The organism is Delftia sp. HK171 (genome assembly GCF_001886655.1).
Lineage (GTDB): Bacteria > Pseudomonadota > Gammaproteobacteria > Burkholderiales > Burkholderiaceae_C > Comamonas > Comamonas acidovorans.
In genome coordinates this window covers 745001-974103 of sequence record NZ_CP018101.1, presented here as the reverse complement: position 1 = coordinate 974103, position 229103 = coordinate 745001, and the positions used below count along the sequence as shown (strand labels likewise).

At 68.2% G+C, this 229103-nt stretch carries 193 protein-coding genes, 2 rRNA genes and 4 pseudogenes (1 of these 199 cut by a window edge); 108 read left to right on the top strand and 91 right to left on the bottom strand.

The window, feature by feature from the left end:
* The first annotated feature begins 35 nt into the window (after window positions 1-35).
* Complete coding sequence (locus BO996_RS04395) at window positions 36-740, top strand: N-acetyltransferase (RefSeq protein WP_071954112.1); 705 nt, start codon at window positions 36-38, stop codon at window positions 738-740.
* 25 nt (window positions 741-765) lie between these two features.
* Here BO996_RS04395 and BO996_RS04390 read toward each other — a convergent pair whose 3' ends face one another.
* The 3 genes from BO996_RS04390 to purB form a co-directional block, all read right to left on the bottom strand.
* Window positions 766-1326, bottom strand: coding sequence for a YaeQ family protein (locus BO996_RS04390; RefSeq protein WP_071954111.1), 561 nt, complete (start codon window positions 1324-1326; stop codon window positions 766-768).
* 27 nt (window positions 1327-1353) lie between these two features.
* Window positions 1354-2241 carry an acyltransferase family protein gene (locus tag BO996_RS04385; RefSeq protein WP_232240464.1) on the bottom strand — a complete coding sequence of 296 codons (888 nt, stop codon included), beginning with the start codon at window positions 2239-2241 and terminating at the stop codon, window positions 1354-1356.
* 195 nt (window positions 2242-2436) lie between these two features.
* Window positions 2437-3816: an adenylosuccinate lyase gene (purB, locus tag BO996_RS04380; RefSeq protein WP_034389767.1), complete on the bottom strand. Its 1380-nt coding sequence runs from the start codon at window positions 3814-3816 to the stop codon at window positions 2437-2439.
* 115 nt (window positions 3817-3931) lie between these two features.
* Between purB and BO996_RS04375 the strand changes: the two genes are divergently transcribed.
* Window positions 3932-4552: a glutathione S-transferase family protein gene (locus BO996_RS04375; RefSeq protein ID WP_013804599.1), complete on the top strand. Its 621-nt coding sequence runs from the start codon at window positions 3932-3934 to the stop codon at window positions 4550-4552.
* Between the two features lie 374 nt (window positions 4553-4926).
* On the opposite strand, the gene glnE is transcribed toward BO996_RS04375, so the two are convergent.
* Complete coding sequence (gene glnE, locus BO996_RS04370) at window positions 4927-7671, bottom strand: bifunctional [glutamate--ammonia ligase]-adenylyl-L-tyrosine phosphorylase/[glutamate--ammonia-ligase] adenylyltransferase (protein WP_065347259.1); 2745 nt, start codon at window positions 7669-7671, stop codon at window positions 4927-4929.
* Window positions 7672-7804: 133 nt separating this feature from the next.
* Here glnE and BO996_RS04365 point away from each other — a divergent pair, with 133 nt between their 5' ends.
* Genes BO996_RS04365 through BO996_RS04350 form a run of 4 tightly spaced genes read left to right on the top strand, consistent with a single transcriptional unit; the run spans window position 7805 to window position 15522 of the window.
* Entirely contained in the window at window positions 7805-11950 is a 4146-nt protein-coding gene (locus tag BO996_RS04365) for a YhdP family protein (RefSeq protein WP_071954110.1), read from the top strand.
* A complete protein-coding gene (locus tag BO996_RS04360; protein ID WP_071954109.1) occupies window positions 11947-12762 on the top strand; it encodes a carbon-nitrogen hydrolase family protein in 816 nt (271 codons plus the stop codon). The genes BO996_RS04365 and BO996_RS04360 overlap by 4 nt, the downstream gene beginning before the upstream one ends.
* 26 nt (window positions 12763-12788) lie before the next feature.
* Window positions 12789-14876, top strand: coding sequence for a two-component system sensor histidine kinase NtrB (locus BO996_RS04355; RefSeq protein WP_442856944.1), 2088 nt, complete (start codon window positions 12789-12791; stop codon window positions 14874-14876).
* 16 nt (window positions 14877-14892) lie between these two features.
* On the top strand, window positions 14893-15522 hold the full coding sequence (locus tag BO996_RS04350; protein WP_012202778.1) for a response regulator transcription factor: 630 nt from the start codon (window positions 14893-14895) through the stop codon (window positions 15520-15522).
* A gap of 5 nt (window positions 15523-15527) precedes the next feature.
* Here the strand turns inward: BO996_RS04350 and BO996_RS04345 are convergent, their stop codons facing one another.
* Together BO996_RS04345 and BO996_RS04340 are read right to left on the bottom strand one after the other, a co-directional pair.
* Window positions 15528-16802: an amino acid deaminase gene (locus BO996_RS04345; RefSeq protein WP_071954108.1), complete on the bottom strand. Its 1275-nt coding sequence runs from the start codon at window positions 16800-16802 to the stop codon at window positions 15528-15530.
* Between the two features lie 105 nt (window positions 16803-16907).
* Window positions 16908-17636 carry an OmpA family protein gene (locus BO996_RS04340; protein ID WP_071954107.1) on the bottom strand — a complete coding sequence of 243 codons (729 nt, stop codon included), beginning with the start codon at window positions 17634-17636 and terminating at the stop codon, window positions 16908-16910.
* A 315-nt stretch (window positions 17637-17951) separates the two neighbouring features.
* Here BO996_RS04340 and mltA point away from each other — a divergent pair, with 315 nt between their 5' ends.
* Window positions 17952-19136 carry a murein transglycosylase A gene (gene mltA / locus BO996_RS04335; RefSeq protein ID WP_034389752.1) on the top strand — a complete coding sequence of 395 codons (1185 nt, stop codon included), beginning with the start codon at window positions 17952-17954 and terminating at the stop codon, window positions 19134-19136.
* Window positions 19137-19386: 250 nt separating this feature from the next.
* Here mltA and BO996_RS04330 read toward each other — a convergent pair whose 3' ends face one another.
* Together BO996_RS04330 and BO996_RS04325 are read right to left on the bottom strand one after the other, a co-directional pair.
* Window positions 19387-21147: an MFS transporter gene (locus BO996_RS04330; protein WP_034389750.1), complete on the bottom strand. Its 1761-nt coding sequence runs from the start codon at window positions 21145-21147 to the stop codon at window positions 19387-19389.
* Between the two features lie 160 nt (window positions 21148-21307).
* Window positions 21308-21811, bottom strand: coding sequence for an Lrp/AsnC family transcriptional regulator (locus tag BO996_RS04325; RefSeq protein ID WP_071954106.1), 504 nt, complete (start codon window positions 21809-21811; stop codon window positions 21308-21310).
* Window positions 21812-21999: 188 nt separating this feature from the next.
* Between BO996_RS04325 and BO996_RS04320 the strand changes: the two genes are divergently transcribed.
* The 5 genes from BO996_RS04320 to BO996_RS04300 all read left to right on the top strand — a co-directional run bounded on the left by BO996_RS04320 (window position 22000) and on the right by BO996_RS04300 (window position 31659).
* A complete protein-coding gene (locus BO996_RS04320; RefSeq protein ID WP_034389748.1) occupies window positions 22000-25581 on the top strand; it encodes an indolepyruvate ferredoxin oxidoreductase family protein in 3582 nt (1193 codons plus the stop codon).
* A gap of 331 nt (window positions 25582-25912) precedes the next feature.
* Window positions 25913-26248 carry a preprotein translocase subunit YajC gene (gene yajC, locus BO996_RS04315; protein WP_071957020.1) on the top strand — a complete coding sequence of 112 codons (336 nt, stop codon included), beginning with the start codon at window positions 25913-25915 and terminating at the stop codon, window positions 26246-26248.
* A 91-nt stretch (window positions 26249-26339) separates the two neighbouring features.
* Window positions 26340-28262: a protein translocase subunit SecD gene (secD, locus tag BO996_RS04310; protein ID WP_043825337.1), complete on the top strand. Its 1923-nt coding sequence runs from the start codon at window positions 26340-26342 to the stop codon at window positions 28260-28262.
* Window positions 28263-28275: 13 nt separating this feature from the next.
* Window positions 28276-29226: a protein translocase subunit SecF gene (gene secF, locus BO996_RS04305; protein WP_012202769.1), complete on the top strand. Its 951-nt coding sequence runs from the start codon at window positions 28276-28278 to the stop codon at window positions 29224-29226.
* A gap of 39 nt (window positions 29227-29265) precedes the next feature.
* Complete coding sequence (locus tag BO996_RS04300; protein ID WP_071954105.1) at window positions 29266-31659, top strand: DUF1631 family protein; 2394 nt, start codon at window positions 29266-29268, stop codon at window positions 31657-31659.
* Window positions 31660-31800: 141 nt separating this feature from the next.
* On the opposite strand, the gene dprA is transcribed toward BO996_RS04300, so the two are convergent.
* Together dprA and BO996_RS04290 are read right to left on the bottom strand one after the other, a co-directional pair.
* The gene (gene dprA, locus BO996_RS04295) at window positions 31801-33018 is read right to left on the bottom strand and encodes a DNA-processing protein DprA (RefSeq protein ID WP_071954104.1); all 1218 of its coding nucleotides are present in this window, start codon (window positions 33016-33018) and stop codon (window positions 31801-31803) included.
* Between the two features lie 25 nt (window positions 33019-33043).
* Window positions 33044-34249 carry a LysM peptidoglycan-binding domain-containing protein gene (locus BO996_RS04290; protein ID WP_012202766.1) on the bottom strand — a complete coding sequence of 402 codons (1206 nt, stop codon included), beginning with the start codon at window positions 34247-34249 and terminating at the stop codon, window positions 33044-33046.
* A gap of 199 nt (window positions 34250-34448) precedes the next feature.
* Between BO996_RS04290 and def the strand changes: the two genes are divergently transcribed.
* From def to BO996_RS04250, 8 genes are all read left to right on the top strand, one after another.
* The gene (gene def, locus BO996_RS04285) at window positions 34449-34961 is read left to right on the top strand and encodes a peptide deformylase (RefSeq protein ID WP_012202765.1); all 513 of its coding nucleotides are present in this window, start codon (window positions 34449-34451) and stop codon (window positions 34959-34961) included.
* Window positions 34958-35497, top strand: a complete 540-nt coding sequence (locus BO996_RS04280) for a hypothetical protein (protein WP_071954103.1) — start codon at window positions 34958-34960, stop codon at window positions 35495-35497. The genes def and BO996_RS04280 overlap by 4 nt, the downstream gene beginning before the upstream one ends.
* A gap of 35 nt (window positions 35498-35532) precedes the next feature.
* Complete coding sequence (gene fmt / locus BO996_RS04275; protein WP_043825327.1) at window positions 35533-36516, top strand: methionyl-tRNA formyltransferase; 984 nt, start codon at window positions 35533-35535, stop codon at window positions 36514-36516.
* Window positions 36513-37379, top strand: coding sequence for an AzlC family ABC transporter permease (locus tag BO996_RS04270; RefSeq protein WP_071954102.1), 867 nt, complete (start codon window positions 36513-36515; stop codon window positions 37377-37379). Before fmt ends, BO996_RS04270 begins: the two co-directional genes overlap by 4 nt.
* A complete protein-coding gene (locus tag BO996_RS04265) occupies window positions 37379-37714 on the top strand; it encodes an AzlD domain-containing protein (RefSeq protein WP_012202761.1) in 336 nt (111 codons plus the stop codon). The genes BO996_RS04270 and BO996_RS04265 overlap by 1 nt, the downstream gene beginning before the upstream one ends.
* 193 nt (window positions 37715-37907) lie before the next feature.
* Window positions 37908-39101, top strand: coding sequence for a phosphoglycerate kinase (locus tag BO996_RS04260; RefSeq protein ID WP_043783159.1), 1194 nt, complete (start codon window positions 37908-37910; stop codon window positions 39099-39101).
* Window positions 39102-39221: 120 nt separating this feature from the next.
* Window positions 39222-39761: a hypothetical protein gene (locus BO996_RS04255; RefSeq protein ID WP_012202759.1), complete on the top strand. Its 540-nt coding sequence runs from the start codon at window positions 39222-39224 to the stop codon at window positions 39759-39761.
* Complete coding sequence (locus tag BO996_RS04250; RefSeq protein WP_043825323.1) at window positions 39758-40357, top strand: FlgO family outer membrane protein; 600 nt, start codon at window positions 39758-39760, stop codon at window positions 40355-40357. The genes BO996_RS04255 and BO996_RS04250 overlap by 4 nt, the downstream gene beginning before the upstream one ends.
* 74 nt (window positions 40358-40431) lie before the next feature.
* Here BO996_RS04250 and BO996_RS04245 read toward each other — a convergent pair whose 3' ends face one another.
* A complete protein-coding gene (locus BO996_RS04245) occupies window positions 40432-41313 on the bottom strand; it encodes a DMT family transporter (RefSeq protein WP_043825322.1) in 882 nt (293 codons plus the stop codon).
* Between the two features lie 88 nt (window positions 41314-41401).
* Between BO996_RS04245 and pyrF the strand changes: the two genes are divergently transcribed.
* From pyrF to BO996_RS04225, 4 genes are all read left to right on the top strand, one after another.
* Window positions 41402-42229, top strand: a complete 828-nt coding sequence (gene pyrF, locus BO996_RS04240; protein WP_012202756.1) for an orotidine-5'-phosphate decarboxylase — start codon at window positions 41402-41404, stop codon at window positions 42227-42229.
* Window positions 42230-42249: 20 nt separating this feature from the next.
* Window positions 42250-43155 (top strand): LysR family transcriptional regulator, encoded by a 906-nt coding sequence (locus BO996_RS04235; protein WP_012202755.1) that lies wholly within the window; start codon window positions 42250-42252, stop codon window positions 43153-43155.
* A 155-nt stretch (window positions 43156-43310) separates the two neighbouring features.
* Window positions 43311-44294 (top strand): Bug family tripartite tricarboxylate transporter substrate binding protein, encoded by a 984-nt coding sequence (locus BO996_RS04230; protein WP_043825320.1) that lies wholly within the window; start codon window positions 43311-43313, stop codon window positions 44292-44294.
* 159 nt (window positions 44295-44453) lie between these two features.
* Entirely contained in the window at window positions 44454-45431 is a 978-nt protein-coding gene (locus BO996_RS04225) for a succinylglutamate desuccinylase/aspartoacylase domain-containing protein (protein ID WP_012202753.1), read from the top strand.
* Between the two features lie 3 nt (window positions 45432-45434).
* On the opposite strand, the gene BO996_RS04220 is transcribed toward BO996_RS04225, so the two are convergent.
* Both BO996_RS04220 and uvrA read right to left on the bottom strand, forming a co-directional pair.
* Window positions 45435-46589, bottom strand: a complete 1155-nt coding sequence (locus tag BO996_RS04220; RefSeq protein ID WP_071954101.1) for an NAD(P)/FAD-dependent oxidoreductase — start codon at window positions 46587-46589, stop codon at window positions 45435-45437.
* An 8-nt stretch (window positions 46590-46597) separates the two neighbouring features.
* Complete coding sequence (gene uvrA, locus BO996_RS04215; RefSeq protein ID WP_071954100.1) at window positions 46598-49711, bottom strand: excinuclease ABC subunit UvrA; 3114 nt, start codon at window positions 49709-49711, stop codon at window positions 46598-46600.
* A gap of 273 nt (window positions 49712-49984) precedes the next feature.
* Here uvrA and BO996_RS04210 point away from each other — a divergent pair, with 273 nt between their 5' ends.
* The 6 genes from BO996_RS04210 to BO996_RS04185 all read left to right on the top strand — a co-directional run bounded on the left by BO996_RS04210 (window position 49985) and on the right by BO996_RS04185 (window position 55646).
* On the top strand, window positions 49985-51160 hold the full coding sequence (locus BO996_RS04210) for an MFS transporter (RefSeq protein WP_071954099.1): 1176 nt from the start codon (window positions 49985-49987) through the stop codon (window positions 51158-51160).
* Window positions 51161-51320: 160 nt separating this feature from the next.
* Window positions 51321-51884 (top strand): single-stranded DNA-binding protein, encoded by a 564-nt coding sequence (gene ssb, locus BO996_RS04205; protein WP_071954098.1) that lies wholly within the window; start codon window positions 51321-51323, stop codon window positions 51882-51884.
* A gap of 86 nt (window positions 51885-51970) precedes the next feature.
* On the top strand, window positions 51971-52468 hold the full coding sequence (locus tag BO996_RS04200) for a hypothetical protein (protein WP_071954097.1): 498 nt from the start codon (window positions 51971-51973) through the stop codon (window positions 52466-52468).
* A 323-nt stretch (window positions 52469-52791) separates the two neighbouring features.
* Window positions 52792-54246 (top strand): SulP family inorganic anion transporter, encoded by a 1455-nt coding sequence (locus BO996_RS04195; RefSeq protein WP_442856943.1) that lies wholly within the window; start codon window positions 52792-52794, stop codon window positions 54244-54246.
* A 396-nt stretch (window positions 54247-54642) separates the two neighbouring features.
* On the top strand, window positions 54643-54951 hold the full coding sequence (locus BO996_RS29585; RefSeq protein WP_225614104.1) for a hypothetical protein: 309 nt from the start codon (window positions 54643-54645) through the stop codon (window positions 54949-54951).
* Window positions 54952-54953: 2 nt separating this feature from the next.
* Entirely contained in the window at window positions 54954-55646 is a 693-nt protein-coding gene (locus tag BO996_RS04185) for a hypothetical protein (protein WP_071954094.1), read from the top strand.
* Between the two features lie 33 nt (window positions 55647-55679).
* Here BO996_RS04185 and paaE read toward each other — a convergent pair whose 3' ends face one another.
* Genes paaE through paaK form a run of 6 tightly spaced genes read right to left on the bottom strand, consistent with a single transcriptional unit; the run spans window position 55680 to window position 60852 of the window.
* Window positions 55680-56783, bottom strand: coding sequence for a 1,2-phenylacetyl-CoA epoxidase subunit PaaE (gene paaE, locus BO996_RS04180; RefSeq protein ID WP_071954093.1), 1104 nt, complete (start codon window positions 56781-56783; stop codon window positions 55680-55682).
* Window positions 56780-57349 carry a 1,2-phenylacetyl-CoA epoxidase subunit PaaD gene (gene paaD / locus BO996_RS04175; RefSeq protein WP_071954092.1) on the bottom strand — a complete coding sequence of 190 codons (570 nt, stop codon included), beginning with the start codon at window positions 57347-57349 and terminating at the stop codon, window positions 56780-56782. The genes paaE and paaD overlap by 4 nt, the downstream gene beginning before the upstream one ends.
* The gene (gene paaC / locus BO996_RS04170) at window positions 57349-58137 is read right to left on the bottom strand and encodes a 1,2-phenylacetyl-CoA epoxidase subunit PaaC (RefSeq protein WP_071954091.1); all 789 of its coding nucleotides are present in this window, start codon (window positions 58135-58137) and stop codon (window positions 57349-57351) included. Before paaC ends, paaD begins: the two co-directional genes overlap by 1 nt.
* Window positions 58138-58150: 13 nt before the next feature.
* Complete coding sequence (gene paaB, locus BO996_RS04165; protein WP_071954090.1) at window positions 58151-58468, bottom strand: 1,2-phenylacetyl-CoA epoxidase subunit PaaB; 318 nt, start codon at window positions 58466-58468, stop codon at window positions 58151-58153.
* Window positions 58465-59487: a 1,2-phenylacetyl-CoA epoxidase subunit PaaA gene (gene paaA / locus BO996_RS04160; protein WP_071954089.1), complete on the bottom strand. Its 1023-nt coding sequence runs from the start codon at window positions 59485-59487 to the stop codon at window positions 58465-58467. The genes paaB and paaA overlap by 4 nt, the downstream gene beginning before the upstream one ends.
* Before the next feature lie 45 nt (window positions 59488-59532).
* The gene (gene paaK, locus BO996_RS04155; protein WP_071954088.1) at window positions 59533-60852 is read right to left on the bottom strand and encodes a phenylacetate--CoA ligase PaaK; all 1320 of its coding nucleotides are present in this window, start codon (window positions 60850-60852) and stop codon (window positions 59533-59535) included.
* 148 nt (window positions 60853-61000) lie between these two features.
* Here paaK and paaN point away from each other — a divergent pair, with 148 nt between their 5' ends.
* Entirely contained in the window at window positions 61001-62659 is a 1659-nt protein-coding gene (paaN, locus tag BO996_RS04150) for a phenylacetic acid degradation protein PaaN (RefSeq protein WP_071954087.1), read from the top strand.
* A 15-nt stretch (window positions 62660-62674) separates the two neighbouring features.
* Here the strand turns inward: paaN and BO996_RS04145 are convergent, their stop codons facing one another.
* Window positions 62675-63310 (bottom strand): TetR/AcrR family transcriptional regulator, encoded by a 636-nt coding sequence (locus tag BO996_RS04145; RefSeq protein ID WP_071954086.1) that lies wholly within the window; start codon window positions 63308-63310, stop codon window positions 62675-62677.
* Between the two features lie 191 nt (window positions 63311-63501).
* On the opposite strand from BO996_RS04145, the gene BO996_RS04140 reads away from it, so the two are divergent.
* Together BO996_RS04140 and BO996_RS04135 are read left to right on the top strand one after the other, a co-directional pair.
* Entirely contained in the window at window positions 63502-64185 is a 684-nt protein-coding gene (locus BO996_RS04140; RefSeq protein ID WP_071954085.1) for a LuxR C-terminal-related transcriptional regulator, read from the top strand.
* 5 nt (window positions 64186-64190) lie between these two features.
* Window positions 64191-66173, top strand: a complete 1983-nt coding sequence (locus tag BO996_RS04135; RefSeq protein ID WP_071954084.1) for a sensor histidine kinase — start codon at window positions 64191-64193, stop codon at window positions 66171-66173.
* Here the strand turns inward: BO996_RS04135 and BO996_RS04130 are convergent.
* Window positions 66142-67700, bottom strand: a pseudogene (locus BO996_RS04130) (serine hydrolase). The gene BO996_RS04135 and the pseudogene BO996_RS04130 overlap by 32 nt on opposite strands.
* Before the next feature lie 131 nt (window positions 67701-67831).
* A complete protein-coding gene (mnmA, locus tag BO996_RS04125; RefSeq protein WP_065347090.1) occupies window positions 67832-68950 on the bottom strand; it encodes a tRNA 2-thiouridine(34) synthase MnmA in 1119 nt (372 codons plus the stop codon).
* A 102-nt stretch (window positions 68951-69052) separates the two neighbouring features.
* Between mnmA and BO996_RS04120 the strand changes: the two genes are divergently transcribed.
* Window positions 69053-69979: a LysR substrate-binding domain-containing protein gene (locus tag BO996_RS04120; RefSeq protein WP_071954083.1), complete on the top strand. Its 927-nt coding sequence runs from the start codon at window positions 69053-69055 to the stop codon at window positions 69977-69979.
* Window positions 69980-69981: 2 nt separating this feature from the next.
* Here BO996_RS04120 and BO996_RS04115 read toward each other — a convergent pair whose 3' ends face one another.
* The 6 genes from BO996_RS04115 to BO996_RS04090 form a co-directional block, all read right to left on the bottom strand.
* On the bottom strand, window positions 69982-70758 hold the full coding sequence (locus BO996_RS04115) for an enoyl-CoA hydratase (protein ID WP_071954082.1): 777 nt from the start codon (window positions 70756-70758) through the stop codon (window positions 69982-69984).
* 11 nt (window positions 70759-70769) lie between these two features.
* Window positions 70770-71783, bottom strand: coding sequence for a Bug family tripartite tricarboxylate transporter substrate binding protein (locus BO996_RS04110; RefSeq protein ID WP_071954081.1), 1014 nt, complete (start codon window positions 71781-71783; stop codon window positions 70770-70772).
* Between the two features lie 36 nt (window positions 71784-71819).
* Complete coding sequence (locus BO996_RS04105) at window positions 71820-72986, bottom strand: CaiB/BaiF CoA transferase family protein (RefSeq protein ID WP_198041268.1); 1167 nt, start codon at window positions 72984-72986, stop codon at window positions 71820-71822.
* Between the two features lie 417 nt (window positions 72987-73403).
* Complete coding sequence (locus BO996_RS04100) at window positions 73404-74165, bottom strand: citryl-CoA lyase (RefSeq protein WP_071954079.1); 762 nt, start codon at window positions 74163-74165, stop codon at window positions 73404-73406.
* A gap of 31 nt (window positions 74166-74196) precedes the next feature.
* Complete coding sequence (locus BO996_RS04095) at window positions 74197-75696, bottom strand: class I adenylate-forming enzyme family protein (RefSeq protein WP_071954078.1); 1500 nt, start codon at window positions 75694-75696, stop codon at window positions 74197-74199.
* Between the two features lie 56 nt (window positions 75697-75752).
* Entirely contained in the window at window positions 75753-76781 is a 1029-nt protein-coding gene (locus BO996_RS04090) for a tripartite tricarboxylate transporter substrate binding protein (RefSeq protein WP_071954077.1), read from the bottom strand.
* A gap of 153 nt (window positions 76782-76934) precedes the next feature.
* Here BO996_RS04090 and BO996_RS04085 point away from each other — a divergent pair, with 153 nt between their 5' ends.
* The 5 genes and pseudogenes from BO996_RS04085 to BO996_RS04065 all read left to right on the top strand — a co-directional run bounded on the left by BO996_RS04085 (window position 76935) and on the right by BO996_RS04065 (window position 82502).
* Entirely contained in the window at window positions 76935-77741 is an 807-nt protein-coding gene (locus BO996_RS04085) for an IclR family transcriptional regulator (protein ID WP_071954076.1), read from the top strand.
* Window positions 77742-77797: 56 nt separating this feature from the next.
* Window positions 77798-78760: a LysR substrate-binding domain-containing protein gene (locus BO996_RS04080; RefSeq protein ID WP_012202727.1), complete on the top strand. Its 963-nt coding sequence runs from the start codon at window positions 77798-77800 to the stop codon at window positions 78758-78760.
* An 87-nt stretch (window positions 78761-78847) separates the two neighbouring features.
* The gene (tcuA, locus tag BO996_RS04075) at window positions 78848-80272 is read left to right on the top strand and encodes an FAD-dependent tricarballylate dehydrogenase TcuA (RefSeq protein WP_071954075.1); all 1425 of its coding nucleotides are present in this window, start codon (window positions 78848-78850) and stop codon (window positions 80270-80272) included.
* Between the two features lie 5 nt (window positions 80273-80277).
* Window positions 80278-81480 carry a tricarballylate utilization 4Fe-4S protein TcuB gene (tcuB, locus tag BO996_RS04070; protein WP_047328023.1) on the top strand — a complete coding sequence of 401 codons (1203 nt, stop codon included), beginning with the start codon at window positions 80278-80280 and terminating at the stop codon, window positions 81478-81480.
* A 42-nt stretch (window positions 81481-81522) separates the two neighbouring features.
* Window positions 81523-82502: pseudogene (locus tag BO996_RS04065) on the top strand (Bug family tripartite tricarboxylate transporter substrate binding protein).
* Between the two features lie 15 nt (window positions 82503-82517).
* Here BO996_RS04065 and BO996_RS04060 read toward each other — a convergent pair.
* From BO996_RS04060 to BO996_RS04050, 3 genes are all read right to left on the bottom strand, one after another.
* Window positions 82518-83021, bottom strand: a complete 504-nt coding sequence (locus BO996_RS04060) for a carboxymuconolactone decarboxylase family protein (RefSeq protein WP_012202723.1) — start codon at window positions 83019-83021, stop codon at window positions 82518-82520.
* A 147-nt stretch (window positions 83022-83168) separates the two neighbouring features.
* Window positions 83169-84155 carry a tripartite tricarboxylate transporter substrate binding protein BugE gene (locus BO996_RS04055; protein WP_071954074.1) on the bottom strand — a complete coding sequence of 329 codons (987 nt, stop codon included), beginning with the start codon at window positions 84153-84155 and terminating at the stop codon, window positions 83169-83171.
* Window positions 84156-84206: 51 nt separating this feature from the next.
* Window positions 84207-85436, bottom strand: coding sequence for an alpha-hydroxy acid oxidase (locus tag BO996_RS04050; protein WP_071957019.1), 1230 nt, complete (start codon window positions 85434-85436; stop codon window positions 84207-84209).
* 111 nt (window positions 85437-85547) lie between these two features.
* On the opposite strand from BO996_RS04050, the gene BO996_RS04045 reads away from it, so the two are divergent.
* From BO996_RS04045 to BO996_RS04035, 3 genes are read left to right on the top strand one after another with little or no spacing between them, the layout of a single operon-like run.
* A complete protein-coding gene (locus BO996_RS04045; RefSeq protein ID WP_071954073.1) occupies window positions 85548-86564 on the top strand; it encodes a LysR family transcriptional regulator in 1017 nt (338 codons plus the stop codon).
* Window position 86565: 1 nt separating this feature from the next.
* Entirely contained in the window at window positions 86566-87294 is a 729-nt protein-coding gene (locus BO996_RS04040) for a HipA family kinase (RefSeq protein WP_071954072.1), read from the top strand.
* A complete protein-coding gene (locus BO996_RS04035) occupies window positions 87291-88124 on the top strand; it encodes a DUF3037 domain-containing protein (RefSeq protein WP_071954071.1) in 834 nt (277 codons plus the stop codon). Before BO996_RS04040 ends, BO996_RS04035 begins: the two co-directional genes overlap by 4 nt.
* A 49-nt stretch (window positions 88125-88173) precedes the next feature.
* Here the strand turns inward: BO996_RS04035 and BO996_RS04030 are convergent, their stop codons facing one another.
* Entirely contained in the window at window positions 88174-89193 is a 1020-nt protein-coding gene (locus tag BO996_RS04030) for a LacI family DNA-binding transcriptional regulator (protein ID WP_071954070.1), read from the bottom strand.
* 177 nt (window positions 89194-89370) lie between these two features.
* On the opposite strand from BO996_RS04030, the gene BO996_RS04025 reads away from it, so the two are divergent.
* The 6 genes from BO996_RS04025 to BO996_RS04000 are packed head-to-tail and all read left to right on the top strand — an operon-like array spanning window position 89371 to window position 95426.
* Window positions 89371-90342 (top strand): substrate-binding domain-containing protein, encoded by a 972-nt coding sequence (locus tag BO996_RS04025; RefSeq protein WP_071954069.1) that lies wholly within the window; start codon window positions 89371-89373, stop codon window positions 90340-90342.
* Window positions 90343-90355: 13 nt separating this feature from the next.
* Complete coding sequence (locus BO996_RS04020) at window positions 90356-91855, top strand: sugar ABC transporter ATP-binding protein (RefSeq protein ID WP_071954068.1); 1500 nt, start codon at window positions 90356-90358, stop codon at window positions 91853-91855.
* Window positions 91848-92888, top strand: a complete 1041-nt coding sequence (locus BO996_RS04015; protein ID WP_071954067.1) for an ABC transporter permease — start codon at window positions 91848-91850, stop codon at window positions 92886-92888. The genes BO996_RS04020 and BO996_RS04015 overlap by 8 nt, the downstream gene beginning before the upstream one ends.
* Window positions 92885-93922, top strand: a complete 1038-nt coding sequence (locus BO996_RS04010; protein ID WP_071954066.1) for an ABC transporter permease — start codon at window positions 92885-92887, stop codon at window positions 93920-93922. The genes BO996_RS04015 and BO996_RS04010 overlap by 4 nt, the downstream gene beginning before the upstream one ends.
* Entirely contained in the window at window positions 93919-94788 is an 870-nt protein-coding gene (locus BO996_RS04005) for a sugar phosphate isomerase/epimerase family protein (protein ID WP_071954065.1), read from the top strand. Before BO996_RS04010 ends, BO996_RS04005 begins: the two co-directional genes overlap by 4 nt.
* Entirely contained in the window at window positions 94785-95426 is a 642-nt protein-coding gene (locus tag BO996_RS04000; protein ID WP_071954064.1) for a nucleoside/nucleotide kinase family protein, read from the top strand. Before BO996_RS04005 ends, BO996_RS04000 begins: the two co-directional genes overlap by 4 nt.
* Window positions 95427-95448: 22 nt before the next feature.
* Here BO996_RS04000 and BO996_RS03995 read toward each other — a convergent pair.
* Together BO996_RS03995 and BO996_RS03990 are read right to left on the bottom strand one after the other, a co-directional pair.
* Window positions 95449-97049, bottom strand: a pseudogene (locus BO996_RS03995) (gamma-glutamyltransferase family protein).
* Window positions 97050-97206: 157 nt separating this feature from the next.
* Window positions 97207-98214, bottom strand: coding sequence for a Bug family tripartite tricarboxylate transporter substrate binding protein (locus tag BO996_RS03990; protein ID WP_043825478.1), 1008 nt, complete (start codon window positions 98212-98214; stop codon window positions 97207-97209).
* 153 nt (window positions 98215-98367) lie between these two features.
* Here BO996_RS03990 and BO996_RS03985 point away from each other — a divergent pair, with 153 nt between their 5' ends.
* The 4 genes from BO996_RS03985 to BO996_RS29375 all read left to right on the top strand — a co-directional run bounded on the left by BO996_RS03985 (window position 98368) and on the right by BO996_RS29375 (window position 101094).
* On the top strand, window positions 98368-99288 hold the full coding sequence (locus tag BO996_RS03985) for a LysR family transcriptional regulator (protein WP_034366405.1): 921 nt from the start codon (window positions 98368-98370) through the stop codon (window positions 99286-99288).
* A 478-nt stretch (window positions 99289-99766) separates the two neighbouring features.
* Window positions 99767-100426 (top strand): hypothetical protein, encoded by a 660-nt coding sequence (locus BO996_RS03980; RefSeq protein ID WP_071954063.1) that lies wholly within the window; start codon window positions 99767-99769, stop codon window positions 100424-100426.
* Complete coding sequence (locus BO996_RS03975) at window positions 100419-100967, top strand: GTP-binding protein (protein ID WP_071954062.1); 549 nt, start codon at window positions 100419-100421, stop codon at window positions 100965-100967. The genes BO996_RS03980 and BO996_RS03975 overlap by 8 nt, the downstream gene beginning before the upstream one ends.
* On the top strand, window positions 100957-101094 hold the full coding sequence (locus BO996_RS29375) for a hypothetical protein (RefSeq protein WP_198041267.1): 138 nt from the start codon (window positions 100957-100959) through the stop codon (window positions 101092-101094). The genes BO996_RS03975 and BO996_RS29375 overlap by 11 nt, the downstream gene beginning before the upstream one ends.
* A 56-nt stretch (window positions 101095-101150) precedes the next feature.
* Here BO996_RS29375 and BO996_RS03970 read toward each other — a convergent pair whose 3' ends face one another.
* Entirely contained in the window at window positions 101151-101864 is a 714-nt protein-coding gene (locus BO996_RS03970; RefSeq protein WP_071954061.1) for a Crp/Fnr family transcriptional regulator, read from the bottom strand.
* A gap of 87 nt (window positions 101865-101951) precedes the next feature.
* Here BO996_RS03970 and BO996_RS03965 point away from each other — a divergent pair, with 87 nt between their 5' ends.
* Window positions 101952-103985, top strand: a complete 2034-nt coding sequence (locus BO996_RS03965) for an alkyl/aryl-sulfatase (protein ID WP_071954060.1) — start codon at window positions 101952-101954, stop codon at window positions 103983-103985.
* Here BO996_RS03965 and BO996_RS03960 read toward each other — a convergent pair.
* The 11 genes from BO996_RS03960 to BO996_RS03910 form a co-directional block, all read right to left on the bottom strand.
* Window positions 103979-104710: a uracil-DNA glycosylase gene (locus BO996_RS03960; RefSeq protein WP_043780562.1), complete on the bottom strand. Its 732-nt coding sequence runs from the start codon at window positions 104708-104710 to the stop codon at window positions 103979-103981. The two genes, BO996_RS03965 and BO996_RS03960, sit on opposite strands and share 7 nt — an antisense overlap.
* Before the next feature lie 157 nt (window positions 104711-104867).
* Entirely contained in the window at window positions 104868-106361 is a 1494-nt protein-coding gene (locus BO996_RS03955) for a fibronectin type III domain-containing protein (RefSeq protein WP_083571114.1), read from the bottom strand.
* A gap of 18 nt (window positions 106362-106379) precedes the next feature.
* A complete protein-coding gene (locus BO996_RS03950; RefSeq protein WP_083571113.1) occupies window positions 106380-107123 on the bottom strand; it encodes a right-handed parallel beta-helix repeat-containing protein in 744 nt (247 codons plus the stop codon).
* Between the two features lie 187 nt (window positions 107124-107310).
* On the bottom strand, window positions 107311-108114 hold the full coding sequence (gene trpC, locus BO996_RS03945) for an indole-3-glycerol phosphate synthase TrpC (RefSeq protein ID WP_065347113.1): 804 nt from the start codon (window positions 108112-108114) through the stop codon (window positions 107311-107313).
* Between the two features lie 50 nt (window positions 108115-108164).
* Window positions 108165-109199 (bottom strand): anthranilate phosphoribosyltransferase, encoded by a 1035-nt coding sequence (gene trpD, locus BO996_RS03940; RefSeq protein ID WP_013804671.1) that lies wholly within the window; start codon window positions 109197-109199, stop codon window positions 108165-108167.
* A 29-nt stretch (window positions 109200-109228) separates the two neighbouring features.
* Window positions 109229-109816: an anthranilate synthase component II gene (locus BO996_RS03935; protein ID WP_012202700.1), complete on the bottom strand. Its 588-nt coding sequence runs from the start codon at window positions 109814-109816 to the stop codon at window positions 109229-109231.
* Window positions 109817-110214: 398 nt separating this feature from the next.
* Window positions 110215-110838, bottom strand: a complete 624-nt coding sequence (locus BO996_RS03930) for a hypothetical protein (protein ID WP_065347114.1) — start codon at window positions 110836-110838, stop codon at window positions 110215-110217.
* A gap of 28 nt (window positions 110839-110866) precedes the next feature.
* On the bottom strand, window positions 110867-112483 hold the full coding sequence (locus tag BO996_RS03925) for a vWA domain-containing protein (RefSeq protein WP_071954058.1): 1617 nt from the start codon (window positions 112481-112483) through the stop codon (window positions 110867-110869).
* Window positions 112484-112485: 2 nt separating this feature from the next.
* Window positions 112486-113730 carry a toxic anion resistance protein gene (locus BO996_RS03920; protein ID WP_071954057.1) on the bottom strand — a complete coding sequence of 415 codons (1245 nt, stop codon included), beginning with the start codon at window positions 113728-113730 and terminating at the stop codon, window positions 112486-112488.
* A gap of 22 nt (window positions 113731-113752) precedes the next feature.
* Complete coding sequence (locus BO996_RS03915; RefSeq protein ID WP_071954056.1) at window positions 113753-114865, bottom strand: hypothetical protein; 1113 nt, start codon at window positions 114863-114865, stop codon at window positions 113753-113755.
* A gap of 167 nt (window positions 114866-115032) precedes the next feature.
* Window positions 115033-116529, bottom strand: coding sequence for a hypothetical protein (locus BO996_RS03910; RefSeq protein WP_071954055.1), 1497 nt, complete (start codon window positions 116527-116529; stop codon window positions 115033-115035).
* A gap of 381 nt (window positions 116530-116910) precedes the next feature.
* Here BO996_RS03910 and BO996_RS28895 point away from each other — a divergent pair, with 381 nt between their 5' ends.
* From BO996_RS28895 to BO996_RS03865, 10 genes are all read left to right on the top strand, one after another.
* A complete protein-coding gene (locus BO996_RS28895; RefSeq protein WP_155294163.1) occupies window positions 116911-117075 on the top strand; it encodes a hypothetical protein in 165 nt (54 codons plus the stop codon).
* Window positions 117076-117090: 15 nt separating this feature from the next.
* Entirely contained in the window at window positions 117091-117858 is a 768-nt protein-coding gene (gene fabI / locus BO996_RS03905; RefSeq protein ID WP_071954054.1) for an enoyl-ACP reductase FabI, read from the top strand.
* A 33-nt stretch (window positions 117859-117891) separates the two neighbouring features.
* Window positions 117892-119367: an efflux transporter outer membrane subunit gene (locus BO996_RS03900; RefSeq protein WP_013804679.1), complete on the top strand. Its 1476-nt coding sequence runs from the start codon at window positions 117892-117894 to the stop codon at window positions 119365-119367.
* Window positions 119368-119384: 17 nt separating this feature from the next.
* Window positions 119385-120476: an HlyD family secretion protein gene (locus tag BO996_RS03895; RefSeq protein ID WP_071954053.1), complete on the top strand. Its 1092-nt coding sequence runs from the start codon at window positions 119385-119387 to the stop codon at window positions 120474-120476.
* Window positions 120473-123229 carry a ribosome-associated ATPase/putative transporter RbbA gene (gene rbbA / locus BO996_RS03890; RefSeq protein WP_071954052.1) on the top strand — a complete coding sequence of 919 codons (2757 nt, stop codon included), beginning with the start codon at window positions 120473-120475 and terminating at the stop codon, window positions 123227-123229. The genes BO996_RS03895 and rbbA overlap by 4 nt, the downstream gene beginning before the upstream one ends.
* 1 nt (window position 123230) lies before the next feature.
* The gene (locus tag BO996_RS03885; RefSeq protein ID WP_012202690.1) at window positions 123231-124361 is read left to right on the top strand and encodes an ABC transporter permease; all 1131 of its coding nucleotides are present in this window, start codon (window positions 123231-123233) and stop codon (window positions 124359-124361) included.
* A 53-nt stretch (window positions 124362-124414) separates the two neighbouring features.
* Window positions 124415-124924 (top strand): hypothetical protein, encoded by a 510-nt coding sequence (locus BO996_RS03880; RefSeq protein WP_034389636.1) that lies wholly within the window; start codon window positions 124415-124417, stop codon window positions 124922-124924.
* Window positions 124925-125060: 136 nt separating this feature from the next.
* A complete protein-coding gene (locus BO996_RS03875; protein ID WP_071954051.1) occupies window positions 125061-127496 on the top strand; it encodes a DUF3141 domain-containing protein in 2436 nt (811 codons plus the stop codon).
* A complete protein-coding gene (locus BO996_RS03870) occupies window positions 127493-128959 on the top strand; it encodes a bifunctional enoyl-CoA hydratase/phosphate acetyltransferase (RefSeq protein ID WP_071954050.1) in 1467 nt (488 codons plus the stop codon). The genes BO996_RS03875 and BO996_RS03870 overlap by 4 nt, the downstream gene beginning before the upstream one ends.
* On the top strand, window positions 128956-130188 hold the full coding sequence (locus BO996_RS03865; protein WP_071954049.1) for an acetate/propionate family kinase: 1233 nt from the start codon (window positions 128956-128958) through the stop codon (window positions 130186-130188). Before BO996_RS03870 ends, BO996_RS03865 begins: the two co-directional genes overlap by 4 nt.
* Here BO996_RS03865 and BO996_RS03860 read toward each other — a convergent pair.
* Both BO996_RS03860 and trpE read right to left on the bottom strand, forming a co-directional pair.
* Window positions 130185-130535, bottom strand: coding sequence for a chorismate mutase (locus BO996_RS03860; RefSeq protein WP_016449526.1), 351 nt, complete (start codon window positions 130533-130535; stop codon window positions 130185-130187). The genes BO996_RS03865 and BO996_RS03860 overlap by 4 nt on opposite strands.
* Window positions 130532-132031 (bottom strand): anthranilate synthase component I, encoded by a 1500-nt coding sequence (gene trpE, locus BO996_RS03855; RefSeq protein ID WP_071954048.1) that lies wholly within the window; start codon window positions 132029-132031, stop codon window positions 130532-130534. Before trpE ends, BO996_RS03860 begins: the two co-directional genes overlap by 4 nt.
* A gap of 357 nt (window positions 132032-132388) precedes the next feature.
* Between trpE and BO996_RS03850 the strand changes: the two genes are divergently transcribed.
* The 4 genes from BO996_RS03850 (at window position 132389) to BO996_RS03835 (ending at window position 135308) form a co-directional block, all read left to right on the top strand.
* Window positions 132389-132784 carry a hypothetical protein gene (locus tag BO996_RS03850; RefSeq protein WP_013804688.1) on the top strand — a complete coding sequence of 132 codons (396 nt, stop codon included), beginning with the start codon at window positions 132389-132391 and terminating at the stop codon, window positions 132782-132784.
* Window positions 132781-133230: a hypothetical protein gene (locus BO996_RS03845; protein WP_034389628.1), complete on the top strand. Its 450-nt coding sequence runs from the start codon at window positions 132781-132783 to the stop codon at window positions 133228-133230. The genes BO996_RS03850 and BO996_RS03845 overlap by 4 nt, the downstream gene beginning before the upstream one ends.
* On the top strand, window positions 133230-134210 hold the full coding sequence (locus BO996_RS03840; RefSeq protein WP_071954047.1) for a CBASS cGAMP-activated phospholipase: 981 nt from the start codon (window positions 133230-133232) through the stop codon (window positions 134208-134210). Before BO996_RS03845 ends, BO996_RS03840 begins: the two co-directional genes overlap by 1 nt.
* 501 nt (window positions 134211-134711) lie before the next feature.
* Window positions 134712-135308, top strand: coding sequence for a chalcone isomerase family protein (locus tag BO996_RS03835; protein ID WP_013804690.1), 597 nt, complete (start codon window positions 134712-134714; stop codon window positions 135306-135308).
* On the opposite strand, the gene BO996_RS03830 is transcribed toward BO996_RS03835, so the two are convergent.
* The 8 genes from BO996_RS03830 to BO996_RS03795 form a co-directional block, all read right to left on the bottom strand.
* A complete protein-coding gene (locus BO996_RS03830; protein ID WP_232240462.1) occupies window positions 135283-136629 on the bottom strand; it encodes a sensor histidine kinase in 1347 nt (448 codons plus the stop codon). The genes BO996_RS03835 and BO996_RS03830 overlap by 26 nt on opposite strands.
* A 37-nt stretch (window positions 136630-136666) precedes the next feature.
* Window positions 136667-137353, bottom strand: a complete 687-nt coding sequence (locus BO996_RS03825) for a response regulator transcription factor (RefSeq protein WP_013804692.1) — start codon at window positions 137351-137353, stop codon at window positions 136667-136669.
* Window positions 137331-137831, bottom strand: a complete 501-nt coding sequence (locus BO996_RS03820) for a hypothetical protein (protein ID WP_071954046.1) — start codon at window positions 137829-137831, stop codon at window positions 137331-137333. The genes BO996_RS03825 and BO996_RS03820 overlap by 23 nt, the downstream gene beginning before the upstream one ends.
* 170 nt (window positions 137832-138001) lie before the next feature.
* Window positions 138002-138694 carry a hypothetical protein gene (locus BO996_RS03815; RefSeq protein ID WP_071954045.1) on the bottom strand — a complete coding sequence of 231 codons (693 nt, stop codon included), beginning with the start codon at window positions 138692-138694 and terminating at the stop codon, window positions 138002-138004.
* A 243-nt stretch (window positions 138695-138937) separates the two neighbouring features.
* Window positions 138938-140233 (bottom strand): polyamine aminopropyltransferase, encoded by a 1296-nt coding sequence (gene speE / locus BO996_RS03810; protein WP_071954044.1) that lies wholly within the window; start codon window positions 140231-140233, stop codon window positions 138938-138940.
* Window positions 140234-140380: 147 nt separating this feature from the next.
* On the bottom strand, window positions 140381-141058 hold the full coding sequence (locus tag BO996_RS03805) for a phosphoglycolate phosphatase (RefSeq protein WP_043820118.1): 678 nt from the start codon (window positions 141056-141058) through the stop codon (window positions 140381-140383).
* A 187-nt stretch (window positions 141059-141245) separates the two neighbouring features.
* Window positions 141246-142982 carry a methyl-accepting chemotaxis protein gene (locus tag BO996_RS03800; RefSeq protein ID WP_071954043.1) on the bottom strand — a complete coding sequence of 579 codons (1737 nt, stop codon included), beginning with the start codon at window positions 142980-142982 and terminating at the stop codon, window positions 141246-141248.
* 71 nt (window positions 142983-143053) lie between these two features.
* The gene (locus tag BO996_RS03795) at window positions 143054-143530 is read right to left on the bottom strand and encodes a chemotaxis protein CheW (RefSeq protein WP_071954042.1); all 477 of its coding nucleotides are present in this window, start codon (window positions 143528-143530) and stop codon (window positions 143054-143056) included.
* 332 nt (window positions 143531-143862) lie between these two features.
* Here BO996_RS03795 and BO996_RS03790 point away from each other — a divergent pair, with 332 nt between their 5' ends.
* The 6 genes from BO996_RS03790 (at window position 143863) to BO996_RS03765 (ending at window position 151680) form a co-directional block, all read left to right on the top strand.
* Window positions 143863-145560, top strand: coding sequence for a methyl-accepting chemotaxis protein (locus BO996_RS03790; protein ID WP_071954041.1), 1698 nt, complete (start codon window positions 143863-143865; stop codon window positions 145558-145560).
* A gap of 74 nt (window positions 145561-145634) precedes the next feature.
* Complete coding sequence (locus tag BO996_RS03785; protein ID WP_071954040.1) at window positions 145635-146870, top strand: HD-GYP domain-containing protein; 1236 nt, start codon at window positions 145635-145637, stop codon at window positions 146868-146870.
* 268 nt (window positions 146871-147138) lie between these two features.
* Complete coding sequence (locus BO996_RS03780; protein ID WP_071954039.1) at window positions 147139-147510, top strand: response regulator transcription factor; 372 nt, start codon at window positions 147139-147141, stop codon at window positions 147508-147510.
* Window positions 147510-148274, top strand: a complete 765-nt coding sequence (locus BO996_RS03775) for an HD-GYP domain-containing protein (RefSeq protein ID WP_071954038.1) — start codon at window positions 147510-147512, stop codon at window positions 148272-148274. Before BO996_RS03780 ends, BO996_RS03775 begins: the two co-directional genes overlap by 1 nt.
* 9 nt (window positions 148275-148283) lie before the next feature.
* Window positions 148284-149123 (top strand): substrate-binding periplasmic protein, encoded by an 840-nt coding sequence (locus BO996_RS03770; RefSeq protein ID WP_071954037.1) that lies wholly within the window; start codon window positions 148284-148286, stop codon window positions 149121-149123.
* A gap of 25 nt (window positions 149124-149148) precedes the next feature.
* Window positions 149149-151680, top strand: a complete 2532-nt coding sequence (locus BO996_RS03765) for a sensor histidine kinase (protein WP_071954036.1) — start codon at window positions 149149-149151, stop codon at window positions 151678-151680.
* A 44-nt stretch (window positions 151681-151724) separates the two neighbouring features.
* Here BO996_RS03765 and BO996_RS03760 read toward each other — a convergent pair whose 3' ends face one another.
* Complete coding sequence (locus BO996_RS03760; protein ID WP_065347172.1) at window positions 151725-154328, bottom strand: putative bifunctional diguanylate cyclase/phosphodiesterase; 2604 nt, start codon at window positions 154326-154328, stop codon at window positions 151725-151727.
* Between the two features lie 243 nt (window positions 154329-154571).
* Window positions 154572-155486, bottom strand: a complete 915-nt coding sequence (locus BO996_RS03755; protein WP_071954035.1) for a LysR substrate-binding domain-containing protein — start codon at window positions 155484-155486, stop codon at window positions 154572-154574.
* Between the two features lie 183 nt (window positions 155487-155669).
* On the opposite strand from BO996_RS03755, the gene BO996_RS03750 reads away from it, so the two are divergent.
* The 6 genes from BO996_RS03750 to BO996_RS03725 all read left to right on the top strand — a co-directional run bounded on the left by BO996_RS03750 (window position 155670) and on the right by BO996_RS03725 (window position 161239).
* Complete coding sequence (locus BO996_RS03750) at window positions 155670-156419, top strand: SDR family NAD(P)-dependent oxidoreductase (protein ID WP_013804706.1); 750 nt, start codon at window positions 155670-155672, stop codon at window positions 156417-156419.
* A 75-nt stretch (window positions 156420-156494) separates the two neighbouring features.
* Window positions 156495-157496, top strand: a complete 1002-nt coding sequence (locus BO996_RS03745; protein ID WP_034389596.1) for a TRAP transporter substrate-binding protein — start codon at window positions 156495-156497, stop codon at window positions 157494-157496.
* 17 nt (window positions 157497-157513) lie between these two features.
* Window positions 157514-158068: a TRAP transporter small permease gene (locus BO996_RS03740; RefSeq protein ID WP_071954034.1), complete on the top strand. Its 555-nt coding sequence runs from the start codon at window positions 157514-157516 to the stop codon at window positions 158066-158068.
* Between the two features lie 13 nt (window positions 158069-158081).
* On the top strand, window positions 158082-159341 hold the full coding sequence (locus BO996_RS03735) for a TRAP transporter large permease (protein WP_017406354.1): 1260 nt from the start codon (window positions 158082-158084) through the stop codon (window positions 159339-159341).
* A gap of 33 nt (window positions 159342-159374) precedes the next feature.
* Window positions 159375-160235, top strand: coding sequence for a transketolase (locus BO996_RS03730; protein WP_071954033.1), 861 nt, complete (start codon window positions 159375-159377; stop codon window positions 160233-160235).
* On the top strand, window positions 160232-161239 hold the full coding sequence (locus tag BO996_RS03725) for a transketolase family protein (RefSeq protein ID WP_071954032.1): 1008 nt from the start codon (window positions 160232-160234) through the stop codon (window positions 161237-161239). Before BO996_RS03730 ends, BO996_RS03725 begins: the two co-directional genes overlap by 4 nt.
* Before the next feature lie 57 nt (window positions 161240-161296).
* Here the strand turns inward: BO996_RS03725 and BO996_RS03720 are convergent, their stop codons facing one another.
* Window positions 161297-161989, bottom strand: a complete 693-nt coding sequence (locus BO996_RS03720; RefSeq protein ID WP_012202658.1) for a winged helix-turn-helix domain-containing protein — start codon at window positions 161987-161989, stop codon at window positions 161297-161299.
* 28 nt (window positions 161990-162017) lie between these two features.
* Window positions 162018-163451 carry a hypothetical protein gene (locus tag BO996_RS03715; protein WP_232240460.1) on the bottom strand — a complete coding sequence of 478 codons (1434 nt, stop codon included), beginning with the start codon at window positions 163449-163451 and terminating at the stop codon, window positions 162018-162020.
* Window positions 163452-163915: 464 nt separating this feature from the next.
* Here BO996_RS03715 and BO996_RS03705 point away from each other — a divergent pair, with 464 nt between their 5' ends.
* A complete protein-coding gene (locus BO996_RS03705) occupies window positions 163916-164965 on the top strand; it encodes a porin (RefSeq protein ID WP_071954029.1) in 1050 nt (349 codons plus the stop codon).
* Between the two features lie 151 nt (window positions 164966-165116).
* Window positions 165117-165443, top strand: coding sequence for a CzcE family metal-binding protein (locus tag BO996_RS03700; protein WP_071954028.1), 327 nt, complete (start codon window positions 165117-165119; stop codon window positions 165441-165443).
* Between the two features lie 115 nt (window positions 165444-165558).
* On the opposite strand, the gene rpe is transcribed toward BO996_RS03700, so the two are convergent.
* On the bottom strand, window positions 165559-166242 hold the full coding sequence (gene rpe, locus BO996_RS03695) for a ribulose-phosphate 3-epimerase (protein ID WP_012202654.1): 684 nt from the start codon (window positions 166240-166242) through the stop codon (window positions 165559-165561).
* Window positions 166243-166358: 116 nt separating this feature from the next.
* On the opposite strand from rpe, the gene apaG reads away from it, so the two are divergent.
* The 4 genes from apaG (at window position 166359) to BO996_RS03675 (ending at window position 171361) form a co-directional block, all read left to right on the top strand.
* A complete protein-coding gene (apaG, locus tag BO996_RS03690; protein ID WP_034367895.1) occupies window positions 166359-166766 on the top strand; it encodes a Co2+/Mg2+ efflux protein ApaG in 408 nt (135 codons plus the stop codon).
* A gap of 52 nt (window positions 166767-166818) precedes the next feature.
* On the top strand, window positions 166819-168786 hold the full coding sequence (locus BO996_RS03685) for a site-specific recombinase (RefSeq protein WP_012202652.1): 1968 nt from the start codon (window positions 166819-166821) through the stop codon (window positions 168784-168786).
* Between the two features lie 198 nt (window positions 168787-168984).
* The gene (locus tag BO996_RS03680; RefSeq protein WP_043820084.1) at window positions 168985-170247 is read left to right on the top strand and encodes a cation:proton antiporter; all 1263 of its coding nucleotides are present in this window, start codon (window positions 168985-168987) and stop codon (window positions 170245-170247) included.
* A complete protein-coding gene (locus BO996_RS03675; RefSeq protein ID WP_013804717.1) occupies window positions 170237-171361 on the top strand; it encodes a YbdK family carboxylate-amine ligase in 1125 nt (374 codons plus the stop codon). The genes BO996_RS03680 and BO996_RS03675 overlap by 11 nt, the downstream gene beginning before the upstream one ends.
* Window positions 171362-171381: 20 nt before the next feature.
* On the opposite strand, the gene BO996_RS03670 is transcribed toward BO996_RS03675, so the two are convergent.
* From BO996_RS03670 to BO996_RS03655, 4 genes and pseudogenes are all read right to left on the bottom strand, one after another.
* Window positions 171382-173502, bottom strand: a complete 2121-nt coding sequence (locus tag BO996_RS03670) for an alpha/beta hydrolase domain-containing protein (RefSeq protein ID WP_071954027.1) — start codon at window positions 173500-173502, stop codon at window positions 171382-171384.
* 108 nt (window positions 173503-173610) lie between these two features.
* Window positions 173611-174594: a Bug family tripartite tricarboxylate transporter substrate binding protein gene (locus BO996_RS03665; RefSeq protein ID WP_071954026.1), complete on the bottom strand. Its 984-nt coding sequence runs from the start codon at window positions 174592-174594 to the stop codon at window positions 173611-173613.
* Between the two features lie 48 nt (window positions 174595-174642).
* Window positions 174643-175014, bottom strand: a complete 372-nt coding sequence (locus BO996_RS03660) for an AtuA-related protein (protein WP_016450609.1) — start codon at window positions 175012-175014, stop codon at window positions 174643-174645.
* Window positions 175011-176458: pseudogene (locus BO996_RS03655) on the bottom strand (acyclic terpene utilization AtuA family protein). The gene BO996_RS03660 and the pseudogene BO996_RS03655 overlap by 4 nt, the downstream one beginning before the upstream one ends.
* Window positions 176459-176528: 70 nt before the next feature.
* Here BO996_RS03655 and BO996_RS03650 point away from each other — a divergent pair.
* From BO996_RS03650 to BO996_RS03630, 5 genes are all read left to right on the top strand, one after another.
* Window positions 176529-177428 (top strand): LysR family transcriptional regulator, encoded by a 900-nt coding sequence (locus BO996_RS03650; protein WP_071954025.1) that lies wholly within the window; start codon window positions 176529-176531, stop codon window positions 177426-177428.
* A gap of 65 nt (window positions 177429-177493) precedes the next feature.
* Window positions 177494-178459, top strand: a complete 966-nt coding sequence (gene thiL / locus BO996_RS03645) for a thiamine-phosphate kinase (RefSeq protein WP_071954024.1) — start codon at window positions 177494-177496, stop codon at window positions 178457-178459.
* 38 nt (window positions 178460-178497) lie between these two features.
* Window positions 178498-180150: a DUF4139 domain-containing protein gene (locus BO996_RS03640; protein WP_071954023.1), complete on the top strand. Its 1653-nt coding sequence runs from the start codon at window positions 178498-178500 to the stop codon at window positions 180148-180150.
* Window positions 180151-180280: 130 nt separating this feature from the next.
* A complete protein-coding gene (locus tag BO996_RS03635; RefSeq protein ID WP_012202641.1) occupies window positions 180281-180781 on the top strand; it encodes a phosphatidylglycerophosphatase A family protein in 501 nt (166 codons plus the stop codon).
* 10 nt (window positions 180782-180791) lie between these two features.
* Entirely contained in the window at window positions 180792-181283 is a 492-nt protein-coding gene (locus tag BO996_RS03630) for a CinA family protein (RefSeq protein WP_071954022.1), read from the top strand.
* On the opposite strand, the gene BO996_RS03625 is transcribed toward BO996_RS03630, so the two are convergent.
* The 4 genes from BO996_RS03625 to BO996_RS03610 all read right to left on the bottom strand — a co-directional run bounded on the left by BO996_RS03625 (window position 181264) and on the right by BO996_RS03610 (window position 185463).
* Complete coding sequence (locus BO996_RS03625) at window positions 181264-181578, bottom strand: helix-turn-helix domain-containing protein (RefSeq protein ID WP_071954021.1); 315 nt, start codon at window positions 181576-181578, stop codon at window positions 181264-181266. The two genes, BO996_RS03630 and BO996_RS03625, sit on opposite strands and share 20 nt — an antisense overlap.
* A gap of 33 nt (window positions 181579-181611) precedes the next feature.
* Window positions 181612-182436: a YecA/YgfB family protein gene (locus BO996_RS03620; RefSeq protein ID WP_016450524.1), complete on the bottom strand. Its 825-nt coding sequence runs from the start codon at window positions 182434-182436 to the stop codon at window positions 181612-181614.
* A 270-nt stretch (window positions 182437-182706) separates the two neighbouring features.
* A complete protein-coding gene (locus BO996_RS03615) occupies window positions 182707-183849 on the bottom strand; it encodes an acyl-CoA dehydrogenase family protein (protein ID WP_012202629.1) in 1143 nt (380 codons plus the stop codon).
* Window positions 183850-183897: 48 nt separating this feature from the next.
* Window positions 183898-185463 (bottom strand): AMP-binding protein, encoded by a 1566-nt coding sequence (locus tag BO996_RS03610; protein WP_071954020.1) that lies wholly within the window; start codon window positions 185461-185463, stop codon window positions 183898-183900.
* Window positions 185464-185625: 162 nt separating this feature from the next.
* Between BO996_RS03610 and BO996_RS03605 the strand changes: the two genes are divergently transcribed.
* From BO996_RS03605 to BO996_RS03590, 4 genes are read left to right on the top strand one after another with little or no spacing between them, the layout of a single operon-like run.
* Window positions 185626-186813, top strand: coding sequence for a thiolase family protein (locus BO996_RS03605; protein WP_071954019.1), 1188 nt, complete (start codon window positions 185626-185628; stop codon window positions 186811-186813).
* Between the two features lie 22 nt (window positions 186814-186835).
* The gene (locus BO996_RS03600) at window positions 186836-187615 is read left to right on the top strand and encodes an SDR family NAD(P)-dependent oxidoreductase (RefSeq protein WP_013804731.1); all 780 of its coding nucleotides are present in this window, start codon (window positions 186836-186838) and stop codon (window positions 187613-187615) included.
* Window positions 187616-187655: 40 nt separating this feature from the next.
* Window positions 187656-188618 (top strand): Bug family tripartite tricarboxylate transporter substrate binding protein, encoded by a 963-nt coding sequence (locus BO996_RS03595; RefSeq protein WP_071954018.1) that lies wholly within the window; start codon window positions 187656-187658, stop codon window positions 188616-188618.
* A 21-nt stretch (window positions 188619-188639) separates the two neighbouring features.
* A complete protein-coding gene (locus BO996_RS03590) occupies window positions 188640-189773 on the top strand; it encodes a CaiB/BaiF CoA transferase family protein (RefSeq protein WP_071954017.1) in 1134 nt (377 codons plus the stop codon).
* A 1-nt stretch (window position 189774) separates the two neighbouring features.
* Here BO996_RS03590 and BO996_RS03585 read toward each other — a convergent pair whose 3' ends face one another.
* Entirely contained in the window at window positions 189775-190557 is a 783-nt protein-coding gene (locus BO996_RS03585) for an IclR family transcriptional regulator (RefSeq protein ID WP_012202623.1), read from the bottom strand.
* Window positions 190558-190751: 194 nt separating this feature from the next.
* Between BO996_RS03585 and BO996_RS03580 the strand changes: the two genes are divergently transcribed.
* Window positions 190752-191576 carry a hypothetical protein gene (locus tag BO996_RS03580; protein WP_071954016.1) on the top strand — a complete coding sequence of 275 codons (825 nt, stop codon included), beginning with the start codon at window positions 190752-190754 and terminating at the stop codon, window positions 191574-191576.
* A gap of 41 nt (window positions 191577-191617) precedes the next feature.
* On the opposite strand, the gene BO996_RS03575 is transcribed toward BO996_RS03580, so the two are convergent.
* Window positions 191618-192442 carry an IclR family transcriptional regulator gene (locus BO996_RS03575; protein ID WP_071954015.1) on the bottom strand — a complete coding sequence of 275 codons (825 nt, stop codon included), beginning with the start codon at window positions 192440-192442 and terminating at the stop codon, window positions 191618-191620.
* Window positions 192443-192602: 160 nt separating this feature from the next.
* On the opposite strand from BO996_RS03575, the gene BO996_RS03570 reads away from it, so the two are divergent.
* The 6 genes from BO996_RS03570 (at window position 192603) to BO996_RS03545 (ending at window position 201098) form a co-directional block, all read left to right on the top strand.
* Window positions 192603-193583, top strand: a complete 981-nt coding sequence (locus tag BO996_RS03570; protein WP_071957017.1) for a Bug family tripartite tricarboxylate transporter substrate binding protein — start codon at window positions 192603-192605, stop codon at window positions 193581-193583.
* Window positions 193584-193614: 31 nt separating this feature from the next.
* Complete coding sequence (locus BO996_RS03565) at window positions 193615-195987, top strand: cytochrome P450/oxidoreductase (protein ID WP_071954014.1); 2373 nt, start codon at window positions 193615-193617, stop codon at window positions 195985-195987.
* A 417-nt stretch (window positions 195988-196404) separates the two neighbouring features.
* Window positions 196405-196956 carry a GNAT family N-acetyltransferase gene (locus BO996_RS03560; protein WP_034389533.1) on the top strand — a complete coding sequence of 184 codons (552 nt, stop codon included), beginning with the start codon at window positions 196405-196407 and terminating at the stop codon, window positions 196954-196956.
* Between the two features lie 87 nt (window positions 196957-197043).
* Window positions 197044-197565, top strand: a complete 522-nt coding sequence (locus tag BO996_RS03555; protein WP_065347453.1) for a sigma-70 family RNA polymerase sigma factor — start codon at window positions 197044-197046, stop codon at window positions 197563-197565.
* On the top strand, window positions 197562-198578 hold the full coding sequence (locus BO996_RS03550; protein ID WP_071954013.1) for a FecR family protein: 1017 nt from the start codon (window positions 197562-197564) through the stop codon (window positions 198576-198578). The genes BO996_RS03555 and BO996_RS03550 overlap by 4 nt, the downstream gene beginning before the upstream one ends.
* A gap of 63 nt (window positions 198579-198641) precedes the next feature.
* On the top strand, window positions 198642-201098 hold the full coding sequence (locus tag BO996_RS03545) for a TonB-dependent siderophore receptor (protein WP_071954012.1): 2457 nt from the start codon (window positions 198642-198644) through the stop codon (window positions 201096-201098).
* 61 nt (window positions 201099-201159) lie between these two features.
* On the opposite strand, the gene sugE is transcribed toward BO996_RS03545, so the two are convergent.
* The 3 genes from sugE to BO996_RS03530 form a co-directional block, all read right to left on the bottom strand.
* Window positions 201160-201477, bottom strand: coding sequence for a quaternary ammonium compound efflux SMR transporter SugE (sugE, locus tag BO996_RS03540; protein ID WP_012202617.1), 318 nt, complete (start codon window positions 201475-201477; stop codon window positions 201160-201162).
* A 189-nt stretch (window positions 201478-201666) separates the two neighbouring features.
* Complete coding sequence (locus BO996_RS03535; protein WP_012202616.1) at window positions 201667-202155, bottom strand: putative toxin-antitoxin system toxin component, PIN family; 489 nt, start codon at window positions 202153-202155, stop codon at window positions 201667-201669.
* Window positions 202152-203432, bottom strand: a complete 1281-nt coding sequence (locus tag BO996_RS03530; protein ID WP_071954011.1) for a THUMP domain-containing class I SAM-dependent RNA methyltransferase — start codon at window positions 203430-203432, stop codon at window positions 202152-202154. Before BO996_RS03530 ends, BO996_RS03535 begins: the two co-directional genes overlap by 4 nt.
* Window positions 203433-203547: 115 nt before the next feature.
* Here BO996_RS03530 and BO996_RS03525 point away from each other — a divergent pair, with 115 nt between their 5' ends.
* The gene (locus tag BO996_RS03525) at window positions 203548-204621 is read left to right on the top strand and encodes an ornithine cyclodeaminase (RefSeq protein ID WP_071954010.1); all 1074 of its coding nucleotides are present in this window, start codon (window positions 203548-203550) and stop codon (window positions 204619-204621) included.
* A 17-nt stretch (window positions 204622-204638) separates the two neighbouring features.
* Window positions 204639-205604 carry an arginase gene (rocF, locus tag BO996_RS03520; RefSeq protein ID WP_012202613.1) on the top strand — a complete coding sequence of 322 codons (966 nt, stop codon included), beginning with the start codon at window positions 204639-204641 and terminating at the stop codon, window positions 205602-205604.
* A gap of 6 nt (window positions 205605-205610) precedes the next feature.
* Here the strand turns inward: rocF and rtcA are convergent, their stop codons facing one another.
* The 5 genes from rtcA to BO996_RS03495 are packed head-to-tail and all read right to left on the bottom strand — an operon-like array spanning window position 205611 to window position 210518.
* On the bottom strand, window positions 205611-206669 hold the full coding sequence (rtcA, locus tag BO996_RS03515) for an RNA 3'-terminal phosphate cyclase (protein WP_071954009.1): 1059 nt from the start codon (window positions 206667-206669) through the stop codon (window positions 205611-205613).
* A gap of 9 nt (window positions 206670-206678) precedes the next feature.
* Window positions 206679-207494, bottom strand: coding sequence for a nucleotidyltransferase domain-containing protein (locus BO996_RS03510; protein ID WP_071954008.1), 816 nt, complete (start codon window positions 207492-207494; stop codon window positions 206679-206681).
* 53 nt (window positions 207495-207547) lie between these two features.
* Entirely contained in the window at window positions 207548-208765 is a 1218-nt protein-coding gene (locus BO996_RS03505; protein ID WP_198041266.1) for an RtcB family protein, read from the bottom strand.
* Between the two features lie 59 nt (window positions 208766-208824).
* Window positions 208825-209322: a hypothetical protein gene (locus BO996_RS03500; protein WP_043820033.1), complete on the bottom strand. Its 498-nt coding sequence runs from the start codon at window positions 209320-209322 to the stop codon at window positions 208825-208827.
* Between the two features lie 56 nt (window positions 209323-209378).
* Window positions 209379-210518 carry a slipin family protein gene (locus BO996_RS03495; protein ID WP_012202608.1) on the bottom strand — a complete coding sequence of 380 codons (1140 nt, stop codon included), beginning with the start codon at window positions 210516-210518 and terminating at the stop codon, window positions 209379-209381.
* A gap of 697 nt (window positions 210519-211215) precedes the next feature.
* Here BO996_RS03495 and rtcR point away from each other — a divergent pair.
* Window positions 211216-212823: an RNA repair transcriptional activator RtcR gene (gene rtcR / locus BO996_RS03485; RefSeq protein WP_071954007.1), complete on the top strand. Its 1608-nt coding sequence runs from the start codon at window positions 211216-211218 to the stop codon at window positions 212821-212823.
* A 38-nt stretch (window positions 212824-212861) separates the two neighbouring features.
* On the opposite strand, the gene BO996_RS03480 is transcribed toward rtcR, so the two are convergent.
* The 9 genes from BO996_RS03480 to BO996_RS03440 all read right to left on the bottom strand — a co-directional run bounded on the left by BO996_RS03480 (window position 212862) and on the right by BO996_RS03440 (window position 221469).
* On the bottom strand, window positions 212862-214478 hold the full coding sequence (locus tag BO996_RS03480; protein ID WP_071954006.1) for an RNA polymerase factor sigma-54: 1617 nt from the start codon (window positions 214476-214478) through the stop codon (window positions 212862-212864).
* Between the two features lie 54 nt (window positions 214479-214532).
* Window positions 214533-215321, bottom strand: a complete 789-nt coding sequence (lptB, locus tag BO996_RS03475) for an LPS export ABC transporter ATP-binding protein (RefSeq protein WP_012202605.1) — start codon at window positions 215319-215321, stop codon at window positions 214533-214535.
* Complete coding sequence (gene lptA, locus BO996_RS03470) at window positions 215318-215980, bottom strand: lipopolysaccharide transport periplasmic protein LptA (RefSeq protein WP_013804753.1); 663 nt, start codon at window positions 215978-215980, stop codon at window positions 215318-215320. Before lptA ends, lptB begins: the two co-directional genes overlap by 4 nt.
* Window positions 215981-216151: 171 nt before the next feature.
* Window positions 216152-216802, bottom strand: a complete 651-nt coding sequence (locus tag BO996_RS03465; protein WP_071954005.1) for a thiol:disulfide interchange protein DsbA/DsbL — start codon at window positions 216800-216802, stop codon at window positions 216152-216154.
* A gap of 81 nt (window positions 216803-216883) precedes the next feature.
* A complete protein-coding gene (locus BO996_RS03460; protein ID WP_012202602.1) occupies window positions 216884-217573 on the bottom strand; it encodes an SPOR domain-containing protein in 690 nt (229 codons plus the stop codon).
* Window positions 217574-217593: 20 nt separating this feature from the next.
* Entirely contained in the window at window positions 217594-219291 is a 1698-nt protein-coding gene (gene argS, locus BO996_RS03455; protein WP_043825927.1) for an arginine--tRNA ligase, read from the bottom strand.
* A 54-nt stretch (window positions 219292-219345) separates the two neighbouring features.
* On the bottom strand, window positions 219346-219792 hold the full coding sequence (locus tag BO996_RS03450) for a DUF2214 family protein (RefSeq protein ID WP_071954004.1): 447 nt from the start codon (window positions 219790-219792) through the stop codon (window positions 219346-219348).
* A gap of 107 nt (window positions 219793-219899) precedes the next feature.
* Entirely contained in the window at window positions 219900-220505 is a 606-nt protein-coding gene (locus BO996_RS03445; RefSeq protein WP_071957015.1) for a DUF3016 domain-containing protein, read from the bottom strand.
* Window positions 220506-220533: 28 nt separating this feature from the next.
* A complete protein-coding gene (locus tag BO996_RS03440; RefSeq protein WP_013804758.1) occupies window positions 220534-221469 on the bottom strand; it encodes a LysR family transcriptional regulator in 936 nt (311 codons plus the stop codon).
* Window positions 221470-221773: 304 nt separating this feature from the next.
* Here BO996_RS03440 and BO996_RS03435 point away from each other — a divergent pair, with 304 nt between their 5' ends.
* The 3 genes from BO996_RS03435 to BO996_RS03425 all read left to right on the top strand — a co-directional run bounded on the left by BO996_RS03435 (window position 221774) and on the right by BO996_RS03425 (window position 224507).
* A complete protein-coding gene (locus BO996_RS03435) occupies window positions 221774-223966 on the top strand; it encodes a malate synthase G (protein WP_071954003.1) in 2193 nt (730 codons plus the stop codon).
* Window positions 223967-224046: 80 nt separating this feature from the next.
* Window positions 224047-224301 (top strand): cysteine-rich CWC family protein, encoded by a 255-nt coding sequence (locus tag BO996_RS03430; protein ID WP_071954002.1) that lies wholly within the window; start codon window positions 224047-224049, stop codon window positions 224299-224301.
* A 17-nt stretch (window positions 224302-224318) separates the two neighbouring features.
* The gene (locus BO996_RS03425; RefSeq protein ID WP_012202595.1) at window positions 224319-224507 is read left to right on the top strand and encodes a 4-oxalocrotonate tautomerase; all 189 of its coding nucleotides are present in this window, start codon (window positions 224319-224321) and stop codon (window positions 224505-224507) included.
* A 63-nt stretch (window positions 224508-224570) separates the two neighbouring features.
* Here the strand turns inward: BO996_RS03425 and BO996_RS03420 are convergent, their stop codons facing one another.
* Complete coding sequence (locus BO996_RS03420) at window positions 224571-225239, bottom strand: hypothetical protein (protein ID WP_071954001.1); 669 nt, start codon at window positions 225237-225239, stop codon at window positions 224571-224573.
* A gap of 99 nt (window positions 225240-225338) precedes the next feature.
* On the opposite strand from BO996_RS03420, the gene BO996_RS03415 reads away from it, so the two are divergent.
* A complete protein-coding gene (locus BO996_RS03415) occupies window positions 225339-226106 on the top strand; it encodes a class II glutamine amidotransferase (RefSeq protein WP_012202593.1) in 768 nt (255 codons plus the stop codon).
* 153 nt (window positions 226107-226259) lie between these two features.
* On the opposite strand, the gene rrf is transcribed toward BO996_RS03415, so the two are convergent.
* Window positions 226260-226372, bottom strand: a 5S ribosomal RNA gene (rrf, locus tag BO996_RS03410).
* Window positions 226373-226496: 124 nt separating this feature from the next.
* Window positions 226497-229103, bottom strand: a 23S ribosomal RNA gene (locus tag BO996_RS03405); it runs 269 nt beyond the window's last position.

The window sequence follows — 229103 nt, the reverse complement described above, 5'->3', positions numbered from 1 at the left end:
CCAGCCGACGGCCAGCCGACGAAGCGAGCCCTGCCGTGACCTGTCTAGCCCTTGCCCCAGCCGGGCCCTCTTTTGCCGACACCTCTTTTTCCACGCTCTTGCGCCATCTGAGCGATACCGTGGCGCAGCGCGCCCTGCCCCGCTGCGCGCCACGCCACGTCACCGAGCTGCGCATCGACGTGATGCAGCCGCTGGTGGAGGGCGAGCTCGAAGCCATTCACGAGCGCCTGTACCAGCCCGGCAACAAGCTCCATGGCCTGGAGCGCCGCCCGTTGCACGACCCGCAGTTCCAGCTGCACTGGCGTGAAGCCGACGGCGAATGGTTTGCCTACGTGGAAGACATGGAGCGGCGCTGCCTGGCCGGCTACACGGTGTTCAATCGCCTGGTCGAGGTGGACAAGCGCACCGACCGCCGCGTGCGCTCGCCGCATTCGCGCTTTGCTCCGGACTACCAGCGGCGCGGCATTGCCAGCACCGTGTATCGCAGCGTGCTGGACAAAGGCACCTGCCTGGTCAGCGGCGCACGCCAGTCGCCGGGCGCCCACGGCCTGTGGAACCATCTGGCGCGAAGCTATGACGGCCGATATGTGGGCATTGCGGACAGCAAGTCGCTCATCCATCTGGGCCGCAATGTGCCGGACGATGTCATGGACCGCCTGTCCACGCGCCGCATGCTGCTGGGCGCGGGCTGGACCGTGGAGTCCTTCGCCCAGGCCGTCCGGATGCAGTTGCCGGGTTGAAACGTGGACTTGAGCGGGAGCCCGTTTACTTCCAGCGCAGCGGCTCGATGAAGACCGTGCCCAGGTTGCTGCTGAGCGTCAGCGCGCCTTCCTGGATGGTGGCCTGCAGCTGCATGCTGCGCTCGGCCAGTTCCGCCAGGGATTGGGATGTTTCGGAGGGAATGCGCCAGACCTGCAGCTTGCTCAGCCGCGCCAGCTTGCCCTCCAGGCCCTTCCACCAGACCTCGGCCGCATGGTGGAAGGCGTAGAGCACCACCGCATCGGATTTGTTGCAGGCCTTGGCGATGGGCTTTTCTTCGGGCTGGCCGACCTCGATCCACAGGCGCTTGGCGCCCGTGAAGTCGGTCAGCGAGACATCGGGGTCTTCGGGATCGGACAGGCCTGCACCAAACGCCAGCGTGCCGTCGCCCTTGCACATGTCATTGAGCTGGTGTGCGTTGAGGGCCAGGGCCACCAGGCGCACCATCATGCGTTCGTCCGTCTCGCTGGGATGGCGCGCCAGGGTCAGCGCATGGTCGGCGTAGTAGCCGTGGTCGATGTCGGCGATGGACAGGTTCGCCTTGAAGATGGTGGATTTGAGGGCCATGAGAAAATCAGGGACAGCGCATGGCCTTCAGGAGGACAGATGCGCAGGAATATGGAGGGAGGAGGAGGCAGTCGGCTTGCGTGGCTTGAAGGCCAGCGCCTTCTTTTCAACAAGGTGCCAGGACAGCATCGCCAATAGGCCAGCCCCCACAAGACTGCAGGCCAGCGCCGCACCAAAACCGATCCGGCCTGAAAAGTACCAGACCACTGTCTGTTGAACGGGAAAGGCGTAAATGTACAGGCCGTAAGACAAATCACCAAAGCGACCAGCTTGTCGCAGCAGGGGTGTGCTGGCGGAGCCCAGCATCACCGCGAGCACGGCCATTGCCAGCAAAGGCGCTTGCAGCACCAGGATCAGAGGTCCTTTGGCATGCAGCAGCACGCAGCCAGCCAGCAATAAGGCAAGGGCCAGCATCCGCCGGGAGATCCAGAGATGGCGCCAGCATGCCAGCGTGGCGCCGAGCGAGAACACCATCGCATACTGCAGCGCGAACGACCATTCAGGCATGGGCTCACCGGGAGCGATGCTGTAGCGCCGCCATAGTGCCACCATCAATGCCACAAAGATCAAGGGTGCGGTATGACGCCAACGCAGCAGGCCCAGAGCGCCCGCCGCGGCCAGCGCCACATAGCAGCTGACCTCCAGAGGAATGGTCCACAGCGGGCCGTTGACTGCTGTGCGCAGCACATTCGTCTCAAATACGCCAGGCAGCTCATATCGCGTCTGCAGCCAGAGATTGCTGAAATAGCTCCAGGTCAGCGGATGCGCGAAATACGCATCCAAGGACAGCAAACTCACCAGCGGCCCCAGTGCCAGCGCACACAAGGCCACGGCAGCAGTCAAGCCCGGCCAAATGCGCAACACCCTGCGCATCGCGAATCGGCCCAGGTGTGGATCTGCCAGCCAGGACAGCATCACCAGATAGCCGCTGATGGCAAAAAAACGACAACGCCGACTGCTCCGGGCTCGTCGTAAAGCAGCTTCGGGATAGGCCGCCCAAGGACCGCGAACTGGTGGCTCCAAATGACCAGCAGGGCTGCCAGCAGCCTGAATGCATCGAAATTGTTGGAGCGCAGGGCAGTTTCGGACCCTGGGATCACCTGCATCAACTCAGACGCGGCGGGCCAGCTCGGCCGCCTTGCCCACATAGGAGGCAGGCGTCATGGCCAGCAGGCGATCCTTGTCGGCCTGGGGGATTTCCAGGCCGTTGATCAGGCGGTGCAGGTCTTCGGCCTGCACGGTCTTGCCGCGCGTGACTTCCTTGAGCTTTTCGTAGGCGCCCTGCACGCCGTAGCGGCGCATGACGGTCTGGATGGGCTCGGCCAGGACTTCCCAGGCGTGATCCAGGTCTTCCTGCAGGCGCTCTTCGTTGAGTTCGAGCTTGTTCAGGCCCGTCATCAGCGAGCTGTAGGCCAGCGTGGCATAGCCCATGGCCACGCCGATGTTGCGCAGCACGGTGGAGTCGGTCAGGTCGCGCTGCCAGCGCGAGATGGGCAGCTTTTCGGCCAGGTGCTTGAGCAGGGCGTTGGCCAGGCCCAGGTTGCCTTCGGCATTCTCGAAGTCGATGGGGTTGACCTTGTGCGGCATGGTGGACGAGCCGATCTCGCCGGCCTTCAGGCGCTGCTTGAAGTAGCCCAGGGATACATAGCCCCAGACATCGCGCGAGAAGTCGATGAGGATGGTGTTGGCGCGCGCGATGGCGTCGAACAGCTCGGCCATGTAGTCATGCGGCTCGATCTGGATCGAGTAGGGCTGGAAGCTCAGGCCCAGGCCCTGGGGCTCGGGCGACTCGATCACCTTCTTGCTGAAGGCTTCCCAGTCGAACTCGGGCCAGGCCGACAGATGGGCGTTGTAGTTGCCGACGGCGCCATTCATCTTGGCCAGGAGCTTGACCTCGGCGATGCGGGCAGAGGCCTTTTCCAGGCGCACCAGCACGTTGGCGATTTCCTTGCCCACGGTGGTGGGGCTGGCGGTCTGGCCGTGCGTGCGGCTGAGCATGGGAACGGCCGCGTAGGCGTGGGCCATCTCGCGCAGCTTGGCGGTGATGCCCGTCAAGGCCGGCAGCAGCACGCTGTCACGACCGGCGCGCAGTTGCAGCGCATGGCTGGTGTTGTTGATGTCTTCGCTGGTGCAGGCGAAATGCACGAATTCGGCGGCCTTGAGCAGTTCGGGACGGCCGTCGAACTTGCCCTTGATCCAGTACTCCACGGCCTTGACGTCGTGGTTGGTGGTCTTTTCGATGTCCTTGATGGCCACGGCATCGGCCTCGGAGAAGTTCTTCACCAGATCCTGCAGATAGACGCGGGCGCCTTCGGTCAGGGGCTTGAACTCGGCAAAGCCGGCGTCCGACAGGGCGATGAACCAGGTCACCTCCACCTGCACGCGGCGGTGCATGTATCCCATCTCGCTCATGATCGGGCGCAGAGGAGACAGTTTGGCGGCGTAGCGGCCGTCGAGCGGGGACAGGGCGGAGATGTGCGGCAGATTCATGGGCCGTGATTGTAGGTGCGCGCGGCAAAAACGGGGGCTGTAGGGGGAGATCGCCGGGCAGCGCATAGAATCGGCTGCCCGCCCATGGGCCGCCTCTTCGCCACGGAAAACAGCCATGAAACTGATAGGTTCCTCCACCAGCGCCTACGTACGCAAGGTACGCGTCGTACTGGCCGAGAAAAGGCTCGACTATCAGTTCGTCGAGGAAAACCCCTGGAGCCGCGAGCTGTCGCCGGGCACCGGCAACCCGCTGGGCAAGGTGCCGCGCCTGGTCATGGACGGCAGCGATGCCATGTTCGACTCGCGCGTGATCGTCGAATATCTGGACACACTTTCCCCGGTAGGCAAGCTGATCCCCGGCACAGGCCGCGAGCGTGCCGAGATCAAGACCTGGGAAGCCCTGGCCGATGGCGTGCTGGACGCCGGAGCGCTGGCCCGCCTCGAAGCCACCTGGGATGGCCGCAGCGAAGAGCAGCGTTGCCAGGCCTGGATAGACCGCCAGCTGGCCAAGGTGCGCGCCGCACTGAACGTAATGTCCCAGGGCCTGGGCGACAAGCCCTATTGCTGCGGCATCCACTTCACCCTGGCCGACGTGTGCGTGGGCTGTGCCCTGGGCTGGCTGGACTTTCGCTTTCCCGAACTGGACTGGCGCGCCGACCACCCCAATCTGGCCACCTTGCAGGCCAAGCTGGCGGAACGCGCCAGCTTTGCGGCCACACGCCCGCCCCAGCCCTGAAAACGGGTCACCCCCGCAACGACAACTGCAGTTGCAGCGGCAACAAAAAAGGCCACCCGATGGGTGGCCTTTTTGCTGGCATAAAAAAGTTGCGAAGCATCCCGAAACGAATAAAGAGAGGGAGGGAGGAGAAGCGCTTCGGGCGGAACAGTTCAGGACTGTGGCCCCAGAGGCTTCGCAACGTGAAATTCGGTCTGGATACCCTCTCTCGTCAACCTGTCCAATAGATGAGCTACTTTTGCAGAAGTTCCAGGGGTCGGGGGCGGGAAAAATGTAACATTTTGACGAGGAGCGTCATTCTGCTGTAGGCCGTGTTCGATGGATGCTGACGGGAGGGCGTCGGCCAGGGCCGACCACCTTCCCTCCCCGCATCCTCACACCAGAGCGGCCCCCGTGAAAACCGCTTCCCACAGGGCCTTGACCGGCGCACTGAGCGGCTCGGCCTGGCCCGGCACCAATTGGGCCGTCCGCTCGTCCAGCCGCGCCACGTGCTGCAGGCGGCGCAGTTCACGGTAGGCCCGGGCGGCCTGCTGGCCCACGCCTGCAGGCAGCAGGCCCGCCTCTTCCGCACGCTGCAGCAGCGCGATGTTGCCCAGATTGGCCATCAGCCCCGGATGCAGGGCCGATTGCGAGAGAACCAGGTACTGGACGGCGAACTCCACATCGACCATGCCGCCGGGGCTGTGCTTGACGTCGAAGAGGCCGCCGCGCACCGGATGCGCAGTGCGAACGCGTTCGCGCATGGCCACGATCTCGTCGCGCAGGGCCGCAGCGTCGCGCGGTGCGGTGATCACGGCCTCGCGCACGGCGTCGAAGCGGGCCTGCAGATCGTCGCTGCCCAGCACGAAGCGCGCCCGCGTCATGGCCTGGTGCTCCCAGGTCCATGCCGTGTTGCTGCCGCGCTGCTGCTGGTAGTTGGCATAGGAGGCAAAGCTGGTCACCAGCAGGCCGGAGTTCCCATTGGGGCGCAGCGCAGTGTCGATCTCGAACAGATCGCCCTCGCCCGTCTTGACGGCCAGCCAGTTGATGAGCTTGCGCACAAAGGCGGCATAGATCTCGGAGGCGTGCTCGTCGTCGTCATCGAAGACGAAGACGATGTCCAGGTCGCTGCCGTAGCCCAGTTCCTTGCCGCCGAGCTTGCCGTAGCCAATGATGGCGAACTGCGGCGACTCGCGGTGGCGGTTCTTGAGCCGGCTCCAGCACCAGCTGGCCGTCACGCGCAGCACGCAGTCGGCCAGCGCACTGAGGTCGTCCGCCACCTGCTCGACCGTGATGCGGCCCTCGATATCACGCGCCAGCGTGCGAAAGACCTCGGCATGGTGGGCGCGGCGCAGCAAGTTCAGCAGGGTTTCGTCGTCGTCCTCGCCCGTGGTCTGCAGCGCGGCCAGGCGCAGGGCCAGCTCATGCTCGAAATCCATGGGAGAGAAGCGCTCGCCCAGCATGGCGTCGTTGGCCAGCTCGTCGATCACGCCCGGGTGCTGCTGCAGATAGCGCGCGGGCCAGCGCGCCGCGCCCAGCAGGTCCAGCAGCCGCTCGTGCACGGCAGGGCGCTCCAGCAGCAGGGCCAGATAGCTTTCGCGGCGCAGCAGCGGCTCCAGCCAGTTCAGAAAGCGCACTGCGGCGTCTTCGGGCACGCTGCGCTCGGCCACCCATTGCGCCGTGCGCTGTACAAGGCGGAACAGCCGGCTGCGCGCCTCGTCGCGCAGGTTGGCGATGCGGGCGTTGCCGCGCCAGTCGGCCACGTGGGCGGCCAGGGCGGGCGGCAACTGCTCCATGAGTCCATCGATCTCGCGCGGCGTTCCTCCCTGGGCAGGGCTGCGGGCGCCGTTGCAGCGGCCCGCGCTGCATTGCGGCGGGGCCGAGCCGCCGAGCAGGGTGTCGAACTCCTCGGCCACCTTTTCGCGGTGGGCGTCGAACTGGTGCAGGAAGGCGCAGGTATCGGCAAAGCCCATGGTGCGCGCAATCCATTCGAGGTCGTCATCGCGCGTGGGCAGCACATGGGTCTGCTGGTCGTCCAGGTACTGGATGCGGTGCTCGACACGGCGCAAAAAGGTATAGGCCGCGCCCAGGGCGTCGGCCACTTCCTGGCTCATGAGGCCGGCGCGCGCCAGGCGCCCCAGCGCCTCCAGCGTGGGGCGGCAGCGCAGCTCGGGGAACTGGCCGCCACGCACCACCTGCAGCAATTGCACGGTGAATTCGATCTCGCGGATACCGCCGCGCGAGAGCTTGACGTCATTGGAGCGGCCGGGATGGCCCGCGCTGCGCCGCGCCGCATGCTCGCGGATCTGGCGGTGCAGCGAACGCAGCGCATCGAAGACCGCGTAATCCAGATAGCGGCGAAAGACGAAGGGCAGGACCACGGCGCGCAGCGCCTGCACCTGCGTGGAGCGCACGCTGTCCATGGGCGCCACCACCCGGCTCTTGAGCCAGGCGAAGCGCTCCCACTCGCGGCCATGGGTCTGCAGATACTCTTCCAGCGAGGCCAGCGAGACAGCCGACGGCCCCGAGTTGCCGTTGGGCCGCAGCGCCAAGTCCACGCGGAACACGAATCCGTGCTCGGTGGTGTCGCCGATCAGGCCATAGATGCCTTTGACAACGCGTGCGAAGTACTCATGGTTGGAGAGAACGCCGCGCCCGTCAGGCAGGCCGGCCGTGTCGCCGTCCTGCTCGTAGACGTAGATCAGGTCGATGTCGCTGGAGACATTGAGCTCGCGCGCGCCCAGCTTGCCCATGCCGATGATCCACAGCTGCACGGGCCGGCCCTCGGGGCCTTGCGGTGCGCCATGGCGCGCATCGAGTTCGGCGCGCACCTGGATGCAGGCGCGCTCCAGCGCCAGCTCGGCCAGCTCGGTCACGGCCCGCGTGACCACGGCCAGCGGCGCCTGCTGCTCGCAGTCGAGCACCATGGTGCGCTCCATGACCAGCTGGCGCAGCACGCGCAGCGCGGCCGACAGGTCCAGCCCGCGCTCCAGCAGCGCCGCCAGGGCCTGCTCCATGGAGGCGCGCTCGGGCGGGCCCGGCGGCAACAGGCTCAACTCGTCGCCATAGCGACGATGCAGCCGTTGGTGGAAACGGGAATAGGCGGCCTGTGCGGGGACATTCAAGGCCGTGTCTGCCATTGCGTGCTCTGAGGATTGCATACGGAACGCGAAAGAAGCGGCCACTCACGCGCAGAGGGATCGCAGCAACCCTTGGTTACCGTCCGGCCCCTGAGGGTGCCGGTCATAATTCCCGTCATAGCTGATGCCGCCGATGATCGAACCGAAACCGCACCCCACACGCCTGACCCGTTGGATGGCCGGCCTTGCGCGGTGGTCACTGGGGCTGGTCCTGGCCTTCTGGCTGGTCCTGGGCTCCGTGTGGGGGGTGCTCCATGGCTGGATTGTGCCGCGAATCGGCGAATGGCGTCCTCAGCTGGAATCCCTGGCCTCACGCACGCTGGGCCTACCCGTGCGCATAGGCAGCATCACGGCCCGCAGCGAGGGACTGGTCCCCCGGTTCGAGCTGGGCGACGTGGTGGTCGAAGACCCAGAACACTCCGCGGACGCCCTGCGCCTGCCCAGCGTGGTGGTGGCCGTTTCGGCCCGCTCGCTGATGCGCCTGGGCGTGGAGCAGATCTATATCGACCGCCCCGAACTCGTGGTCCGCCGCGCGGCCGATGGCCGTGTCTTCGTGGCCGGCATCGAGATCAGCCCTTCATCGGGCGGGGACAATGCCGCCGCCGACTGGCTGTTTTCCCAGACCGAGCTGGCCCTGCGCGGCGGCAGCCTGCTGTGGGTGGACGAACTGCGCCAGGCACCGCCGCTGGCCTTGCGCGATGTGGACCTGGTGCTGCGCAACAAGGGCTGGAGCCACGGAATGCGCCTGGATGCCACGCCGCCCGAAGGCTGGGGCGAGCGCTTCATGCTCGCCGGCCTGTTCCGCGAGCCGCTGCTGTCCACGCACGAAGGCAACTGGCAGCGCTGGAGCGGACAGGCCCATGCGATGTTCACGCAGATCGACCTGTCCCGGCTCGGGCAGTACATGGATACGTCCGACCTGCGCCTGCAGCAGGGCCGGGGCGCACTGCGCGCCTGGATCGACCTGCGCCAGGGCCAGCCCGTGGGTGCCATGGCCGATGTGGCGGTGAATGCCCTGCAACTGCAGTGGCGCGAAAACCTGGAGCCGCTGCAACTGCAGGCGCTGACGGGCCGGCTGAGCGTGCAGCACCAGGACGGCTGGCGCTTCGCCGCGCAGAACCTGGAGTTCTCCACGGGTGACGGCCTGCACTGGCCTGCCGGCAACCTGCGCGCGCGCTACAACCCTGCGGGCGCCAGCACTCAGGGGACGCTGGGTGAGCAGGGCGAGTTCCAGGCCGATGGCATTGACCTGGCCATCCTCGCCCAGCTGGGCCAACGCCTGCCGCTGCCCGAGCAGCTGCAGCGCCATCTGGCCGATATGGCCCCGACCGGCCAGCTGCGCCAGTTCCAGGGAAGCTGGCGCGGCCCGCTGCAGGCTGTGCAGCAGTACAAGGCCAGCGGCGAGCTGCAGCAGCTGTCGATCGACGGCGTGGCATCGTCCGAAGGCCCCACTAAGCCGGGCATGCCCGGCATCAAGGGCCTGAACGCGCGCTTCTCGCTGGACCAGGACGGCGGACAGGCCCAGCTGGAGATGGAGGGCACGGGGCAGCAGCCGGCTGCGCTGTCCTTTCCTGGCGTCTTCGAGGAACCCGAGATCCCGCTGCACCGCCTGCAGGCCAGCCTGCGCTGGCAGTTGCGCGGACAGGCCATCAGCGTGCAGGTGCCCAACCTGCGCTTTGCCAACGATGACACCGAGGGCGAGGCCCGTGCGCAATGGCACACCGGCGACGGCAGCGACAAGCACCCGCGCTTTCCGGGCGTGCTGGACCTGCAGGGCCAGTTGCGCAACGCAGACGGCACGCGCGTGCACCGCTACCTGCCGCTGGAAATCCCCGCCGATGCGCGCCACTACGTGCGAGAGGCCATCCACGCCGGGCGCGCAAGCACGGTGAACTTCAAGGTGCGCGGCCACCTGGACCACGTGCCGGCCGAAAAGCCCAGCCAGGGCGAGTTCCATATCGCTGCCAAGCTGCATGACGTGCACTATGAATATGTGCCGCCCCATCTGCTCACGCATGGCGAGGCGCCCTGGCCGGCCCTGGTGGATCTGTCGGGCGAGCTGGTCTTCGACCGCTCGTCGATGGCCGTGCGCAATGCACGCGGCGAGTTCGCGGGCTACCCGCAGCTGCAGATGCGCGACATCCAGGCCAGCATTCCCAACCTGGGCCACACCGAGGTGGCCGTGACCGCCAAGGGCCAGGGCCCGCTGGCCGACATGCTGGGCGTGGTCAAGACCTCGGCCCTGTCGGCGCTGACCGGGCACGTGCTGGACGGGAGCGAGGCCACGGGCGCCGCGCAACTGGCCCTGCAGCTGCAATTGCCCATCGACCACCTGGACCGCAGCAAGGTGTCTGGACAGGTCACGCTGGCGGGCAACTCCCTGCAGCTCGATGATCAGACGCCCCATCTGAGCCAGCTGCGCGGGGCCGTCAAGTTCTCCGAAACCGGCTTCTCGCTGGCCGGCCTGCAGGCGCGCGCGCTGGGCGGTGAGCTGCGCGCCGATGGCGGCATGCAGGCGCTGGCGCGCAATGCGCCGGCCACCGAATCGTCCGTCAAGGTGCGCGTGCAGGGCACGGCCACGGCACAGGGGCTGCGCGAAGCCAGGGAACTGGGCTGGGTGGCCGACCTGGCCCGCCATGCCGAAGGCCAGTCGCCCTATTCCCTGCTGCTGAAGGTGCGGCGCGGAACACCCGAAATCCAGGTCCAGTCCAGCCTGCAAGGCATGCGCATCAACCTGCCCGCCCCGCTGGGCAAGGCGGCGGAGTCCATCCAGCCACTGAACGTGAGCCACCAGCTAGCACCCGCCAGCTTCACCTCTCCCGATGCCCCGCTGCGCGACCAGATCAGCGTGCAACTGGGCGATACGGGCTCGGTGTTCTATGAGCGCGACATCAGCGGCAAGCACAGCCGTGTGCTGCACGGCAGCATCCTCATCGGCCAGGAAGCGGGCACGGCTTCCACTTCGGGCCAGGGCGTGCAGGCCCATGTGCAGCTGCCTCTCTTCAATCTCGACGACTGGCTGGCACTGGCGCCGCAGTCCAGCGGCGCCAAGCCGGAGCCCGCCGATGCCGCGGACCCTGCGCGCGAATACCTCCCCGACCGGCTGACCCTGCGCGTCAAGCAGCTGCAGGCCAAGGGGCGGCAGCTGCACGACGTGGTGGCGGGCATCTCGCGCGATGGCGGCTCGTGGCACAGCAACCTCGCCTCCCAGGAGCTTGACGGCTACGTGGGCTTTCGCGAAGGCACGGATGCCCAGCCCGAAGGGCAGCTGGTGGCCCGGCTGTCACGCCTGACGGTGCCCGAGGCCAAATCCGACCGTGTGGACGCCCTGTTCAGCGAGGGGCCGCGCCAGCTGCCGGCCCTGCAGATCGTGGTGGACGACATGCACCTGTCAGGCCACGCCCTGGGCCGCCTGGAAGTGGAGGCCCGCAACCGCCCCGTTCCCGGCGATGCGGCGGCGCGCGAATGGCAGTTGTCGCGCTTCAACATCGCCACGCCCGAGGCCACGCTGACGGCCAGCGGCCAGTGGCGCCTGCCCCAGGGCCAGTCCGAACACCCGGGGCGCAGCCAGTTGCAGTTCCAGCTGGACCTGCGCGACGTGGGCAAGCTGCTCACGCGCTTTGACATGCCCGGCGTGGTGGGCAACGGCAAGGGCGTGCTGCAGGGCTCGGCGGGCTGGACGGGCTCGCCCATCACGCCCGACTTCCGCAGCCTCTCTGGCTCCATGCACCTGGATGTGCAGACCGGCCAGTTCCTCAAGGCCGAGCCGGGCCTGGCCAAGCTGCTGAGCGTGCTCAGCCTGCAGGCGCTGCCCCGCCGGCTGACCCTGGATTTCCGCGATGTATTCAGCAACGGCTTCGCCTTCGACTTCATGCGCGGCGACGTGCAGATCACCGACGGCGTGGCGCGCACCAACAACATGCAGATGAAAGGCGTCAACGCCGCCGTGCTGATGGAGGGCACGGCCGACCTGGTCCAGGAGACGCAGAATCTGCATGTGGTGGTGGTGCCCGAGATCAATGCCATGACGGCCTCCCTGGTGGCCACGGCCATCAACCCCGTGGTCGGCCTGGGCAGCTTCCTGGCGCAGGTGCTGCTGCGCGGCCCGCTGATCGCGGCGGCCACCAAGGAATTCCGCATCGACGGCAGCTGGGACGAGCCCCAGGTCACGGCCCTGCCGCGGCGCCGGGCCACGACACCTTCCGATCCTGCCGCCAACAGCCCCGCCAGCACGCCCTCCGGCGCCACCGAGCCCGCTTCTTCAGGAGAGAACCCATGAAAATCGCAGCCCTGCAAATGGTGTCGGAACCCGATGTGCGCGCCAACCTCGACCAGGCGCTGGCACTGCTGCGCCAGGCGCGCGACCAGGGGGCCGAACTCGCGGCCCTGCCCGAATATTTCTGCGCCATGGGCCTGCGCGACACCGACAAGCTGGCCTACCGCGAGAGCTTCGGCGCAGGCCCCATCCAGGACTTCCTGCGCCGCGCAGCACGCGAGCTGCAGCTGTGGATCGTGGGCGGCACCCTGCCCCTGGTGGCCGATGACGACGCCCACGTGCTCAACAGCTCCCTGGTGTTCTCGCCCGAGGGCGAATGCGTGGCGCGCTACGACAAGATCCACCTGTTCCACTACGACAACGGACGCGAGCGCTACACGGAAGCCGCCGTGGTCCAGGCGGGCCACACGCCCGTGACCTGCGACATCACCTCGCGCGAGGGCGAGACCTGGCGCCTGGGTCTGAGCGTGTGCTACGACCTGCGTTTTCCCGAGCTGTACCGCCGCCTTGCCGAGCAGGGCGCCGACCTGCTGCTGGTGCCCGCCGCCTTCACCCACATCACGGGGCTGGCGCACTGGGAAGTGCTGCTGCGCGCCCGCGCCATCGAAAACCAGGCCTACCTGCTGGCACCCGCCCAGGGCGGCCACCATGAAAACGGCCGCCGTACCTGGGGCCACAGCCTGCTGGCCGATCCCTGGGGCATGGTGCTGGCGCAGCAGGCCGAGGGCGCCGGCGTGGTGTTGGGCGAGATCACACGCGAGCGCCTGGCGCATGTGCGCCGCCAGCTGCCGGCCCTGGAGCACCGCGTCCTGTGAATCCACCGCACCCGCCCATGCCGCCCATGCCGGCCATGTCACCGATGTCGCCCATGCCCGAAGGCCGCTGGCCCTGGCGCCGCTGGCGCACGGCCTGGCGCCGCTGGTCGCTGTGGAGCCTGCTGGTCGCCCTGGTCCTGAGCATGCTCGTCACCATGGTCTGGCTGGCCGGGCGCTACGAGGCCTCCCAGGTCCAGGACAAGCTGGAGCGCGACACGGCCAATGCCGTGGCCGACATACGCGCAGCGCTCAACCGCAACCTGCAGGACCTGCAGGCGCTGAACGCGCCCGACAACGAGCCCGCCGAATGGAAGACCCGCGCCGCCGAGCTGCTGCAGGTGCGCCGCGAGCTGATGCGCATCGAGTGGCGCGACGCGGGCCTGCAGATCCGCTCCCATGCCGAGACCCCCTATCGCAACGTGCAGTGGGAAGACCAGCTGCGCACGAACAACACCCACCCCGAGGCCGTGCTGACCTGCACGCACGCGCGCCGCCTCAACGGCCCCGCCTACTCGCCCAGCTACTTCCAGCTGCTGGCCGAGGGCCTGGGCACGGAGATGATGGAGGTCTGCCTGCCGCTGACACAAAGCGGCCACATCATCGGCTTCGTCATCGGCACCTACAGCCTGCAAAGCCTGCTGATCACCCAGGTCAGCAAGAACCTGCCGCGCACCCAGGAAGTGTCCTTCACCGAGCCCGACGGCACGCGCCTGGCCCTGCTGGGCGCCTCCTGGCGCGGCACGCGCATGTTCACGGCGCAGCAGCTGCTGGACCTGCCCGGCAGCACCCTGGTGCTGCGCATGGACAGCTGGCACCGCGCGCCCAGCGTGTTCCCCAACGTGCTCACGGCCCTGGTGACGCTGATGTCCATCGCCCTGGTCTCCGTGGTCGCCGTGCTGGTGCGCGACAACCGCCGCCGCCTGCGTGCCGAGCGCGACCTGGGCGATGCGCTGGCCTTTCGCAAGGCCATGGAGGACTCGCTGGTCACGGGCCTGCGCGCGCGCGACCTGCAGGGCCGCATCAGCTATGTGAATCCGGCCTTCTGCAACATGGTGGGCTTCACGGCCGAGGAGCTGCTGGGCCTGAGCATCGCGCCCTACTGGCCGCCCGAGCGCGCCGAAATCTACGCGCGCCGGCGCGACAACCGCCTGTCCGGCAACGCACCGCCGCCGCGCGAGGGCCACGAAAGCATCTTCATGCGCAAGGACGGCACACGCATTCCGGTGCTGATCTTCGAGGCGCCGCTGATCAACGCCCAGGGCCAGCACACGGGCTGGATGAGCGCCTTCATCGACATCAGCGAGCAAAAGCGCATGGAAGAGATCTCGCGCGCCTCGCAGGAGCGCCTGCAGGCCACGGCCCGCCTGGCCACCGTGGGCGAAATGGCGTCGCTGCTCAGCCATGAACTCACCCAGCCGCTGGTGGCCATCTCCAGCTACGCCACGGGATCGCTGAACATGCTGGGCAGCGACGACGGTGCGGCAGGCAGCGCCGGCAACGAAGCCCATCTGCGCCAGCAGTTGCAGGACTTGCGCATGGCCATGGAGCGCATCAGCTTCCAGGCCGACCGTGCAGGCCGCGTGATCAAGAGCGTGCGAGACTTCGTGCGGCGGCGCGACCAGTCACGCGAAGTCATAGGTGCCGCCGAACTCATAGACGCCGTGCTGCCGCTGGTCAGCCTGCAGGCGCGCAACCTGGGCGTGCGCGTGACCACCGATATCGAGCCCGGCCTGTCGCCCGTGCTCTGCGATCCGACCATGATCGAGCAGGTGCTGCTCAACCTGGCGCGCAACGGCATGCAGGCCATGGACTCGCCCGAGACCGTGGACCGCGAACTGCAGTTGCGCGTGCGGCGTGCGGCCGCCAGCACGCGCCGCAGCTGGGTGGAATTCGCCGTCATCGACTGCGGCAGCGGCATCCCCAAGCATGTGGCGGAGCAGTTGTTCACGCCCTTCTTCACCACGCGCAACGAGGGCATGGGCCTGGGCCTGAGCCTGTGCCGCACCGTGGTCGAACAGCATGGCGGCCACCTGCAGCACAGCCCGCACAGCCCGCGCGGAACCGTCTTCGCCTTCACGCTGCCGACCCACAACACGGCACAGGTGGAACCATAGATGGAACAATAGGCCCATGGAACCTGTACCCGACGCCACCGTCTACATCGTCGATGACGACACCGATGTACGCGAAGCGCTGGCCTGGCTGCTGCGCTCGCGCCGCCTGCTCAGCGAATGCTATGACAGCGCAGAGGCCTTCGACGCCATGCTGCAGTCGCGCCCGCCGCCACGCAATCCCTGCTGCCTGCTGCTGGACATGCGCATGGGCGGCATGAGCGGGCTGGCGCTGTTCAACCTCATGCTGGAGCGCAACCAGATCGCGGGCATGCCCGTGATCTTCCTGACCGGCCATGCCGACGTGCCCACGGCCGTGGACACGGTCAAGCGCGGCGCCTTCGATTTCTGCGAGAAGCCCTTTTCGGACAACGCGCTCGTGGACCGCATCGAGCAGGCGCTGGAACTGTCAGCCCAGCACCAGGCCGAGACCCGTGCGCGCGAGGCCGTGCGTGCGCGCTTCAACGAACTGACTGAGCGCGAGCGCGACGTGATGCGGCTGGTGGTGGAGGGCATTCCCAACAAGCTCATCGCCGACCAGCTGGACATCAGCGTGCGCACCGTCGAAGTCCACCGCGCGCGCGTCTTCGACAAGATGCAGGTCAAGTCGGCTGTGGAACTGGCCAACCTGCTGCGCACGCACGGCTGACGTCTTCAGAAATACGTGGCGATCACGTCCACCACGTCATAGCGGTCATTGACGACGGCCATCTGCCGCCATTTGTCGAAGGTCAGGCAGGGGTGGGAGATGTCGAACGCCAGCATGTCGCCGACGCGCAGGCCATCGTCCTCGGCCACCTTCAGGAAAGCATGCTGGTCCATCATGGCCGTGACCTCCCAATAGGGCGGTGCGGCCACCGGCGCGGCATCACCGGGGCGGTAGCGCAGCGCGGGCCGGGGCGGCACGGCCTCGAAGGCGGTATCGCGCTTGCCCAGCGCCACGATGGCGCGGCCGGGCTCGGGCAGTGACTGCACATAGGCCCAGACCTGCAGCGCAGGCAGCAGGCTGGCACGCATCTGCTGCGCCACGGGGTTGGTCTGGTCGATGCGCTGCTGCGCTGCCTGGTAGATGCCCGCGTCATGCGTGAGATAGCAGCCGGGGCGCAGCACCAGATCCAGGGGGCCGCCAATGTCGGCCTTGCCGAATTCCTGGGCCACCACGTCGTACCAGGCCGAGCCGGCCCCCGTGAGCACGGCCGGGCTGCGCTGCAATCGTCCGTCGCTTGCGAGCCGCTCAAGCCAGTGAACGGCTCGCCGCAGCAGGGTGCGGATGGCATCCTCTTCCTTGAGCACGCCTTCGTAGACCTCGATGCCGGCCAGTTGCACGGCCGCGCCAGCCCTTGCCAACGCGTCCAGCAGCGGCTGCATCTGCGCATCGGAGCGCACACCCGTGCGCCCGCCGGGCGGGCCCAGCTCGATCAGCACCTGCACGGACTGGCCCGCCGCGCCAAAGAAGGCCGCCAGTTGCTCGACCTGCTCGGCGCAGTCCACCAGGCAGAAGAACTCGAAACCGGGATCGGCCAGCAGCTCGGCCACGGCGGCCATATTGCGCCGTCCGATCAGCTGGTTGGCCATGAGCACGCGGCGCACGCCGTGGGCATGGGCCACGCGTGTCTGCTGGGCGGTTGCCAAGGTGATGCCCCAGGCGCCCGCATCAATCTGCTGGCGGAACAGGCGGGGCGCCATGGTCGTCTTGCCGTGGGGCGCGAGCTTGGCGCCGTAGGCGTCCACAAAGCGCTGCATCCAGGCCAGGTTGTGCGCCAGGCGCGACTGCGAGAGCACGGCGGCCGGCAGGCCCAGATCCTCGCGCAGCAGGTTCCAGCCCTGCGCTGCGGCGTCCTGCGGCGCGCTGGGCGCCGACAGTGCACCCAGGCCCTTGTCGAGCGGGCTGACCACGTCGGCCATGCCTGCTGTGCTTGCTTCACTCATACGACTCCCCATTGATGGATGGGTGCCAGCATAGGGCAAGGCAGGTGGCCACCCACGCAAAAACGCCCCGCGTTGCGGGGCGTTGCATCCGGGCCAGAGCCGGGATCAGCGGGGCTGCTGGTACTGCGGCTGCTGGTATTGCGGCTGCTGGTACTGCGGCTGCTGTTGATACTGGGGCTGCTGCTGTTGCTGCGGGATCTCGCCCACGAAGATTTCCACGCGGCGGTTCATGGCGCGGCCGCTGGCCGAGTCGTTGGAAGCCACGGGCTGGTGCGACCCACGGCCTTCGGTGGCGATGCGAGCGCCCGAGACGCCGCGCATGGTCAGGTAGTTGCGCGTGCTGTTGGCGCGGTCCAGCGACAGCGGGTTATTGATGGCGTCCGAGCCCGTGCTGTCGGTGTGGCCGATGATGCGCACCTCGGCATTGGGGTTGTTGCGCAGGCCTTCGGCGAAGCGGTCCAGGATGGGGGCGAAGTTGCCCTTGATGTCGGAACGGTTGGTATCGAACGAGATGTCGCTGGGAATGTCGAGCTTGAGCTGGTTGTCGGCCGTCTGGCTCACGTTCACGCCCGTGCCCTGGGTGGCCTGCTCCATCTCGCGCTTTTGCTTTTCCATGTTCTGCGACCAGATGTAGGTGCCCAGTGCACCCACGCCGGCACCGATCACGGCGCCCGTGCCGGCCCTGCCGCCGGTGACCGCGCCCAGCACGGCGCCGGCTGCAGCGCCCACGCCAGCACCCGTGGCCGTGCGGCGCTGGGTGTCGCTCATGTTCGCGCAGCCGGAGATGAACAGTGCGGCAGCCGTTGCGGCGGCCAGAACGATGTGCTTGCGCATGGGAAACTCCTTTTTGAATCTTGGGAACGCACCGTGCGGTAGCGCCAGGGTCCCCATTGTGGAAAGCAGGCTGCGCACAGCCTATCAGTGCGGGCAGGGCATACCCGTAGGACGGCGCCCGCTCCGCGAGGCTGCCTCCACGGCCGTCATGGGCCGCTGCGATCCTGCCCGGGAGAGGGTTTGTCTGGAGACGGATGCGAATCCCGTGGCGTGTCCACGGGCAACTCGCCCTTGCGGCGCCCGGAGAACATGGTCCACCACACAATAGCGACCAGAATCACCAAGGCCAGCAGTGCTTCGAGCAAAATCAACCCCATGAATTTCCACCTCCTGCGCCATGCCGCGATGGCGCTGATTGTAGGGACGCTGGTCGCCTGCACGACCACCACCAAGCCGGTCTATGACCCTTCGCCCGTGCCCGACCTGCAGCCGGGAGGCCCGGTCACCGTGACACCCAGGCCCCCGCTGGTCACCAGCACCCCCACCAAGAGCCGCTGGATCGCAGCCGACTGGAGCGAATTGCCCGGCCTGCAGGAAGACGCGCTGCACGAAGCCTGGAATGCCTGGCTCAAGAACTGCGAACGGCCCAGCTCGGTCTTCGCGGGCCTGTGCCGGGACGTGCGCCAGCTGAGCATTGCCACGGGCGACGAGCAGCGCGCCTGGCTCATGGCCAATCTGCAGCCCTACCGCATCGAAGCGCTGGGCGGTGGCCCGGACGGCATGCTGACCGCCTACTACGAGCCGCTGTTCGAGGCACGGCGCCTACCGGGCGACGGCTTCAACGTGCCGCTGTACAAGACGCCGGCCGGCGCCGGCTTCGGCAGCCGCAAGCCCTGGTTCTCGCGCCAGCAGATCGAGACGATGCCCGAGGCCCAGGCGGCCCTGGCAGGCCGCGCCATCGCCTGGCTGCGCGACCCCGTCGATGCGATGGTGCTGCACATCCAGGGCTCGGGGCGCCTGAACATCACCGAGCCTACAGGTGCGCAACGTACGATCCGCGTCGCCTTTGCGGGCACCAACGACCAGCCCTACAAGAGCGTGGGCCGCTGGCTGCTGGACCAGGGACTGGTGCGCGACGCCACCTGGCCCGGCATCAGCGCCTGGGTGGCCGCCAACCCCGGCCGCGTCAACGAAATGCTGTGGAGCAACCCGCGCTATGTCTTCTTCCGCGAGGAGCCGCTGGAAGGCCTGGACCTGCAATTCGGCCCCAAGGGCGCCCAGGGCGTGGCCCTGACGCCAGGCCGCTCCATCGCCGTGGACAAGCAGAGCATTCCCTACGGCACGCCGGTCTGGCTGTCCACATCCGGACCCACCGTGGCCCTGAACCGCCTGGTATTCGCCCAGGACACCGGCAGCGCCATCGTCGGCGCCGTGCGCGCCGACTACTTCATGGGCTGGGGCCCAGAAGCCGGCGACCTGGCCGGCCGCATCAAGCAGAACCTGCGCCTGTGGGCCTTCTGGCCGCGCAGCCTTGCCAGCCAGGCGCCGCACTTGAGGTGACCCCCTGAGCGGCTACGCCGCTTCCCCTCTCTACTCGCTCCGCGAGGGAGGGGGACGACAGCCTCGCTTTGGGGTGCGCCGGTTTTATCCTTTGCGCCAAGGCTCGCCCCCCCCGCATGGCACAAGACCAGCGCAGACACACCTCTATCCACTGTCCCTCGCTCTGGCGCGGCCCAACGCCAGGGGCGCCAAGCAAGAGCAGCCTCGCTGCGAGGGCGCCGTCCCCCTCAGGGGGAAGGCGCGCAGCGCCTCAGGGGGTATCGAAGTACCTCGTGACGCGCGGCGGTTCCTTGCCCTTGTGATAGGCCAGCTTGCGGTCGCGCAGGGCCACGTCGGCGGCGGTGACGCGGTCGAAGCGGCGCAGGTGCTCGGTCCAGGACTCGTCGATGATCTGCTCCACGTAGCGCTCGGGGTGGCTCATGCTGTGCAGCAGGCTCCAGCCCAGCGCGCCCTGGCGCATGCGGCTGCGGCGGCTTTCCTGCATGAGGGCTCGGAAGGCCTCGGCCTGGGTGGGGTCGATCTGGTACTCGATGGTGACGACCACGCGGCCGGCTTCGGGGATGTTGACCTCGGGGCGCTGGAAGGCCTTGGAGGGGCTCAAATCCTCCTCGATCTGGCGGTCGCGCACCAGGCGCTGGACCAGCAGCATGCAGACCACGCCGCTGGCGGCGGCCACCATGAGACTGCCCCGCACGCCCACCATGCTGGCCACCTGTCCCCAGAGCGCGGCGCCTGTCGCCGTACCGCCCATGATGGACATCTGGTAGATGGACATGCCGCGCGCCCGCACCCAGTTGGGCAAGGCCATCTGGGCCGAGACGCCCAGCACGTTGGCGGTGGAGATCAGCGCCATGCCGGCCAGCATCATGGCCGGCACGGCCATGTAGACATTGGGCGACAGGGCCACGGCCAGCGTGGCCAGCGCATGCACGGCGGAGCCCGACCGGATCAGACTTTCCTTGGACATGGCCTGGCGCAGGCGCGGCAGGAACATGGCGCCCACGATGGCGCCCGCACCCATGGAGGCCAGCAGCAGCGTGAAGGTCTCGGCGCCGCCCCCGCCCTCGGTGGGGCCGTGCAGGCGCTGGGCCACCAGGGGCAGCAGGGCCATCACGGCCGTGCACTGCAGGAAGAAACACACCGTGCGCGCCAGCACCGCATGCATGCGGGGCGACTCGCGCACGAACTGCAGGCCCACGCGCATGGCCGAGGGCAGGCGCTCGCGGCCCAGCGGGTTGGCCACATGGCGGCGCTTCCAGCGGATCAGCACGATGCCCGAGAGGATGGACAGCACGGCGTTCAGCACGAACACCCATGCGCTGCCCAGGCTGGCGATGATGGCGCCGGCCACCAGGGGGCCGATGATGCGCGAGGCGTTCATGGCCACGGCATTGAGCGCCATGGCCGAGGGCAGGTGGTGCTTGGGCACGAGCTCGGGAATCAGCGCCGAGAACACGGGCCAGCGCATGGCCAGGCCGATGCCGTTGGCAAAGGTCAGCACCAGCAGCCAGTGCGCCGTCATCTGGCCGGACAGCACGAACAGGCACAGCACCAGGGCCACGGCCGCCACCCAGAACTGGGTGACGATGAAGTAGCGGCGCCGGTCCAGGATGTCGGCCAGCGCGCCGCTGGGCAGGCCCAGCAGGAAGACGGGCAGCGTGGAGGCCGATTGCACCAGGGCCACCAGCACGGGCGAGGTGGTCAGCGAGGTCATGAGCCAGGCCGCCGCCACATCGTTCATCCACATGCAGGTGTTGGCCGCCATCCAGATCAGCCAGAGCATGCGGAAGGTGGGGCCGGACAGCGGCGCCCAGACGCCCTGCTGGGCCTGGGCCGTCTTCTGGCCTTCGGCCTCGGCAGCCGCCTTGTCGGCGGCCGTCATGCCTGACGGGTCTTCGATCAGGGTGCCCGGCGCCCCCATGCCCGAAGGCTCGGCCGGAGGCTGGGTGGAAGGCTCGGATTCAGAGGCAGGCGGCTGGGCGGGGACTGGTGTTGTTTGTTCTGCGGCCATGTGCCCCTGATTCTCGGCCCAAACGCGGGGGTGCGCCAGAAATGGTTGTTGCACTAAGAACCATGATCACTGCCTTGCACGGCAGGCGTTTTTTGCTCCTTTTTCAGGAGCACACTGTCGCTTCGGCGCGACCTTCACAGGCCAGTCCGCCGGCCTGCGGCTACTGGTCCGGCAGGCCCTTGCCCGCCATGGGCCCCAGCTGGGACAGGGGCAGCGCATGGCTGGACTTGATCTCGCCCAGCGAGAAACTGGTCTGCATGTCCTTCACATTGGGCAGGTTCAGCAGCGTGTTGCGCGCGAACTGCGCAAAGCTGTCCAGGTCGCGCGCCACCACCTGCAGCTCGAAGGTGCCGGTGCCGCTGATGTAGTGGCAGGTCACGACCTCGGGCAGCTTGCGGATGGCGTCCTCCATCTCCAGCGTCAGCGAGCCGGCCGTGCGCACGGCATCGAGCCGCACGAAGGCCAGCACGCCCAGGCCGATCTTGTGGCGGTCGATGTCGGCGTGGTATCCGCGGATGAAGCCCGCCTCCTCCAGCGCCCGCACACGGCGCCAGCAGGGCGCGGCCGACAGGCCCACGCGCTGGGCCAGCTCGGCATTGGTCAGGCGTGCGTCGGCCTGCAGGTGGCCGAGGATGGCAATATCGAATTTGTCCAAAGTTTGCACAAAACACCGTTTTCAAGAAAGATTCTTGCCAAGAATACTTGAAACAGCGCAAAGAAAGCAAAGACCTATCAGACGAGCACGAATACACTGAAAAAAGGCGATTTGGTTCAGACAACGAGTGCCGTGCATGCCTCTTTCCCGTTCCGGGCAGGACATGACAGGGCGCCGACCATCGATGGAGACAAGCCATGAATGCCCCACTGCCCGAAGACGTGCGCCGCGCCCTGGAGACGGTCACTCTCGACGACAAATACGCTCTGCAGCACGGCCGTGCATTCATGAGCGGAGTACAGGCCCTTGTGCGCCTGCCCATGCTGCAGCGCCAGCGCGACGCTGCAGCGGGCCTGAACACCGCAGGCTTCATCAGCGGCTACCGGGGCTCCCCGCTGGGCGGCTATGACCAGGCGCTATGGGCCGCGAAAAAGCACCTCGAATCCAACAACATCGTCTTCCAGCCCGGCGTCAATGAAGAGCTGGGCGCCACGGCCGTCTGGGGCACGCAGCAGCTGGATCTCTATCCCGAGACCAAGAAGTTCGACGGCGTCTTCGGCCTGTGGTACGGCAAGGGCCCGGGCGTGGACCGCTGCTCCGACGTGTTCAAGCACGCCAACATGGCGGGCACGGCCAGGCACGGCGGCGTGATCGCGCTGGCCGGTGACGACCACATCAGCAAGAGCAGCACGGCCGCCCACCAGAGCGACCACATCTTCAAGGCCTGCGGCACGCCGGTGTTCTTTCCCAGCAATGTGCAGGACATCCTGGACATGGGGCTGCACGCCTTTGCCATGAGCCGCTTCTCCGGCCTGTGGTCGGGCATGAAGACCATCCAGGAGGTGGTGGAGTCCTCGGCCAGCGTGTCGGTGGAGCCGGACCGCGTGAACATCATCCTGCCCGAGGACTTCCAGATGCCGCCCGGCGGCCTGCACATCCGCTGGCCCGATGCGCCGCTGGAGCAGGAGCAGCGGCTGATGAACTACAAGTGGTATGCGGCCCTGGCCTATGTGCGCGCCAACCGGCTCAACCACAACGTGATCGACGGTCCCAACGACCGCTTCGGCCTGATCGCCAGCGGCAAGGCCTACAACGACATGCGCCAGGCCCTGGCCGACCTGGGCCTGGACGACGACACCTGCCGCCAGCTGGGCATACGCGTGCACAAGGTCAACGTGGTCTGGCCGCTGGAGGCCACCATCACGCGCGACTTCGCGCGCGGCCTGCAGGAGATCCTGGTGGTGGAGGAAAAGCGCCAGGTCATCGAATACCAGATCAAGGAAGAGCTGTACAACTGGCGCTCCGACGTGCGGCCCAACGTGGTCGGCAAGTTCAGCGATGAGCACGGCGGCGAATGGTCGGTGCCCAATCCCAGCCAGGACTGGCTGCTGCGCCCCAATGCGGACCTGACGCCGGCCCTCATCGCGCGCGCCATCGTCCAGCGCCTGACCAAGATCGGCGTGCCCGAACACATCGCCCAGCGCATGCACGAGCGCATTGCCGTGCTGGACGCCCGCGAGGCCGCGCTCAAGGCCGCCCAGAGCCAGCCCACGGGCGACCGCGTGCCATGGTTTTGCAGCGGCTGCCCGCACAACACCAGCACCCGCGTGCCCGAGGGCAGCCGCGCCGTGGCCGGCATCGGCTGCCACTACATGACGGTGTGGATGGACCGCTCCACCAGCACCTTCACGCAGATGGGTGGCGAGGGCGTGACCTGGGTGGGCCAGGCGCCCTTCACCAAGGACGCGCATGTCTTCGCCAACCTGGGCGACGGCACCTACTTCCACAGCGGCCTGCTGGCGATACGCCAGAGCATCGCGGCCGGCGTGAACATCACCTACAAGCTGCTGTACAACGACGCCGTGGCCATGACGGGCGGCCAGCGCGTGGGCGAGCGGCCCGAGGGCCACTCGGTGCTGCAGATCATGAACAGCCTCAAGTCCGAGGGCGTGGCCAAACTGGTCATCGTCACCGACGAGCCTGCCAAGTACGACGGCGTGCCGCTGGCCGAGGGCGTGACCGTGCACCACCGCGACGAGCTGGACCGCATCCAGCGCGAGTTCCGCACCCTCAAGGGCTGCACGGCCATCATCTACGACCAGACCTGCGCCACCGAAAAGCGCCGGCGCCGCAAACGCGGCACGCTGGCCACGCCCGACAAGACCGTGGTCATCAATGAATTGGTCTGCGAGGGCTGCGGCGACTGCTCGGTGCAGTCCAACTGCCTGTCGGTCGAGCCGGTGGAGACCGAGTTCGGCCGCAAGCGCCGCATCAACCAGAACACCTGCAACAAGGACTACTCCTGCGTGAAGGGCTTTTGCCCCAGCTTCGTCACCATCGAAGGCGGCCAGCTCAAGAAGCCCAAGAAGGAGAAGAAGGGCGACCTGTCCATGCTGCCCGCCATCCCGGAGCCCGTGCTGCCGGTGGCCGAGCAGGCCTGGGGCATCGTCGTGGCCGGCGTCGGCGGCACGGGCGTGATCACCATCGGCTCGCTGCTGGGCATGGCGGCCCACCTGGAGGGCAAGGGCGTGATCACCCAGGACGCGGCCGGCCTGGCGCAAAAGGGCGGCTCCACCTGGAGCCACATCCAGATCGCCAACCGTCCCGAGGCCATCTACACCACCAAGGTGGACATGGCCAAGGCCGACCTGGTGATCGGCTGCGACCCCATCGTCACGGCCACGCCGACCACCATGTCCGTGATGCAGCCGGGCCGCACCTTCGTGGCGCTCAACAGCCACGGCTCGCCCACGGCAGCCTTCGTCACCAACCCTGACTGGCAGGCGCCGGACGACCGCTGCGCCAGCGCACTGGCCCAGGCCGTGGGCCCGGAGCTGCTGGGCAGCTTCGACGCCGAGCAGGTGGCCGTGCAGCTGCTGGGCGACAGCATTTACACCAACCCGCTGATCCTGGGGTACGCCTGGCAAAAGGGCCGCGTGCCGCTGTCGCATGCGGCGCTGATGCGCGCCATCGAACTCAACGGCGTGCAGGCCGACAACAACAAGGCCGCCTTCGAGTGGGGCCGCCGCTGCGCCCATGACCTGGCCGCCGTGCGCGCACTGTTCCAGACGGCCCAGGTGATCCAGTTCGTCAAGAAGCCCTCGCTGACCGAGATGGTGGCCAAGCGCGTGGACTTCCTCACGGGCTACCAGAACGCCGCCTATGCAGCCGAGTACCAGGCCTTCGTGGACAAGGTCCATGCCGCCGAGCGCGGCGTGGCGGGCTCCGGCACGCGCCTGTCGGAGGCCGTGGCCCGCTATCTGTTCAAACTCATGGCCTACAAGGATGAGTACGAGGTCGCGCGCCTGCACACCGATGCGGCCTTCAGCCAGCGCATCGCCGGCATGTTCGAGGGCGACTACCGCGTGGTCCACCACCTGGCGCCGCCGTCGTCGGCCGGCAAGGATGAGCACGGCCATCTGGTCAAGAAGTCCTACGGTCCCTGGATGCGCAAGGCCATGGAAGTGCTGGCGAAGATGAAGGGCCTGCGCGGCACGGCGCTGGACCCCTTCGGCCGCACGCAGGAGCGCCGCACCGAGCGCGCCCTGATCCAGGAATACCGCCAGTGCATCGAAGGCCTGCTGGCCGAACTCACGCCCGAGCGCCTGGCGCTGGCCGTGGAGATCGCCAGCATTCCCGAGGACATCCGCGGCTACGGCCATGTCAAGGAGCGCAATCTGGCAGCGGCCCGCATCAAGTGGAAGGCGCTGATGGCACGCTGGAGCGCACCGTCACGGGGTGCGGGCAGCACGGGCAAGCCCGCCGTCGGCGTCGCCTGAAACCACACGGACCGCCCCGCTCCAGGGGCCTCCTGTAAGATCGCTGCCGCCGTCCGCACCGCAAGGTGTGGGCGGCGCGGCTCCGTCAGGGTCCGTTTCATGGACCGTCAAGCCGGGCGCAAAAATCACGAAAAACCGCGCTCCACCCCTTTAAAAACGGCAGATGGCAGCCAGTTGCAGCCATCGTCGCCGAAAAACCCGCAGCCGCCAGATCCTGGCAGCCCATGTGGGTCAGGGCTGACGCATACAATGCTCCGTTCTCCTGCGCGGGCCCGTGCATACGGCGTGCGCAGCGACCCTTTTTCGACCTTCCAATCCTGGAGTCTTGCCCGTGTTTATTTCTTCCGCTTTTGCCCAGACCGCACCCGCAGCAGCAGCCTCCGGTGGCGACTTCATGTCGCAGCTGTACGGCATGGCACCGCTGGCACTGATGTTCGTGGTGCTGTACTTCGTGATGATCCGCCCCCAGATGAAGCGCCAGAAGGAGCACCGCTCCATGATCGAGGCGCTGGCCAAGGGCGACGAAGTGGCAACGGCCGGCGGCATCATCGGCCGCGTGACACGCATGTCCGAGCAATTCCTGCACATCGAGATCGCCTCGGGTGTGGAAGTCCAGATCCAGCGCAGCGCCGTCGTACAGGTGCTGCCCAAGGACACGCTGAAGTAAGCGCTGTCCCTGTCTTGCGGGTGTGCGGACCGCGCAGGCGGCAGCACACCCTTTTGTGCGTTGCTGTCTACAAAGAGCGAAGAGCGCGATCATGAACCGATATCCGGTCTGGAAGTACGCGATCATCGTGATCGCGCTGCTGGTGGGGGTGCTCTACACCCTGCCCAATTTTTTCGGTGAGGCGCCTGCGGTGCAGGTCTCCTCGGCCAAGGCCACCATCAAGGTGGACAACGCGGTGCTGCACAGGGTCGAGGAGGCCTTGAAGGCCGCCGATGTCAAGCCCGATGTGCTGACCATCGAGGGCACCTCGGTGCGGGCGCGCTTCAACACGCCCGACGAGCAGCTCAAGGCCAAGGACGTGATCCAGAAGGCCCTGATCCCCGATGCCAACGACCCGGCCTACATCGTGGCGCTGAACCTGGTGTCGCGCTCGCCGCAATGGCTCACGGCCGTCGGCGCCAAGCCCATGTACCTGGGCCTGGACCTGCGCGGTGGCGTGCACTTCATGCTGCAGGTGGACATGGCTGCGGCCCTGACCAAGAAGGCCGACTCCTTTGCCGGCGACCTGCGCACCTCGTTGCGCGACAAGAACATCCGCCACGGCGGCGTCTCGCGCAACGGCAACACCGTCGAGATCCGCGTGCGCGACGAGGCCATGCTCACGGCCGCACGCAATCTGGTCACCGACCAGTTCCCCGATCTGGCGGCCACCTCCGAGCCTGATGGCGCCGGCTTCAAGCTGCTGGCCTCCATCAAGCCCGAAGCCCTGCGCAAGGTACAGGAGCAGGCGCTCAAGCAGAACATCGTCACCCTGCACAACCGGATCAACGAGCTGGGCGTGGCCGAGCCCGTGATCCAGCAGCAGGGTCTGGACCGCATCATTGTCCAACTGCCCGGCGTGCAGGACACGGCCAAGGCCAAGGACATCCTGGGCCGCACGGCCACGCTGGAAGTGCGCCTGGTCGACGAATCCTCCGAGGCGCGCGGCGCCGAGCTGGGCTCGGGTCCCGTGCCCTTCGGCTCCGAGCGCTACCTGGACCGCAACGCCCAGGCCGTGATCGTGCAAAAGCAGGTCGTGCTGACCGGCGAGAACCTCACCGACGCACAGCCCGGCTTCGACAGCCAGACCCAGGAACCCACGGTCAACCTGGTGCTCGATGCCAAGGGCGCGCGCATCTTCAAGGACATCACGCGTGAGAACGTGGGCAAGCGCATGGCCATCATCCTGTTCGAAAAGGGCAAGGGCGAGGTCGTGACGGCTCCCGTGATCCGTACCGAGATCGGTGGCGGACGCGTGCAGATCTCGGGCCGCATGACCACGGCGGAAGCCAACGACACGGCCCTGCTGCTGCGCGCCGGCTCCCTGGCCGCGCCCATGGAGATCATCGAGGAATACACCATCGGCCCCAGCCTGGGGGCCGACAACATCAACCGCGGCATCCACTCCGTGGTCTGGGGCCTGGTGGCCATCGCGGCCTTCATGTGCGTGTACTACATGCTGTTCGGCGTGATCTCCACGGTGGCCCTGTCGGTCAACGTGCTGCTGCTGCTGGCCATCCTGTCCATGCTGCAGGCCACGCTGACCCTGCCCGGCATCGCCGCCATGGCGCTGGCGCTGGGCGTGGCCATCGACTCCAACGTGCTGATCAACGAGCGCATTCGCGAGGAACTGCGCGGCGGCGTCTCGCCGCAGGCCGCCATCCATGCGGGCTACGAGAACGCATGGCACACCATCCTGGACTCGAACGTGACCACGCTGATCGCGGGCCTGGCGCTGCTGGCCTTCGGCTCCGGCCCGGTGCGCGGCTTCGCCGTGGTGCACTGCATCGGCATCCTGACCAGCATGTTCTCGGCCGTGTTCTTCTCGCGCGGTCTGGTCAACCTCTGGTACGGCCGCCGCAAGAAGCTCAAGAGCATCTCCATCGGCCAGGTCTGGAAGCCGGAAGACACCAGCCAGCTGCGCTCCGTGGCTGCCAAGGGTTCCAGCGTCGCCGATTCCGGCGCCAACAACTGAAAGGGGGAAGACCATGGAGTTCTTCCGCATCCGCAAAGACATCCCCTTCATGAAGTACGCGTTGGTCCTCAACGCGATCTCCTTCATCACCTTCGCGCTGGCCGTGTTCTTCCTGCTCACGCGCGGCCTGCACCTGTCCGTGGAGTTCACGGGCGGCACCGTGATGGAGGTGGCCTATACCCAGACCGCCGACATCGCCAAGGTGCGCGATACCGTCTCCAAGCTGGGCTACAGCGACGTCACGGTGCAGAACTTCGGCACGTCGCGCGACGTGATGATCCGCCTGCCCGTGCAAAAGGACGTGTCCTCCGCGCAGCAAAGCGAGCAGGTGCTCACGGCGCTCAAGAAGGAAGACGCCGAAGTCACGCTGCGCCGCACCGAGTTCGTGGGCCCGCAGGTGGGTGACGAGCTCATGCACAACGGCCTGATGGCACTGGGCTTCGTGGTGCTGGGCATCGTGATCTACCTGGCCATGCGCTTCGAATGGAAGTTCGGCGTGGCCGCCGTGATCGCCAACCTGCACGACGTGGTCATCATCCTGGGCTTCTTCGCGTTCTTCCAGTGGGAGTTCTCGCTGTCCGTGCTGGCCGGCGTGCTGGCCGTGCTGGGCTACTCGGTCAACGAGTCGGTCGTGATCTTTGACCGTATCCGCGAAGCCTTCCGCAAGTTCCGCAAGCTCAGCACCACCGAGGTGATCGACCACGCCATCACCAGCACGATGAGCCGCACCATCATCACCCACGCCTCCACCGAGGCCATGGTGCTGTCCATGTTCTTCTTCGGCGGTCCCAGCCTGCACTACTTCGCGCTGGCGCTGACCATCGGCATCCTGTTCGGCATCTATTCCTCGGTCTTCGTGGCCGCCGCCATCGCCATGTGGCTGGGCGTCAAGCGCGAGGATCTGATCAAGGCGCCCAAGGCTTCCACGGACCCCAACGATCCCAACGCCGGCGCCACTGTGTAAGCGAATGTTCTAGCTCCAGACCGGCTTACACTCGCGGGCATGCCCACCCTGCCCACCCCTTCCAACGCGCCTGCTGGCACCCAGTCTTCACTGGGCCAGCAGGCGCGTTTGCATTGGGTGCGTGGACTGTGCAAGGGCCTGCCCGGCGTGGCCCAGCAGCTGCTGGCCCAGATGGAACAACAGGCCCAGGCCGTGGGCACCGCACGTGAAATGCAGGAGCGTCGCGAGGCCTGGTCCAGCTACCGCCAGCACCAGGCGGCCTGGCTGAATGCCTGCATGCAGGCGCTGCAGGGCGCACTGCAGCCGGGCAGGGCCACACCGGCCTCCGTGCCACAGCGCGGGGCGCTGCAGTTCGAGCTGCTCAGCGACGATGTGGTGGAGAACAAGATCCTGGCCTCCCGCATGGCGCTGGCCATGGGGGAAACCACGGCACCCGTCTTCGATACGCTGCGCCTGCGCATGCAGGCCATCGAAAACCAGGAACTGCCATCCGACGACATTCTGCGCAGCGAGTCCGTGTGCCGCCATCTGGTCGAGCAATGGCTCGCCAGCGGCCTGCAGCGCGGCGATCTGCAGCGCGTGATCGATCTGCTGCAGACGGCCCTGGCACCGCTGCTGGTGGCCGGATACCAGGCGGCCCACCAGCTGCTGGACGGCCAGGGCGTCACCCGTTCGCAGGACGTGGCCATGCGGGTGCGGCGCACCGAAGGCGGCCACTCCACGCGCGCCATGGGCCTGGGCCCGGCCACGGCGCCTGTCTCGACCTCGCAGCCTTCCTCGGCCTATGCGCCCACACAGATGGGCGGCGTGCCGGGCGCTGCCGCCTCCTATCCGCCCAACGGAGCACTGCCCCAGGGCCAGATGCCCGTGGGCCTGACAACACTTTCGCGCGCACGCCACCGCGCCCATGAAGTCGTGGGCCAATTGCGCCGCCTGCTCATGCAGCCGGGCGTGGGCGTGCCGGGCCTGGTGCCCGGCGTGGGCGGCGTGGGCGGTGGCCTGCAGCAGGCCCCCGCATCGGCCGCGCTGACGCAGGCCCTGCTGGAGCAGCGCGTCGTGGCCCAGACGCAGTACCAGCAGATGCTGGCCCGGGGACTGACCACGCTGCAAATCGATGCCAGCCCGGCCGCCATCGGCCAATTGGTGGGCCAGGTGCGCGAGCGCTCGGCCGAGCTCAAGCGCAAGGCCACCACCTCGGGTGAAAAGGCCACCATCGAGATCGTGGCCCTGATGTTCCAGGCCATCCTGACCGAGGACCGCATCCCGCCCTCGGTGCGCGTCTGGTTTGCCCGGCTGCAGGTGCCCGTGCTGCGCGTGGCGCTGGCCGAGCCGGAATTCTTCAGCAATCTGCGCCACCCGGCCCGGCTGCTGATCGACCGCCTGGGTTCGTGCGTGATGGGGTTCGACGCCTCCAGCATCAGCGGCAGCGCGCTGGAGTCGGAGATCCGGCGCATCGTCCAGGTCATCGAGCAGTACCCGGAGACCGGCCAGAAGGTTTTCGTGCTGGTGCTGCGCGAGTTCGAGGACTTCCTGGCGCGCTACCTGACCCAGTCGCAGGACAAGGCCAAGATCGTGAGCGTGGCCCAGCAGGTGGAGCAAAAGGAAACCCTGGCCATCCAGTACACGATCGAGCTGCGCCACCTGCTCACCGACATGCCGGTGCGCGAAGAGATCCGCGAGTTCCTGTTCAAGACCTGGACCGAGGTGCTGGCCCTGGCCGCCGTGCGCCACGGCGCCAAGGACGCGCGCACCATGCGCTTCAAGCAGGCCGCCAGCGAACTGGTCTGGGCCGCCAGCGCCAAGCCCACGCGCCAGGAACGCTCGCGCGTGATCCAGACGCTGCCGACGCTGCTGCAGACGCTGCGCGAAGGGCTGGCCCTGATCGGCGTCACGGGCGAGGGGCAGTCCGCACGCATCAAGCTGGTCACCGACACGCTGGCCGAAGCCTTCGTCTCCAAGACAGCGACCATCGCACCGGCCCGCATCGAGGCCATGGCCCAGCGACTGTCCCATCTGGAGCAGTACATCAGCGAAGACGGCATGCTCGACGAGGACATGCCGCTGTCGCCCGAGAACATCGAGATGATCCTGGGCGTGGACACGGCCGGGCTCAACGTCATCCCGAGCACCAACACCCCCGTGGACCCGGTGATGCTGGAGTGGGCCACCTCGCTGGAGCCGGGCCGCTGGTTCACGCTGGACCACAACGGCGCGCGCATCCAGGTGCAATACACCTGGCGCAGCCGCCGCAAGCAGCTGCACCTGTTCGCCGCGCTCGATGGCACCTGCCACCTGCTGCAGCTGCGGCGCATGGCCTCCTACCTGCAGTCCGGCCTGCTGTCCGTGCATGACGAAGAGGCGCTCACGGTGCGCGCGACGCGCGATGCGCTGGAGAAGATTCAGGCGAACCCTGAAAGGCTAAGCTCCCCCTGAGGCGCTACGCGCCTTCCCCCGGGGCACGGCGCCTCTCTACCCGCTTCGCGGGGAGGGGGACGATGCCATCGGCTAGGCGCCCCCACCGCGAGGCGGCTCTTGCTCGGCATCTCCCGCTTGGGGACGCGCCAGTTTTTGAGATCAGGCCTGGGCCAGGCGCTGGAACAGGCCGCCGGGCAGGCGCTCCACGCGGCCTTCCAGTTCCAGCTCCAGCAGATGGGCCTGCAGGGCTGCGGCGTCCATGCCTGTGCGGTCCATGAGCTCGTCCAGCGACAACGGGTCGTGGGCCAGGGCGCGCAGGGTGGCGTCGTTCTCATGGTCCTGTGCGGACTGAACAGCTGCCGCTGCCGCCGCTGCTGCCGGTACGGGCTTGGAAAGCGGCAGGCGCACGACCGTTCCCTGCAGCTCATCGAGCACGTCCTGCGCCGTTTCCACGAGCTTGGCGCCCTGGCGCAGCAGCGCATGGCAGCCGCGCGACTGGGGCGCGTGGATGGAGCCGGGGATGGCAAAGACCTCGCGGCCCTGTTCGCTGGCCAGCCTGGCCGTGATCAGCGAGCCCGATTGCAGGGCCGCCTCGACCACCAGCGTGCCCTGGGACAGGCCCGCAATGATGCGGTTGCGCTGCGGAAAGTGCGCGGCCATGGGGCCGGTGCCCAGCGGATACTCGCTGACGATCAGCCCATGGCTGGCCACTTCGCGGGCCAGGCCGATGTGGCGCCGTGGATAGACCTGGTCCAGGCCCGTGCCGACGACGGCAATGGTGACGGGCGCCGCCTGGGCGCCCGTGCGCAGCACCGCGCGCAGTGCGCCCTCATGGGCAGCGCCATCCACGCCCTGCGCCAGTCCGGAGACGATGCACAGGCCGGCCTCGGCCAGCGCCTGCGCCATGGCGCGCGCATTGGCCGCGCCCTGGACCGTCGGCCCGCGGCTGCCGACCATGGCCAGGGACTGTGGATAGGGGAACCAGGGACCAGAACCTGCCATGCAGCGCTCGCTGCCCTGCACATGCAGCAGCAGCGGCGGATCTTCGGTCTGCAGCAGCGACTGCGGATACTGGGGATGGCCCAGCGCAAGCACGGCATGCAACTGCCCGGAAGCGGGCTGGTCCAGCCATTGCGCCGTGGCCGCCACAAGCTGCTCCAGGCGCTGGGGCACGGTCTGCAGCGAATGGGCCTGTGCCGCCGTCACCAAGCCGTGCCAGGCGGCTGGAGGGCCGCTCCAGATGTTCTGCGCGCCACCGCAGGCCGCCAGCAAGCGCCGCGCCGTGGTGCGGCCCACGCCGGGCGTCAGCAGCAGCCGAAGCCAGGCGGACAGCTCCTCGGGAGCGAGCCGGTCGGTGGGCTGCAAGGCGGCCGCCATGGCGTTGCCGGCAGGCCGCTGGGGCTCAGGGAGCCGGCGAGGTCAGGCTGTCGCCCACCTCGACGCCGCGCCGTGCCTCCAGGATCAGCGCGTAGGAGACGCGGTCGAAGGTACGGAACACCATGGCGTAACCATTGCGTTCGTCGGGCAACTGCACTTCTTCCTTCTTGTCGCCCGTCTTGTCCACGATGCGCACGCCACGGCGGATCAGCTCCAGCACCGTGCCCACGTCCATGCCGTCCTGCGTGCCCTTGTTGATGGCAATGACCTGGTTGTTGGCCGCCCAGCGCACGGCCTGGTCGCCGTACAGGGACACCACATGGGCCTTCACGGCAGCCTGCGGCGCATGCGGCGCATAGTTCATGTAGGTTCGTTCCGGTGCGGGCAGCAGGCGGTCGCCAGCACGCATCTCGGTCTTGGCACGCGACAAGTCCACCGTGGCGGGAGAGGCCTGCTCGTGCTTTTCGCCCTTGCTGTCCACGATCTCCAGCGAGGTCTCGCCCTCGATGAGATCGGCCAGGCCCAGGTACTTGGCCTCGTAGCCCAGCACCTCACCGGAGATGGGGTCCTTGAGCGCCACCGCATCGCGGAAGACACGGTACTGGCGCGGCAGGCCGTCGCCCTTGCGCAGCGGCGCCTCGGCCGTGCCGCGTGCATAGGCACGGTCACCGCTGGCCATGAGCACGCGCTCGTCCGTGGTGGCGATGAGGCGGGGTGCGCGCAGCAGCGTTTCGGCATCGACCACCAGCGGCTCGGCCAGGAAGGGCTCGATCAGATGGGGCTGCAGCGTGGGCAGGGCCGCCTGCGCCAGCGACTCGCTGCGCGTGCTCGGAGACACGCGCACCACACCGGGCTCGCCGCCGTCGCCCATGGGCCGCGCCGTGCTCAGGCGGGCATAGCCATCACGCTTGTCCAGGTACAGCACCTGGCCCGGATAGATGAGGTGGGGATTGGCGATGGCCTGCATGTTCATGCCCCACAGCTCGGGCCAGCGCCAGGGACGGCGCAGGTACATGCCGGAGATGCCCCACAGCGTGTCGCCGCGCTTGACGGTGTAGCTGTCGGGCGCATCGGGCGCCAGCTCGCCCACGGGAACGCCCTGCTGGGCCACCTGCTGGGCGGCCGAGCGCTGCGATGCCGTCACCGGAAGCTGCTGCGCGTGGGCCGCCGCGAACGCAGCGATCAGGGCCGTTGCGACAGTCCAGGTACGAGCTGTGGCGAATGCAGTCATGGAATTCCTCTTCTTGTGGCTGACGCAGCGTCCCTCCTAGGCACTGCGGCACGACCGATCTTGTCATGAACGGCCATACAGGTCTTACAAATCAGCAAAGATTCTGCGTGCAAGGCCATGAGAGGGCAACGCTTATTGCGTCGTCCCGCTGCGCCCAGGCAGAAAAGTGGCGAAAATAACGACATTCACCGACCACGCCATGTCCATTCTGCCCATTCTTTGCTATCCCGACCCCCGCCTGCACACCGTCGCCAAGCCGGTTGCCAAGGTCGATGACCGCATTCGCCAGCTGGTCCAGGATATGTACGCCACCATGTATGACGCCCAGGGCGTGGGCCTGGCAGCCACCCAGGTGAACGTGCACGAGCGCGTGGTCGTGGTCGATGTCTCCGAAGGCCGTGACGAGCCCTTTGCGCTGATCAACCCGGAACTGCTCTGGGCCAGCGAGGAAACGCAGCTGGGCGAAGAAGGCTGCCTGTCGGTGCCCGGCATCTATGACGGCGTCGAGCGCTCCACCGCCATCAAGGTCAAGGCCCTGGACGAGAACGGCAACGAACGCATCATCGAGGCCGAAGGCTTCAAGGCCATCTGCATCCAGCACGAGATGGACCACCTGATGGGCAAGGTCTTCGTCGAGTACCTGTCTCCGCTCAAGCGCAACCGCATCAAGACCAAGCTGCTCAAGCAGCAGAAACAGGCAGAACGCGCATGACCCACCTGCCAGCGCTTCGCTTCATGCCGCGCTGGAAGATGGACGGCGCGGGCCTCGTTACCTGGGCGCTGCTTGCCCTGGCCTTTTCCTTGCTGCTTGCCGGCTGCGCCGTGCCCGAGTGGCAAAAGCCCGGCACGCCGCGCTCCGAGATCGAGCGCTCCATGGGCCGCCCGACCCTGAGCCTGCCGCTGGACGGTGGCGGCACGCGCCTGGTCTACAGCCGGCAACCTGCGGGCCAGCAGGTCTACCACATGGATTTCGACGCCAGCCAGCGCCTGGTGCGCGTGGAGCAGGCGCTCACCATCGAACGCTTCCACGCCCTGCGCAATGGCGAGGACACCCGGGAAAGCGTGCGTCAGCTGTTCGGCCCGCCTGCGCTGATCGAGAGGGTCTACAGTTTCAACGGCGACATCTGGACCTACCGTATTCTGGAAAATGGCATTCGCCGCCAGGCCCATGTGCATATCGACCCCGCCGGCGTGGTGCGCCGCGTGATGTTCACCGACGAAGTGTTCAACGACGACGACCGTCGCTGAGCCGGCACACCGTCCCACTGTCCCTACTGGATTGCATGAGAGTCATTTTTGCCGGCACGCCCGAGTTCGCGCGCGTTGCCCTTGAACGCCTGCTCGCCGCGGGCTTTACCGTCCCCCTGGTGCTGACCCAGCCCGACCGTCCCGCCGGGCGCGGCATGAAGCTGCAGGCCTCGCCCGTCAAGCAGTGCGCGCTGGAGCATGGCATTGCCGTGGCCCAGCCGCGCAGCCTGCGCCTGGACGGCAAATACCCCGAAGAGGCCGCCGCCGCCCGCGCCGCCATCGAAGCGGCCCAGGCCGATGTCATGGTCGTGGCCGCCTACGGGCTGATCCTGCCGCAGTGGGTGCTCGACACGCCCCCGCGCGGCTGCCTGAACATCCACGCCAGCCTGCTGCCGCGCTGGCGCGGCGCCGCGCCCATCCACCGCGCCATCGAGGCCGGCGATGCCGAGACCGGCGTCACCATCATGCAGATGGACGCGGGCCTGGACACGGGCGATATGTGCCTGATCGAGCGCCTGCCCATCACCGCCGACGACACCACGGCCAGCCTGCACGACAAGCTGGCCGACCTGGGCGGGCGCCTTATCGTCGAGGCGCTGGAGATGAGCGCCTGCGGCGGCCTGCCGCGCACGCCCCAGCCCGCCGAGGGCGTGAACTACGCGCACAAGATCGAAAAGGCCGAAAGCCAGATCGACTGGCGCCAGGATGCCGAGGCCATTGCCCGGCGCCTGCGCGCCTTCAACCCCTTCCCGGGCGGCGCCACGCAGTACGGCGATGAAGCCATCAAGGTCTGGGAGGCTCACGCCGACCCCGCCATCGCCGTGGCGACGGCAGCCCCCGGCACCGTGCTGTCCGCAGGCGCCGACGGCGTACGCGTGGCCTGCGGCCATGGCGTGCTGTGCATGACGCTGCTGCAGCGCGCGGGCGGCAAGCGGCTGGCGGCGGGCGATTTCCTGCGCGGCTTCGATCTGCCTGAAGGAGCCGTTCTGGACGGTGCTGCCAGCGGCGGCACGCCATGAACCTGCAGCCCCTGGTGGAGCGCGCACGCGGCATTGCGCGCGATCCCGCCTTCATGACCGGCGTGCGCGACATGTCGGGCACGGCGCTGGGCATAGGCGCCTGGGGCCTGGTCACGGGCGTGGCCATGATCAAGAGCGGCATGTCCTTGCCCCTGGCGCTGTTCATGGGCCTGCTGGTCTATGCCGGCAGTGCCCAGCTGGCCGTGCTGCCGCTGATGGCCGTGGGCGCGCCCATGTGGGTGGTCTGGTTCACGGCCATCTGCGTGAACCTGCGCTTCGTCATCCTCAGCAGCATGTGGCGCAGCTACTTTGCCCACCTGCGCCTGCGCCACCGCCTGGCCATCGCCTATTTCAGCGGCGACGTGATCTTCGTGGGCTTCATGAAACGCTACCCCGATGCCCGGCCCCAGCCCGAGCAGCTGCCCTATTTCTGGGGAGCCGCCTCGACCAACTGGCTGGCCTGGCAGATCCCGTCCACGCTGGGCATCCTGCTGGCCGACCAGGTGCCCCTGTCCTGGGGACTGGGCTTTGCGGGCGTGCTGGCCCTGATGGGCGTGCTGCTGTCCATGCTCAACGACCGTGCCACCTGGGTGGCAGGCGTGGTTGCGGCCAGCGCGGCCGTGGCGGCCTTTGCGCTGCCGCTCAAGCTCAATATCCTCGTGGCCATCGCTGCAGCCGTGGCCGCAGGCCTGCTGGCGGAAGCGCTGCAGCAGCGCCTGCGCGCACTGCAGGCGCCTGAAAAAGGGGAGTCAGGCCCGGTGATTCTCCCGCCCGATACAGCCCATGGCGAGCGCCATGCCCGGCTGCCGCTGGACGAAGACGTCCGACCCGTGGAAACAACCAAGGAAAAGGAAACGCTCTGATGGATCTGTCCTGGCTGTGGCCCTGGCTGGCCTGCGTGGGCCTGGCGGCCATCACGCTGTTCACACGCGCCTTCTTCCTGATTCCAGAGCGCGAGGTGCCCCTGCCGCAATGGCTCAAGCGCGGCCTCAAGTACGCGCCGCTGGCGGCCCTGGCGGCCGTGATTGCGCCCGAGATCGTGATGACCAACGGCCGGCTGATCTCCACCGTGGTCGATGCGCGCCTGCCGGCCCTGGCTTGCGCGGTCATGTATTTTTTTTACAAGCGCAGCATCATGGGAACGATCGCGCTTGGCATGGCGGTCTATCTGCCACTGCATATCGGCCTGGGCTGGTAGGCGCAGCGCGGCCCAGAGCGGTCGAGAGCGCCCGGCTCCTTGGCTGAAACCGGATTACAGGCGGCTCCCGATGCCCCGGATCGCCGGTGCGCACGCCCGCTGCCGGGGCGGGCACGCCGCCTACAATGGCCGCGCTTTACCTCTTTTTCGTTTCAATTCCATGGCGATCGCCACCGATCGCAACGCCGCCGTCATGAACATTCTCCGTTTCTCCGATCTGTGCGCCCAGGGCAAGGCCCAGGGCCAGCGCGTCTTCATCCGCGCCGACCTCAACGTGCCCCTGAACGATGCCGGCGAGATCACCGAGGACACGCGCGTGCGCGCCTCCGTGCCCGCCATCGAGATGGCACTGAAGGCCGGCGCCGCCGTGATGGTGACCAGCCACCTGGGCCGTCCCACCGAAGGCGAGTTCAAGCCCGCCGATTCGCTGGCGCCCGTGGCCCGCCGCCTGGGCGAGCTGCTGGGCCGCGAAGTGCCCCTGGTCGCCGACTGGGTGGACGGCGTGCAGGTGGCGCCCGGCCAGGTCGTGCTGCTGGAGAACTGCCGCGTGAACGTGGGCGAGAAGAAGAACAAGGAAGAACTGGCCCGCAAGCTGGCCGCGCTGTGCGACATCTTCGTGCACGACGCCTTCGGCACTGCCCACCGTGCCGAGGGAACCACCTACGGTATCGCCCAGTTCGCGCCCATTGCCTGCGCGGGACCGCTGCTGTCGGCCGAGATCGACGCCATCACCAAGGCCCTGGCCAACCCGCGCCGCCCGCTGGCCGCCATCGTGGCCGGCTCCAAGGTGTCGACCAAGCTGACCATCCTGCAGTCGCTGGCAAAGAATGTGGACCAGCTCATCGTGGGCGGCGGTATTGCCAACACCTTCATGCTGGCCGCGGGCCTGAACATCGGCAAGAGCCTGGCCGAGGCCGATCTGGTCGGCGAGGCCCGCGCCGTGATCGACGCCATGGCCGCACGCGGCGCCGAGGTGCCGATTCCCACCGACGTGGTGGTCTCCAAGACCTTTGCGGCCGACGCGCCCGCCACCGTCAAGAAGGCCACCGAAGTGGCTGACGACGACATGATCCTGGACATCGGCCCCGAGACCGCCGCCCGCCTGGCCGAGCAACTGCGCAAGGCCGGCACCATCGTCTGGAACGGCCCCATGGGCGTGTTCGAGTTCGACCAGTTCGCCAACGGCACCAAGGTCGTGGCCCAGGCGATTGCCGAGTCCGACGCCTTCAGCATCGCCGGTGGCGGCGACACCCTGGCCGCCATCGCCAAGTACGGCATCGAGGACAAGGTCGGCTACATCTCCACGGGCGGCGGCGCCTTCCTGGAGGTGCTGGAAGGCAAGACCCTGCCTGCCTTCGAGATCCTGCAAAAGCGCGCCAACGGCTGAGCACGGCAACATCCGGATACGGGGCACTTTCTTGTCAGTGCCTCGCGGCGAAGCCACAATCGACACTTTGCGCAGCTGCAGCAATCCGCCGCAGCGCGCCCCCGCACCGAGGAGAAATCCATGCGATCGTTCAAATCCGCTGGCGGCCTGGCCCTGGCGGGCCTCTGCCTGGCCCTGGCGGGCTGCGTCAATGCACCGATGACCAGCTACTTCGAAGCCACGGCCCAGCCCAAGATCGGCGCTGCCGGCCACTGGGACTCCGTGGCCAACGATGTCGTCGCCAAGACGCTGGAAACACTGCAAAAGACCGGCATCGAGCGCACCACGCCGGTCCACGTGGCCCTGCCGGCTGAGCCCAGCCAGTTCGACAAGGGCTTTCGTGAGCTCATCATCACCAAGCTCGTGCAAAGCGGCGTGACCGTCATGCAGCAGCCGGCCCAGGCCCAGCTGCAGGTGAGCTACGGCGCCCAGGTCGTGCGCCACGGCAAGCGCCTGCCCAACCCCGAACTCGTGCTGACGACGACGGTGGTGCGCAACAACCAGTACCTGGCGCGCAAGACGGACGTCTACTACCTCGAAAAGAGCGACGCCGTGCTGTTCACGGCCGAGGACGAGCGCCCCGAATTCCCCGCCAAGAACCTGAAGGTGGTGGGCCAATGACACTGCGCACGCCTTTCCTGCCGGCCGCGCTGGCTGCGGCGGCCCTGCTGTCCGCCTGCGCCGTGCCCGCTCCCGCGACCACGCCCGAATCGTCGGCCGCGCGCCGCGGCGAGCCCACCTACCAGTCGGCCGCAGCCAACCCCTTCATCGCCAGCAGCCGCGCTGCCGTGGACGAGCTGGTCAAGGGCCTGAACACCGAGGAACTGGGCGAGGCGCCCGTGCTCGTGGCCACCGTGGTCAACGTCAACGACCTGACGCGCTCGGCCCCCCTGGGCCGCACGCTCAGCGAGCTGTACGCCTCCCAGCTGTCCGCCAAGGGCTACAACGTCAAGGAGCTGAAGCTGCGCGGCGATGTGTACGTCAAGGAAGGCACGGGCGAGCTGCTGCTGTCGCGCGAGATCAAGGACATCGCCCGCAACCACAATGCGGCCCTGGTCCTGGTGGGCACGTACTCGGCGGCTGCCAAGTACACCTATGTGAGCCTGAAGCTGGTTCGCACCGACGACAGCCGCATCGTGCGCAGCCACGACTACGCGCTGCCCAACAACATCGACATCCAGCGCCTGCTGGGCGCCCCGGCCACGGCGCAACGCTGAGGCCATGCAGCCTGACTGCGCCCGTGTGCGCAGTCAGGCTGCGTCGTCTTCTCCTGACCCTCTCCTGCTTGCCCTCAGCGGCCGCGCGCCGGCCACAGCACCGAGGCGATGGCCACCACCATCAGCGCCACGGCCGTCCAGTCCTGCCAGTGCAGCACCTCGCCCAGCCACCAGGCACCGCTGAACACGCCCAGCACGGGGATCATCATCACGCTCAGCGTGGACGCCACGGGCGGCAGGCTGCGCGCCAGGAAGAACCAGACCGTCTGGCCAAAGCCCAGCACCAGCACGCCGTTGAAGACGATGGCGCCCGTGGCCTGGGCGTCGGGCCAGTGCCACAGGTGGCGCTCGAAGACGAAGGCCAGCACCGTGAGCGTCAGCGCGGTCAGCGCCACCATCCACAGCGTCATCGTCAGCAGGGGCACGGGCACCTCGGCGCGGCGCAGCTTCTGCGTGCCGAAGGCCCAGCTCAGCGCGGCGGCCAGCATCAGGCCCACGCCGATGGGGCGGCTGCCCAGGGCGCCGACCTCGTGCCACAGCAGCAGGAGCACGCCCGCCAAGGCCGCCGCCACACCCGCCCAGGCACGCGGCGCCAGCCGGTCATGGAAGAACAGGCTGCCCAGCACGGCCGAGAAGATGGGCATGGTGTAGCCCAGGATGGCCGCCCGCCCGCTGGACAGCATGGGGATGGCAATGATGATCAGGCTGTTCCACAGCACCATGTTGAACAGCGTCAGCTGCGCCAGCTGGGGCCAATAGGCGCGCGGCACGGCCAGAGGCAGGCGGCGCCAGACCACGAAGGCCGCCAGGATGGGCAGCCCCACCCACATCGAGGCCATGCGGAAACTCAGCGGCGGGAAATGCTGCACGCCCAGCTTCATCACCGGCCAGTTGATGCCCCAGATCAGGGTCAGCGCGATCAGCAAAAGGATTTGTCGGGCGGTGAAGGCAGGCATAGGCCGCCGATTGTGCCCGCGGGCCGCCAGGCCCGCTGGATGCCCGGCGACAGGCCCCGGGAAGGGCCGATCGCTAAAATCGCGCCCCATGACCTTTCTCGACATGCTGCGCAATGCCACCGCCCAGAACCAATCCATGCTGTGCGTGGGCCTGGACCCCGAACCCAGCCGCTTTCCTGCGGCCATGCGCGGCGATGCAAGCAAAATCTACGACTTCTGCGCCGCCATCGTCGACGCCACGGCCGACCTGGTGAACTCCTTCAAGCCCCAGATCGCCTACTTCGCGGCCCACCGCGCCGAAGACCAGCTGGAAAAGCTCATGGCCCACATGCGCGCCGTCGCGCCCCATGTGCCCATCATCCTGGACGCCAAGCGCGGCGACATCGGCTCCACCGCCGAGCAATACGCCAAGGAAGCCTTCGAGCGCTACGGTGCCGATGCCGTGACCCTGTCGCCCTTCATGGGCTTCGACTCCATCACGCCCTACCTGCAGTACGAGGGCAAGGGAGCCTTCCTGCTGTGCCGCACCTCCAACCCCGGCGGTGACGACCTGCAGGCGCAGCGCCTGGCCGACCTGCCGGGCCAGCCCCACCTGTTCGAGCATGTGGCGCGCCTGGCGCAAGGCCCCTGGAACACCAACGGCCAGCTCGGCCTGGTGGTGGGCGCAACGCGCCCGCAGGAGATCGAGCGCGTGCGTGAATTCGCGCCCTCGCTGCCGCTGCTGATTCCCGGCGTGGGCGCCCAGGGGGGCGATGCCGTGGCCACGGTCAAGGCGGCGCGCATCGGCGGCGGCCCCATCATCATCAATTCCTCGCGTGCGGTGCTCTATGCATCGCAGGGCGACGACTTCGCTGCCGCCGCGCGCACCGCCGCCCAGGCCACGCGCCAGACGCTGCAAGACGCAGCCGCCGCCTGAGACGGCAGGGAAGCCCGGCCATGCAAGGCAAATGGCTGGAAGACTTCCTGCTGCTGGCCCAGGAGCGCAGCTTCACGCGCGCGGCCGAGCTGCGCCATGTCACCCATCCGGCCTTCGGGCGGCGCATCCGCGCGCTGGAGGCCTGGGCCGGCACGCCCCTGGTCGAGCCCGGCGGCGGCCCCGTGCGGCTGACGCCGGCCGGCGAAGCCTTCCGCGACACGGCCGAGCAACTGGTGCGCACGCTGGCCCAGTCGCACGATGAACTGCAGGCCGTGGCCGGGCGCCAGGCCCGCGTGATCACCCTGGCCACGGGGCGCACGCTGGCGCGCACCATCGTGGCCGACTGGCTGACGCGCCACGGCAGCGTGCTGCAGACGGCCGAGCTGCGCGTGGTCACACGCACGCTGGACGAGACCGTGGCCATGCTGCAGCGCGGCGAAGTCAGCTTCACGCTGGTCTATCACCACGCCGCCATTGGCGTGCGCCTGGACGGCCGCCAGTTCAGCTACCTGACGGTGATGCAGGACAGGCTGGTGCCCGTGGCCCGCGCCGATGCCCAGGGCCGCCCGCTGTACGAGCTGTCGGCCAGCCACCAGCCCGTCGCTCCCGTGCCCTACCTGGCCTTCTCGCACAGCATGGCCCTGGGCCGCCTGGTGGAAGACCACCTGGCCCGGCATCCGCTGGCGCCGCGCCTGCGCCGCTGCGTGGACTGCGACTCGGCCGACGCCCACTACGAATACGTGCTGCGCGGCCTGGGCCTGGCCTGGATGCCGTGGTCCATGGTGCGCGGCGACTGCCAGGCCGGCCGCCTGGCCGTGGCCGGCGACCCGGGCCTGGAAGTGCACTTCGACGTGCGCCTGTACCGTCCCAAGCGCCACCTGGGTCCTGCTGCCGAGCAGTTCTGGAGCGACATCACGGGCGCCTGACGGGTGCATGCATGCGCCCTCCTGGTGCAAACCCGCACCGCGCTGTGGAACAAGCGGATTTTGGTGCTGCAATGGCTCCGCCTCGTGCCGAATCAGCACCAAATGCCTGGGTAGTCCTTCGCACAATCAATCTCATACATTTCAGGAATAACCCCATGCCCAGCAACTCCCTCCTGCGCCGCACCGCCCTGGCCTGCGGCCTGCTGATCGCCGCCACCGGCAGCGCCTTGGCCGACGACGCCGCCAGCTACCCCAACCGTGCCATCACCATGATCGTGGGCTACCCCGCCGGCGGCAGCACCGACCTGGTGGGCCGCTTCGTGGCCGATGGCCTGGCCTCGCGCCTGGGCCAGCCCGTGGTGGTGGAGAACCTGGGCGGCGCCGGCGGCGCCATCGGGGCGCAAAAGGCCGTCAAGGCCACGCCCGACGGCTACACGCTGTTCGTGGGCGCCAACAACGAGCTGGCCATCGCACGGCTGATCAACAAGAGCATCAAGTACTCCATCGGCGACTTCACGCCCATCGGCATGATCGGCTCCCAGCCCATGGTGCTGGTGGCCTCGCAGAAGGCCGGCGTCAAGACAGCCGCCGAGTTCAGCGCCCTGGTGGCCAAGAACCCGGGCAAGTTCAGCTACGGCAGCTCGGGCGTGGGCACGGCATTGCACCTGGCCGGTGAAATGATCAAGGAGCAGGGCAAGCTGCACATGACCCACATCCCCTACCGCGGCGTGGCGCCCCTGACCACGGACCTGGTGGGCAACAACATCGAGTTCGGCATGTTCGTGCTGTCCTCGGGCCTGCCCCAGATCCGCGCGGGCAAGGTCATCGCCCTGGGCACGACGGAGGCCAAGCGCTCGGCCATCACGCCCGACATCCCGGCCCTGTCCGAGCTGCCCCAGTACAAGAACGTGGACATCAACGTCTGGTTCGCGCTGATGGCGCCCAAGGGCCTGCCCGCACCCGTGGCCGCCAAGGTCAAGAAGGCGCTGGACGAGACCATGGCCTCGCCCGAGTTCCGCAAGAAGATGGAAGAGGCAGGCTCGGTGGTGGCCGATCCCAAGACGGATGCCGGCAAGTACATCAACGCCGAGATCGCCAAGTACACAAAAATCGTCCAATTCGCCCATATTGAGAATTGACCCCCCTGAGCGGCTGCGCCGCTTCCCCCCACTCTCGCCGTGCTGCGCACGGCGGGCGGGGGGACGCAGCCCTTGCTGCGGGGCGGCCCTTGCTTGGCTGCCCTCGCTTGCGCTGCGTCAGTTGCAAAAGCCGTGCGCGTGTAGACAACGGAGTGAGTGATGGAAACTTTGCGATTTGACCTTCCCCTGCCCGACCTGAGCGCCTGGCGCGCGGGCAATACCGGTACCGAGGGCGTGTGGCAATTCGACTCGGGACGCCCGGGCCGCCACGTGATGATTTCCGCGCTGGTGCACGGCAACGAGATCTGCGGCGCCTGGGCCGTGTCCGGGCTGCTTCAGGCCCTGAACAACGGCCTGGCGCTGGACAACGGCCGCCTGACCCTGGTGCTGGCCAACCTCGATGCCTTCGACCGCTTCGACGCGGCCAGCCACGATGCCTCGCGCTTCGTGGACGAGGACATGAACCGCCAGTGGATAGACGCACGCATCGACGAGGGCAGCACCCGCGAACGCCGCCGCGCCGCCGCGCTGCGCCCCTTCGTGCAGCAGGCCGACTGGCTGCTGGACCTGCATTCCATGCACGAGCCCTCGGCCCCACTGCTGCTGACCGGCATGCAGCCGCGCAACCGCGATCTGGCGCGCCAGATGGGTGCGCCGGCGAACATCGTCGTGGATGCCGGCCACAAGGACGGCACGCGGCTGCGCGACTACGGGCGCTTCGGCCTGCCCGACGCCGAGGCCGGCGACTCGCGCTCGCTGCTGATCGAATGCGGCTTCCACGGCGATCTGGCCAGCCGCGACGTGGCGCACGACCAGTGCCTGCGTTTCCTCGAAGTGGCCGCCATCTTCGACAACGGCGCGCTGCACGCCGCCCTGCCCGGCTGGAAGCAGGCCGACGCACCGGCCCAGTGGGCGCTGGAAGTCACGGCGCCCGTGGTGGCCAAGAGCAGCGGCTTTCGCTTCACGGCGCCGTTCACGGGGCTGGAGCGCTTCGAGAAGGCCGGCACGGTGATCGGCGACAACGATGGCGAGCCGGTGATCACGCCCTATGGCGACTGCGTGCTGGTCATGCCCTCGGTGCGCCAGGCGCGCGCGGGCGTGACCGTGGTGCGCTTTGCGCGGCGCTCGCCGCTCTGAGCGTCAGGGGCGCTGGCAGCGCGCGGGCGACAGCCGTTCAGGCTGCACGCCCTGCGCGGCCAGGCGCGCATCCAGCGGCTCGCCGCGCAGCAGGTTGCGCGCCAGCAGGCTGTAGCCGAAGGCGCTCTGTATGCCGTAGCCGCCCTGGGCGGCCACCCAGAAAAAGCCCGGCAGCGGCGCAGGCGAGGCATCCCAGCCCACGGCCATCTCGCCATCGGCCACAAAGCTGCGCAGACCGGCCCAGGTGTGGGAGGGCCGGCGGATCTGCAGCGTGGTCACTTCCTCGATGCGCCAGATGCCCGTGGCCACGTCCAGTTCCTCGGGCGCCACGTCCTGCGGCGCCACGGGGTCGGCGTTGGCGGGCGAGCCCAGCAGCTGGCCTGCATCGGGCTTGAAGTAAAAGCCCTCGTCGGCGCTGATCACGGCGGGCCAGTGCGCGGCGTCCATGCCTTCGGGCACGGCAAAGGTGAAGGCACTGCGCCGCTTGGGCACCAGGCCTATGGGCGCTGCGCCCGCCAGCGCACCCAGCGCATCGGCCCAGGCGCCGGCTGCGTTGACCACGCAGCGCGCGCGCACCTGGCTGCCGTCGGCAAGGTCCACGGTCCAGACACCGCCGTCCTGCGCCAGCGCGCGGACCTCGGCGCTGCAGCGCAGCTTGCCGCCGCACTGGCGCAGGCCGCGCAGGAAGCCCTGGTGCAGGCCATGCACGTCGATGTCGCGCGCGCCGTCGTCCGCAAAGCCATCGACCAGCAGCGCGGTATTCAGGCAGGGCACCAGGGCCTTGAGTTCATCGGGGCCCAGGCGCCGCGCCTGGGGCGAGTGCAGGAGCGCCTCGGCATGGGCGGCATCGAGCAGGTCCTTCTGCGCGGCCGTGCCCACATAGAGCACGCCGCGCGGCGCCAGGATGGGCGCCTGCACAAAGCCTTGCGGCGGCTGCTCGTAGAAGGCGCGGCTGGCGCGCGTCAGCGCCTGGACCTGCAGCGGGCCATAGTGCTCCTCATACAGAGCGGCCGAGCGGCCCGTGCTGTGGTAGCCAGGCTGGGATTCGCGCTCCAGCACCAGCACCGAGGCGCCGCCATCGCGCGCCAGCTGCCAGGCCACCGAGGCACCGGCCATGCCCGCGCCCACCACCACGAAATCACGGATGCTGCTGTCCATGGCCGGCCTCACTTTGCGTTCTTGCGGCCTGGCTTGGCCTGCGCGGGAGCCGACGCTGCCTCCAGGTAGGGCCGCAGATAGCGCCCCGTATGGCTGGCCGGGTTGGCCGCCACGTCCTCGGGCGTGCCCGTGGCCACCACCTGACCGCCGCCAGAGCCGCCTTCGGGGCCCATGTCGATGATCCAGTCGGCCGTCTTGATCACGTCCAGGTTGTGCTCGATGACCACGATGGTGTTGCCCGCATCGCGCAGCTGCTGCAGCACCTTGAGCAGCAGGGCGATGTCGGCGAAGTGCAGGCCCGTCGTGGGCTCGTCCAGGATGTAGAGCGTGCGCCCCGTGTCGCGCTTGGACAGCTCCTGGGCCAGCTTGACGCGCTGCGCCTCGCCGCCCGACAGCGTGGTCGCGCTCTGGCCCAGGCGGATATAGGACAGGCCCACGTCCAGCAGGGTCTGCAGCTTGCGGGCGATGGTGGGCACGTCCTTGAAGAAGGCATGGGCGTCCTCCACCGTCATCTCCAGGATCTGGGAGATGTTGCGGCCCTTCCACTGCACCTCCAGCGTCTCGCGGTTGTAGCGCTGGCCGTTGCAGATGTCGCAGGGCACGTAGACGTCGGGCAGGAAGTGCATCTCCACCTTGACCACGCCATCGCCCTGGCAGGCCTCGCAGCGGCCGCCGGCCACGTTGAACGAGAAGCGCCCGGGGCCGTAGCCGCGCTCCTTGGCGGTGTTGGTCTCGGCCATCAGGTCGCGGATGGGCGTGAACAGGCCCGTGTAGGTGGCCGGGTTGCTGCGCGGCGTGCGGCCTATGGGCGACTGGTCCACATTGATGACCTTGTCGAAATGGCCCATGCCGATGATGTCGTCGTGCGGCGCAGCCTCGCCGCCGGCGCGGTGGATCTGGCGTGCCGCCTCGGTATAGAGCGTGTCGTTGACCAGCGTGCTCTTGCCCGAGCCCGAGACGCCGGTCACGCAGGTCAGCAGGCCCACGGGAAAGTCCGCCGTCACGCCCTTGAGGTTGTGGCCGCGTGCGCCCACCACGCGCAGGGCCTGCAGTTGCGGCGCGCCGGGGGCGGTTGCGTTGTCGGGATTGGCGGGGGGCTGCTGGGCGCGGGCCGGAAAGCCCTTGGCCGCTGGCCGGGCCTCGCCCTCGGCCGTTGCCTCCAGCACGGGTTGCCAGGGCGTGCGCCGCGCAGGCACGTCGATGCGCTGGGTGCCCGCCAGGTAGCGGCCCGTGGGTGAATCGGGATTGGCGCGCACCTCTTCGTAGCTGCCCTGGGCCATGACGCGGCCGCCATGCACGCCCGCGCCGGGCCCCAGGTCGATGATCTGGTCGGCCGCGCGCATCATGTCCTCGTCGTGCTCGACCACGATGACGCTGTTGCCGATGTCGCGCAGGTGCTGCAGCGTGCCGATGAGCTTGTCGTTGTCGCGCTGGTGCAATCCGATGCTGGGCTCGTCCAGCACATACATCACGCCCGTCAGGCCGCTGCCGATCTGGCTGGCCAGGCGGATGCGCTGGGCCTCGCCGCCGGACAGGGTGTCCGCGCCGCGCTCCAGGCTCAGGTAGCTCAGGCCCACGTCGTTGAGGAACAGCAGGCGCGAGGCGATCTCGCGCACCACCTTGCCCGCGATCTCGGCCTTGGCGCCCGACAGCTGCAGGGACGCGCACCAGGCATGGGCCTCGGCCAGCGTGGCATGGCCCACTTCGTAGATGGCGCGGGCCTGCTCGCCCTCGCCGATGCGCACGAAGCGCGCCTCGCGGCGCAGCCGCGTGCCGCCGCAGTCGGGGCAGACGGCGACGCTGCGCAGCCGCGCCAGATCATCGCGCACCACGCTGGACTCGGTCTCGCGCCAGCGCCGCGTGATGTTGGGAATGATGCCCTCGAAGGGATGGCTCTTGACCATGGACTCGCCCTTGCGCGCGCCGCTGTCGAAGACGTAGCTGAAGGGCATTTCCTCCTCGCCCGAGCCCCAGAGCACCACATGGCGCACCTTCTCGGGCAGCTCCTCGAAGGGCAGCTCCACATCGGTGCCGTAGTGGCGCGCCACGCTCTCCAGCATGGAGAAGTAGTAGCCGTTGCGCCGGTCCCAGCCCTTGACGGCGCCACTGGCCAGGCTCAGCGTGGGGAAGGCGACCACGCGCTCGGGGTCGAAGGACTCCGTGCAGCCCAGGCCGTCGCAGCCCGGGCAGGCGCCCATGGGCGAGTTGAACGAGAACAGGCGCGGCTCCAGCTCGGGCAGCGAATAGCTGCACAGCGGGCAGGCGAACTTGGCGCTGAAGAGGTGTTCCTTGCCGCTGTCCATCTCCAGGGCGATCACGCGGCCGCCGGCGTCGGCGCCACCCGCGCGCAGGGCGGCCTCGAAGCTCTCGGCCAGGCGCTGCTGGGCGTCGGCGCGCACCTTGAGGCGGTCGATCACCACGTCGATGTCGTGGCGCTCGTTCTTCTCCAGCGCGGGCAGGGAATGGGACTCATGGATCTTGCCGTCGATGCGAAAGCGCACATAGCCCTGGGCCTGCATCTGCGCGAACAGCTCGGCGAACTCGCCCTTCTTGTTGCGCGCCAGCGGCCCCAGCACCATGAGGCGCGTGTCCTCGGGCAGGGCCAGGGCCGCATCCACCATCTGGCTGATGGTCTGGGACTGCAGCGGCAGGTTGTGGTCGGGGCAGTAGGGCGTGCCGGCGCGTGCGAACAGCAGGCGCAGGTAGTCGTTGATCTCGGTCACCGTGCCCACGGTGGAGCGCGGGTTGTGGCTGGTGGCCTTCTGTTCGATGCTGATGGCGGGCGACAGGCCCTCGATCAGGTCCACATCGGGCTTGTCCAACCGCCCCAGGAACTGGCGCGCATAGGCCGACAGGCTCTCCACATAGCGGCGCTGGCCCTCGGCATACAGCGTGTCGAAGGCCAGGCTGGACTTGCCCGAGCCCGACAGCCCGGTGATCACCACCAGCCGGTTGCGCGGAATGTCCAGGTCGATGTTCTTGAGGTTGTGCGTGCGCGCACCGCGGATGGCGATGCGTGACTGCGCCAGCGCCAAGCCAAGGTAGCGGCCGTCGGGCTGGGAGCGGGAGTCGGCGGCCCGGTCCAGGCCGCCGTCTTCGGAAATCGTGTGGGAACCAGGCATCGGGAAAACCCCTGCGAAGGCGAACCCGCCATGATAGGTCAGAACCCGTGCCACCGCATGGCGGCTCGGTCTGCGGGGCGGCAGGGCCTTCTGCGGCGCCCCTTCACAAAACTGTCTTGCACTGCCTTGCATAACCCAGCCACCCCGCAGCGCCGGCCTATGGGCGAGAATGGCGGATTGCTTGCCCCCACAACAGTGCACCCCGTGCTCGATTCCCCCACACCCGTCCACGGCGCCCAGGCGCCAGCCCCCTCCTCGGCCGCATCGGGCCGCATGACCCCGCAGGAACGCCGATCCAGCGCCAGCCTGGCGCTGATCTTTGCGCTGCGCATGCTGGGCCTGTTCCTGGTGCTGCCGGTGTTCGCGCTGGAGGCGCGCAAGTACCCGGGCGGTGACGATCCGGCCATGATCGGCCTGGCCATGGGCCTGTACGGGCTCACCCAGGCCGTGTTCCAGCTGCCGCTGGGCCTGGCTTCGGACCGGTTCGGGCGCAAGCGCGTCATCGTCGCCGGGCTGCTGGTCTTTGCCGCGGGCAGCCTGCTGGCGGCCACGGCCGACTCGCTGCTGGGCCTGATGTGGGGCCGGGGCCTGCAGGGCGCGGGCGCCGTCTCGGCCGCCGTGACCGCGCTGCTGGCCGACCTCACGCGCGACAGCGTGCGCACCAAGGCCATGGCCATGGTGGGCGGCAGCATCGGACTCATGTTTGCGCTGGCCCTGGTGCTCAGCCCCCTGCTGGCGGCCTGGGGCGGGCTGCCTGGCATCTTCGGCCTGACCTGCGCCCTGGCGCTGGCGGGCATTGCCGTCGTGCTCTTGGTCGTCCCGCCCGAGCCCGCGCGCCACGCCGACCAGCCGCGCGGCCGCATGGCAGAGCTGTGGCGCCATGGCGACCTGGTGCGCCTGAACCTGGGCGTCTTCGTGCTGCACACCGTGCAGATGTCCATGTGGGTGGCCGTGCCCGCCATGCTGGTGCAGGCAGGCCTGGACAAGCAGGCGCACTGGCATGTCTACCTGCCGGCCGTGGTGCTGTCCTTCGCCGCCATGGGCGGCCTGTTCGCCATGGAGCGGCGCGGGCGCCTGCGCGCGGCCCTGCTGGGCGCCATCGCCCTGATCACCCTCGTGCAGATCGGCCTGGGCCTGCTGGCGGCCGGCGGCGCGCAGCCGCCGCTGTGGGCCATGGCCGTGCTGATGTTCGTGTTCTTCTGCGGCTTCAACGCGCTGGAGGCCACCCAGCCCAGCCTGGTATCGCGCATGGCGCCGGCTCCGCTGCGCGGCGCGGCGCTGGGCGCCTACAACACGCTGCAATCGCTGGGCCTGTTCGCAGGCGGCGCGCTGGGCGGCGCCGTCGCCAAATGGGCCGGCATGCCGGGCCTGTTCACCCTGACGAGCGTCCTGGCCGTGCTGTGGCTGGTCGTCACCTGGCCGCTGCGCCCCGTGGGCCGCCACGGCTGAACGGCGGATTTTCAGACGGTTACAAGCCGCGGCCACAGGCGGTTGCCGCGGGATATCCGCCCCCTGCCATCGGCGGACGGCTTGCGGCACAATGGCGCGTCTGGCCCGGGATCCATCCCTCTATGCCCGGGCCACTTCCCTATGTAAAGGTATTTCACTCATGGCATCCGTCAACAAAGTCATCATCGTCGGCAACCTCGGACGCGACCCCGAAATGCGCACCTTCCCGAGTGGCGATCAGGTGGCCAACGTGACCATCGCCACCACCGACCGCTGGCGCGACAAGAACACCGGCGAGAACAAGGAAGCCACCGAGTGGCACCGCGTGGTCTTCAACGGCCGCCTGGCTGAAATCGTGGGCCAGTACCTGCGCAAGGGCAGCCAGGTCTATGTCGAAGGCAGCCTGCGCACGCGCAAGTGGACCGACCAGGCCAGCGGCCAGGAACGCTACGCCACCGAAATCCGTGCCGACAGCATGCAGATGCTGGGCAGCCGCCAGGGCGGCGGCGGTGGCCAGCAAGGCGGCGGCTACGGCGATGAAGGCTACGGCGACAGCGGCTACGACGCCCCTCCCCAGCAGCAGCAACAGCGCCGCCCGGCCCCCATGGCAGCACCCGCACCGCGCCAGGCCCCTGCCCAGCGCCCCGCTCCTGCGCCCATGGCACCCCCGCCGCAGCGCGCAGCCTCGGGCTTTGACGACATGGATGACGACATTCCGTTCTGATTCAGACCATCAAGGTTCTTGAGCATCCAGACCCGCTTTCCCCGGAAAGCGGGTTTTGTTTTTCCAGGCGCCCGACGACAAATCCCATGCCCCTGCCGCGTGCCAGAACCCTGTTGTGGAGTCTTGTCCTGTGCCTGCCACTGGCCGTGTTCGGCTGGCTGGCTGCAGCCCTGTGCCTGATCTCGCAGGAGGACTACACGCCCGAGCCCGGCAGCTTCACCTACTACATCGGCATCTCGTCCCTGGTACGCCATGCGCCGCTGGTGGGCGCGCTGGGCAAGGCGGAGTACTTCGGCACCGTGGGCGACGGCAACAAGCCGCCACACCGCCTGGTGTCCTATGACGTGGAGTTCGCAAGCATTGGCCCCGCCACGCACGCCTTCGATGCCTACCTGCTCGGCAAAGGCTATTCCCGGAGTGCGGACGACGAAACGCCCGGCCCCTCCTACGGCATGGGGCGGCGCGTTCGCCATGCCAGGTACACGGCGGCTTCGGGCCAAGTCGTCTACGTGGAAGTGGTGCAGGCCTCGTCGGCCGAGCAAGGCCCTGTGCGCTACCGCGCCACCATGGCGCACTACGACTGATTGCGGCCAGGGGTCCATCCCGCGGCAGGCAGCACCCCCTCGTACAATCGCGCCCGTGATTTCAGTCCACCGGCACCGTCAACTAGGGGCTCGCCAAGCGCGCAGCCGCGATGCCGCACGCCTTCACAGCTTTACGCTGGCCCGCATCGCGCGCGGCTCGCAGAGCCGGCGCTCGGGCTGCACCCGCCTGGCGCCGCCGTAGCACGGCCGAACTGTACAAGCCGCCAGGTTTCGGGCATCGCCCGACGCCCGGCATGTCCATTCCCGTCTACAAAATCCTGCCCCGCCCTGTCGCACCCAGCGCGGCGGGGCCGGCCATTTCCATGTCGAAACACCCCCATCCCTTTCGCGCCGAGTGGGCGCCCAGCATTCCGCGCGAGCTCATGGCCGGCGCCGTGGCCACCTTTGCGCTGATCCCCGAGGTCATCGCCTTCTCCTTCGTGGCTGGCGTCGATCCCGCCGTCGGCCTGTTCGCCTCCTTCATCATCAGCATCGTCATCGCCTTCACCGGCGCGCGCCCGGCCATGGTGTCGGCGGCAGCGGGCTCGGTCGCCCTGGTGGCCGCTCCGCTGGTGCATGCGCATGGCGTGCAGTACCTTTTTGCGGCCGGCATTCTTGCGGGAGCCGTGCAGATCCTGTTCGGCCTGCTGCGCCTGGGCGTGCTGATGCGCTATGTGTCCGGCTCGGTGCGCACGGGCTTCGTCAATGCGCTGGCCATCCTGATCTTCTCGGCCCAGATGCCGCACCTGATCGGTGCCAATGCCGCCACCTGGGCCATGGTGGGTGCCGGCCTGCTGATCATCTACGGCCTGCCCCGGCTGACCACGGCCGTGCCCTCGCCCCTGGTCTGCATCGTGGTGCTGACGGTGGCGGCGAATTGGCTGGACCTGCCCCTGAAGACGGTCGCCGACCTGGGCCTGCTGCCGGACGGCCTGCCCAGCTTCGGGCTGCCGCAGGTGCCGTGGTCGCTGGAGACGCTGCGCCTGATCGCCCTGCCCGCGCTGGCGATCGCCATGGTGGGATTGCTGGAGTCCATGATGACGGCCAGCGTGGTCGATGAACTCACGGACACGCCCAGCTCCAAGAACCGCGAGTGCAGCGGCATCGGCGTGGCCAACATCGCGGCCAGCCTGTTCGGCGGCATTGCCGGCTGCGCCATGATCGGCCAGACCGTGGGCAATGTGCGCTACGGCGGCCGCGGCCGGCTTTCCACGCTGTTCGCGGGCGCCTTCCTGCTCATCCTGATGGTGCTGCTCAAGCCCTGGGTGTCCCAGGTGCCGGTGGCGGCGCTGGTGGCCATCATGGTGATGGTGTCGGCCTCCACGCTGGACTGGGGATCGGCCCGCGCCCTGCTCAGGCATCCCAAGCTGTCCAGCGCCGTGATGCTGGCCACCGTGGTGGTCACCGTGGCCACGGACAACCTGGCCGCCGGCGTGGGCGTCGGCGTGCTGCTCAGCGGGGTGTTCTTCACCTTCAAGGTCTCAAGGCTGCTGTCCGTCGAGAAGACGCAGGACGATGCAGGCCTGACCTACCGCGTCTCGGGCCAGGTCTTCTTTGCCTCGGCCGACCAGCTGGTCGATGCATTCGACGTGCGGGACATCGAAGGCCGGCCGGTGCGCATCGAACTGACCAACGCCCATTTCTGGGACATCACGGCCGTCAATGCGCTGGACAAGGTCTGCCAGCGCCTGCGCAAGCACGGCAGCACGGTCGAGGTGACGGGCCTGAACGAACACGGCCGGGCACTGGTGTCGCGGCTGGATATCGGCATCGAGTAGGAAACCTGCCCCGGGCATGGTTTTCCAGCGCTGGCAGACCACTTGCTTTCCTGGGGCAGACGCGGTCTGCTCTTTCGCAAAGAGAAATCCGTCAAATATCGAATGGGTCATTCAGAAAATTCTCTATTTCAAAGAGTTACTCTTTTGAAATAAAGATTTCAGCCCGCTCATTTAGGATCTGGACCGCTGTCACCTCCCCGAACCCGTCCCACCTCTTCCATGCGACTCAGATCCGTTATCTTTGGCCTTGTCCTCCTGGTCTTTGCCGCATCCGCATCCTGGTTGGCCGTGTTTGGGTTTCTCATCTCCCAGGAGGACTACTCGCCTGAGCGGGGATCGCTCAGATATTACGTAGGCATCTCTTCCCTGATACGCAATGCGCCAGCGACAGGGACGATGGCGCAGCCCGCCTACTTCGGCTCCGTCGGTGATGGCAACAAGCCCCCGCAGTCCGAGATGACCTTCGAGACCAGCGCCAAGGACATCACCGAGGCCACTGCGGCCATCACCAGCTACCTGCGCCAGAAGGATTTCCACCAGAGATCCATCGATGCCGAAAATGCCGCCGCATCGTTTGTCCCCGAGGGAGAGCGCCTTGTCCAATACGCGCAATACGCGTCATCGGCCGGCGAAGTTGCCGTACTGGCGGTCACCCAGGCAATCGCAACAGGCCTGTGCAAAGTCACGCTCACCCATTACGACTGAACATGTCCAGCAGATCCCATATACCCCGAAGACTCATCTATACCTGCAACTGCGGATGGATTGACCTGGGCCACCTCCAATCGGTCGAGAGCCATCGCAATCGCTACGCCAGTGCGGCCTATCTCTGGAAAGACATACTGCATGAGCGCGGCATCGGGATTCCCGGTCACTCCGACAGCCATCTGATTCAATACAAGCAATCCATGGGGCGCTTTGGCCTGACCCAGGAATTTGCCAAGTTCTATCTCGTCAAGAAAGGCCTGTCTCTTTCAGCGAAGCGCTCCGTGGCCCTGGCCATATTCATGGAGGTTTCCATGGGCTTCGAGAGCCTGCAGGCATCCATGTCGCTCCTCACAGACAGTGGATTCAGCCAGGAAGACCTCGTTTCCAACCTGATTGGCTTTTACATGGTCGTGCACGGGGCACTGGACTGGAAGAACCTGTGCAAGCCGGTTTCCTCCGAGGCATCGCTGGCCGTCTGGGATGCCAACGGTCCCGTGGGAAGCCATAAAAACAAAGTCTTCCAGCCGCAGTTCCACGCCTGCGAGGAATGCAAGAGCAAGCACCATGTGCAGCTGCCGCGCTTTCCTTCCGCGTTTCAGTCCATACAGCCCGCATCCAAGGGTCTGCACTTCATCGAAGCATCTGATGGACTGCCAGTGCCAAAGCACATGCTTTCGACACTGTTTCCCTGAGTCTTCCTGCCCTGCGCCAGAACGCAGGCGCCCTCACCGCTCATCGAACGACAGCACCACGCGCTCGGTCAGCGGATGCGCCTGACAGGTCAGGACAAAGCCGCAGGCGACCTCGTTCTTGTCGAGGGCGAAGTTGCGCTCCATGCGCACCTCGCCCTCGACCACCTTGGCGCGGCAGGTGCCGCAGACGCCCGAGGTGCAGGAATAGGGCACTTCCAGCCCGGCCGAGGAGGCCGCGTCCAGGATGCTGGCCTGGCCGCGCGTGAAGGGGATCTCGCGCGAGAGGCCGTCGCGCACCAGGGTGATGCGGGCGGTGGCGGCGTCGCCGGGCTGGGCCTCGTGCACCACGGCGCCCACCGTGCCCTGGCCTGCGGCCGGCAGGGCCACGCCGAAGCGCTCGATGTGGATGCGCTCCTCGGCCACGCCGGCGGCCAGCAGGGCGGCCTCGGCCTCGTCGTTCATCTGGAAGGGTCCGCAGATGTAGACATGGTCGATGTGTGCGGCCGGCACCACGCCCTGCAGGAATTCGGCGATCTTGGCTCGGTCCATCACGCCCATGTTCAGCGGCAGGTCGGTGTGCTCGTCCGAGAACACATGCTGCAGCGACAGCCGCGACATGTAGCGGTTCTTGAGGTCCTCGATCTCCTCCTTGAACATGGTGGACTGCAGCTGGCGGTTGCCGTAGATCAGCGTGAAGCGGCTGGCAGGCTCGCGCGCCAGCACGGTCTTCATGATGGACAGGATGGGCGTGATGCCGCTGCCGCCGGCGATGCCCACATGGTGGCGCGCGGCCCCGGGCTCGATGGGCACGAAGAAACGGCCCTGGGGCGCCATGACCTGCAGCGTGTCGCCGGGGCGCAGATGCTCGTTGATCCAGTTGGAGAACTGGCCGCCGCGCACCTTGCGCACACCCACGCGCAGCTCGCCGTCATCCACGCCCGCGCAGATGGAGTAGCTGCGGCGCAGGTCCTGCCCGTCGATCTGGTGGCGCAGGGTGAGGTACTGGCCCTGGGTGAAGCCGAAGACCTCGCGCAGCGCGGGCGGCACGTCGAAGGAGACGACCACGGCCTCGGCCGTGTCGGGCGCAATGCTGCGCACGCGCAGCGGGTGGAACATCGTGGTCGTGGTCGTGGTCATATCGGCTTGAAGTGTTCGAAGGGTTCGCGGCAGTCCAGGCAGCGGTGCAGGGCCTTGCAGGCCGTGGCGCCGAAGGCCGAAAGCCGCTCGGTGTGCACGCTGCCGCAGTGCGGGCAGGCAACGGGCTCGGGCACGGCAATGCCCTGGCGGCGGCGCACCAGGCGGATGGGCGAGGTGCCTTCCGGCAGGCCGGAGTCGCCACAGCGCCCGGGCGGCGCGATGCCGTACTCGCGCAGCTTGCGCCGGCCGTCGTCGCTGATCCAGTCCGTGGTCCAGGCGGGGGCGCGGCGCAGCACGGCGCGCGCAGGGCCCAGGCCTGCGGCCTCGATGGCCTCGAGCACGCTGCGCTCGATGACCTCGGTGGCGGGGCAGCCCGAGTAGGTGGGCGTGAGCACGATCTCCATGCCCTGGCCTTCGGGCAGGGCATGGACCTCGCGCACGATGCCCAGCTCGCAGACCGAGATCACGGGCACCTCGGGATCGGGCACGTCCTGCAGCGCGGCCCAGGCCAGGCGCTCGCGCTCGGCCAAGGCGGATGTGACGGCCACAAGCCGTGCGGCAGCCATCACCACACCCCACCGGGATAGGCGCGCTGCAGGTGCTGCATCTCGGCCAGGATGAAGCCCATGTGCTCGCTGTGCACGCCGTTGCGGCCCGTGCTGCGGAAGGCGGATTCGGCCGGCATGTCCAGCGTGGCCTCCTGCAGCAGGGCGGCCATTTCGGCCTGCCAGGGTTCGCGCAGCTCGGACCAGGCCGGGCCCAGGCCGCTGGCACGTGCGGCAGCGTCCGTGGCGTCGTCGGTGAACAGCTCGGCCGCATAGCGCCACAGCTGGGCCAGCGCAGCTTCCATACGCTGGCGCGATTCCTCGGTGCCGTCGCCCAGGCGCACCACCCAGTCGCCCGCGTGCTGCTCGTGGTAGCGCGCCTCCTTGAGCGCCTTGGCGGCGATGGCGGCCAGCTCGGCGTCGCTGGAGTGCACCAGACGCTCCCACATCAGGCGCAGCCAGGTGGCGGCCATGGCGTTGCGCAGCACGGTGAAGGCGAAGTCGCCGCGCGGCAGCTCGGCCAGCGTGGCGTTGAAGTAGTCGCGTTCGTCGCGCAGGAAGGCCAGCTGGTCCTCATCGTGCGCGCGGCCTTCAAGCTGGCCGGCGCGGGTCAGCAGGGCTCGTGCCTGGCCGACCAGGTCCAGCGCCATGTTGGTCATGGCGATGTCCTCTTCGAGGATGGGCGCGTGGCCGCACCACTGGCCCAGGCGCTGGGCCAGGATCAGGCAGGTATCGCCCAGGCGCAGCAGGTACTGCACCTCGGGACGGGCGTCGATGGCGATGGCGATGGAGGAGGCGGAGGCGTTCATGGCAGCACCCCGCTCACATGTGGTCCACCGAGGGCGGCAGCTGGTAGAAGGTCGGATGGCGGTAGACCTTGTCCTGCGCCGGGTCGAAGAACATGTCCTTGTCGCCGGGGTCGCTGGCCACGATCTGGTCCGAGCGCACCACCCAGACGCTCACGCCCTCCTGGCGCCGCGTGTAGACATCGCGCGCCATCTGCAGCGCCATCTGCGGGTCGGCCGCATGCAGGCTGCCGCAGTGCTTGTGGTCCAGGCCGGCCTTGCTGCGGACGAAGACTTCCCACAGCGGCCATTCCTGGGAAGTGTTCTGGGGGGTGCTCTGATCGGGGGTGCTCATGCGGCCTCCTTGTGGGGCTGGTTTTTCTGTTCCTGCTTGCGGGCATGGGCCAGCGCGGCTTCGCGCACCCAGGCGCCCTCATCCCAGGCCGTGACGCGTGCGCCCAGGCGCTCGCGGTTGCAGGGGCCGTCTCCGGCGATCACGCGCCAGAACTCGTCCCAGTCGATGGGGCCATGGTCATGGGCCTGGCGGGCCTCGTTCCATTTCAGGTCGGGGTCGGGCAGGGTCACGCCCAGCACCTTGGCCTGGTCCACCGTGGCGTCGATGAACTTCTGGCGCAGCGCGTCGTTGGAGATGCGCTTGATGCCCCAGCGCATGGACTGCGCGCTGTTGGGAGACTGGTCGTCGGGAGGACCGAACATCATGATGGACGGCCACCACCAGCGGTTGACGGCGTCCTGCACCATGGCCTTCTGCGCCTCGGTGCCCTGCTGCATCATGGTCAGCAGCGCCTCGTAGCCCTGGCGCTGGTGAAAGCTCTCCTCGCGGCAGATGCGCACCATGGCGCGCGCGTAGGGCGCATAGGAGCAGCGGCAGATGGGCACCTGGTTCATGATGGCCGCGCCGTCCACCAGCCAGCCGATGGTGCCCATGTCGGCCCAGGTCAGCGTGGGGTAGTTGAAGATGGAGCTGTACTTGGCCTTGCCCGTGTGCAGCGCGTGCAGCATCTGGTCGCGGCTGCTGCCCAGCGTCTCGGCGGCGGCGTAGAGGTACAGGCCATGGCCGCCCTCGTCCTGCACCTTGGCCAGCAGGATGGCCTTGCGCTTGAGGGTGGGCGCGCGGCTGATCCAGTTGCCCTCGGGCAGCATGCCGACGATCTCGCTGTGCGCGTGCTGGCTGATCTGGCGCAGCAGCGTCTTGCGGTAGTTGTCGGGCATCCAGTCCTTGGCCTCGATGAATTCGCCGGCATCGATGCGCTCGTCAAAGCGCTGCTGCAGGCGCATTTCGTCGGCCGAGCGCACGGCCTTGCCGCCATCGCCCGCTTCCTTGCCCATGGTGTCCATGGCCTGGGTATACATGTGCGATCTCCTTCAATGAAATGGTTGACGACGGCCGGCGGTGCCTCAGCGCGGCCGCTTGTCGTACACGCGCCTGGCCTTGCCGGTCTGCGTGCGCTCGATGGTGTCGGGATCGAAGACGCGCACCGCCGTGGAAATGCCCACCAGGGTCTTGATGCGCTGCTGCACCCACTGCGCGATCTCGCCGCGCTCGGCATCGCCCAGGCCGCGCCGCTGCGGCTGCAGCTCGCAGTGCACCTCGACGGTGTCCAGAAGGCCTTCACGGCTGATGTGCATCTGGTACAGGCCCGTGAGGCTGGCATTGGCCAGCACGATTTCCTCGATCTGGGTCGGAAAGACGTTGACGCCGCGGATGATCATCATGTCGTCGCTGCGCCCCACGATCTTGCCCATGCGCCGGAAGCTGCGCGAGGTCGGCGCCAGCAGCCGGGTCAAATCCCGCGTGCGGTAGCGCACGATGGGCATGGCTTCCTTGCTCAACGACGTGAAGACCAGCTCGCCCTCGCTTCCATCGGGCAGCACCTCGCCCGTGTCCGGGTCGATGATCTCGGGATAGAAATGGTCTTCCCAGATCACCGGCCCGTCCTTGCTCTCCACGCATTCGCTGGCCACGCCCGGGCCCATGACTTCGGACAGGCCGTAGATGTCCACGGCATCCAGCCCCGCCTTGCCCTCGATCTCGCGGCGCATGGCCTCGGTCCAGGGCTCGGCGCCGAAGATGCCGATCCGCAAAGAGCTCTCGCGCGGGTCCATCCCCTGGCGCTGCATCTCCTCCACGATCACCTGCATGTAGCTGGGCGTGACCATGATGATGTCGGGCCGGAAATCCTGGATCAGCTGCACCTGCTTTTCGGTCTGCCCGCCCGACATGGGCACCACCGTGCAGCCCGCGCGCTCGGCGCCGTAGTGCGCGCCCAGGCCGCCCGTGAACAGGCCGTAGCCATAGGCCACATGCACCATGTCGCCAGGCCGCCCGCCCGCCGCGCGGATGGAGCGCGCCACCAGGTTGGCCCAGTTGTCGATGTCATTCAACGTGTAGCCCACGACCGTGGGCTTGCCCGTGGTGCCCGAGGAGGCATGCACGCGCGCCACCTTCTGGCGCGGCACGGCGAACATGCCGAACGGATAGTTCTCGCGCAGGTCCTTCTTGGTGGTGAAGGGAAAGCGGGCCAGGTCGGATAGCGTGCGCAGGTCGGACGGATGCACGCCCTTCTCGTCGAAGGCGCGGCGGTAGTGGGGCACGTTGTCGTAGGCGTGCTGCAGCGACCAGCGCAGGCGCAGCAGCTGCAGCGAGGCGATCTCGTCGCGGCTGGCGGTTTCGATGGGGTCGAGGTCGCCGGGGGCGGGGCGCAGGTCTTTGTTCATCGGGGTTCTGGCGTCGTGAGGCAAGGGGTTCAGAATAATTGACCGACCGGACGGTAGGATTATAAGATGCAGCTTTCTTGAGCAACAAGGCTTGTTGTCCGGTACTAACCCTGATAGCGACGCCACATTCCAAACCAGGAGACATCCCATGCCCGCCCACGCCCTCTACGAACGCCACCGCCCCCTGCTCGACGACGCGCTGCAGGCCCTGTCCCGCCGGGGCCACTGGTCGCCCTTCCCCGAAGCGCCCTCGCCCAAGGTGTATGGCGAGACCGCGCAGGCCCAGGGCCATGCCGCCGTGCAGGCGCTGTTCGGCAAGGACTATCCGCTGCGCCAGCCCGGTGAACGCGCCCGCGTGGCCACCGAGCAATCGCCCTATGGCGTGGCCCTGGACATCCGCTACCCCGAGTGCGATGCCCAGGCGCTGGTGGATGCCGCCCAGGCGGCCGAGCCCGCATGGCAGGCGCTGGGACCCCAGGGCCGCACCGGCGTGCTGCTGGAGGCGCTGACGCGCATCCACCAACGCAGCTTCGAGATCGCGCATGCCGTGATGCTGACCACGGGCCAGGGCGCGATGATGGCCTTCCAGGCCGGCGGCCCCCATGCCCAGGACCGCGCCCTGGAAGCCATTGCCGTGGCCTGGAAGGCCATGGCCGACGTGCCTGCCGAGGCCGTCTGGGAAAAGCCCCAGGGCAAGCATGCGCCCGCCGTGCTGCACAAGCGCTTCGAGATCGTGGGGCGTGGCGTGGCCCTGGTCATCGGCTGCGCCACCTTCCCGACCTGGAACACCTACCCGGGCCTGTTCGCCGCGCTGGCCACGGGCAACCCCGTGATCGTCAAGCCCCACCCCAACGCCGTGCTGCCGGCTGCGCTCACCGTGAGCGTGCTGCGCGATGTGCTGACCGAGCAGGGCCTGGACCCCAACCTCGTGACCCTGGCCGTGAGCGACAAGCCCGAATTGACCCAGGCCCTGGCCACGCACGCGGCCGTGGCCTCCATCGACTTCACGGGCGGCAATGCCTTCGGCCAGTGGCTGCAGTCCAACGCGCCGCAGGCACGCCTGTACGCCGAGATGGCCGGCGTGAACCTGGTGGTGATCGAGTCCACCGATGCCTACGCAGGCATGCTGCGCAATCTGGCCCTGTCACTGTCGCTGTACAGCGGCCAGATGTGCACCACCACGCAGAACCTGCTGGTTCCGGCCGGCGGCATAGAGACTGACCAGGGCCACAAGAGCTTCGAGCAGGTCGGCGCCGATCTGGCCGCCGCCATCGACCAGTTGCTGGCCGATCCCAAGGTGGCCTTCACCGTGCTGGGCGCCATAGGCTCTGCGCAGACCGTGGAGCGCGTGGAACAGGCGGCCACCGTGGGCCGCGCCGTGCGCGCCTCGCAAAAGCTCACCCATCCCGAGTACCCGCAGGCCGAGGTGCGCACGCCCGCGCTGCGCGCGCTGGACGTGGCGGACGCTGCCATCTACGAGCGCGAATGCTTCGGCCCGGTCTCCTACCTGGTGGCCGTGCCCTCGGTCCAGGCCGCGCGCGAGCTGGCCGAGCGCAGCGTGCGTGCGCATGGCGCGATGACGCTGGGCCTGTACTCCACGGATGCGGCCTTTGTCGATGCCGTGGCGGCCTCGGCGCTGCGCTCGCGCGTGGCCCTGTCCATCAATCTCACGCAGGGCGTGATGGTCAACCAGTCGGCAGGCTTCTCGGACTTCCACGCCACGGGCGGCAATCCCGCGGCCAATGCCAGCTACACCACGCTGGCCTTCGTGGCCGACCGCTTCGTGGTCGTGCAGCGCAGGTGGTGATGGACCGGGCCGAGCCTAGGCCTGGCGGGCCTTGCGCGGCTTCTTGCCGTCAGGCGCGCTGACCGCGCGCACGCCGCCGAAGAACAGCTGGGACACCATGGTGCCTATGGCGTCATGGTCCAGCGTGCCGCCCGGCTTGAGCCAGGTGAAGGTCCAGTTGATCATGCCGAACAGCAGCATGGCCAGGGGCTTGCCCAGGGCGCTGTCGGCAGGCTCGCCACGCACCTGGGCAATGGTCTGCGCAAAGGCGGCGACCACGCGGCGCTCCACGTCCAGGATGCGCTGCTGGTCTTCCTCGCGCAGGAAGCGCACGTCCTCGGTCAGCACGCGGTGGGCATTCTGGGCCTGGGCGTACTCCTGGCCGAAGCCGCGGATCAGCGCATGCAGGCGCTGCTCGGGATCGGCATGGGCCTGCAGGGTGTCGTTGACCAGGGCTTCGAGGCGCAGCACATGCTCTTCGGCAATGCGCACGGCCAGGTCGTGCTTGTCGAGCACATAGTGGTAGAGCGTGGCCTTGGAGACGCCGCAGGCCGCAGCCACCTCGTTCATGGAGGTGCCCGCATAGCCGCGCTGCGCGAACAGCTGGGCGGCATGGGAGAGGATCATTTCACGCTGGCCATCGTAGCCAGCAGGGTCACGTACGCGTGCCATGCGGCGGCGTCCTTTCGGTAGGTGTCGTTGCCAGGGTCCGCCCGTGCGGCCCGGGCCGGAATTATGGACGGCGCAGCGGCGCGCGCCCCCGCGATTACCAGTTTTCAGGGATATGCAAAGATGCGGGCTTCGCCCACAGTCGGGCGGCCATCCTGCCCCTTTTTACGCCCGCCGCTTCGCACGCCTTTTCCATGCCCGCCCACCTGCTTGTCCCAGAGTCCACGCTTCCGGCCCCGGTGCTGGTGGTGGAGGACGAGCCGCTGATCCGCCAGCGGCTGCAGTCCGTGCTGGGCCAGCTGGGCTACACGCCCGATGCCCTGCTGTTCGCCGGCTCCCTGGCCCAGGCCCGCGCCTGCCTGGCCGAGCCCGTGGCCCTGGCCCTGGTGGACCTGGGCCTGCCCGACGGCAGCGGCATCGACCTGATCGCCGAGATGCGCAGCGCAGACCCGGCCGTGGGCATCCTGGTGATCTCGGCCTGGAGCACGGAGGACGCCATCCTCTCGGCGCTGCGCGCAGGCGCCACCGGCTATGTGCTCAAGGAGCGCGACGACCTGGAAGTGTCGCTGTCCATCCGCAGCGTGCTGCGCGGCGGCGCGCCCATCGACCCCTTCATTGCGCGCCGCGTGATCGCCGAGCTGCAGGGCGCGGCACCCGCCACGCCGGAGAGCGGCGGCACCGAGTCCACGCTGAGCGCGCGTGAAAGCCAGATCCTGCGCCTGGTGGCCGATGGCCTGACCAACCGCGAGATCGCCGAGCAGCTGCACCTGTCGCGCTACACGGTGGAATGCCACATCAAGCACATCTACCGCAAGCTGGCCGTGTCCTCGCGCACGCGCGCCGTCAACACGGCACGCGTGCGCGGATTGCTGGGCTGACGGCCATGGGCGGGTGGCGCCGGTGGTTCGGCCCGGTGCGGCGCCTCGCCCTGGGCCAGGCCCTGGGCCTGGCGGTCCTCCTGTGCAGTACCTGCGCCTTGGCCCAGGCCTGCCTGCCGCAGATCCTGTCCATCCAGTCCGCCAAGGCCGCAGGCCTGGGACCGCCGCCCATCGCCAGCGCGGTACGCGACTGGCACAACGTGACCCTGCCCGACCACTGGCTGGACCGCTGGCCCGGCTACAGCGGCGCCGTCTGGTACCGCATCGACTGGCAGCGCGACTGCGCTCACCCCGCTGCCGCTTCTGCCACCGCTCCCGCCGCCGCAGATCCCGTGGCGCTGGCCCTGCACTCCATGGTCATGGCCGGCGAGGTCTTCGTGAACGGCGACCTGCTGTGGCGCGACCGGCACCTGGTCGAGCCCCTGTCGCGCAGCTGGAACATGCCGCGCTTTTGGCTGCTGCCCGAATCCGCGCTGCATGCGGGCACCAACAGCGTGTGGATACGCGTGCACGGCCTGGCCGAGCAGACGCCGGGCCTGGGCGAGGTGCGCCTGGGCGAGCCCGAGGCGCTGCGCCGGTGGCACGAGCAGACCTGGTGGAACCAGCGCACGCTGTTTGCCATGAACATCGTGGTCTCGCTGGTGCTGGGCGTGCTGTTCGCCTTTGCCTGGCTGCAGCGGCGCGCCAGCAAGGCATTTGGCTGGTACGCGCTCAATGCCTTCTGCTGGGCGCTGTTCCTGGCCAATATCCTGGCCACCGAGGCCTGGCCCTTCCCCGACACCCTGGCCGTGGCACGCGGCAACCTGCTGGTCTTCTTGCTGTTCAGCCAGAGCTTTTGCCTGTTCACCTGGCGCTTCGGCAGGCTGCACCTGCCCCGGCTGGAAAAGCTGCTGTGGGCGCTGACGCTGGCCGGCATGGCCGCCGCCATCTTCGCGCCCTGGTCGCTGGTGGACGGCGTGCTGCACATCGGCCTGGTGTACTTCGGCATCTGCGTGGCCGTGTCGCTGCACTTCCCGCTGCACGCCTGGCGCACGCGCGAGCCGGGCCACCTGGTCTACGCGGCCTGCCTGCTGGTCTTCCTGTGCGCGGGCCTGCACGACATGCTGGCGCTCAAGAAGGTGATTGGCCCCGCCACGCCCTGGATGCCCTATACCGCGCCGCTGACCATGCTGGCCCTGTCCATGGTGCTGGGCCGGCAGTTCGTGCTCAGCATGCGCCGCATCGAACAGTTCAACCAGGAGCTGACCGACAGCGTGGCGCGTGCCTGCGACGAGCTCGGCGGCACGCTGGCGCGCGAGCATGCGCTGGCGCTCAGCCACTCGCGGCTGCAGGAACGGATGCAGCTGGCGCACGACCTGCACGACAGCCTGGGCGGCTCCCTGGTGCGCTCCATCGCCATGGTGGAGCAGGCGGGCGGCCCCATGCACAACCGCCAGTTCCTGTCCGTGCTCAAGCTGCTGCGCGACGACCTGCGCCAGATGATCGACAGCGGCACCAGCGTCTCCGTCACCGTGCCGGACACGCCCCAGGCCTGGATCGCGCCGCTGCGCCACCGCTTTGCCAGCCTGTTCGACGCGCTGGACATGCAGTCCGACTGGCAGGTGCCGGCCGCCTGGCCGCAGCCGCCCGGTGCGCTGCAGTGCCTGGCGCTGACGCGCGTGCTGGAGGAAGCGCTTGCCAATGTGATCAAGCACAGCCGCGCCCAGTGCGTGCAGGTGCAGCTGCAGTGGCCCGAGCCGCATTGGCTGATGCTGCGCATCACCGACGACGGCGCAGGCTTTGACGTGGCCGCCGTGCAGCAGGCCGGCATGGGCGTGGGCCTGCGCAGCATGCAGGCGCGCCTGCAGCGCCTGGGCGGCCATCTGGACATGGATTCAGAACCCGGCGCCACCGTGCTGGCCGCCTGGCTGCCCGTGCCCGGCGATCACCTGCCCGACGGCGCGGAGCAGGCCACCCTCAGCGCGAAAAGCGCCCTATCCCCGCACTGACGCCGGCCGGCGTCAGCACATCGTCGAAATACTCCAGCGTGAGCTGGTTGCCGTCGAACGTGGCCTTGGACAGGCTGCCCGGCGAATCGCCCTCGGGCACGAAGCTGAAGACCTCGCCATCCCAGTGGCTGAGCAGCATGCGCTGCGAACCCAGGCTGACCTGCAGCCCCCGCCACCCGTCTGCAGGCTGACCTGGGCCGGCCCGTAGAAGCGGTTGGCGTAGCTGCCCACATAGGCGCCCAGCGGCCGGGGCGGTCGGGGGAAAGGGGGCCGGGTCTTGCCCGCCAGCTCGCCATGCGGCTGCATGATGGGTGCCAGCCGCTTGGTCCAGATGCTCTCCCAGTCCTGGCGCTGGCGGCCCCATTCGACCTGGTCCAGGAACTGCGAGACCACGATCTCGGGCACGCCGATGGGCATGCCGTTGGTCAGCACCACGATGCCCAGCTTGAGCTCGGGCATGACTGTGAAGCTGGTCGCGCTGCCCGTGCCGAAGGCGCCCGAGTGGCTGTAGGTGGTGCGCCCCGCCTCGGACACGCCCACGTTGAAGCCGAAGCCGTAGTAGCGCGCAGGCTCGCCGTTGCCGGCCGGCGACTGCAGCATCTGCGGCGACAGCGCCGTGCGCAGCGCCTGCGCATCGACCACCTGGCGGCCCTCGAAGCGGCCCTCGTCCAGCAGCATGGTCATCCAGCGCGCCATGTCGCGCACCGTGGAGCTGACGCCGCCGGCGGCCGACTGCGCATCGGGCCGGCGCACCGGCCCCGTCTGCCAGACGCCGTTGACGCGCAGGTGGCCGGCCGCGCGGTTGGCGCGCGCCTCGAAATCGGCAAACAGCGAACTGGTCTGCGTCATGCCCAGCGGGCCGTAGACGGCCTGCTGCGACAGCGCGGCCCAGGACTGGCCCGCGATGGCAGCCACCGCCTCGGCGCCCGTGGTCAGGCCGAAGTTGCTGTAGGCGTACTGGGTGCCCACGGGCCGCAGCGGCAGATAGCGCAGGCGCTCCAGGATCTGGCGCTGGCTGTAGCCCAGCTCCTCCAGCGCATCGCCGGCCTGGCCGGGCAGGCCCGAGCGGTGGGCATACATGTCGCCCACGGTGATGCGCTGGGCAGCGTCGGCGTCCTCCAGCGTCCACCAGGGCAGGCCCTGCTGCACGCGCGTGTCCCAGGACACGCGGCGCTGGCCCACCTGCTGCGCCACCACGGTGGCGCCCACGGACTTAGAGACCGAGGCGAGCTGGAACACCGTGTCCGCATCCACGGCCAGCGACGAGCCCAGACGGCGCACGCCCATGCCCTGGGCATAGACCAGGCGCCCTTCATGCACGACCGCCACGGCCACGCCGGGCACGCCCGTGCGCCGCATCTGCGCGCGCACCTGGCCGTCGAGTTGATCGAGCGCACGCTTGACGCGGTCCGTCACGGGCGGATCGATGGGATCGCCCCAGGACACCTCGCCGTTGCATCCGGCCGTGGCCACGGCGCCCAGGGCCGCTCCCAGAAAATGCCGGCGCGCAAGAATCGATGAAGCCATGGGGTCTCCTGTGGTGCTGTCGTGAAGAACAAAAGGAAAAAGAAAAAGGGGCGGTTGTGCCGCCCCCCGTGACGATAGCAAAACGCGCCGGGCCGAATCCTGCCCGGCATCAATGCCGCGTCAGTGCCGCATCAGTGCGGATCCACCGCCGCGATGATGCCGCCGCCCAGGCACACGTCGCCGTCGTAGAGCACGGCCGACTGGCCGGGCGTGACGGCCCATTGCGGCTCGGGAAAATCCAGCCGGAAGCCCTCGGGCGTGGCGCCCGAGATCAGGGCCGGCGAGTCGGGCTGGCGGTAGCGCGTCTTGGAGCCGTAGGCCTTGCCCTCGGCGGGCGCATGGCCGGCCACCCAGCTGACCTGGTCGGCCAGCAGCGACTGCGACAGCAGCCAGGGATGGTCATGGCCCTGCACCACGCGCAGCGTGTTGGTGTCCAGCTCCTTGCGCGCCACGAACCAGGGCTCATGGTCGCCGCCACCGCGCGGCGCGCCCTTTTCCTTGACGCCGCCGATGCCCAGGCCCGAGCGCTGGCCCAGCGTGTAGAACGACAGGCCCACATGCTTGCCCAGCTTGCGGTTGCGGTCGTCGAGGATGTTGCCGGGCTCCTTGCTGATGTAGCGGTTCAGGAAGTCGCGGAAGGGCCGCTCTCCGATGAAGCAGATGCCCGTGGAGTCCTTCTTCTTCGCGTTGGGCAGGCCGATCTCCTCGGCAATGCGGCGCACCTCGGTCTTCTTCAGCTCGCCCACGGGGAACATCGACCTGGACAGCTGGGCCTGGTTGAGGCGGTGCAGGAAGTAGCTCTGGTCCTTGGCCGGGTCCAGCCCCTTGAGCAGCTCGAACAGCTGCGTGTCGGGGTTCTGGCGCACGCGGGCGTAGTGGCCCGTGGCGATCTTCTCGGCGCCCAGGCGCATGGCGTGGTCCAGGAAGGCCTTGAACTTGATCTCGGCATTGCACAGCACGTCGGGGTTGGGCGTGCGGCCGGCCTGGTACTCGCGCAGGAACTCGGCGAAGACGCGGTCCTTGTACTCGGAGGCGAAGTTCACATGCTCGATCTCGATGCCGACCACATCGGCCACGGCGGCGGCATCGACGAAATCGACATTGGACGAGCAGTATTCGCTGTCGTCGTCATCTTCCCAGTTCTTCATGAAGATGCCGACCACTTCATGGCCCTGTTGCTTGAGGAGATGGGCCGTGACAGCGGAGTCCACACCGCCCGACAGGCCCACCACGACGCGGTGTTTAGTCATGGCAGCGATTATCCCCGCGCCCTTCAAAGGCTGCGCGCCACGGGCTTTGCAGCCCTGCGCCAGCAGGAATAATGGCTCTCTTGCCCTCTAGGAAACGCCCGCATGCGCTACGACCTGACCGATCTGAAGCTGTTCATGGCCATCGCCCAGGCCGGCAATCTCTCGCGTGCCAGCCAGGCGCGGCACCTGACGCCCTCGGCCGCCAGCCAGCGGCTGCGCAATCTGGAGCAGGCCCTGGGCTGCCAACTGTTCACGCGCGAGCACAAGGGCATGCGGCTGACCGAGGAAGGCCACGCCATGCTCGAGCATGCGCGCGGCGTGTTCGCCGCCATCGACGGCATGGAGGCCGAGGCCGCCCTGCTGGGCAGCAGCCTGCAGGGCAAGGCGACGCTGGCGGCCAACAGCTCCTCGCTGCACGGCTTCATCGGCCCGCACATCGGCGAGTTCCTGACCGCCTTTCCCGAGGTGAACCTCACCCTGGTCGAGCAGACCAGCGAGACGATTGCCGCCAGCGTGGCCGAGGGCGAGGCCGACCTGGGCGTCTACGCGGGCGAGCCCATGGCCGGCGCCGTGGCCTGCGAGACCTTTGCGCTGGACCGCCTGGTGGTGATCGCCCCGCCCGGCCATCCGCTGGTGCCCCAGCCGGGCGAGAGGCAAGACGACGGCGAAGGCCCTTCCTGCCGCTTCTTCGACACCCTGTCCCATGCCTTCGTGGGCATGGCGCTGACCAGCAGCAACTACGCCTTTCTGCGCGAGCTGGCCAAGCGCCATGGCCGGCCGCTGCGCTGCCGCATCCACGTGGACGATTTCACCTCCATCGTGCGGCTGGTCTCGCAGGGCGTGGGCCTGGCCATCATTCCGCACAGCATCTACCGCAGGCTCGGCACCGCGCATGCGGTGGCCTGCCTGCCGCTGGAGGAAACCTGGGCACGGCGCCCGCTGCAGCTGGTGCGCTCCAGCGAACGGCCGCTGACGCCCACCGCGCAGCGGCTGCGCAGCTTTCTGAAAGGGCTGGCCGACAAGGCCTAGGTTCAGGGCTGGGCCTGGGCCTTGGCCTGCTTGCGCTCCAGGAAGGCATTCATGTGGTGCTGCGGCTCGCCCGTGTTGAAGGCCGCGCCGAACTCGGCCACGCTGTCGGTGATGGCCGAGTCCACGCCCATGCCCTCCCAGCGGCGCAGCAGGCGCTTTTGCTGGCGCAGCGCCTCGATGCCGATCTCGCCCAGCCCCTCGGCAATCTGCGCGATGCGCGCATCGAGCTGGCCGCCGGGCACGCATTCGTTGAGCAGGCCCCAGCGCTCGGCCTGCAGGGCGCCGATGTTCTCGCCCGTGAGCAGCAGCCAGCTGGCGCGCGTGCCGCCGATCTGCGCCGGCATCATGGCCGCGTGGATCACCGAGGGAATGCCGACCTTGACCTCGGGCATGCCCACCACGGCATCATCGGCCGCAATGCGCAGGTCGGCCGCCATGGCCAGCTCCAGCCCGCCGCCCAGCGTATGGCCCTGCAGCCGGGCGATCACGGGCACGGGGAAATGCCGCACCGCGTTGCACAGGTCGCGCAGCCCGCTGATGAAGGCGCGTGCCGAGGCGGCGTTGAGCGACGCCATCTCGCGGATGTCGGCCCCCGCCACGAAGGCGCGCGTGCCCGATCCGCGCAGCACCAGGCAGTGCAGATCGGGGCGCTCGGCCAGCTCGGCCAATTGCGCGGTCAGCGCGCGGATCACGGGCGTGCCCAGGATGTTCAGCGGCCCGCCGCCGGTGATGGTGAGCACGGCGGTCTGCGGGGTGGGAAAGGTCACTTGTGCATGCACGGCAGATCTCCTCAAAGTTTCTCGAATCCGATGTCGCGGATCAGCTGGGACCAGGCGCGGTTGGAGCGCTCCACCGTCTGCCTGAACTGCGCAGGCTCCTGGAAGTCCACGACGGCGCCCTGCTGCTCGATGGTCTTGATCAGCTCGGGCTTTTGCAAGGTCTTGCGCATGGCTTCGCTGAGCCTGGCAAGAATGGCGGGATCGAGCCTGGCAGGCGCGCCCAGGCCGTACCAGGACATGTCGTTCATGGGCTTGAGCCCGGCCTCGGCATAGGTGGGCACGCCCGGCAGGGCCGGAAGGCGCACGGGGCTGGACACGGCCAGCGCACGCAGCTGGCCGCCCGCGATCAGCGCGCCGGAAGACGGCATGTTGTCGAACACCACATCGAGCTGCCCCGCCATCAGGTCGTTGAGCGCCGGCCCCAGGCCCTTGTAGGGCACATGGGTGAGGGTGGTGCCCGTGGTGCTGCCGAACAGCGCACCGCTCAGGTGGCTGAGCCCGCCATTGCCCGAGGAGCCGTAGTTGAGCTTGCCCGGCGCGGCGCGCGCCGCGTCGCTCACATCCTTGGCGCTCTTGTAGGCCGAGCCTGCGCTGACCACCATCACGCCCGGCACGTTGGCGATGTTGGTGATGGGCGTGAAGTCCTTCACCGGGTCATACGCGGGCTTGGCGTAGACGTTGGGGTTCACGGCATGCGAGCTCTCCACCATCATCACCAGGGTGTAGCCGTCGGCCGGCTGCTTGGCCGCATAGGCCGAGCCCGTGCTGCCGCCCGCGCCGGGGCGGTTTTCCACCACCACGGGCTGGCCCAGCGTCTCGCCCAGGTAGCGGGCCGCCACGCGCGCGATCACATCGGTGGCGCCGCCCACCGCATAGGGCACGACCAGGCGTATGGGCCGCTCGGGATAGCTTCCGGCCCCCGCCGCCCCGGCCGCCCCTGCCGCCCCCGCTGCATATGCCAGCGGCATCCCCGCCAGCGCGGCGGCTGCCACGGCGGCCTTCAGTGCTTTCATGCGTTTCGTCATCCTTGTCTCCTTCTTGGCTTGTCGATGTCTAGGGATTCAGAGGTCCTGCGGCGCCGCACCGAGCACGGGCGGCGGCGACACCTGGACGCCGCTGCCGGCCGGCACCATGGGGTTGCGCACCAGCTTCAGCGTGCCCAGCTGCGGGTGCTCCACCGTCTGCAGCATCTGGCGGTGCCGGACCTGCGGATGGGCGAAGACCTGCTCCATGGTGTTGATGCAGCCCCAGGGCACCTGGGCGGTGTCCAGCGCATCGGTCAGGGCCTGCAGCGGCCAGCGGCCCAGCGCCGCGCGCAACAGCGGGCGCAGCTGCGCCATGCCGGTCAGGCGCGCGGCATTCGTGGCAAAGCGCGCGTCCAGGTGCCAGTCCGTGCCCAGCACGGAGCACAGGGCGGCGAACTGCCCGTCATTGCCGATGGCCAGGATGAAATGGCCGTCTTCGCAGGCAAACACCTCGTAGGGCGCGCAATTGGGATGGGCGTTGCCCGTGCGGCGCGGGTTCTCGCCGCTGACCAGGTAGTTGGCCGCCTGGTTGGCATTCATGGCCACGGCCACGTCCAGCAGCGCCAGGTCGATGTGCTGGCCGCGCCCCGTGCGCTGGCGCTGCACCACGGCCGCCAGCACGGCGCTGGTGGCATACATGCCCGTCATCAGGTCCACCACGGCCACGCCCGTGCGCAGCGGGCCCGCGCCCTCCTCGCCATCGGCCACACCCGTGTAGCCCATGAGGCCGCCCAGCCCCTGGAACACATAGTCGTAGCCGGGCTTGTGCGCAAAAGGGCCGCTCTGGCCGAAGCCCGTGATCGACAGGAAGATCAGCCCGGGGTTGATGGCGGCCAGCGCCGCGTAGTCCAGGCCGTGGCGCGCCAGCGCGCCGGCCTTGTAGTTTTCCACCAGCACGTCGGCATCGCGGATCTGGCGCAGCAGCCAGGCATGCGAGGCCGGCTCGGTGAAGTCCAGCGCCACCGACTGCTTGCCGCGGTTGCAGGACAGGAAGTAGGCCGACACGGCCTCGCCACCGGGGGCCTGCACGAAGGGTGGCCCCCAGGCGCGCGTGTCGTCGCCCGTGCCGGGACGCTCGATCTTGAGTACCGATGCGCCCAGGTCGGCAAGGTTCTGGGTGCACCAGGGTCCCGCCAGGATGCGGGACAGGTCCACCACGCGCAGGCCGTCGAGGGCGCCGGACAATCCATGGGTTTGTTGCATGGACTCCATGCTCGCGGCATGGCGCGCGGTGGTCCATCGGTCATTGCTTCATGCTGCGTTCGCCTGGGCTTCATGCTGCTTGTGCCTTGGCGCGTCCAGCGGCTTGCCTGCGCGGCAGGCAGGGGCCGGGTCTCGGCCCGGCGGCCGACCCCCTTTCTTGATCGCCAAGAAAGGGGGACAAAGAAGGCGACCCCGAATGTCCGCGACCCTTCGCTTCGCTGCGGGCAACCTGCACCGGGCCGCCTGCGGGGTTCGCCGTGAAACTCACTTCGCGCTGCGCGCTCCGTTCAGACAATCACGGCGAGTCAGATGACGAGGCAGTCCTGTCCTTCGGCAGGACTGCAACCCCGCAGACAACCCGGCGCAGGCGCTGACATACGGGGGAGTTGCTGCGGGCCGTCGCTGCGCTCGGCCCCTTTACCGGGCATGCGCTACTGCTTCCTCAACCGTTTCCCAGATGAACCGGCCCGACGGGCTTTGCTGCTCCTCCACCACATGCGCCACCAGCCCGGCCGCCCGCGAGATCACGGCAAAGCCGCGCATCACGGCCGTGGGCACGCCGATCTCGCCCAGCAGGGCAGCCACGGCCCCCGTGGCGTTGATGGTGATGGGCCGGCCCGCTGCGGCGTCCACGGCGGCAGAGAGGATTTCGAGCGCGCGGATTCTGCTGCCCGCCAGTTCGGGTTCGGCGCGGCCCATGTCCAGCAGCTTGTAGGCGCGCGGGTCCACGGGCTTGTGCAGGTGGTGGCCGAAGCCGGGCACGGGGCTTTTCAACGCCTTGTGGTGCTGGGCGATGGCGCGGGCCTCGGCCTCGGGGTCGGCGGCGGCGGCAATGCGGTCGAGCAGCGCGGCGCAGTTCTCCATGGTGCCCACGAAGGAGCTGCCGACGGCCAGCAGGCCGGCCGAGACGGCGCCCTGCAGGTTCTCGGGCGCGCTCATGTAGATGAGGCGCGTGGCGATGGCGCTGGGCGTGAGGCCATGCTCCATGAGCACGATGAGCACCACATCGGCGATGCGCAGGTCCACGGGGCGCAGCGTGCGGCCCAGGATCTGCATCAGCATCACCTCGGTGAAGGTCTTCTTGCCCATCAGGTCCTCGACCAGGTCGGCATCGCGGTAATGCAGGCTGGTGAGGGTGTGGGTGCACAGGCGGGTGACGGGGGGTTGGGAGGTTGCCATGGCCAGGGTTTCCTTGTGATGGTGTGCGGGATCAGCGGGGTGCCAGCGCAAGCTCGCGCACGGCCGTCTTGAGCAGCTTGCCCACGGGCGAGCGCGGCAGGCTGGCGTGAAAGTGGATGCGCTTGGGTGTCTGCACGGGGCCCAGGCGCTGGCGCACGAAGGCGATCAGCTCGGCCTCGTCCGGCCGCTGGTCGGGGCGCAGTTCGGCGCGCAATTGCACGGCGGCCTGCACGGCCTCGCCCCAGTGATCGTCGGGGATGCCGAAGACCACGCACTCATGCACGGCCGGGTGCTGGCCCAGGGCGTTTTCCACATCCACGGGATAGACGTTGAAGCCGCCCGTGATGACCAGGTCCTTCAGGCGGTCCTTGAGGTGCAGGTAGCCCTGCGCATCGATCAGGCCCCGGTCCCCCGTGTGCAGCCAGCCGTTCACCAGGGTCTCGGCGGTCTTGCCGGGCAGGCGCCAGTAGCCGCTCATCAGCAGATCGCCGCGCGCCACGACCTCGCCCACCTCGCCCCGGGGCAGCAGGCGGCCATCGGGCGCCATGATGGCCAGGTCGCTGAACCAAGTGGCCCGGCCCACGGAGGTCCACAGGCCTTCGTCCTCGAAGTCCTCGGGCCGCATGGCCGTGAGGATCTGCGGCGCCTCGGTCTGGCCATAGGTGGTGGCCAGCACGGGGCCGAAGAAGGCGCGCACCTGGCGGATTTTCTCGGGCGGCATGGCGGCGCCGCCGTAGATGAGGCGGCGCAGGCCGGGGAAGTCCGCACGGCTGGCGCCCGGCAGCGCCATCAGCATGTAGATCAGGGTGGGCGGCATGAAGCACACGGTGCCGCCGCGCAGGGCAAAGGCGCTGCGCACGGCCTCGGCACCCGCACCGTCCAGCAGCACATGGCAGCCGCCCTGCGCCAGGATGGGCAGCAGGTAGGTGGACGTGCCATGCGTGATGGGCGCGGCCATGACGTAGCGGTCATGCTCATCGAACCCCCAGGCCTGGATCTGGTTGGCAATGCCGGCCATCCAGGCGCGGCAGGGCTGCATCACGCCCTTGGGCAGGCCCGTGGTGCCGCCCGTGAACTTGATGGCCTGGATGGCATCGGCGGGCAGGTCGGGTGTCACAGGCAAAGCGCCGGTCTGCGCCTGCTCCAGCGCCGCCGTGCCCTCGCCCAGCACCAGGTGGATGCCCGGCGCCCCTTGCACCAGTGCAGCGCCACCCGCATCGCACAGCACGATGGAAGGCTCGGTGGCATCGATGATGCGGCGCACCTCGGACTGCGTGCTCTTGGGATTGAGCGGCACCCAGACCTTGCCGCTGGCCATCACCGCCAGCAGGGCGGCGACATGGTCTGCGCTGTTGCCCGCGCAGATGCCCACGCGGCTTTGCACGGCGGGCTCCAGCGCCTGCAGGCCGGCCGCCAGCGCGGCCACCTTGCGGGCCAGCGCGTCATAGCGGATGCAGCCGCCCGGCGCGTCGATGGCGATGCGCTGCGGCCAGCGCTCGGCCGCGCGCCAGAAAAAATCAATGGGTTGCATGGGGGTCGTCTCCTTGTGGGGCGGTTGTGTTGAGCTTTTGCCGAACGTGTGTCGAACTACTGGGCAGTGGCGCCCGAGGCCTTGACCACCTCGCGCCAGCGCTTGATCTCCGACGCCGCAAAGCTGCGCATCTGCGCCGGGGTGCCGGGCTCGGGCGTGGCGGCCATCTCGCCCAGGCGCTGGCGCAGCTCGGGTGCGGCCAGGGCGGTGTTCAGGGCATGGTTCAGGCGCTCGATCACGGCGGGCGGCGTGCCCGCAGGGGCGGCCAGGCCGAACCACGACTGCACGTCGAATCCCGCATAGCCCGACTCCGCCAGCGTGGGCACATCGGGCAGCAGCGCCGAGCGCCGGGCGCTGGTGATGGCGATCGCGCGCAGCTTGCCGGCCTGCACATGGGGCAGGGCCGAGGGCGCGTTGTCGAACATGGAATCCACCTGCCCGCCCAGCAGGTCGGTGATGGCCGGTGCGCTGCCGCGGTAGGGCACGTGCAGCATGCGCAGGCCCGACAGCTGCCGGAACATCTCGCCCGACAGGTGGATCGACGAGCCGCTGCCCGACGAGGCGAAGCTGATGCCCTGCGCACTCTGCCGGGCGTAGCGCACATAGTCGGCCACGTTCTGTATGGGCAGGCGCGGGTTGACCACGAGGATGTTGGGAATCTTGGCGATCAGGCCGATGGGCTCGAAGTCCTTGACCGGGTCATAGCCGAGCCGGGGGTAGAGCGAGGCATTGATGGTGTTGGCAATGGTGTAGACATACAGCGTGTAGCCGTCCGCAGGCGCCCGCGCCACGGCCTCGGCGCCCACATTGCTGTTGGCGCCCGTGCGGTTGTCCACCACCACGCTCTGGCCCAGCTGCTCGCCCATCCGGGCGGCCACCAGGCGTGCGATCACATCGGTGGCGCCGCCGGCCGCATAGCCCACCACGAGCCGCACGGGCCGGGCAGGCCAGGCCGCAGGCTGCGCCAGCACGGGCGCGGGCGCCAACGCCACGGTCGCGGCGGCCATGCCGGCCAGTGCGCAGGTGAAGGAACAGGCCAGCAGGCGCCGGCGCGCCCACGGATTGAAACGGGCAGGGGTGGTCATGTCTTGTCTCCAGGTGATCGTTCTGATGTCTGCTTATGTCTGCTTATGTCCGCTCATGTCTGCCTGTGTGGGCTTTCGACGGCCTGCGGCACACTGCGCGCTGCACGCAGGCCCTTTTCTGCCCTGCCTGCAATCACCGGGAAATTCTTTTCCATGCCTTCGCGCAGCACCAATCCAAACGTCCGGCCAGCGGACATTCCTGTCTCCGCCGACGATGCCGGCAGCCGCACGCTGCGCCGTGGCCTGCAGGTGCTGGACGCCGTGCTGGCCGCAGGCCGCGAGGGCCTGCGCGTCGCTGACCTGTGCCGCGCCACGGGGCTGGAGCGCGCCACGGTGTACCGCCTGCTGTCCACCCTGGTGGACAGCGGCTATGTGGCGCACAGGGGGCGCTTCGGCTATGCGGCCGGCCACCGGCTGGCGGCCACGGCCGCCAGCGCGGGCCAGCCCAACATGGCCGTGCGGCTGCAGCCCGTGCTGGAGCGCGTGAGCGCGGGCTGCGCGGACGCGGCCTTTGCCATCGTGCGCGAAGGCGCGGCATCGCACTGCATCGCCCGCCATGTGGGCACGCATCCGGTGCAGATCCTGGTGATCCAGGTGGGCACGCGCCAGCCGCTGGGCGTGGGAGCGGCAGGCCTGGCCCTGCTGGCCGCCCTGCCCGATGCCGAGGTGCAGGCTGCGATGGCGGCCAACGCCCCCGTGCTGGAGCAGTACGGCGGCATGACGCCCGAGCGCATGGCCCTGCTGGTGAAGGCCACGCGCCAGCGCGGCTGGTCCGTCATCGGCAACCACGCCACGCGCGGCGTGCTGGCCGTGGGCATGGCGGTGCGCAATGCCGAAGGCGAGCCCGTGGCCGCCGTCAGCGTGGCCTCCACGCTGGAGCGCATGCCCGGCGAGCGCCAGAAGCTGATTGCGCGCTCGATAGGCGAGGCCCTGGCGACCCTGCTGCCGCGCGGCATCTGAGGCCAAGCCCCGGTCTGCACCGACAATCGGCGCTGCACACCACGAGCGCCGCCCCCATGGAACTGAGACAACTCCGCTACTTCGTCCGCATCGTCGAACTGGGCTCCATGAGCCGCGCCGCCCTGGACCTGGACATGGTCCAGTCCGCGCTGAGCCAGCAGGTCAGCCGCCTGGAAAGCGAGCTGTCCACCCGGCTGCTGCAGCGCACGCCGCGCGGCGTGGTGCCCACCGAGGCGGGCGTGGCCTTCTTCCGCGAGGCCCAGCTCACGCTGCGCCATGCCGAGCAGGCCGTGCGCAGCGCGCAGCAGGCGCGGCTGTCGGGCTCGGTCAGCGTGGGCCTGGCGCCCACCACCTCGGCCATGCTGGGCCTGCCCATGATGCAGGCCATGCGCGCGCGCTACCCCGATGTGCGCCTGCACATGGTGGAGGGCATGTCAGGCCACCTGACCGACATGCTCAATGCGCGCGCGCTGGACATGGCCGTGCTGTTCGACGCCCGCCTGCACGGCGGTCAGGCCCGCGCAGGCGGGCGGCGCTGGCAGGTGCATCCGCTGATCGAGGAAGAGCTGTTCCTGATCCGCGCGCGCGGCCACCACCCCGAGCCGCTGCCGCCGCAGATGGCGCTGGCCGACCTGGCCGGCGAATCGCTGATCCTGCCCACGGGCCTGCACGGCCTGCGCAGCACGCTGGACACGGCCTTCTCGCAGGCGCGCTTCACGCCGCATCTGGTGCTGGAGGTGGACTCGCTGTCCATGGTCATGGCGGCCGTGGATGCAGGCCTGGGCAGCACGGTGCAGCCCTGGGCCTCCATGGGCCGCTATGCCGATGCCGCGCAGCGCTTCGAGTGGTCGCGTATCACGGACAAAGATGCCCTGCGCACCAACTTGCTGTGCAGCCTGTCCGAGGATGAGCTGTCGCCCGCCGCCCTGGCCGCGCGCGTGGTGCTGATCGACTGCGTGCGCCAGCTGCTGCGCGGTGGTGCCTGGGCTGGCACGGCCCTCATCCATCACGAAGACTGATACCCCCATGCCGGCGGGCCCCTGCCCGCCGCGCGGCGTTCTCCCTACATTCGCAATCCCCACGATGGCGAATGCAAGGAGAACTCCATGGACCCCGATGTCCTGGTCATAGGCGGCGGCAATGCCGCCCTGTGCGCGGCCCTGATGGCGCGCGAGGCAGGCCGCAGCGTGCTGCTGCTGGAGGCGGCGCCGCGCGACTGGCGCGGCGGCAATTCCGGCCACACGCGCAACCTGCGCTGCATGCACGACGCGCCCCAGGACGTGCTGGTCGAGGCCTACCCCGAGGAGGAGTTCTGGCAGGACCTGCTCAAGGTCACGGGCGGCATCACCAACGAGCACCTGGCGCGCATGGTGATCCGTGCCTCCTCCACCTGCCGCGACTGGATGCGCCGCCACGGCGTGCATTTCCAGCCGCCGCTGTCGGGCGCCCTGCACGTGGCGCGCACCAATGCCTTCTTCATGGGCGGCGGCAAGGCCCTGGTCAATGCCTACTACCGCAGCGCCGAACGGCTGGGCGTGCAGGTGCGCTACGCGTCGCCCGTGGACCGGCTGGAGATCGAGGGCGGCGAGTTCAAGGCCGCCTGGGTGGGCGAGCAGCGCATCACCGCAAAGACCTGCGTGCTGGCGGCGGGCGGCTTCGAGTCCAACCGCGAGTGGCTGCGCGAGGCCTGGGGGCAGAACGCACGCGGCGAGTGGCCGTCCGACAACTTCCTGATCCGCGGCACGGCCTTCAACCGCGGCGTGCTGCTGCGCCACCTGCTCGAAGACCATGGCGCCGACCGCATCGGCGACCCCACCCAGGCCCACATGGTGGCCATCGACGCGCGCGCGCCGCTGTACGACGGCGGCATCTGCACGCGCATCGACTGCGTCTCGCTGGGCGTGGTGGTCAACCGCGAGGCCGAGCGCTTCTATGACGAGGGCGAGGACTTCTGGCCCAAGCGCTATGCCATCTGGGGCCGCCTGGTGGCCCAGCAGCCGGGCCAGACCGCTTGGTCCGTCATCGACGCCAAGGCCATTGGCCGCTTCATGCCGCCGGTCTTCCCGGGCGTGCGCGCCGACTCCCTGCCCGAGCTGGCACGCAAGCTGGGCCTGGACGAGGAACGCTTCATGCAGACCCTGGATGCCTACAACGGCGCCTGCCGCGTCGGCCACTTCGACCACACGGCGCTGGACGACTGCCATACCGAGGGCCTGGCCCCCGCCAAGACCCACTGGGCCCGCCCCATCGACACGGCGCCCTTCTACGGCTACCAGCTGCGCCCCGGCGTGACCTTCACCTACCTGGGCCTGGAGACCGACGACACGGCGGCCGTGCGCTTTGCCGGCCAGCCCAGCACCAGCCTGTTCGTGGCCGGCGAAATGATGGCCGGCAACGTGCTGGGCAAGGGCTATACGGCCGGCGTGGGCATGTCCATCGGCACGGCCTTCGGCCGCATCGCGGGCCGCAACGCGGCCCTGGCCGCCACGGGCCACCCCGCCGTGCGCGGCGCAGTGACAGAGAAGGCTTGACCGAGATGCAGACCCTGAACGCCCTGGCCCAAGAAGCCCAGGACCTGGCCGCAGGCCGGGTCATTCCCATCCTGCCGGTTTCCACCGAAACGGCCGCCGAAGGCGAGGTGGCGCGCGCCCTGCAGATCTGCAACGCCTGCCGCTACTGCGAAGGCTTTTGCGCGGTCTTCCCGGCCATGACGCGGCGCCTGGAGTTCGGCAAGGCCGATGTGCACTACCTGGCCAACCTGTGCCACAACTGCGGCGCCTGCCTGCATGCCTGCCAGTACGCGCCGCCGCACGAGTTCGCCATCAACATTCCCAAGGCCATGGCCGAGGTGCGCGGCCAGACCTATGCCGACTACGCCTGGCCGCCCGCCCTGGGGCGCCTGTACCAGAGGAACGGGCTCACGCTGTCGCTGGCCCTGGCCGCAGGCCTGTCGCTGTTCCTGGTGCTGGCCGTGGCCCTGCAGGGCGGCCTGGGCCGGCTGTGGGGCGCCGACCTGGGCGCCAACTTCTACAACCTGTTCCCGCACAACCTGCTGGTGGGCATCTTCGCGCCCGTGTTCCTGTTCGTGGTGCTGGCGCTGGCCATGGGCGTGCGCCGCTTCTGGAAGGACGTCAAGCCCGCCACCGGCGGCGTGGACGTGGGCACGCCGGCGGCTGCCGAGGCCGCGCACGACGTGCTGCGCCTCAAATACCTGGACGGCGGCCACGGCGAGGGCTGCCACAACGAGGACGATGCCTACACCCTGAGCCGCAGGCGTTTTCACCACCTGACCTTCTACGGATTCATGCTGTGCTTTGCGGCCACGGCGCTGGCCACGGTCTACCACTACGTGTTCGGCTGGGCCGCGCCCTACGAATTCCCCAGCCTGCCCAAGCTGCTGGGCGCCGTGGGCGGCACCAGCCTCATGCTGGGCACCGCAGGCCTGTGGCGCCTGAACCGCAGGCGCCACCCACTGCATGGCGACGCGCGCCAGAAACCCATGGACCTGGGCTTCATCGCCCTGCTGTTCCTGGTCGCGGCCAGCGGCATGGCGCTGTGGCTGGGCCGCGGAACGCCGGCGCTGGCCCTGCTGCTGTGCCTGCACCTGGGCGCGGTGATCGCCCTGTTCGCCACCCTGCCCTACGGCAAGTTCGCGCACGGCGTGTTCCGCACGGCATCCCTGCTGCGCCACAACACCGAAAAGCGCCAGCCCAGCCCCATCGGTCTGGGCGCCGACTAGCCGCATCCGCCCCGATTCCCAGCCAATGACGGAGACAACCCCATGATGAACAAGCGCAACTTCCTGCACGCCACCGCCCTGGCCGCCTCCCTGCTCGCACTGGCCGCCAATGCGCAGGCCCAGGACTTTCCTCCCAAAAAGCCCGTGTCCCTGGTCGTAGGCTTCGCCGCCGGCGGCGCCGCCGATGCGGCCGCGCGCCTGATCGCCAAGAAGCTGGGCGAGAACATCGGCCAGAGCGTGGTGGTGGAGAACAAGGGCGGCGCGGGCGGCAACATCGCCCACCAGCAGGTGGCCAACGCGGCGGCCGACGGCTCGGTGCTGCTGTTCGGCTCGGTGGGGCCGCTGACCATTGCGCCGCACCTGATGAAGCTGCCCTACGACCCCTTCAAGGACCTGGCGCCCATCTCGGGCGGCGTGAACTTTCCCAACGTGCTGGTGGTGCACAAGGGCGCGGGCGCGAAGACCCTGGCCGAGTTCGTGGCCAAGGCCAAGAAGAACCCGGGCACGGTGGACTACGCCTCGACGGGCGCGGGCTCGGCCTCCCACCTGGCAGGCGAGCTGTTCAACCAGCGCGCCGGCATCGACATGGTGCATGTGCCCTACAAGGGCGGCGCGCCCGCGCTGCAGGACCTGCTGGGCGAGCGCGTGACCAGCTACTTCGCCGCGCCGCCCACGGCCCTGCCCCACATCGAGGCCGGCAAGCTGATCCCGCTGGCCACCACGGGCCTCACGCGCCCGGCGTACATGCCCGACATCCCCACGGTGGCCGAAGCCGGCTATCCCGGCTTCGAGGCGCTGAACTGGTATGCCTTCGTGGCACCGGGCAAGACGCCCAAGCCGATGCTGGACCGCTGGAACACCGAGATCGTCAAGGTACTCAATGACCCTGGCGTCAAGGAGGCGCTGAACAAGCACGGCCTCACCCCCAGCCCACCACGCGCGCCGAGTTCGCGGCCTTCATGAAGAAGGAATACGAGCAGTGGGGCAGGCTGGTGAAGGAGCGAAAGCTCTCCGCGGAGTGAGCGGCTTGCAGGCGTTCAGAGCTTGATGGGCTTGCGTGCCACGGGGGCTGCAAAGCCCGCGCACAGGCGGTTCCAGACATTGATGCTGCCGATGGCATAGGTCAGCTCCACCATCTCGCGCTCGCTGAAATGCGGGCGCAGCGCCTCGAAGTCCTGCTGCTCGGGGTGGGCCTGGCTCAGGCGCGTGCAGCGCTCGGCCCAGTTCAGGGCGGCGCGCTCGCGCCCGTCGTAGAAATCCACCTCGGGCCAGGTGACGATGCTGTTGATGCGCTGCAGGTCCTCGCCCCGGGACAGCAGTTCGCGCGTGTGCATGTCCACGCAGAAGGCGCAGCCGTTGATCTGCGAGACGCGCAGGAACACCAGCTCCAGCAGCTGGATGCCCAGGCTGGACTGGTTGAGCAGCGCGTTGATGCCGGCCTGGGCCTTGTACAGCTCGGGGGCGACGGCCTGGAAGTTCAGGCGCGGCGTGGGGGCGGCAAGAGGACGGGCGCCGGTGGCAGCGGAAGACGAAGCGGTCATGGAAAACACTCCTTGAGGGATGTAGCAGCCGGCCGGAATGGCTGGCCCATACCTTCAAGACGCACGGGGCGTGCGCGCTGTGACAGCGTTTGTGAAAATTCTTTCGCAGCCCCGGCCCCCATCCCCCATTCCTGCCCCGGCTGGCGCTCAATCCGCCACGATGCGCCGCTCCGTGGCGATCTTGCGGTACAGGGCGTTCTCGGCCGCGATCTCGCGCGCGAACTCCTCGGGGCGGTTGCTGATCACGCGCGAGCCCGTGTCCTCGATCTGGCGGCGCACCTCGGGGCTGGCCAGCGCGCGCTGGGCGGCCGCATGCAGGCGCGCCACGATCTCGGGCGGCAGCCCCTTGGGGCCGTAGATGCCATAGAAGGCGCTGCGGTTGACCGGCTCCAGCCCCAGCTCCTTGAAGGTGGGCACCTGGGGCAGCTGGGCCAGGCGCTCGGGCGCGGCCACCGCCAGCGCGGTGAGCCGGCCCGCCTTGATGAAGGGCAGGGCCGAGGGCAGGTTGTCGAAGACGATGGGCACCTGGCCCGCCACCGCATCGTTGAGCGCCGGGCCCGAGCCCCGGTAGGGCACATGCGTGAGTGACAGCCCCGAGCGGCTGGACATCAGCTCCATCAGCATGTGGCCTATGGAGCCCGTGCCCGCCGTGCCGTAGGCATGTTTGCCGGGGTTCTTCTTCACCTCATCCACGAAGGCCGCAAAGCTCTGCGCCTTGAAGCCCGGATGCACGGCCAGCACATTGGGCGTGGCCGCAATGTTGGTGATGGGCGTGAAATCGTTGAGCGGGTTGTAGGGCAGGCGCGGGTTGATGGCCGGATTGGTGGCCGTGGTGGACACGGTGGCCACGCCCAGCGTGTAGCCGTCGGGCTGGGCACGCGCGGCCTCGTGCGCGCCGATGGCGCCTCCGCCGCCGCCCTTGTTGTCCACCACCAGCGGCTGGCCCAGGGCCTCGGCCATGCGCGGCGCGATCGCGCGCGCCACGATGTCGGTGGTGCCGCCGGCCGCAAACGGCACGATCAGGCGCACCGGGCGCGTGGGATAGGCGCCGGCATCGGCCGCCATGGCGCCCGGTGCGGCGCCTGCGGCCAGCAGCAGGGCGCACAGGCTGCGGCGTGAAGTGAAGTGGTTCATGGGATGTCTCCTGGGAATGGCTGTGTTTTGAACGGGCGGTGGAGGTTTCTGTCAGGCCGATGCGCGGCGCACGATGTGCGAGCGGTCCAGCGCGCCGCAGGAGGAGGCGCCCAGCATGGCCAGGTTGCGGTCCACCTCGTCGCGCAGCAGGCCGATGGCGTGCAGCACGCCGGCCTCGCCGCCCACGGCGGCGGCATAGTTGAAGGGCCGGCCCACCAGCACCATGCGCGCGCCCAGCGCCACGGCCTTGAGCACATCGGAGCCGCGCCGAAAGCCCCCGTCGATCAGCACCGGATAGTCCGGCCCCAGGGCCGCCACCACGTCCTCAAGAATGCGCATGGCCGACACCGCGCCGTCGAGCTGCCGCCCGCCATGGTTGGACAGCACGATGCCGTCGGCCCCCACGCGCCGCGCCTGCAGCGCGTCCTCCACGCTGAGCACGCCCTTGATGACCAGCGACCCCTTCCAGCGGCGGCGGATGGCCTCGATGTGGCGCCAGCTCAGGTGGTCGCGTGCCGAAAAGTCGCGCATCACGCTGGACGACATGATGGGCGCGCCGCGCGTGGCAAACGAGTTCTCGAAATGCGGCATGCCGTGGCGCAGCAGCGTGCGCAGGAAGGTGCCGGCCACCCAGCCCGGGCGCACCATGCCGTCCCAGGCCAGGCGCAGGCTGGGCTTGAGCGGCGTGGAAAAGCCGGTGCGGATGTTGTTCTCTCGGTTGGCGGAGATCGGTATGTCCACCGTCACCACCAGGGTGCGAAAGCCTGCGCGCTCCACGCGGTCGATCAGCGCGTCGATGCGGGCCTGGTCCCCGGGGATATAGGCCTGGAACCAGGTGGCCGGGCTCTCGCGCGCCACATCCTCCATGGGGATCAGCGAAGTGCCGCTCATCACCGACACAATGCCCGCGCGCTGGGCCGCGCGGGCCAGCACCAGGTCGCCCCGGTAGGTGGACAGCGCATTGATGCCCATGGGCGCGATGCCGAAGGGGCTGGCATAGCGCTCGCCGAACAGCTCCACGGCCTGCGAGCGCTGCGACACATCGGCCAGCACGCGCGTGGTCAGGCCCCATTCGCCGAACACCTCGCGGTTGTCGCGCAGCGAGGCGTTGTCCTCAGCCGCCCCGGCGATGTAGCCGAAGATGGGCCGGGGCAGCCTGCGGCGCGCGGCCTCCTCGAAATCATGCAGCGACAGCATGCGGCGCAGCACGGCCGGGGCGCGCGGCGCAGGCAGCGCGGATGCCGAAGGCGTGGAGGCAGAGGAGGAAGCGATGGCGGCCATGGTGCGGACCTCGGAATGTTCAGGAACCGGCGCCACTGTAGGCTGCGCATCCATTGAATGAAAGTGGATTATTTAGAATGCACTTGTTCGCTTTTTTCCAATAAAAGACCCATGTCCACACCCTCGGTCAAGCAGCTCGAAGCCTTCTGGTGGGCCGCCACCTGCAGCAACTTCGCCACGGCAGCGCAGCGCGTGCACCTGTCCGTGTCCTCGCTGTCCAAGCGCATCACGGAACTGGAGTCCGCGCTGGGCCAGCCGCTGTTCGACCGCAGCGGCCACCGCGCCGTGCTCACCGATGCCGGCCAGCGCCTGCTGCCCGCCGCGCTGGAGGTGCTCAACGCCATGGCCGCGCTGGGCCAGGCCCTGGATACGCGCGAGGCACTGGCCGGGCATTGCCGCTTCGGCGTGGGCGACCTGTCGGCGCTGACCTGGCTGCCGGCCTTCGTGGCCGCCGCACGCCAGGCCCATCCGCAACTGGTGCTGGAGCCCCATGTGGACGTGGGCGGCGTGCTGGAGCAGCGCCTGGACGACGGCGAGCTGGACTTTGCCGTCATCGCGGGCCGCTCCTCGCGCAGCAGCCTGCTGTCCCGCCCCGTGGGCGCCGCACGCTTTGCCTGGGCCGTGGCCCCCGGCCTGGCAGGCGCAGGCCGCCTGGGCGCCACGGCCCTGCTGCAGCGCCATGCGCTGGTCACCCTGCCCCCGCAGGCCGGCACCACGCGCCTGCTGGACGACTGGCTGCTCGCCCAGGGCGCCAGCGTGCGCGAGCGCATCCTGTGCAACAGCTGGGGCGCCGTGGCCGGCATGCTGCGCGCCGGCTTGGGCGTGGGCTTCCTGCCCACCGGCTGGATCGCCGCCCTGGGCTTGCGCGCCGTCGGGGGCGCCCATCCCAAGGCTGCCCTCGCCCCCCTGCACTACGCCTTCCAATGGCGGCGCGGCGACGCCCGCGCCCTGATCCCGGCCATGCAGCAACTGGCGCAGGCGCAGGTGGATTTCACGGTGATGCCGGGGTTGGTGGGGTCAGGGCCGCACGCCTCGCCGCATCACACTCGCAGCAAAGGCCATCCAGCCGAAATCGGGCAAGATGGCACTTGGAAGCAGACCTCCCGTAACCTGTACGACACAGACTAAGATGACGCCTGCCATCGCTGAAGTCATTGAAATCCAGGGCCGCTCCGAGCAAGGCGCGCAAAAGCCGTTTCTGTGCCGGGCCGACGATGGCCAGACCTACTACGTCAAAGGACGGCAGACGGATCGGTCCAGCCTGTGCAACGAGTGGATCTGTGCGCATCTGGCCGTGCAGTTGGGCCTGCCGCTGCCGCCCTTCAAGCTGCTGCATGTCAGCCAGGAACTTCTGGACGAGGCGCCCAGGCCATGGCGTGAATTGGGCTGCGGCATAGCGTTCGGCTCGCAGCGTCATCCCGGATGCACCTGGTTCGACAAAGCCCAGATCCTGCATGTACCGCAGGACCTGCAGGCCAACATCCTCGCCTTCGACTGGTGGGTACAGAACGTGGACCGCATGGACGGCAACTCCAACCTGCTGTGGGATGCGCATCGCAGCGCATTGGTGGTCATCGACCACAACCTCGCCTTCGACCCGCATCTGGACGCCGCAACCTTTATCGAGAATCACATTTTCAGAGGCTGCTGGCAGAAGACAGATCTTGTGTCGCGCGACCGGCTACAGGATCAACTTTCCGAGGCGATGGATGCCGTTTTCCGCTTTGCCTGCGACAATATTCCACCGGAATGGCATTGGAACAACCCGGAATGCGACATCCCCGCCAGGGTGGACATCAATGCCATTGCCGCGACGCTTGCGAAGTGCAAATCGCCCGACTTTTGGAGGTTCACATGAAGCCTCTTACCTGCCGCTATTCGATAGTCCAATTTGTCCCGTATGCCGAGACCGGCGAGTTCGCCAACGTCGGCATTGTGCTGACCTGCCCGCAAAGCGGGTACTTCGGTTTTCTGCTGCAAAGCCGCAAGTCCAAGCGCGTCACCGATTTCTTCGATGCGCTTGACAGGGATTTTTACAAGAGCGCAGTCAAGGCCGTGGAGGAAGAGCTGTCGCGGCTCGAGACCCTCGCCCACAGCCTGGCGCCGCAGGCGAAGACAGATGCTTTGAGGGGGATGATGGCCGCGCTCGAGCAGCCACGCGAAGCCATTGTGCGCTTCAGCCCCGCCAGAGTGGTGCTCACCCAGGATCCGGCCCGGGAGTTGCAGCAGCAGTTCGACCACTATGTCGACCATGCTTTTGCCACGCCCGAGTACGTGGAACGCACGATGAACGAACGCCTGAGGGCTTTGCTGGGCGGCCTCGAATTGGATGCGCCGTTCAGGCCGGCGCGCATAGGCAACGAGTACGTCAGTGCCCGGTTCGACTTCGTGCAGACGGTGGGCGACAAGCCCCGCAAGATCATCAAGGCCCTGCATCTGGGCCAAAGCGATGCCAACGACATTGCTGCGCATGGCGACGTCTGGACAGGCAAGATCGCGCGACTGATCCGGCAGCGTGAATTGCCCGGAGACATCCTCGTCAATGTGAACCTACCTCCACAGGACAAGCAGGCTCACAGGGAAGTCAGCCAGGACATCATGCGGGAGCTCGAGCACCACAAGGTGATCGTGGTGGCTGGCGAAGGCCAGTCCGCCATGCAGAGCATCAAGGAATTCGCGCAGCATTAGGCGCAGCCCTGCCGACCGCGCGTTTACTGGGCACAGCGCCGTCCAGCGGTCAGCCCTCCCCCCACTCCACCAACTGCGGCCGCACCTGCACCACCTGACCCGCGCGCAGGCCTTCGCCGTCGATGGCGCGGAAGGCCTCGGCCATCAGGCCTTCGACGTTCTGGCGCACCATGTGCACCGGAAAGCGCAGGCATTCGGCATAGGGGTCCCAGTCGTAGCTGCCAAAGCTGCATTGCGCCAGTTCCGCATCGGGCAGTGCGCGCAGGAAGCGGATGGCGCCCTGCAGCGTGATGCCCGATGAGAACAGCAGGGCGCGCGGCAGGCCGCCCAGGCGCTGGTAGAGCGCGGCCATGGCAAGGCGGGCCGCTTCGGGGTCGTAGCCGCAGCAGACGATGTGCTCGTCCGCCACCGGCGTGTGGGGCGCCAGGGCTTCGCGAAAGCCGGCCAGGCGCTGCTCGGTGGCGTACTCCTTGCGGACGCCACCCAGAAAGCAGACGGCGTCCTGCGGCGCAGCTGCCGGGGGCCTGGAGCGCGCCAGCAGCAGGCGCGTGAGTTCGCCCGCACCCCAGCGGTTGTCGCTGGTGACGGAGGGCGCCTTTTTCCCGGGCAGATCCACGTTGACATGGCGCACGCCGGCCTGTCGGCATTCGGCGCTGACGGCGTCGGGCCGGGTGGCGCCCGTGACGATGAGGTGCTCCACGCGAAAGGCGATCAGCGAGCGCACGGTCTCCACCTCCAGCGCGCCGTCACGCAGCGTGCTGACCACCAGCGGGCACAGGCCGCGCGCGTGGGCCATGCGCTCGAAGGCCTGGGACAGCGCGCCGAAGAATCGGTCCTCGTGCGTGGGAATCACCATGCCGATCAGCCCCGAGCGCTGGCGGCGCAGGCCGCTGGCCTGGCGGTTCACGGCAAAGCTGTTTTCCTGGGCGAGCTGCTGCACGCGGCGCGCGGTCTCCTCGCTGATGCGCCGCGACTGCCAGCTGCCGTTGAGGATGGCGCTGACCGTCGAGGCCGAGGTGCCGGCCAGTTCGGCCAGGTCGTAGATGGTGGAGGTTCGGGGGCGGTTCACGGTGCTCTGCAGGGGTTGGGACGGGAGCGCTCGGCGGCTATCGTAGCCGCTGCGGCAGCGATTCGGGCGGACCGGCACCGGCACGCAGCAGCGGCCCGGGAAATCCCGCATCGGCAATGGAAGTCCATCTGTCTATAGTTTGCGCAATCGATTGTGCAAAACAGAGGGAGGAGCGCCATGTTCCATGGATTCAGCCGGTTCTCGAGGGCACTGTTGGCCTGCACCCTGGCGGTGCTGGCAGGCGCGGCCGGTGCCGAGGATGTGTCGGTGGTGGCCAAGGTCGGGGGCATTCCGTGGTTCAACGCCATGGAGACCGGCATCCGCAAGGCAGGCCGCGAGCTTGGCATCTCCAGCGGCATGGTCGGCCCCACCGAGGCCGATGCCGCCCAGCAGGTGCGCGCGGTCGAGGACCTGATCGCGCGCCGCAGCAAGGTCATCGCCGTGGTGCCCAACGATGCCAGGGCGCTGGAGCCCGTGTTCCGCCGCGCGCGCAGCGCAGGCATCAAGGTGCTCACGCACGAGTCGCCCGACCAGAAGGGCGCCGACTGGAACATCGAGCTGAGCAGCGTTGCGGGATTTGGCGAGCGCCACATGGACAGCCTGGCCAAGGCCATGGGTGGCGAAGGCAAGTACGTGGTCTTCGTGGGCTCGCTGACCGTGCCGCTGCACAACGCCTGGGCCGATGCGGCCATCGCCCACCAGAAAAAACAGTGGCCGAAGATGCAGCTGGTGGCCGAGAGCCTGGACGACTCCTACCGCAGCGCCCAGGACCTGATGCGCGCCCATCCCGACCTCAAGGGCTTTCTGGCCTTCGGCAGCCAGGGCCCCATTGGCGCGGGCCGCGCGGTGGCCGATGCGCGCAAAGCCGAGCGCATTGCCGTGGTGGGCTCGTTCTCGCCGGGCCAGGGCGCCAAGCTGGTGCGCGAGGGCGTGATCCGCGAAGGCTTCATCTGGAACCCCGCGCTGGCCGGCGAAGTGATCGTGCATGTGGGCAAGATGCTGATCGACGGCCGCGAGCCCACGGATGGCATGGAGATACCGGGCCTGGGCAAGGTCCAGGTGGACCGCGAGCGCCGCAACATCCAGGGCCAGAAGCTGGAGCCGATCAACCGGCAGACCATAGACCGGCTGGTCGGCCTGGGCCTGTGAGCCGCGCGCTGCCATGGATGCCACCACAACGGCGCTGGTCCGCATGCAGGCGGTCACCGTGCGCTTTGGCGACGCCACCGCGCTGCATGCGCTGGACTGGGACGTGATGCCCGGCGAGGTGCACTGCCTGATGGGCAGCAACGGCAGCGGCAAGAGCACGGCGATCAAGGTGCTCAGCGGCGTGCACGCGCCGCAGCCGGGCGCGCGCATCGACATCGGCGGACAGCCCGTGCAGCGGCTGGACCCGGCGCTGGCCAAGTCCCTGGGCATTCAGGTGATCTACCAGGACCTGTCGCTGTTTCCCAACCTGAGCGTGGCCGAGAACATCGCCTTCGACCAGGCCATGGGCCGCTGGTGGGCGCCCGTGCGCCGCAGGCGCCAGCGCGAAGCCGCCCAGGCCGTGTTGCGGCGCCTGGGCATTGCGCTGCCGCTGGATGCGCGGGTGGGCGACCTGCCCATTGCGGGCCGCCAGCTTGTGGCCATCTGCCGGGGCATGGCGGCCCGGGCCAGGCTGCTGTTCATGGACGAGCCCACGGCCTCGCTCACGCGTGCCGAGGTCGATGCGCTGCTGGCCGTGGTGCGCCGGCTCCAGGCCGATGGCATGGCCATCGTCTTCGTGAGCCACAAGCTGGATGAGGTCATGGAGATCGCCGACCGCGTCACCGTGCTGCGCGACGGGCGCAAGCTGGGCACCTGGCCCGCCGCGCAACTGTCGGGCAGGCAACTGGCCACGCTGATGACCGGGCAGGAAGTGGATGAGCGACTGCATGCGCGCGACATGTCCGCCGCGCCCGCGCTGCTGGAAGTGCGCGGCCTGGGCCGCGACGGCGACTACGAGGACGTGAGCTTCGACGTGCGCGAGGGCGAGATCCTGGGCCTGACCGGGCTGCTGGGCGCGGGCCGCACCGAGCTGGCCCTGGGCCTGTTCGGCATGCGCAGGCCCGATCGCGGCAGCATCCGCATGGGCGGCCGCACGTTGGTGCTGCGCAGCAACCGCGACGCCATGGCGGCGGGCTTTGCCTATGTGCCCGAGGACCGCCAGTCCCTCGGCCTGAACCTGCGCCAGTCCGTGCAGGACAACCTGGTGCTGGCCATGCTGCCGCGCCTGTCCGGCCCGCTGGGCTGGCTGCCCGCCAGCCGCCGCGCCGCCACTGCGGCCCAGTGGCGCGACCGCCTGCACATGCGCCTGCCCGCGCTGGACGCGCCCGTGCACCAGCTGTCGGGCGGCAATGCCCAGCGCGTGGTGCTGGCCCGCTGGCTGGCGACCGCGCCACGCCTGCTGATCCTCGACTCGCCCACCGTGGGCGTGGACATCGGCAATCGGCAGGGCATCTTCGAGATCGTGCACGGGCTCGCCGCACAGGGCATGGCGGTGATCGTCATCTCGGACGAGGTGGCCGAGGTCCATGCCCACTGCGACCGCGTGCTGCACATGCGCGGCGGGCGCATGGCCGGCGAGTTCGTGCCGGGGGTGCATTCCGAAAGCCGGATCGAGGAGGCCGTCCATGCCTGAACACGCACGCGCACACGCGCTGCTGCACCACCCCGTGGTCCGGCTGGGCCTGGCCATTGGCGCCATGGCCCTGCTGTTCGGCGCCCTGGCGCCGGGCTTCTGGACGCTGGGCAACTGGATGGACGTGGCCGAGGGCGCATCGGTCACCGCCATCATGGCCGTGGGCCTGCTGGTGGTGCTGGTCGCGGGCGGCATCGACATCTCGTTTGCCGCCACGGCCACGGTGGCGCAGTACCTTGCGGCCCTCGCGGCCACACGCCTGGGCTGGGCACCGGCGGCCAGCATCGCGCTGGGCCTGGCCACGGGACTGGCGCTGGGCGCATTCAACGCCTTGCTCATCCACCGCCTGCGCGCCACCTCCATCATCATCACCATCTCCACGCTGAACCTGTACTTCGCGCTGCTGATGCATGGCACGGGCGGGCGGTCCATCTACGACCTGCCGTCGTGGTGGAGCGATTCCGTGGTGCTGGCCCGCTTCGCAAGCGCCGAAGGCGCAGACCCCGTGCGCCTGACCCTGCCCATCGCCGTGGCCGCTGCGGCCGCCCTGCTGACCGCACTGCTGCTGGGCCGCAGCGCGCTGGGGCGGCGCCTGTACGCCTTCGGCGGCAACCCCGAGGCCGCGCACCGCATGGGCATCGGGCTGGGCGCCATCCAGGGCGTGGCCTATGGCTGGCTCGGCATGATGGCGGCCATCGCAGGCCTGGTGCAGGCGCACCGCGTGGGCGAGTCGGTGCCCAACGCCCTGGTCGGCACGGAGCTGTTCGTGCTCGCGGCCGCCGTGTTGGGCGGCGCCAGCCTGTTCGGCGGCACGGGCAGCGTGGGCGGCGTGCTGATGGGCGTGCTGCTGCTGGCCGTGCTGCGCAACGGGCTGAACCTGCTGGGCGTGTCGCCGTATTTCTTCCAGGTGCTGCTGGGCGCCGTGGTGCTGGCCTGCGCCGCCGCAACGGGACTGCGGCGCACGCAGCGACGCAACCAGCAGCGCAGCGCTGACGCCACTCCTGCAGCGCCTTTGGCGGGGGCCGCGCCATGAACCACAGCCTTGGCGCGCCGCTGGGCCTGATCGCGCTGCTGGCGCTGCTGTGCGCCGTGTTCACGCTGCTGCTGCCCGGCAGCTTCGCCACCCTGGGCACGCTGCAATCGGTACTGCTGCAGATCCCCGAGCTGGGCCTGCTGGCACTGGCGCAGGTGCTGCCGCTGGTCAGTGGCGGCATCAACCTGGCCGTGGTCGCCAGCGCCAACATGGCGGGCCTGGCCATGGCCTGGGTGCTGGTGGGAGGCCTGTCGGCGCTGGGCCTGGACCTGTCGGGCCATGAGGGCCTGCTCATCGCCGCGGCACTGACCGTGGGCGCCCTCGCCAGCCTGCTGGTGGGGCTGGCCAGCGGCTGGCTGGTGGCGCGCGTCAACGCCCATCCCATCCTCGTCACGCTGGGCACCATGTCGCTGATCAACGGCCTGTGCGTCTGGCTCACGCGCGGCAAGCCCATTGCAGGCTTTCCCGAGACCTTCCAGGCCCTGGGCTCCGCCCAGTGGCTGGGCCTGCCGCTGCCGTTCTGGATCTTCGCGGCCGTGTGCATGCTGGTGGGCCTGTACCTGGGCAGCACACGCCACGGGCTGGCCATCCGCATGGTCGGCTCCAATGCCGAGGCCACGCGCCATGCGGGCATCGATACGCGCCGCGTGCTGATCGGCGTCTACACCCTGTCCACGCTGCTGTGCTGGATCGCGGCCGTGCTGATGATGGCGCGCTTCAACTCGGCCAGCGCGGGCTATGCCCAGTCCTACCTGCTGGTCACGGTGCTTGCGGCCATCCTGGGCGGCACCGATCCCATGGGCGGCTTCGGCCGGGTGTCGGGGCTGTTCGTCGCCCTGCTCATCCTGCAAGTGCTGTCCAGCGGAGTGAACCTGCTGGGCGCCAATGCCCAGCTCACGCAGGCCCTGTGGGGCGCCACCATGATCGCCGCCGTGGCCGCGCGCCACCTGCTGGCGCGCTGGCGGGGCCGTGCCCGGGCACCCGCCGAACCCTCCCCTTCACTCTCTCGCAGCGTCCACCCGGAGCCCCTATGAACCCCCTCGGCATCCACGCCCTTGTCTGGGCCGGCGACCTGTCGCCGGCCTCCACCCGCCATGTGATCGAGCAGACGCGCCAAGCCGGTTACGACCTGGTCGAGCTGTCCCTGCACGGCCCCCGGCTCATGGACCTGGCGCTCACGCGTGATCTGCTGCAGGAGCACGGCCTGGGCGTGGGCTGCTCGCGGGGCCTGACCTTCGAGGCCGATGTCTCCAGCGAAGACCCCGCCGTGGTCGCGCGCGGCCTGGCGCTGCTGCAAGAGGGCGTGGACATCACGGCGCGCCTGGGCGGGCGCTATTTCGGCGGCATCCTCTACGGCGCCATGGCGAAATACGGTCACCCCTGCACGCCACGGGGCCGGCGCAACGCGATCGAGGCCGTGCGGCGCATTGCAGACTTCGCGGGCGAGCGCGGCGTCACGCTGGGCCTGGAGGTGGTCAACCGCTACGAAAGCAATCTGCTGAACACGGCCACGCAAGCGCTGGAGTTCATCGACGAAGTCGGCCAGCCCCATGTCTGCGTGCACCTGGACACCTACCACATGAACATCGAGGAAGCCGACCTCGCCGCGCCCGTGCTGGCCTGCGGACAGCGGCTGGGCTATGTGCACATCGGCGAGAACCATCGTGGCTACCTGGGCGCGGGCCACATCGACTTCGCGCAGTTCTTCAGCGCACTCGCGCAGATCGGCTACCAGGGCACCGTCACCTTCGAGAGTTTCTCGTCCGCCATCGTCAACGAGCAGCTGTCGAACGCGCTGGCCATCTGGCGCCCCATGTGGGAAGACGGCATGGACCTGGCCCTGCACGCACGCGGCTTCATGACAGGCGGGCTGGCCCGCGCGCAGCAGGCACGCGCATGACGGCCATCCTGCCGCCCCAAGCCCTGGCGCGTGCGTTTGCGCTGGCACGCTCCGGCCCCCGCCGCCTGATGGGCCTGGCTGGCCCGCCCGGCGCAGGCAAGAGCACGGCCTGCGCCGCCCTGCTGCAGGCGCTGGGCCCGCTGGCGGCGGCCGTGCCCATGGACGGCTTCCACCTGGCGCAGTCCGCGCTGGAGCGCCTGGGCCGCGCGCAGCGCAAGGGCGCACCCGACACCTTCGACTCGGCCGGCTACGTGGCCCTGCTGCGCCGCCTGCACACGCCCGTGGCCGGTGAAACGGTCTACGCCCCCGAATTCCGGCGCGCCATCGAGGAGCCCATTGCAGGCGCCATCGCCATCGCGCCCGGCGTGCCCCTGGTCATCACCGAAGGCAACTACCTGCTGATGGATGAACAGGATGCGCCGGGCACGCACTGGCATGCCGTGCGCGCGCTGCTGGACGAGGTCTGGTACGTGGACATGGACGACCGCCTTCGCATCGAACGCCTGACCCGCCGCCACGAACTCCACGGCCACAGCCCCCAGGCCGCACGCGACTGGGTGGCGCAGGTGGACGAGCCCAATGCGCGCCGCATTGCGGCAACGCTGGGGCGGGCGGATTGGGTGTTGCGCTGGGGGTGAGGCTGCCGAACACAGCCCCCGCTCAGAACGCCACCACGCCCCCATCCTTGCGCGGGTCCGATCCGCCGATGTAGTGGTCGCCGTCGCGCAGCACCAGCTGCGCGCCGCCGAAGGCGAAGACGCCATGGCCTTCCTCGATCGTGACTTCGTGGCCGCGTGCGCGCAGGGCGGCGACGACCTCGGCGTCGAAGGCGGGCTCCACAGCCACGCCCTTGCCGCCCGTCACGCGCCAGCGCGGTGCGTCGGCGGCGGCCTGGGGGTTCTGGCCGTAGCGCAGCACGCGCAGGGCCATCTGCAGGTGGCCCTGGCTCTGCATGGGGCCGCCCATGACGCCGAAGGCCATCTGGGGCGTGCCGTCGGCGTTCATCGCAAAGGCCGGGATGATGGTGTGCGAGGGGCGCTTGCGCGGCGCGACCTCGTTGGCATGGCCGGCTTGCGTGGTGAAGCCGTGGCCGCGGTTTTGCAGGCTGATGCCGGTGCCCGGCACGACCACGCCCGAGCCGAAGCCCATGTAGTTGGACTGGATGAACGAGACCATCATGCCGCTGGCATCGGCCGCCGCCAGGTAGACGGTGCCGCCGGGGCGCGGTGCGCCGTAGGTGGGCGCGCTGGCGCGCTCGCGGTCAATGAGCGCCGCGCGTTCGCGCAGGTAGCCGGCGTCCAGCAGATGGGCGGATTCGACGCGCATGTGGTCGCCGTCGGCGTTGTATTCGTGCAGGTCGGCCAGGGCCAGCTTCATGGCCTCGACCTGCAGGTGCACGGACTCCACGCCGTCCAGCGGCTCGGCGCCCACGCCCAGTGCGTCCAGCATGCCCAGCGCCATCAGCGCGGCAATGCCCTGGCCGTTGGGCGGGATCTCGTGGATCACCGAATCGCCAAAGGTCTGCGACACCGTGCCGACCCAGTCGGCTTGGTGGGCGGCCAGGTCGGCCTCGGTCATGGCGCCGCCGCAGGCCTTGGCGTGCTCGGCCATCGAGCGCGCCAGTGCGCCACGGTAGAAGGACTCGCCCTTGGTGGCGGCGATCTCCTCCAGCGTGCGCGCATGGGCTTCGCTGCGGAAGACCTCGCCCGCCTTGGGGGCCTTGCCATCGGGCAGGAAGCACTCGGCAAAACCGGGCTGGTCACCGAGCTTGGCGCCGCCCAGCGCCCACAGCGTGGCGATGGTGGGCGAGACCGCAAAGCCGTCGCGCGCATAGCGGATGGCGGGCTGGGCCAGTTGCTCGAACGGCAGCTTGCCGAAGCGGCGCGACAGCTCCACCCAGGCCGAGACGGCGCCGGGCACGGTGACGGCGTTCCACCCCTTCTCGGGATGCCGCCCAGCGCGGCGAAGTACTCGGGCGTCCAGGCTTCGGGCGAGCGGCCCGAGGCGTTGAGGCCATGCAGCTCCTTGCCATCCCACAGGATGCAGAAGGCATCGCTGCCCAGGCCGCAGCCCGTGGGCTCGACCACGGTCAGCGCCATGGCCGTGGCAATGGCCGCATCCACGGCATTGCCGCCGGCCAGCAGCATGGACAGGCCGGCCTGCGCGGCCAGCGGCTGCGAGGTGGAGACCATGTTGCGGCCCAGCACCGAAGATCGGTGCGAGGCGTAGGGAAGTGTCCAGTCCGTAACAGTGCTTGTCATATCAATTTCCATAGCGCCAACGCGCCACCGATAGCTTGAGGAACCGCAGGCACGGCCCAGCTCAGGGACGCCAAGCAAGGGCCGCCCCGCAGCAAGGGCGTCGTCCCCCTCCCGCAGGAGAGGGGGAAGCGGCAAAGCCGCTCAGGGGGTGCTTCACTCAATCCAATGTGATTTTGTTGTCTTTGATGACCTGCGCCCAGCGCGCGCTGTCGGCCTGCACCATGGCAGCGAACTGCGCGGGCGTGCGCGGCGATGCGGCCTCGACGCCCTGCTTGGCCAGGCTGGCCACCACCTCGGGATTCTGGATGGCCTTGTTGAAGGCCTGATTGATCCGCGCCACCAGCTCGGGCTTCATGCCGGCCGGGCCATAGACGCCGAACCAGGTGACGGAAGAATAGCCAGGCAGGCCGGACTCGGCCACCGTGGGCAGGTCGGGCGCCAGCGCGCTGCGCTTGTCGCCGGTCACGGCCAGGGCGCGCAGGCGGCCGCTGGCCACATGGGGCATGCCGGTGGGAATGGAGTCGAACAGCAGGTGCACCTGGCCCGCGGCCAGGTCGGTGATGGACTGGGCCGTGCCCTTGTAGGGCACATGGGTCAGTTGCAGGCCCGCGCGCGCCGCGAAGGCCGCCGCGTTCAGGTGGACGATGGTGCCGTTGCCGCTGCTGGCGTAGTTGAGGGCGCCCGGATGGGCCTTGGCATAGGCGATCAGCTCCTGCACATTGCGCACGGGCAGCGAGGGCGTGACCAGCAGGATGCTGGCCGCGCCGCCGATCTCGGCAATGGGCGTGAAATCCTTGTCGGCCTTGTAGGCCAGACGGGTCATCAGGTGCGGCGAGATGGCATGCGTGCTGCTGGTGGTGAACAGCAGCGTGTAGCCGTCCGGCGAGGCCTTGGCGGCCTCGCCCGTGCCGATGGTGCCGCCCGCGCCGGGGCGGTTGTCGATGACCAGCTGCTGGCCCAGGTCCTGGGACATGCGCTGCGCCACCACGCGCGCCACGAGGTCGGTGGCGCCGCTGGCCGGAAAGGGCACGACCAGGCGCACCGGGTGCGAGGGCCAGGACGCCTGGCCCTGTGCCACGGCGGGCAGGGCGATGGCGCCAGCCAGGGCACAGGCTGCAGCCACGATGGCGCGGCGTGGAAGTAAAACGCTGGGCAATGCCTTCATGGGCACACTCCTGGACAGGGGTTGGACGGCTGCAGCCGCTGCTCCCCAGCAACGCCGCAACAGGCCATCGTAGAACCCTCGCCCCTTTGCCGCCATCAGCAAATTTGCAAACCTGCGTTGCCTCTGCGGCAAATTGATGACAATCGGGGCGACATGCCCGACGCCCGCCACCTTCTTTTGCAGGACACCGCGCTGCGCTACTTCCACGAAGTGGCGCAATGCGGATCGCTGACCGAGGCCTCGGCGCGGCTGCATGTGGCGGCCTCGGCCATCAGCCGCCAGATCGCGGCGCTGGAGGGGCTGCTGGGCACGCCGCTGTTCGAACGCCACCCGCGCGGCATGGTGCTCAATGCGGCCGGGGAGATCCTGGCCGACCATGTGCGCCGCGCCGGCCTGGATGCCGAGCGCGCGCTGGGCGAGATCGAGGCCCTGCAGGGGCTGCGCAGCGGCCGCGTGCGCATCGCAAGCTCCGACGCCTTTGCCAACGAGTTCCTGCCGCGCCTGTGCGCAGCGTTCCAGCGCGCGCATGCCGGCATCGTCTTCGAGGTGATGGTGCTGCCCACGCCTGCCGTGCCAGAGGCCGTGCGCAGCGGCACGGCCGACATCGGCCTGTGCTTCAGCCGCGCGCCTGAAAAAGGCATTGCCGTGGCCTGCCGCGTGGCGGCGCCCCTGGTCGCCCTGGTCGCACCCGGCCATGCCTTGGCCCAGGCGCGGCGCCTGTCGCTGGCCCAATTGGTACGCCACCCCCTGGCACTCACACCGGCCGATACTGCCGTGCGCCAGTTGCTGGACGCGGCCTGCAGCCGCCAGGGCCTGATGCTGATGCCGGTGATGGAGAGCAACCACGGCAAGACCCTGCTGAACTTTGCAGCCCAGGGCGCCGCCGTGGCCGTGGCCAGCGAGATCGCCGCGCGCCACATGGTGGCCACAGGCGCACTGGTGGCCGTGGCGCTCAGCGACCGGGGCATGGACCTGCGCGACATCGAGGTGCAGACCCTGGCCGGCCGCACGCTGCCGCATGCGGCGCAGTCCTTCCTGGAAATGCTGCAGCTCAGGCTGCCAACCTCCTGGTAACCAACCTGGCGCCCTGGCATGGAACGCCCAGACACAAAACACGGCAAGCCTGCTGAATTTGCAATGCATTCCAAGGTCTTGGTTACAACAACCAGATAACTCCTGTTTTTCAGCGCCGCCATGGCTCCGAAAATCCGGAAGCGACAAAAAAACCGCTCAAAGAGTCTGAAGTCTCGCTGCAGGAACGCAATGCGCTAGGACTGATCCGGATACATATCGGACGATTCCGAATCACGCTGGCGAACTGCCCGCTCCCGCTCCAAGCGCTTCCTATGATGCGCCCCGCATCTCCTTTGAAATCATTGGCATGCGCGGCTTGCTTTGCCGTGCGGCGCATTCAGGACAGGAAACGGCAACGTGATGGGCACAAGGAAACAGGCAGGCCGGAGCCTGCGGGCAAGGCAACTGCAACTGCAATTGCGGTTGCGGCTGCAATTGCGGTTGCGGCCGCGGTTGCAATGGCTGAAGGCAATGCGGCATGGATGAGCGTCACACGCTCACTTTCACGCTGCGCGGCCTCGATGACCGCGACGCCAGGCTGTTCCGCTCCTTCGTGCGGCTGGTGGACCACCGCACGCAGCACCGCTGGGAATGGACGGAATCCTCGGCCGACCTGGTGGTACTGCATGAAGGCGTGCACGAGCCGCCGTCCAGCCGGGTGACGCTGCGCGTGGGCCGCCAGCCCCAGAGCACCCGCCCTACGGGGGACTACCTGAGCCTGCCCCTGCGCGCCGACGCGGTGGAGGACTGCCTCAATGCCATGGGCCTGCGCGCCCTGGCCATGCGCCAGACGGCGTCCGGGCAACGCATGGTGGCGGCACCCCACCCGGCAGCGGCGACCGACATGCTGGTGCAGCTGCTGCGCTGGCCCCCCCAGCGGCTGCTGACAAGCGCGCACCACATGCGCCTGGCAACGTTGATGACGGGCCGGCCGACCACCTTGCAGGCGCTGTGCCGGCGCTCGGGCCTTGCGCCGGAGATCTGCACGGCCTTCCTGAACCGCCTCGATGCCATCGGCCTGCTGCGCTGGACCGCCACGGCACCCCGCAGCAGCGCTGCCCCTAGTCCTGCCCAGGGCATTCTCGGCCGCATCCGCCAGCGGCTTGCCCAATTGACGAGAGCCTCCGTGCATGAGTGAGCTGAAGATCCTGTTTTGCGGAACCGCGGGCGCGGGCAAGACCACCGCCATACGTGCCGTCAGCGAGATCGCGCCGGTCAGCACCGACGTGCGCAACACCGGCGCAGCAGTGGACAAGGCCCTGACCACCGCCGGCATGGACTACGGAGAACTCACCCTGGACAACGGCGAAAAACTGTACCTGTACGGCACGCCGGGCCAGGAGCGCTTCGACTTCATGTGGAACATCCTCTCGCACGGCGCGCTGGGGGTGATCCTGCTGATCGACAACAGCCGGCCCGATCCGCTGGGCGACCTGGATACCTACATCAATGCCCTGTCCGCCACGCTGCGCACCACGGCCTGCGTGGTGGCCGTGTGCCGCATGGACCGGCATGGCCGGCCCGACCTCGAAGGATTTGCCCTGCACCTGCAGTCGCGTGGCCTGCTGTGCCCGGTGGTGCCGGCCGATGTGCGCGAGCGCGCGCAGGTGGTGGCACTGATCGAGTTGCTGCTGCTGCAGATCGAAGCCCTGTCGCAGGACAGCCCCCATGCAGAATGACCACGCCCTGAAGGCGCGCGCCCACCGCGAGGGACTGTTCCTCTATCTGGTGCTCGACAGGGCGAAGGCCCATCTCGCGCTGGCGCGGCGCAAGGTGCAGGACGTGGAAGGCGTGCTGGTGGTCTGAAGCAGGCGGCCTGCAGCGCGTAGCGCCGCCTTGATGGACCCTCTAACCGGGCCTTCTCAGAACCGCTCGGCGCACAGCGCCTGCCACTGCAGGATCTCGATCTCGCCGCGCTGCACCCGGATGAGGCCGCGCGCCTGCAGGCCCTGCAGCAGCACGTTGGTGGTCTGGCGTGAGATCGACAGCATGCGCGCCAGCTGCTCCTGCGTGATATCCAGGCGCGGCCGGGCCGGCACATCGTCCAGCCGCTCGCCGTAGCCACGCGCCATGGCCACCAGGCGGCGCGCCAGCCGCTGGGGTGCGGGCAGCAGGGCCAGATCCTCCAGCGCCGCAAAGGCCGCCCGCATGCGCCCCGACATCAGCACGCCCAGGTCATGCCAGTGCGCGGGGTGCTGCTGCAGCCAGTCCAGCAGCGGCTGGCGCGGCACCTGCAGCACCACGCTGGGCTCCATGGCGTGGGCATCGTGGGTGCGCGGCGAACCGTCGAACAGCGCGATCTCGCCAAACCAGGTGGCCGGGCCCATGCGCGTGAGCAGGGCCTCGCGCGCCTGCTCGCTCTGCCCACCCACACCGGAGAAACCGATGCTGCCCCGGACCACGGCGAACAGCCCGCCCTCCAGCGCATCGCCGCGCAGGAACAGGGCCTCGCCCGTCTCCAGGCTGCGCGGCTGGGCCAGCGCCAGCAGCAAATCGGCAAACTGCGGCGCCAACGCGCTGAACCAGCGGCCGGCGCGCAGCGTGGGCAGGTAGGAAGAGGCGTGAGCAGTTTGCATGAGAGGGGATGTCGGGTGGCTGACAGACACAGCCGGCGGGCCTGCGTATTTTCGCCGCTGACATCGAACATGCCAGGAGACCTTTCCATGCAAGCCTCACACCCCCTGCCCCGCGCGCTGGCGCGCCCTTCCCGCCTGCTGGCCAGCCTGGCCACAGCCGCTTTGCTGGGCGCCTGCGCCCACGGCAGCCTGCCCGTCTCCGACATGGCCAGGCCCCAGCCGGCCAGCGCCGCCACGCGCGCGGCCCAGCTGGCGGCCTTGGCACAGCAGCCGCTGGACGATGCGCAGGCCATGGAGGACGCCCGGCGCGGCCTGATCGCACCGGCCGACACCCTGGTCGTGCGCAATGCCCAGGGCCGTCCCATCTGGAGCATGCAGTCCTATGCCTTCCTGGAGCAGGACCAGGCGCCCGACACCGTGCACCCCGCGCTGTGGCGCCAGGCCCAGCGCAACCGCGTCAGCGGCCTGTTCCAGGTGACCGACAGGCTCTACCAGGTGCGCGGCCTGGACCTGTCGAACATGAGCATCATCGAGGGCGAGACCGGCCTGATCGTGGTCGATCCGCTGATGTACACCGAGACCGCCCAGGCCGCCATGGACCTGTACTTCCAGCACCGCCCGCGCAAGCCCGTGGTGGCCGTCGTCTACTCGCACAGCCATGTGGACCATTTCGGCGGCGTGCGCGGCGTGGTGCGCCAGGAAGAGGTGGATGCGGGCCGCGTGCAGGTCATCGCCCCGGCGGGCTTCATGGCCGAGGCCGTGGGCGAGAACGTGATCGCCGGCCACGCCATGGGCCGGCGCGCGCTCTACCAGTTCGGCATGCTGCTGCCGCGCGATGCCAGGGGACAGGTGGACGCAGGGCTGGGCAAGGCGGGTGCGCCCGGCACCATGGGGCTGATCGCGCCCACGCGCGTGATCGACAAGCCGCGCGAGACCCTGCGCATCGACGGCGTGGACATCGAGTTCGCGCTCACCCCCGGGGCCGAGGCGCCGGCCGAGATGATCATGTACTACCCCCAGCTCAAGGTGCTGAACATGGCCGAGATCGCCGTGCACACCCAGCACAACCTGCTGCCGCTGCGCGGCGCCCAGGTGCGTGACGCGCTGGGCTGGTCCCGCCACCTGAACGACGCCCTGCACACCTATGGCGGCAAGGCCGAGATCATGATTGCCCAGCACCACTGGCCGGTCTGGGGCCAGCCCCGGCTGCAGCACCTGCTGGCCGGCCAGCGCGACACCTACAAATACCTGCACGACCAGACCGTGCGCCTCATGAACCACGGCTATGTGGGCTCGGAGATCGCCGAGATGCTGAAGATGCCCGAATCCCTGGCCCGCGACGGCGCCACACATGCCTTCTACGGCCACCTACGCCACAACATCCGCGCCATCTACCAGCACTACCTGGGCTACTACGAAGGCAACCCGGCGCAATTGGAGGCGCTGCCGCCCGTGCCCGCCGCACGCAAGACCGTGGAATACATGGGGGGCGCCGACGCCGTGCTGCGCCGTGCGCAGGCCGACTACGAGCGCGGCGAATACCGCTGGGTGGCGCAGATCGCCTCGCAGCTGGTCTTTGCCGACCCTGCCAACCAGGCCGCGCGACGCCTGGCGGCCAATGCCTATGAACAGCTGGGCTACCAGATGGAATCGGCCACGGCCCGCAACGCCTTCCTGCAGGGCGCGGCGGAACTGCGCCAGGGCGTGCCCCAGCTGCCCAGGCCCGGCAGCACCGCGCGCGACCTGGTGCGCAGCCTGCCGCTGGAGATGTTCTTCGACTACCTGGGCGTGCGGCTGGACGCCGGCAAGGCCGCAGGCCAGCGCATCGTGCTCAACTGGACCTTCACCGACACCGGCGAGCAGCGCAGCCTGAACCTGGAGAACAGCGCCCTCACCCAGAGCCCGGGCCTTGCGCCCGCCGCCCATGCCAGCCTGCGCCTGACGCGCGCCACGCTGGACGCCATTGCAGGCCAGGAGACCACGATGGCCGAGGCCATCAAGAGCGGCCAGCTGCGCATCGAGGGCGACGCCTCCAAGGTGACGGCGCTCATGTCCATGCTGGACCGCTTCGACAGCGTGTTCCCCATGGTGGAGCCACGCCCCGAGCGGGCCGCTCAGTAACCGTGCTGGGCGCGGAAGTCGCGCGCCTTGCCGAAGTGCCCGTTGCCGATGAAGGGCACGGGCGGGCGCAGCGCCGACAGCGGCGAGGGATGGTTGCTGGTCAGCACCAGATGGCCCCGGTCGGCCGGAATGAAGGCGCGCTTGGACTGCGCATGGCTGCCCCAGAGCATGAAGACCACGGGGCGCGCGCCCTGGGCGATATGCCGGATCACCGCATCGGTCAGCAGCTCCCAGCCCTTGCCCGAGTGGCTGGCCGCCTGGCCTTCCTCCACCGTGAGACAGGTGTTGAGCAGCAGCACGCCGTTCCTGGCCCACTTGACCAGGCTGCCGCCCGGGTTGGGAAACGGCGGGAAGGGCACGCCCAGGTCACGCTGCATCTCCTTGAAGATGTTCTGCAGCGAGGGCGGCATGCGCACGCCCGGCGCCACCGAGAACGACAGGCCTTCGGCCTGCCCCCGGCCGTGGTAGGGGTCCTGCCCCAGGATGACCACGCGCACTTCCTCGGGCGGGGTCAGCTCCAGCGCGCGCAGCGGCTGGGGCGGAAAGATCACGGCGCCGGCTTCCAGGCGCTGGTGCAGAAAGGTCAGCAGCTGCTGGCCCGTGGCACCCGCGAAGAAGTCCTCGACCAGGGGCTGCCAGTCGGGCGCAACGGGCCAGTCGGCGGGATCGGCGGATTGGAGTTGGTCGGCTTGCGCCGGGGCGATTGCGTCGTCTTGAAGGGCCATGGCGGATGGGGCACCAGCGCACGCATGGCGCGCGATGGTGGTTCCTCGAAGGTACGAAAGAAACGGGAATGCACCGGCGCGCGGCCGGTGCATTGATGTCCTGAGGATACCCGCAGTCGCACAGCCGCCCGGCGTGTGCGACATGCACGTCAGCGCATCAGCGCGTCCGGCGGCGCCGGCGCATTGCCGCCATGGCCAGCAGCACCGAGGCCGATGTGCCCGCCAGACCCGCGAGGTTCCACACGGGAATGGCGGCAGGAGAGGTCGCCGCCATCACCATCAGACCACCCGGATCGACCACCACGCCATTGGCCTGCAGGTCATCATCGCCCAGGCCACCGTCCTGGACTTCCAGGGTGTAGGTATTGGCCGAGGTCACCTTGAAGCCGTCGTTGAAGGCATACCAGTGCGGTGCCAGGTTGGCCGCCGTGGGACCGTACTTCCAGTACTGGGCCCCCGCAGGCAGGGCCTGCGGCATGGTGACGCTGAGCTTCAGCGTCGCGCCTGAGTTGCAGCCCGACGAGCGCAGGTCCAGCACACCCAGCGGATAGGCCGCCGCACCCTGGGGCGGCGCCGTGGGCAGGCTTTGCGCACGCACCAGCGATGCCGATTGCAGGCTGCAGCCGCTGGCCGGATTGCTGACGGTCAGCGTCGCGCTGCCACCTTGCAGGGTCGAGATGGTGGTGGCGCCAGCGACAGGGGCGTTGACCGTCAGGGGCTGCGAGGCGGGCCCCGCACCGCTGCTGGACTGTGCCGCCACGCTGCAGTTGTAGGCCACGCCGGGTGTCAGGCCGTTGACCGCCACCGTCGGAGTGCTGGACGTGCCCATCAGCACCGCGCCGCCACCTTGCGGGACACATTGCGCCACATAGCCCGTGACCGTCTGGCCGGGGATGGAGGCCACCGGATCGAAGGTCAGCTGCACGGCCGTGCCCTGCGCGAAAAAGCCCGTATCGGCAGGTGGCTGAAGTGCGCCCGGAACGCTGCCGGACCAGACGCTCATCGCATCCACGCCGAAGAACAGGCTTTGCCGGTTGTCCACCTCGGCAATGCGCAGCCGCACGGTCTGGCCCGCGTAGGCCGACAGGTCGAACTGCAGCGACTGGTAGCCGCTGCCGCTGGTCGAAGGACCGGGCGCCGTGGCCGGCGGCCACTGGAAGACATTGGCCAGAACACCGGCGCCCAGGCTGTCGGGCGCGGCGGCAGGGTTCATGACGTCGATGCGCACCTGCTGGTTGGGCGCAGCCACCGTGTAGTCAAGCGTGGCCGGCGCCGCAGCGACCTTGGCCGCATTCTGGACATGGACGCGGGCGCTCAGCGTGGCAGGGCTGCCCGCCGGAATGGCGACATCCTGGTAGAGCACATGGCTGCCGGGGCCGGGCTGGTCGCTCATGAGGGCAAACGCCCCGTCGGGAGGTGCAGGCACGGCCACGGGCGTGATGGCGCCTTTGGTGCCTTGCTGGGCGGCGAAGCCGCCCTTGGAGCCGGCCTGCGACACGGATTGCCAGCCCGTGAAAACCAGGGAACCCGGACCGGAGTTCTGCTCGAAACTGCCGTTGGCCAGCAGTTCGGCGGCCTGCGCCGGGCCCAGGGCCGCAAACACCGCAAGCCCCAGACAGGACTTGCGGGCAACGCCTTTTACGCTGTGCATGATGCTGCCTTGCGCCGATCAGCGTTCGTAGACGGTGTCGGTCGGCGCGCTGTCCTGGGTGTTGCCCATGACCCGGTTGTTGTTGAACGAGGTGATCTTCCCGCCTGCCACAGCGTTGAACGCCTTGTCATTGCCGAACACCGTGGTGTTGGACAGGTAGACCTGGGCGGTCGTGCTCTGGACACTGATGGCGGCGCGTTCCGGCTCGCCCTGTGCTGGCACTGCATTGCCCAGCAATTGCGAGCGTTGCACCAGAACAGACACAGAAGTAGCGCTCGTCTCGACCTTGACCGCCGCCTGCGTGAAGCCCTGGATCCTGACGTTGTCCAGCACCACTTTGCCTGCCTGGAAGATTCTGACGCCGAACGTTCCTGTGCCGTTGCCGACGATGTCCAGATCCCGCAGCACCACGGTGTCAGAAACACCCGCGTTGATGGTGATGCCCGCGGTACCGGAGACCAGCACGCCGGCAAGCACGCCTGTGCCGTCCACCTGCATGGACTTGGTGATGGTGACTCCACCGACGCCCGCAGGATCCAGCACGTTGATCTCGCCATTGGCGGCCGTCTTGGCGATGGCCCCCGCAAACGTCTTGCAGGGAGCCGTGCGGCTGCAGGGGTTGGCGTCATCGCCCACGCCCGAGACCCAGGTGCGCGTGGCCTGTGCCCAGGCGCCGGACGATGCCAGCGTGGCCGATGCGCAAACGATGAGGGCAGCCCAGCCGCGGCTGGACAGGAAAGGGGCACGGGGCATGAACGACATCGGAATCTCCGTAGGCGATGGGCTGCGGCCATGTTGCCGGAGCGGCATTTCATGCGCATTGTCAATAATTATCATGCAAACGAAAAACTTTTAGAAACACTATTTGCACAAAAAAAAAAGCCCGCACGCATGGCTGCGGCGGGCTGCTTCGGTGGCGCACCACCAAGGGACCGATCCGGTCTTGGCTTCAGGCAAACAGCTTGGCCAGCGCCTCTCCCGGCTCCTTGGCGCGCATGAAGGCCTCGCCCACCAGGAAGCTGTGGATGCCGGCATCGCGCATGGCCTTGACGTCCTCGCGGCTGCCGATGCCCGACTCGGTGACCAGCAGGCGGTCGGCGGGCACGTTCTTTTGCAGGTCCAGCGTGGTCTGGATGCTGACCTCAAAGCTGCGCAGGTTGCGGTTGTTGATGCCCACCAGCGGCGTCTTGAGGCGCAGGGCGCGGTCCAGCTCGGCGCCGTCATGGACCTCGACCAGCACGGCCATGTCCAGGCTGTGGGCGATCTGTTCCATCTCGGCCATCTGCGCGTCGTCCAGGCAGGCGGCGATCAGCAGCACGCAGTCGGCGCCCATGGCCCGCGATTCGTAGATCTGGTAGGGATCGACCATGAAATCCTTGCGCAGCACGGGCAGGTGGCAGCTGGCGCGCGCCTGCTTGAGATAGTCCACGCTGCCCTGGAAGAACTGCTTGTCGGTCAGCACCGAGAGGCAGGCGGCGCTGACGCCCTTGCCGTCGCCATCGGCATAGCTTTGCGCGATGTCGGCGGGGATGAAGTCCTCGCGGATCACGCCCTTGCTGGGGCTGGCCTTCTTGATCTCGGCGATCACGCCGGCATGGCCGGCGGCGATCTTGGCGCGCAGCGCGCCCACGAAGTCGCGCGTGAGCACGCGGCTTTCGGCGTCGCGGCGCATGTCCGCGAAGGGCATGCGCTTCTGGGCGGCGGCCACTTCCTGCACTTTCACGTCGCAGATTTGCTTGAGGATGTCGGACACGTTGCTTTCCTTGGTTTCTTGTATTCGGTGGTCGATGGGGGCTGCGCGGCTCAGGCCGTCAGCCGGGCCGTGTAGGCCACGAGTTCGTTGAGCTTGGCCAGGGCTGCGCCGCTGTCCAGCGCCGCCTGGGCGCGGGCCATGCCGTCCTCGATGCTGGAGGCCACGTTGGCCGCATACAGGGCGGCACCCGCGTTCAGGCAGACGATGTCGCGCGCGGCACTCTTTTCGCCATGGAGCACGCCCAGCAGCATGGCCTTGGATTCCTCGGGATTGTCCACCTTGAAGGCGCGCGTGCCCACCATGCGCAGGCCGAAGTCCTCGGGATGGATCTCGTACTCGCGCACCACGCCGTCCTTAAGCTCGCCCACCAGGGTGCCCGCGCCCAGGCTGATCTCGTCCAGGCCGTCGCGGCCATAGACCACGATGGCGTGCTCGGCGCCCAGGCGCTGCAGCGCGCGCACCTGGATGCCGACCAGGTCCTCGTGGAACACGCCCATGAGGATGTTGGGCGCGCTGGCCGGATTGGTCAGCGGGCCCAGGATGTTGAAGATGGTGCGCACGCCCAGCTCCTTGCGCACGGGCGCCACGTTCTTCATGGCCGGATGGTGGTTGGGCGCGAACATGAAGCCGATGCCCACGTCGGCGATGCTGCGCGCGATCTGCTCGGGGCTGAGCTGGATGTTGACGCCCAGCGCCTCCATGGCGTCGGCGCTGCCGCTCTTGCTGCTGACGCTGCGCCCGCCGTGCTTGCTGACCTTGCCGCCCGCCGCCGCGATCACGAAGATGGAGCAGGTGGAGATGTTGAAGGTGTTGGCGCCGTCGCCGCCCGTGCCCACGATGTCCACCAGGTGGCGCTTGTCCTCCACATGGACCTTGTTGGAGAACTCGCGCATGACCTCGGCCGCGGCCGTGATCTCGCCGATGGTCTCCTTCTTCACGCGCAGGCCGGTGACGATGGCGGCCGTCATCACGGGCGACAGCTCGCCGCGCATGATCAGGCGCATCAGGTGCAGCATCTCGTCGTGGAAGATTTCGCGGTGCTCGATGGTGCGCTGCAGCGCTTCCTGGGGGGTGATCTGGGTCATTGCGGTGTCTCGGTTGGGTGCCGGCCTGCTCAGGCCTTCTGTTCCAGGAAATTCTTGAGCATGGCGTGGCCATGCTCGGTGAGGATGCTCTCGGGGTGGAATTGCACGCCCTCGATGGCCAGGCTGGTGTGGCGCACGCCCTGGATCTCGCCGTCCTCGCTGGTGGCCGTGATCTCCAGGCATTCGGGCAGGCTGGAGCGCGCAATGGCCAGCGAGTGGTAGCGGTTGACCGTGAACTGCTCGGGCAGGTCGGCGAACACGCCCTTGCGGTCGGTGGTGATGACGCTGGTCTTGCCATGCATCTGCTGGCCCGCGCGCACGATGTCGCCGCCGAAGGCCGCGCCAATGCTCTGGTGGCCCAGGCACACGCCCAGGATGGGCAGGCGGCCTGCAAAGTGCTGGATGGCGGCCACGGAAATGCCGGCCTCGGCCGGCGAGCAGGGGCCGGGCGAGATCACCAGGCGGTCGATCTTCTCGCGCTCGACCAGGGCGATCACCTCGTCCAGCGTGGCCTCGTCATTGCGCACCACGGTGACATCGGCACCCAGCTCGCCGAAGTACTGGACGATGTTGTAGGTGAAGCTGTCGTAGTTGTCGATCATCAGCAGTCTGGTCATACCGGCTCCTGGGTCTCAAAGGGAAAAGCGGGTGGCGCGGGCATGCCGCAGCGAAGGCTGGCGCGGGCATGCGCGCAATGCTGCCTGGGTCTGGAAGGGGGAATCTGAGGGCATCTGGGCAATCTCCTGGGTTCTGGGAGCCGCCGTGCCGGGGAGCCATCTGCTGGGTGAGCCTTGCTGCCGTCACGGCGGCAAGGCGCGGTACGCAACCGCAACGACGTGCCGCTTCCTTATTGGAAGCGCCACCACTGTGCAACGATGATCGAAACGGGCGTACCGTTCATGGCTGTCTTGGATCGAGAGTTCAGGTGTCTGGAAGACGGGAATGCAGCAGGCTGCATGGCGAAGCATGCTAACACAGGGTCCGCGCAGCGTGGCGGGACGACCCTGCGGGCGCCTCACTTCAGGAAATCCGGCTGGTCGAACTTCTGCTTCAAAAAGCGCCCGTTGGCCAGCAGCGCCTGCGCATCGCTGGCCGCCACATGGGCCACCACCTGCTGCATCTGCCCGGCCAGCAGCGCCAGCTGCTCGGTCAGCAATTGCCTGGCCGTCTTGCCGTCCTGCACGGGCTGGGTGACACGGAACAGCGGCGGCAGCGCCGCATAGTGCGACAGCGTGGCGGGCAGGTACTGCAGCACCGTCTCGCGCACGGTGAACAGGCCGTCGTTGAAGACCGGGCCGGCGTCGGCCAGCGAGGGCAGCACCTCGTGCACCGAGCCGCGCACGCTGTCCAGGTGCTTTTGCATCTCGGGCGTGAGCATCGGGCGGGCCTTTTGCACCAGCTCGTCGATGCGTTCGCGGATGTCCTCGGCGCTCCAGTGCTGCTGCAGCGCCCGCTCGAAGCTGGCGCCCGCGGGCTGCAGGGCCCAGCCCAGCAGCAGGCCCGCGACGTACAGGCCCAGCGTGATCCAGCCCCAGCCGGCACCGATCACGCCCGCGAACAGCAGCACCGGCCCCAGCAGGGCCAGCGCCAGGCCGGCGAGGTTGCCGTTGCCGTAGAAGAAAAGCTGCAGGCGGCGCATCAGGCGGGTTCGATCGGTGGCGGCGCTGTCACTGGTAGCCCCGGATTTCCTTGAACACCAGCGGCAGTCCGCTCTTGCCGGTGTTGCGCGCATCGAAGGCGCGCCCGCCCGTCAGCGCGGCCAGGGCCTGCATTTCGCCGGACTGCGCCTCGCCAAAGATGATGGGAAAGACGCGCACCAGCGGCGCGCCGCCGTCGCGCGCCATGCGCTGCTCGCGCTCGAATGCGACCCAGTCGCGGCCGGCCGTGTTGGCGCCATCGGTCAGCAGCACGATGCTGACGAAGCGCTCGGGATCGGCCCGCAGTTCCTGGCGTGCCTGCTGCTGCGCCAGCGTGAGCGCGTCGTAGATGGCCGTGCCGCCGTCGGCCACCAGGCTGTCGGCATAGGCCAGCACCTGGGCGCTTGCGGCCTGCAGGTCGCCCGCCGCGAACTGCACGCGCGCGGGCTGGCCGACCAGGCCCGAGAACGGAATCAGCAGCACGCGTTCGCGCGCCTGGAAGGCGGCATAGCGCTGGCTGGCGGCCGATGCCTCGGCGCCGGACAGCAGCTTGAGCGCCTCCTTCATCTGCGCCAGCCGCGCACCCTTCATGGAGCCGCTCACGTCCAGCACGAAGATGCTGGTCGCCGGGCGGCGCAGATCGCTCTGGTAGGCCGAGAGCACGGCATCGATCACCTCCAGCCGGTTCGGAAAGCTCAACTCCACCACGGGCGCCGTGGGCAGGGCCGGGCTGGCCTGTGCCTCGGGGCTGGCGGGGCGCAGCTGGGCCTGGCGCAACGGCTGGCCCTGGAAGGCGGGAGCCTTGAACTGGGCGACCAGCCGGTCATAGTCGGCGCGCCGCGCAGCGTTGAGCAGCATCAGCGGATAGTCGGCCGAGATCACGCCGTCGCGCGGGTAGACCAGGGTGAGCCGGTCGGCGGCGGGCAGCTTCTCGTTCAGGCGCAGGATCACGGCCTCGTAGTTGACCAGCGCATCGACGGCGCCGGGCTCACGCTCGAAGGCCTCGGCCAGCCAGCCGGAGCTGCCTGCCGTGAGCTTCTGGCCCGACAGAAAATCCTTGAGCACCTTGGCGTTGACCTCCCTGGCGTCCAGGTCTTCGGTCTTGCCGGCCACGGCCGAGGCCACGGCGAACAGCGCGCTCATGCCGGTGTTGGAGCTGGCCGGATTGGTCATGCCGTAGCGCAGCCGGCCCTGTACGGCAGCGCGTGCGATGTCGGCCCAGGTGGGCGGTGCCTTGTCCCAGCCCAGCTTTTGCAGCACGGGGGCCTTCACGCCCAGGGCCACGCGCGAGTAGAAAAGCTTTTCACGCGCCAGCGGCTTGTTCGCCAGCGCCAGCGCGGGATAGGCGCCATTGGGCGGCAGGATGGCGTCGTACTGCTCGCCCGCATTGATGCGCTCGACCATCTCCAGCGTGCCCGCATAGCTGAGCTTGAGCGGCACGCCCGCCGCCGTGGCGGCCTGCTCCAGCGCGGGCGCCACGTCCTTGAGCTCGGAGCCGGCCAGCACGGTGAATGCACCCGGGGGACCGGCGGACGGATCGGACTTGGCGGCGGCCTGCGGCGCGGTTTCGGGCGACTTGCCGCAGCCGGCCAGGGCCAGGGCCAGCGCAAGGCCCAGCAGCCACCAGGCCGCCAGGCGCCGGAACATGCTCACAGCACCACCTCGCCGGCAGGCGCCTGCAGCGCCTCGCGCACGTCCTCGCGACGGCTCTTTTCCAGATAGGCGCGGGACTTGTCCACCTCCTGCGACAGCGTGTCCACCGTGGTCTGCATGGAGGCCAGGGCCTTGACCTTGAAGTCGGCCATGGCGTCCATGGTCTGGTAGATGTTGCCGAAGGCCTGCTGCAGCCTGGCGATGTCGATGGTGCTGCCGGCCGCCTGCTCGTGGATCTTCCCGCTTTGCTCGCGCAGCAGCTCGCTGGTGCCGGCGATCAGGTTGCCCGTGGTGGTGTTCAGCGCCGTGATCTGGTCCAGCACCAGCTTCTGGTTGGCCAGCGCCTGCGCCACGATGACGGCCGTGCGCAGGGCGGAGACCGTGGTGGTGGTCGCGCGGTCCACGCCCTTGGCCAGTTCGAGGTTGTTCTTGCGCACCAGGTCCAGTGCCAGGTAGCCCTGCACGTTCACCGCCATCTGGGTGAGCAGGTCGGTGACCTTCTGGCGTGCGTAGAACAGCATGTCCTCGCGCACCACGCGGGCCTTTTCCGGGTCGCTGGCGTCCAGCTGTGCGGCCTTGGCCTCCAGCGCCGCGTCCAGCTTCTTGCCGATGTGGATGTATTTCTCCAGCCGCTCCATCAGGCCCCACAGGTTGGCCTTTTCCTGCTCGATGGCGGCGTTGTCGCGCAGCAGCTCGTCCTTGCCGCGCTTGAGGCTGTCGATGATGGCGTTCAGGTGGTTCTGGCTGGACTGGAACTTGTCGAAGTAGTCCACCAGCCTGTTGCCCATGGGGATCAGGCCCAGCAGCTTGCGCGGCTTGAACAGGTCGTCCTGGCGCGAGGGGTCCAGCGCCTCCACCTGGCGGCGCAGGTCGATCAGGCCCTGGCCGATCTGGCTGCCCTGGTCGAACAGGCCGTTGTTCAGCGTCTTGACGGGGCGCTCCAGCATGCGGTTGGAGACGGCGGCAGCGGCCTGCACCTCCTTGTTGCCCATGCCGTGGATGCGCTCGACCGCGCCCTTGAAGGCGGGCGACTGGCTGTCGTTGGCGGTGATGTCGTCGATGAACTGCGCCACCTGCGCGTCCAGCTGCTGCACTTCCTCGGCCTTGAGGCGGACCTTGCCGCTGGCCGACTCGATGGGCACGGGCAGGGCGGGCGCAGGCGGCTCCAGCACGAAATCCTGCTCCTGTGCAGGCACGGCCACGGCGGCGCTGGCCGTGGTGGTCTGGGGGGTGTTGCTCATCGGTTGCTCCTGGAACGTTCGGTCATTTGAAGCGCTGCTCCATGTCCACGATCATTCGCTCAAGCCACTCCTGGCTGGGCGGATCGATCACCTCCACCAGCTGCGCGGGCGCCTGCACGCCCTGCCCGGCCCAGCGCTCGGGCCCGTGCGTGTCGCCGCCGGTGCGAAAGCCGTATTCCTGCGCCAATGCGCGCAGCTGCGGATCGGATTCGAGCAGCTGGCCCACGCGATCGCCCGCAGGCGTGTAGGGCACGAGCACATGCTTGGAATACAGCGTGGGCTGCGGGTAGAGCATCACCATCTCGCCGCTTCTGCGCTGCGGGTGGCGCAGCAGGAACTCCACCAGCTGCGATTCATAGGCCACCAGCAGCGGCGCCTTGCCCATGCCCAGGGCCAGGTAGTCCTCGAAGGGGCCGGCCGACGAGCTTTCCTGGAAGCCCTGGCGCAGAAACAGCGGCGCCACCTGGGGCATCACGCGCTCCAGGTCGGCCGGGCTTTGCACCACCTGCTGGCCGTTGAGCACATAGCTGGCCAGCGCCAGGTACATGGCCGCGCTGTTGGAGCTGCGCACATCGGTGCTGGCGGGCAGCACGGCCTTGCCGGTGGCAAAGGCGCCGGAGGCCTTCAGGTCACGCCAGCGCGTGCCCTTGCCGGCCATGGCCAGCAGGGCGGGAAGATCGGTCACGTAAAAGAAGTCGCCCTGCTTTTGCGCAACGCCGTTGGCGATCAGGATCTCGGCAATGGGCCGCCAGCTGGCGAACACGATGGGCGTGTAGAACGGCGTATAGACCGTGCCGGCCCTGGCCGCCGCCTTGAGCTGGGCCGCAGCCGGCGCCCCCGAGGGAAAGCCGAAGTCGTACTGCTTGGGGTCGTAGCTGTTGGCAATGCTGCGCGAGCCGGCCTTTTGCACCGTCACCGTCACGCCGTGGCGCGCCAGCACGTCGCGCACGCGCTCGTCCTGGAAGAAGGCTTCCTTCTCGGAGCCGATCAGGCCGCGTGCCGTCACGGACTGCTGGTGCGTCATCTGCGCCTGGCGGTCCTGCACCAGGGCCGTGCGCGAGTACCAGACGCCGCCGCCCACGGCCGCCAGCAGCAGCGCCGCCAGCCCCGCCGCCAAAGCACGGCGCGCGTTCATTGAGAGGCTCCGCCCTGGATGACGGCAAGATGAAATTCGGTCATGAACGCGCGGGCCGTTGTCATGTCTTGTTCAAAAAAACTTCTTATACGGAAGTTTTGTGACACAACGACGACACGCGGCCCGGCCCGCGCCGCGACTACCTCAACGCGACTATCTCAACGCGACTACCTCAGCGCGAGTTGCTCAGTGAAACTGCGCCCACCAGGCGTTTCGCGGTGCTGCTGGGTGCGGTGCTCCACCAGCTGGTCCCACGTCTGCATCTGGCGCTCTTGCGTCTTGCGCAGCGCACCGGTGACCTGCTTGCCGGCTGTCTCGATCAGCGTGGTGATGGTGCGGCTATCCTGCACCTTGGTCAGGTCATAGTTGCCCGACTGCAAATCCAGCATGCTGCGGTTGCGCGCCTTTTTGGATTCGGCGTTCAGGGACTCGGTCACCACCTGGGCGATCGACTCGCCCTCCCTGCCGCGGGACTGCCGGGTGGTCTTCTGGCCCACCTGGTACTCGGCGCGGCCGATTTCGGTCACGGCGCCGAATTCATTGGTGTTCTCGAAGTCACCGCTGAAGCTGGCCTGGAAATCGGCCAGGCCGCTTTGCAGGGACTGCACGGAACGCTCCAGCCCGGAGAGCGCGACGATGGCGCCCGGCGCGGCCGGCGCCTGCGCGTTGTGCAGCTGACTGAAGGCACTCTTGAACATGTCCACCAGCGCCGCATCCGCACGGCCGCGCTGCGCGGCGGCATCAAAGCGCTTCAGATGCTGGTCCAGCGCGGCTTGGCGCTGCGAAGCGCTGGCGCCCACGGGGGCATCGGACTCCAGGTTGACGGCCAGCTCGCCCGCCGCGCCCTTCATCGCCACCGATCGGCCATCGGTGCCCACATGCAGGCTGAACGAGGACAGGGGCTGCGAAGGCTTGGGGTTCTTGATGTCCAGGTCCAGGCCGGACAGCACGCTGCGGTCGAAGTTCATCAGCTTGCCCAGTTCCAGCTGGGGCTTGCCCGGCTTTCCCAGGCCTTCCAGCGCTTCGTCCAGCCCGTCGGCCAGCTGGGCAATGGCCGCGCTCTCGGCCTGGCTCAAGGTGCCGGAACTCTTGACCTCGACCCGCAGCCCGCTGCTGCTGCCCGCTTCGCTGCCGTCGTTCGTGGCAATCCGCAGCTCCACGGTCTGGCCCGATTGCGTGCGGATCTTCAGGCTCACGGTGACAGCGCCCACGGACACATCGCTCAGTGCGGACTTGTCCAGGGCCTGCGCATCCGCGCTGCCTGCGACGGAGTCGGCCGCCGTGGGCGCCTGGTACTCCGCAACCGTCTGTTGGTAGTCCGACGGCGTGGCCGCAAAGCGCGACAGCAGGGCGCCGCCCAGGCCGCGCCAGCGGTCGGCCAGGCTGGCCGACGGGCCCAGGCCCAGGTTGCGTGCCATCAGGGTGCTGATGTCGTCCCTGTCTTGCGAGGCCCAGGCCCGGGTCAGCCTGAACTGCCCCAGTTCCACGGGCTGCGGTTTGGCATAGATGACGCTGGACCCTGTGGACTGGCCCAGCGTGACCTGCGTGCCCGGTTCGGCAGGTGCAGCAGCTGCCGTGGTCGCTGACGACCTCACGGACACCGTGGGCCGCATGCCCGCTGCGCTGGCGGCAAAGCTGGCGCCGGTGGATGAAATGCTGGTCATGGATTGATCGTCTTCCTTCGGTCTTGTCCTGACTGAATGTGGCGGCCCAGGCCTTTGCAGGCAGGGGATTTTCTCTGTTCATGGCCCATCGGCAGATTTCCGATTTTCTTTACCCCCCGTGCACCAATATGGTGTGAAAACCTTGTATTCATTGAAATCCGGCCAATACAGGGAATGTTTGGCTGTTGGCGCAAAAAGACGCCATTGCTCTACTGGACGCAGCGACCGGCGGCAAGCGACATCCTCTCAGTGACGCTGCCCTCTTTGACCTGAGTCAAGACTATGGAGTGAACTGCATCGATATAACGAAACGGCATCGCCAAAATCGGTCGCTGCAGTGCAACATAGATAGAATGAAAAAGACCAGGAGACGATATTGGCATGCAAACCTTTGATTTGCATGCATCAAAACAAGCTATCAAAAGCTTCGTAGTCACAGGAAATACAAACATTCGCCGTGGCGCATATGTCGGCAATGCCGCACCATGCCCCGTGATTCCTGACGAAGCCGCCCCAAGGCGGCCTGTTTCCCGGCAGACCTTCTGATCTGGAGCATTCGAGATGACGCTATTGGCTGGCAAAAAAGGCCTGATCGTCGGCATCGCCAACCGCGACAGCATTGCCTGGGCCTGTGCCCGGGCCATGCATGCGGCGGGCGCCGAGATCGGCGCGACCTGGCAGAACGACAAGGCCCGTGTGTATGTGGAGCCCCTGCTCGAAGAGATCGGTGCCGAGCTGCGCATGCCGCTGGACGTGGGCGACGACGAGCAGATGCGCGCACTGTTCGATGCCGCCGCCGTGCGCTGGGGCCGGCTGGACTTCGTGCTGCACGCCGTGGCCTACGCACCGCGCAAGGACCTGCAGGGCCGCGTGGTGGACAGCTCCCGCGAGGGCTTTGCGCTGGCCATGGACATCTCCTGCCACTCCTTCATCCGCATGGCCCACCTGGCCGAGCCGCTGATGGCCGCCGGCGGCGGCAGCCTCATGACGCTGAGCTACCTGGGCGCCAGCGAGGTCATGCCGCACTACGGAATCATGGGCCCGGTCAAGGCCGCGCTGGAGTCCACCACGCGCTACCTGGCGGCCGAGCTCGGCCCCTCGCGCATCCGCGTCAATGCCGTCTCGCCCGGGCCCATCGCCACGCGCGCGGCCTCGGGCATTGCCGCGTTCGATGAACTCGTGGCCGACAGCGTGCGCCGCTCGCCCATTGCCGGCGAGCTGCGGCCCGACGACGTGGGGCCGCTGTGCGCCTTCCTGGCCTCGGACGGGGCGCGCGCCATCACGGGCTGCACGCTGTATGTCGATGGCGGCCACCACATCCTCAACTAGCGGCTGCCGCACCGGCACCCCGCAGCACTGCAGATGACCCTCCCATTCCCCCGAACCGCCGCCGCCGCGCTGGCAGCCGCACTGGCCGCCGCCCTGGCGGGATGTGCCTCCCTGGCGCCGCCGCACGAGCCGCCGCCCCTGCCCACGCCCGAGGCCTGGCCTGCCCATCTGCAGGCCGGCGCCCAGGGTGTCGCCGCCGCCGGCCTGCCCTGGCGCGACTACTTCACCGACCCCGCGCTGCGCCAGCTGATTGCCACCGCGCTGGAGCACAACCGCGACCTGCGCGTGGCCGCGCTGCGCGCCGAAGAGGCGCGCGCGGCCTTCCAGATCCAGCGCTCCGAGCTGTTCCCGGCCATTGGCGTGGGCGGCCAGGCCGCGCGGGCTCGCGTGCCTGGCGACCTCAACCTCTCGGGCCGCTCCGTGGTCAGCGGCGAGTACCGCGCCGAAGTCGGCTTCAGCAGCTGGGAGCTGGACCTGTGGGGCCGCGTGCGCAGCCTCAAGGACGCGGCCCTGCAGACCTGGCTGGCCAGCGATGCGGGCCGCCACGCCGTGCAGACCGCGCTGATCGCCCAGGTGGCCGACGGCTACCTGGGCCTGCGCGAGCTGGACGAGCGCGTGGCCATTGCGCGCGAGACGCTGGCCACGCGCCAGGAATCCTTTCGCATCTTCACGCGCCGCGAGGCCGTGGGCGCCAGCTCGCGCCTGCAGCTGGCCCAGGTCCAGACCCTGCTGACCCAGGCGCAGGCCCTGCTGGCCCAGCTGGAGCTGGCACGCGCGCAGCAGCTGCATGCCCTGGCGCAGCTGGTCGGCGCCCACCCGGGCCCGCTGCCCGCCGCCGCACCCTTTGACGACGCCCTGGTGCTGGCCGAGCTGCGGCCGGGCCTGCCCTCGGAACTGCTCACGGCGCGGCCCGACATTGCCGCGGCCGAGCACCAGCTGCGCGCGGCCCGGGCCCAGATCGGCGCGGCGCGCGCCGCCTTCTTCCCGCGCATTGCGCTCACAGCCCGCTGGGGCACGGCCAGCGCCGAACTCGACGGCCTGTTCGACGGCGGCAGCCGCGCCTGGGCCTTCGTGCCCACGGTGTCCCTGCCCATCTTCGACGGCGGCCGGCGCCGCGCCAACCTGGAGCTGGGCGAGATCCGCAGCGACATGGCCGTGGCCCAGTACGAGAAAGCCATCCAGACCGCCTTCCGCGAGGTGGCCGATGGCCTGGCCGCGCGCCGCTGGCTCTCCGAACAGATCACCGTGCAGCGCACCGCCGTGCAGGCCCAGGCCGAGCGCGCGCGGCTGGCGCAGCTGCGCTACGACAACGGCTCGGCCGCCTACCTGGAGGTGCTGGACGCCCAGCGCGACCTGCTGGCCGCACGCCAGCAACTGGTGCAGGCGCGGCGCGCCCTGCTGTCCAGCCAGGTGGGCCTGTATGCCGCCCTGGGCGGCGGCAGCGGGGCCGAACCTGCCGCGCTGCCCGCCACCCTGCCGGCCACGCCTGCCGATCCCCCGAATTCCTGAAGCCTCCGGACCCGCCCATGGACAAGAACACCTCTCTGAAGAACAAGATCGTGCCGATCGCCGCCGTGGCGGTCCTGGCCCTCGTGGCCTGGTGGGCCTGGAAGACCTTCACGCCCAAGGGCCCGGGAGAGGGCTTCGTCGGCAGCAACGGCCGTGTCGAGGCCACCGAGATCGACATCTCCACCAAGCTGCCCGGCCGCGTGGAGGAAATCCTGGTGCGCGAGGGCGACTTCGTGCAGGCCGGCCAGCCCGTGGCGCGCATGCAGATCGACACCCTGCGCGCCCAGCGCCAGGAAGCCGACGCCATGCGCCAGCAGGCCGAGCACAGCGTGGCCGCGGCCGAGGCCCAGGTCACCCTGCGCCGCAGCGACCTGGCCGCCGCCCAGGCCCTGATCGTGCAGCGCGAGACCGAGGTGGACGCCGCGCAGCGCCGCTTCAAGCGCTCGGAAACGCTGGCGCGCGAGGGCGCCTCCTCGGTGCAGGAGCTCGATGACGACCGCGCCCGCGTGCGCGGCAGCGAGGCGGCACTGGCCGCCACGCGCGCACAGGCCGCCGCTACCCAGGCCGCCGTGAAGGCGGCCGAGGCCCAGGTGGTGGGCGTGCGCTCCCAGGTGCAGGCGGCCACGGCCACGGTGGCGCGCGTGCAGGCCGACATCGACGACGGCGTGCTCAAGGCCCCGCGCGACGGCCGCGTGCAGCTGCGCGTGGCCCAGCCCGGCGAAGTGCTGGGCGCAGGCGGGCGCGTGCTCAACCTGCTGGACCTGTCCGATGTCTACATGACCTTCTTCGTGCCCGAGACCGCCGCCGGCCGCATTGCCCTGGGCAGCGAAGTGCGCCTGGTGCTGGACGCCGCGCCCGAGTACGTGATCCCGGCCCGCGTCTCCTTCGTCGCCAGCCAGGCCCAGTTCACGCCCAAGACCGTGGAGACCGCCAGCGAGCGCCAGAAGCTGATGTTCCGCGTGCGCGCCCAGATCCCACCGGAGCTGCTGCGCCGCCATCTGGAACAGGTCAAGACCGGCGTGCCCGGCATGGCCTGGCTGCGCACCGATGCCAGCCATGAGTGGCCCGCCAACCTGGCCATCAAGCTGCCAGCCCAGCCCGCGCAATGAGCGAGAGCACGACGCCCCATGCCAGCGGCTGGGTCGTGCGCCTGAAGGGCGTGCACCAGCGCTATGGCCAGGTCGAGGCGCTGGCGGGCATCGACCTGGACATTCCCGAAGGCCGCATGGTCGGCCTGATCGGGCCGGACGGCGTGGGCAAGTCCAGCCTCATGGCGCTGATCTCCGGGGCGCGCAAGATCCAGGAAGGCAGCGTCGAGGTGCTGGGCGGCGACATGGCCCAGCGCCGGCACCGCGAGGCCGTCTGCCCGCGCGTGGCCTACATGCCTCAGGGCCTGGGGCGCAACCTCTATCCCACGCTGTCGGTGGAGGAGAACCTGCAGTTCTTCGCGCGCCTGTTCGGCCATGACGCGGCCGAGCGGCGCCGGCGCATCGACGATCTCACCCAGGCCACGGGCCTGCGCAAATTCCTGGAGCGCCCGGCCGGCAAGCTGTCGGGCGGCATGAAGCAGAAGCTGGGCCTGTGCTGCGCGCTGATCCACGACCCCGACCTGCTCATTCTTGACGAGCCCACCACGGGCGTGGACCCGCTGGCGCGCGCCCAGTTCTGGGACCTGATCGCGCGCATCCGCCGCCAGCGCCCCGGCATGAGCGTGCTGGTGGCCACGGCCTACATGGACGAGGCCCAGCGCTTCGACTGGCTGGTGGCCATGGACGAGGGCCGCGTGCTGGCCACGGGCACGCCGGCCGAGCTGCTGCAGCGCACAGACAGCCGCTCGCTGGAAGAGGCCTTCATCGCCCTGCTGCCCGAAGAGAAAAAGCGCGGCCATGCGCCCGTGACCATTGCGCCCCTGCCCGAGGGCGGCGAGGACGACATCGCCATCGAGGCCAGGGACCTGACCATGCGATTTGGCGACTTCGTCGCCGTGGACCATGTGTCCTTCCGCATCCGCCGTGGCGAGATCTTCGGCTTCCTGGGCTCCAACGGCTGCGGCAAGAGCACCACCATGAAGATGCTGACCGGCCTGCTGCCGGCCAGCGAGGGCCAGGCCTGGCTGTTCGGCCAGCCCGTGGACCCGCGCGACATCGACACGCGCCGCCGCGTGGGCTACATGACCCAGGCGTTCTCGCTGTACGGCGAGCTGACCGTGCACCAGAACCTGGTGCTGCATGCGCGCCTGTTCGGCGTGCCCGAGGCGGACATTCCCGCGCGCGTGGCCGAGATGCTGCAGCGCTTTGACCTGCAGGCCGCGCAGCACAGCCTGCCGGCCGCCCTGCCGCTGGGCATGCGCCAGCGCCTGTCGCTGGCCGTGGCCATGGTGCACAAGCCCGAGCTGCTCATCCTGGACGAGCCCACCTCGGGCGTGGACCCCGTGGCGCGCGACGGCTTCTGGCGCCTGCTGGTGGAGCTGTCGCGGCGCGACCGCGTGACCATCTTCATCTCCACCCACTTCATGAACGAGGCCGAGCGCTGCGACCGCATGTCCATGATGCATGCGGGCAAGGTGCTGGACAGCGACACGCCCGCGCGCCTGGTGGCCAAGCGCGGCGCGGCCACGCTGGAGGAAGCCTTCATCGGCTACCTGGTCGAGGCCGGTGGCGGCGAGGCCCCGGCCGAGGAACAGCAGGCCGCGCCTGCCGCCCCCGCTGCCGTGGAAACGCACACTGCGCGCCGCCGCCATTTCAGCGCCCAGCGCATGCTCAGCTATGTCTGGCGCGAAGCGCTGGAGCTGCAGCGCGACCCGGTGCGCGCCACGCTGGCCCTGGTGGGCTCGCTGATCCTGATGTTCGTGATGGGCTACGGCATCAGCCTGGACGTGGAGGACCTGCGCTTTGCCGTGCTGGACCGCGACCAGACCACCATCAGCCGCAGCTATGCGATGAGCCTGTCGGGCTCGCGCTACTTCATCGAGCAGCCGCCGCTGACCGACTACGACGCACTGGACCGCCGCATGCGCAGCGGCGAGCTGACCCTGGCCATCGAGATCCCCCCGGGCTTTGCGCGCGATGTGCTGCGCGGCGGCTCCGTGCAGGTGGGCGCCTGGTTCGACGGCGCCATGCCCACGCGCGCCGAGACCGTGCGCGGCTACCTGCAGGGCATCCACCAGCACTGGCTGACCGAGCAGGCCCGCGAGCGCCTGGGTATGGCGCCGGCCGGCCTCATCGACATCCAGACGCGCTTTCGCTACAACCCCGACGTGCGCAGCCTGCCGGCCATGGTGCCGGCCGTCATGCCCCTGCTGCTGCTGCTTTTGCCGGCCATGCTGACGGCGCTGGCCGTGGTGCGCGAGAAGGAAAGCGGCTCCATCACCAACCTCTACGTCACGCCGGTCACGCGCACCGAATTCCTGCTGGGCAAGCAACTGCCCTATGTGGTGCTGGCCATGCTGAACTTCCTGCTGATGTGCCTGATGGCCGTCACCCTGTTCGGCGTTCCCGTGACGGGCAGCTTTGCCACGCTGGCCCTGGCGGCGCTGATCTTCAGCGGCGCCTCCACGGGCTTCGGCCTGCTGGCCTCCACGCTGACGCGCAGCCAGATCGCCTCGATGTTCCTGGTGCTGATCGGCACGCTGATCCCCACCACGCAGTTCGCGGGCCTGGTCGATCCAGTGTCCTCGCTGGAGGGGGCGGGCCGCATCATCGGCGAGGTCTATCCGGCCAGCCACATGATCGCCATCAGCCGCGGCGTGTTCAGCAAGGCGCTGGGATTTCGGGAGCTGGCCGGCTCGTTCGGGCCGCTGCTGCTGTCCGTGCCGGTGATCCTGGGCCTGGCCATTGCACTGACCAGAAAGCAGGAGAGCTGACATGCGCACCCGCCTTTTCTCCAACATCTACCGGCTGGGCGTCAAGGAGCTGTGGAGCCTGTGGCGCGACCCCGTGCTGCTGGTGCTCATCGCCTATGTGTTCACGGTTTCCATCTACACCGCGGCCACGGCCATGCCCGAGAGCCTGCACAACGCGCCCATCGCCATCGTGGACGAGGACGGCTCGCCGCTGTCGCAGCGCATCGCGGGCGCCTTCTATCCGCCGCAGTTCGCGCCGCCGGCCATGATCGACCGCACGCAGATGGACCCGGGCATGGACTCGGGCACCTACACCTTCGTGCTCAACATCCCGCCCAACTTCCAGCGCGACGTGCTGGCGGGCCGCGCCCCCGAGCTGCAGCTGAACGTGGATGCCACGCGCATGAGCCAGGCCTTCACGGGCAACAGCTATGTGCAGCAGATCGTCACGGCCGAGGTCAGCGAGTTCGTGCGGCGCTTTCGGGGCGCCACCGCCCTGCCGGTGGACCTGGTGGTGCGCGCGCGCTTCAATCCGGCGCTGGACAAGGTCTGGTTCGGCGGGCTGATGCAGATCATCAACAACGTGACCATGCTGTCCATCATCCTCACGGGCGCGGCCCTGATCCGCGAGCGCGAGCACGGCACGGTGGAGCACCTGCTGGTCATGCCGGTGACACCGACCGAGATCATGCTGGCCAAGATATGGTCCATGGGACTGGTCGTGCTGGTCACCGCCTTTGCCTCGCTCAACCTCGTGGTGCGCGGCGCCCTGGGCGTTCCCATCGAAGGCTCGCTGCCGCTGTTCCTGGCGGGGGCCGCGCTGTGCCTGTTCGCCACAACGTCGCTGGGGATCTTCCTTGCCACGCTGGCGCGCAACATGCCACAGTTCGGCATGCTGCTGGTGCTCGTGCTGCTGCCGCTGCAGCTGCTGTCGGGCGCCATGACGCCGCGCGAAAGCATGCCCGAGCTGGTGCAGAACATCATGCTGGCCGCGCCGACCACCCACTTTGTCGAGCTGTCGCAGGCCATCCTCTACCGCGGAGCGGGGCTGGACGTGGTCTGGAAGCCCTTCCTCGCGCTGGCCGCGATCGGCTCCGTGCTGTTCGCCCTCACGCTCACCCGTTTTCGCAAGACCATCAGCCAGATGGCCTGATTTCGTTCCCGCCGCCAAGGCATCTTTCCATCTCAACCAGCAAGGAGTTTCATATGAGCGCACAGACCATTCCCCTCCATCTGCTCAAGGCACAGCTTGAACTGCAGCTGCACCTGAGCCGGCTGCTGCAGGAAAGCGGCCAACAGTGGCTGGAGCATGCCGCACGCAACGGCCCCGAGCGCATCGCCGAGACCGGCAGCGAGATCGAGGGCGTGCAGCAGACCAGCAGCTGGCAGGAGCTGGCCACCCTGCCCGCCCAGGCCTTCTGGCGCCACGCCCATCTGCGCATGGGCCATGCCCAGGCCCTGGCCCAGACCGCCATGGCCAGCCAGATGACCCTGGCCCAGGGCGTGCAGCAGGCCGTGCACGACTGGCAGCAACAGGTGGCAGCCACGCTGGGCAACAGCACCCAGGGCGCGGCCGACACCGCCGTGCCGTGGAGCGACCTGCTCGCCCGCTGGACCTCGGCCGTGCAGTCCGTGGCCCAGCCCGCCCATGCGGCGCAGCAGCCCATTGCGGCAGCCGCCGCCGAAACGGCCCGCGACACCACAGCCCAGGGCTGACGGCCCCAAGGAAGCCGCCACGCGGTCCCGCAGGTTCGGGGCCGCATGGGCGCGGGGCGGCCATCCGCACCCAGCCACAAACAATCACACGCAATCTAAGAGCAGGGCATGACATGCCGGTAAAGGAGTGGGCCAGATGAACGAGAACCTGCAGAGCCACGGCACCGTGGACGTGGGAGGGATGTGGGGCGATCCGATGAAGCTGTCGCAGGCAGCCGCGCAATACGCCACCGATGCCTGGCAGCGCTCGCTGCTGTATGCCGACATCCGGCGCCAGCGTGGCAACCAGTACCGCGAGCATCTGGCCGAGGAAGTGCCCAATGTGCTGAGCTTCCGGGCCGAGATCGTGATGTCGGGCCTGGACCTGCCGCGCCCCGTCAACTACGGCCTGGCACGCATCGCGCCCATGGAGGGCACGGTCATCGACCCGGCCAAGCGCCCCTTCATCGTCGTCGATCCGCGCGCGGGCCACGGCCCCGGCATCGGCGGCTTCAAGCCCGACAGCGAGATCGGCGCCGCGCTCAAGGCCGGCCATCCCTGCTACTTCGTGGGCTTCCTGCCCGACCCCGTGCCCGGCCAGACCGTCGAGGACGTGATGCGCGCCGAGGCCCAATTCGTGCGCAAGGTCGCCGAGCTGCACCCCGAGAGCCGGGGCAAGCCCGCCGTCATCGGCAACTGCCAGGCCGGCTGGCAGATCCTCATGACGGCGGCCGTCTGGCCCGAGCTGTTCGGCCCCATCATCGTGGCCGGTGCGCCGCTGTCGTACTGGGCCGGCGACAACCCCATGCGCTATGGCGGCGGCCTCATGGGCGGCAGCTGGATGACGGCGCTGACCAGCGACCTGGGCGCGGGCCGCTTCGACGGCGCATGGCTGGTGCAGAACTTCGAGAACCTCAACCCGGCCAACACGCTGTGGGAAAAGCAGTACCAGGTCTATGCCGACGTGGACACCGAGGGGCCGCGCTACCTGGGCTTCGAGAAGTACTGGGGCGGCTATGTCTTCCTGGAAGGCCGCGAGATGCAGTACATCGTGGACAACCTGTTCATCGGCAACCGGCTGGCCACGGCCGAGCTGACGACCTCGGACGGCGTGCGCATCGACCTGCGCAACATCCGCTCGCCCATCGTGGTGTTCTGCTCGCATGGCGACAACATCACGCCGCCGGGCCAGGCCCTGGGCTGGATCACCGACCTGTACCGCGACGACGAGGACATCGCCGCCCACGACCAGACCATCGTCTTCGCCACGCATGACAGCATCGGCCACCTGGGCATCTTTGTCTCGGGCGCCGTGGGCCGCAAGGAGCACCGCGAGTTCGCGGCGCACATCGACATCATCGACCTGCTGCCCGCCGGCATCTACCGCGCCGAGATCGCCGACCGCCCGGCCGGTGTGCCGGCACAGGACCTGACCGACGACGCCTACCTGATGAAGATCCGCCGCAGCGACCTGGCCGAGGTGCGCGGCATCGTCCGGCCCGATCCCGAAAGCGAGCGCCATTTCGCCGCTGCCGCGCGCGTCTCCGAAATCAACCTGGCCCTGTACCGCAACACCGTGCAGCCCTGGGTGCAGGCGCTGTCCACGCCGCTGTCTGCGCGCTGGCTGCAGGCCATGCACCCGCTGCGCGTGGGCTATGAATGCTGGTCGGACTCGCACCCGCTGGCGCCCGTCGTGGCCCAGGCCGCCGAGCATGCGCGCGAGGACCGCCACCCCGTCGAGCCCGACAACCCCTTCCTGAAGGCGCAGCAGGCCATGTCGCAGGCCGTGGTGCATCTGCTCGACACCTACCGCGACCAGCGCGATGCCATGCAGGCGCGGCTGTTCCACGCCATCTATGGCTCGCCCCTGATCCAGGCCCTGGCCGGCCAGAGCCGCCAGGACGACGGCCCGCCGCGCCCGCACCCCGGCGAATCGCCCGAGCACTGCCAGTACATGCGCCAGGAACTGGCGCGGCTGCACGAAAGCGTGGCCCAGGGCGGGCTGTACGAGGCCGTCATCCGCGCCCTGTTCCACGTGCTGCGCGCACGCGGAGAGGCCGATGAGCGCCACTTCCGCCACGCCTGGCGGCTGCTGCAGGACCACCTGGGCGGCGTGCCGCCCGACATGGCGCAGTTCCGCCGCATCGTGCGCCGCCAGGCCCTGCTGATGCAGCGCGAGCCCGACGCCGCCATGGCCGCCATCCCCCGGTTGCTGGCCGCCTCGCCCGCCGCCGACATCCGCTGGGGCATGACCACGGTGGACGAGCTGGCCAACCAGGGCGGCAACCTCAGCGATGCCGAGCACCAGCGCCTGCTGCAGGCCATGGGGCATTTCGTGCAGGCGCTGGAGGCCGCCGAGTCCAGGCAGGCGAAGGAGCAGGCCGAGCGGCACCCGGCCATCGCGCCAGCCTCGGTGGCCGAGCCTGAACCCGCACCTTTGACGGCACCTTCGGCAGCGCCTCTGACCGCTCCTGTTGCAGCTCCTGAACCGGCACCCGAGCCCGCACCTGTTCCCGAATCCGCGCCTGCCGCCAAGCGCCCCGCACGCGCCCAGGCCAGCCGCGCACACCCCAGCCCCCGGAAAAAGCGATGAACCTCTCCCCCGATTCCGATACGGCCCTGCCGCCCGAAGACCTGGCCCTGCTGCGCAACCACAGCTTTGACGAACTGGGCGTGGGCGACAGCGCCAGCCTGGAACGCACGCTGAGCACCCAGGACCTGCGCCTGTTCGCCGCCCTGTCGGGCGCGGCCGTGGCAGACGGCGCTGGTGCCGGTGCTGGTGCTGGTGCTGGCACGGTTGCCGGTGCCGACGATGACGACACGGCCCTGATCGCCCACGGCATGTGGGGCGGCATGCTGCTGGCCTCGGTGCTGGGCACGCGCCTGCCCGGCCCGGGCACCACCCTGGTCGGCCAGACGCTGCGCTTTCTGGCGCCGCTGGCCGCAGGCGACCGGCTGACCGTGCGCGTGGAGGTGCTGGCCAAGCAGGCCGAGCAGCGCCAGGTCACGCTGGCCGTGGCCTGCACCAACCAGCATGGCGCCGCCGTGATCGAGGGCCAGGCCACCGTGCATGCGCCTGCGCGCCACATCGAGCGCCAGCGCACCAGCCTGCCCGAGATCCGCCTGGAAGCCGGTGGACGCGACGGCCTGCAGCGGCTGCTGGCCCATGTGGCCGGCCTGCCGCCCATCCGCGTGGCCGTGGTCCATCCCTGCGACGAGCCCAGCCTCTCGGCCGCGCTGGACGCGCGCCGCGAAGGCCTGATCGACCCCGTGCTCGTGGCCCCGCGTGCGCGGCTGGAGGCCGTGGCGGCCGAGCACGGGCTGGACCTGGGCGGCCTGCGCATCGAGGACGTCCCGCACAGCCACGCCGCCGCCACGCGCGGCGCCGAGCTGGCCGCCTGCGGCGAGGTCGAGGCCATCATGAAAGGCAGCCTGCACACGGACGAACTCATGGCCGAGGTGGTGGCCGCCGCCGCCGGCCTGCGCACCAAGCGCCGCGTCAGCCACTGCTTCGTGCTGCAGACGCCGCACTACCCGCGCCCCTTCATCGTCACCGATGCGGCCATCAACCTCGCGCCCGACCTGCAGCAAAAGGCCGACATCGTGCGCAACGCCATCGCCCTGGCCCATGCCATCGGCGTGCCCGAGCCCAAGGTCGCCATCCTGGCCGCCGTGGAGACCGTGAGCCCGCACATGCCGGCCACGCTGGACGCCGCCGCGCTGTGCAAGATGGCCGACCGGGGCCAGATCGAAGGCGGCGTGCTCGACGGGCCGCTGGCCTTCGACAACGCCGTGTCCATGGCCGCCGCGCGCACCAAGGGCATCGATTCGCCCGTGGCGGGCCAGGCCGACATCCTGGTCGTGCCCGACCTGGAAAGCGGCAACATGCTGGCCAAGCAGCTCATGTACATGGGCGAGGCGGCCAGCGCCGGCATCGTCATGGGCGCCAAGGTGCCCGTGATCCTGACCAGCCGCGCCGACAGCCGCGCCTCGCGCATCGCCTCCTGCGCCATCGCCCTGCTGCTGGCCCACCGCTACCGGAACTCCCCACCATGATCCCTGCCCACACCGCATCCTCCCCCGCCCGCGAACTGGTCGTGGTGCTCAACTGCGGCTCGTCCAGCATCAAGTTCGCCGTCTTCGACGGTGCCCAGCGCCCGCTGCCGCGCAAGCCGCTGTGGAACGGCAAGGTCCAGGGCATCGGCGGGCCCGCGCCCGACTTCGGCGAGAGCGGCGTTTCGCCCTTTGCCATTGCCCTGGATGCCGCCCACCCCTACCGCGCCGCGCTGCAGCTGATCCGCGAGCGCATTACCGCGCGCCTGGCGCAGCTGGACGGCGCCCGCGTGGCTGCCGTCGCCCACCGCGTGGTGCACGGCGGCAGCCGCTACTTCGAGCCCGTGCGCGTCGATGCCGGCGTGCTGGCCGACCTCAAGGCCTTCATCCCGCTGGCGCCGCTGCACCAGCCCTTTGCGCTGGAGGCCATGGACATCCTGCTGCGCGAGCGGCCCGAACTGGTGCAGGTGGCCTGCTTCGACACCGCCTTCCACCACACGCTGCCCAAGGTCGAGCAACTGCTGCCCCTGCCGCATGCGGCCTGGGAACGCGGGCTGCGCCGCTACGGCTTCCACGGCCTGTCCTACGAATACATGGCCACCGCCCTGCCCGAGCGCCATGGCGACCTGGCGCGCGGGCGCACCCTGGTGGCCCACCTGGGCAGCGGCGCCAGCCTGTGCGCCATGCAGGGCCTGCAAAGCGTGGCGACGACCATGGGGTTCTCTGCGCTGGACGGCCTGATGATGGGCACGCGCACCGGCGCGCTGGACCCCGGCGCCGTGATCTACCTGATGGAAATCGAAAAGCTCAGCCTGCAGGAAGTGGGCCGCATCCTGTACCACGAGTCCGGCCTGCTGGGCGTCTCGGGCACCTCGTCCGAGCCGCGCGTGCTGCTGCCGCTGGAGTCAGGCGCCGATGCCCAGGCCGAGCGCGCGCGCGATGCGCTGGCCCTGTACGTGCGGCGCATCGTGCGCGAGATCGGCGCCCTGGTCGCCGTGCTGGGCGGCCTGGACCTGCTGGTGTTCACCGCAGGCGTGGGCGAGCACAGCGCCGAGATACGGCGGCGCGTGTGCGAGGGCCTGGGTTTTCTGGGCCTGCGGCTGGACGCCGAGGCCAATGCGCGCGATGCGACCGTGATCTCGGCCACCGGCAGCGCCGTCACCGTGGGCGTGGAGCCCACGAACGAGGAATGGGTGGCAGCGCGCCATGCGCTGCGCTGGCTGCCGGGCTAGGAACGATCGTCCTGCGCACCGCCTTCGCGCAGCCGCGCGAACTCGCGGTGCTCGTAGGCAATGCATTCCTCCATGAGGTGGCGGTACACCGCCTCCATCATGTCGGGCTGGCCGCCCTCGGCGGCCGTGCGCTCGCGCACGCGGCGCACGATGGCCTCGATGCGGCCCTCGTCGCGCACCTGGGCCGCATCGGCCTTGATGCGCGCGGCCTGCTGCATGTAGCCCATGCGCGTGACCAGCAGCGGCACCAGCACATCGTCCAGCGCGTCCACATTGCGGCGCACATCCAGCATGTCGGTGCAGTGCTGCACCAGGTCGATGGCCTGCTTGGCGCGGTCCGTGCTCATTCCAGTCCTTCCTCCACCAGCTCGGCCGCGCGCATCAGTGCGCGCGCCTTGTGCTCGGTCTCTTTCCATTCCATCTCGGGCACGGAATCGGCCACCACGCCGGCGGCGGCCTGCACGTAGAGCGTGCCGTCCTTGATCACGCCCGTGCGGATGGCAATGGCCAGGTCCATGTCGCCCGCAAAGCTCAGGTAGCCGCAGGCGCCGCCGTAGATGCCGCGCTTGGTGGGCTCCAGCTGGTCGATGACCTCCATGGCATGCACCTTGGGCGCGCCCGTCAGCGTGCCGGCCGGGAAGGTGGCCTTGAACACGTCCATGTTGTCCATGCCGTCGCGCAGAATGCCCTCCACGTTGCTGACGATGTGCATCACGTGGCTGTAGCGCTCCACGGCAAAGGCCTCGGTCACCTTCACGCTGCCCGTCTTGGCGATGCGGCCGATGTCGTTGCGCGCCAGGTCGATCAGCATCACGTGCTCGGCGCGTTCCTTGGGGTCGGCCACCAGCTCCTTTTCGATGGCCTTGTCGGCCTCGGGCGTGGCGCCGCGCGGGCGCGTGCCGGCCAGCGGGCGGATGGTGACCTTCTGGCCCTCGTCCGTGTTCTCCTGGCGCACCAGGATCTCGGGGCTGGCGCCCACCACATGGAAATCGCCCAGGTGGTAGTAGTACATGTAGGGGCTGGGATTGAGCGAACGCAGCGCGCGGTACAGGCTCAAGGGGCTGGCCGTGAAGCGCTTGTGGATGCGCTGGCCCACCTGCACCTGCATGAAGTCGCCTGCGGCGATCAGCTCCTTGGCCTTCTCCACGGCCGCCAGGTAGTCTTCCTTGGCAAAGCTGCGCTGGGCCGGATGGCTCTCCCCCGCCTTGATCTGCGGTGCGCTGACCGAGTAGCGCAGCAGATCCTTCAACTGCCGCAGCCGCTTCTTGGCGCGCGTATAGGCCTCGCTCTCGCCGGGGTTGGCATAGACGATCAGGTACAGCTTGCCCGACAGGTTGTCGATCACCGCCACCTCCTCGCACTGCAGCAGCAGGATGTCGGGGCAGTTGAGCGTATCGGGCGGGCAGGAATCTTCCAGCTTCTTCTCGATGTAGCGCACGGCGTCGTAGCCGAAGTAGCCGGCCAGCCCGCCGCAAAAACGCGGCAGCCCCGGGCGCAGTGCCACCTTGAAGCGCTTTTGGTAGGCAGCGATGAAGTCCAGCGGATTGCCCTTGGCCGTCTCCACCACCTGGCCATCGGTCACCACCTCGGTGCATGCCGCATCGCCGAAGCCGCTGGCGCGCAGCAGCGTGCGTGCAGGCAGGCCGATGAAGCTGTAGCGCCCGAAGCGCTCGCCGCCCACCACGGACTCCAGCAAAAAGCTGTGCTTGCCGTCACCGCCCGCATGGGCCAGCTTGAGGTAGAGGGACAGGGGGGTTTCGAGGTCCGCAAACGCCTCGACCATCAGAGGGATGCGGTTGTAGCCCTGCGCAGCAAGGCTCTTGAATTCGAGTTCGGTGATCACGGGGGAAGGCTCCGGATTGCGTGGCGCTGGCAGACCTGGTGTGGGTGCGGGCTGCGTATGGATTGCGCCGATTCATTCGATTGGCCCGTAGGGCCTCGGGTGCACGCCGGGTCGCGCCCCGGGTGCTTCAGCTGTTCAGTTGGACAGGCTTGCGCCAGGGCCAGGCTCCCCGGTCTCCACAACCTGCAATGAACATGCGATGAATGAACATAGCGGGCAAGTGTAGCGCAGACGCGGCTGGGTACAAGTGCGGACCGGCGCCTTGCGGGGGCGCCGCAGGGGCCTGCCATGGCCACAATTGACACCCTGGTCAGCCTGACCAACAATGGCAGCACAACCTGACCAGAAAGGTCAACCATGCCGTCCCATTTCTCCGCCCGCACCGACGCTGCCTTGCCCGAGGGCGAACGCGACCCGCTGAACCGCGCCCTGCGGGACCTGAGCCATCAGGTCGGATCGGCCATGCCGCGCAACACCACGCCCATGCCGATCTCGGTCTTCAAGGCGCAGTACGGCGCGGTGCTCAAACAGGCCGATCACGACGGGGTGGCCCTCATCTCCCAGGGCCGCAAGCGCTACGTGATCGTCAGCGAGGAGCACATGGTGGCCCTGTCCGCCAACGAGCGCGCCCCCCGCACGGTGGCCGACATCTGCCGGTCCCTGCCACTGCCGCGCCAGGCCGTGGATCTGTCCGCTGCGCAGATGTCCGGGGCGCGCGGCGATATCGACGTACCCGCCCGGCGCGCGCCATGAGCCGCTACCTGCTGGGCCCCCGCTGCCTGCTGTGGATGGCGAACCAGGAGCCCGCGACCCTGCAGTGGTTCTCCACCATCCGGCCGCTGGACTGCATCGTCAGCGACCTGTCCATGGCCATCGCCAAGGCGGCCGTGGCAGAGGCATTCCATGACCTGCGCGACCGCAACGAATGGTTCTCCCTGCTCGACGCGCTGTATGCCAACCTGCGGGCCGAAGGCGCCTCCATGCTGACCAGCGTGGACAACAAGGTGCTGGAGCGCTTCATCGAATGGCGCAACTTCGCGCCGCTGGACAGCCAGGGCCCGCAGGGCACGGCGCCCCTGGCGCAGGACCTGCGGCTGCTCATCGCCACGGCCGACCTGCTCAAGGTCTGCTACACCGAGCCCGCCAACCTCTACCTGACGCAGGCCGCCGCCCGGGGCGTCACCGTGCACGCGCTGTGATGGACTTCGACGTACCGCCCCTGTCCAGCGCGGTGCGCCAGGGCCTGCGCCGGCGCCGGGTCGTCCTGAGCCTGTCGGGCGGCGGCTATCGCGGCCTCTTCAGCGCCCATGTGCTGGAGCGCATCCACCGCGAATTCGGCAACGGCGACCTGCTGGAGAAAGTGGACCTGTTCGCCGGCACCTCCATCGGCGCAATCATCGCCACCGCCCTGGCCAGCGGCTGCCAGCCCGCGCGCATCAAGCAGTTGCTGCTGGACCACGGCCCCGCCATCTTTCCCTCCAAATGGCTGCCCGGCCTGCGCCAGGCCATGGGCAAAGCGCTCTATGACAGCGCCCCGCTGCGCGCAGCGATCAAGGAGGCCATGCCGCAAGCGGAGCAGTCCGCCCTGGGGCAACTGCAGGTGCCGCTGCTGCTGCCCGCCGTGAACTGGAATTCATCGCAGCTGCACGTGCTGGCCAGCGGCGCCCTGCCCGACAGGGACCGGCTGGGCCTGACGCTGATGGACGCCATGCTGGCCTCATCGGCCGCCCCCACCTACTTTCCCGCGCACGCCGCAGCAGGCCATGTCTTCGTGGACGGCGGACTCGCCGCCAACGCGCCCGACCTGCTGGCCCTGCAGACCGCCCGCCAGCTCTGGGGGCCGGCCGCCGACATCGTGATGATCAGCATCGGCACCGCCAACCCCCAGCAGGGCCAGGACCCCGTGGCCATGCCCCGGCGCGGGCTGACCCTGGTCAAGCCCCTGCTGGACCTGGTCATGGCCGCCCAGGAGGTCCAGGCCGTCAAGGCGGCCCGCCAGGAACTGGGCACCAGCAGCTACCTGCGCCTGAACTTCACGCAGCCCCCAGCCCAGCAAAAGCGCCTGGGCCTGGACATCGCCAACGCCGACAGCACCCGGCTGCTGCAGGCCCTGGGCGACGAATGCATCGCCGCCCTCACGGAGCAGGAAAAGACGCTGCTGAAGAACGTCCTGGGCTGAAACGCCCAACGCTTCTCGCCCACCCGGCCGAGCGCAGCGAAGGCCCGGGCAAACTCCCCGTATGTCAGCGCCTGCGCCGTGGTGGTTGCGGGGTTGCAGTCCTGCCGAAGGACAGGACTGCTTCGTCATCTGACTCGCCGTGATTGTTTGAACGTAGCGCGCAGCGCGAAGTGAGTTTCACGGCGAACCCCGCAACCGCCACGGCGCAGGTTGCCCCGCAGCGCAGCGAAGGGGTCGCGGACATTCGGGTCGTCTTTCTTTTGCCTCCTTTTCTTTGACGAATCAAAGAAAAGGAGGTCGGCCGCCGGGCCGAAACCCGGCCTCGAAAAGAAACGCCCCGACAGGGGCTTGCAAAGAGACTCAGCGCGGAAACGCCGCCAAAGCAGCGCCATCCACCGGCCCGCGAAAACCCTGTTGCCACCCCTCTCCAATCCCCACAACATCTCGCCCGGACGTAACAAACCGCAACCGGGCCACAGCCCGCCCCCCGCAGGAGACACCATGACCGCCTTGCCCCGCTGGATGAAGACAGCCGCCCTGGCCATGGCGCTGGCGATGCCGCTGGCCGCCACTGCCCAGGAGCCGCCGCGCACCGTCGCGGGCGTGGCCTATCCCGCCCAGGCGGGGGTGGGTGGCCAGACGCTGCAGCTCAATGGCGCGGGCATTCGCTACAAGGCCATCTTCAAGGTCTACACGGCCGGCCTGTACCTAGAAAAACCGGCCGCCAGCCTGCAGGAGATCGCGGCCCTGCCCGGCCCCAAGCGCGTGAGCGTGACCATGCTGCGCGAGATCGATTCGGCCGAGCTGGGCAAGCTGTTCGCGCGCGGCATCGAGGACAACATGGAGCGCGCCCGCTTCTCGCGCCTGGTGCCCGGCGTGCTGCGCATGAGCGACATCTTCACGCAGCACAAGAAGCTGCTGCCGGGCGAGAACTTCTCGGTGGACTGGGTGCCGGGCCAGGGTGCCCAGGTCTTCGTCAAGGGCCAGGCCCAGGGCGCGCCCTTCCAGGAGCCCGAGTTCTTCCAGGCGCTGCTGGGCATCTGGCTGGGCCCGCACCCGGCCGACGATCAGCTCAAGAAGGCATTGCTGGGCGGTTGAACGGCTGCGCGGGCTCCTGAACCGGCCCGGCAAAGCGTGCCTGGATCTCCAGCCCCGTGGCACCGGGCAGGGCCGTGAGCGTCCAGCCATGGGCGCGCGCAATCTCCAGGCAGATGGGCAGGCCCAGGCCCGCGCCCAGGTCGCGCCGCTCGCTGCTGCGCCAAAAGCGCTCGAAGATGCGCGGCAGGTCCTCGGGCGGCACGCCACGGCCCTGGTCCAGTACCGAAAAGCCCAGGCCGCAGGCCTTCACGGTGACGGTGGCGCCCTGCGGGCTGTGCTGCACGGCGTTCTCGATCAGGTTCTTGAGCAGCACGAAGAGCGCGCCCCGGTCGGCACGCCAGGCAGGCGAGCCGTCCTTGACCTCGCAGTGGATGTGCACGCCGCATTTTTCGGAGGCGCGGGCCATGAAGTCGCAGACCTCGCCAATGATGTCGGCCGGCGCAATGTCTTCCATGCGGTAGCGCTGGTGTTCGCAGACCTCGGCCAGGTGCAGCAGCTGCTGGACCTGGCGCGCCATGTGGTCCACGTCCTTGAGCAGCTCGGGGCTGCGCCGGTCCTCGGGCTCCAGCTCGATCTGCACGCGCATCAGGGCCAGCGGCGTCTTGAGCTCATGCGCGGCCATGGACAGGAATTCCTGCTGGTTCCTGAAGCCGGCCTGCAGCCGGTCCAGCACGTGGTTGAAGGCCTCGACCAGGGGCGCGAACTCGCGCGGCAGGTCCTTGGGCTGCAGGCGCGTGCCCAGCGTCTGCGGGGTGATGCGCTGCGCATCCTGCGCGGCCACGCCCAGCGGCCTGAGCATGCGCTGCAGCGTGCGGTGCGTGGAGAACAGGAACACGACCAGGAAGACCACGCCGATGGCCACCATGCCCCGCCACAGCGCGGGCAGGCCCACCGATTCGCGCAGCCAGTCCACCATGCGGTCGCTGACGGCTATCTGCACGTGCCACGTCGTGCCGTCGTGGACCAGCGTGGCCGTGCCCGCGCGCATGACCACGCCGCCGCGCTCGTAGGCAAAGGCCTTGAGCTCGGGGTCGAAGCCCTGGCCGGTCTGCGTCAGCGGCTGCATTTCGCCGTTGGGGGCGAAGACCACACGGCCGCGGGCGTCGGTGATGCGCAGCTGCATTTCCTCGCCCAGGCTGGTCAGCATCCAGGCCTTGAGTTCACGCTCGCTGAACCCCTGGGGCACGCCCTTGGCGTCGAAGCTCACCCACTCGGCCAGCTTTTCGGCCGCATGCCCCATGCCGCGCTGCAGCGCGTAGCTGTCGAAGGGCTTGGCGACGAGGATCACCAGCGCGCCCACCAGCAGCGCGCTGAACACCATGCTCAACCCATAGACGGCCAGAAGCCGCGAGCGCAGGCTACCGGGCCAGCAAAGGTTCGCGAAGCGCATAGCCCTGACCCCGGATGTTGACGATTTCCATGCACGAGCCGGCCGCGGCCAGCTTGCGGCGCAGCCGGTGCAGGGCCACATCAAGGGCGTTGGGCGTGACCACGCTGCTCATGCCCCAGGCCGCCGCCTCCAGCGTGGAGCGGCGCACCGTGGCGCCGGCCTTGCGCACCAGGCTGAGCATGATCTGCAGCTCCGCCGGCGGCAGCGCGATGGCCGAGCCCGCGCAGTGCATGCAGGCCTGCTGCGGGCTGATGCTGATGTCGCCCAGCTGCGGCGCCAGCTCCTGCACCAGGGCCGGGCGGCGCAGCAGGGCGCGCACGCGGGCGATCAGTTCTTCCATGGGAAAGGGCTTGGTCAGGTAGTCGTCGGCCCCGGCTTCCAGGCCGCCCACGCGGTCGCTGAGCGCGTCACGGGCCGTGAGCATCAGGCAGGGCGTGGAGCGGCCTGCGGCGCGCAGGCGCTGCACCAGTTGCAGGCCGTCGCCATCGGGCAGGCCGCGGTCGATGACGATGACGCCGTAGTCGATGTCCTGCAGGGCCAGCCAGGCCGTGGAGATCTGGTGGAAGACGTCGGTCTCTATGCCGGAGTTGGCCAGCGAGCGGCTGACCAGCGTGGCCAGCCTGGCATGGTCCTCAATTAATGCGATGCGATTCATGGTTTCCGTCGTTGCCGCACAGGGACAGCAAATGCTCCCTGATCCCGGTGATGCGCTGCGGCGCCATGGGCTCGACCAGCACATGGATGACCCACAGGTCCTCGACCATGGCGCGGCATTGCAGGGCAATGTCCTCGGACACCAGATCGTCGGCGCATGCCGCGTCCACGAAATCAAACCATATGTTCTGGAATCTTGCGCGGGTCAGCAACTGTGCGGCCGTCTTCTGGCCGCGCTGGCGGGACAGGGCATGCTCGCAGACGCAGCGCACGTAGGAGCGCAGGTGGCGTGCGGGGCCTGGCGGCTCCTCGGCCAGCGCCTGCAGCAGGTCCTCGCGGAACTTGAGGATGACCAGCTCGAAGATCGTCTCCAGCCGCACGGCACGGTGCTGGCTGCATTCTTGGAAGCGCGAACCCAGGGAATACGCCTGGCCCGCCGCCTGGATACCTATCACGTCCTGGTAGATGGAGGCTTGCATTGCGATGGCACGTTCTGTCGTTTCAGGCTCCGTCGGTCCGCCGCGAGAGCGGCAAACCTTCGGGGAAAACGGCCATGCTCCCCGATTGCGTCTTACTGGCGACTTACCGGCCCCTGAATCTGGCCCATTACACCGGGAATATGCAGGCGGCCGGTTTGATCAATATTGGCTCAAATATCTTCCTGCCAGCCAGCAACATACCTGACCAGCGCCCACTGTGCCAGCCACAGTGCCATATAGCCAAAGGTCTCCACCAGCTCCTCCAGCACGATCACCTGATAATCAAACCATTGCTGCAGGACAATGAAACCATGACCTTCCGCATTGGTGGAGATCACCATGGCCGCGACAAATATCGCCAGGCTGAATATCGGCAGCGCATTCTCGTGCACCAGGCGCTTGATGACCTTGTTCCAGACACCGTGGCGCACAAACCAATAGCAGCACAGCAGCAGCATGGCACCCACCACCCATTTGACGGCGGGCCGGTACCACAGCACCTGGGAGCTGATCACCGGCCCCCACTTGCCAGCCTCCAGGCTGGGCAGGAAAGCCGCGCCCCAGGCCAGTTCACGCCCCAGAAAGGCCAGCCAGAACAGGGAGGCGATCCACCACAGTGGCGCTGCAAAGGAGCCCTTTTGCCGCCGCGCCGCAACCAGGGCCGCCACCATGCCCAGCAGCAGGGTCACGGCCTGGATATTCTCCAGGAATCCATTTTCCCAGCTCAGGCTTTGCGGCAATACAAAGCTCAGGGGAAAACTCAATACCAGTCCCGCCAACAAAGCCCAATTCCAAAGCCGCAGCAAGGAATCATCGTGGTATTTGGACGTGGATATTCTTGTTTTTGAAAGGGAAGCAGTCATTTTGATACAGGGCGTCTGGCGCTTTATCTGTTGATATGGTTTTTGCAAGCACGCAATATCCCGGAATACTTACCAGGAAGCCGGAGAAATGGCGGGCGCACGGGCCTTCCCACCGTTTTTCATTACAGCAGACTTGCCACCAGATTGCAGCACTGTGTCAAATTTGCCCTGCCGGGCGCGCAGTTGCCACCGCAGCCCGGCCAGGGCGGGCCGGGCTCGGCCCGTTGCCAGAACGGGCTGGGCTCAGGCGACGCGGACCGCCCGCGGGGGCAGCGCCGCCAGGGGCGCGGGCTGCACCAGGTCGCGGTAATAGTTGGGCAGCGCGAACAGTGCGGGGTGCACTTCGGCGTTGTAGTAGCGCAGGTCGGGCAGGCGGCGCTCGGCCAGGCGCTGGCGCAGCTGGGCGGGGGGCAGCGCCGCCGCATCCAGCGTGTCGGAGGCCACGGCCAGGCCCCAGTAGGCGCCGTACAGGGGGATGTAGAGGCCGTAGCAACGCACGATGGCAAAGCGCTCGCGCAGGCTGGCCACCAGCCGCGCCACCTGCTCGCCATGGAAGACGGGGCTGCCCAGGTGCAGCACCAGGGCGCCGCCCGGCGCCAGCACGCGCTTCATGCGCGCCAGGGCCTGGTCGGAGTACAGCGCGCTGGCAGGCGTGTCGGGGTCGGTGAGGTCCATGAGCGCGAGGTCGAAACGCTCTTCGGTGTGCTCCACCATGGCCATGCCGTCGCCTATGCGCAGCTGCAGGCGCGGGTCATCGAACACGCCCCGGTGCACCTGCTGCAGGTGCGTGCGCGCGGCCTGGACCACGGCCTCGTCCAGCTCGGCCACCACCACCTGCTCCATGGACGGGTGCTTGAGCAGCTCCTCGGCCGCGCCGCCATCACCACCGCCCAGGATCAGCGCCTTGCGCGGCGCCGGGTGGGCCAGGGCCGCGGGGTGGACCAGGGCCTCGTGGTAGAAGAATTCCTCGCCTTCGGAGGTCATGAAACGCCCGTCCAGTCGCAGCACCTTGCCGAACTGCGGCGTGTGCAGCAGCTCCAGTTCCTGATGGGGCGTCTGCACGGTTTCGCGCCGCATGGCGCGCCAGCCAAAGCGCGCATGGGGCGTGAGCGCCTCCAGCGCCCAATCGCCCTCATCGGCCGCCGCCTCGTCCTTGGCGCCGGGGCCGATGTCGCCGCGCATGAGTTGCTGACGCACGACGCGGCCCGGCGCGTAGGCGGCGATCACGCCCTCCATCAGCGCGCGGGCCTTGCCCGAGTTGTCGGCGGAGAAGTTGCAGACGTAGACATCGACGGTGACGCAGCCGGTCTCGGGCCAGGTGTGGATGGCCAGGTGCGATTCGGCCAGCAGCACGGTGCCGGTGACGCCGCCGGGCTGGCCCTGGTAGTCAGGGAACTTGACCCAGCGGTCCTCCACCAGGGTCAGGCCGGCCTGCGCGGTCTGTGCGCGGCACAGGGCGGCAATGGCGTCGGCGTCGAGCATGTGGCGCGCGTCGCCCTGGCATTGGTAGAGATCGGCGGTCAGGTGCAGTCCGTGCATGTCGCGTGCTTCCTCCTTGTCTGTGGCCGGATCGCGGCCAGGATGGCAAAGCAGACGACTCTAGCAAAAACATAAATCGCACCGTCAAAGTGCGTTAACCATCGCCAAATCCCATTCTTTTTCCAACAAATTTGGAGGCTGCGCGTCTCAGGCCAGTTCGGTCAGCGCATCGACAAAGCCGTCGGCATCGACCTGGCGCACGGGCTGGCCGTGGTTGTAGCCGTAGCTGACCAGCACCACGGGGCAGCCCGCGGCGCGCGCGGCCTGGGCGTCGTTGCTGGAGTCGCCCAGCATCAGCGTGCGCGCGGGGGAGGTGCCCAGGGCCTCGCAGGTCTTGAGCAGGGGCAGCGGGTCGGGCTTCTTGCGCTCGAAGGAGTCCCCGCCGAAGACCTGCTCGAACAGCGGCGCCAGGCCTTTTTGTGCCAGCAGCGGCTGCGCGAAGGACAGCGGCTTGTTGGTCAGGCAGGCCAGCCGCAGGCCGCGTGCGCGCAGGGCCTGCAGGCCTTCGAGCACGCCCGGATAGACCTCGGCGAACTGGCCGTTGAGCTGCAGGTAGTGGTGCTCGTAGCGCTGCCAGGCCTGGCCGTAGATGGCATCCACATCGGCCGCGCCCACATGGGCCAGCACCGAGCGGATCAGGTGCTCCGAGCCCTTGCCCACCATGTTCTCGATGGCCTGCGGGGCGATGGCCGGCAGTTGCAGGTCCGCCAGCATGCGGTTGAGGGCTTCGGCGAAGTCGCCCAAGGTGTTGACCATGGTGCCGTCGAGATCAACGATGGCGGCGTCCAGTTGCTGTGGGTTCAACGGAATGAAGTTTGAAATCATGAAATGGGGGTGTCGAAAGCCGGGGGCTGCCTGCGCAGGAACAGCGTTGAAAATATCAGAACTTGCGCGGGCCCTGGGACTTGGGCCTTGCGTCCCCTGGCAGTCCCTGCATGGCCGTGGCCCCGTATCCCGGTGTGCCGCGATGCGGTCCGACGAGCGCCAGGGCCGCACGCAAGGGGGAGGTTGATCAGAACGACACCCAGTCGTCCTGCTCCTGCGCTTGCTTGTGCACGGGCTGCACGGGCTGCACGGCGCGGGCAGCCTGGCGTGCGGGGAGTGCCGCTGTCGCGGGTGCCGGCTTGCGCGCCCGCACCGTCGGTTGCGGGAGCGGCGGGGTCGGGGAAAGCTGCGCCGCATGGCCTCCCAGCTGGAAGATCGACACGGCCTGCACCAGCTGCTGTGCCTGCGTTCTGAGGCTGGCCGCTGCCGCCGCACTTTCCTCCACCAGGGCCGCATTTTGCTGCGTTACCTGGTCCATCTGGCTGACGGCCTTGCCGACCTGCGCTACCCCCGCGCTTTGCTCATCACTGGCGCTGCTGATCTCACCCATGAGATCTGTCACGCGCTGGATGGAATGCAGCACTTCCGCCATGGTGGCTCCGGCTTGGTCAGCCAGCTCGGTACCCTGTTTGACGCGTGTAGCGCTGGTGGCGATGAGCTGCTTGATTTCCCGGGCTGCCTGCGCGCTGCGCTGCGCCAGGTTGCGCACCTCACCGGCCACCACGGCAAAGCCTTTTCCCTGCTCGCCCGCGCGGGCCGCCTCGACCGCGGCGTTGAGCGCCAGGATGTTGGTCTGGAACGCGATGCCGTCGATCACGCCCACGATTTCGCCGATCTGGCGCGAGCTTTCGCTGATGTCCTGCATCGCATTGACGACCTCCTGCACGGAGCCGCCGCCCTTGGTGGCCACCTGGCTTGCTCCCAAGGCGAGTTGATTGACCTGCCTGGCGTTGTCCGCGTTTTGCTTGACGGTGGTCGACAGCTGCTCCATCGACGCTGCAGTCTCCTGCAAGGCACTGGCCTGCTGTTCGGTGCGCTGGCTCAAGTCGGCATTGCCATTGGCGATTTCCGTGCTGCCGCCGGCGACCCCGTCGGCATTGTTGCGAACTTCATGGACGACAGAGACCAGACTCTTGAGCATGGCATTGAGCGATGCCTGGACGCTGCCTTCAGGGGCTTGGTGGCGAAGCAATTCAGGGCTGAGATTGCCCTGGGCAATCTGTTGCGCGACGTCGCCCAGTTGTGCCGGCTCCGCACCCAGGGCGCGCGTCAGGCCGCGTGCTATCAGTTGCCCCATCAGCACAGCCAGAACAAAGGCCATGACGCTGGCGGCGATCAGTATGTTTCTGCGGTGCGCGTAGGCCTGCGCGGCCTCCTCGATCATCTGCTGTGAACGCAGGCGGGTCAGTTCACTGTACTGGCGGGTGGCCTCGATCAGCTGCGCCAACAAGGGCCGGCACTCTTCGTTCATCTTGCGGATCGCTGCCTCCTTCTGGTTTTGCAGAGCCAGGGACACGATGTCGGTAGCGACCGGTCCATAGCGTTGCTCCACGCCCGCAATTTTGGCAACCAGATCACGTGCATCGGCCGCAACATCCTTCGAAGCCATTTTGGCCTGGAGTTCGGCCAGCGAGGTGTTGACGTCGGTGTGCGCGGAGGTCACGGCATCCTTCTCCGCCGCCAGGTCTGCAGGCGAGGTCACCAGCACCAGGTTGCGCGCCGCGATCGCCCGGCGGTCCACGGCTGTGCGAACCCTCTCTGCCAGGTGTGCACGGGCGTTGACGCCTTCGACGAAGCGCACAAGATTCTGATTTGCCTCGCTCAACGCCTGAAGGGCCAGCAGGGACACCACCATGGTGACAAGCGCCAGGCAAGTGAAGGCCGCGGAAAGTTTGGTCTTGACAGTCCAGAAGCGAGGATTCATGACACGTCTCCAGTGGGATGGGCAAATTGCGGTGTACGGGCGGGGAAAAGGGGCGTGCCGGAGCACATGGCTCAGCTCGCAGCGCAGTCCGGCAGGGCTGCCGTGGCCGTCGCCAGGAGCTTGTCGGCATCGATCAGCAGCAGCGAGCGCTCATTGAGCACGCCCAGGGCGAGAAGGCAGTCATTGACGAGGCCCCCGCCCATGGCGGGCACGGCGCGCAGGTCCTGCGGCATGAGCGTCACCACGTCGGTGACCCCCTCCACCACCATGCCCGTCACTCCGCCGGGCAGGCGCAGCATGATGGTCACGGTGCAGGCGTCGTACGGCTTGGGCGCAAGGCCCAGCCTGAGCCGCAGATCGATGACGGGAATGACGTCTCCGCGCAGTTCCAGCACGCCGTTGAAGTAGGCGGGGCCGTTGGCAATGCGCATGGGCGACTCGTAGGACCGGATCTCCTGCACTTGCAGCAGGTCGATGCCGAACTCCTCATCGTCCACGCGGAAGGAGAGCCATTGCTTGGTGGTGTCGGTCTTCAGTGCATGCGGCATCTTTATCACTCCAATCAAATTTATTTGATGAATTTGATAAAAATTTAACAGAGAGCAAAGAGCAGCACAACTGGTTGTTACATTTTTGGTGGGGCTGATGCCTCGCCGCGCGGGCCAGCCGGAACGCGTCACCAAGCGCTGCTGCACTGTGGCGACGGCTCATCCAGAGAGGTAGAGGACTGCGTGATGGCTCGGGCGCAGCGCATCCCGGAGCAATGGCCCAGTGAAACTGAATTGATAAATTCAATCACTCAACATGGGTGCAAGCTTGGTAAATTATCAAATAAATCATATTGATCAAAATTACAAACCGCATCCCGGGAGCCCCCACCATGTTCCTCCGCCTTCTGTCCATCCGCACACGGCTCATCGTTGCCTTCACCCTGCTCCTGCTGCTGCTCAGCACGGTGGCGGCCATCGGCTCCCTGCAGATCGCCCGGGTCCAGTTCAATGCCAACGACCTGGGCACCAACTGGCTGCCTTCCACCAATGTGCTGGCCTCGATCCGGGCCACGGCCAACGCGGCACGCCGCGCGGGGCTGCGCCACGTGATCGAGGAGGACGCGCAAAGGAAGCGCGCCCAGGAGGACCTGCTGCTGCAGGCCCAAAAAACCCTGGAGTCGGAGCTGGCCGTCTATGAAAAGCTGGTGTCCTCATCAGAGGAGCGGCAGCTGTATGACAGGATGGTGGTGCTGTGGGAGGCGGCCCGCGCCGCTGACCGCAAGATGGTGGAGCTGTCCAGTGGGGGGCCCGAGCAGGCAGCCCAGGCGCGCGCAATGGCCACGGGCGCGGCCGCTCAGGCATTCGCCCAACTCATGGACGTCGTCGGCCAGGACATCGCGCTGAACCAGGAAGGCGGGCGCAAGGCCACCGAGCAGGCAGAGAAGGACTACCACCTGGCGCTGTACCTGCTCGGCGGCCTTGCCGCCCTGGCGGTGGTCTTGGGCGCCGTGCTGGCCTGGGCGATCACGCGTTCGATCACCGAGCCCCTGCGCATGGCGGTCTCGGTGGTGGACACCGTGGCGCACGGCGACCTCACGGCCAACATCGTGGTGCAGGGCAGGGACGAGCCAGCCCAGTTGCTCTCCGCCATGAGCAGCATGAACGACAAGCTGCGCGAAATCATGGGCCGTGTACGCCAGAGCAGCGACTCCATTGCCACGGGATCGAGCGAGATCGCCTCTGGCAGCCTGGACCTGAGCCAGCGCACCGAGCAGCAGGCCAGCAACCTTGAGGAAACGGCTGCCTCGATGGAGGAACTCACGGCCACGGTGCGCACGAATGCAGACACGGCACAGCAGGCCAACAAGGTGGCCTCGGCCGCCTCGGCCTCCGCTGTCGAGGGGGGCAAGTCCGTGGCCCTGGTGGTGCATACCATGCAGGACATCTCGGAGGCCTCGCGCAAGATTGCCGAGATCACGAACGTCATCGACGCCATTGCCTTCCAGACCAATATCCTGGCGCTCAACGCAGCCGTGGAGGCCGCGCGGGCCGGCGAGCAGGGCCGGGGCTTCGCGGTGGTCGCCAGCGAGGTGCGCGCGCTGGCCCAGCGTTCGGGCACGGCGGCCAAGGAGATCAAGGAGCTGATCGGCGCCAACCTGCAAAAGGTCGAGCAGGGCACCGAGGTGGCGACCCGGGCCGGCGAGCAGATGGGCCGCATCGTAGAGCAGGTGCGCAGCGTGGACACCATGATCAGCGAGATCTCCAGCGCATCGGCCGAGCAGGCGGTGGGCATCCGTCAGGTCGGCGAGGCGGTGAGCCAGCTCGACCAGATGACGCAGCAAAACGCGGCGCTGGTCGAGCAAAGCTCGGCCGCTGCAGGCAGCCTGGAGCAGCAGGCCGCCGCCCTGGCGCAGATCGTCTCCACCTTCAAGATGCATCCCGAGCATGGAGCAAGCCAGCCTGACGGGCTGCGCGCCGCGACCGCCCAGGCCATGGCCCCCAGGCAAGCGCAGCCCTCCAGGCCGCCACGCCTGTCGCCCGCCCGTGCGCAGCCGCAGGTCAAGGATGAGGAATGGGCGGCCTTCTGACCTGGATTCGTACAGAAGCAGGCAAAAGGCGGCAAGATAGTGCATCCATGTGAACCGTTGCGGGGTCCGAGTTCATGATCAAGCGCATCAGCGTGCGCCAGTTGCGGCTGGGCATGTTTCTGGAAAGCCTCTGCGGCAGCTGGATGGAACACCCGTTCTGGCGCAGCCGCTTCAAGCTGGAAGACCCTGCCGACCTGGCGAGGATCCTGCAGTCCCCCATTCAGGAAGTGTGGATCGATACCGCCAAGGGCCTGGATGTTGCGCAAGGCGGGCCGTCTTTCACCCGCGAGCAGGTGGACACCGTGATCGACGCCCAACTGTCCGAGATCTCTCAACTGGCCGAGCTGGAGTGCGAGCTGCGGCCCGTTGCCTTCGAGGAGGAGGTGAAGCGGGCCGCCCGCATCTGCCACCAGTCCAGGCAGGCGATCACCGCCATGTTCCGCGAGGTGCGCATGGGCAGGGAGATCAACCAGGACGAGGCCCGCTACGTGGTCGCCGAGGTGTCCGATTCGATCATCCGCAATCCCAGCGCCATGGTCAGCATCGTCAGGCTCAAGACCAGCGACGACTACACCTACATGCACTCGGTGGCGGTCTGCGCCCTGATGATCGTGCTGGCACGCCAACTCGACCTGCCACCGCAGCAGGTGCGCGAGGCGGGCTATGCGGGCCTGCTGCACGATATCGGAAAGATGGCGATCCCCGCCCCCATCCTGAACAAGCCGGGGCGCCTGACCGACAGGGAGTTTGCCGAGGTCCGTGAGCATCCGGCGCGAGGCCTGGAGTTGCTCAAGGCCGGTGGCGTCGATGACCCGGTCGTGCTGGACGTCTGCCTTCACCACCACGAGAAGGTGGATGGCACGGGCTACCCCCACAGGCTGCGCGGCGAGGACATCAGCCTGTTCGCGAAGATGGGCGCGGTCTGCGATGTCTACGACGCCATCACCTCGGACCGCCCCTACAAGCGCGGCTGGGATCCTGCGGAGGCGGTGCACAAGATGGCCGAATGGAGTGCCGGCCACTTCGACAAGACCGTTTTCCAGGCCTTCGTCAAAAGCATAGGCATCTATCCGGTGGGCTCCCTGGTGCGGCTGACCACGGGCAGGCTGGGGGTGGTCATCGACCCTGGCCGCCAGTCCCTGACCTGTCCGCAGGTCAAGGTGTTCTATTCCACGGCCAGCGGCATGCGGATGGCACCGGAGACCGTTGACCTGGCCCGGCCTGGGTGCACGGAGAAGATCGTCAGCCGGGAAGACCCTGCGAAATGGGGCTTCACCGATCTCGATGCACTGTGGAAGGACGAGGCCTAGGAACGGGCCCTGCGCACAGGCGCAGCGGCAGGTCTGCGACGAACCTGCCTCAGGGCTGCCACCTGCCCGGCTGGCGGCTCAGTTGCGCCTTCTGCCGCCCCAAGCGTTTTGCCTGCCTGCGACTTGTCGCGATCGTGCATGGGTCGCGCCCACCGGAGCACCTTGCCCGGCACGGATCTGATAGAAAAATTCAATAAAATTTGATGAAATTGATATTTATGATTCACATGTCGGATCAAATTTCCGTTTCGGCATGAAAGATCTCCCCATGCAAAAAATACTCATCGTCGAAGACCATGCAGACATCCGCAAGCTGCTGCGCATGACGCTGGAATTCCGTGACTTCGAAGTCGTAGAGGCTTGTGACGGCGATGAAGCCTGGACGATGGCCCAGAGGCTCAGGCCCGACATCGTCCTGCTCGACATCATGATGCCGGGCACCATCAATGGCCTGGAGGTTTGCAGCCGCATCAAGAGCTCCTACGAGCTGCTGCATACGCTGGTCATCCTGCTGACGGCCCGGGGCAGCGCCGACGACCGCAAGGCGGGCATCCTCGCCGGAGCCGACGAATACCTGGTCAAGCCCTTCAGCACATTGAAGCTGCTGGAGACGATCGAAAGCCTGCAGAGGATCGCCTGATGGCCCAGTACCAGACCGGCACCCCGAGGGAGCCATCGCGACGTTTCGATCCTGCGGCCGTGGAGCAGATGGAGCTGCTCATCCAGGACTTCGGCCGCATGTACCGCGAGCGCAACGATCTTCTCAAGGAAGTGACACGTGCCCACCACGAGACCCTGCTGCGCCTGGCCATGGCCGCAGAGCTCAAGGATGACGATACCGGCTCGCACATCGTCCGCATCGGCTACCTGTCGGAGGCCCTGGCCCTGCGCCTGGGCTGCCGCATCGAATTCGCCAGCCTGCTGCGCAAGGCGGCCCCGATGCATGACATAGGCAAGGTCGGCATCCCGGACACCATCCTCAAGAAGGACGGCCCGCTGGGTCCCGAGGAGCGCCTCGTCATGAACCGGCATGCCGAGATCGGCGCACGCCTGCTGGGCCAGTCACGCATCCCCGTGTTCCAGATGGCCGCCGAGATCGCCGCAAGCCACCATGAACGCTTCGACGGCAAGGGCTATCCGCAGGGATTGGCAGGCGAAGAGATCCCGCTGTCGGCTCGTATCACGTCCATCGTCGATATCTTCGACGCGCTCACCATGGACCGGGTGTACCGGCCGGCGTTCGGGCGGGAGCAGGCCCTGGAGATGATCGCGGCGGAACGGGGCAAGGCCCTGGATCCCGGAATCGTCGACGCTTTCATGGACAACATCGAAGAGCTCGATGCGCTGCGCCTGGCGCTGACCCGGCAGGCTCCGTCCTTCACCGAACTGATCGACACACCCTGAAAGCCCGCCATGCGCCCATCATCGACCTGTTTCGGCGCACCGCCTCAGCGGCGCGTGCTGGCCCGTCTGGCAGCCGCTGCCGGATTGCTACTGTGTCTTGTGCAATGGTCCGGTTGCGCCGGGGCAGGCGAGGTGCTGGACCGGATTGCCGCCACGGGTGCCCTGCGCGTGTGCATATGGCCAGACTACTACGGCATCACGTTCCGTGACGCGCGCACAGGCAGGCTGACGGGCATCGATGCGGAGCTCTCGGTGGAGCTGGCCAAGGACCTGGGCGTGCGGGTGCAGTATGTGGACTCCTCCTTTCCCAGGCTGATACCTGACCTGCTGGAGTCGCGCTGCGATGTCGCCATGTTCGCCGTGGGCATTCTTGCCCAGCGGCAAAAGCAGCTGCGCTTCACGCAGCCGTATCTGAGCAGCGACATCTACGGTGTGACCACCAAGAGCAATCAGACCGTGCAATCCTGGGCGGACATCGACCAGCCTGGCGTGCAGGTCGCCGTGCAGCGCGGCACCTTCATGGAGCCCGTGATGCGCGAGACGCTCAGGCACGCGCGCCTCGTGCCCACCGAGCCACCCCAGAGCCGGGAAAAAGAACTCATGGCGGGGCGCGTGGACGTGTTCATGACCGACTACCCCTATAGCCGCAGGCTGCTCGACAGCTCCGACTGGGCCCGGCTGATCGCCCCGCCCAAGCCGTTTCATGTAATTCCCTACGGCTACGCGACCAGTCCGGCCGACACCCAGTGGCTCGCTCGCCTGGACCAGTTCGTCTCCGACATCAAGCGCGACGGGCGCCTGACCCGTGCCGCGCGCAACAATGGGTTGAGCGCAATCGTCGCGCCTTGAATACGACCGATGGAGCATTTTCATCATGTCCAAACAAACGGCCGCACATCATTTTCTGGAGGCCAGGCGTAGCGCCCACCTCAAGGTATTGATTCTGACATTTGCTCTGTGCGTGCTGTCAGGTTTGGTGCTCTTTGTCTGGAGTCAGCTGCACGCCGCGGCCGACAAGAGCAAGGCCCAGGCAGCGTTGCTGGCTCGGGTGCTTGAAGATCAGACCGGCAAGACCTTCGAGACCGGCGATGTCGCCCTGGCGAGCCTGGCCCACAATCCGGTCATCCTGTCCGCCGACAGCCCGCGCGCCGCGCGCGAGGCGGCCATGGCGCAAGTGGTCGCCCAACTGCCGGTTCTGCGCAGCATGGCGCTGCTCGATGGCCAGGGCCACATCCTGGCGAGCACGCAGGCGGGCGAAGCCGGCCTGCAGATCGAGGTGCAGCAGTTGCTGCCGGCCAATGCATCGGCTCCGGTCCTGGGCAAGGTGCAACTGGGACGCCTTGTCAGCGGCCGCAGCCTCTCTTCCCTGACATTGGCCCCACATGCAATACCGCGGGGCGTCCACTACCTGCCCCAGATCCTGGCCTTCGAAAACGACAGCGGCGCACCCGCCGTGCTGGTCGGCCTGATCAATCCCGATGCCGTGGCCAACTTCTACCAGGCCACGCTGGAAACCCTCAGCTACGAGGCGGTACTGCTGAGCTACGACGGCCAACCGCTGGCCAGCACGAACGCAGGCGGGGGCGTACAAACGGCCTCTGCGCGCAAGACCCCCATCTTCCAGAAATGGCTGCCAGGCAGCGAATTCGGCTCCTACATTGGCGCCGGCCTGCTAGGCCCCCATGAGATCGTGTCCTTTCGCACGGTCCGCAACTGGCCCCTGCTGCTGGTGGTGGAGGAGCCCTACGCGGCGGTGATCGCGCGCTGGCGTGACGATGCCTTCGCCTTCTTCGTTGCCGGACTTGCGCTTCTTGCCCTGGTGCTCGGCCTGAGCGCGTCGGTGCTCAAGACCCGCAGGGTGCAGAAGTCGGCACAGCAGGCCATGGAAAAGGCCCAGGCGCGCATAGCCCGCAGCGAGCATGAGATGGCCGTGCTCATGCGCAGCGTGCAGGAGCTGATCTTCCGCACCGACAGCCACGGCCGGCTGACCTTCGTGAACGCCCGCTGGGAGCAGTGGACCGGGCAGCCCAGCGCCGAGGCGGTAGGGCAGCCGCTGGAGGGCATCGTGCATGAAGCCTGCAGGTCCCAGATCCAGGCACTGCTCGACCCCCAGGCCAAGCTGGCCCTGCGCAACTGCCAGGCGCGCTTTCGACTTCCCGACGAAAGGGAAATACTCTGCGACATCGCTGTAGTGCCCCTGCTGCGCGAGGGCCGGCTGGTGGGCTTTGCCGGCAGCGCCGTGGACGTGACCGCCCGCTGGAAGGCCCAGCAGGAGCTGCAGACCCAGCTGGCCTTCCAGCACCTGCTGTTCGAGACCACGCCCCTGCCCATGCTGGTCACGAACGCGGGCCAGCGCGTGGCCCTGGTGAACAAGGCCTGGGAAGACTTCTTTGGCAGGTGCCGCTACGCCGTGCTTGGCCATGAGGTCGAGGGCCTGCACTCTGGCGACCATGACCTGCTGCAGATGCACGGCAATGAGGATGTGATGCGTTCAGGCCAGCCCATGGTGCTGGAGGCCCGGCTGCCCCATGTGGACGGCAGCTACCGCGACGTGCAGATCTCCAAGGCGGCAGTCAAGGATGCCCAGGGCCGGATCACCGGCGTGCTCAGCATTTTTGTGGACGTGAGCGAATTCCGCGAGGCCGAGCATGCCATCCACGAAGCCCGCGACGCGGCCGAAGAGGCCTTCCGCGTGAAATCGGAATTCGTGGCCAACATGAGCCACGAGCTGCGCACCCCGCTGCAGTCCATCATGGGCTTTGCCGAGCTGGGCGGCCTGCGCTCTCACGGCAATGCCGCGATGGCAGACATGTTCAACGACATCCATGCAGCCGGCCAGCGCATGCTGGCCCTGGTCAACGACCTGCTGGATGTCGCCAAGCTGGAAAGCGCCGTGGGAACCATCCACCTGGAACGCACCGACCTCAGGAGCCTGATACGGCCCGTGGTGCGCGAGCTGGAGCCGCAGCAGCAGCACAAGCTCATCGACCTGCGGCTGGAGCTCGACGACACGCCGCTGATCGCCAAGGCCGACCCCGTGCGCTTTCAGCAGGTGGTGCGCAATGTGCTGGCCAATGCCATCAAGTTCTCGCCCATTGGCGGGCGCATCGATGTGCAGGGCCGCATCGACGGACAGGGCGATATCTGCATTGCCGTCTCCGACCAGGGACCGGGCATTCCGCCGCAGGAACTGGACAAGATCTTCCAGCCCTTCGTGCAGTCCAGCAAGACCAAGGACGGCTCGGGCGGCACGGGCCTGGGCCTGGGCCTGGCCATCTGCCGCAAGATCATCGACACCATGGATGGCACCGTCGTCGCCAGCAACGGCCCCGCGGGAGGCGCCATGTTCTGCATCACCTTGCCCACCCGCAATGCCATGGAAACCCGTCCAGCCGAGTTGACATAGCCGGCACCAGCACCGGCACCGGCACTGGCGCCGGGACGCGAAGCTCAGGCCTCGGACGGCATATGCCGCCCATGCGCCAGCCAGTTGTCCCCGGCCTGCCAGCGCGCGGCCCAGGCGGGCAGCTGGTCGGCGGGCATGGGCCGGGCGATGCCGTAGCCCTGGGCCACGTGGCAGCCCATGTCGCGCAGGCGGCGCGCATGCTTGGGCGTTTCCACGCCTTCGGCCACCGATTCGAGCTGGAAGGTGCTGGCCAGCTGGATGACGCCTTCGACGATGCCCAGGTCGTCCGGGTCGGCCAGCATGTCGCGCACGAAGCTCTGGTCGATCTTGAGCGACTGCACGGGCAGCTTGCGCAGGTAGGTGAGCGAGGAGTAGCCGGTGCCGAAGTCGTCCAGCGCAAAGCGTATGCCCAGCTGCCGGCACTGGCCCATCACCTGGATGGCCTGCTCCATGTCGGCAATGGCGGCGCTTTCCAGGATTTCCAGCTCGATCAGGTGCGGCGGCAGGTCCGGGTGGCGGGCCAGCACCTGGGCCATCTTGGCGTGGAAACCGCCGTCCAGCAGCTGGTTGGCGCTGACGTTGATGCTCACGCACAGGTCCAGTCCCTGGCCGAACCAGCGCGCCGCCTGGGCCACGGCCTCGCCGATGACCCAGTCGCCCAGCGGCCGCTCCAGGTCGCTGCCCGCGATGAAGGGCAGGAACTCGCCCGGCGCGCGCAGGCCCTGGCGCGGGTCGTGCCAGCGCAGCAGGGCCTCGGCACCCACCAGCTTGCCGCCGCCCAGCTCCACCTTGGGCTGGTAGTGCAGCAGGAATTCACCCTTCTCCAGCGCCTGGCGCAGCCAGCCCAGCTGCAGGCGGCGCGCATGGGCCTTGCGGTCGTTTTCCGGATCGAACAGCTGGTAGCGGTTGCGCCCGGCCTGCTTGGCCACGCACATGGCCTGGTCGGCATGGCGCAGCAGCAGGTCGGGGTCGGCCTGGTCGTCGGGGTAGAGGCTGACGCCCACGCTGGCGGTCACGGACAGCACCCGGTCCTGCACGGGCACGGGACGGCTGGCCGCCTCCAGCACCCGGTCGAGGATGGTGGAGCAGTGCTCGGCCGAGCCGATGTGCGACAGCAGCAGCACGAACTCGTCGCCGCCGAGCCGGGCCAGCGTGTCCTCGGAGCGCAGTACGCTCTTGAGGTGGGCGGCCACGCCCACCAGCAGCGCATCGCCTGCGGCCGCGCCGTGCAGGTCGTTGATTTCCTTGAAGCCGTCCAGGTCCAGGAAGCACACGGCCAGGGAGCGGCCCTCGCGCGCGGTGCGCAGCATGGCCTGGTTGAGCCGGTCGATCAGCAGGCGGCGGTTGGGCAGGCCGGTGAGCAGGTCGTAGTGGGTGACGCGCTCGAGCTCGGCCTCGTGCGCCTTGATGTGGCTGATGTCGGTGAAGACGCCGATGTAGTGCTCGATCTCGCCACCGGCGCCCTGCGCGGCGGAGATGGACAGCATCTCGGCGAAGATCTCGCCCGTCTTGCGGCGGTTCCAGATCTCGCCGTGCCAGAAGCCGTCGCGCTCGATGCAGGCCCAGATCTGCCGGTAGAACTCCGGGCCGTGCAGGCCCGAGGACAGCACGCGCGGTGTCTTGCCGATCACGTCCTCGGGCGCATAACCGGTGATGCGGGTGAAGGCCGGGTTGACGCGCGTGATGCGCCGCCCCGGATCGACCACCATGATGCCCTGGTGGCTGCTGTCGAACACCACGGCGGCCTGGGCCAGCTCGCGCTCGAAGCGCTTGCGCTCGGTAATGTCCCGCGAGATGCCGAACAGGCCCGCGATGTGGCCTGCGGTGTTGCGCACCGGGCCCTTGGTGACCAGGAGGTCCAGCGTCCTGCCCGGCTCCACCGTCAGCTGCTCCTCATGCGTGGCCACCTCCTGGCGCAGCACAGCCTGGTCCTTCCTGCGGATGGCGCTGGCGATGCCGAAGGGAAAGAGCGCGAAGTCGTCCTTGCCCACGATGTCCTCGGCCTGCCGGCCCACCAGGCTGGCGGCAGCCCGGTTGACCAGCAGGTAGCGCCCGCGCAGGTCCTTCACGAAGACGGCGTCCGAGGTGCCCGAGATCACCGAGTCCAGCAATTGCCGCTGCATGTTGGCCTTGCGCAGCGAGCGCTGCAGCGTCTCGGCCAGCACGCTCACGGCCAGGCCGTTGACGGCCACCACGCCCCACTGCGCCCAGTCGCGCACGGCGACGCCGTCCGTCTGGTCCAGGCTGTAGGCGGCAAAGGCCGTGGCCAGCAGGCCCGGCCCCAGGCCGCCGATCAGCGCACTGACCAGCACGGGCAGCATGAACAGCAGCAGCAGCGAGCGTTCACCGAAATGGCTGGCCAGCGTGCTGCTGGCGGCCAGCACGGCCAGGCTCATGGCCAGGGCAAACAGATAGGAGGCCCAGACCGGAAAACGGCGCGGCCCCATTTCCTGGGTGATGGCGGAGGCGCCGCCGCTGTGCGCGGCCGGCACCGAGCACAGCGCGAAGAACAGCAGGAAGTCCGTGGCCAGCACAAAGAACAGCCCTTTGACGACGGAAAGCCAGCCGATATCCGCACTCCCTGCCAATGCGAACAACAGCTTGTCGGACAGAAGGATCCAGCCGAATGCGAACAATCCGTAGCTCACCGTGATCAGTCCGATAAATCGGCGTCTTGCTGATTTGGCCATTTCAGCGTGGCACTCCCTGTGTGTATGGCTGTCCCGAATTATTGCCAATCCCTGCTGGCAATCACGTCGTCATTCACCGAAAACAGGGGCAATAAAACCATTTGCCGCACACTGGCTCATTCATAGAGAAATTGCATCGCAGGTTTTTCGCAATGGATGCAGGAATATCCGTTCTGCCATTTTTCGGGGCTGGCGGCCAACTCAGTCCGGGCTCTGGCGGCAGGGCTGCTGCTCGGTGCGGGCAGCCTCGGCATGCAGCCAGGCCAGGAAGGCCGCCACGGCGGGCCGCCGGGCGTTGCGCGCGGGGTAGACGGCAAAGTGGGCCTTGACGCGCAGGGCCCGGTCCACGCCGAAGGGGGCCACCAGCCGGCCGTCGGCAATGTGGCCGCCCGCATTCATGGCGCTTTCCAGCGCCACGCCCAGGCCCTGCGTGGCCGCGTCCAGCGACATCTGGGCGCGGTCGAAACGCACGGCAAAGCGCTCTGGCGCGCGCAGCTGCGAGAACGATTGGAACCAGTCCGACCACTGGACGATGCTGACGTTGCTCTGGATCAGCGGCACATGCAGCAACTGCTGCACGCGCTGCAGCCCATGCTCGGCCACGAAGGCGGGGCTGGCCAGCGGCAGGATGTGCTCCTCGAACAGGGGCTCCACCTCCAGCTCCGGCCACTGCGCAATGCCGTAGCGGATGTCGATATCGGCCTGGCCCAGCGCAAAGTCGCTGTGCGAATGCGCAGCCGACAGGTTCAGCGCAATGTGCGGGCAGGCCCGCGCAAAGTCCCGCAGCCGGGGCATGAGCCAGAGGCTGGCGATGCTGGGCGCGCAGTGCACGTAGAGGCTGTTGCTCATGCTGTGGCGCAGGTCCTCGGTGGCCGAGACGATGGCCGCCAGCGCGCCGCCCACGCGTTCCAGGTAGGCCTGCCCCGGGCGGCTCAGGCGCACGCCATGCGCGCTGCGCTCGAACAGGCGCACGCCCAGCTGCGCCTCCAGCTTGGCCACCTGGTGGCTGACGGCCGAGGCCGTCAGGTGCAGCTCGGAGGCCGCCAGCGCGAAGCTGCGCCGGCGCGCCACGGCCTCGAAGGCCTGCAGTTGGGCACTGCTGGGAATGGATGCCATGGCAAGTTCCTCGAGGACGCGGGCAGCTCACGGGCGGACACCGGGGGACACCCGGAAGACCCCGGGAGACCCCGTACGTGAGCTGAAGAACCGTCATCTTAGGCTGATGAAACATCGTTTGTCTTCATGCTCGTGACAGCCCAAGATGGCTGCATCCACCACCACTACAGCGGAGACAGGCACATGCTGCTCAAGGACAGGGTCGCCATCATCACCGGCGGCGCAGGGATCAACGGACTCGGTTTTGCCACGGCGCGCCAGATGGCCGCCCAGGGGGCCCGCGTGGCCATCCTCGACCTGGAGCGGGCCGATCCGGCCGGCGCGGCCGCGCGGCTGGGCGACGGGCACCTGGGGCTGGTGGCCGACGTGACGGACAAGCCCTCGTGCGAGGCGGCGGCCGCCGCCGTGCTGCGCGCCTTCGGGCGCATCGACGCGCTGGTCAACAACGCGGGCATCACGCAGGCCGTGGGCACGCTGGAGATCGGCGGGGCCGACTACGACCGCGTGCTCGACGTCAGCCTGCGCGGCACGCTGTACATGTCCCAGGCCGTGCTGCCGGCCATGCGCAGGCAGCAAGCGGGCGCCATCGTCTGCATCTCCTCCGTCTCGGCCCAGCGCGGCGGCGGCATCTTCGGCGGGCCGCACTATTCGGCCGCCAAGGCCGGCGTGCTGGGCCTGGCACGCGCCATGGCGCGCGAGTTCGGCGGCGATGGCATACGCATCAACTGCGTCACGCCGGGCCTGATCGAGACGGACATCACCCAGGGCAAGCTCGGCCCCGAACGCAAGCGCGAGATCTCCGCCACGATTCCGCTGGCACGCCTGGGCCGCGCCGACGATGTGGCCGGCGCCTGCGTGTTCCTGGCCAGCGACCTGGCTGGCTATTGCACGGGCATCACGCTCGATGTGAACGGCGGGATGCTCATCCACTGACTGCATCCTCACCCGCATCCCACCGGCCTGGCCATGGCGCGCATGGCCCCCCCAAAAAGCAAAGGAGACAAGACCATGCAGAACAAGCATTTCCAACGCGCCGCCCTGGCCGCAAGGGCCTTGGCAGCCTGTGCCCTGCTGCTGCCGGCACTGGCCGGCGCCCAGGCCGTGAAGCTCACGCTGGGCCACGGCGCGGCGCCCGACAATCCGCGCCACCTGGCCTCGCTGAAGTTCGCCGAGCTGGTGAAGGCGCGCAGCGCGGGCCGCATCGAGGTGCAGGTCGCCCCCTCGGCCCAGCTGGGCGACGACGCGGCCATGGTCACGGCCCTGCGCACGGGCGCGCTGGACCTGTCGGCCAATTCCCAGGGCGCGGTGGCAGCGGCCGTGCCCGAGTACGCGGCCTATGGCATGCCGTTTCTCTTCGCCACGCCGGCCCGTGCCTTCCAGGTGCTGGACGGGCCGCTGGGCCGGGAGCTGGCCGACAAATCGGCCGCCAAGGGCATGGTGGTGCTGGGCTACTGGGACAACGGCATACGCCACATGACCAACAGCAAGCGGCCCCTGCGCAGCGTGGACGATCTCAAGGGCCTGAAGATGCGCACGCCGCCCGACGCGGTGCTGGTGGACATCATCCAGGCCCTGGGCGCCGAGGCCCAGCAGATCAAGTTCGCCGAGCTGTACGTGGCCCTGCAGCAGGGCGTGGTCGATGGCCAGGAGAACCCGCTGGCCAACTTCCACGCCAGCAAGCTGTACGAGGTGCAAAAGCACCTGACGCTGACGGGCCACATGTTCCAGATGACGCCGCTGATCATGGGCAAGCGCAGCTGGGACCGGCTGCCGGCCGCCGACCGCACGCTGCTGACCGAGGCTGCGCAGGAGGCCACGGCCTACCAGCGCCAGCTGGCGCGCGAGGCCGACGACAAGCTGCTGGACGACATCCGCGCCAAGGGCGTGGAGGTGAGCACCATCGACGCGCGGGCCTTCGCCCAGGCCACGGCCAAGGTGCAGGACAAGTGGCTGGCCAGCCCGGCGGGCCCCTATATCGCCAAGGTCGTCAAGGCCGCAGGCGCGCAGTGAAGTGCAGGGAGCCATCTATGAACTTCATCGAACGCCTGGTCACGGGCCTGTGCCGCGCCTTGCTGTGGACCAGCACCCTGGTGATCTTCGTGATCCTGGTGTGCAACACCGCGCTGCGCTATGCCAGCGGCGCCAGCCTGCAATGGGCCAACGAAGTGCCCGAGCTGCTGTTTCCCTGGCTGGTGATGTCGGGCGTGGTGCTGGCCGCCGCCCATGGTGCCCACATCACCACGAGCTTTCTGGTCGAGGCCCTGCCGGCCCGCGTGCAGCGCGCCACGGCCGTGCTGGGCTGGCTGGCCGTGGCCGCCCTGTACGCCACGCTGGCCTGGTCCACGCTGAACATGCTGGAGATCGTGCATGACGAGCGCAGCCAGATCCTGGGCATTCCCGGCTCGCTGACCTATGGCTGCGTGATGGTGGGCATGGTGCTGCTGGCCTTGCTGGCCCTGCAGTCGGCCTGGCGCGCCTGCGTGGCGGGTGGGGGCCGGGCATCCGCAAGGGCTGCAGATGCGGCCGATGCCCCAAGTGCCGATGCCGAACCCACGCGGCCCGTGGCCGCCGCGCACTGGTGAAGGGGGCTGGTCCATGTCCTTCATCATGCTTTTCGTCTTCATGGCGGGCGCCGTGATCGCCATGCCCATTGCCCACGCGCTGCTCATGGGCGCCATGGCGGCGGCGGCCACCTCGGACCGCGTGCCGCTGGACCTGCTGGTGCAGCAGATGGTGGCCCAGGTGCAGAGCTTTCCGCTGATCGCCATCCCGTTCTTCATGCTCACCGGCTCGCTGATGATGGGCGGGCGCCTGGGCGAGGCCCTGGTGGGCGTGCTGTCGGCGCTGATAGGGCGCTTTCACGGCGGGCCGGCCCAGGTGGGGGTGATGTCGTCCACGCTGTTCGGCGGGGTGTCGGGCTCGGCCGTGGCCGATGCCTCGGCCATCGGCTCGCTGATGATCCCGTGGCACAGGCGGCTGGGCTATCCGCCCGCGTTCTCGGCGGCCACGCTGGCGGCGGCGGCCACCATCGACATCCTGATCCCGCCGTCGATCCCCATGATCCTGTTCGCGCTCAGCGCCAATGCCTCGATTGCGGCGCTGTTCGTGGCGGGGATCGTGCCGGGGCTGCTGATGTGCGCGGGCTTCATGGGCGTGTGCTGGTGGGTGGGGCGCAGGCGCGGCTTTCCGCGCGACACCACGCCCTTTGCCTGGCCCGCCTTCCGGCGCCACCTGCTGTACGCCAGCCCGGCCCTGCTGCTGCCGGTGCTGATCATCGTGTTCCTGCGCTTCGGCATTGCCACGCCCACCGAGGTGGCCGTGCTGTCCACGCTGTATGCGGGCCTGGTGTCGGCCGCCATCTACCGAGACCTGGGCTGGCGCCGGCTCAACGATGCGGTGGTGCATGCGGGCCTGGCCACGGGCGTGGTGCTGCTGGTGATCATGGCCTCGTCGGCCATCGGCTGGCTGCTGACCTTCGACCGCATGCCCGACGGCATCGTGCAGTGGGTGCAGTCGCATGTGCATTCGGCCTGGCTGGTGATCGTGCTGATGAACCTGCTGATGCTCTTCATCGGCATGTTCATCGACCTGCCGGCCGCCGTGCTGCTGCTCACGCCGGTGTTCGTGCCGCTGGCCCAGAGCATCGGCATGGACATGACCCAGCTGGGAATCATGATGGTCGTGAACCTGGCCCTGGGGCTGTACACGCCGCCCGTGGGCACGACGCTGTTCATCACGAGCTCGCTGGCCCGGGTCAAGGTGGGCCAGACCGTGCGCGAGCTGATTCCCTTCTACCTGGTGGCGCTGGCGGTGCTGGCGCTGGTGTCCTATGTGCCGGCCAGCATCCTGCGCTGAGCCGCGTGCCTTTCCATCCCTAGGAGACGATGCATGAACCAAGAACTGCAACAGCGCCTGGACCGGCTCGCGGCCTGTGCCTGGCGCATACGCCGCCGCGCCCTGCAAATGGGCGAGGTGCAGGGCCAGGGCTACATAGGCCAGGCCCTGGGCTGGGCCGATGTGCTGGCCGTGGCCTATGGCGACGCGCTGCGGCTGCGGCCCGACGAGCCCGGGTGGGAGGGCCGCGACCGCTTCCTGCTCTCGCACGGCCACTACGCCATCGCCTTCTACGCGGCCCTGGCCGAGGCGGGCATCCTGTCCGACGAGGAACTCCAGACCTATGGCAGCGATGACAGCCGCCTGCCCATGTCGGGCATGGCCAGCTATACGCCGGGCATGGAGATTTCTGGCGGCTCGCTGGGCCATGGCCTGCCGATCGCCGTGGGCATGGCGCTGGCGCTGCGCCACAAGCGCAGCGATGCCTTTGTCTACAACTCCATGTCCGACGGCGAGCTGGACGAGGGCTCGACCTGGGAGGCCGCGCTGTCCGCCGCCCACCACGGGCTGGGCCGGCTGATCTGCCTGGTGGACGTGAACAACCAGCAGGCCGACGGCCCGTCCACGCGCATGCTGGGCTTCGAGCCGCTGGCCGACAAATGGGCCGCCTTCGGCTGGCATGTGCAGCGCGTGGACGGCAACGACCTGGCCCAGGTGGTGCAGGCCTTCGACGCGGCGCGGGCGCTGGCCGAGGACCGGCCCCGCGTCATCCTCTGCGACACGCTGATGGGCAAGGGCGTGCCCTTCCTGGAGCAGCGCGAGAAGAACCATTTCATCCGCGTCGATCCGCCCGAGTGGCAGCAGGCCATCGCCATCCTGGACGCATCGCAACCCCTGGAGCCCGCCCTGCCATGAACATGCCTCTTGCCACCCCCAAGCCCCGGCCGACCACCTCGGCCATGATCGCCTCCATCGCCGCCGAGGGCCAGCGCGTGCAGGCCGCGCCCTTCGGCAAGGCCCTGGTGGAGCTGGCCGCCAGCCGGCCCGATGTGGTGGGCATGACGGCCGACCTGGCCAAGTACACCGACCTGCACCTGTTCGCCCAGGCCCACCCCGAGCGCTTCTTCCAGATGGGCATGGCCGAGCAGTTGCTCATGGCCGCCGCCGGCGGCATGGCCAAGGAGGGGCTGACGCCCTTTGCCACCACCTATGCCGTCTTCGGCACACGGCGGGCCTATGACTTCATCCACCAGGTGATTGCCGAGGAGAACCTGGACGTCAAGATCTGCTGCGCCCTGCCCGGCCTGACCACGGGCTACGGCCCCAGCCACCAGGCCACGGACGATCTGGCCATGATGCGGGCCGTGCCGGGGCTGACCATCGTCGACCCCTGCGATGCGCTGGACATCACCCAGGCCGTGCCCCAGATCGCGGCGCACCGCGGCCCCGTCTACATGCGGCTGCTGCGCGGCAACGTGCCGCTGGTGCTGGACGAGTACGACTACCGTTTCGAGCTGGGCAAAGCGAAGATGCTGCGCGAGGGCCGCGAGGTGCTCATCATCTCCAGCGGCTTCATGACCATGCGCGCGCTGGAGGCCGCCCAGCTGCTGGCCGCCGACAACGTGGGCGCCGCCGTGCTGCACTGCGCCACCATCAAGCCGCTGGATGTGCAGGCCATCGTGCAGGCCGTGGCCAGCGGGCCGCGCCTGGTGGTGGTGGCGGAGAACCATTCGGTGGTGGGCGGCCTGGGCGAGGCCGTGGCCGGCGCCCTGCTGGAGCGCGATGTGCGGCCCGCGCGCTTTCGGCTGGCGGGCCTGCCGGACGCCTTCCTCGATGCGGGCGCCCTGCCCACGCTGCATGAGCGCTACGGCATCAGCGCCCAGGCGCTGGCGGGGCGCATCCGTCGGTGGCTGGGCTGAACGCCCGGCGTTGTGGCGGCGGGCGCACCAGGGCGTACCAGAGCAGAGCAGGGCAGATCAGGGCTGCTTGGCCGGATCCCCGTCGCGCAACGCCAGCAAGTAGCCCATGCCGCGCACCGTGTGCAGCAGCTTGACCGCATAGGGATCATCGAGCTTGCTGCGCAGCCTGCACACCGCCACATCCACCACGTTGTTCAGCGCATCGACGGGCAGGCTCCAGACCTGCTGCACCAGTTCGGCGCGCGTGACCACATCGCCCTGGCGCTGCAGCAGCAGCCACAGCACGGCGAATTCCTGGCGAGTCAGGTCCAGTCGCCGGCCGGCACGCTCGACCCGCTTTTTCGACAGGTCCAGCACCAGATCCGCCAATGTCAGGCGCAGGCCCTCCTGGCCGGCAGAGCCTCGCATCCGCAGCCGTGCACGGGCCAGGAACACCGGCAACCTGACGGGTTTGACCAGGTAGTCATCGGCGCCGTTCTGCAGGCAGAACACCTGGTCCTCCAGACTGTCGTTTGCGGTGACCACGATGGTGGGCGTGTCGCCCGCCTGGAGCAGGGTCTGCAGGACCGCACGCCCGCTCTGGCCAGGCAGGTCCAGATCCAGCACGAGCAGGCTGTAGGCGCGGCTCAGTGCCAGGTTGCGGCCCTGCAGACCGTCATGCACGACATCGACGTTGAATCCGTCCTGGCACAGGCCCTGGCACAGGTACTGCGCCGACGGCGGGTGGGCATCCACGATCAGGATCTTCATGCTCGCTCCTTTGACCGCACGGCAAGGCTCAGGCCAGCACCTGCCTGAGCATCTGCTGCTGCCGTCGGGCCCATTTCGTGCCGACGCGGATGGCCTCGCGCTGCCGGGAGGAGGCGGAGGCGAAAAAGACCGTTTCGCTGATCTGCAGCCGGTGGAACAAGCGCCGCAACTGCAGCGAACGTGCCCGCAGCGATCCTTCCGGCACCAGGGATTCCTGGCGCTGCGCCGAGAACAGGAAAGCGGCCTGCTCCAGGCAGCAGCGGGCCTCGGGCGTGGTCGCGGGCACGGCTCGGGGCTCGCACAGCCGAGCCTTTGCCACAAAGGGGTTGTGGCCCACCACCAGGCCCCAGGGCCGCATGGCGGTCAAGGGATCGACCGACAGCGCCTCCTGCTTGGTGAGCCCGAACGCCCGCGCCAGGCGCAGTCGCATGGCCAGCCGCGGTGCATCGGGCCGCACCGCCTCGATGGCCGTGAGCGCCTCCTCGTCGCCCCCGTCCACGGGCAGCAGCAATGAGCGCAGCAGCAGCCTGGCCTGCTCGTCGTCCTTGGCAGCCGCGGCATGGAGCAGGGCCACGCCCTGCTCCATGGATTCGATGCGTGTGGCGTCACGCAGCACCAGCGCACCCAGGCGGCGCTGGGCCTCCGCCAGCCCGTGCCGCGCCGCCTTCTCCAGGCAAAAGCGCGCCAGCGTGGGATTGGCCACCGAACTGCGGTAGTCGGAACACAGGCGAAACAGGTGCAGCCAGGCGATGGCGATGCCGCCATCGGCGGCGCGCAGCAGCAGGGCGGCCGCCTTGCGCAGGTTCTGCGCGTGCACGAGGTTGTCTGGCGCAAGGTGCGCGCAGGACTGGCCGGAAAGCGCCCGCCCCAGCGCATGGCAGGCGCGCAGGTCGCCATCGGCGGCGCAGCGCTCCAGGCTGCTTTCTATCCAGCCCACCGCCAGCCGCCCCAGGCCATGGCCTGCCACCTCCGCCTGGTGAACCAGGTCGGCGATCAGCTGCTGTATGGCGGGACAGGCAGCGGCATGGGGCAGATCGCCCAGGAGCTCCAGCATCTGCACTGCGCGTGGCGACTGGCCCATGGCCATGGCCTGGCGGGCTTCGCTGGCCATGACCTCGGCAATGTCCTGCGGCTGGACGGCGCGCAGGATCTGCAGGACCTGCAGCAACTCGCCGCAGGTGAGCGCGGATGCGCCGCCTGCCCCGTGGCACGGAAGGGAAGCGCTGCACCGGCCCAGGCATTCCAGCGCCAGATCGAGTTCCCCCCGGATGAGATGCCATGCGGCGAGCTTCTGGCGCCCGACATCCTCGTACTGCGCAGCGATCCTCAAAGGCTCCAGCAGCCCGTGCTCCAGCAACTGCCTCAGCGGCAGATGCAGGGCCATGCAGACCGAGGCCTGGCGCCTGGCCTGGGGCAGTGCGGCCTGCAGGTAGCCGAGCCCCACGGAAATGCTTCTGGGCACGCCCGGACCCCCTGCCAGATAGGCCTCCCCGAGCTGAAGCCTGGCCCCCGTGTCCCCTCTTCTTGCCAGCATCCTCAGCTTGACATCCTCGCGACGCATTTTCTGTCCCCCCGCCTATCTTTCAATACCCACCCACAGCCGCATCAGAGATACGACACGGATTATTTTTATTTCACCGGAGTCAATCCCCTGAATGCTATCAATGCCCAACATCCATACACCCGACAGCAAAGTGACATTCAAGACATTTTGAAGAAAGGTAACTGCCATGAATGGCAGCCCCTCCCGTCTGGTGTTGGCGGGGTGGAACAGGTTTTGCACGAAAAGCCTGTGAATGGCTTGCCATGCCCTGCCCATTTCTTTTCAAGACCGAATGCGATCGCCTGCGGATTCTAGTATTTACCACAGCATCCGTTTTGAAAATGGATGCGCATGGAATCCACCATTCAATACAAGGATCAGGCATGAAATTCAATCGCATATTGGCGGCAGCATTGCCCGTCATTTCGCTGGCGGCCAGCGCCCAGTCATCCATCACCCTGTTCGGCATCGTAGACGTCAATGCGCGCTACGTGAGGAACAGCGACCTGCCTGGCAACCTGACCATGAACAACAGCGGCCTGGCCTCCGGGCGGCTGGGATTTCGCGGCGACGAGGATCTGGGCGGCGGACTGAGGGCCGGGTTCTGGCTGGAGTCGGACGTCAATGCCGACACGGGCACGTTCAGCTCCACGGGCAAGTTCTTCCAGCGCCGTTCCACCGTGAGCCTGTCGGGAGGTTTCGGCGAAGTGCGCCTGGGCCGCGACCTTTCGCCGGCTTCGGCACATACCTACAAATACGATCCGTTCGGCGTGATCGGACTGGCGGGTTCGGCCGTGACAAGCCGCATGCCGGACGGCTTCTCACCGTCCTACTACCGCCGGGACAACGCGATCCAGTACCTCTCGCCCAGCCTCTGGGGCCTGCGTGCGGAATTCATGTACGCCATGGACGAGAACCCATCGAGCAACGTGGGCCGCCACGTGGCAGGCCGGGTGCACTACGAAAACGGTCCATTGAGCCTGTCGCTGTCCTATGGCACGACCGACATCGGCGCCGCCGGCACCAAGTTCAAGCAGTATGGCGCGGGCGCCTCGTACGACTTCGGTTTCGCCAAGCTAATGGGCCACTTCCAGCGGGAGGACCTGCCTTTCGGCACCTACGGCAGCAGCACCCTGGGCTCCGAGGACCGCTGGCTGCTGGGCATGACGGTTCCCGTGGGCAGCGGCCATCTCCGCGCCTCCTATGTGCGTACCGATTCGCGCAAGGGTCCGGTGGCATTCAATGACAGCGATGCGAACAAATATGCCATTGGCTATGTGCATGATCTGTCGCGCCGCACGGCCTTGTATGGAACCGTGGCCCGCATATCCAACAAGGGCAATGCGAATTTCGCCCTGTCGGGCGGTGCACCCGGGCTTGCGCCCAAGGGCACGTCAACGGGTGCGGAAGTGGGCATACGCCACAGCTTCTGATGTCCTTTCCAGGATTATTCCCGCCAGCGATGCAAAACCACTGGCGGCAGGCCGGGCAATACCCTTTTACCGCATTCGCCAAACCATTGCCACGGCCTGCCATCCATGTTCCGTTTGAATTGAAAATCCCATTTCCGCCAAGGAGCATTTCATGAAAAATATCAATGCCCTGTATATCTCTGGCATTTTTCTTGCCTGCCCAATGGCCCATGCGGACACTTTTCCCAACGGTCAATCGCATTACGGCTCGCCCGCGCCTGCAGGCTCCTACCGTAGCGTCGATCTGTCTCAGAAGGCGCCCATCAACGTCACCTGCGGCGAAACCCTCAATTTCACCAGCAAGGGCAGGACATTCGCGTGGAAGGTCAGCTCCATCCAGCACAACCATGTGCCGGTGGCGCGCTTTGCGCCGCCCGGTTTCGACACGCAGGGCCGCAGCATCTTCGTCATGCCCGCAGAGCACGAGCGAGGCGGCTGAAGGGGCCGCGTCGCTGCGGCCTGCGCTGCGCAAAATCCAACTCAACGCAACTCGACGCAGCAACGAAAAGGGCCCGCAATTCGCGGGCCCTTTTTTGCTGGAGGCAGGCCGAAGCTCAGGCCGCCAGGGCGCCGCGCATGGCGTCGATCACGGCCTTGTAGTCAGGCTTGCCGAAGATGGCGCTGCCGGCCACGAAGGTGTCGGCACCGGCATCGGCCACGCGGCGGATGTTGGTTTCCTTGATGCCGCCGTCCACTTCCAGGCGGATGTCGCGGCCGCTGGCCTCGATGCGCTTGCGCGCGGCCTCGATCTTGCGCAGCGTGCTGTCGATGAAGCTCTGGCCGCCGAAGCCGGGGTTCACGCTCATCAGCAAGATGAGGTCGATGTCGTCGATGACCCAGTCCAGCACGTCCAGCGGGGCGGCGGGGTTGAACACCAGGCCGGGCTTGGCGCCCTGGGCGCGGATGTTCTGGATGCTGCGGTGCACGTGGGCCGTGGCATCGGGGTGGAAGCTGATGTAGTCGGCGCCGGCCTTGGCGAAGGCCGTGGCCAGTTCGTCCACGGGCGAGACCATCAGGTGCACGTCGATGGGCACGGGCTGGCCGTCGGGCGTCTTCGCATGGGGCTTCAGGGCCTCGCAGATCATGGGACCGAACGTGAGGTTGGGCACGTAGTGGTTGTCCATCACGTCGAAGTGGATCCAGTCGGCGCCGGAGGCGATCACATTCTTGACCTCGTCACCCAGACGGGCGAAGTCGGCAGACAGGATGGAGGGGGCGATGCGGTAGGTGGGGCTCATGGCCTGCGATTGTCGCAGCTAGCCCATGCCGGCACCAGCGACGGCACAAAGCCATGGGCGGCGGCGCGTGGGGACGTTCGCAAGCCGGTACATTGCGGGCAGTTACCATTGCCGCCATGCCCATGAACGAGTTCCAGGTCCAGGTCCGCCCCGCCTTTTTGCCAGAGCAATCCGCTCCAGCGGCGGGCGTATACGCCTTCTCCTACACGATCACCGTGACCAATACCGGCCAGGTGCCGGGCCAGTTGATCGCGCGCCACTGGATCATCACCAACGAACTGGGCCATGTCGAAGAGGTCAAGGGCCTGGGGGTGATCGGCCGCCAGCCGCTGCTGCAGCCCGGCGAGACCTTCGAGTACACCAGCGGCTGCCAGCTGCGCACGCCCAACGGCAGCATGCAGGGCAGCTATCTGTGCATCAGCCACGAGGGCGAAGTCTTCGAGTGCCCCATCCCGCGCTTTCATCTGCAGTCGGGCGCTGGCGGCGACAGCTTTCCAGACCCTGACAACCGCGTGCTGCACTGAGCGCGTTCCTCGGGGGAGGCGCTAGTCTTCCGCCCTGCCGCAAGACCCCTACATGAAGCGAATCACCCAAGACCTGCCCGGCCTTCTGGCCGCACTCGACCCCGAGGCCGACCTCGCGCACCGCCATATCTGGCTGATCCACCTGCTGGAGTGGGTGCGCGCGCCCAAGCCGTCGGTGGACGGCGCCGTGCAGCGTGTGCAGTTGCTGGTGGAGGCCGTGGAGGCCGACCCGGCCGTGCGCCAGCGCCTGCATGCCTGGTGGCTGCGCTTCATCGACACCGTGGACATCACGGCGCTGCTGGCCGATTTCGGCTTTGCGCCGCGCACCAACATGTTCAGCGAGCTGTCCGAGCGCGCACGCTACAAGCTGCTGCCCAGCACGCCCGAGACGGTGGATGCTTCCGAGCTGTTCATGCTGGCCATGCCCGACGAATTCGACGCGCGCTGGCTGCACGCGCTGGAGGCGCCGCTGCTCGAACGCATCGCACTGCTGCTGACCGATGGCAGCGAGGGCCAGGGCAGCAGCTTCTGGCAGAACAGCCTGCTGGGCTCCATCACCTATTGCACGGGGCAGATCCTGTCCACGGGCTTCTCGCCCGAACTGCGCCTGCGCATGGACGAGCAGGCACGCGACGACCAGCCCTTCCACGCCCTGATCCACGACGCCGAAAGCCTGCGCGTGGAGGTGATGCACGCGCTGCGCACCAATGACCGGCGCGATGCGGCCGAGGCCCGGCTGCGCGAGCGCCTGGATGCCTGCCGTGCGGCCGTGACATCGGTCTACACACATTTCGAGTCCGAAGGGATTTCGGTGGGCCTGGTGTTCCGCCTGCGCCAGCTGCGCGCGCGCATCCTGCGCGTCAGGCGGCTGCTGGACTGCCTTGTGGCCGACAACCGCGCCACCGAGACGGCCGACCTGCTGGCCAACCTGGTGTCCGTGGGCATCGAGCGGCGCAGCCTGCGCGCGCTGCTGTCCACCAACACCTCGCTGCTGGCGGCCAAGGTGGCCGAGCGCAGCGCCGAGACGGGCGAGCACTACATCACGCGCACCGGCCGCGAATACCTGTCCATGGCAACCAAGGCCGCCGGCGGCGGCTTCGTGATGGCCTTCACCACGCTGCTGAAGTTCGCGCTATACGCGCTGGGGCTGTCGGCGTTCTGGGGCGGGCTGGCGGCGGGCATCAACTACTCCATCAGCTTTGTGCTGATCCAGCTGCTGCACTTCACGGTGGCGACCAAGCAGCCGGCCATGACGGCACCGGCCATGGCCGCCAAGCTCAAGGACCTGCGCGCCAGCGAGGCCATCGAGGAGTTCGTGGACGAGGTCGCCCACCTGGTGCGCTCGCAGGTGGCGGCGGTGCTGGGCAACGTGCTGGTGGTGCTGCCCATGGTGCTGCTGCTGTCGCTGGGCTATGCCCAGCTGTTCGGCCACACGCCCATCGACGGGCCGCATGCGATTGCCGTGCTCGACTCGCTGAGCCTGCTGGGCATGTCGCCGCTGTTCGCGGCCTTCACGGGCGTGCTGCTGTTCGCCAGCAGCCTGATCGCGGGCTGGGCGGAGAACTGGTTCGTGCTGCGCCGGCTGGACTCGGTGATCCGCTACAACCCCGGCATCACGCGCTGGCTGGGTGCCAAGCGCGCCGACCGCTGGGCGCATTTCTGGCGCAAGAACATTTCGGGCTTTGCCGCCAACGTCTCGCTGGGCATGATGCTGGGCCTGGTTCCCGCATTCGCTGCCTTCTTCGGCCTGGGGCTGGAGGTGCGCCACGTCACGCTGTCGGCAGGCCAGATCGGTGCCGCCATGGCGGCCCTGGGCTGGCAGGTGCTGCACTCCGACATGTTCTGGTGGGCGGTTGCCCTACTGCCGGTCAATGGCGCGTTGAATGTCACTGTCAGCTTTTATCTGGCATTCCGCGTTGCGATGAGGGCACACAATGTCAGCGGAGTCGACCGCTCGCGCATCTATTCGGCCATCCGCCGCCGTCTGCGCACAGCGCCGCTGAGTTTCTTCCGCCCCTGAGCCTGCGGGACCTCGGGAACCACGCGGAACCCACGTGCTGGCGTGCCCGCCCGGCCTTGCAGCCCGGCAGTCACGCCAGTGGATCGCCAACGAAGTGTCCCCGTGCCAAGCGCACGGGACGCGGGCTTGCCCGCGCCGCAGGGAAGGCCCTGCGGAGCTTCGCTTGCGGGCCACTGGCTCGCGCAAAGGACCTCGCTTATGAATGACATGCTGAGCTTCTGGGAACCGTGGCTGCGGCCATCGGCCGGGTTGGCCACGGTGCAATGGTCCCTGCTGCTGGCCGTGGCCACCATGGTGGGTTACGCCTGCCAGCGCCATGCGGCCCTGCCCAAGGTGGTCGGCTATTCGCTGGTCGGCGGCATTGCCGGGCTGATCGGCTTTGGCGCCAATACCGCCTGGCCGCTGCAGGGCACGGGATTGTTCCTGCTGGAGCTGGGCGTGGCCATCGTGCTGTTCGAATGCGGCGGGCGCATCACGCTGCGCTGGTTCCGCCACAACCCCATGGTGCTGGTGCAAAGCGTGGCCGAATCCGCGTTGACCTATGTGCTGGTCTCCCTGGTGCTGGGCTGGCTGGGCGTGGCCCCCGAAGTGGCCGGGCCGCTGGCCCTGGTGGCCATGGCGGCCTCGCCCCTGGTGCTGACGCGCGTGGTGGCCGACATGCGTGCCGCAGGCGCCGTGACCGATCGCGGCCTGGTGCTGGCCACCCTGTCCACGCTGTATGCGCTGGCCCTGGGCAGCGCCAAGGCGGGCATGCTGACGCAGCCCAAGGCGGGCTTCGTGGCCTCGATCATGCCGGTGCTGGTGGTGCTGGGCGTCTCGGTGGCCGTGGCCCTGGTGCTGGCCGTGCTGATGCGCCTGGCGCTGCGCTTCATGAGCCCGGCCAGCGAGAACACCTCCATCCTCTTTCTCACCCTGATCTCGGCCAGCGTGCCCGTGGCCTCGTACCTGGGCGGCTCGGCGCCGCTGGCGGCGCTGCTGGGCGGCATCCTGCTCAAGCAGTTCAACCCGCGCCCCTGGGCCTGGCCCCGCCAGCTGGGCACGGCGGCCTCGCTGCTGACCATGCTGATGTTCGTGCTGGTCTCCACCGTGGCCGCACAGGCCGACTGGAGCGCGCCGGTGGCCGGCGTGGTGGGCGCCGTGATCCTGGCACGCCTGGTCGCCAAGACCATGGGTGTGGCCGTGGGCAATGTGGGCACGGGCGCCAACTGGCGCCAGGCCTTCTGGGTGGGCTGCGCGATGGCGCCCATGTCGTCGGTGGCGCTTTTGATCGCCTCGCAGTTCGTGGCCGCCGCGCCCGAGCTGGGCGCGCAGATCGCAGGCGTGGCCCTGCCCACCATTTTGGTGATGGAGGTGCTGGGCGCCGCCCTGGCCACCGTGGCCATCTACCGCTCCGGCGAAAGCTCCCGTCCCTGGAAGCCGCTGAGCCGCACGAATACCGCAGGAGATGAACGTGAGTCTTGAAGCCTTCAACTCGTCCGAACCGCTGACCCTGGGCGTGGAGCTGGAACTGCAGCTGGTCAACACCCACGACTACGACCTGGCTCCCTACGCCGAGGACATGCTGCGCCTCATGCTCAAGAACCCGCTGCCCGGCAGCGTGGTGCCCGAGATGACGAACAGCATGATCGAGATCTCCACCAGCGTCTGCCATTCGGCCTCGGAGGTGCTGGGCCAGCTCAGCCAGATCCGCGATGCGCTGGTCAAAAGCGCCGACAAGCTCAACATCGCCGTGGTGGGTGGCGGCACCCACCCCTTCCAGCAGTGGCATGAGCGGCGCATCTACGACAAGCCGCGCTTCCAGGAGCTTTCGCAGCTGTACGGCTACCTGTCCAAGCAGTTCACCATCTTCGGCCAGCACGTGCACATCGGCTGCCCCGACGCCGACGCGGCCCTGCTGATGCTGCACCGCATGTCGCGCTACATCCCGCACTTCATTGCGCTGTCGGCCTCCAGCCCCTATGTTCAGGGCCATGACACGGCCTTCGACTCGGCGCGGCTGAACTCGGTGTTCGCCTTTCCGCTGTCGGGCCGCGCGCCCTGCGTGCTGCACTGGAGCGAGTTCGAGCAGTACTTCGACAAGATGACGCGCACGGGCGTGGTCAAGAGCATGAAGGACTTCTACTGGGACATCCGGCCCAAGCCCGAGTTCGGCACCATCGAGATCCGCGTGTTCGACACGCCGCTGACCATCGAGCGCGCAGCCGCCCTGTCCGGCTACGTGCAGGCGCTGGCTGCCTGGTTCATGGACACCCAGCCCTTCACGCCCGTGGAAGACGACTACCTGGTCTACACCTACAACCGCTTCCAGGCCTGCCGCTTCGGCCTGGAGGCCGTGTACGTGGACCCGGCCACGGGCGAGCACATGCCGCTGGCCGACCACATCCTCAAGACCATGGATGCCGTGGCCGACTACGCGGCCCGCCATGGCGCTGCGCCCGCCCTGCATCTGCTGCGCAGCGACGTGGCCGCCGGCAGCAACGATGCCCGCTGGCTGCGCGAACGCCAGCGCAGCGAGCAGCTGCTGGCCGAGGTCTCGCGCCAGGCGGCCATGCGCTTTCGCGGCCAGGCCGTCTGAGGCCTGCGTTCAGCGCAGGCTCAAGGCAGTACCGCCGCCGCACGCGCGGCGGTGATCTGCGCGTCGGCGTCGCGCTGCAGCAGCAGGCGCTGGCGCACCAGGTCCTGGGCCGCGGCCGTGACGGCGCTCACGTAGCCGGCCTGGTCGACATACAGCTCCTCCAGTGAAGGCCGCCCGTCACCGGCCGCCAGCCGCGCCGCGCGCGTCTTGTGGAAGGGGATGAAGCTGCCCGTGAGGTTGGACAGGTCCACGATGCCCGGCGTGGCCACGTAGTTGAACTCCATGCTGGTGCCCAGCGGCGCCCGCGCCTCCACGCTGCGGATGCCTGCGCGCGTGAGGCCGGTGGCCGCATCGACCTGGGGCACGAGGATGGCGTAGTCCTTGCCCGTGGCGCGCGGCGGCTGCAGCGTGGCGATGCCGCTTTCGTCCTGCGGCACGTACTGCGGGCCGAAGTCGAGCAGCGCAAAGCCGTTGTGGCGCGCCAGGTAGCGGAACTCGGGGATGGCGGTCTGCACGCCGCCCACGCTCCAGCTCAGGCCCTTCATGGCGGGAAAGACCAGCTTGTCGGGCCGCACCAGGGTGCCGTCGGCCAGCCTGGGCACCTGGCTGGCTGGCGGCTCGGTGCCGCGCACCACCCAGTCCTCCAGCGCGATGAACAGCGCGCGGAACGTGTCGTTGAAGTGCACCACGGTGCCGGCCGGATAGACATTGCGCGTGGGCGCATAGCCGATGCTGGCCGTGCCGCCTGCGCCGCCGTGCTGGGTGCTGGCGTAGTAGTAGATGCGCGCATTGGCGGGCTGGGCGATGTCGCGCAGGCCATTGGCATCGGTCAGCACGGGCGAGCCCTGCAGCTGCCAGAACTCCGTGCCCGACAGGCCCAGGAAGAACTTGGGGCAGGTGTTGCTGGCTTCGCAGCGCTTCATCACGCCGCCCTGGCGGCCGCTGACCTCGTCGCTGTAGTCCTTGTCCAGGCCGCGCGGCGCGGTCTGTCCGAAGGCCGTGTGGTCGGTGCGCAGGCCGCCCCCGCCGCCGGGCACGGCGAAGCGCGTGTTGATGTTGGTCTGGCGCGCGGCCACATGGGCATACATGCCGTCGAAGACCTTGCCGCCATCGAGCGCCTGGTTGAAGCCCAGGTGCAGGAAAGTCTTCATGGCATTGCCCGACTGCGAGGTGCCCTGGCCGATGGTGTGCGTGATGCGCCCGGCCAGCGGGTTGGCCTTGCCGTCGGCGTCGGCCGCCTTGGCGCGGAAGAAGCTCACCGTATCGCGCAGCGCCGCCAGGCCCACGCCCATGACCTTGGGGTCCTTGGCCACGTAGACCAGCTCGTAGAGGTACTGCGGATCGAACCCGCCCTTCAGGCAGACATTGGTGGCGCTGGGTGTGCCGGGGAAGGGATTGGCGGCGGCATCGCAGCTGGCGAACTTCCAGTCGCCCGCAGGCACGGTCTGGCGCGCATCGGTTTCGTTGATGCGGCGCGTGAGCGAGTAGCCGGCCTGCGTGTTGTCCAGGCTGGCGGGCTCGTAGGGGATCATGGTCCCGTTGAACACGCCGCCGGGCAGGGTCATGGAGGGCACGGCGGCGGCCGGGACCAGCTCGGTGCGGTAGCTGCCCGTGATGCTGCTGCCGTCCTTGTTGCGGGCCACGGGCACGGTGACCGTCAGGCGCGCGGGCGTGGACTTGGGCACGTCGCCCTGCCAGGCCGAGTACAGCAGCACATAGCCGCGCTCCAGGTAGACCGCATCGCCGGGCGTGGCCGTGGGGTTTGGCATGGTCAGGATGTTGCCGCGATTGGGCGCGTCATAGCGCAGCACGCCGCTGGCCTTGGACATGTCCTTGGGCTTGAGCATGACGAAGTCGGTGCTGTACTCGACCATGCCGCGCGCATTGACGGGCGCCAGCGCCAGGTCCTGGATCACGGCGTTCTTCGGGTCGGACGGGTCCAGCTCGCCGCGCAGCACGCCGGTCACTTTCTCATAGGCGCCGACACTGCCGTAGCTGCCGGCAAAGTCCTCGGTGGCGCTGATGCTCAACTGCATGCGAGGCGCCTGCGAGCCGGCGGGCGAGTCACTGCCGCCGCAGGCGGTCAGCAGGCCGGATGCGGCCAGGGCAAGGGCCAGTGGATGGGTGGATCTGATGTGCATGTTGTCTCCTTGGGGTCATGGCACAGGCAAGGCTCCGCCCTGGCCGCCGTGCATTGCGGCGGCCTAGGACGGTTCGGAAAGAAAGGGAACGGGAGAGCGGGGAGCGGCCTACTCGGGCTGGATGCCGGCGGCCTTGATCACCTGGCCCCACTTCTGGGTCTCGCCCGCCTGGAAGGCGGCCAGCTCCTGGGGCGTTGCGGTCCAGCCCTCGGAGCCGGACATCTCGAAGAAGGACTTGGCGCCCGCGCTGTGCACGGCGTCGGACAGCAGGCGGTTGAGACGGGCCACTACGGCCTCGGGCGTGCCAGCGGGCGCGTAGGCCGCGAACCAGTAGCCCATGTCGTAGCCCTTGACGCCGGCTTCCTCCAGCGTGGGCACCTCGGGCAGCTGCGGGCTGCGTTTGGTGGTGGAGTAGCCCAGGGCGCGCAGCTTGCCCGACTTGACCTGGGGCACGCCGGTGGAGGTGTCGGTGATCATCAGGTCGATCTGGCCGCCCAGCAGGTCGGTGATGGCCAGCGGATTGCTCTTGTAGGGCACGTGCATCAGGTCCACGCCGGCCAGCTGCTTGAGCATTTCACCGGCCACGCGGCTGGAGGAACTGCCGCTGCCGAACGACAGCTTGCCCGGCTGCTTCTTCGCCGCCGCCAGCAGGTCGCCCACGTTCTTGTACGGCGCATCGGCGCGCACCACCAGCACCTGGCCGCCCTTGCCCAGCCCGGCCACGGGCGCGAAGTCCTTGACCGCGTCATAGGGCAGCTTCTTGTACAGATGCTGGTTGGCCGCATGCGTGGTGTTGGTGGTGATCAGCACCGTGTAGCCATCGGCCGCCGAGCGCGCCACCTGCTGGGCCGCGATCATGCCGCTGGCGCCGCCCTTGTTCTCGACCACCACGGCCTGCTTGGTCGCCGTGGTCACGGCCTGGCCCAGCGCCCGTGCCAGCTGGTCGGTGGCGCTGCCGGCCGCAAACGGCACGACGAAGGTGATGGGCTTGGACGGATAGTCCTGCGCCAGCGCCGGTGCGGCGGCGGCTGCCAGCGCGCAGGCGGCCAGCGCGAGCACATGGCGGCGGGGAAGGTTCTGCGAAAAGTTCATGTCTGTCTCCTTTGTTGTGATGAATGTGTGACGGGCAGGTCCTGCCGGCTACTCCGGCGCCAGGTGGGGCAGCAGCGAGGCCGGTATGTGGACCTGCATCTGCAGCAGCCAGTACGACAGCGCCTTGCCGTGGCTGTCGAGGTTGAGCGCGTCGTTGACGCCGCCGTCCAGCACCGCGTCCAGCACCCAGTTCATGGCCTGCAGGCGCTGCAGCACGAAGCGCTGCACGCGCGCAGGGCGCCGGGCGGCGAAGTGCGCGGCCACGCGCTCTTCGGTGATCTGCTCCACCAGCACGGGCCAGCAGGCGGCATTCCAGGCGATGAGGCTGATGTTGGAGCGGTTGCCCTTGTCCCCCGTGCGCCCGTGCGCCAGGCGGTACAACGGCACGGTGACGGGCATCGTGGTCTGCAGTGTGTTCATGCGGCGTGCTCCCCGGCCTCTTTCTCGACCCCTTTATCGACCCCTTTGTCGATCTCTCCCTCGGCCCACTTCCATCCGGTGGCGACGCTCTGCTGCGCCAGCAGGCAGGACACCGTGCCCAGCCGCGCGCGCAGCGCCGTGCGCACGCCGCCGCCGCCGGCCGGCCCGCAGGTGTACAGCGCATTGACCTCGCGCGGCAGGCGCCGCGCCTCGGTTTGCGTGGGGCGCAGCCAGGCGGCGCGCAGGCGCACGTCCTGGGGGCGGCTGCGCTGGCCGGCTGCGCGTCGCGCCAGCGGCCGGCGTCGTCGCCCAGCACGCTGGCCACGCCGATCCAGTCCAGGCGCAGGTCGCCTGCGGCCTCGCCGCCCAGGCGCTCGCGCAGCACCTCGCCGGCCAGCCGGGCGCGCTCCAGGGCGCGTGGGCCGGCATAGGAGATCTCGCCCTCGGCCAGCCAGCCCGAGGCATGGCAGACATTGACCTTGTAGTGGCCGTTGTGCGCATGGCCGCGCACGCCGCTCAGGCGCACGGCGTCAGGCCCCACCTGGTGCACCTCGGCCTCGGACAGGTCGGCCACCACGTCGGGCGTCAGGTAGGCGGCCGGGTCGTGCACCTCGTACAGCAGTTGTTCCTTGACCGTGCGTTCGCTGACCAGGCCGCCCGTGCCTTCGGGCTTGGTGATGGTGCAGTCGCCCGAGGGCTCGATGATGGCGATGGGATAGCCCAGCCGCGCCAGGCCCTGCACGTCCTTGAAGCCCGGGTCGGCGAAGTAGCCGCCCGTGACCTGGGCGCCGCATTCCAGCAGGTGGCCGGCCATGGTGGCGCGCGCCAGGCGGTCCCAGTCGCCCCAGGCCCAGCCGAAATGCGCCATGGCCGGCCCCAGGGTCAGCGAGGGGTCGGACACACGGCCGGCCACCACGATCTCGGCGCCGGCCTGCAGGGCCTCGGCAATCGCGCGCGCGCCGATGTAGGCGTTGGCACTGACCAGCGAATCCTCGGGAAACTCCGCGCCCAGCGCGGCCCGCAGCGCCCCGCGGTACGCCGGGCCGCTGACGTCGTCGCCATGCACGACGGCGATGCGCGGCACGCGCAGGCCCAGGCGCTGCGCCAGCCGCTGGATGCAGCGCGCCGCGCCTTCGGGATTCGCCGCACCGAAGTTGCTGACGATGCGTATGCCATGCGCCAGGCAGTCGGCCAGCACGGGCTCCAGCAGGTCCTCCAGCAGGGGCTCGTAGCCCGCGTCGGGCTGCTCGCGGCGCGCGAGCTGGGCCAGGGCCAGCGTGCGCTCGGCCAGGGTCTCGAAGATCAGGCAGGCGCTCTGGCCGCTGGCCGCCAGGGCGCGCACCACGGGCGCGGCGGCATCGGTGCGGTCGCCCGAGAAGCCGGCTGCGCAGCCCACCCACAGCGGGGGCTTGTCCGGGGCAAAGGAGTTTTCCAGGTGGTCCATGCAGGCCAATGTAGGCAAGGGCTGCTAATCTGTGAAATCGATTATTCGGATCAACTCATCCAAAAACCAGATGAATATCTCCTCCCGCCAGCTCGATGCCTTCATCGCCCTGGCCCAGCTCAGCAGCTTCACCCTGGCCGCGCAGCGCTGCCATCTGTCGCAGCCGGCCTTCAGCGCCCTGATCAAGGGGCTGGAAGACGGCGTGGGCGTGCGCCTGTTCGACCGCAGCACGCGCCATGTGGCGCTGACGCAGGAGGGGGCGCAGTTTCTCGATGCCGCGCAGCGCATACGCGCCGACCTGGGCGATGCCGTGCACGGCCTGCGCGAGGCGGCGGCGCTGCAGCGCGGGCGCGTGTCCATCGCCCTGCTGCCTTCGCTGGCGGCGGCCTGGCTGCCGCCCGTGCTGGCGCTGTTCCATGCGCGCCATCCGGGCATACAGCTGCAGGTGTCGGACCTGCTGTCCGAATCGTGCATCGCCCAGGTGGCCTCGGGCCAGGCCGACCTGGCGCTGGCCGCCATCCGCGCCGACACCGAGGAACTGCAGGCCGAATGGTTCTGCGCCGACCGGCTGCACCTGGTCTGCCGCACCGACCATGCGCTGGCGGCCCTGCCCGCGCCGACCATGGCCGACCTGCGGGACCAGCCCTTCATCCAGCTCGCCCGCCACAGCAGCGTGCGCCAGTACCTGGAATCGCAGGAGCAGGCCCCGCCCCTCAACACCTTGCTGGAAGTGGAGCACCTGGCCACCGTGATGGGCATGGTGCGCGCGGGCCTGGGCATCAGCGTGGTGCCGGCCCTGGCGCTGTTCCACTTCGTGCAGCCGGGCCTGGTGACGCGCCCGCTGGCCGATGCCGACCGCCGGCGCGACCTGTACCTGGTGCGCAGGCGCCAGCGCAGCCTGTCGCCGGCCGCCCAGGCCTTCCACGCGCTGGCGCTGGAGCATCGGCCCGGTGCGGGCGAGACCACCTGATACGGCGCAGCACGAACCTCGCAGCACAATAGCCCGATCGCCAAACGCATCCGAAAGCCGCCACCGTGGGTGAATTCGACCTGATCCGCCGCTTCTTCCAGCGCCCCGTGCGCCGCGCCGCCCTGGGCGTGGGCGATGACTGCGCCCTGCTCGCCCCGGCGCCGGGCATGCAGCTGGCCGTCTCCAGCGACATGCTGGTCGAGGGCCGGCATTTCTTCGCCGACGTGGACCCGCGCCTGCTGGGCCACAAATCCCTGGCCGTGAACCTGTCCGACCTGGCGGCCTGCGGCGCGCGCCCGCTGGCCTTCACCCTGGCCCTGTCCCTGCCGCGCGCCGATGCGGCCTGGACCGAAGCCTTCGCAGGCGGCCTGCTGGCCCTGGCCGACGCCCACGGCTGCGAGCTGGTCGGCGGCGACACCACCCAGGGGCCCTTGAACATCTGCATCACCGTCTTCGGCGAGGTGCCGCCCGGCCAGGCCCTGCTGCGCAGCGGCGCGCGCGCGGGCGACGACATCTGGGTCAGCGGCAGCCTGGGCGATGCCCGCCTGGCGCTGGAAGCCCTGCTGGGCCACACCACCCTGCCACCCGGCACGCTGGCCGCCGCGCGCCAGCGCCTGGAAGCGCCCACGCCGCGCGTGGCCCTGGGCCAGGCGCTGCGCGGCATTGCCAGCAGCGCGCTGGATGTGAGCGACGGCCTGCTGGGCGACCTGGGCCACATCCTCGAGCAATCCCGCGTGGGCGCCAGCCTGGACACGCGCCTGATCACGCCGCTGCTCGATGCCGGCCGGCACACGCCCCTGGCCATCGACCTGCTGCACCAGTGCACCCTGTCCGGCGGCGACGACTACGAGCTGTGCTTCACGGCCCCGGCCGACAGGCGCGATGCCGTGCAGGCCGCAGGCCGCGACACCGCCACGCGCGTCACGCGCATCGGCTGCATCGAGGCCCCGCCCGGCCTGCGGCTGATCGGCCCGGACGGAGCGGCCATGGCGCCCCGGTGGACCTCATTCGACCACTTCGCTGCGGCCTGACGCCGCGCCAAACCACTTTCATCCGAGAAGGACTGCCCATGGTTCAACGCTCCGCCCTGCCCGCCCTCTCTGCCCTGGCCGCCGCCTGCTTCCTGCTGGCAGGCACCCCGGTCCAGGCCCAGGCACAAGCCCAGGAAGCCACCATCGCCCGCGCCCCCATCGCGCGCGTCACCCTGTATGCGGGCGTGGCCTCGGTGGAGCGCACGGCGCGCATCACGGCCGCCACGCGCCAGCTGGTGTTCGAGTGCCTGCCCGGCTCCATCGACCCGCAGAGCCTGCAGGTCAGCGCCGATGCCGGCGTGCGCCTGGGCGACTACAAGCTGCAGTCGCAGCCGCGCGAACTGGCCTCCAAGGCCTGCGCCAGCCCGCTGGAGCAGCAGATCCGCACGCTGGAAGACCAGTTGGCCGCGCTGGAGGCCGACGAGTCCGCCGCCAAGCTCGTGGGCGACTACCTGCAAGGCCTGGCCAAGCCCGGCGATGACGCCAAAGCCCCCGCCCTGCCCGCCGCCAGCCAGCTGGGCGCCGCCACCGAGGCGCTGCGCAGCACCAGCCGTGGCAACACGCTGCGCGCCCACCAGATCCTGCGGCAAAAGCAGGCGCTGCAGGAGCAGCTCAGGCCGCTGCAGCTCGAACGCGACCGCACGGGCGCAGGCAATGCCCAGGTGATGAAGGTCACCGTGCAACTGGCCAGCCCGGCCGATGCCAATGTGCAGCTCACCTACCAGGTGCGCGGCCCGAGCTGGCAGCCCACCTACCGCGCCCAGCTGGACCCGGCCAAGGGCACGGTGGCCATCGAACGCCTGGCCCTGGTGGCCCAGAACAGCGGCGAGGACTGGAGCCAGGTGCAGCTGCTGCTGTCCACCGGCCAGCCTTCGCGCAGCACGCAGGCACGCCTGCCCAATCCCTGGACGCTGGATGTGGAACGGCCCCGCCCCGTGGCCGCCATGGCCCCTCCGCCAGCGCCGGCCCCGGCGGCCCCTGCGATGATGCTGGAGCGCGCCCGCAAGCCCGGGGCGGCCGGCGAGGCGGCCGAACTGCCGGTGCTCGATGTCGCCAGCCTCAACACCGCCTACGCCACGCAGTTCTCCGTGCCCTACCGCATCAGCGTGCCCTCCAGCAGCGAGCGCGTGACCCTGGCCCTGGGCTCGCAGAACCTGCCGGCCACCCTGCTCACGCGCACGGCGCCCGCCGTGGAAGAGGCCGCCTACCTGGTGGCCCAGCTGGCCGTGCCGGCCGGTGTCTGGCCCGCAGGCCCCGTGGCCCTGTTCCGCGATGGCGCCTTCGCCGGCCAGGGCCGGCTAGACTTCGGCAACGCCGCCGCGCTGGCCCAGGGCCTGTCCTTCGGGCGCGATGACAAGGTGGTCGTGCGCAACCTGCCCGTGGACTCGGCCACCGGCAGCGGCGGCCTGCTCAGCAGCAGCACCGAACGCCAGGTCACGCGGCGCTTCCAGGTGGACAACCGCCATGACCGCGCCATCGAGCTGCAGGTGGTGGACGCCGCACCCGTCTCGCGCAACGAGCAGATCCGCGTGCAGTCCCAATACAGCCCGCAGCCGGCCACCACGCGCTGGAACGACCGCAACGGCATGATCGCCTGGCAGCAGCCGCTGGCCGCTGGCGCCAGCGCCAGCTTCGAGGCCCGCCACCAGATCCGCCATCCGCAGGATCTGGCGGTCGAAGAGCGTCAGTGAAGCACCAGGGCCGCGCTTATGATCTGGCCCCATGAGTGACGCGCCGCTGCGGCCGGAGGTTTCCGGCGATCCTGCTACCCCCACCTTTGCCTCTGCGGCGCGCCCACCGGAAGGCCCACCGCAGGGCGGCATGGCACGCCCCACGCTGGAATTCATGATGTCCCACCCGGCCCACTTCATCGCCATGGGGCTGGGCTCGGGGCTGGGGCGCATCGCGCCCGGCACCGTGGGCACGCTGTGGGCCTGGCTGTCCTTCCTGCTGCTGCAGCACTGGTTCACGCCCCAGCAGATCGGCCTGCTGATCGCGGGCAGCATTCCCCTGGGCTGGTGGGCCTGCACGGTCACGGCGCGCCACATGCGCGTGGCCGACCCGGGCAACCTGGTCTGGGACGAGATCGTGGCCTTCTGGCTGGTGCTGTGGCTGGTCATGCCCACGGGCTTCTGGGGCCAGCTCATCGCCTTTGCGCTGTTCCGCTTCTTCGACGCCGCCAAGCCCCAGCCCGTCAAATGGGCGGACCGGTGCTTCAAGGGCTTCGGCTGGCGCGGCGGCTGGGGGATCATGTTCGATGACCTGGTGGCCGCCTTCTGCACGCTGCTGGTCATCGCGCTGTGGCGCCATTTCATCGGCTGAAGGAACGGGCATGAACGCATCCAACGAACTCGTCGAAACCCTGGCAGGCCTGCTGCTGCAGCGCGGCTGGATGCTGGCCACGGCCGAGAGCTGCACGGGCGGCATGATCGCTGCGGCCTGCACGGACCGCGCCGGCTCCAGCGAATGGTTCGAGCGCGGCCTTGTCAGCTACTCCAACGCGGCCAAGCACGACCTGCTGGGCGTGCCCGAGGCGCTGATCGCCGAGCACGGCGCCGTGAGCGAGCCCGTGGCGCGCGCCATGGCCGAAGGCGCCATCGCCCACTCACGCGCGCAGTGCAGCGTGGCCGTGACAGGCGTGGCCGGGCCGGGCGGCGGCAGCGCCGCCAAGCCCGTGGGCACGGTCTGGTTCGGCTGGAGCGTGTACGGCACCACGCACAGCGAATGCCTGCGCTTTGACGGCGACCGCGCCGCCGTGCGCCAGGCCACCGTGGCACACGCCTTGCAGCGCCTCAATGCGCTGATCAGCGCAAGGCTTTTATGAGCCGGTGCGCGATCTCCTGCAGCGGTGCAGGCAGGGCGCGGTAGCTTTCCAGCAGGCGCTGCTCGTCCACGGGCAGCGGGGCGCTGTCGTCTTCCAGCCCCGCCGTCAGCTCCAGCGCCGTGGTCTGCAGCGCCAGGGCCACGCGGGCCAGGGTGTCGTTCTTGAGGGTGCGGATGGCCCCCGATTCGATCTGCGACACGGCCGAGGCCGTGATGCCCGCCGCCTCGGCCAGCCGGCCCTGGGTCATGCCCAGTTCGGCGCGGCGGGCGCGTATGCGTTCACCGATATGTCTCATGGCCCGTGCATCCAAAGCCTGTGGCGCGGGCGCTCAGGCGCCGTGGCACTTCTTGAACTTCTTGCCGCTGCCGCAGGGGCAGGGGTCGTTGCGGCCCGGCTGCTCGCCCTTGACGATGGTTTCCTGGCGCGGGCCCATGCTCTTCCAGATCTGGCGCAGGTCGTACAGCGCCCAGATGGCCTCGCCGAACTGCTCCACGCGCTCCTGGCTGGTGCTGGCGGGGCCGTCCTCGTCGTACATGCAGACTTCGGGCTTGCCGGTGTCGTCCTCGGTCAGGGCCACGACGGCGTTGAGCGCCTCGTTGAGCCAGCCGGCGGCTTCCTTGTCGCGCGGGGCGGCCCATTCCTCGGCCCAGTTCTCGACCACGAACATGAAGCCCAGCGCCCAGATCTGGCCGAACGAGGGAATCTCGCCGTCATCGGGACGCTCTTCCTCGGGCAGCGACAGGATGGCGCCGCGCATGTCCATGGCCTCGGGCTGGAAGGTGCGGTCGTCTTCCAGCGTCTTCACATCGGCGTCCAACTGGGTGCGGATCTCGTCCATGCGCAGGCCCACCAGCTCCAGAAAGCGCGCCTGCTGCGCCGCGTCCTTGAACACTTCCATCAGCGGCAGCGGCTGGCCCTCGGCCGCCTCCAGCGTGCCGCCGTCGCCCAGCAGCATGGGCAGCCACTCGGCGGCCGGCACCTCGCGGCGCGTGCAGATCAGCGCCGTCAGGAAACCGTCGCAGAACTCCCACTGCGGAATCTCCTCGCCGCGCGTGCGCAGCTCGTCGAGCAGATCGTCAAGCTCCTCCAGCGCCTCGGGCGTCAGGGCAGGCTCGTCGGGCAGGGCGGTGGCTTCGTGGGCGTCGTTGGACATGGCGGGAATCTCTAGGGAAAACAGGGGGAAGGAACCAGCCACGGCCAGCCCCTCGAATGAATGGCCCGCAGTGTAGCCGCGCCGCCATGCCCGTGGCGTCCGGTCGGAACTTGCCCCCGAAAGCCCAGCCGCCCCGATCGCCCGTGACCCCTGAGACGGGCGCGGCCCAAAGCCAGGGGCGCCGAGCAAGAGCCGCCTCGCGGCGATGGCGCCGTCCCCTCCCTCGCGGAGCGAGTAGAGAGGGGGAAGCCGCGCAGCGGCTCAGGGGGTTCAAAGAGTCCTTGCGATGATCTCCTTCATGATCTCGTCGCTCCCCCCGTAGATCCGCCCGATGCGCGCATCGGTCCAGGCGCGGCCGATCTGGTATTCGGTCATGTAGCCGTAGCCGCCGTGCAGTTGCAGGAATTCGTCGAGCAGGCGGTTTTGCAGCGCCGTGGCATTGAGCTTGACCATGGCGGCGCGGTCGGGGGCGAGCGCGCGGCGCAGGTGCAGGGCGATGCAGTCGTCCACGAAGACGCGCAGCATGGTGGCCTGGGCCTTGGCCTCGGCCAGCTTGAAGCGCGTGTTCTGGAAGTCGAACACCGGCTGGCCGAAGGCCTTGCGCTCGCGCGTGTAGGCAATGGTCTTGTGCAAAAAGGCCTCGATGGAGGCGGCCGCGCGCACGGCCACCACCAGGCGCTCCTGGGCCAGTTCGTGCATGAGGTACCTGAAGCCCGCGTTCTCCTCGCCCAGCAGGTGGTCGGCCGGCACGCGCACGTTATCGAAGAACAGCTCCGAGGTGTCCTGCGCCATGAGGCCGATCTTCTCGAGCTTGCGGCCCTTGGAGAAGCCGGGCATGCCGTCCTCGACCACGATCAGGGACACGCCCTTGGCCCCCATCTCGGGCGCGGTCTTGGCGACGACGATGACCAGCTCCGAATTGATGCCGTTGGTGATGAAGGTCTTCTGGCCGTTGAGCACGTAGTGGTCGCCCTCGCGCCGCGCCGTGGTGCGCACGGACTTGAGGTCGCTGCCCGCGCCGGGCTCGGTCATGGCGATGGCGCCGATCAGCTCGCCTGCGGCCATGCGCGGCAGCCAGCGGTCCTTCTGCGCCTTGCTGCCATAGGCATGGATGTAGGGCGCGACGATGTCCGAATGCAGCGGAAAGCCCAGTCCGCTGGCGCCCGTGCGCGCGATCTCCTCCAGCAGCACGGCGGCATGGCCGAAGTCGCCGCCGCCGCCGTAGGGCTCGGGCAGCATGGGGTTGAGCAGGCCTTCGCGCCCGGCCTTGCGCCAGACCTCCTTGGGCACGATGCCCTGGCGCTCCCATTCGGCATGGTGGGGGACGATCTCGCGCTCGAAGAAGCGGCGGGCCTGCTCGCGGAACTGTTCATGGTCTTCGCGGTAGACGGAGCGCTCGGTCAGGTCTTGCATGGGTCGGTATCCGGTGGTTGTCGGTGAGGAAAGACGGTGAAGGGCCGTTCAGGCGCTGCGCAGGTTGAAGCCCGCGTGGGGCTGCTCGCGCAGCCTGTCCTTGAGCACGCGGCGCAGCAGCTTGCCCGTGGGCAGGCGCGGCAGCTCGTCCACGAACTGCAGGCGCTGCGGGCGCTTGAGGCGCGACAGCGTGGCGCCGGCCTCGGCGACGATGGCGCGCGCCATCTCGGCGCTGGCCGCATGGCCCTGGCGCAGCACGACCACGGCCATGGGCTGCTCGCCGAAGTCGGGCTCGGGCACGCCGACCACGGCCACCTCCTGCACGGCCGGGTGCGTGGCCAGCGCGTTCTCTATCTCCTGCGGATAGAGGTTGACGCCGCCCGACAGGATGAGGTCCGCCCGCCGGTCGCTGAGGAAGAGGTAGCCCTCCTCGTCCACATGGCCCAGGTCGCCATAGGTGGCCCAGCCACGCTCGTCGATGGCCTCGCGGGTCTTGGCGGGGTCGTTGAGGTAGGCGAAGGGCGCCACGTCCGAGAAGAACACGCGGCCGATCTGGCCCGCAGGCAGCTCCTGCCCGTCGTCGCCCACGATGCGCAGCCGCCCGTAGCTGGCGCGGCCCACGGAGCCTGGACGCCGGCGCCATTCGGCGGAGTTGATCAGGGTGATGCCGCAGCCTTCGGAGCCTGCGTAGTACTCCAGCAGGATGTCGCCCCACCAGTCCAGCAGCGCCTGCTTGACGGCCACCGGGCAGGGCGCGGCCGCATGGATGGCGCAGCGGTGGCTGGACAGGTCATAGCCGTGCCGCACCTCCTCGGGCAGCTGCAGCAGGCGGCCCAGCATGGTCGGCACCCACTGGCTGTGGGTGATGCGGTAGCGCTCGATCATCGCCAGCGCCTGCTGTGCGTCGAAGCGCGCCGTGATCACCACCGCGCCGCCGCCGTCCAGCGTGCGCAGGCAGTAGCGCAGCGGCGCTGCGTGGTACAGCGGCGCGGGCGAGAGGTAGACCGCGTCGGCATCAAAGCCCATGTTGCGCTGCCAGGCCAGGAATTCGGGGTCGGCCTGCGTGCGGTAGAGCGCCGCCGGCAGCGCCTTCTTGATGCCCTTGGGCCGGCCCGTGGTGCCCGAGGAATACAGCAGGTCGCGCCCCAGCGGGCGGCCTGACAGGTCGATGGGCGCGGGCGCCTGCGCACGCCAGGCGGCCAGGGCATCGGCCAGCGACGGCAGGCCCGTGGATGCGCAGTCTCCGTCCACCGAATGCACGGTGGCCGCCAGCGCAGCCGGCAGCTGCGTCGCCGTGGCGGCCGAGGCAAAGACATGGCGCGCCCCGCTGTCGCCCAGGATGTAGGCCACCTCGGGCGCCGTCAGGTGGGTGCTGATGACCACCGCGTACAGGCCCGCCAGGCGCGCGGCCAGCACCAGCTCCAGGATCTCCACGCGGTTTTCCATCAGCACGGCCACCGTGTCGCCGGCCGCCAGGCCCTGCCCGGCCATCCACTGCGCCACCTCGCGCGAGCGCTGCGCCAGCGCGCCCGCCGTGTGCTGCTGGCCGCTGTCGCCCATGGTCAGCGCAACGCGGTCGGGCCGGGCATCGGCCCAACTGTGAAAGTCATGCACGCCTGTCTCCTTTGCTTTTTTGAATCCGCCGTCTCGAATTCATCGGGTTTTCAGCAAGTATTTTTGTTTACGCTCGGTTTTTCATCCGGGAAAACGCTTTGTTCAATGCAAATTTCGAGACTTATCATTCATTTCATGAACCTCCAGTCTCATTAAATCCGCATGAACACACCCGTCATCGTCGATGCCATCCGCAGTCCCATGGCCCGGGCCAAGCCCGATGGCGCCCTGGCCCAGCTCCACCCCGTCGATCTGCTCAGCCAGGTGCTGGATCAGCTCGTGCAGCGCAACCGCATCGACCCCGGCGCGGTGGACGATGTGATCACCGGCTGCGTGAGCCAGGCCGGCGAGCAGGCGGGCACGCCGGGCCGCCTGGCCTGGTTGGCCGCAGGCCTGCCGGCCCATGTGCCGTCCACCACCATCGACCGCAAGTGCGGCTCCAGCCAGCAGGCGGTGCACTTTGCCGTGCAGGCCATCATGTCGGGCACGCAGGACATGGTGATCGCCTGCGGCGTGGAGTCCATGAGCCGCGTGCCCATGGGCAGTTCGCGCATGGGGCAGAACACCACGGGCGCACGCTTCGATGCGCGCTTTGCGCCGGGGCTGGTGGGTCAGGGCGTGTCGGCCGACCTCGTGGCCGCGCGCTGGGGCCTGGGCCGCGAGGAACTGGATGCCTATGCCGCGCGATCGCACCAGCGCGCCCATGCGGCCCAGTCGGCCGGGCACTTCGAGCGCGAGATCGTGGGCATCACCACGCCTGCCGGCCTCTTCACGGCGGACGAGACCATCCGCCCGGGCACCACGGCGCAGAAGCTGGGCGCGCTCAAGGCCGTGTTCCAGAACGACGAGCTGTCGGCGCGCTTTCCGCAGATCCGCTGGCACACCACGGCGGGCAATGCCTCGCAGATGACCGACGGCGCCAGCGCCATGCTGCTGATGAGCGAAAAGCGCGCCCAGCAACTGGGCCTGCGCCCGCGTGCGCGCTTCGTGGCGCTGGACGTGGTGGGCGACGATCCGCTGTACATGCTCACGGCCCCCATTCCCGCCACGCGGCGCGTGCTGGCCAAGGCCGGCATGCGGCTGGAGCAGATGGACCACTGCGAGATCAACGAGGCCTTCGCCTCCGTCCCCCTGGCCTGGCTGAAAGAGCTGAGGGAACTGGGCGCCGACCCCGAGCGGCTGAACCCGCGCGGCGGCGCCATCGCCCTGGGCCATCCGCTGGGCGCCTCGGGCATCCGTCTGATGACCACCATGCTGCACGCGCTGGAGGACAGCGGCGCGCGCTACGGCCTGCAATCCATGTGCGAGGCCGGCGGCATGGCCAACGCCACCATCATCGAACGCCTGTGAGCCAGGCACGGGAGACACATCCATGCAACTGCAAGAGAACATGACGGCCCTGGTGACGGGCGGCGTATCGGGCCTGGGCGAGGCATCGGCCCAGGCGCTGCTGGAACGCGGCCTGAACGTGGTGGTGGTGGACCTGAACGAGGACCGCGGCGCGGCCATGGTGGACGCCGCCCGCCAGCGCCACGGCAGCCGCCTGCGCTTCGTGAAGGCCGACGTGGCCGACGCCGACCAGATGGCCGCCGCCATTGCGGCCGCCGAGGACTTCGGCGAGTTCCGCGCCCTGGTGCACTGCGCGGGCGTGGGCGGGCCGCTGCGGCTGGTGGAGAAAGACGGCAGCCCGGGCTCGCTGGACAAGTACACGGGCATCGTGCGCGTGAACCTGATCGGCACCTTCAACACGCTGCGCCTGGCCGCCGCCAGCATGGCGCGCAACGAGCCCGTGCAAGGCGAGCGCGGCGCCTGCGTGCTCACGGCCTCGGTGGCGGGCTATGAGGGGCAGATCGGCCAGATTCCCTATGCATCGGCCAAGGCCGGCATCATCGGCATGACCATCGTCGCCGCGCGCGACCTGGCCACGCGCATGATCCGCGTGTGCACCATTGCGCCGGGCCTGTTCGACACGCCCATCCTGGCCAAGCTGCCCGACAACATCCGCCAGTCGCTGGCCGCCTCCGTGCCCAACCCCGCACGCCTGGGCCACCCGTCCGAGTACGCGATGACCGCGCTGCACATTCTTGAAAATCCCATGCTCAATGGCGAGACGATTCGCCTGGACGGTGCCATCCGCATGAGTCCTCGCTGAGAAGCGCCCTGGCCCAGCACACGCGCGGAGAAGAAACACCATGTTCAAACGCCTCACGCTGGCGGCTGCCGCCTGGCTGTGCGCCACGGCAGCCATTGCAGCCGATGCCTGGCCCACGCGGCCCATCACCCTGGTCGTGCCGGGCGCGGCCGGGGGTTCCACCGACATTCCCGCGCGGCTGCTGGCGCTCAAGCTGGGCGAGCGGCTGGGCCAGCCCGTCATCGTGGACAACAAGCCGGGCGCGGGCGGCTCCATCGGTGCCAGCCAGGTGGCACGCGCGCAGCCGGACGGCTATACGGTGCTGGTGGGCAACACGGGCTCCAACGCCATCAACTACACGGCCTACAAGAAGCTGCCCTACAGGCCCGAGGACTTCGTGGCGCTGACGGACATGATCTCGTTTTCCAACGTGCTGGTCGTGCCCCAGGCATCGCCGGTGCGCTCACTGGACGATCTGCTCAAGGCCGCGCGGCAGGCGCCGGGCAAGCTGTCGTTCTCCTCGGCCGGCGTGGGCCAGACCACCCACCTCATGGGCGAGCTGCTGCGCGATCGCACGGGCGTGGACGTGGTGCATGTGCCCTACCGTGGCTCGGCACCGGCGACGGCGGCCATCGTGTCGGGAGAGACGCAGTTCATGTTCGACAACCTCACGGCATCGCTGGTGCATATCAAGGCGGGCAAGCTGCATCCCATCGCCGTGACGGGCGCGCAGCGCGAGCCCGAGCTGCCCAACGTGCCCACCACCACCGAGCTGGGCCTGCAGGACTTCGACAAGGTCGGCTGGATGGGTTTCTTCCTGCCCGCGCAGACGCCGCCCGCCGTGGTGCGCAAGCTCACCGACGGCCTTGTCGCCGTGCTCCGGGACCCCGAGGTGGCGCGCCGCTACCGCGAGCTCGGCGGCCGCCCCGGCGGCATGCCCCAGGCGCAGTTCACCCAGCTGGTGGACAACGACCGCAAGAGCTGGGGCGCGCTGATCACCAGCCGCCAGCTGCAACTCGACTGAACTGTTTTCGACGGAGACGCCATGAAGGTGCTGGACAGCGTGCGCGTGCTGGAGATTGGCGGCATTGGTCCGGGGCCGTTCTGCGCCATGCATCTGGCGGACCTGGGGGCCGATGTGGTGTCCATCGTGCGGCCTGAGGCGGAACCCGCCGCCACCTCAGCCACCTCAGCCGCCTCCGCGCTGTCGCGCGGCAAGCGCTCGGTGTTCGCCGATCTCAAGTCACCCGAAGGGCGTGACCTGGTGCTGGCCCTGGTGCGCGATGCCGATGCGCTGATCGAAGGCATGCGGCCCGGCGCCATGGAGCGCCTGGGCCTGGGACCCGAGGCCTGCCAGGCCCTCAACCCGCGCCTGGTCTATGGTCGCATGACGGGCTGGGGCCAGGACGGTCCGCTGGCCCAGGCTGCCGGCCACGACAACAACTATGCCGCCGTCTCGGGCGCGCTGTGGGGGTGCGCGCCGGCCGATGCCCGGCCGGTCTCGCCCTTTGCCACGCTGGGCGACATCGGCGGCGGCGCCATGTACCTGATGACGGGGCTGCTGGCCGGCATCGTGCAGGCACGCGCCACGGGGCGCGGCACGGTGGTGGATGCGGCCATCGTCGATGGTGCGGCGCACATGCTCAACCTCATGCTGCACGCGCGCCAGCGCGGCCTGGTGGCCGACGAGCGCGGCCACAGCATCCACGACAGTGCGCCGTTCTACGAAACCTATGCCTGTGCCGATGGCGGCTTCATCACCGTGGGCGCCATCGAGCCGCAGTTCCATGCCCTGCTGCTGGACAGGCTGGGCCTGGCCGGTGCCGCAGCGTTCCAGGGCCCGCAGTGGGACCGCGCCGCCTGGCCGGCGCGGCGCGCGCAGCTGCAGACGCTGTTCGCCTCCCGGCCCCGCGCGCACTGGCAGCAATTGCTGGAGGGCAGCGATGCCTGCTTCGGCGCCGTGCTCAGTCCCGTGGAAGCAGCCCGCCACCCGCACCTGCAGGCGCGTGGCGTCTATCTGCAGCCCGAAGGCGGCGCCCTGCAGGCCAGCCCCGCGCCACGCTTTGACGGCCAGGCCTATGCGCCGGGTCCTGCGAATGCCGCAGGCTCCGACACCGCCAGCGTGCGGGAGAAGGTGAGAGCAGGCCGCGCGCAGGAAGTCTGGCGCAGCGCCCGCTGATTCACGAAAGGCTGGAGGCGCCCAGCATGCCCTCGACCAGGCGCACCAGCGTGATCAGGCGCGGCCCGGCATCGCTTTCCAGCGCGCGGCTCTGCGGGCTGTAGATGGGCAGGGAGACCGAGAACACCCAGTACTCGCCGTCCTTGGCCGTGGACATGGGCACGGCAATGGACTGGATCTCGCGGTGCAGGTCGCCGTGGCTGCGGCAAAAGCCGTGCTCGGCCAGGTCGCGCCGCGCATCGTCGAGCCGCTCGCGCAGTTGCTGGGCGCGTGCGGGATCGTCGGCCTGCAGTTCCGCGATGAAGGCCTCGCGCTCGGCCTCGGGCAGGCTCAGCAGGTAGGCGCGGCCCGTGGCGGTGCGCGACAGCGAGATGTGCACCCCGATCTCGGGCAGGAAGACCTTGTTGGTCAGGCCGTTGGCCAGCTCCACCAGGCACAGCTGGCGGCCGTGGCCGACGGCCAGCTGGATCTGGCCTTCCAGGTGATTGGCCAGCTCCTGCATGTGCGGCCGCGCGAACTGGCGCATGTGCATGCGCGCCAGCACGGGCGAGGACAGGTTCAGCAGCCCCACGCCCGGCACGTACTTGGACAGGCGCTCGGAGTAGCGCATCAGGTTCAGTTCGCACAGGGTGTCGATCAGGCGGAACAGCGTGGGCTTGGGCAGGCCCGTCATGTCCATCAGTTCACGGGCGCTGAGTTCCTGGTGCTTGTTGGAAAAGCACTGGAGCACGGAGATGCCGCGCACCAGGGCGGCCACCAGCTTGCCACTGTCTTCTGTGTTCATGAATGGTTTTCGGCACTGCTAAAGATGAAACGATTGTCTCAATTTTCCGGCTGCCAAGCGGCAAATCCACCGGCCTTGCCGCAGTGCAAACCCTGGCGCCACCGCCGGCCGGCGCAAGCGGCAAGTCCTGGCACGGCACAATTGCCGCATCCGGCTGGCGTTGCGCGCCAGCCACTCACTTTCCAGAGCCTGCCGTGTCCGAACCGTCCTTCGCCGTCCCGCCTACCGAGCCGCCAGACTACGACGCCTTTTTGCGCGCCCATGTGCTGAGCCAGCCCCTGAGCATCCAGCGCTATGACCGGGAAGACGAAACCATCTGGGTCAAGCGCGCGGGCGCCAGCAACCCGGCATGGCGCTATCGCGCGCTGGCCCTGCTCGCCTTGTGCCTGCGCCTGCCCGTGCTGCGGCCCGTGCCCAATCCCGGCGGCCACGAAGCCATCCGCACCGAGGTGCGCCGCCTGCGCCAGCTCGCGCAGCGCGGCCTGCGCGTGCCTGCCGTGCTAGCCGAGTGCGAGGACGGCTTTGCCATGCGCCACCTGGGCAGCCCCGGCGTGGAGGCGCCCTCGCTGGGCAATGCCATGGAAGCCGCCCTGCCCCGGGGCGACGGCAGCACGCTGGCGCTATGGTTGCAAGGCCTGCAGACGCTGCAGCAGGTGCATGGCAGCGGCGACTGCCTGAGCCAGGCCTTTGCGCGCAACATGGTCTGCTGTGCCGATGGCGTGATCGGCTTCATCGACTTCGAGGACGACCCCGCCGCCCACCTGCCCCTGGCGCTGTGCCGCGTGCGCGATGCCCTGTGCTACGCCCACTCCACGGCCTGGATACTGGAGCAGGCCGGCGCCATGCCGGCCGCGCGCACGGCCTGGCAGGATTTCGTGCAGTCCATGGACCCCGAGACCCGCGCCCTGATGGCCCGCACCGTGAAACAGCTGGCCTGGGTGCGCCGCCTGCCCGAAAGCCGCCGCCTGGGCCGCGACATGCAGCGCGTGCGCATGGCCTACACGCTGGTGACGCCGTAGCGGCAGCGGGCTGCAGGCCTCAGCCGGGCCTCAGCCGGGCTTCAGTCGGGCAGATGGCCCAGCGAGGCGCTGACGCGCGCCGCTTCGGCGCGCAGGGCCCGGGCCACCGCGCCCTGCGGGTCCGGGTCGAAGCCGCCGCTGGCGCCCAGCGCGCACAGCACGCCCACCACATGGCCCGTGTAGTCGTGCAGCGGCGCCGCCACGGCGCTGATGCCCGGCAGGTTGACGTCGCGCACCGAGGCGCAGCCCGCAGCGCGGATCTCGCGGCGCAGCGTGCCCAGCGGGTCCGCGCCATCGAGCAGCGCGCGCCGCGCGGCCGGCGCCTCGGCCAGCTCCCGGGCCAGCAGCGCATCCACGCGGGCATCGTCGTCCATGAAGGCGAAGAAGGCGCGCCCCGTGGCCGACCACAGCAGCGACATCACCGAGCCCACACGCACATTGACGGTGACCGGCAGGCCCGGCTCCTCGAAGCGCACGATGGTCGGCCCCAGGTTGCCCATCACGGCCACGAAGCTGGTGACCTGCAAGGCCTCGCGCAGGTGCAGCAGGGCCGGCTCGGCCAGGCGGATGGGGTCGGACTGCCGCATGGCGGCCAGGCCCACGCGCATGGCCTCGGCCGCCAGCGCGTACTGCGTGCCGCCACGGTCCTGCTCCACCAGCCCCTCGGCCATCAGGCTGGCCAGGTAGCGGTGGACCTTGGCCGGGCTTTCCTCCACCGCGCCCGCGATGGCCGTGAGGCTGGCGCGTCCGCCCAGCGTGGCCAGGGCCTTGAGCACGGCCAGGCAGGTCTCGGCGGCCTGCACGCGCTGGCGCCTTTCGCGCGGCGGCGCGGGCTCGTCGATCTCGGAGGCAACAGTGGAAGTCATGGCGGCAGGGCGGGTCTGGAAAGGCCTGTTTTAAGGGCTGGCGGGGCATTGTGCCGCAGCTTGCGGGTAATCCCGGGCGGTGTTTTTACGCAATGCGTAGAAAAATTACGCAAAACAAGATTCCATGGATTCCACCCAGGCCTCACCGGAGACAAGCCCCATGCACAAGCGCCTTTTCCTCACCACACTGGCCGCAGGCCTGCTATCGGCCACCGCCCTGCCCGGCGCGCTGGCCCAGGACGGATTCCCCAGCAGGAACGTGCGCTGGATCGTTCCCTACGCGGCCGGCGGCGGCTCGGACTTCCTGGCCCGCACCATAGGCCAGGCCTGGAGCGGCCAGGTGCACCAGCCCATCGTGGTGGACAACCGCCCGGGCGGCAACACGGCCATAGGCGCCTCGGAAACCGCGCGCGCCGCCGCCGATGGCTACACCGTGCTGTCGGCCGACAACGGCACCCTGGTCTTCAATCCCGTGCTCTACAAGAGCCTCAGCTACAACCCCGCCAGGGACCTCGCGCCGGTCACGCTGATGGGCCGCTTCCCGATGATCCTGGTGGCCGGCCCCGGCATGGCAGCGGCCACGGCCAAAGACTTCCTGGCCCAGGCGCGCACCAGCAAGGACGGCGTGAACTACGCCTCGGCCGGTGCCGGCAGCCCGCACCACCTGGCCATGGAACTGCTCAGGGTGGAGGCCGGCCTGAAGCTGGTGCACGCCCCCTACAAGGGCGCGGCACCGGCCTTGGGCGACGTGGCTGGCGGCCAGGTGCCCGTGATGATGGTGGACCTGGCCGCGGGCGCAGGCTTCATCAAGGGCGGCAAGGTCCGCCCGCTGGCCGTGGCCAACGCCACGCGCCTGCCCCAGTTGCCCGACGTGCCCACCTTCGCCGAGCTGGGCCTGCCCAAGGTGCAGGCCGCCGCCCTTGTGGGACTGGTGGCGCCCGCCAGGACACCGGCCCCGGTCATCGCGGCCCTGCACCGGCAGGTCGTGGCCGCGATCAACGAGCCCGCCGTGCGCCAGAAGCTCGTGGATTTCGGCGTGGAGCCCGTGGGCAATACGCCCGAGCAGTTCGCCGCGCTGCTGGCCAGCGAAAGCACGCGCTGGCACCAGCTGATCCGCGACCAGAACATCACTTTGGATTGACCCTCCGCGCCTGCCTGCCTGCGAACCTGCCATGACTGCCTCCGCCGCCTCCAACGCCGCCCCGTCCACCTCTGCGCCAGCCTCCGCGCGCTGCCCCTTCGACCACCGCCAGCCCAGCGGCCAGACCGGCCCCACGGGCTGCCCCGTCAGCGCGGGTGCCGCGGCCTTCGACCCGTTCAGCGACGGCTACCAGCAGGACCCGCCCGAATATGTGCGCTGGGCGCGCGAGCAGGAGCCGGTGTTCTACAGCCCGCAACTGGGCTACTGGGTGGTCACGCGCTTCGACGACATCAAGGCGGTGTTCCGCGACAACATCGCCTTCAGTCCCTCGATCGCGCTGGAGAAGATCACGCCCACGGGCGAGGAGGCCAATGCCGTGCTGGCCTCCTACGGCTTCGCGCTGAACCGCACCCTGGTCAACGAGGACGAGCCCGCCCACATGCCGCGCCGCCGCGCGCTGATGGACCCGTTCACGCCCGAGGAGCTGCGCCACCACGAGCCCATGGTGCGCGAGCTGGCGCGCGCCTATGTAGACCGCTTCATCGACGACGGCCGCGCCGACCTTGTGGACCAGATGCTGTGGGAGGTGCCGCTGACCGTGGCCCTGCACTTTCTCGGCGTGCCCGAGGAGGACATGGACAGGCTGCGCGAGTACTCCATCGCCCACACCGTCAACACCTGGGGCCGGCCTCGGCCCGAGCAGCAGGTGGCCGTGGCCCATGCGGTGGGCAACTTCTGGCAGCTGGCCGGCAAGGTGCTGGCCAAGATGCGCGAGAACCCCGATGCGCCGGGCTGGATGCAATACGGCATACGCAAGCAAAAGGAGCTTCCCGAGGTCGTCACCGACTCCTACCTGCACTCCATGATGATGGCCGGCATCGTGGCCGCGCACGAGACCACGGCCAATGCCACGGCCAACGCCGTCAAGCTGCTGCTGCAGCATCCCGGCGCCTGGAAGCAGATCTGCGAGAACCCCGCGCTGATCCCCAATGCCGTGGAGGAATGCCTGCGCCACAACGGCTCGGTGGCCGCCTGGCGGCGCCTGGCCACGCGCGACGTGGTGATCGGCGGCGTGGCCGTGCCGGCGGGCTCGAAGCTGCTCATCGTGACCTCGTCGGCCAACCACGACGAGCGGCATTTCGCCGATGCCGACTTCTTCGACATCCACCGCGACAACGCCGGCGACCACCTGACCTTCGGCTATGGCTCGCACCAGTGCATGGGCAAGAACCTGGCGCGCATGGAGATGCAGATCTTCCTGGAGGAGTTCACGCGCCGCCTTCCCCACATGCGGCTGGCCGAGCAGCGGTTCACCTACGTGCCCAACACCTCGTTCCGGGGCCCCGAGCACCTGTGGGTGGAGTGGGACCCGGCCCTCAACCCCGAGCGCGCCCGTCCCGCCCTGCTGCAGGCGCGCCAGCCCGTGCGCATTGGCGAAGCCCTGCAGGGCGGCGCCAGCCGGCCCATGGTCGTGGCCGAGGCCGAGGCCGCCGCCGAAGGCGTGCTGCGCCTGCGCCTGAAGGCCGCCGATGGACACGCCCTGCCGCGCTGGACGCCGGGCTCGCACATCGACCTGCAATGCGGCGACACGGGCCTGTCACGCCAGTACTCGCTGTGCGGCGACCCGCAGGACACCGGCAGCTACGAGATTGCCGTGCTGCGCGAGGCCAACGGCCGTGGCGGCTCGGCCTGGGTGCATGAGCATCTGCACCGCGGCGCCACCGTACAGGTGCGGGGCCCGCGCAACCATTTCCCGCTGGACGAAGGCGCCAGCCACGTGATCCTGGTGGCCGGCGGCATCGGCATCACGCCCATCTCGGCCATGGCACGGCGCGCCAGGGCGCTGGGCCTGTCCTATGAAATCCACTACAGCGGCCGGCGCCGCGCGGGCATGGCGCTGCTGGCGCCGCTGCTGGCCGAGCATGGCGCCAGGCTGCATCTGTACGTGGCGGAGGAAGGCCGGCGCGCCGACTACGCCGCCCTGCTGGCCACGCCGCGCGCCGGAGCCCGCATCCATGCCTGCGGACCGGCGCGCCTGCTGGACGGCCTGGAGGCCGCCAGCCGCCACTGGCCCGAGGACAGCCTGCGCGTGGAGCATTTCGTCTCCACCGTGGGGGCGCTGGACCCTGCCAGGGAGCAGGGCTTCGAGGTGGAACTGCGCGCATCGGGCCTTGTGCTGCAGGTGCGCAACGACCAGACGCTGCTGGACGCCCTGCGCAGCGCGAAGATCGAAGTGCAAAGCGACTGCCGGGAAGGGCTGTGCGGGTCCTGCGAAGTGCCCGTGCTCGACGGCGAGGTGGACCACCGCGACATGGTGCTCACGCGCGGCGAGCGCGCGGCCTGCACCAAGATGATGAGCTGCTGCTCGCGCGCCAGGAGCGGCAGGCTGGTGCTGGGCCTGTAGCCAGGGCTGCAGGGCAGCCCGGCGCCCGCAAGCCCGGCGCCCAGAAACACAAAAGCCCCAAGGCCATCATCGGCAATGGGGCGATCGCATCGGTGGGCGCGCTTCAGGGCGCACCTGCCTCCAACCGGATTACTGGTTGGCGATTTCGAGCTCGGCGTTGCGGGCTTGCTGGATGAAATCGATCAGGGAATAGATTGCTTGGCGCATGGTGAACTTCCTTACTGAGACGCTCAACAATCACTGGCGGCATGCATCTCAAGTGCCGCGAATGCCGGGAAAACCCTCTAAGCGTTTACCCTAGGTCTAAGTATAAACCACTAGATCCGCCCATGCAAAGGCACAGTTGTAAGCGCACGTCAAGATTCCGCAGAGGAGCCCAACTGCGTCCCAATGTCAGGCATGGGATGATTCAGGCTTATGACCGCGCCTTCCGTTTCTCTTGCACCCTGGCACATAGAGCCGCTGAACCCGGCCGAGGCGCCGTGGCCGCTGCTGCTGTCGGCGGATCCGTCGCGGGAGAAGGTGCGCGGCTATCTGGCGGGCTCCACCTGTTTTGCCGCGCGCGAGTCCTTCCAGCGCGAAGGCCAGCCGCCGCGTCCCGGCGGGCGCGGCGAGGTATTGGGCATGTGCGTGCTGGTGCCGCTGCGCGCCAGCGGCGATGAGGCCTCAGGCCCACCCGCCTGGGAGCTGATGAACATCGCGGTCGCGGAATCGCTGCACCACCGGGGCCTGGGCAGTGCCCTGCTGCGGCGTGCCATCGAATGGGCGCGCTCCCAGCGAGCGCCGCGCATCGAGGTCGGCACGGGCAGCTTCGGCGACCAGCTGGTCTTCTACCAGCGCGCGGGTTTTCGCGTGACGGGCATAGACCGGGATTTCTTCCTCAGGCACTACACCACCCAGCTGTGGGAGCGCGGCGTGCAGCATCGCGACATGCTGCGCCTGACACTGGAGCTGGGCACGGGCCGCTGAGGGCCTCGCGGGCGAGGTGAATCACGGGGAGTGAGGGCATGGCGTGATAATTGAGACGCATTCCCATCCCATCACCTGTCCCGCCGCATGCCCGCCCATCCCCTGCCGCCACCTCCCGTCGCCGTGCTCTACGCAGACCACCATGGCTGGCTGCAAGGCTGGCTGCGCCGCAAGCTGGGCGACACCGCACAGGCGCAGGACCTGACGCACGACACCTTCGTGCAACTGCTCACCACCCGCCACCTTCCACCGCTGGACAACCCGCGCGCCTACCTGACCACCATGGCCAAGCGCACGCTGTTCTCCTTCTGGCGCAGGCGCGACCTGGAGCAGGCCTACCTGGAGGCGCTGGCGGCCCAGCCCGCCATGCACCAGCCCTCGGAAGAGGAACGCTATGCCATCGTGCAGGCGCTGCAGGCCGTGGACCGCGTGCTGCAGTCGCTGCCACCCACCACGCGCCGCGTGCTGCTGCTCAACCAATTGCACGACATGCCCTACCGGGAGATCGCGCTGCGCCTGGGCATTGCCGAGATCACCGTGCGGCGCCACATGGGCCGCGCCATAGCCGCCTGCTGCGCACTGGACTGCGCAACGGCGCTGCCGCAATGAGTGCCACCTCGGCCGCCGCCCTGCGCCAGCAGGCCATCGCCTGGCTGGTGGAGTCGCGCTCGGGAGCCATGACCGAGCACCAGCGCAAGGCCCTGGACCGTTGGCGACAGGCCGACCCGGCCCACGAAGCCGCGTGGTCCCAGGTGAGCGGCTCGCTGGAGCGCGTGCTCCAACCGCTGGCGCCCCACACCTCCAGCCATGCGTCAGCCGATGCAGCGCTGAGCGCACTGCTGCAGCCCGACCGCCGCCGCAGGCGCATTGCGGGCGGCGCACTGGCCTTTGCGGGCGCGGCCCTGGGAGGCCTGGTGGCCCACCGATTCACGCCGCTGCCCGGCCTGCTGGCCGATGCCCATACCGCCACGGCCGAGCGGCGCAGCCTGGAGTTGGCCGACGGCAGCCGGCTGCTGCTGGACGCGCGCAGCGCCATCGATATCGACCTGGGCGCCGACCGCCGCCGCGTGCATCTGCGCCAGGGCGCGCTGATCGCGCAGGTGCCGGCCGGCAGCCCCTTCGCCGTGCAGACCCGGCATGGCCAGGCCCAGGTGCCGGCAGCGCAAGGCGCGCGCTTCATGGTGCGCCTGCAGGAAGAGCGCACGCAGGTGGCCGCGCTCGCGCAGGACGTGGACCTGCACACGCGGCTGGGCGCACAGTCGCCGCTGCAGGCCGGCGCCAGCGCCTGGATGGACGGGGCCGCCATTTCCGAGGCCCTGGCGCGCGCCGAGGCGGCAGCGGCCTGGCAAAGCGGCATGCTGGCCGTGGACGATTGGCCGCTGGACTCGGTGGTCGAAGCCCTGCGGCCTTACCGGACCGGCCTGTTGCGCGTCGCCCCTGCCGCCTCCCGGCTGCGCGTGCTGGGCACCTTCCCGCTGGACGATACCGACCGTGCGCTGCAGGCGCTGGCCAGCAGCCTGCCCATCCGCGTGACGCGTTACCGAGGCGGCTGGCTGACGCTGATCGATGCGGCCAGAGGCCCGGTCAACGCGGGGCTCCAAAAAAAACAGCGCCAGGGGTGATCACATCCGGCCCGCTCGCGCGACATGTCCTGTGTCATCCCCCATTCTCCGGAGTCCACAAGCATGTCCCGCTCTCTTTTCGCATGGCGCCCCGTGGCCCATGCCGCAGCCCTGGCTGCCCTCATCGCCACCCTGCCCGCCCAGGCCCAGACCGCCCAGGAGGCCGCGGTAACCTCCGGCGCCGAAGCCGCCCAGCGCCAACGCTATGACCTGCCAGCCGGGCCGCTGGCCCGGACGCTGCTGGCCATTGGCCAGCACAGCGGCCGCACGCTGTCGCTGGACCCCGCCCTGGCCTCGGGCAAGCAGGCGCCGGCGATCCAGGGCAGCTACACGGCGGAGCAGGCGCTGCAGGCCGCGCTGGCCGGCAGCGGCCTGGTGCTCACGCGCGATGCCCAGGGCGTGCTCAGCGTGCAGACAGCGCCCCAGGCCAGCGCCCTGCCTGCGTCGGCAGCGCCTTTGCCGGAGCAAGGCGTCAGCCTGGCCACGGTGACCGTGTCCGGCAAGGCCCCGGGCTCGACCACGGAGGGCACGGACTCCTACACCACGGCATCGTCCAGCAGCTCCACGCGCCTGAACCTGGCTCCCCAGGAGACGCCCCAGGCGCTGACCGTGATGACGCGCCAGCGGCTGGAGGATCTGGGCACCACGCGGCTCAGCGACATGCTGGAGGCCGCGCCCGGCATCATCGTCACGCGCGACGGCCTGGGTGCCGAAAGCGACGGCTACTGGTCGCGAGGTTTCGAGATCCAGAACTACGAGATCGATGGCGTGCCCACGGCTGCGGGCCTGAACCAGTACACCCAGCACATGGCCATGTACGACCGCGTGGAGATCGTGCGCGGCACCACGGGCCTCATCAGCGGCATGGGCAACCCCTCGGCCACCATCAACCTGATCCGCAAGCGCCCCACGGCCAGACCCCAGACGCAGCTCAATGTCGATGCCGGCAGTTGGGGACGCCGAGGCGCGGGCCTGGATATCTCCCGCCCGCTGAACCAGGACGGCTCGGCCCGCGCGCGCCTGGTTGCGGACTACCAATCGGGCGATGCCTGGCTGGAGCGCTACCACCAGGACTCGCGCCTGCTGTACGGCATCGCCGAGGTCGATCTCGACGACCGGACCCTGTGGACCGTGGGCTTCAGCTACCTGCGCAACGATGTGGATGCGCCGATGCGCTCGGGCCTGCCGTCGCGGTTTCCGGACGGCAGTGCCACCCGGCTGCCACGCGCCCTGAACGGATCGCCGAACTGGTCGTACAACAACCATGAGCAAAGCGGCTTCTTCACCTCCATCGAGCGCGAGCTGAGCGGCGGCTGGACCGGCAAGGTCGAGTACGCCTACGGCCAGGACCGCTACGACTCGGTCTACACCTACCTCAACGGCACGCTGCAGGCCGATGGCAGCGGCACCAGCCTGCTGCCCGTGCGCTTTCAGGGCCAGCCGCGCCAGCACAACCTCGACATGTACCTGACCGGCCCGCTCAAGCTGTTCGGCCGCGAGCACGAGTTGATCGCCGGCCTGACGCTGTCGCGCTTCGAGGACAAGGGACCCACCTCCGGCAGCTGGCTCTACGACTACTCCGGCTCGGCCGCAGGCCGCATAGACAACCTGTTCACCTATGACGGCAGCAATCCCGTGCCCGACTTCGCGACCAGCGGCCGCTTCTCCACCAAGGAGCACCAGTACGCAGGCTATCTGACCGGACGTTTCCGCATCTCCGAGCCGCTGCGCCTGATCCTGGGCAGCCGCCAGATCTACTGGGGACGCGATACCGCCAGCACGCCGGACACCGGAGAGGCCACCACCACCCGCGCCCGGGAGAACGGCGCCTTCATCCCCTACGTGGGCGCCGTCTACGACATGACGCCCCAGTGGGCGCTGTACGCCAGCTACACCAAGATCTTCAACCCCCAGGCCTCCTGGGTGCGCGACGAGAACAATGCCACGCTGGCGCCCATGGAAGGCCGGGGACTGGAGGTCGGCATCAAGGGCAGGCACCTGGACGGCAAGCTCAACTCCAGCCTGGCCCTGTTCAACCTCAAGCAGGACAACCTGGCGGTGTGGCAGGCGCAATTCCCGGGCAGCAATGTCTACAAGGCCGAGCAGAACACCACCTCCCAGGGGCTGGAGATGGAACTGAGCGGCGAGCTGGCGCCGGGCTGGCAGGTCTCAGCCGGCTATGCCAACACCCTGACCACGAATGCAGAGGGCCAGCGCATCAACACCATGCTGCCGCGCAACAGCGTCAAGCTGTTCAGCAGCTATCGCCTGGGCAGCGCACTACAGGGGCTGACACTGGGCGGCGGAGTGAACTGGCAAAGCGAGGTGGGCGACGCCACGGTGCGCCAGGCCAGCTATGCCGTGGTGAACCTGATGGCACGCTATGACATCGACCGGCACTGGAGTGCGTCGGTGCACCTGAACAACGCGCTGGACCGCAAGTACTTCAGCTACGCGGGCTACTACAGCCACTACGGCACGCCGCGCAATCTGATGGTGGGCGTCAAATACCGCTTCTGAGCCAGGTTCTGAGCCCGGTCCCCGACCTCCTGCCGGCCTGGCCGGCAGGGGGCGGCCCCGCTCAGTCCGAGGACAGCTTCATCAGCACCAGGCCCGAGACGATGAGCACGGCCGCGCCGATGCGCATGGCGCTGACCTGCTCGCCCAGGACCGTGATGCCGACCAGGAAGGCGCCCACGGCGCCGATGCCGGTCCAGATAGTGTAGGCCGTGCCCAGCGGCAGGCTGCGCATGGCCACGGCCAGCAGGCCGAAGCTGGCGATCATGGTGACGATGGTGATGGCGCTGGGCACCAGCCGCGTGAAGCCGTGCGATTGCTTCATCGAGAACGCCCAGACCACTTCGAGCAGCCCCGCCACCAACAGATAGACCCATGCCATGGAAAACTCCTTGTGAAGCCGGGTCGTCCCGGCGCATGCATGTCCCGATGTGGGGGAGGCCGTCCTCCTGGCAGAAGGGCTTGCGCCTCCTGCATGGCCGCCAGTTTAGGAGAAAGCCTTCAAGCCGACCGCACCCAGCCTGTTGCCCCATTGCCGCCTGGGTGGTTGCTGCACAACAGCATCCAGGCGTCAGGCGGCCAGCGCCTCTTCCTGCTCGGCCAGCAGGATGTTGCCCACGGTGGCGCCCAGGCCGGCCACGCGCTTGCGCAGCTTGAGCACGGCCTTGTCCTTGCTGATCAGCAGCGCCTGGTGCTGGCTGGCCAAGTCCAGGAAATGCTGGTCGTCGGGGTCGGTGCAGGCAAAGCGGATGCGCGGCGCATCGGCCACGTACTCGACCGCTCCGTCAAAGGCCGAGAGCACGCCCTCGACCGTCTTGCCGTAGAAAGCCACGCGCGGCGCGATCTGGCTGTAGTGCAGCACGCGCTCGAGTTCGAGGCGCTGGGCCTGATCGGCAATCCAGCGCATCTGTCCCTGCTCCACCAGTTCGCGGATCGGCGGAACATGCGGATCGTCGAAGATCAGCATGTCAAGGACCACATTGGTATCGAGCACCACGGGCCGGGGCAGGGGACCTTCATAGCCGTCGTTGCACTGCGGCCAGCGCAGCACGATCTTCATGGCGCGGCGCCCTCTGCCGGGCCTTCGGCGGCCTTTCTGGGCTTGACTGCGCCACGGATCATGTCGAAGCGGAACAGCCGGCATTCGATGGGGCCGTTCCACATGGGCGTGCGGCGCGCCTCTTTCAGGCGCATCTTGCCGGGCAGCTTGAGGTCGGGCGTGAGCATCCAGGCGCTCCAGCCGCTGTAGTTCTTCTTCCAGTGGGTGGCCAGCTGGCTGAAGAATTCCACTCCGTCCTCGGTCTGGGCCGTCTCGCGGCCCGCGCGCTCGACCACTTCCATGCGTTCACCGGCACTGCGGCCGGCCGAGCCGGCTGCGGCAATGCGCTCGCCATAGGGCGGGTTCAGCAGCATCAGGCCGGGCTGCTCGCAGGGCGGCATGCGCTGCAGCGCGTCGCCACCGCGCAGTTGCACGGTCTGGCCCACGCCTGCACGCTCGGCGTTGCGCTGGGCAAAGTCCACCATGCGGTGGGACACGTCGGAGCCATAGATGGCCACGGGGCTGTCGGGCAGGATGGCGGCCTCGGCCTCGTCCAGCATGGCTTCCCACACATGCCTCTGGAAGGGCACCAGCTTCTCGAACGCGAAGCGCCGCAGGATGCCGGCAGGAATGCGGCGTGCAATCTGCGCGGCCTCGATCAGCACCGTGCCGCTGCCGCAGCATGGGTCGTACAGCGGCTGGGGATCGTCGCCGTGCGGGTCCCAGCCCGTGGCGGCGATCATGGCCGCGGCCAGGGTTTCCTTGAGCGGCGCATCGCCCTTGTCCTCGCGCCAGCCGCGCTTGAACAGCGCCTCGCCCGAGGTGTCGATGTAGATGGTGGCCTCGTCGGTCGTCAGGTGCAGGTGCACGCGCACGTCGGGGTGGCGCGTTTCCACGTCGGGGCGCACGCCCTTCCTGTCGCGGAAGCGGTCGGCAATGGCGTCCTTGACGCGCAGCGCCCCGAAGTTGAGGCTGGTCAGTGGGCTGTGCTGGGCCGTGACCTCGATCTTGAAGCTCTCGCGCGGGGAGAACCAGATCTCCCAGGCCACTTCGCTGGCGGCGCGGTACAGGTCGTTCTCGTTGCGGTACAGGGTCTGCGACAGCTGCACCAGCACGCGCTGGGCCAGCCGGCTGTGCAGGTTCAGCAGCAGGGCGTCGCGCCACAGGCCGCGCACCATCACGCCGCCACGGCCCACCATGAGGTCGTGGCCGCTCAGGCCGGTGATCGCGTGGACCTCGTCGGCCAGAAATCCCTCAACGCCGGCGGCGCAGGGCAAAAACAGATGCAGTTGGTTCATAGCTTGGGTGCCGAGCATACGCGCACCGCGATTCCCCGCGCAGGCGCCAGCCGAAACCCGCTTGCCTGCGCTTCGGCCCGGGCCTACAGTGGAAGCAACCGCGAGGGAGAGCACCATGAAGCCTCGAACCACGCCCGTCCACACGGATTTCCTCGGCGCCACGCAGGCCGCACGGCTGGTGGCGCAGGTCGGCGTTGCCGCCTGCCTGGCCGGCCTGGCCGATGCTATCGAGGAAGACTTCGCGCGCTGGCCCGATTTCGAGAAATCGGCCCGCATCGCCCACCATTCGCCCGGCGGCGTGATCGAGCTCATGCCCGTGTCCGATGCGCTCGACTACGCCTTCAAGTACGTCAACGGCCACCCGGACAACGCCGATCGGGACCTGCCCACGGTGATGGCCTTCGGCGCCCTGGCCGACGTGGCCACGGGCCTGCCGGTCTTCCTGTCCGACCTGACGCTGGCCACGGCGCTGCGCACCGCCGCCACCTCGGCGCTGGCCGCGCGCCGGCTGGCGCGGCCGGGCTGCCGCAGCATGGCGCTGATAGGCGCAGGATCGCAGTCCGAATTCCAGGCCCTGGCCTTCACCCACCTGCTGGGCGTGGAACGGCTGCGCATCTTCGACATCGATGTCCACGCCATGCGCAAGCTTGTGGACAACCTGGGCCATGCGGGCATCGCGGCCCAGCGCATCACCTGCTGCGCCAGCAGCGCCGAGGCCCTGGAGGGCGCCGACATCGTGACCACGGTGACGGCCGCCAAGCACCGCGCCTGCGTGATCGCCGATGCCGACGTGCGCCCGGGCACCCACATCAACGCAGTCGGCGGCGATTGCCCCGGCAAGACCGAGCTGCCCCTGGCACTGCTGCGGCGCGCGCGCATCTTCGTGGAATTCACGCCCCAGACGCGTGTGGAAGGCGAGCTGCAGCAGTTGCCCGCCGACGCGCCCGTGACCGAGCTGTGGCAGGTCATCAACGGCCAGGCGCCGGGCCGCGGGCATGACACGGAGATCACGCTGTTCGACTCCGTGGGCTTTGCGCTGGAGGACTATTCGGCCCTGCGCTGGTTGCGTGCGCTGGCCCACGACACCGGACTGATGCAGTCGATCGACCTGGTGCCTGCGCTGGCCGACCCCCGCGACCTGTACCGGCTGGTGCGCGAGGCCGGTCAGGCAGAACGCGGCTTTGGCTGACACGGGGACTGCATACCATGGGTCCCATGAGCATGAACACCCATACGACCCCGCAGACCGCACGCGCCCTGAGACTCATAGGCGTGCCCACCGACATCGGCGCCAGCCGCCTGGGCAGCGCCATGGGGCCCGACGCACTGCGCGTGGCCGGCCTGGGCCCGGCGCTGCGCCAGCTGGGCTGCCAGGTGAGCGACATCGGCAATCTGGCAGGCCCGCCCAATCCGCAGACACCGCCCGAGCAGGGGCTGCGCCACCTCGCACCGGCCCGCGCCTGGATGGACGCCGTGCACCAGGCCGTGGGCCAGGCGCTGGACGACGGCGAGCTGCCGCTGATGCTGGGCGGCGACCACAGCCTGGCCATGGGTTCGATCAGCGCCGTGGCCGCCCACTGCCGCCGACGTGGCCGCGCGCTGCGCGTGATCTGGCTGGACGCCCACGCCGACTGCAACACGCCCGATATCTCGCCCAGCGGCAACCTGCACGGCATGCCCGTGGCCAGCCTGTGCGGCCTGGGCCCCGCGGCGCTCACCGCGCTGTCCCAGGGCGGCGATCCGGCGCTGGCAGCCGCCTCGCTGTGCCAGATCGGCCTGCGCAGCGTGGATGACCAGGAAAAGCGCCTGCTGCATTCGCTGGGCGTGGAGGTCTATGACATGCGCGCCATCGACGAGCTGGGCATGCGCGAGGTCATGCGCCGCGCGCTGGAAGACCTGGAAGGCAGCGACACCCATTTGCACCTGAGCTTCGACGTGGACTACCTCGATCCCGACATCGCGCCCGGCACCGGCACCCCCGTGCGCGGCGGCCCCAGCTACCGCGAGGCCCAGCTGTGCATGGAGATGCTGGCCGACACCGGACGCCTGGGCTCGATGGATCTGGTGGAGCTCAATCCCGCGCTGGATGTGCGCAACCAGACGGCAGAACTGGTGGTGGACCTGCTGGAGAGCCTGTTCGGCAAGAGCACGCTGGTGCGGGCCGATCGCTGACCCCGCTCAGGCTGGCGAGAGCGAAACACGCCAGCCGTCGCCCGTTGCGTCCGTGGTAAGGCGCACGGGCACAAAGCGCACAGGCACAAAACGCTCGATCACCTCGAAATTGCTGCGCGCATGCGGCGTCAGTTCCGTGCAGGTGTAGCTGGCACCGCGCCCGCTGCGCCAGACGGCCAGCGCCAGCGGCAGGGCCCATTGGTCGGCCAGGTACGGACCCAGCGCGGCCTGGCTGCCCTGGTGGCGGCGCACCTCGCGCGCCAGGTCATGCGCCACCTTTTCGGCGCTGACGCCCTTCATGCCGAACTGCGTGAACACTTCGCTCAGGTGCTCATAGGCCAGCGTGGCCAGCAGCGCGTTGCCCGGCCCCTCGTTCTGGCGCACGGCAGCCACCTGCAGCTGCTCGCCAGACCAGCCCAGGGCCTGGCCCAGATGGTCCAGTTCGCGCTGGGCCACCGCGCGTGGCAGCGCGGGCGCAAAGCATTCGGCATGGCTGGCCACGGGGGCGCCGCGTTCGGTGATATCGAAAGGCACAAGCCCATTGGTTGCCGGCGTGATCGTCACGTCCATCTCGCCGCCACCGGCCGGATAAAAGCCCAGCCGGCGCAGCCGCAGTTCGCAGCGCGCGCCCAGCCTGTGCAGCAGCGGCGCATAGCTGCGCTCCAGGAAGTGGAAGGGCGGCGCGGCCGGGTTGTGGGTGCCGCCGCCTAGGGTCAGGCGGCTTTCGCCATTGGCCAGCATCAGCGCGGGCCACAGCGTCTGCAGCAGCAGGGTGCAACTGCCCGCCGAGGCGATCACGAAGCGGTACTCGCCCGCACGCACCGGCCCCGGTGTGAATTGCAGCGCCTGCGAATTCATCTCGGCGCCCTGCATCTGCGCGCCGCAGATTTCGGCGGCGGCATTGACGCAGGCCAGGTGCTGGCGCATCAGGCCCGGCTTGGCGCGCCCGGCACGGATGCGCTGCATGGCAAAGGGCTGACCCGTGCACATGGACAGCGCCAGCGCGCTGCGCAGCATCTGGCCTCCGCCCTCTCCGGCGGAGCCGTCGATCTCGATCACTTTCATTTTTCTCTTTCATTCATTGCCGCCAAAGCGCGCCACGGCATCCTGCAGATAGCGGTCCAGCGGCGCCGCATCGGCCTGGTCCCCCGGATCGGGCGCATGGGCCATGGCATGGGCCAGCTCGCGCTCCAGGAAATCATGGACCCGCACCCGGCGCGGCCCCTTGGCGGCCTCGCCCAGGCGCATCTTGAGCTCCAGCAGCTCGTTGAGCTCGGCCAGCAGGCCTGCATCCTCCAGCGTGCCCGCCGCCAGCTGTGCAAAGCGCATGGGCGGTGCACCGCGCCCCTCGCGTATCCAGCGCGCGGCCAGCAAGGGGCGCAGCACGTAGAAGTACTTCTTGTAGCGCACCACATCACCCTGCAGGTGGGCGCGCAGGTTCTTGCGCGCCATGGCCACGTAGTGGTGGTAGCCGCGCACCGGCGAAAAGCCCTGCTCGGCCAGCAGATGCAGGCGCTCGGCCCAGGGCTGCTCCTGCCGGTAGACCACGGGCGAGCGCAGCCATTCGAGCAGCGTGGGGTTGGAGCCGCGCAGCAGCCCTAGCGCCTTGCGCAGCTCCCAGCCGCTGACATCGAGCTCGCCGCTGAGCGGCTGCTCTATGACATCGCGGCCCGGCGCCACGGTCAGATACCAGGGCAGGCGGTGGACATAGATGAAGCGCACGTCATAGTCGCTGTCGGGCGAGGCAAAGCCCCAGCCGCGGCTGCCCGACTCGCAGGCAAACAGCACCGTGACCTCGTGCCTGCGCTCCACCTCGACCAGGTTGGCCAGCACCGTGGCGCGCATGGCGTCGGAGACCGGATGCGCGCTCAATACCTTCTCTTCCCTCATGCTCTCATCCTGCTTTCTGTTCTGGAGGATGAGAGCCTGGGGCCCTCATCCACTCACCCTTTCACGCACACCACTTGCTTCAGGGTGTGCACCACCTCCACCAGATCCTGCTGCGCGGCCATGACCGCATCGATGTCCTTGTAGGCCATGGGAATCTCGTCCACCACATTGGCATCCTTGCGGCATTCCACGCCCTCGGTGGCCTTGATGTGGTCCGCCACGCTGAACATCTTCTTGGCCTTGGTGCGGCTCATCACGCGGCCCGCACCGTGGCTGCAGCTCTCGAAGCTCTCCGGGTTGCCCAGGCCGCGCACGATATAGCTGCGCGCGCCCATGCTGCCCGGGATGATGCCCAGCTCGCCGCGCCGCGCGCTCACCGCGCCCTTGCGGGTGATGAACACATCCTGGCCGAAATGGTGCTCCTGCTGCACGTAGTTGTGGTGGCAGTTCACCGCCTCCACATGCGACTCGAAGGGCTTGGCGATCACCTTGCGCACCGTGGCGATGAGGTTGGCCATCATCACCTCGCGGTTGCGCATGGCGAACTTCTGCGCCCAGGACACGCCGCGCACATAGTCGCCAAAGTAGCGGGCCCCTTCCTCGAAGTAGGCCAGGTCCTTGTCGGGCAGGTTGCGCTGATGGAGTTCTGCGTCCTTCTTGGCCAGCTCGATGAAATGGGTGCCGATGGCATTGCCCACGCCGCGCGAGCCCGAGTGCAGCATGAACCACACGAAGCCCGCCTCGTCCAGGCAGATCTCGATGAAGTGGTTGCCGCTGCCCAGCGTTCCCAGGTGCTTGCGGTTGTTGGTGTTGGCCAGGCGCGGATGCAGCTCGCACAGCAGGTCGAACTCATCGGCCAGCGTGGCCCAGACCTGGTCCACCGACACGGGCGGGTTCTCCCAGCTGCCGGGATCACGGCCCCGGTGGCGCGGCACCGAGCCATGCGGCACGGCCTGCTCTATGGCCGAGCGCAGCGGGCCCAGGTTGTCCGGCAGGTCCTCGGCGCGCAGCGTGGTCTTGGCGGCCATCATTCCGCAGCCGATGTCCACGCCCACGGCCGCCGGGATGATGGCCTTGATGGTCGGGATCACCGAGCCCACGGTGGCGCCTATGCCCAGGTGCACGTCGGGCATGGCCGCGACATGCTTGAACACCACGGGCAGGCGCGCGGCGTTCTCCAGCTGCCTGCGCGCCTCGTCCTCCACGGGCACGCCCTTGGTCCACATCTTGATGGGGACGCCGTTTTCCACGTTGTGTTGCAGGTAGTTCATTGCGTTGTCCTTCAGTCTTCTTGTCTGTTCGTCTTGTTTAGGTCTTGCTACCGCGCGGCTCATCCACGCATCAGGCGAGACAGGTCCCGCTTGCGGATGGCGCTGCCCAGGCTTTGATAGTCCCGCAGCGGGAATTCATGCTCCAGCCAGCGCTTTCTGTATTCCTCTACACCCATGCCGCAATAAATACCGTCCAGCACGCGGTACACGCTGCGCACCACGTCCTCGCGGGCCACCTGCCCACGGGCCAGCACTTCATAGTCATCCATGGCGGTGATGCCCCAGCTGGCCCAGTCCGCGTACTGCCGCAGCTCGTATGAAAGGGTGTCGCGGTCACCCTCCATGCTCAGGTGCACTTCGCCGGGCTCGTCCATGAACACGGCGGCAGCGCGGTGCGCGCCCTTGGCCAAGGCCAGCGCCATGGCGGCCAGATCACCCAGCGAATCATGCAGGTAGGACACGGCACACACCAGTTCCTCCTCGGGCGTGCTGAACTTCAACGTCGCCCAGCCCGCCTTGCCCACCTCATAGCTCCATAGTTCTTCGAATGCGGCCATGGCCGTACCTCTCTTTAGTTTCTTCGTTGTCCGTTGTGCCCCGACCAGCCTGCCGGTCAACGCATCTTCACCAGCCCGTTGAGCACCTGATCCAGCCCGCCGAACACGGAGATCTTGTCGATGCGCTCGGCCACGCGTTCCAGCGTCTCCAGCTCCTTCATGCGCAGGGCCACGGGGTTGTCCTCCATGACCTTGGCGGTGTTGAGCAGCGAGCGCGTGGCCGCCGTTTCCTCGCGGCGGCGGATCACGTTGGCCTGGGCCTGCTTTTCGGCCTGCACCACCTGGGTCAGGATGGCCTTCATCTCGCCGGGCAGCACGATGTCCTTCACGCCCACGCTCTCCACCACCATGCCGAAGGGCTGCAGCTTGGCCGCCATGTGCGCGGTCACCACGTCATCGATCACCGTCTTGTTCTCCAGCAGCTCATCGAGCGTGCGGGTGCCCACGGCGGCGCGCAGCGCGAACTGCAGTTCGCGGTACAGGTGCTCGGCGGGCTTTTGCAGCTGGGCAAAGGCGCGCAGAACGTCGGTGTGGCGATAGGTGGCGCTCAGGTTCAGGCGCAGGCTCACCTTGTCGCGGGTCATGATGTCCTGGCCCGAGACCTCGACGGCCTGCAGGCGCAGGTCCACCAGCTCCACGGCAATGCTGCGGCCGAACTTCCAGAACGCATGGCTGCCGGCCTGCAGCAGGCGGTCCACCTTGCCGTCGATGGTCAGCAGCGCGCACTGGCCTGCGGGCACCTGCACCTGCAGCACGCCGTTGAGGCCGGACACGCTGCGCTGGCGCAGCTGCGTCTGGGTCAGGCGCGCCGCCAAGGCGGCGGGCAGCTCGGCGCCGGCCTGCAGGTCGACCACCTGCACGCCCACGTCCACCAGTCCCTTCCAGTACAGGCGACGCGTGCCGGGCGGCAGGATCTCGACCAGCACGCCGTTTTCGCTGCGCAGGCCTGCCTCGGTCTCGGACAGTTCCACGCGCAGGAATTCGGCGGCCACCACGGCGGGCTCCTGGGCCATCAGGTAGTCGGCCAGGCCGTGCGTGAAGGCGGGCTGCTCCAGGGCAAAAGTCTCCACCCGCAACTGGTCGGTGCCGGCAAACAGCCAGTGCCGGCCGCTGTGCAGCACGCGCTCGAAATCGCCATTGCGCAGCAGCAGGGCGCGTTCGTTCTTCTTGACGGTGATGCGTTGGATCTTCAGCATTTCTTCTTCTCCTCGTTCGGCGTCTTCGCCGCAATCAATAGGGGTGCCGTTACAGCAGCGGCGGGGTTCCAGGGGGCACGGCCCGGGCCTTGCAGTGCGCCGTGGCGGCAACCCTGGAAACAGGTTGCAGCGTGGCTGGCTGCGGGCGCGGACCGTGCCGGGACCTGGCACAGCCGCCGCCGCTGACGGGTGGCGGCCTTGGGCTGCATCGCAACCCGGTGGCCACCTCCCGCGTTCGGCGGGTGGTCTTTCGACCGTTTCAATAGCCCGGCCTTGCGGCCGGAAGAGTGGACAGGAATCGAACCTGCGACAGTCCTCTTGCGAGGGTGCTCTACCAGACTGAGCTACCAGTGGCTGGCAAGCCTGGAGTCGAACCAGGCGTCCCTTGCGGGACGGTTTCCACAACCTTGCCGTTACCCAGCGCCTGCGGCGTGCGGCATGCGGGAAATCGACAAGCCCCTGGGGGCCCGGACTTCCGGCACCGGCGGGGCGGGCCTTTGCCCCAACCCCGGCCTGTGAGCGGTCACCGCTTGCACTGGATGCCTTGGTTATTGCGAGATGCGTGCCAGCCTGGCATCAGGCGTCAAACAATTCTTCAACCCATTGATTTATTTGAATAAATCTCAAATCACACTTTTCTTGATTTCTTCTTCAATCCAAAGAAACTAGAATTTCAGCTATTCAACTAGACAAAAAAATGGAAAAGAAAAAGGTCGTCATCGGCTTTCTGGGTACGCAGCTGGACTCCGGCAGGGGCGCGGGGCGCTGGGAAAAATGGCGGCCGACCCTCTCCCTCATGCAGCACGAGGATCTGGTGGTGGAGCGGCTGGAGCTGCTCTACACGCCGCCCCATCTGGCCCTGGCGCAGCTGCTGCAGGGCGACATCGCCACGGCATCGCCCGAGACCCAGGTGAACCTCGTGCCCATGGACATTGCCGATCCCTGGGATTTCGGCGAGGTCTATGCGCGGCTGTTCGACTGGACGCAGGCCTACCGCTTCGACCCCGAGCGCGAGGAGTACTGGACGCACATCACCACGGGCACGCACGTGGCACAGATCTGCCTGTTCCTGCTGGTGGAGTCGCGCCGCATTCCCGGCGTGCTGGCCCAGACCTCGCCACCCCGGCGCCAGCGCATGGGCGACCCGGGCAGCTATGCGCTGATCGACCTGGACCTGTCGCGCTACGACGTGATCGCCCAGCGCTTCGGCGCCGAGCAGAGCGAGGCCGTGCAATTTCTCAAGAGCGGCATCGCCACGCGCAATGCCGGGTTCAACGCGCTGATCGACGAGATCGAGCGCGTGGCCGTGCGCTCGCGCGCGCCCATCCTGCTCACGGGTCCCACGGGTGCGGGCAAGTCGCATCTGGCGCGGCGCATGTACGAGTTGAAGAAGGCCAGGCACCAGGTCCAGGGCGATTTCGTGGAGGTCAATTGCGCCACGCTGCGCGGCGATGGTGCGGCCTCGGTGCTGTTCGGCCACAAGAAGGGCGCGTTCACGGGCGCTGCGGCCGACCGCGCCGGCCTGCTGCGCAGCGCGCACCAGGGCGTGCTGTTCCTGGACGAAATCGGCGAGCTGGGCCTGGACGAACAGGCCATGCTGCTCAAGGCGGTGGAGGAAAAGCGCTTCTATCCCATGGGCAGCGACCGCGAGGTCAGCAGCGACTTCCAACTGGTCGCCGGCACGCACCGCGACCTGCGCATCGACGTGGCGCAGGGGCGCTTTCGCGAGGATTTGTTCGCGCGCATCAATCTGTGGTCCTACGCGCTGCCGGGCCTGGCCGGGCGCCCCGAGGACATCGAACCCAACTTGGACCACCTGCTCGCGCGCTCGGCCGACGAGACCGGCCAGATGGTGCGCTTCAACGTGGAGGCCCGCGAGCGCTATCTGCGCTTTGCGCGCTCGCCCGAGGCGCTGTGGAGCGGCAACTTCCGCGACCTGTCGGCCAGCATGACGCGCCTGGCCACGCTGGCCGACGGGGGGCGCATCTCCACGGCCCTGGTCGATGCCGAGATCCAGCGCCTGAAGTGGCTGTGGCAAAGAGGCGATGCCGTGCAACCGGCCGGCGCCCGCCTGCAAAGCCTGCTGTCTGCCGAAGTGCTGGAGCCGCTGGATCTGTTCGACCGCATGCAGCTCGAAGCGGTGCTGCGCGTGTGCCGGGAGTCGCCTTCGCTGTCCGATGCGGGGCGCCGCCTGTTCGACCGGTCACGCACCCAACGCAGCGTGGTCAACGATGCCGACCGCCTGCGCAAGTACCTGCTGAAATTCGGCTTGAAGTGGGATGCCGTGGCCGGCCGAACGCCATAGACACCACGGTGGCGCGATGGCGAGTTTGCGCGCCTGGTCTACAGCGCCTTGCGCAGCGTGGTCGGCGGGATCTTGAGCAGCTCGCGGTACTTGGCCACCGTGCGCCGCGCGCATTCGATGCCCTGCTCCTTGAGCATGTCGGCGAGCTGGTTGTCCGACAGCGGCTTCTTGGGGTCTTCGGCCGCGACGAACTGCTTGATCAGCGCGCGCACGGCCGTGCTGGAGGCATTGCCACCGGCCTCGGTGCCCAGGCCCGAGCCGAAGAAGTACTTGAGCTCGTAGGTGCCCTGCGGCGTGGCCATGTACTTGGCCGTGGTCACGCGGCTGATGGTGGATTCATGCAGGCCCAGCGCATCGGCAATGTCGCGCAGCACCAGCGGGCGCATGGCCAGCTCGCCATGCACGAAGAAGTTCTTCTGGCGCTCCACGATGGCCTGCGACACGCGCAGGATGGTGTCGAAGCGCTGCTGGATGTTCTTGATGAACCAGCGCGCCTCCTGCAGCCGCTGCTGCAGCGCTGCATGGCCTTCGCTGCCCCTGTGGCTGCGCAGCGCGCTGGCATAGATGTCGTGCACGCGCAGCTTGGGCATGACGTCCGGGTTGAGCTGCACGCTGAAGTCCATGCGGCCCGCGCCGCTGCGCACGGGGCGCACGATGACGTCGGGCACGACGATCTGGCGCTGCACGTCAGCAAAGCGCCGGCCCGGGCGTGGCTCCAGCCGGGTGATCAGCACCAGCGCCTCGCGCAGCCGCTCCTCGCGCGCACCGCACAGGCTGGCGAGCTTGCGCAGGTCGCGCCGCGCCAGCAGGTCCATGGGCTGGGCGCAGATGTCCAGCGCGGTGCGCAGCACGGCCTGCCGGTCTTCGTCCTCGGCACTGCCGTTGCCTTCGCGCTCGGCATCGGCCAGCTGGTCGCGCAGTTGCAGCGTCAGGCATTCGGCCAGGTCGCGCGCGCCCACGCCCACGGGCTCCAGGCTTTGCAGCAGGCGCAGCGCCACGGTGAAGCGGTGCACCAGTTCCTCGCACTCCTCCAGATCGTCGCCCGCCAGGCCCTGTGCCAGCTCGTCGAGCGGGTCTTCCAGGTAGCCGTCGTCGTTGAGGTTCTCGATCAGAAAGCGCAGTGCGGCGCGGTCCACCTCGCCCAGGCGCAGGCTCAGGGCCTGGCGGTGCAGGTGGTCGGTCAGGCTTTCGGCGCTGCGTGCCAGTTCGGTGGCATCGGCCTCGTCTTCCTCGCCCTGCCCGCGCGTGCGGCTGGAGGGCGCATCGCTGCCCCAGTCGCGGTCATCGTTGCCCGAGTTGGTCTGGCCGTCGCCTTCCCAGCTCAGGGACTCGGCCGTACCGGAAGTCTCCACGGCATCGCCGGAGGATGCGTCCGACGAGGGCTCCCACTCCACCGCCGCCGAAGGCTGGTCTGCGCGGCTTTCCTGGAAGGACTCCGTGGCCTCGGCGCCGGGCGCGGCAGGCTCGCGGGTGCCAGCGGCCGCATCGTGATCGCCCTCCTCGTTCGCCAGCTCCAGGAAGGGGTTGTCGCCCAGCATCTGCTCCACTTCCTGCGCCAGCTCCAGCGTGGACAGCTGCAGCAGCTGTATCGACTGCTGCAGCTGGGGAGTGAGCGAAAGATGCTGGGAGACGCGCAGCGACAGACCGGGCTTCAAGCGGCAGCTCCTTCGCGCAGACAGTCTCGCAGACGGGCCAGGCAGGGCATGGCGCTACATCCGGAAGTGTTCGCCGAGGTAGACACGCCGCACTTCGGCGTTGTCCACGATCTCCTCGGGTGTGCCCTGGGCGAGCACGTGGCCGTCGCTGATGATGAAGGCATGGTCGCAGATGCCCAGCGTCTCGCGCACGTTGTGGTCGGTGATCAGCACGCCGATGCCGCGCGCCTTGAGAAAGCCGATGATGCGCTGGATCTCGATCACGGCGATGGGGTCGATGCCGGCAAAGGGCTCGTCCAGCAGGATGAAGCGCGGCTGCGTGGCCAGGGCACGCGCGATCTCGACGCGGCGGCGTTCGCCGCCCGACAGCGCCAGCGCAGGCGATGCGCGCAGATGGTCCACGCGCAATTCCTGCAGCAGCGCCGTCAGGCGCTCCTCGATGACGCTGCGCGCCAGCGGCCGGCCCTGCTCGTCCCTTTGCAGCTCCAGCACGGCGCGCACGTTGTCCTCGACGCTGAGCTTGCGGAAGATCGATGCCTCTTGCGGCAGGTAGGACAGGCCCAGGCGCGAGCGCTGGTGGATGGGCATGTTGCCCACGGCCTGGCCGTCGATGAAGATGTCGCCGCCGTCGCTGCGCACCAGGCCCACGATCATGTAGAACGAGGTGGTCTTGCCCGCGCCGTTGGGGCCCAGCAGGCCCACGACCTCGCCCTTTTTCACGGACAGCGACACGTCCTTGACCACCTTGCGGCTGCCGTAGGACTTGGCCAGATGGCGTGCCTGCAGGCTGCTGCCCTGGTCGGCGCGTGCAGTGGCAGCCGGGGCTGCGGCTTGCCCGCTCATCGCTTGGTACCGCCGAGGCTGTCCAGGCTGTTGCTGGGCTGCAGGGACGTGCCCGGCGTGCCCGCTGCGGGGGCGCGCGGCTGCGAGCCCGGCGTGCCTTCCTTGGGTGCCAGCACGGCGCGCACGCGTCCGCCCTGGCCGGCCGTGGAGCTGGGCTGGCCACCGCTGGTCTTTTGCCCGTCAACGGTGAACACGTCGGTGAGGTTGTTGTAGACGATGATGGAGCCGGTGATCTCGTCGCTGAGCTGGCCGCCGCGATAGCGGCGCAGTTCGCCGCGGCGGATGAACTTCACGAGGTCGGCCTTGCCGTCGTATTCGATGACCTCGCCCTCGCCTTCCACGAATTCCTCGGGCTGGCCCGGCACGGTATCGCGCTTTTGGCGGAAGAAGGCACGCTTGCCAGCCTCGGCCGTCACCACGCCGTACTGAAAGCCTTCAGGGTCTTGCCGCACATCGAGCTGGGCGCCGCGCAGCACGATGGTGCCCTTGGTCATCACCACGTTGCCAGTGAAGACGCTGGTCTGCTTGAGTTCGTCATGGCGCAGCGCATCAGCCTCGATGTTCATGGGCTTGGTGCTGTCGGCCTTTTCGGCCTGGGCCATACCGGCGAAAGCCGCCAGGGCGGCGGCGAGCAGGAGGGAGGAAAGTCGTTGTTTCATGGAGGGCACGCTTCTTGCATCCATTGTAGGGGGTGTCGCGCGCAACCGTTCCTGGCGTCTTTCAACGCGCACGGAAAGCGCTGACACAAAGGCACAAAAAGAGGTTTCCAAAAGCGACAGGCCCGCGCAATGGCGGGCCTGTCGCGGACTGGCTGGGCCGAGGCCCGGGCCTCAACCCTTGCGGCTGGTGGCGATCAGCTGATCGACCACGCGCAGCACATTGGTCATGTTCCCGGCCTTGGTGCCGTCGGTGTAGTAACGGCCCGCCACGCCCATGGCCGGCACGCCTTCCACGTCATAGTCCTGCTGCAGCTGGGTGGCCTTGCGAACCTGGTTGGAGACGCTGAAGGAGTTGTAGACCTCCTTGAACTTGGCAACGTCCACGCCCTGCTTGCCGACCCAGGCGAAGATCTCGTCGTCCTTGGCCAGACGGTTGCGTTCCACATGGATGGCGTGGAAGGCGCGCGCATGCATGGTGTCCAGCAGGTTCATGCCTTCGAAGGCGTAGTAGAGCTTTTGCTGGGGCACGAAAGTGGCGTTGAAAGCCACGGGCACGCGGTGCACGACCACGTCGGCCGGCGCCTGGTTCTTCCAGGCGGCAAAGGTGGGCTCGAACGCATTGCAGTGCGGGCAGCTGTACCAGAAGAACTCGACCACCTCGACCTTGCCGGCACCGGCGCTGGTGGGTGCGGGCTTGGCCAGCTTGATGTAGTCCTTGCCCTCCTTGGGCGCTGCGGCCTGGGCCTGGGCGGCGGAAGTGCCCAGCGTCAGTGCGCTGGCAGCGGCTGCCGAGGCAGCCAGGGAAAAGTCGCGGCGATTCATCAAAACAAACTCCTCGTTCAATGCTGCAGGTTAGGAGGCAGGGGCCCGCCAAAAGTTCAGCGCTCTTGTTGCAACGCGCTTTCAGCGTGCGGCGCGCACCAGCGTGGACTCGACCCCGGCGCCATCGAGCTTTTGCTTGAGCTGCTCGGCATCGTCGCGCTTGGTGAACGGACCCACACGCACGCGGAAGATGGTGATGCCGTTTTGCTCGCGCTCGCTCACGCGCGCCTCCCACCCCAGCATGGCCAGCTTGGCGCGCTGCGCGTCGGCATCGCCCTGGCTGCGGAAGGCGCCGGCCTGCACGAAGTAGTTGAAGGCGGCGTCGGCCTTTTCTGCCTTTTCCGCCTTCTCGGCGGCGGCGGAGCGCGACTTGACCAGATCACCCAGCGGATCGGCCGAGCTCTTGCCATCGGCCTTGGTTTCGGGCTTGGCGGGCGGCTTGGCCGGGTCCACGGGTGCGGGTGGCGGAGTCACGCCTCCTGCCACGGCGGGCGGGGTGGGGGCCGTTGGTGCGGTGCTGCCAGGGAGGCTGGGCGTGACGGCGGCCGGTGGTGGCGGCGCCGGGTTCTTGCCCTGCAGCGGCGCGTTGGGGTCCCAGTTCTTGTTGCGCTGGGCCTCGGCCGCGTCCTGGTCGGCAGTCTTGCCGCCCTTGGAGAGAAAGGGCACGGGCACCTTGGTCACATAGACGGCGACGGCCAGGGCTGCTGCCAGCCCGACGATCATGCCGATGATGAGACCGATGACGGTGCCCCCACGTTGCTGTGTCTTCATAGATCGCTTGTCGCTCGAAGTTACATGCGTTGCGGGGCCGAGACGCCCAGCACTGCCAGGCCATTGTGCAATACCTGGCGCGTGGCCGAGATCAGCGCCAGTCGGGCGAGCTTGACCTTTTCGTCGTCCACCAGGATGCGTTCCGCGTCGTAGTAGCTGTGGTACAGCGAGGCCAGTTCGCGCAGGTAGAACGTCACGTCGTGCGGCGCATTGCCTTCTGCGGCCGAGGTCAGCATGGCAGGGTACTTGGCCAGCTGCAGCATCAGCGCCTGGGCCTGCGGGCCTTCCAGCGCCGACAGGTCCACGTCCTTGAGCGTGGCCGCGTCCCCCCCCCAGGCGGCCAGCACCGAGCAGATGCGCGCATGGGCGTACTGCACGTAGTACACGGGGTTGTCGTTGTTCTGGGCCACGGCCAGGTCCACGTCGAAGGTGTACTCGGTGTCGGGCTTGCGGGACAGCAGGAAGAAGCGCACCGCGTCCTTGCTGGTCCACTCGATCAGGTCGCGCAGCGTGACGTAGGAGCCGGCGCGCTTGCTGATCTTGACTTCCTCGCCGCCGCGCACCACGCGCACCATGGTGTGCAGCACATAGTCGGGATAGCCGGCAGGGATGCCCACGTCGGCGGCCTGCAGGCCGGCGCGCACGCGCGCGATGGTGCCGTGGTGGTCCGTGCCCTGGATGTTGACGACCTTGGAGTAGCCGCGCTTGAATTTCTGGATGTGGTAGGCGACATCGGGCACGAAGTACGTGTAGTTGCCGTCCTGCTTGCGCATCACGCGGTCCTTGTCGTCACCGTAGTCGGTGGACTTGAGCCAGAGCGCGCCGTCGAGTTCGTAGGTATGCCCGCCCGCAATCAGGCGCTGCACCGCGTCCTCGACATAGCCGTTGGTGTAGAGGCTGGATTCGAGGTAGTACTCGTCAAAGTGCAGGTTGAAGGCCTGCAGGTCCTTGTCCTGCTCGTTGCGCAGATAGGCGACGGCGAACTGGCGGATGTTGTCGTAGTCCTCGACATCGCCGTTGGCCGTGAATTCGCGGTCATCGGCCTTGACGGTCTTGCGGGCCAGGAAGTCGTCGGCGATGTCCTGGATGTAGGAGCCGTTGTAGAAGGCCTTGCTTGCGGGATTCTCGGGATCGATGGGCCAGCATTCGTCACCGGGCTTGAAGCCCTTGGCACGCAGCTGCGTGCTCTTGGTCAGCGTGTCGATCTGCACGCCCGCGTCGTTGTAGTAGAACTCGCGGTGCACGCCCCAGCCCTGGGTGGCATAGAGGTTGCAGATGGCATCGCCCAGCGCGGCCTGGCGGCCATGGCCCACGTGCAGCGGGCCGGTGGGGTTGGCGGAGACGAACTCGACCAGCATCTTTGCGCCACGGTCGGCCAGCCAGCCGAACTTCTCGGCCTGCTCCAGCACTTCGCGGATGATTTGCTGCTTGGCGGCGGGCTTGAGGCGGATGTTCAGAAAGCCGGGGCCGGCGATCTCGATGGCATCGACCCAACGCTGGAAGGACGGCGTGGCCTCCAGCGCAGCCTTGAGCTGCTCGCCCAGCGAACGCGGGTTGAGCTTGAGCGGCTTGGCAAGCTGCATGGCGGCCGTGCAGGCGAAATCGCCATGGGCAGCCACCTTGGGGGATTCAAAAGCGGCACGGGCACCGGCGCCGGGCGACAAAGTTTCAAGCTCGCCGGCCAGAGCCGCGAGCAGTTCCTGTTTGACGGAGAGCATCGGCGGATTCTACGTGGCAGGCCCACCCCATGCCGCCGGACAGGAAAACGGAGCCTACATGCCCCGCGCCCAGAACACCGCGACGACGGCGATCACGGGCACCACATGGGCCTGCCACATCACCCAGCGGCGCGTGCTGGTGACCTCGGCCGGCTGGGGCAGGCCCTGGCCGGCATCCAGCGCGCGGCGCCAGCGCCGGAAGGCCAGCGTGGGCTTGATCGACAGCAGCGCACCGACGACAAACAAAGTCATCTTCAGATGAAACAGTGGCTGCGAGACGTACCAGGACATGCCCTTGACGCCCCACACCAGACGGGCGATGCCGGTGAGCACCAGGAAGACCACGGCAAGGCCATAGATCATGTCCAGCCGCGCCAGACGCTGCACCACGGCGGCGTTCATCCACTCGCTGCGGCACAGCGCCGCCTGGCTGGACAGGAACACCACGAAGGTGAGGATGGCCAGCAGGTGGAGGCTGGCCAGGATGGCTTCTATCGTCATGGGGAATCCGTATAGAAATTGGGCCTCTTGGGCCAAGCGTCCATTACGCCAGAAACGGGGACTGCCATCGTGATGTCCGAGGCAATCGGTAGACCACTGCGGTCCGGTCAGCGCCCCAGTTCCGCGCGCACCCAGTCGTCCAGCAGCGTCTTTTCGTAGCGCAGGGGATCGTTGGGATAGAGGTCCGGGCGCATCATGAAGCTGGCGTCGCGCAGCTGGCGGCTGCCTTCTCGCAGCAGCTTTCCATCGGCTCCCAGCAGCTTGAAGCGCAGGTCGATGCGCGGTGGGTAGATGTCGCGCACGATGCGCACATCGGCAGCCTGGGGCCCGCGCCAGGGCTCGAAGCCGCCTGCGCGCTGCACATCGGTGAGGTGAACTTCAAGCCGCTGGCCCTGGGGCAGCCTGGGCGCGGCACGCTCGGCCAGGAACTGGGCCAGCGCATCGACCCAGGCGCGGCGCGCCTTCTCGGACTCCTGGGGTCCGTTGCGCCCGGCGTCGAACCGAGAGGGATCGTCAAAGGTCACGCTCACGATGCCGGCAGGCACCGCACCCTGCCGCATCCCGTCCGGCCGGCCCTGCCCCGGACCCTGGACGGCGCAGCCTGCCACCATGCCCAGGCAGGCGGCTCCCAGCGCCATGCGCATCCAGCGCCGCCGTCCTGGGGCCGCGCCCTGCGTTGCGGATACCGCTTTCGTCGCTATCGACACTGCCATGCTCATTCCTCCTTGCTGGGCGGCCCGCTCAGGCCGCGTGGGTACGCCGCCAGAAATCCGGCTGCTCGTAGTGGTGCTTGAGATAGTCAATCCACAGCCGCACACGCAGCGGCATGTGCTTGCGCTGGGGAAAGACGACAAAAATGCCATTGGGCGGCGCCGCGAATGTTTCGAGCACGGCCACCAGGCGGCCCGAGGTGATCTCGGCCTCGACCTCCCAGGTGCTGCGCCAGGCGATGCCCCAGCCGCCCAGGCACCAGTCGTGCAACACCTGGCCATCGGAGCAGTCCAGCGGGCCGCCCGGCTTGAAGTGCACGACCTCGCTGGTGCCGCTGTCGGGATGGGGGATGCGGAAGGCCCAGCCACGCGTCTGCGAAGCGTCGCTGGACAGCGTCAGGCAGTCGTGCTGGGTCAACTCGCTGGGGTGGCGCGGCGTGCCCCGGCGCTCCAGATAGGCTGGCGTGGCCACGCACTGGCGCCGGTTGTCGGCAATGCGCACGCTGACCAGGGCCGAGTCGGGCAGATCGCCCACGCGCACCGCGCAGTCAAAGCCTTCGCCGGCCAGATCGACCACGCGGTCGCTGAGGTTCAGGGAAATCGTCACATCCGGGTGCAGATCCCGAAAGAGCGGCACCAGGGGCGCCACGTGCCGCCTGCCAAAGCCCGCCGGCGCCGTGATGCGCAGGTGGCCCGTGGCCTTGACCCCGCCCGCGCTGACACTGGCCTCGGCGTTGGACACATCGGACAGCAGGCGCTGGCAATCCTCGAGAAAGGCGCTGCCCTCATGCGTGAGGGAGATGCGCCGCGTGGTGCGCACCATGAGCTTGACGCCCAGGTGCTCTTCCAGGGCATCGAGGCGCCGCCCCATGATGGCCGGCGCCACGCCTTCCGCCTTGGCCGCTGCCGTGAGGCTGCCGCGCGTTGCCACCGATACGAATGACTCGAATGCCTTGAGCTTGTCCATGACCGCTGTCCGTTTCTTTTCCGTGTTCTTGTGGGGTATGCGACCGCACACCCGTCTCCTGTGACTCGCCTTTTTGCATAGTGGGCACTGGCTGTCCTCCATGTGCACCATGCATAGGGCTGCGCACCAAAGCCGGCCGGTTTTGGCGCGCGCATAACCTTCCCACATTTTTGCGTAAAAGTCACGAGTTTTAAGATTTATGGTCTATTTATGTACGCAAATAAATCTAATAAAGTATTCCTTATAGTCAGGCCCGAAAAGGGTCTGCCAAGCCTTTCCATCCATCCAACCCAGGGTTCCCACCATGACCGATCGCACCCAAGCCCACAGCCTGCAGGTCGCTACAGAGCTGCACCGTTTCATCAATGAACAAGTGCTCCCGGGCACCGGTGTCGCTCCCGAGGCGTTCTGGAAAGGCTTCGACGCGATCGTCAACGATCTGGCTCCTCGCAATGCCGCCCTGCTGGCCGAGCGCGACCGCCTGCAGACCGAGCTGGACACCTGGCACAAGGCCCATCCCGGCCCCATCACCGACATGGCCGGCTACCAGCAGTTCCTGACGCAGATCGGCTATCTGGTCGAGCAGCCCAAGGATGCCAAGGCCACCACCACCAATGTGGATGCGGAACTGGCCATCCAGGCCGGTCCCCAGTTGGTCGTGCCCATTCTCAACGCCCGCTATGCGCTGAACGCCGCCAACGCGCGCTGGGGTTCGCTGTATGACGCGCTGTACGGCACGGACGCCATCGGCGAAGACGGCGGCGCGGAAAAGGGCAAGGGCTACAACCCCGTGCGCGGCGCCAAGGTGATCGCCTTCGCACGTGATTTCCTGGACCAGGCAGCCCCGCTGGCCTCGGGCTCGCACAAGGATGCCGCCGGCTATCGCGTGGAAGCTGGCCAGCTGGTCGTCGCGCTCAAGAGCGGCGGCACCACGGGCCTGAAGAACACCGCCCAGTTCGTCGGCTACCAGGGTGATGCCGCAGCGCCCTCTTCCGTGCTGCTGCTCAACAACGGCCTGCACATCGACATCCGCATCGACAAGACCACGGCCATCGGCCAGACCGATGCCGCCGGCGTGGCCGACGTGGTGGTCGAAGCCGCCCTGTCCACCATCCTGGACCTGGAAGACTCCGTGGCCGCCGTGGATGCCGAGGACAAGGTTGTCGGCTATGCCAACTGGCTGGGCATCCTCAAGGGCACGCTGACCGAAACCTTCGACAAGGGCGGCAAGAGCATGACGCGCGGCCTGAACGCCGACCGCGAGTACACGGGCGCCGATGGCAAGTCCGTCAAGCTGCATGGCCGTTCGCTGATGTTCGTGCGCAATGTCGGCCACCTGATGACCAATCCGGCCATCCTCTGGGGCAACGGCAAGGAAATCCCCGAGGGCATCCTGGACGCCATGGTCACCACGGCCATCGCCGTCCACGACATCAAGGGTCTGGGCGCCAACGGCATCCGCAACTCGCGCACGGGCAGCGTCTACATCGTCAAGCCCAAGATGCACGGCCCCGCGGAAGCCGCCTTCGCCAGCGAGCTGTTTGGTCGCGTGGAAAAGGTCCTGGGCCTGCCCGAGAACACCGTCAAGCTGGGCATCATGGACGAGGAGCGCCGCACCAGCGTCAACCTCAAGGCCTGCATCGCCGCCGCCGCATCGCGCGTGGCCTTCATCAACACCGGCTTCCTGGACCGCACGGGCGACGAAATGCACACCGCCATGTATGCCGGCCCCATGGTCCGCAAGGCCGACATGAAGGGCAGCGCCTGGCTGGCCGCCTATGAGCGCAGCAACGTGCTCGTGGGCCTGGGCCTGGGCCTGCGCGGCAAGGCGCAGATCGGCAAGGGCATGTGGGCCATGCCCGACCTGATGAAGGCCATGCTGGAGCAAAAGATCGGCCACCCCAAGGCCGGCGCCAATACCGCCTGGGTGCCCTCGCCCACGGCCGCCACACTGCACGCCCTGCACTACCACCAGGTCAACGTGGCCGAAGTGCAAAAGCAGCTGGAGCAGACCAATGCCGACGCCGAGCGCGCCACCATCCTGGCCGACCTGCTGCAGGTGCCCGTGGTCAAGGAAGACAAGTGGAGCGCCGCCGAGAAGCAGCAGGAGCTGGACAACAACGTCCAGGGCATCCTCGGCTACGTGGTGCGCTGGGTGGACCAGGGCGTGGGCTGCTCCAAGGTGCCCGACATCCACAACGTGGGCCTGATGGAAGACCGCGCCACGCTGCGCATCTCCAGCCAGCACATCGCCAACTGGCTGCAGCACGGCATCGTGACCGAGGCCCAGGTGCGCGAGACCTTCGAGCGCATGGCCGCCGTGGTCGACCAGCAGAACGCGGGCGATGCGCTGTACAAGCCCATGGCCGGCCACTTCGACACCTCGATGGCCTACCAGGCCGCCTGTGACCTGGTCTTCAAGGGCAAGGAGCAACCCAGTGGCTACACCGAGCCCCTGCTGCATGCCTGGCGCCTGAAGGTCAAGGCAGCCGCCTGACATCTGGCGTCGCCCAACGCTGCAAAAGCACCCAGGCTTGCCTGAGGTGCTTTTTTCATGGATCTACACTCAGAACCACGATGAGTGCCCCTCCCTCCGATGCCAGCCTGTGTCCGCTGTGCGGCCGCAGCAATCAATGCGCCATTCTTGCGGGCGTTGATCCGCTGAGTTGCTGGTGCATGGACACGCCAGTGGCACCCGATGCACTGGCCCGCATTCCGGAGCCCCTGCGCAACAAGGCCTGCCTGTGCCCCGCCTGCGCGCTTGGCACCGACAAGCCTCGACCGCCCGCGTCGGCCGATATGATGTCGCCGACCCAACCCCCTAGAACTTGATCCCTGAGGAGATTGACATGCCCACGTACCACGTCGAAATGATGGAAGGCCGCACCGTCGAACAAAAGCGCAAGCTGGTCGAAGAGATCACGCGCGTCTCGGTCGAAGTCCTCGGTGGCTCGCCCGAATCGGTGGACATCCTGATCACCGACATCAAGCGCGAAAACTGGGCCACGGGCGGCAAGCTCTGGTCCGAACGCAGCTGAGGATCTTTCGCTCAATGCATGCAAAAGGCAGCTTTGGCTGCCTTTTTTCATGAAACCTGGTCTTTAATCCCGTATTTTCATGAGTGCCTGCAGTGCACTCCCAGCCACCGTCCAGGGCACAGGCATGGAGGCATCTGGCTTCCAGTGCCTGGCAACACCATCCATGGACACCTGGGTCAGGGCCACCTGGGTGGCACCGGCAGCATGGGCCTGAACAGCCGCATCGGCCATGCACGCCACATAGCCGGCGACATCACCACTGCGAAAAAGAGCCCAGGCCCCTTCAACACACTGCAGCTGGATGCGTTGATCTGCGTTGCCTTGCTGCAGTTCTCCCATGAACAGATTGCGCGTGGCTTCGTACGTCGTGGGAGCGGCGCACAGCAGTGCAATGCGCGATTCGGGGTCACTTTGCAAGGCAGCGGCCACCTTGCGGGCCAGCATGCCATCGGCACGCCAGACCTTGCCACTGCGGCAATCCGCCACGGCCGGGCCCAGGGTCGAGCAGGTCAGCAGCACGGCATCGATATCGGCAGGGTCTGCCAGCGCATCGAGCTGCCCTGCCGTTTTCTGCCGAAGCGACGCATTCATGCCACCTGCAGCCTCCGCCTCCAACAGCAGTTCCTCATGCACCTGATGAACGATTGAGTGGGCCGACCAGCCCAGTTCGGCAGCAGCCTGCTCGAAGATCACGGCGTTGCTGTGCGCCGTATGCAGACAGAGGATGGGCATGGGTATGTTCCGTTTTTTTGCCGTTGCCCCGCATTGTGCTTGCAGCTGCCGCGCCAGGCGTTAGGCTATGGCTTGAACTACGCAAACAACGATACCGCCATGTGCCAGCTGCTTGGAATGAACTGCAACACGCCCACCGACGTGCGCTTCAGCTTTTCGGGGTTCACCCAGCGGGCGGGTAATACCGGCGACCATACGGACGGCTGGGGCATCGCCTTCTTCGAGGACAAGGGCCTGCGCCACTTCGTCGGCTACGAGCGCGCCATCGACTCGCCCATCGCCAAGCTGATACGCGAGTACCCGATCAAGAGCCGCAACGTCATCGCCCACATCCGCAAGGCCACGCAGGGCGCGGTAAGCCTGCAGAACTGCCACCCCTTCGTGCGTGAACTGTGGGGCCGCAACTGGGTCTTTGCCCACAACGGAGATCTCAAGGGCTTCGCTCCCAAACTGCATGCCCACTTCCATCCGGTAGGCAACACCGACAGCGAGCAGGCCTTCTGCTGGATTCTTCAGGAGCTCTGGAAGTCCCATGCCGGCCTGCCCAGCGTGCAGGAACTCACGCATACGCTGCGCGAACTGGCCAGGCGCATCTCGCCACACGGCACCTTCAACTTCCTGCTGTCCAACGGCGAAGCGCTGTGGGCCCATGCCACCACACACCTGTGCTACATCGAGCGTCGCCACCCCTTTGCCCAGGCCCATCTGTCGGATGAGGACCTGACCGTGGACTTCGCCCGAGAGACCACACCACAGGACCGTGTGGCCATCATCGTCACAGCACCGTTGACCAAGAATGAAACCTGGACCTCGATCCAGTCGGGCGAACTCAAGGTCTTTGTACAGGGCGAATGCCTGCCGCTCTGAACCATTGCACGTTCAGGATCTAAAAAGAGAGCGCGTCAGCGCTCTCTTTTTTTGGGATGTCCGTTTTGGCTGTTCAGCCTGTTTCTCCATTTCCTGCAGCCCAATGCAAAAAACCCCGTAGCTTTGGGCTACGGGGTTTCTTGGGCTGTAAGAGCCTGACGATGACCTACTTTCACACGGGAACCCGCACTATCATCGGCGCAAAGTCGTTTCACTGTCCTGTTCGGGATGGGAAGGAGTGGTACCAACTTGCTATGGTCATCAGGCATAACTTGTTGTCATGCTGCTCATGGAGCAACACAACGAATTCATAGAGTCTGTAATCAGCTTTGTATTTTGACTGCGCCTTACTTGGCATAACCACCTTGATGATCACGTCATCAAAGTTATAGGGTCAAGCCTCACGAGCAATTAGTATCAGTTAGCTTAACGCATTACTGCGCTTCCACACCTGACCTATCAACGTCCTGGTCTTGAACGACTCTTCAGGGGGCTCAAGGCCCCGGCAGATCTCATCTTGAAACGAGTTTCCCGCTTAGATGCTTTCAGCGGTTATCTCTTCCACACTTAGCTACTCGGCAATGCCACTGGCGTGACAACCGATACACCAGAGGTGTGTCCACTCCGGTCCTCTCGTACTAGGAGCAGGCTTCCTCAAATCTGCAGCGCCCACGGAAGATAGGGACCAAACTGTCTCACGACGTTTTAAACCCAGCTCACGTACCTCTTTAAATGGCGAACAGCCATACCCTTGGGACCGACTACAGCCCCAGGATGAGATGAGCCGACATCGAGGTGCCAAACACCGCCGTCGATATGAACTCTTGGGCGGTATCAGCCTGTTATCCCCAGAGTACCTTTTATCCGTTGAGCGATGGCCCTTCCATACAGAACCACCGGATCACTATGTCCTGCTTTCGCATCTGCTCGACTTGTCAGTCTCGCAGTTAAGCACGCTTATGCCATTGCACTATCGTCACGATGTCCGACCGTAACTAGCGTACCTTCGAACTCCTCCGTTACGCTTTGGGAGGAGACCGCCCCAGTCAAACTGCCTACCATGCACTGTCCCCGATCCCGATAAGGGACCTGGGTTAGAACCTCAAACGCACCAGGGTGGTATTTCAACGTCGGCTCCATGAGAACTAGCGTCCTCACTTCAAAGCCTCCCACCTATCCTACACAGATCCGTTCAAAATCCAATACAAAGCTACAGTAAAGGTTCATGGGGTCTTTCCGTCTTTCCGCGGGGAGATTGCATCATCACAAACATTTCAACTTCGCTGAGTCTCTGGAGGAGACAGTGTGGCCATCGTTACGCCATTCGTGCAGGTCGGAACTTACCCGACAAGGAATTTCGCTACCTTAGGACCGTTATAGTTACGGCCGCCGTTTACTGGGACTTCAATCAAGAGCTTGCACCCCATCATTTAATCTTCCAGCACCGGGCAGGCGTCACACCCTATACGTCCACTTTCGTGTTTGCAGAGTGCTGTGTTTTTATTAAACAGTCGCAGCCACCGATTTTTTGCAACCGCTTTGGGCTCCCTTTGTTCAAGTTCACCTACTTGCGGCATACCTTCTCCCGAAGTTACGGTATCAATTTGCCGAGTTCCTTCTCCAGAGTTCTCTCAAGCGCCTTAGAATACTCATCTCGCGCACCAGTGTCGGTTTGCGGTACGGTCGTGTGTAGCTGAAGCTTAGTGGCTTTTCCTGGAAGCAGGGTATCACTCACTTCGTCTGCAAGCAGACTCGTTATCACCCCTCATCTAAGCCCGGCGGATTTGCCTACCAGGCACGACTACAGGCTTGAACCAACATATCCAACAGTTGGCTGAGCTAACCTTCTCCGTCCCCACATCGCACTACACATCGGTACAGGAATATTGACCTGTTTCCCATCAGCTACGCATCTCTGCCTCGCCTTAGGGGCCGACTCACCCTACGCCGATGAACGTTGCGTAGGAAACCTTGCGCTTACGGCGAGGGGGCTTTTCACCCCCTTTAACGCTACTCATGTCAGCATTCGCACTTCTGATACCTCCAGCACCCGTTACCAGGCACCTTCACAGGCTTACAGAACGCTCTCCTACCACTTGCAATAAATTGCAAATCCGCAGCTTCGGTAACTGGCTTAGCCCCGTTACATCTTCCGCGCAGGACGACTCGATCAGTGAGCTATTACGCTTTCTTTAAATGATGGCTGCTTCTAAGCCAACATCCTGACTGTTTTAGCCTTCCCACTTCGTTTCCCACTTAGCCAATTTTAGGGACCTTAGCTGGCGGTCTGGGTTGTTTCCCTCTTGAGTCCGGACGTTAGCACCCGGTGCTCTGTCTCCCAAGCTGTACTCTGCGGTATTCGGAGTTTGCATAGGTTTGGTAAGTCGCCATGACCCCCTAGCCTAAACAGTGCTCTACCCCCGCAGGTAATACTTGAGGCACTACCTAAATAGTTTTCGGAGAGAACCAGCTATTTCCAAGTTTGTTTAGCCTTTCACCCCTATCCACAGCTCATCCGCTAGTTTTGCAACACTAGTCGGTTCGGACCTCCAGTACCTGTTACGGCACCTTCATCCTGGCCATGGATAGATCACTTGGTTTCGGGTCTACACCCAGCGACTGGACGCCCTATTCGGACTCGATTTCTCTACGGCTCCCCTATTCGGTTAACCTTGCCACTGAATGTAAGTCGCTGACCCATTATACAAAAGGTACGCAGTCACCCTTGCGGGCTCCTACTTTTTGTAAGCATGCGGTTTCAGGATCTATTTCACTCCCCTCCCGGGGTTCTTTTCGCCTTTCCCTCACGGTACTGGTTCACTATCGGTCGATGATGAGTATTTAGCCTTGGAGGATGGTCCCCCCATATTCAGACAGGGTTTCTCGTGCCCCGCCCTACTTTTCTCTAGCTCAGTACCACCAGTCGGTTTTCACATACAGGGCTATCACCTACTATGGCCGGACTTTCCATTCCGTTTTGTTAACCGTCTGACTATC

Bases quoted from the DNA above. Each gene is read 5' to 3' on its own strand.
- BO996_RS04390 (WP_071954111.1), bottom strand. From the start codon at position 1,326: ATGGCCCTCAAATCCACCATCTTCAAGGCGAACCTGTCCATCGCCGAC.
- BO996_RS04385 (WP_232240464.1), bottom strand. From the start codon at position 2,241: ATGCTGTCCTGGCTGGCAGATCCACACCTGGGCCGATTCGCGATGCGC.
- purB (WP_034389767.1), bottom strand. From the start codon at position 3,816: ATGAATCTGCCGCACATCTCCGCCCTGTCCCCGCTCGACGGCCGCTAC.
- BO996_RS04375 (WP_013804599.1), top strand. From the start codon at position 3,932: ATGAAACTGATAGGTTCCTCCACCAGCGCCTACGTACGCAAGGTACGC.
- glnE (WP_065347259.1), bottom strand. From the start codon at position 7,671: ATGGCAGACACGGCCTTGAATGTCCCCGCACAGGCCGCCTATTCCCGT.
- BO996_RS04365 (WP_071954110.1), top strand. From the start codon at position 7,805: ATGATCGAACCGAAACCGCACCCCACACGCCTGACCCGTTGGATGGCC.
- BO996_RS04360 (WP_071954109.1), top strand. From the start codon at position 11,947: ATGAAAATCGCAGCCCTGCAAATGGTGTCGGAACCCGATGTGCGCGCC.
- BO996_RS04355 (WP_442856944.1), top strand. From the start codon at position 12,789: ATGCCGGCCATGTCACCGATGTCGCCCATGCCCGAAGGCCGCTGGCCC.
- BO996_RS04350 (WP_012202778.1), top strand. From the start codon at position 14,893: ATGGAACCTGTACCCGACGCCACCGTCTACATCGTCGATGACGACACC.
- BO996_RS04345 (WP_071954108.1), bottom strand. From the start codon at position 16,802: ATGAGTGAAGCAAGCACAGCAGGCATGGCCGACGTGGTCAGCCCGCTC.
- BO996_RS04340 (WP_071954107.1), bottom strand. From the start codon at position 17,636: ATGCGCAAGCACATCGTTCTGGCCGCCGCAACGGCTGCCGCACTGTTC.
- mltA (WP_034389752.1), top strand. From the start codon at position 17,952: ATGAATTTCCACCTCCTGCGCCATGCCGCGATGGCGCTGATTGTAGGG.
- BO996_RS04330 (WP_034389750.1), bottom strand. From the start codon at position 21,147: ATGGCCGCAGAACAAACAACACCAGTCCCCGCCCAGCCGCCTGCCTCT.
- BO996_RS04320 (WP_034389748.1), top strand. From the start codon at position 22,000: ATGAATGCCCCACTGCCCGAAGACGTGCGCCGCGCCCTGGAGACGGTC.
- secD (WP_043825337.1), top strand. From the start codon at position 26,340: ATGAACCGATATCCGGTCTGGAAGTACGCGATCATCGTGATCGCGCTG.
- secF (WP_012202769.1), top strand. From the start codon at position 28,276: ATGGAGTTCTTCCGCATCCGCAAAGACATCCCCTTCATGAAGTACGCG.
- BO996_RS04300 (WP_071954105.1), top strand. From the start codon at position 29,266: ATGCCCACCCTGCCCACCCCTTCCAACGCGCCTGCTGGCACCCAGTCT.
- dprA (WP_071954104.1), bottom strand. From the start codon at position 33,018: ATGGCGGCCGCCTTGCAGCCCACCGACCGGCTCGCTCCCGAGGAGCTG.
- BO996_RS04290 (WP_012202766.1), bottom strand. From the start codon at position 34,249: ATGACTGCATTCGCCACAGCTCGTACCTGGACTGTCGCAACGGCCCTG.
- def (WP_012202765.1), top strand. From the start codon at position 34,449: ATGTCCATTCTGCCCATTCTTTGCTATCCCGACCCCCGCCTGCACACC.
- BO996_RS04280 (WP_071954103.1), top strand. From the start codon at position 34,958: ATGACCCACCTGCCAGCGCTTCGCTTCATGCCGCGCTGGAAGATGGAC.
- fmt (WP_043825327.1), top strand. From the start codon at position 35,533: ATGAGAGTCATTTTTGCCGGCACGCCCGAGTTCGCGCGCGTTGCCCTT.
- BO996_RS04270 (WP_071954102.1), top strand. From the start codon at position 36,513: ATGAACCTGCAGCCCCTGGTGGAGCGCGCACGCGGCATTGCGCGCGAT.
- BO996_RS04265 (WP_012202761.1), top strand. From the start codon at position 37,379: ATGGATCTGTCCTGGCTGTGGCCCTGGCTGGCCTGCGTGGGCCTGGCG.
- BO996_RS04260 (WP_043783159.1), top strand. From the start codon at position 37,908: ATGAACATTCTCCGTTTCTCCGATCTGTGCGCCCAGGGCAAGGCCCAG.
- BO996_RS04255 (WP_012202759.1), top strand. From the start codon at position 39,222: ATGCGATCGTTCAAATCCGCTGGCGGCCTGGCCCTGGCGGGCCTCTGC.
- BO996_RS04250 (WP_043825323.1), top strand. From the start codon at position 39,758: ATGACACTGCGCACGCCTTTCCTGCCGGCCGCGCTGGCTGCGGCGGCC.
- BO996_RS04245 (WP_043825322.1), bottom strand. From the start codon at position 41,313: ATGCCTGCCTTCACCGCCCGACAAATCCTTTTGCTGATCGCGCTGACC.
- pyrF (WP_012202756.1), top strand. From the start codon at position 41,402: ATGACCTTTCTCGACATGCTGCGCAATGCCACCGCCCAGAACCAATCC.
- BO996_RS04235 (WP_012202755.1), top strand. From the start codon at position 42,250: ATGCAAGGCAAATGGCTGGAAGACTTCCTGCTGCTGGCCCAGGAGCGC.
- BO996_RS04230 (WP_043825320.1), top strand. From the start codon at position 43,311: ATGCCCAGCAACTCCCTCCTGCGCCGCACCGCCCTGGCCTGCGGCCTG.
- BO996_RS04225 (WP_012202753.1), top strand. From the start codon at position 44,454: ATGGAAACTTTGCGATTTGACCTTCCCCTGCCCGACCTGAGCGCCTGG.
- BO996_RS04220 (WP_071954101.1), bottom strand. From the start codon at position 46,589: ATGGACAGCAGCATCCGTGATTTCGTGGTGGTGGGCGCGGGCATGGCC.
- uvrA (WP_071954100.1), bottom strand. From the start codon at position 49,711: ATGCCTGGTTCCCACACGATTTCCGAAGACGGCGGCCTGGACCGGGCC.
- BO996_RS04210 (WP_071954099.1), top strand. From the start codon at position 49,985: ATGACCCCGCAGGAACGCCGATCCAGCGCCAGCCTGGCGCTGATCTTT.
- ssb (WP_071954098.1), top strand. From the start codon at position 51,321: ATGGCATCCGTCAACAAAGTCATCATCGTCGGCAACCTCGGACGCGAC.
- BO996_RS04200 (WP_071954097.1), top strand. From the start codon at position 51,971: ATGCCCCTGCCGCGTGCCAGAACCCTGTTGTGGAGTCTTGTCCTGTGC.
- BO996_RS04195 (WP_442856943.1), top strand. From the start codon at position 52,792: ATGTCGAAACACCCCCATCCCTTTCGCGCCGAGTGGGCGCCCAGCATT.
- BO996_RS29585 (WP_225614104.1), top strand. From the start codon at position 54,643: ATGGCGCAGCCCGCCTACTTCGGCTCCGTCGGTGATGGCAACAAGCCC.
- BO996_RS04185 (WP_071954094.1), top strand. From the start codon at position 54,954: ATGTCCAGCAGATCCCATATACCCCGAAGACTCATCTATACCTGCAAC.
- paaE (WP_071954093.1), bottom strand. From the start codon at position 56,783: ATGACCACGACCACGACCACGATGTTCCACCCGCTGCGCGTGCGCAGC.
- paaD (WP_071954092.1), bottom strand. From the start codon at position 57,349: ATGGCTGCCGCACGGCTTGTGGCCGTCACATCCGCCTTGGCCGAGCGC.
- paaC (WP_071954091.1), bottom strand. From the start codon at position 58,137: ATGAACGCCTCCGCCTCCTCCATCGCCATCGCCATCGACGCCCGTCCC.
- paaB (WP_071954090.1), bottom strand. From the start codon at position 58,468: ATGAGCACCCCCGATCAGAGCACCCCCCAGAACACTTCCCAGGAATGG.
- paaA (WP_071954089.1), bottom strand. From the start codon at position 59,487: ATGTATACCCAGGCCATGGACACCATGGGCAAGGAAGCGGGCGATGGC.
- paaK (WP_071954088.1), bottom strand. From the start codon at position 60,852: ATGAACAAAGACCTGCGCCCCGCCCCCGGCGACCTCGACCCCATCGAA.
- paaN (WP_071954087.1), top strand. From the start codon at position 61,001: ATGCCCGCCCACGCCCTCTACGAACGCCACCGCCCCCTGCTCGACGAC.
- BO996_RS04145 (WP_071954086.1), bottom strand. From the start codon at position 63,310: ATGGCACGCGTACGTGACCCTGCTGGCTACGATGGCCAGCGTGAAATG.
- BO996_RS04140 (WP_071954085.1), top strand. From the start codon at position 63,502: ATGCCCGCCCACCTGCTTGTCCCAGAGTCCACGCTTCCGGCCCCGGTG.
- BO996_RS04135 (WP_071954084.1), top strand. From the start codon at position 64,191: ATGGGCGGGTGGCGCCGGTGGTTCGGCCCGGTGCGGCGCCTCGCCCTG.
- mnmA (WP_065347090.1), bottom strand. From the start codon at position 68,950: ATGACTAAACACCGCGTCGTGGTGGGCCTGTCGGGCGGTGTGGACTCC.
- BO996_RS04120 (WP_071954083.1), top strand. From the start codon at position 69,053: ATGCGCTACGACCTGACCGATCTGAAGCTGTTCATGGCCATCGCCCAG.
- BO996_RS04110 (WP_071954081.1), bottom strand. From the start codon at position 71,783: ATGACGAAACGCATGAAAGCACTGAAGGCCGCCGTGGCAGCCGCCGCG.
- BO996_RS04105 (WP_198041268.1), bottom strand. From the start codon at position 72,986: ATGCAACAAACCCATGGATTGTCCGGCGCCCTCGACGGCCTGCGCGTG.
- BO996_RS04100 (WP_071954079.1), bottom strand. From the start codon at position 74,165: ATGGCAACCTCCCAACCCCCCGTCACCCGCCTGTGCACCCACACCCTC.
- BO996_RS04095 (WP_071954078.1), bottom strand. From the start codon at position 75,696: ATGCAACCCATTGATTTTTTCTGGCGCGCGGCCGAGCGCTGGCCGCAG.
- BO996_RS04090 (WP_071954077.1), bottom strand. From the start codon at position 76,781: ATGACCACCCCTGCCCGTTTCAATCCGTGGGCGCGCCGGCGCCTGCTG.
- BO996_RS04085 (WP_071954076.1), top strand. From the start codon at position 76,935: ATGCCTTCGCGCAGCACCAATCCAAACGTCCGGCCAGCGGACATTCCT.
- BO996_RS04080 (WP_012202727.1), top strand. From the start codon at position 77,798: ATGGAACTGAGACAACTCCGCTACTTCGTCCGCATCGTCGAACTGGGC.
- tcuA (WP_071954075.1), top strand. From the start codon at position 78,848: ATGGACCCCGATGTCCTGGTCATAGGCGGCGGCAATGCCGCCCTGTGC.
- tcuB (WP_047328023.1), top strand. From the start codon at position 80,278: ATGCAGACCCTGAACGCCCTGGCCCAAGAAGCCCAGGACCTGGCCGCA.
- BO996_RS04060 (WP_012202723.1), bottom strand. From the start codon at position 83,021: ATGACCGCTTCGTCTTCCGCTGCCACCGGCGCCCGTCCTCTTGCCGCC.
- BO996_RS04055 (WP_071954074.1), bottom strand. From the start codon at position 84,155: ATGAACCACTTCACTTCACGCCGCAGCCTGTGCGCCCTGCTGCTGGCC.
- BO996_RS04050 (WP_071957019.1), bottom strand. From the start codon at position 85,436: ATGGCCGCCATCGCTTCCTCCTCTGCCTCCACGCCTTCGGCATCCGCG.
- BO996_RS04045 (WP_071954073.1), top strand. From the start codon at position 85,548: ATGTCCACACCCTCGGTCAAGCAGCTCGAAGCCTTCTGGTGGGCCGCC.
- BO996_RS04040 (WP_071954072.1), top strand. From the start codon at position 86,566: ATGACGCCTGCCATCGCTGAAGTCATTGAAATCCAGGGCCGCTCCGAG.
- BO996_RS04035 (WP_071954071.1), top strand. From the start codon at position 87,291: ATGAAGCCTCTTACCTGCCGCTATTCGATAGTCCAATTTGTCCCGTAT.
- BO996_RS04025 (WP_071954069.1), top strand. From the start codon at position 89,371: ATGTTCCATGGATTCAGCCGGTTCTCGAGGGCACTGTTGGCCTGCACC.
- BO996_RS04020 (WP_071954068.1), top strand. From the start codon at position 90,356: ATGGATGCCACCACAACGGCGCTGGTCCGCATGCAGGCGGTCACCGTG.
- BO996_RS04015 (WP_071954067.1), top strand. From the start codon at position 91,848: ATGCCTGAACACGCACGCGCACACGCGCTGCTGCACCACCCCGTGGTC.
- BO996_RS04010 (WP_071954066.1), top strand. From the start codon at position 92,885: ATGAACCACAGCCTTGGCGCGCCGCTGGGCCTGATCGCGCTGCTGGCG.
- BO996_RS04005 (WP_071954065.1), top strand. From the start codon at position 93,919: ATGAACCCCCTCGGCATCCACGCCCTTGTCTGGGCCGGCGACCTGTCG.
- BO996_RS04000 (WP_071954064.1), top strand. From the start codon at position 94,785: ATGACGGCCATCCTGCCGCCCCAAGCCCTGGCGCGTGCGTTTGCGCTG.
- BO996_RS03990 (WP_043825478.1), bottom strand. From the start codon at position 98,214: ATGAAGGCATTGCCCAGCGTTTTACTTCCACGCCGCGCCATCGTGGCT.
- BO996_RS03985 (WP_034366405.1), top strand. From the start codon at position 98,368: ATGCCCGACGCCCGCCACCTTCTTTTGCAGGACACCGCGCTGCGCTAC.
- BO996_RS03980 (WP_071954063.1), top strand. From the start codon at position 99,767: ATGGATGAGCGTCACACGCTCACTTTCACGCTGCGCGGCCTCGATGAC.
- BO996_RS03975 (WP_071954062.1), top strand. From the start codon at position 100,419: ATGAGTGAGCTGAAGATCCTGTTTTGCGGAACCGCGGGCGCGGGCAAG.
- BO996_RS29375 (WP_198041267.1), top strand. From the start codon at position 100,957: ATGCAGAATGACCACGCCCTGAAGGCGCGCGCCCACCGCGAGGGACTG.
- BO996_RS03970 (WP_071954061.1), bottom strand. From the start codon at position 101,864: ATGCAAACTGCTCACGCCTCTTCCTACCTGCCCACGCTGCGCGCCGGC.
- BO996_RS03965 (WP_071954060.1), top strand. From the start codon at position 101,952: ATGCAAGCCTCACACCCCCTGCCCCGCGCGCTGGCGCGCCCTTCCCGC.
- BO996_RS03960 (WP_043780562.1), bottom strand. From the start codon at position 104,710: ATGGCCCTTCAAGACGACGCAATCGCCCCGGCGCAAGCCGACCAACTC.
- BO996_RS03955 (WP_083571114.1), bottom strand. From the start codon at position 106,361: ATGCACAGCGTAAAAGGCGTTGCCCGCAAGTCCTGTCTGGGGCTTGCG.
- BO996_RS03950 (WP_083571113.1), bottom strand. From the start codon at position 107,123: ATGTCGTTCATGCCCCGTGCCCCTTTCCTGTCCAGCCGCGGCTGGGCT.
- trpD (WP_013804671.1), bottom strand. From the start codon at position 109,199: ATGACCCAGATCACCCCCCAGGAAGCGCTGCAGCGCACCATCGAGCAC.
- BO996_RS03935 (WP_012202700.1), bottom strand. From the start codon at position 109,816: ATGACCAGACTGCTGATGATCGACAACTACGACAGCTTCACCTACAAC.
- BO996_RS03930 (WP_065347114.1), bottom strand. From the start codon at position 110,838: ATGCGCCGCCTGCAGCTTTTCTTCTACGGCAACGGCAACCTCGCCGGC.
- BO996_RS03925 (WP_071954058.1), bottom strand. From the start codon at position 112,483: ATGTTCCGGCGCCTGGCGGCCTGGTGGCTGCTGGGCCTTGCGCTGGCC.
- BO996_RS03920 (WP_071954057.1), bottom strand. From the start codon at position 113,730: ATGAGCAACACCCCCCAGACCACCACGGCCAGCGCCGCCGTGGCCGTG.
- BO996_RS03915 (WP_071954056.1), bottom strand. From the start codon at position 114,865: ATGAACGCGCGCCGTGCTTTGGCGGCGGGGCTGGCGGCGCTGCTGCTG.
- BO996_RS03910 (WP_071954055.1), bottom strand. From the start codon at position 116,529: ATGACCAGCATTTCATCCACCGGCGCCAGCTTTGCCGCCAGCGCAGCG.
- BO996_RS28895 (WP_155294163.1), top strand. From the start codon at position 116,911: ATGCAAACCTTTGATTTGCATGCATCAAAACAAGCTATCAAAAGCTTC.
- fabI (WP_071954054.1), top strand. From the start codon at position 117,091: ATGACGCTATTGGCTGGCAAAAAAGGCCTGATCGTCGGCATCGCCAAC.
- BO996_RS03900 (WP_013804679.1), top strand. From the start codon at position 117,892: ATGACCCTCCCATTCCCCCGAACCGCCGCCGCCGCGCTGGCAGCCGCA.
- BO996_RS03895 (WP_071954053.1), top strand. From the start codon at position 119,385: ATGGACAAGAACACCTCTCTGAAGAACAAGATCGTGCCGATCGCCGCC.
- rbbA (WP_071954052.1), top strand. From the start codon at position 120,473: ATGAGCGAGAGCACGACGCCCCATGCCAGCGGCTGGGTCGTGCGCCTG.
- BO996_RS03885 (WP_012202690.1), top strand. From the start codon at position 123,231: ATGCGCACCCGCCTTTTCTCCAACATCTACCGGCTGGGCGTCAAGGAG.
- BO996_RS03880 (WP_034389636.1), top strand. From the start codon at position 124,415: ATGAGCGCACAGACCATTCCCCTCCATCTGCTCAAGGCACAGCTTGAA.
- BO996_RS03875 (WP_071954051.1), top strand. From the start codon at position 125,061: ATGAACGAGAACCTGCAGAGCCACGGCACCGTGGACGTGGGAGGGATG.
- BO996_RS03870 (WP_071954050.1), top strand. From the start codon at position 127,493: ATGAACCTCTCCCCCGATTCCGATACGGCCCTGCCGCCCGAAGACCTG.
- BO996_RS03865 (WP_071954049.1), top strand. From the start codon at position 128,956: ATGATCCCTGCCCACACCGCATCCTCCCCCGCCCGCGAACTGGTCGTG.
- BO996_RS03860 (WP_016449526.1), bottom strand. From the start codon at position 130,535: ATGAGCACGGACCGCGCCAAGCAGGCCATCGACCTGGTGCAGCACTGC.
- BO996_RS03850 (WP_013804688.1), top strand. From the start codon at position 132,389: ATGCCGTCCCATTTCTCCGCCCGCACCGACGCTGCCTTGCCCGAGGGC.
- BO996_RS03845 (WP_034389628.1), top strand. From the start codon at position 132,781: ATGAGCCGCTACCTGCTGGGCCCCCGCTGCCTGCTGTGGATGGCGAAC.
- BO996_RS03840 (WP_071954047.1), top strand. From the start codon at position 133,230: ATGGACTTCGACGTACCGCCCCTGTCCAGCGCGGTGCGCCAGGGCCTG.
- BO996_RS03835 (WP_013804690.1), top strand. From the start codon at position 134,712: ATGACCGCCTTGCCCCGCTGGATGAAGACAGCCGCCCTGGCCATGGCG.
- BO996_RS03830 (WP_232240462.1), bottom strand. From the start codon at position 136,629: ATGGTGTTCAGCGCGCTGCTGGTGGGCGCGCTGGTGATCCTCGTCGCC.
- BO996_RS03825 (WP_013804692.1), bottom strand. From the start codon at position 137,353: ATGAATCGCATCGCATTAATTGAGGACCATGCCAGGCTGGCCACGCTG.
- BO996_RS03820 (WP_071954046.1), bottom strand. From the start codon at position 137,831: ATGCAAGCCTCCATCTACCAGGACGTGATAGGTATCCAGGCGGCGGGC.
- BO996_RS03815 (WP_071954045.1), bottom strand. From the start codon at position 138,694: ATGACTGCTTCCCTTTCAAAAACAAGAATATCCACGTCCAAATACCAC.
- speE (WP_071954044.1), bottom strand. From the start codon at position 140,233: ATGCACGGACTGCACCTGACCGCCGATCTCTACCAATGCCAGGGCGAC.
- BO996_RS03805 (WP_043820118.1), bottom strand. From the start codon at position 141,058: ATGATTTCAAACTTCATTCCGTTGAACCCACAGCAACTGGACGCCGCC.
- BO996_RS03800 (WP_071954043.1), bottom strand. From the start codon at position 142,982: ATGAATCCTCGCTTCTGGACTGTCAAGACCAAACTTTCCGCGGCCTTC.
- BO996_RS03795 (WP_071954042.1), bottom strand. From the start codon at position 143,530: ATGCCGCATGCACTGAAGACCGACACCACCAAGCAATGGCTCTCCTTC.
- BO996_RS03790 (WP_071954041.1), top strand. From the start codon at position 143,863: ATGTTCCTCCGCCTTCTGTCCATCCGCACACGGCTCATCGTTGCCTTC.
- BO996_RS03785 (WP_071954040.1), top strand. From the start codon at position 145,635: ATGATCAAGCGCATCAGCGTGCGCCAGTTGCGGCTGGGCATGTTTCTG.
- BO996_RS03780 (WP_071954039.1), top strand. From the start codon at position 147,139: ATGCAAAAAATACTCATCGTCGAAGACCATGCAGACATCCGCAAGCTG.
- BO996_RS03775 (WP_071954038.1), top strand. From the start codon at position 147,510: ATGGCCCAGTACCAGACCGGCACCCCGAGGGAGCCATCGCGACGTTTC.
- BO996_RS03770 (WP_071954037.1), top strand. From the start codon at position 148,284: ATGCGCCCATCATCGACCTGTTTCGGCGCACCGCCTCAGCGGCGCGTG.
- BO996_RS03765 (WP_071954036.1), top strand. From the start codon at position 149,149: ATGTCCAAACAAACGGCCGCACATCATTTTCTGGAGGCCAGGCGTAGC.
- BO996_RS03755 (WP_071954035.1), bottom strand. From the start codon at position 155,486: ATGGCATCCATTCCCAGCAGTGCCCAACTGCAGGCCTTCGAGGCCGTG.
- BO996_RS03750 (WP_013804706.1), top strand. From the start codon at position 155,670: ATGCTGCTCAAGGACAGGGTCGCCATCATCACCGGCGGCGCAGGGATC.
- BO996_RS03745 (WP_034389596.1), top strand. From the start codon at position 156,495: ATGCAGAACAAGCATTTCCAACGCGCCGCCCTGGCCGCAAGGGCCTTG.
- BO996_RS03740 (WP_071954034.1), top strand. From the start codon at position 157,514: ATGAACTTCATCGAACGCCTGGTCACGGGCCTGTGCCGCGCCTTGCTG.
- BO996_RS03735 (WP_017406354.1), top strand. From the start codon at position 158,082: ATGTCCTTCATCATGCTTTTCGTCTTCATGGCGGGCGCCGTGATCGCC.
- BO996_RS03730 (WP_071954033.1), top strand. From the start codon at position 159,375: ATGAACCAAGAACTGCAACAGCGCCTGGACCGGCTCGCGGCCTGTGCC.
- BO996_RS03725 (WP_071954032.1), top strand. From the start codon at position 160,232: ATGAACATGCCTCTTGCCACCCCCAAGCCCCGGCCGACCACCTCGGCC.
- BO996_RS03720 (WP_012202658.1), bottom strand. From the start codon at position 161,989: ATGAAGATCCTGATCGTGGATGCCCACCCGCCGTCGGCGCAGTACCTG.
- BO996_RS03705 (WP_071954029.1), top strand. From the start codon at position 163,916: ATGAAATTCAATCGCATATTGGCGGCAGCATTGCCCGTCATTTCGCTG.
- BO996_RS03700 (WP_071954028.1), top strand. From the start codon at position 165,117: ATGAAAAATATCAATGCCCTGTATATCTCTGGCATTTTTCTTGCCTGC.
- rpe (WP_012202654.1), bottom strand. From the start codon at position 166,242: ATGAGCCCCACCTACCGCATCGCCCCCTCCATCCTGTCTGCCGACTTC.
- apaG (WP_034367895.1), top strand. From the start codon at position 166,359: ATGCCCATGAACGAGTTCCAGGTCCAGGTCCGCCCCGCCTTTTTGCCA.
- BO996_RS03685 (WP_012202652.1), top strand. From the start codon at position 166,819: ATGAAGCGAATCACCCAAGACCTGCCCGGCCTTCTGGCCGCACTCGAC.
- BO996_RS03680 (WP_043820084.1), top strand. From the start codon at position 168,985: ATGAATGACATGCTGAGCTTCTGGGAACCGTGGCTGCGGCCATCGGCC.
- BO996_RS03670 (WP_071954027.1), bottom strand. From the start codon at position 173,502: ATGCACATCAGATCCACCCATCCACTGGCCCTTGCCCTGGCCGCATCC.
- BO996_RS03665 (WP_071954026.1), bottom strand. From the start codon at position 174,594: ATGAACTTTTCGCAGAACCTTCCCCGCCGCCATGTGCTCGCGCTGGCC.
- BO996_RS03660 (WP_016450609.1), bottom strand. From the start codon at position 175,014: ATGAACACACTGCAGACCACGATGCCCGTCACCGTGCCGTTGTACCGC.
- BO996_RS03650 (WP_071954025.1), top strand. From the start codon at position 176,529: ATGAATATCTCCTCCCGCCAGCTCGATGCCTTCATCGCCCTGGCCCAG.
- BO996_RS03640 (WP_071954023.1), top strand. From the start codon at position 178,498: ATGGTTCAACGCTCCGCCCTGCCCGCCCTCTCTGCCCTGGCCGCCGCC.
- BO996_RS03635 (WP_012202641.1), top strand. From the start codon at position 180,281: ATGGCACGCCCCACGCTGGAATTCATGATGTCCCACCCGGCCCACTTC.
- BO996_RS03630 (WP_071954022.1), top strand. From the start codon at position 180,792: ATGAACGCATCCAACGAACTCGTCGAAACCCTGGCAGGCCTGCTGCTG.
- BO996_RS03625 (WP_071954021.1), bottom strand. From the start codon at position 181,578: ATGAGACATATCGGTGAACGCATACGCGCCCGCCGCGCCGAACTGGGC.
- BO996_RS03620 (WP_016450524.1), bottom strand. From the start codon at position 182,436: ATGTCCAACGACGCCCACGAAGCCACCGCCCTGCCCGACGAGCCTGCC.
- BO996_RS03615 (WP_012202629.1), bottom strand. From the start codon at position 183,849: ATGCAAGACCTGACCGAGCGCTCCGTCTACCGCGAAGACCATGAACAG.
- BO996_RS03605 (WP_071954019.1), top strand. From the start codon at position 185,626: ATGAACACACCCGTCATCGTCGATGCCATCCGCAGTCCCATGGCCCGG.
- BO996_RS03600 (WP_013804731.1), top strand. From the start codon at position 186,836: ATGCAACTGCAAGAGAACATGACGGCCCTGGTGACGGGCGGCGTATCG.
- BO996_RS03595 (WP_071954018.1), top strand. From the start codon at position 187,656: ATGTTCAAACGCCTCACGCTGGCGGCTGCCGCCTGGCTGTGCGCCACG.
- BO996_RS03590 (WP_071954017.1), top strand. From the start codon at position 188,640: ATGAAGGTGCTGGACAGCGTGCGCGTGCTGGAGATTGGCGGCATTGGT.
- BO996_RS03585 (WP_012202623.1), bottom strand. From the start codon at position 190,557: ATGAACACAGAAGACAGTGGCAAGCTGGTGGCCGCCCTGGTGCGCGGC.
- BO996_RS03575 (WP_071954015.1), bottom strand. From the start codon at position 192,442: ATGACTTCCACTGTTGCCTCCGAGATCGACGAGCCCGCGCCGCCGCGC.
- BO996_RS03570 (WP_071957017.1), top strand. From the start codon at position 192,603: ATGCACAAGCGCCTTTTCCTCACCACACTGGCCGCAGGCCTGCTATCG.
- BO996_RS03565 (WP_071954014.1), top strand. From the start codon at position 193,615: ATGACTGCCTCCGCCGCCTCCAACGCCGCCCCGTCCACCTCTGCGCCA.
- BO996_RS03560 (WP_034389533.1), top strand. From the start codon at position 196,405: ATGACCGCGCCTTCCGTTTCTCTTGCACCCTGGCACATAGAGCCGCTG.
- BO996_RS03555 (WP_065347453.1), top strand. From the start codon at position 197,044: ATGCCCGCCCATCCCCTGCCGCCACCTCCCGTCGCCGTGCTCTACGCA.
- BO996_RS03550 (WP_071954013.1), top strand. From the start codon at position 197,562: ATGAGTGCCACCTCGGCCGCCGCCCTGCGCCAGCAGGCCATCGCCTGG.
- BO996_RS03545 (WP_071954012.1), top strand. From the start codon at position 198,642: ATGTCCCGCTCTCTTTTCGCATGGCGCCCCGTGGCCCATGCCGCAGCC.
- sugE (WP_012202617.1), bottom strand. From the start codon at position 201,477: ATGGCATGGGTCTATCTGTTGGTGGCGGGGCTGCTCGAAGTGGTCTGG.
- BO996_RS03535 (WP_012202616.1), bottom strand. From the start codon at position 202,155: ATGAAGATCGTGCTGCGCTGGCCGCAGTGCAACGACGGCTATGAAGGT.
- BO996_RS03530 (WP_071954011.1), bottom strand. From the start codon at position 203,432: ATGAACCAACTGCATCTGTTTTTGCCCTGCGCCGCCGGCGTTGAGGGA.
- BO996_RS03525 (WP_071954010.1), top strand. From the start codon at position 203,548: ATGAAGCCTCGAACCACGCCCGTCCACACGGATTTCCTCGGCGCCACG.
- rocF (WP_012202613.1), top strand. From the start codon at position 204,639: ATGGGTCCCATGAGCATGAACACCCATACGACCCCGCAGACCGCACGC.
- rtcA (WP_071954009.1), bottom strand. From the start codon at position 206,669: ATGAAAGTGATCGAGATCGACGGCTCCGCCGGAGAGGGCGGAGGCCAG.
- BO996_RS03510 (WP_071954008.1), bottom strand. From the start codon at position 207,494: ATGAGGGAAGAGAAGGTATTGAGCGCGCATCCGGTCTCCGACGCCATG.
- BO996_RS03505 (WP_198041266.1), bottom strand. From the start codon at position 208,765: ATGAACTACCTGCAACACAACGTGGAAAACGGCGTCCCCATCAAGATG.
- BO996_RS03500 (WP_043820033.1), bottom strand. From the start codon at position 209,322: ATGGCCGCATTCGAAGAACTATGGAGCTATGAGGTGGGCAAGGCGGGC.
- BO996_RS03495 (WP_012202608.1), bottom strand. From the start codon at position 210,518: ATGCTGAAGATCCAACGCATCACCGTCAAGAAGAACGAACGCGCCCTG.
- rtcR (WP_071954007.1), top strand. From the start codon at position 211,216: ATGGAAAAGAAAAAGGTCGTCATCGGCTTTCTGGGTACGCAGCTGGAC.
- lptB (WP_012202605.1), bottom strand. From the start codon at position 215,321: ATGAGCGGGCAAGCCGCAGCCCCGGCTGCCACTGCACGCGCCGACCAG.
- lptA (WP_013804753.1), bottom strand. From the start codon at position 215,980: ATGAAACAACGACTTTCCTCCCTCCTGCTCGCCGCCGCCCTGGCGGCT.
- BO996_RS03465 (WP_071954005.1), bottom strand. From the start codon at position 216,802: ATGAATCGCCGCGACTTTTCCCTGGCTGCCTCGGCAGCCGCTGCCAGC.
- BO996_RS03460 (WP_012202602.1), bottom strand. From the start codon at position 217,573: ATGAAGACACAGCAACGTGGGGGCACCGTCATCGGTCTCATCATCGGC.
- argS (WP_043825927.1), bottom strand. From the start codon at position 219,291: ATGCTCTCCGTCAAACAGGAACTGCTCGCGGCTCTGGCCGGCGAGCTT.
- BO996_RS03450 (WP_071954004.1), bottom strand. From the start codon at position 219,792: ATGACGATAGAAGCCATCCTGGCCAGCCTCCACCTGCTGGCCATCCTC.
- BO996_RS03445 (WP_071957015.1), bottom strand. From the start codon at position 220,505: ATGGCAGTGTCGATAGCGACGAAAGCGGTATCCGCAACGCAGGGCGCG.
- BO996_RS03440 (WP_013804758.1), bottom strand. From the start codon at position 221,469: ATGGACAAGCTCAAGGCATTCGAGTCATTCGTATCGGTGGCAACGCGC.
- BO996_RS03435 (WP_071954003.1), top strand. From the start codon at position 221,774: ATGACCGATCGCACCCAAGCCCACAGCCTGCAGGTCGCTACAGAGCTG.
- BO996_RS03430 (WP_071954002.1), top strand. From the start codon at position 224,047: ATGAGTGCCCCTCCCTCCGATGCCAGCCTGTGTCCGCTGTGCGGCCGC.
- BO996_RS03425 (WP_012202595.1), top strand. From the start codon at position 224,319: ATGCCCACGTACCACGTCGAAATGATGGAAGGCCGCACCGTCGAACAA.
- BO996_RS03420 (WP_071954001.1), bottom strand. From the start codon at position 225,239: ATGCCCATCCTCTGTCTGCATACGGCGCACAGCAACGCCGTGATCTTC.
- BO996_RS03415 (WP_012202593.1), top strand. From the start codon at position 225,339: ATGTGCCAGCTGCTTGGAATGAACTGCAACACGCCCACCGACGTGCGC.